Annotated in this window: 212 protein-coding genes, 1 other RNA gene and 1 pseudogene (2 of these 214 cut by a window edge); 76 read left to right on the forward strand and 138 right to left on the reverse strand. The window is 65.1% G+C overall.

Annotation, left to right across the window (positions count from 1 at the left end; translation table 11 throughout):
• From NX778_RS15310 to NX778_RS15335, 6 genes are all read right to left on the reverse strand, one after another.
• On the reverse strand, positions 1-99 hold the beginning of the coding sequence (locus NX778_RS15310; RefSeq protein ID WP_258812628.1) for an NAD(P)/FAD-dependent oxidoreductase. It extends 1,116 nt beyond the left edge of the window; the window shows 99 of its 1,215 coding nt (coding positions 1-99); its start codon is at positions 97-99; its stop codon lies off the left edge, out of view.
• Positions 96-443, reverse strand: coding sequence for a nitrite reductase small subunit NirD (gene nirD / locus NX778_RS15315; RefSeq protein WP_258812629.1), 348 nt, complete (start codon positions 441-443; stop codon positions 96-98). Before nirD ends, NX778_RS15310 begins: the two co-directional genes overlap by 4 nt.
• A 16-nt stretch (positions 444-459) precedes the next feature.
• Positions 460-2,991, reverse strand: a complete 2,532-nt coding sequence (gene nirB, locus NX778_RS15320) for a nitrite reductase large subunit NirB (protein ID WP_258812630.1) — start codon at positions 2,989-2,991, stop codon at positions 460-462.
• 10 nt (positions 2,992-3,001) lie between these two features.
• Positions 3,002-4,300 (reverse strand): MFS transporter, encoded by a 1,299-nt coding sequence (locus tag NX778_RS15325; RefSeq protein ID WP_258812631.1) that lies wholly within the window; start codon positions 4,298-4,300, stop codon positions 3,002-3,004.
• Positions 4,301-4,568: 268 nt separating this feature from the next.
• A complete protein-coding gene (locus NX778_RS15330; RefSeq protein ID WP_370661341.1) occupies positions 4,569-5,735 on the reverse strand; it encodes a CmpA/NrtA family ABC transporter substrate-binding protein in 1,167 nt (388 codons plus the stop codon).
• 35 nt (positions 5,736-5,770) lie between these two features.
• The gene (locus NX778_RS15335) at positions 5,771-6,406 is read right to left on the reverse strand and encodes an ANTAR domain-containing response regulator (protein WP_258812633.1); all 636 of its coding nucleotides are present in this window, start codon (positions 6,404-6,406) and stop codon (positions 5,771-5,773) included.
• 107 nt (positions 6,407-6,513) lie between these two features.
• On the opposite strand from NX778_RS15335, the gene NX778_RS15340 reads away from it, so the two are divergent.
• Positions 6,514-6,675 carry a hypothetical protein gene (locus NX778_RS15340; RefSeq protein WP_258812634.1) on the forward strand — a complete coding sequence of 54 codons (162 nt, stop codon included), beginning with the start codon at positions 6,514-6,516 and terminating at the stop codon, positions 6,673-6,675.
• On the opposite strand, the gene NX778_RS15345 is transcribed toward NX778_RS15340, so the two are convergent.
• Entirely contained in the window at positions 6,656-7,195 is a 540-nt protein-coding gene (locus NX778_RS15345; protein WP_258812635.1) for a hypothetical protein, read from the reverse strand. The two genes, NX778_RS15340 and NX778_RS15345, sit on opposite strands and share 20 nt — an antisense overlap.
• Before the next feature lie 87 nt (positions 7,196-7,282).
• Between NX778_RS15345 and NX778_RS15350 the strand changes: the two genes are divergently transcribed.
• Positions 7,283-7,636, forward strand: coding sequence for a winged helix DNA-binding protein (locus tag NX778_RS15350; RefSeq protein WP_258812636.1), 354 nt, complete (start codon positions 7,283-7,285; stop codon positions 7,634-7,636).
• A 140-nt stretch (positions 7,637-7,776) separates the two neighbouring features.
• Here NX778_RS15350 and NX778_RS15355 read toward each other — a convergent pair whose 3' ends face one another.
• Complete coding sequence (locus NX778_RS15355) at positions 7,777-9,921, reverse strand: hybrid sensor histidine kinase/response regulator family protein (RefSeq protein WP_258812637.1); 2,145 nt, start codon at positions 9,919-9,921, stop codon at positions 7,777-7,779.
• Between the two features lie 176 nt (positions 9,922-10,097).
• On the opposite strand from NX778_RS15355, the gene NX778_RS15360 reads away from it, so the two are divergent.
• Entirely contained in the window at positions 10,098-10,394 is a 297-nt protein-coding gene (locus NX778_RS15360; RefSeq protein WP_258812638.1) for a hypothetical protein, read from the forward strand.
• A gap of 260 nt (positions 10,395-10,654) precedes the next feature.
• Positions 10,655-13,012: a S9 family peptidase gene (locus NX778_RS15365; RefSeq protein WP_258812639.1), complete on the forward strand. Its 2,358-nt coding sequence runs from the start codon at positions 10,655-10,657 to the stop codon at positions 13,010-13,012.
• Between the two features lie 47 nt (positions 13,013-13,059).
• Here the strand turns inward: NX778_RS15365 and NX778_RS15370 are convergent, their stop codons facing one another.
• Positions 13,060-14,274 carry an MFS transporter gene (locus NX778_RS15370; protein ID WP_370661338.1) on the reverse strand — a complete coding sequence of 405 codons (1,215 nt, stop codon included), beginning with the start codon at positions 14,272-14,274 and terminating at the stop codon, positions 13,060-13,062.
• Positions 14,275-14,383: 109 nt separating this feature from the next.
• Here NX778_RS15370 and NX778_RS15375 point away from each other — a divergent pair, with 109 nt between their 5' ends.
• Positions 14,384-15,292, forward strand: coding sequence for a LysR family transcriptional regulator (locus NX778_RS15375; RefSeq protein ID WP_258812640.1), 909 nt, complete (start codon positions 14,384-14,386; stop codon positions 15,290-15,292).
• An 85-nt stretch (positions 15,293-15,377) separates the two neighbouring features.
• Entirely contained in the window at positions 15,378-17,552 is a 2,175-nt protein-coding gene (locus NX778_RS15380; RefSeq protein ID WP_258812641.1) for an RIFT barrel domain-containing protein, read from the forward strand.
• Positions 17,553-17,749: 197 nt separating this feature from the next.
• Here NX778_RS15380 and NX778_RS15385 read toward each other — a convergent pair whose 3' ends face one another.
• A complete protein-coding gene (locus tag NX778_RS15385; RefSeq protein ID WP_258812642.1) occupies positions 17,750-18,976 on the reverse strand; it encodes a urate hydroxylase PuuD in 1,227 nt (408 codons plus the stop codon).
• Between the two features lie 103 nt (positions 18,977-19,079).
• Here NX778_RS15385 and NX778_RS15390 point away from each other — a divergent pair, with 103 nt between their 5' ends.
• Together NX778_RS15390 and NX778_RS15395 are read left to right on the forward strand one after the other, a co-directional pair.
• Positions 19,080-20,018: a LysR substrate-binding domain-containing protein gene (locus tag NX778_RS15390; RefSeq protein ID WP_258812643.1), complete on the forward strand. Its 939-nt coding sequence runs from the start codon at positions 19,080-19,082 to the stop codon at positions 20,016-20,018.
• 177 nt (positions 20,019-20,195) lie between these two features.
• The gene (locus tag NX778_RS15395) at positions 20,196-21,398 is read left to right on the forward strand and encodes an ammonium transporter (RefSeq protein ID WP_258812644.1); all 1,203 of its coding nucleotides are present in this window, start codon (positions 20,196-20,198) and stop codon (positions 21,396-21,398) included.
• A gap of 58 nt (positions 21,399-21,456) precedes the next feature.
• On the opposite strand, the gene NX778_RS15400 is transcribed toward NX778_RS15395, so the two are convergent.
• Positions 21,457-22,353: a dihydrodipicolinate synthase family protein gene (locus tag NX778_RS15400; protein WP_258812645.1), complete on the reverse strand. Its 897-nt coding sequence runs from the start codon at positions 22,351-22,353 to the stop codon at positions 21,457-21,459.
• A gap of 88 nt (positions 22,354-22,441) precedes the next feature.
• On the opposite strand from NX778_RS15400, the gene ptsJ reads away from it, so the two are divergent.
• A complete protein-coding gene (gene ptsJ, locus NX778_RS15405) occupies positions 22,442-23,752 on the forward strand; it encodes a MocR-like B6 salvage transcription factor PtsJ (RefSeq protein WP_258812646.1) in 1,311 nt (436 codons plus the stop codon).
• Here ptsJ and NX778_RS15410 read toward each other — a convergent pair.
• The 9 genes from NX778_RS15410 to aptA form a co-directional block, all read right to left on the reverse strand.
• Entirely contained in the window at positions 23,749-24,066 is a 318-nt protein-coding gene (locus tag NX778_RS15410) for a DMT family transporter (RefSeq protein ID WP_258812647.1), read from the reverse strand. The two genes, ptsJ and NX778_RS15410, sit on opposite strands and share 4 nt — an antisense overlap.
• A 100-nt stretch (positions 24,067-24,166) precedes the next feature.
• The gene (locus NX778_RS15415) at positions 24,167-24,736 is read right to left on the reverse strand and encodes a CDP-alcohol phosphatidyltransferase family protein (protein WP_258812648.1); all 570 of its coding nucleotides are present in this window, start codon (positions 24,734-24,736) and stop codon (positions 24,167-24,169) included.
• A gap of 6 nt (positions 24,737-24,742) precedes the next feature.
• Positions 24,743-25,984 (reverse strand): Zn-dependent hydrolase, encoded by a 1,242-nt coding sequence (locus tag NX778_RS15420; RefSeq protein ID WP_258812649.1) that lies wholly within the window; start codon positions 25,982-25,984, stop codon positions 24,743-24,745.
• A 122-nt stretch (positions 25,985-26,106) separates the two neighbouring features.
• Positions 26,107-27,498 carry a dihydropyrimidinase gene (gene hydA, locus NX778_RS15425; protein ID WP_258812650.1) on the reverse strand — a complete coding sequence of 464 codons (1,392 nt, stop codon included), beginning with the start codon at positions 27,496-27,498 and terminating at the stop codon, positions 26,107-26,109.
• Between the two features lie 21 nt (positions 27,499-27,519).
• A complete protein-coding gene (locus tag NX778_RS15430) occupies positions 27,520-28,998 on the reverse strand; it encodes an NCS1 family nucleobase:cation symporter-1 (protein WP_258812651.1) in 1,479 nt (492 codons plus the stop codon).
• 207 nt (positions 28,999-29,205) lie between these two features.
• Positions 29,206-30,483, reverse strand: a complete 1,278-nt coding sequence (gene preA / locus NX778_RS15435) for an NAD-dependent dihydropyrimidine dehydrogenase subunit PreA (protein WP_258812652.1) — start codon at positions 30,481-30,483, stop codon at positions 29,206-29,208.
• The gene (locus tag NX778_RS15440) at positions 30,471-31,847 is read right to left on the reverse strand and encodes an NAD(P)-dependent oxidoreductase (RefSeq protein WP_258812653.1); all 1,377 of its coding nucleotides are present in this window, start codon (positions 31,845-31,847) and stop codon (positions 30,471-30,473) included. The genes preA and NX778_RS15440 overlap by 13 nt, the downstream gene beginning before the upstream one ends.
• A 148-nt stretch (positions 31,848-31,995) precedes the next feature.
• Positions 31,996-33,489, reverse strand: coding sequence for a CoA-acylating methylmalonate-semialdehyde dehydrogenase (locus NX778_RS15445; protein WP_258812654.1), 1,494 nt, complete (start codon positions 33,487-33,489; stop codon positions 31,996-31,998).
• Between the two features lie 6 nt (positions 33,490-33,495).
• Positions 33,496-34,812 (reverse strand): omega-aminotransferase AptA, encoded by a 1,317-nt coding sequence (gene aptA, locus NX778_RS15450; protein WP_258812655.1) that lies wholly within the window; start codon positions 34,810-34,812, stop codon positions 33,496-33,498.
• Between the two features lie 165 nt (positions 34,813-34,977).
• Between aptA and NX778_RS15455 the strand changes: the two genes are divergently transcribed.
• From NX778_RS15455 to NX778_RS15490, 8 genes and pseudogenes are all read left to right on the forward strand, one after another.
• Positions 34,978-36,414, forward strand: coding sequence for an aminotransferase-like domain-containing protein (locus NX778_RS15455; RefSeq protein ID WP_258812656.1), 1,437 nt, complete (start codon positions 34,978-34,980; stop codon positions 36,412-36,414).
• Positions 36,415-36,425: 11 nt separating this feature from the next.
• Complete coding sequence (locus NX778_RS15460; protein WP_258812657.1) at positions 36,426-37,067, forward strand: TetR family transcriptional regulator C-terminal domain-containing protein; 642 nt, start codon at positions 36,426-36,428, stop codon at positions 37,065-37,067.
• A gap of 9 nt (positions 37,068-37,076) precedes the next feature.
• Positions 37,077-37,646: a GNAT family N-acetyltransferase gene (locus NX778_RS15465; RefSeq protein ID WP_258812658.1), complete on the forward strand. Its 570-nt coding sequence runs from the start codon at positions 37,077-37,079 to the stop codon at positions 37,644-37,646.
• 101 nt (positions 37,647-37,747) lie between these two features.
• Complete coding sequence (locus NX778_RS15470) at positions 37,748-37,999, forward strand: hypothetical protein (RefSeq protein ID WP_258812659.1); 252 nt, start codon at positions 37,748-37,750, stop codon at positions 37,997-37,999.
• 1 nt (position 38,000) lies between these two features.
• Complete coding sequence (locus tag NX778_RS15475) at positions 38,001-38,891, forward strand: sensor histidine kinase (RefSeq protein ID WP_258812660.1); 891 nt, start codon at positions 38,001-38,003, stop codon at positions 38,889-38,891.
• Entirely contained in the window at positions 38,888-39,658 is a 771-nt protein-coding gene (locus NX778_RS15480) for a LytR/AlgR family response regulator transcription factor (RefSeq protein ID WP_258812661.1), read from the forward strand. The genes NX778_RS15475 and NX778_RS15480 overlap by 4 nt, the downstream gene beginning before the upstream one ends.
• A 10-nt stretch (positions 39,659-39,668) precedes the next feature.
• Positions 39,669-39,806, forward strand: a pseudogene (locus NX778_RS15485) (VOC family protein); the annotation flags it as partial.
• Between the two features lie 35 nt (positions 39,807-39,841).
• Positions 39,842-40,231: a YybH family protein gene (locus NX778_RS15490; protein WP_258812662.1), complete on the forward strand. Its 390-nt coding sequence runs from the start codon at positions 39,842-39,844 to the stop codon at positions 40,229-40,231.
• A 79-nt stretch (positions 40,232-40,310) separates the two neighbouring features.
• Here the strand turns inward: NX778_RS15490 and NX778_RS15495 are convergent, their stop codons facing one another.
• The 7 genes from NX778_RS15495 to NX778_RS15525 all read right to left on the reverse strand — a co-directional run bounded on the left by NX778_RS15495 (position 40,311) and on the right by NX778_RS15525 (position 49,410).
• On the reverse strand, positions 40,311-41,069 hold the full coding sequence (locus NX778_RS15495) for an ABC transporter ATP-binding protein (protein WP_258812663.1): 759 nt from the start codon (positions 41,067-41,069) through the stop codon (positions 40,311-40,313).
• A gap of 9 nt (positions 41,070-41,078) precedes the next feature.
• Positions 41,079-41,918 carry an ABC transporter ATP-binding protein gene (locus NX778_RS15500; RefSeq protein ID WP_258812664.1) on the reverse strand — a complete coding sequence of 280 codons (840 nt, stop codon included), beginning with the start codon at positions 41,916-41,918 and terminating at the stop codon, positions 41,079-41,081.
• A gap of 10 nt (positions 41,919-41,928) precedes the next feature.
• On the reverse strand, positions 41,929-42,807 hold the full coding sequence (locus NX778_RS15505) for an ABC transporter permease (RefSeq protein ID WP_258812665.1): 879 nt from the start codon (positions 42,805-42,807) through the stop codon (positions 41,929-41,931).
• Complete coding sequence (locus tag NX778_RS15510) at positions 42,807-43,877, reverse strand: ABC transporter permease (protein ID WP_370661339.1); 1,071 nt, start codon at positions 43,875-43,877, stop codon at positions 42,807-42,809. Before NX778_RS15510 ends, NX778_RS15505 begins: the two co-directional genes overlap by 1 nt.
• Positions 43,861-45,453, reverse strand: coding sequence for an ABC transporter substrate-binding protein (locus NX778_RS15515; protein ID WP_258812666.1), 1,593 nt, complete (start codon positions 45,451-45,453; stop codon positions 43,861-43,863). The genes NX778_RS15510 and NX778_RS15515 overlap by 17 nt, the downstream gene beginning before the upstream one ends.
• Before the next feature lie 15 nt (positions 45,454-45,468).
• The gene (locus tag NX778_RS15520; protein ID WP_258812668.1) at positions 45,469-46,623 is read right to left on the reverse strand and encodes a mandelate racemase family protein; all 1,155 of its coding nucleotides are present in this window, start codon (positions 46,621-46,623) and stop codon (positions 45,469-45,471) included.
• A 78-nt stretch (positions 46,624-46,701) separates the two neighbouring features.
• Positions 46,702-49,410: a TonB-dependent receptor plug domain-containing protein gene (locus tag NX778_RS15525; protein WP_258812670.1), complete on the reverse strand. Its 2,709-nt coding sequence runs from the start codon at positions 49,408-49,410 to the stop codon at positions 46,702-46,704.
• A 240-nt stretch (positions 49,411-49,650) separates the two neighbouring features.
• Between NX778_RS15525 and NX778_RS15530 the strand changes: the two genes are divergently transcribed.
• The 3 genes from NX778_RS15530 (at position 49,651) to NX778_RS15540 (ending at position 51,237) form a co-directional block, all read left to right on the forward strand.
• Positions 49,651-50,391, forward strand: a complete 741-nt coding sequence (locus NX778_RS15530) for a FadR/GntR family transcriptional regulator (protein WP_258812671.1) — start codon at positions 49,651-49,653, stop codon at positions 50,389-50,391.
• A gap of 232 nt (positions 50,392-50,623) precedes the next feature.
• Positions 50,624-50,860 carry a type II toxin-antitoxin system Phd/YefM family antitoxin gene (locus NX778_RS15535; protein WP_258812672.1) on the forward strand — a complete coding sequence of 79 codons (237 nt, stop codon included), beginning with the start codon at positions 50,624-50,626 and terminating at the stop codon, positions 50,858-50,860.
• The gene (locus tag NX778_RS15540) at positions 50,860-51,237 is read left to right on the forward strand and encodes a type II toxin-antitoxin system VapC family toxin (RefSeq protein WP_258812673.1); all 378 of its coding nucleotides are present in this window, start codon (positions 50,860-50,862) and stop codon (positions 51,235-51,237) included. The genes NX778_RS15535 and NX778_RS15540 overlap by 1 nt, the downstream gene beginning before the upstream one ends.
• Before the next feature lie 95 nt (positions 51,238-51,332).
• Here the strand turns inward: NX778_RS15540 and NX778_RS15545 are convergent, their stop codons facing one another.
• The 6 genes from NX778_RS15545 to xapA form a co-directional block, all read right to left on the reverse strand.
• Positions 51,333-51,737: a cytidine deaminase gene (locus NX778_RS15545; RefSeq protein WP_258812674.1), complete on the reverse strand. Its 405-nt coding sequence runs from the start codon at positions 51,735-51,737 to the stop codon at positions 51,333-51,335.
• A gap of 10 nt (positions 51,738-51,747) precedes the next feature.
• Positions 51,748-53,070 carry a thymidine phosphorylase gene (deoA, locus tag NX778_RS15550; protein ID WP_258812675.1) on the reverse strand — a complete coding sequence of 441 codons (1,323 nt, stop codon included), beginning with the start codon at positions 53,068-53,070 and terminating at the stop codon, positions 51,748-51,750.
• Between the two features lie 144 nt (positions 53,071-53,214).
• Complete coding sequence (locus tag NX778_RS15555; RefSeq protein ID WP_370661340.1) at positions 53,215-55,593, reverse strand: aldehyde dehydrogenase family protein; 2,379 nt, start codon at positions 55,591-55,593, stop codon at positions 53,215-53,217.
• Positions 55,594-55,611: 18 nt separating this feature from the next.
• Positions 55,612-56,568 carry a deoxyribose-phosphate aldolase gene (gene deoC / locus NX778_RS15560; protein WP_258812676.1) on the reverse strand — a complete coding sequence of 319 codons (957 nt, stop codon included), beginning with the start codon at positions 56,566-56,568 and terminating at the stop codon, positions 55,612-55,614.
• Complete coding sequence (locus NX778_RS15565) at positions 56,565-57,758, reverse strand: phosphopentomutase (protein ID WP_258812677.1); 1,194 nt, start codon at positions 57,756-57,758, stop codon at positions 56,565-56,567. Before NX778_RS15565 ends, deoC begins: the two co-directional genes overlap by 4 nt.
• 19 nt (positions 57,759-57,777) lie before the next feature.
• Positions 57,778-58,617 carry a xanthosine phosphorylase gene (xapA, locus tag NX778_RS15570; RefSeq protein ID WP_258812678.1) on the reverse strand — a complete coding sequence of 280 codons (840 nt, stop codon included), beginning with the start codon at positions 58,615-58,617 and terminating at the stop codon, positions 57,778-57,780.
• Between the two features lie 252 nt (positions 58,618-58,869).
• Between xapA and NX778_RS15575 the strand changes: the two genes are divergently transcribed.
• From NX778_RS15575 to NX778_RS15585, 3 genes are read left to right on the forward strand one after another with little or no spacing between them, the layout of a single operon-like run.
• Entirely contained in the window at positions 58,870-59,970 is a 1,101-nt protein-coding gene (locus NX778_RS15575; protein ID WP_258812679.1) for a carbohydrate kinase, read from the forward strand.
• A gap of 2 nt (positions 59,971-59,972) precedes the next feature.
• Positions 59,973-60,890 carry a pseudouridine-5'-phosphate glycosidase gene (locus NX778_RS15580; protein ID WP_258812680.1) on the forward strand — a complete coding sequence of 306 codons (918 nt, stop codon included), beginning with the start codon at positions 59,973-59,975 and terminating at the stop codon, positions 60,888-60,890.
• 22 nt (positions 60,891-60,912) lie between these two features.
• Positions 60,913-61,821: a LysR family transcriptional regulator gene (locus tag NX778_RS15585; protein WP_258812681.1), complete on the forward strand. Its 909-nt coding sequence runs from the start codon at positions 60,913-60,915 to the stop codon at positions 61,819-61,821.
• A gap of 161 nt (positions 61,822-61,982) precedes the next feature.
• Here NX778_RS15585 and pcp read toward each other — a convergent pair whose 3' ends face one another.
• From pcp to NX778_RS15605, 4 genes are all read right to left on the reverse strand, one after another.
• Positions 61,983-62,621, reverse strand: a complete 639-nt coding sequence (gene pcp / locus NX778_RS15590; RefSeq protein ID WP_258812682.1) for a pyroglutamyl-peptidase I — start codon at positions 62,619-62,621, stop codon at positions 61,983-61,985.
• Positions 62,622-62,623: 2 nt separating this feature from the next.
• Positions 62,624-63,580, reverse strand: coding sequence for a DUF979 domain-containing protein (locus NX778_RS15595; protein ID WP_258812683.1), 957 nt, complete (start codon positions 63,578-63,580; stop codon positions 62,624-62,626).
• Complete coding sequence (locus NX778_RS15600) at positions 63,577-64,269, reverse strand: DUF969 domain-containing protein (protein WP_258812684.1); 693 nt, start codon at positions 64,267-64,269, stop codon at positions 63,577-63,579. Before NX778_RS15600 ends, NX778_RS15595 begins: the two co-directional genes overlap by 4 nt.
• A 185-nt stretch (positions 64,270-64,454) precedes the next feature.
• Positions 64,455-64,754 (reverse strand): YciI-like protein, encoded by a 300-nt coding sequence (locus NX778_RS15605; RefSeq protein ID WP_258812685.1) that lies wholly within the window; start codon positions 64,752-64,754, stop codon positions 64,455-64,457.
• 145 nt (positions 64,755-64,899) lie between these two features.
• Between NX778_RS15605 and NX778_RS15610 the strand changes: the two genes are divergently transcribed.
• From NX778_RS15610 to NX778_RS15635, 6 genes are all read left to right on the forward strand, one after another.
• Entirely contained in the window at positions 64,900-66,048 is a 1,149-nt protein-coding gene (locus tag NX778_RS15610; protein ID WP_258812686.1) for an NHL repeat-containing protein, read from the forward strand.
• A gap of 226 nt (positions 66,049-66,274) precedes the next feature.
• Positions 66,275-67,144, forward strand: a complete 870-nt coding sequence (locus NX778_RS15615; protein WP_258812687.1) for an alpha/beta hydrolase — start codon at positions 66,275-66,277, stop codon at positions 67,142-67,144.
• 282 nt (positions 67,145-67,426) lie between these two features.
• Entirely contained in the window at positions 67,427-68,422 is a 996-nt protein-coding gene (locus tag NX778_RS15620; RefSeq protein WP_258812688.1) for a BMP family lipoprotein, read from the forward strand.
• A gap of 83 nt (positions 68,423-68,505) precedes the next feature.
• Positions 68,506-70,035 carry an ABC transporter ATP-binding protein gene (locus tag NX778_RS15625; RefSeq protein ID WP_258812689.1) on the forward strand — a complete coding sequence of 510 codons (1,530 nt, stop codon included), beginning with the start codon at positions 68,506-68,508 and terminating at the stop codon, positions 70,033-70,035.
• Positions 70,032-71,132, forward strand: coding sequence for an ABC transporter permease (locus tag NX778_RS15630; RefSeq protein WP_258812690.1), 1,101 nt, complete (start codon positions 70,032-70,034; stop codon positions 71,130-71,132). Before NX778_RS15625 ends, NX778_RS15630 begins: the two co-directional genes overlap by 4 nt.
• A 3-nt stretch (positions 71,133-71,135) precedes the next feature.
• Positions 71,136-72,104, forward strand: a complete 969-nt coding sequence (locus NX778_RS15635) for an ABC transporter permease (protein ID WP_258812691.1) — start codon at positions 71,136-71,138, stop codon at positions 72,102-72,104.
• Between the two features lie 124 nt (positions 72,105-72,228).
• On the opposite strand, the gene NX778_RS15640 is transcribed toward NX778_RS15635, so the two are convergent.
• From NX778_RS15640 to xdhA, 10 genes are all read right to left on the reverse strand, one after another.
• Positions 72,229-73,569: a hypothetical protein gene (locus NX778_RS15640; RefSeq protein ID WP_258812692.1), complete on the reverse strand. Its 1,341-nt coding sequence runs from the start codon at positions 73,567-73,569 to the stop codon at positions 72,229-72,231.
• 95 nt (positions 73,570-73,664) lie between these two features.
• Positions 73,665-74,492 carry a MipA/OmpV family protein gene (locus NX778_RS15645; RefSeq protein ID WP_258812693.1) on the reverse strand — a complete coding sequence of 276 codons (828 nt, stop codon included), beginning with the start codon at positions 74,490-74,492 and terminating at the stop codon, positions 73,665-73,667.
• 155 nt (positions 74,493-74,647) lie between these two features.
• A complete protein-coding gene (locus NX778_RS15650; protein ID WP_258812694.1) occupies positions 74,648-75,709 on the reverse strand; it encodes a S1/P1 nuclease in 1,062 nt (353 codons plus the stop codon).
• Positions 75,710-75,732: 23 nt separating this feature from the next.
• Complete coding sequence (locus NX778_RS15655; RefSeq protein ID WP_258812695.1) at positions 75,733-77,424, reverse strand: bifunctional metallophosphatase/5'-nucleotidase; 1,692 nt, start codon at positions 77,422-77,424, stop codon at positions 75,733-75,735.
• 97 nt (positions 77,425-77,521) lie between these two features.
• Entirely contained in the window at positions 77,522-79,912 is a 2,391-nt protein-coding gene (locus NX778_RS15660; protein WP_258812696.1) for a TonB-dependent receptor, read from the reverse strand.
• A 462-nt stretch (positions 79,913-80,374) separates the two neighbouring features.
• Positions 80,375-81,862 (reverse strand): amidohydrolase family protein, encoded by a 1,488-nt coding sequence (locus NX778_RS15665; protein WP_258812697.1) that lies wholly within the window; start codon positions 81,860-81,862, stop codon positions 80,375-80,377.
• Positions 81,863-81,880: 18 nt separating this feature from the next.
• On the reverse strand, positions 81,881-83,194 hold the full coding sequence (guaD, locus tag NX778_RS15670) for a guanine deaminase (RefSeq protein WP_258812698.1): 1,314 nt from the start codon (positions 83,192-83,194) through the stop codon (positions 81,881-81,883).
• Complete coding sequence (xdhC, locus tag NX778_RS15675; RefSeq protein ID WP_258812699.1) at positions 83,194-84,282, reverse strand: xanthine dehydrogenase accessory protein XdhC; 1,089 nt, start codon at positions 84,280-84,282, stop codon at positions 83,194-83,196. Before xdhC ends, guaD begins: the two co-directional genes overlap by 1 nt.
• Complete coding sequence (gene xdhB / locus NX778_RS15680) at positions 84,282-86,615, reverse strand: xanthine dehydrogenase molybdopterin binding subunit (RefSeq protein WP_258812700.1); 2,334 nt, start codon at positions 86,613-86,615, stop codon at positions 84,282-84,284. The genes xdhC and xdhB overlap by 1 nt, the downstream gene beginning before the upstream one ends.
• Before the next feature lie 12 nt (positions 86,616-86,627).
• Complete coding sequence (gene xdhA, locus NX778_RS15685) at positions 86,628-88,094, reverse strand: xanthine dehydrogenase small subunit (RefSeq protein ID WP_258812701.1); 1,467 nt, start codon at positions 88,092-88,094, stop codon at positions 86,628-86,630.
• 197 nt (positions 88,095-88,291) lie between these two features.
• On the opposite strand from xdhA, the gene uraH reads away from it, so the two are divergent.
• The 5 genes from uraH to NX778_RS15710 all read left to right on the forward strand — a co-directional run bounded on the left by uraH (position 88,292) and on the right by NX778_RS15710 (position 93,916).
• Positions 88,292-88,645, forward strand: coding sequence for a hydroxyisourate hydrolase (gene uraH / locus NX778_RS15690; RefSeq protein ID WP_258812702.1), 354 nt, complete (start codon positions 88,292-88,294; stop codon positions 88,643-88,645).
• Between the two features lie 65 nt (positions 88,646-88,710).
• On the forward strand, positions 88,711-89,268 hold the full coding sequence (locus NX778_RS15695) for a ClpP family protease (protein WP_258812703.1): 558 nt from the start codon (positions 88,711-88,713) through the stop codon (positions 89,266-89,268).
• Between the two features lie 136 nt (positions 89,269-89,404).
• A complete protein-coding gene (locus NX778_RS15700) occupies positions 89,405-90,703 on the forward strand; it encodes an HlyC/CorC family transporter (RefSeq protein ID WP_258812704.1) in 1,299 nt (432 codons plus the stop codon).
• Positions 90,704-90,944: 241 nt separating this feature from the next.
• Positions 90,945-92,672 (forward strand): type IV-A pilus assembly ATPase PilB, encoded by a 1,728-nt coding sequence (gene pilB / locus NX778_RS15705; protein WP_258812705.1) that lies wholly within the window; start codon positions 90,945-90,947, stop codon positions 92,670-92,672.
• Between the two features lie 8 nt (positions 92,673-92,680).
• Positions 92,681-93,916 carry a type II secretion system F family protein gene (locus tag NX778_RS15710; protein WP_258812706.1) on the forward strand — a complete coding sequence of 412 codons (1,236 nt, stop codon included), beginning with the start codon at positions 92,681-92,683 and terminating at the stop codon, positions 93,914-93,916.
• Positions 93,917-94,177: 261 nt separating this feature from the next.
• Here the strand turns inward: NX778_RS15710 and NX778_RS15715 are convergent, their stop codons facing one another.
• Both NX778_RS15715 and NX778_RS15720 read right to left on the reverse strand, forming a co-directional pair.
• Positions 94,178-94,588, reverse strand: a complete 411-nt coding sequence (locus NX778_RS15715) for a hypothetical protein (RefSeq protein ID WP_258812707.1) — start codon at positions 94,586-94,588, stop codon at positions 94,178-94,180.
• A gap of 44 nt (positions 94,589-94,632) precedes the next feature.
• Positions 94,633-96,366 carry a carbon-nitrogen hydrolase family protein gene (locus NX778_RS15720; RefSeq protein WP_258812708.1) on the reverse strand — a complete coding sequence of 578 codons (1,734 nt, stop codon included), beginning with the start codon at positions 96,364-96,366 and terminating at the stop codon, positions 94,633-94,635.
• 205 nt (positions 96,367-96,571) lie between these two features.
• Between NX778_RS15720 and NX778_RS15725 the strand changes: the two genes are divergently transcribed.
• On the forward strand, positions 96,572-99,475 hold the full coding sequence (locus NX778_RS15725; RefSeq protein ID WP_258812709.1) for an ATP-binding protein: 2,904 nt from the start codon (positions 96,572-96,574) through the stop codon (positions 99,473-99,475).
• Between the two features lie 712 nt (positions 99,476-100,187).
• Here the strand turns inward: NX778_RS15725 and NX778_RS15730 are convergent.
• The 5 genes from NX778_RS15730 to NX778_RS15750 all read right to left on the reverse strand — a co-directional run bounded on the left by NX778_RS15730 (position 100,188) and on the right by NX778_RS15750 (position 105,788).
• Complete coding sequence (locus NX778_RS15730; RefSeq protein WP_258812710.1) at positions 100,188-100,373, reverse strand: hypothetical protein; 186 nt, start codon at positions 100,371-100,373, stop codon at positions 100,188-100,190.
• Positions 100,374-100,423: 50 nt separating this feature from the next.
• Complete coding sequence (locus NX778_RS15735) at positions 100,424-101,851, reverse strand: Gfo/Idh/MocA family protein (RefSeq protein ID WP_258812711.1); 1,428 nt, start codon at positions 101,849-101,851, stop codon at positions 100,424-100,426.
• A gap of 8 nt (positions 101,852-101,859) precedes the next feature.
• The gene (locus NX778_RS15740; RefSeq protein ID WP_258812712.1) at positions 101,860-103,725 is read right to left on the reverse strand and encodes a beta-galactosidase; all 1,866 of its coding nucleotides are present in this window, start codon (positions 103,723-103,725) and stop codon (positions 101,860-101,862) included.
• 170 nt (positions 103,726-103,895) lie between these two features.
• Positions 103,896-105,275, reverse strand: a complete 1,380-nt coding sequence (locus tag NX778_RS15745) for an MBL fold metallo-hydrolase (RefSeq protein ID WP_258812713.1) — start codon at positions 105,273-105,275, stop codon at positions 103,896-103,898.
• Between the two features lie 12 nt (positions 105,276-105,287).
• Complete coding sequence (locus tag NX778_RS15750) at positions 105,288-105,788, reverse strand: flavin reductase family protein (RefSeq protein ID WP_258812714.1); 501 nt, start codon at positions 105,786-105,788, stop codon at positions 105,288-105,290.
• Positions 105,789-105,978: 190 nt separating this feature from the next.
• Here NX778_RS15750 and NX778_RS15755 point away from each other — a divergent pair, with 190 nt between their 5' ends.
• The 5 genes from NX778_RS15755 (at position 105,979) to NX778_RS15775 (ending at position 109,486) form a co-directional block, all read left to right on the forward strand.
• Positions 105,979-106,848, forward strand: coding sequence for a prepilin peptidase (locus tag NX778_RS15755; RefSeq protein ID WP_307728077.1), 870 nt, complete (start codon positions 105,979-105,981; stop codon positions 106,846-106,848).
• 1 nt (position 106,849) lies between these two features.
• Positions 106,850-107,476 (forward strand): dephospho-CoA kinase, encoded by a 627-nt coding sequence (gene coaE / locus NX778_RS15760; protein WP_258812716.1) that lies wholly within the window; start codon positions 106,850-106,852, stop codon positions 107,474-107,476.
• An 84-nt stretch (positions 107,477-107,560) separates the two neighbouring features.
• Positions 107,561-108,316, forward strand: a complete 756-nt coding sequence (gene zapD, locus NX778_RS15765; RefSeq protein ID WP_258812717.1) for a cell division protein ZapD — start codon at positions 107,561-107,563, stop codon at positions 108,314-108,316.
• Positions 108,317-108,324: 8 nt separating this feature from the next.
• Positions 108,325-108,507, forward strand: coding sequence for a DNA gyrase inhibitor YacG (yacG, locus tag NX778_RS15770; protein WP_258812718.1), 183 nt, complete (start codon positions 108,325-108,327; stop codon positions 108,505-108,507).
• A gap of 37 nt (positions 108,508-108,544) precedes the next feature.
• Complete coding sequence (locus NX778_RS15775) at positions 108,545-109,486, forward strand: LysR family transcriptional regulator (protein ID WP_258812719.1); 942 nt, start codon at positions 108,545-108,547, stop codon at positions 109,484-109,486.
• 140 nt (positions 109,487-109,626) lie between these two features.
• Here NX778_RS15775 and NX778_RS15780 read toward each other — a convergent pair whose 3' ends face one another.
• Genes NX778_RS15780 through argJ form a run of 4 tightly spaced genes read right to left on the reverse strand, consistent with a single transcriptional unit; the run spans position 109,627 to position 113,482 of the window.
• Positions 109,627-110,928, reverse strand: coding sequence for a D-amino acid dehydrogenase (locus NX778_RS15780; RefSeq protein WP_258812720.1), 1,302 nt, complete (start codon positions 110,926-110,928; stop codon positions 109,627-109,629).
• 22 nt (positions 110,929-110,950) lie between these two features.
• Complete coding sequence (locus NX778_RS15785) at positions 110,951-111,367, reverse strand: NUDIX domain-containing protein (protein WP_258812721.1); 417 nt, start codon at positions 111,365-111,367, stop codon at positions 110,951-110,953.
• Complete coding sequence (locus tag NX778_RS15790) at positions 111,364-112,251, reverse strand: ATP-binding protein (protein ID WP_258812722.1); 888 nt, start codon at positions 112,249-112,251, stop codon at positions 111,364-111,366. The genes NX778_RS15785 and NX778_RS15790 overlap by 4 nt, the downstream gene beginning before the upstream one ends.
• 4 nt (positions 112,252-112,255) lie before the next feature.
• Positions 112,256-113,482: a bifunctional glutamate N-acetyltransferase/amino-acid acetyltransferase ArgJ gene (gene argJ, locus NX778_RS15795; RefSeq protein WP_258812723.1), complete on the reverse strand. Its 1,227-nt coding sequence runs from the start codon at positions 113,480-113,482 to the stop codon at positions 112,256-112,258.
• A 131-nt stretch (positions 113,483-113,613) separates the two neighbouring features.
• Between argJ and NX778_RS15800 the strand changes: the two genes are divergently transcribed.
• Positions 113,614-114,675, forward strand: a complete 1,062-nt coding sequence (locus NX778_RS15800; RefSeq protein ID WP_258812724.1) for an AI-2E family transporter — start codon at positions 113,614-113,616, stop codon at positions 114,673-114,675.
• Here NX778_RS15800 and NX778_RS15805 read toward each other — a convergent pair.
• The 3 genes from NX778_RS15805 to secA all read right to left on the reverse strand — a co-directional run bounded on the left by NX778_RS15805 (position 114,672) and on the right by secA (position 118,216).
• Positions 114,672-115,070: a type II toxin-antitoxin system VapC family toxin gene (locus tag NX778_RS15805; RefSeq protein WP_258812725.1), complete on the reverse strand. Its 399-nt coding sequence runs from the start codon at positions 115,068-115,070 to the stop codon at positions 114,672-114,674. The genes NX778_RS15800 and NX778_RS15805 overlap by 4 nt on opposite strands.
• A gap of 3 nt (positions 115,071-115,073) precedes the next feature.
• Positions 115,074-115,286: an AbrB/MazE/SpoVT family DNA-binding domain-containing protein gene (locus NX778_RS15810; protein WP_258812726.1), complete on the reverse strand. Its 213-nt coding sequence runs from the start codon at positions 115,284-115,286 to the stop codon at positions 115,074-115,076.
• Positions 115,287-115,435: 149 nt separating this feature from the next.
• A complete protein-coding gene (gene secA, locus NX778_RS15820; RefSeq protein WP_307728078.1) occupies positions 115,436-118,216 on the reverse strand; it encodes a preprotein translocase subunit SecA in 2,781 nt (926 codons plus the stop codon).
• 216 nt (positions 118,217-118,432) lie between these two features.
• Here secA and NX778_RS15825 point away from each other — a divergent pair, with 216 nt between their 5' ends.
• Entirely contained in the window at positions 118,433-118,933 is a 501-nt protein-coding gene (locus NX778_RS15825) for a DciA family protein (protein WP_258812727.1), read from the forward strand.
• A 74-nt stretch (positions 118,934-119,007) separates the two neighbouring features.
• On the opposite strand, the gene lpxC is transcribed toward NX778_RS15825, so the two are convergent.
• The 3 genes from lpxC to NX778_RS15840 form a co-directional block, all read right to left on the reverse strand.
• Positions 119,008-119,943 (reverse strand): UDP-3-O-acyl-N-acetylglucosamine deacetylase, encoded by a 936-nt coding sequence (lpxC, locus tag NX778_RS15830; protein WP_258812728.1) that lies wholly within the window; start codon positions 119,941-119,943, stop codon positions 119,008-119,010.
• A 72-nt stretch (positions 119,944-120,015) separates the two neighbouring features.
• Entirely contained in the window at positions 120,016-120,918 is a 903-nt protein-coding gene (locus NX778_RS15835; RefSeq protein WP_258812729.1) for a DMT family transporter, read from the reverse strand.
• A 10-nt stretch (positions 120,919-120,928) separates the two neighbouring features.
• Complete coding sequence (locus NX778_RS15840; RefSeq protein WP_258812730.1) at positions 120,929-121,432, reverse strand: peroxiredoxin; 504 nt, start codon at positions 121,430-121,432, stop codon at positions 120,929-120,931.
• A gap of 123 nt (positions 121,433-121,555) precedes the next feature.
• Here NX778_RS15840 and NX778_RS15845 point away from each other — a divergent pair, with 123 nt between their 5' ends.
• A complete protein-coding gene (locus NX778_RS15845) occupies positions 121,556-122,845 on the forward strand; it encodes a class I SAM-dependent methyltransferase (RefSeq protein ID WP_258812731.1) in 1,290 nt (429 codons plus the stop codon).
• Positions 122,846-123,027: 182 nt separating this feature from the next.
• Here the strand turns inward: NX778_RS15845 and ftsZ are convergent, their stop codons facing one another.
• From ftsZ to NX778_RS15930, 17 genes are all read right to left on the reverse strand, one after another.
• Positions 123,028-124,221: a cell division protein FtsZ gene (gene ftsZ / locus NX778_RS15850; protein WP_258812732.1), complete on the reverse strand. Its 1,194-nt coding sequence runs from the start codon at positions 124,219-124,221 to the stop codon at positions 123,028-123,030.
• 151 nt (positions 124,222-124,372) lie between these two features.
• Complete coding sequence (gene ftsA / locus NX778_RS15855; RefSeq protein WP_258812733.1) at positions 124,373-125,605, reverse strand: cell division protein FtsA; 1,233 nt, start codon at positions 125,603-125,605, stop codon at positions 124,373-124,375.
• 16 nt (positions 125,606-125,621) lie between these two features.
• On the reverse strand, positions 125,622-126,443 hold the full coding sequence (locus NX778_RS15860; RefSeq protein ID WP_258812734.1) for a cell division protein FtsQ/DivIB: 822 nt from the start codon (positions 126,441-126,443) through the stop codon (positions 125,622-125,624).
• 21 nt (positions 126,444-126,464) lie between these two features.
• A complete protein-coding gene (locus NX778_RS15865) occupies positions 126,465-127,433 on the reverse strand; it encodes a D-alanine--D-alanine ligase (protein ID WP_258812735.1) in 969 nt (322 codons plus the stop codon).
• Positions 127,430-128,824 carry a UDP-N-acetylmuramate--L-alanine ligase gene (murC, locus tag NX778_RS15870; RefSeq protein WP_258812736.1) on the reverse strand — a complete coding sequence of 465 codons (1,395 nt, stop codon included), beginning with the start codon at positions 128,822-128,824 and terminating at the stop codon, positions 127,430-127,432. Before murC ends, NX778_RS15865 begins: the two co-directional genes overlap by 4 nt.
• On the reverse strand, positions 128,821-129,900 hold the full coding sequence (gene murG / locus NX778_RS15875; RefSeq protein ID WP_258812737.1) for an undecaprenyldiphospho-muramoylpentapeptide beta-N-acetylglucosaminyltransferase: 1,080 nt from the start codon (positions 129,898-129,900) through the stop codon (positions 128,821-128,823). The genes murC and murG overlap by 4 nt, the downstream gene beginning before the upstream one ends.
• A complete protein-coding gene (gene ftsW, locus NX778_RS15880; RefSeq protein ID WP_258812738.1) occupies positions 129,897-131,114 on the reverse strand; it encodes a putative lipid II flippase FtsW in 1,218 nt (405 codons plus the stop codon). The genes murG and ftsW overlap by 4 nt, the downstream gene beginning before the upstream one ends.
• The gene (gene murD, locus NX778_RS15885; RefSeq protein ID WP_258812739.1) at positions 131,114-132,613 is read right to left on the reverse strand and encodes a UDP-N-acetylmuramoyl-L-alanine--D-glutamate ligase; all 1,500 of its coding nucleotides are present in this window, start codon (positions 132,611-132,613) and stop codon (positions 131,114-131,116) included. Before murD ends, ftsW begins: the two co-directional genes overlap by 1 nt.
• 3 nt (positions 132,614-132,616) lie before the next feature.
• Positions 132,617-133,786: a phospho-N-acetylmuramoyl-pentapeptide-transferase gene (gene mraY / locus NX778_RS15890; RefSeq protein ID WP_258812740.1), complete on the reverse strand. Its 1,170-nt coding sequence runs from the start codon at positions 133,784-133,786 to the stop codon at positions 132,617-132,619.
• A 1-nt stretch (position 133,787) separates the two neighbouring features.
• Positions 133,788-135,167, reverse strand: coding sequence for a UDP-N-acetylmuramoyl-tripeptide--D-alanyl-D-alanine ligase (locus NX778_RS15895; protein ID WP_258812741.1), 1,380 nt, complete (start codon positions 135,165-135,167; stop codon positions 133,788-133,790).
• A gap of 1 nt (position 135,168) precedes the next feature.
• The gene (locus NX778_RS15900) at positions 135,169-136,704 is read right to left on the reverse strand and encodes a UDP-N-acetylmuramoyl-L-alanyl-D-glutamate--2,6-diaminopimelate ligase (protein ID WP_258812742.1); all 1,536 of its coding nucleotides are present in this window, start codon (positions 136,702-136,704) and stop codon (positions 135,169-135,171) included.
• Complete coding sequence (locus tag NX778_RS15905; RefSeq protein ID WP_258812743.1) at positions 136,704-138,470, reverse strand: peptidoglycan D,D-transpeptidase FtsI family protein; 1,767 nt, start codon at positions 138,468-138,470, stop codon at positions 136,704-136,706. Before NX778_RS15905 ends, NX778_RS15900 begins: the two co-directional genes overlap by 1 nt.
• On the reverse strand, positions 138,467-138,739 hold the full coding sequence (gene ftsL, locus NX778_RS15910) for a cell division protein FtsL (protein ID WP_258812744.1): 273 nt from the start codon (positions 138,737-138,739) through the stop codon (positions 138,467-138,469). The genes NX778_RS15905 and ftsL overlap by 4 nt, the downstream gene beginning before the upstream one ends.
• Complete coding sequence (rsmH, locus tag NX778_RS15915) at positions 138,736-139,692, reverse strand: 16S rRNA (cytosine(1402)-N(4))-methyltransferase RsmH (protein WP_258812745.1); 957 nt, start codon at positions 139,690-139,692, stop codon at positions 138,736-138,738. Before rsmH ends, ftsL begins: the two co-directional genes overlap by 4 nt.
• A gap of 13 nt (positions 139,693-139,705) precedes the next feature.
• Positions 139,706-140,134: a division/cell wall cluster transcriptional repressor MraZ gene (gene mraZ, locus NX778_RS15920; protein ID WP_258812746.1), complete on the reverse strand. Its 429-nt coding sequence runs from the start codon at positions 140,132-140,134 to the stop codon at positions 139,706-139,708.
• A gap of 403 nt (positions 140,135-140,537) precedes the next feature.
• On the reverse strand, positions 140,538-141,044 hold the full coding sequence (locus NX778_RS15925) for a hypothetical protein (protein ID WP_258812747.1): 507 nt from the start codon (positions 141,042-141,044) through the stop codon (positions 140,538-140,540).
• Between the two features lie 85 nt (positions 141,045-141,129).
• Entirely contained in the window at positions 141,130-141,615 is a 486-nt protein-coding gene (locus NX778_RS15930; RefSeq protein ID WP_258812748.1) for an arsinothricin resistance N-acetyltransferase ArsN1 family B, read from the reverse strand.
• Between the two features lie 113 nt (positions 141,616-141,728).
• Between NX778_RS15930 and NX778_RS15935 the strand changes: the two genes are divergently transcribed.
• The 4 genes from NX778_RS15935 to NX778_RS15950 are packed head-to-tail and all read left to right on the forward strand — an operon-like array spanning position 141,729 to position 143,780.
• Positions 141,729-142,064, forward strand: a complete 336-nt coding sequence (locus NX778_RS15935) for an ArsR/SmtB family transcription factor (protein WP_258812749.1) — start codon at positions 141,729-141,731, stop codon at positions 142,062-142,064.
• Entirely contained in the window at positions 142,061-142,546 is a 486-nt protein-coding gene (locus NX778_RS15940) for an ArsI/CadI family heavy metal resistance metalloenzyme (protein ID WP_258812750.1), read from the forward strand. Before NX778_RS15935 ends, NX778_RS15940 begins: the two co-directional genes overlap by 4 nt.
• On the forward strand, positions 142,543-143,043 hold the full coding sequence (locus NX778_RS15945) for an arsenate reductase ArsC (protein WP_258812751.1): 501 nt from the start codon (positions 142,543-142,545) through the stop codon (positions 143,041-143,043). Before NX778_RS15940 ends, NX778_RS15945 begins: the two co-directional genes overlap by 4 nt.
• Positions 143,040-143,780 carry an MIP/aquaporin family protein gene (locus NX778_RS15950; protein ID WP_258812752.1) on the forward strand — a complete coding sequence of 247 codons (741 nt, stop codon included), beginning with the start codon at positions 143,040-143,042 and terminating at the stop codon, positions 143,778-143,780. The genes NX778_RS15945 and NX778_RS15950 overlap by 4 nt, the downstream gene beginning before the upstream one ends.
• Here NX778_RS15950 and glpK read toward each other — a convergent pair.
• Both glpK and rnpB read right to left on the reverse strand, forming a co-directional pair.
• A complete protein-coding gene (gene glpK / locus NX778_RS15955) occupies positions 143,761-145,245 on the reverse strand; it encodes a glycerol kinase GlpK (RefSeq protein ID WP_258812753.1) in 1,485 nt (494 codons plus the stop codon). The two genes, NX778_RS15950 and glpK, sit on opposite strands and share 20 nt — an antisense overlap.
• Before the next feature lie 39 nt (positions 145,246-145,284).
• Positions 145,285-145,614: RNase P RNA component class A (gene rnpB / locus NX778_RS15960), an RNA gene on the reverse strand.
• Positions 145,615-145,748: 134 nt separating this feature from the next.
• Between rnpB and NX778_RS15965 the strand changes: the two genes are divergently transcribed.
• The gene (locus tag NX778_RS15965; RefSeq protein WP_258812754.1) at positions 145,749-147,452 is read left to right on the forward strand and encodes a thiamine pyrophosphate-binding protein; all 1,704 of its coding nucleotides are present in this window, start codon (positions 145,749-145,751) and stop codon (positions 147,450-147,452) included.
• 138 nt (positions 147,453-147,590) lie between these two features.
• On the opposite strand, the gene NX778_RS15970 is transcribed toward NX778_RS15965, so the two are convergent.
• Positions 147,591-147,782 (reverse strand): hypothetical protein, encoded by a 192-nt coding sequence (locus NX778_RS15970; RefSeq protein ID WP_258812755.1) that lies wholly within the window; start codon positions 147,780-147,782, stop codon positions 147,591-147,593.
• A 380-nt stretch (positions 147,783-148,162) separates the two neighbouring features.
• Between NX778_RS15970 and ftsY the strand changes: the two genes are divergently transcribed.
• The 4 genes from ftsY to rpoH all read left to right on the forward strand — a co-directional run bounded on the left by ftsY (position 148,163) and on the right by rpoH (position 152,439).
• Complete coding sequence (gene ftsY, locus NX778_RS15975) at positions 148,163-149,440, forward strand: signal recognition particle-docking protein FtsY (protein WP_370661342.1); 1,278 nt, start codon at positions 148,163-148,165, stop codon at positions 149,438-149,440.
• 6 nt (positions 149,441-149,446) lie between these two features.
• Positions 149,447-150,106, forward strand: coding sequence for a cell division ATP-binding protein FtsE (locus NX778_RS15980; protein WP_258812757.1), 660 nt, complete (start codon positions 149,447-149,449; stop codon positions 150,104-150,106).
• Positions 150,103-151,020, forward strand: coding sequence for a permease-like cell division protein FtsX (gene ftsX, locus NX778_RS15985; protein ID WP_258812758.1), 918 nt, complete (start codon positions 150,103-150,105; stop codon positions 151,018-151,020). The genes NX778_RS15980 and ftsX overlap by 4 nt, the downstream gene beginning before the upstream one ends.
• A gap of 528 nt (positions 151,021-151,548) precedes the next feature.
• Positions 151,549-152,439: an RNA polymerase sigma factor RpoH gene (gene rpoH, locus NX778_RS15990; protein WP_258812759.1), complete on the forward strand. Its 891-nt coding sequence runs from the start codon at positions 151,549-151,551 to the stop codon at positions 152,437-152,439.
• 115 nt (positions 152,440-152,554) lie between these two features.
• Here rpoH and NX778_RS15995 read toward each other — a convergent pair whose 3' ends face one another.
• From NX778_RS15995 to pstS, 3 genes are all read right to left on the reverse strand, one after another.
• Positions 152,555-155,224 (reverse strand): bifunctional diguanylate cyclase/phosphodiesterase, encoded by a 2,670-nt coding sequence (locus NX778_RS15995; RefSeq protein ID WP_258812760.1) that lies wholly within the window; start codon positions 155,222-155,224, stop codon positions 152,555-152,557.
• Between the two features lie 5 nt (positions 155,225-155,229).
• Positions 155,230-155,919: a response regulator gene (locus NX778_RS16000; protein WP_258812761.1), complete on the reverse strand. Its 690-nt coding sequence runs from the start codon at positions 155,917-155,919 to the stop codon at positions 155,230-155,232.
• 90 nt (positions 155,920-156,009) lie between these two features.
• On the reverse strand, positions 156,010-157,053 hold the full coding sequence (pstS, locus tag NX778_RS16005; protein WP_258812762.1) for a phosphate ABC transporter substrate-binding protein PstS: 1,044 nt from the start codon (positions 157,051-157,053) through the stop codon (positions 156,010-156,012).
• 131 nt (positions 157,054-157,184) lie between these two features.
• Here pstS and NX778_RS16010 point away from each other — a divergent pair, with 131 nt between their 5' ends.
• Together NX778_RS16010 and ggt are read left to right on the forward strand one after the other, a co-directional pair.
• On the forward strand, positions 157,185-157,592 hold the full coding sequence (locus NX778_RS16010; protein ID WP_258812763.1) for a hypothetical protein: 408 nt from the start codon (positions 157,185-157,187) through the stop codon (positions 157,590-157,592).
• A gap of 34 nt (positions 157,593-157,626) precedes the next feature.
• Positions 157,627-159,390: a gamma-glutamyltransferase gene (gene ggt, locus NX778_RS16015; protein WP_258812764.1), complete on the forward strand. Its 1,764-nt coding sequence runs from the start codon at positions 157,627-157,629 to the stop codon at positions 159,388-159,390.
• 43 nt (positions 159,391-159,433) lie between these two features.
• On the opposite strand, the gene NX778_RS16020 is transcribed toward ggt, so the two are convergent.
• The 3 genes from NX778_RS16020 to NX778_RS16030 are packed head-to-tail and all read right to left on the reverse strand — an operon-like array spanning position 159,434 to position 161,972.
• Positions 159,434-160,843, reverse strand: a complete 1,410-nt coding sequence (locus NX778_RS16020) for a hypothetical protein (protein ID WP_258812765.1) — start codon at positions 160,841-160,843, stop codon at positions 159,434-159,436.
• Positions 160,840-161,577 (reverse strand): ABC transporter ATP-binding protein, encoded by a 738-nt coding sequence (locus NX778_RS16025; RefSeq protein WP_258812766.1) that lies wholly within the window; start codon positions 161,575-161,577, stop codon positions 160,840-160,842. Before NX778_RS16025 ends, NX778_RS16020 begins: the two co-directional genes overlap by 4 nt.
• On the reverse strand, positions 161,574-161,972 hold the full coding sequence (locus NX778_RS16030) for a GntR family transcriptional regulator (protein ID WP_258812767.1): 399 nt from the start codon (positions 161,970-161,972) through the stop codon (positions 161,574-161,576). Before NX778_RS16030 ends, NX778_RS16025 begins: the two co-directional genes overlap by 4 nt.
• Positions 161,973-162,108: 136 nt before the next feature.
• Here NX778_RS16030 and NX778_RS16035 point away from each other — a divergent pair, with 136 nt between their 5' ends.
• Positions 162,109-162,735, forward strand: coding sequence for a putative quinol monooxygenase (locus tag NX778_RS16035; RefSeq protein WP_258812768.1), 627 nt, complete (start codon positions 162,109-162,111; stop codon positions 162,733-162,735).
• A gap of 72 nt (positions 162,736-162,807) precedes the next feature.
• Here the strand turns inward: NX778_RS16035 and NX778_RS16040 are convergent, their stop codons facing one another.
• From NX778_RS16040 to NX778_RS16055, 4 genes are all read right to left on the reverse strand, one after another.
• Positions 162,808-163,389, reverse strand: a complete 582-nt coding sequence (locus tag NX778_RS16040; protein ID WP_258812769.1) for a TerD family protein — start codon at positions 163,387-163,389, stop codon at positions 162,808-162,810.
• 16 nt (positions 163,390-163,405) lie between these two features.
• A complete protein-coding gene (locus NX778_RS16045) occupies positions 163,406-164,101 on the reverse strand; it encodes a TIGR00266 family protein (RefSeq protein ID WP_258812770.1) in 696 nt (231 codons plus the stop codon).
• Between the two features lie 68 nt (positions 164,102-164,169).
• Entirely contained in the window at positions 164,170-164,745 is a 576-nt protein-coding gene (locus NX778_RS16050) for a TerD family protein (protein ID WP_258812771.1), read from the reverse strand.
• 130 nt (positions 164,746-164,875) lie between these two features.
• Positions 164,876-165,940: a DUF475 domain-containing protein gene (locus tag NX778_RS16055; protein ID WP_258812772.1), complete on the reverse strand. Its 1,065-nt coding sequence runs from the start codon at positions 165,938-165,940 to the stop codon at positions 164,876-164,878.
• A gap of 110 nt (positions 165,941-166,050) precedes the next feature.
• Between NX778_RS16055 and nhaR the strand changes: the two genes are divergently transcribed.
• Together nhaR and NX778_RS16065 are read left to right on the forward strand one after the other, a co-directional pair.
• Entirely contained in the window at positions 166,051-166,950 is a 900-nt protein-coding gene (gene nhaR, locus NX778_RS16060) for a transcriptional activator NhaR (RefSeq protein ID WP_258812773.1), read from the forward strand.
• 187 nt (positions 166,951-167,137) lie between these two features.
• Positions 167,138-168,481, forward strand: a complete 1,344-nt coding sequence (locus tag NX778_RS16065) for a hemolysin family protein (protein WP_258812774.1) — start codon at positions 167,138-167,140, stop codon at positions 168,479-168,481.
• A gap of 46 nt (positions 168,482-168,527) precedes the next feature.
• Here the strand turns inward: NX778_RS16065 and NX778_RS16070 are convergent, their stop codons facing one another.
• From NX778_RS16070 to NX778_RS16095, 6 genes are all read right to left on the reverse strand, one after another.
• Entirely contained in the window at positions 168,528-169,124 is a 597-nt protein-coding gene (locus NX778_RS16070; RefSeq protein ID WP_258812775.1) for a PEP-CTERM sorting domain-containing protein, read from the reverse strand.
• A gap of 268 nt (positions 169,125-169,392) precedes the next feature.
• Positions 169,393-170,886, reverse strand: a complete 1,494-nt coding sequence (locus NX778_RS16075; protein ID WP_258812776.1) for a tyrosinase family protein — start codon at positions 170,884-170,886, stop codon at positions 169,393-169,395.
• Positions 170,887-171,033: 147 nt separating this feature from the next.
• Positions 171,034-171,486 (reverse strand): YaiI/YqxD family protein, encoded by a 453-nt coding sequence (locus NX778_RS16080; RefSeq protein WP_258812905.1) that lies wholly within the window; start codon positions 171,484-171,486, stop codon positions 171,034-171,036.
• Between the two features lie 44 nt (positions 171,487-171,530).
• Entirely contained in the window at positions 171,531-171,929 is a 399-nt protein-coding gene (gene arfB / locus NX778_RS16085; protein ID WP_258812777.1) for an alternative ribosome rescue aminoacyl-tRNA hydrolase ArfB, read from the reverse strand.
• A gap of 12 nt (positions 171,930-171,941) precedes the next feature.
• Positions 171,942-172,190 (reverse strand): hypothetical protein, encoded by a 249-nt coding sequence (locus NX778_RS16090; RefSeq protein ID WP_258812778.1) that lies wholly within the window; start codon positions 172,188-172,190, stop codon positions 171,942-171,944.
• Positions 172,191-172,260: 70 nt separating this feature from the next.
• A complete protein-coding gene (locus tag NX778_RS16095) occupies positions 172,261-173,658 on the reverse strand; it encodes a M20/M25/M40 family metallo-hydrolase (protein WP_258812779.1) in 1,398 nt (465 codons plus the stop codon).
• A 217-nt stretch (positions 173,659-173,875) separates the two neighbouring features.
• Between NX778_RS16095 and NX778_RS16100 the strand changes: the two genes are divergently transcribed.
• Positions 173,876-175,441 carry a L,D-transpeptidase family protein gene (locus NX778_RS16100; RefSeq protein ID WP_258812780.1) on the forward strand — a complete coding sequence of 522 codons (1,566 nt, stop codon included), beginning with the start codon at positions 173,876-173,878 and terminating at the stop codon, positions 175,439-175,441.
• On the opposite strand, the gene NX778_RS16105 is transcribed toward NX778_RS16100, so the two are convergent.
• Positions 175,436-176,125, reverse strand: coding sequence for an NnrU family protein (locus NX778_RS16105; protein ID WP_258812781.1), 690 nt, complete (start codon positions 176,123-176,125; stop codon positions 175,436-175,438). The genes NX778_RS16100 and NX778_RS16105 overlap by 6 nt on opposite strands.
• Before the next feature lie 136 nt (positions 176,126-176,261).
• Between NX778_RS16105 and NX778_RS16110 the strand changes: the two genes are divergently transcribed.
• A complete protein-coding gene (locus tag NX778_RS16110) occupies positions 176,262-178,973 on the forward strand; it encodes a bifunctional diguanylate cyclase/phosphodiesterase (protein ID WP_258812782.1) in 2,712 nt (903 codons plus the stop codon).
• Positions 178,974-179,058: 85 nt separating this feature from the next.
• Here the strand turns inward: NX778_RS16110 and NX778_RS16115 are convergent, their stop codons facing one another.
• On the reverse strand, positions 179,059-179,451 hold the full coding sequence (locus NX778_RS16115) for a GFA family protein (RefSeq protein ID WP_307728080.1): 393 nt from the start codon (positions 179,449-179,451) through the stop codon (positions 179,059-179,061).
• 797 nt (positions 179,452-180,248) lie between these two features.
• Between NX778_RS16115 and NX778_RS16120 the strand changes: the two genes are divergently transcribed.
• Positions 180,249-180,617, forward strand: coding sequence for a hypothetical protein (locus NX778_RS16120; RefSeq protein WP_258812783.1), 369 nt, complete (start codon positions 180,249-180,251; stop codon positions 180,615-180,617).
• Between the two features lie 873 nt (positions 180,618-181,490).
• Here NX778_RS16120 and NX778_RS16125 read toward each other — a convergent pair.
• From NX778_RS16125 to NX778_RS16140, 4 genes are all read right to left on the reverse strand, one after another.
• Entirely contained in the window at positions 181,491-182,069 is a 579-nt protein-coding gene (locus NX778_RS16125) for a DUF4760 domain-containing protein (RefSeq protein ID WP_258812784.1), read from the reverse strand.
• Between the two features lie 282 nt (positions 182,070-182,351).
• Positions 182,352-182,654 (reverse strand): DUF5076 domain-containing protein, encoded by a 303-nt coding sequence (locus NX778_RS16130; protein WP_258812785.1) that lies wholly within the window; start codon positions 182,652-182,654, stop codon positions 182,352-182,354.
• Between the two features lie 122 nt (positions 182,655-182,776).
• Positions 182,777-183,067, reverse strand: coding sequence for a hypothetical protein (locus NX778_RS16135; RefSeq protein ID WP_258812786.1), 291 nt, complete (start codon positions 183,065-183,067; stop codon positions 182,777-182,779).
• A gap of 124 nt (positions 183,068-183,191) precedes the next feature.
• On the reverse strand, positions 183,192-183,614 hold the full coding sequence (locus NX778_RS16140; protein ID WP_258812787.1) for a hypothetical protein: 423 nt from the start codon (positions 183,612-183,614) through the stop codon (positions 183,192-183,194).
• A 245-nt stretch (positions 183,615-183,859) separates the two neighbouring features.
• On the opposite strand from NX778_RS16140, the gene NX778_RS16145 reads away from it, so the two are divergent.
• Positions 183,860-184,744, forward strand: coding sequence for a TraB/GumN family protein (locus NX778_RS16145; RefSeq protein WP_258812788.1), 885 nt, complete (start codon positions 183,860-183,862; stop codon positions 184,742-184,744).
• Positions 184,745-184,892: 148 nt separating this feature from the next.
• Positions 184,893-185,120, forward strand: a complete 228-nt coding sequence (locus NX778_RS16150; protein WP_258812789.1) for a hypothetical protein — start codon at positions 184,893-184,895, stop codon at positions 185,118-185,120.
• A gap of 4 nt (positions 185,121-185,124) precedes the next feature.
• On the opposite strand, the gene NX778_RS16155 is transcribed toward NX778_RS16150, so the two are convergent.
• The 11 genes from NX778_RS16155 to NX778_RS16205 all read right to left on the reverse strand — a co-directional run bounded on the left by NX778_RS16155 (position 185,125) and on the right by NX778_RS16205 (position 194,636).
• Positions 185,125-186,297, reverse strand: a complete 1,173-nt coding sequence (locus NX778_RS16155) for a Gfo/Idh/MocA family protein (RefSeq protein WP_258812790.1) — start codon at positions 186,295-186,297, stop codon at positions 185,125-185,127.
• Positions 186,294-186,722: a GNAT family N-acetyltransferase gene (locus NX778_RS16160; RefSeq protein ID WP_258812791.1), complete on the reverse strand. Its 429-nt coding sequence runs from the start codon at positions 186,720-186,722 to the stop codon at positions 186,294-186,296. The genes NX778_RS16155 and NX778_RS16160 overlap by 4 nt, the downstream gene beginning before the upstream one ends.
• A gap of 29 nt (positions 186,723-186,751) precedes the next feature.
• Positions 186,752-187,432, reverse strand: coding sequence for a TMEM175 family protein (locus NX778_RS16165; RefSeq protein WP_258812792.1), 681 nt, complete (start codon positions 187,430-187,432; stop codon positions 186,752-186,754).
• Between the two features lie 95 nt (positions 187,433-187,527).
• Complete coding sequence (locus NX778_RS16170) at positions 187,528-188,109, reverse strand: ester cyclase (RefSeq protein WP_258812793.1); 582 nt, start codon at positions 188,107-188,109, stop codon at positions 187,528-187,530.
• 44 nt (positions 188,110-188,153) lie between these two features.
• The gene (locus NX778_RS16175; protein ID WP_258812794.1) at positions 188,154-189,575 is read right to left on the reverse strand and encodes an MFS transporter; all 1,422 of its coding nucleotides are present in this window, start codon (positions 189,573-189,575) and stop codon (positions 188,154-188,156) included.
• A gap of 30 nt (positions 189,576-189,605) precedes the next feature.
• Positions 189,606-190,685, reverse strand: a complete 1,080-nt coding sequence (locus NX778_RS16180; protein ID WP_258812795.1) for an AI-2E family transporter — start codon at positions 190,683-190,685, stop codon at positions 189,606-189,608.
• A 15-nt stretch (positions 190,686-190,700) separates the two neighbouring features.
• Complete coding sequence (locus tag NX778_RS16185) at positions 190,701-191,294, reverse strand: SCO family protein (protein ID WP_258812796.1); 594 nt, start codon at positions 191,292-191,294, stop codon at positions 190,701-190,703.
• Position 191,295: 1 nt separating this feature from the next.
• Positions 191,296-192,189: a heme o synthase gene (cyoE, locus tag NX778_RS16190; protein ID WP_258812797.1), complete on the reverse strand. Its 894-nt coding sequence runs from the start codon at positions 192,187-192,189 to the stop codon at positions 191,296-191,298.
• Positions 192,186-193,334 carry a COX15/CtaA family protein gene (locus tag NX778_RS16195; protein ID WP_258812798.1) on the reverse strand — a complete coding sequence of 383 codons (1,149 nt, stop codon included), beginning with the start codon at positions 193,332-193,334 and terminating at the stop codon, positions 192,186-192,188. Before NX778_RS16195 ends, cyoE begins: the two co-directional genes overlap by 4 nt.
• A 2-nt stretch (positions 193,335-193,336) precedes the next feature.
• Positions 193,337-193,888: an SCO family protein gene (locus tag NX778_RS16200; protein ID WP_258812907.1), complete on the reverse strand. Its 552-nt coding sequence runs from the start codon at positions 193,886-193,888 to the stop codon at positions 193,337-193,339.
• A 16-nt stretch (positions 193,889-193,904) separates the two neighbouring features.
• Positions 193,905-194,636, reverse strand: coding sequence for an SURF1 family protein (locus NX778_RS16205; RefSeq protein WP_258812799.1), 732 nt, complete (start codon positions 194,634-194,636; stop codon positions 193,905-193,907).
• A 36-nt stretch (positions 194,637-194,672) separates the two neighbouring features.
• Between NX778_RS16205 and NX778_RS16210 the strand changes: the two genes are divergently transcribed.
• On the forward strand, positions 194,673-194,876 hold the full coding sequence (locus NX778_RS16210; RefSeq protein ID WP_258812800.1) for a twin transmembrane helix small protein: 204 nt from the start codon (positions 194,673-194,675) through the stop codon (positions 194,874-194,876).
• A gap of 127 nt (positions 194,877-195,003) precedes the next feature.
• Here NX778_RS16210 and NX778_RS16215 read toward each other — a convergent pair whose 3' ends face one another.
• The 6 genes from NX778_RS16215 to NX778_RS16240 form a co-directional block, all read right to left on the reverse strand.
• The gene (locus tag NX778_RS16215) at positions 195,004-195,861 is read right to left on the reverse strand and encodes a cytochrome c oxidase subunit 3 (RefSeq protein WP_258812801.1); all 858 of its coding nucleotides are present in this window, start codon (positions 195,859-195,861) and stop codon (positions 195,004-195,006) included.
• Between the two features lie 57 nt (positions 195,862-195,918).
• The gene (locus NX778_RS16220) at positions 195,919-196,125 is read right to left on the reverse strand and encodes a DUF2970 domain-containing protein (protein WP_258812802.1); all 207 of its coding nucleotides are present in this window, start codon (positions 196,123-196,125) and stop codon (positions 195,919-195,921) included.
• Positions 196,126-196,129: 4 nt separating this feature from the next.
• The gene (locus NX778_RS16225) at positions 196,130-196,696 is read right to left on the reverse strand and encodes a cytochrome c oxidase assembly protein (protein ID WP_258812803.1); all 567 of its coding nucleotides are present in this window, start codon (positions 196,694-196,696) and stop codon (positions 196,130-196,132) included.
• 112 nt (positions 196,697-196,808) lie between these two features.
• On the reverse strand, positions 196,809-198,401 hold the full coding sequence (gene ctaD, locus NX778_RS16230; protein ID WP_258812804.1) for a cytochrome c oxidase subunit I: 1,593 nt from the start codon (positions 198,399-198,401) through the stop codon (positions 196,809-196,811).
• 34 nt (positions 198,402-198,435) lie between these two features.
• Positions 198,436-199,620 (reverse strand): cytochrome c oxidase subunit II, encoded by a 1,185-nt coding sequence (gene coxB / locus NX778_RS16235; RefSeq protein ID WP_258812805.1) that lies wholly within the window; start codon positions 199,618-199,620, stop codon positions 198,436-198,438.
• 368 nt (positions 199,621-199,988) lie between these two features.
• The gene (locus tag NX778_RS16240; RefSeq protein WP_258812806.1) at positions 199,989-200,909 is read right to left on the reverse strand and encodes a methyltransferase domain-containing protein; all 921 of its coding nucleotides are present in this window, start codon (positions 200,907-200,909) and stop codon (positions 199,989-199,991) included.
• Positions 200,910-200,970: 61 nt separating this feature from the next.
• On the opposite strand from NX778_RS16240, the gene NX778_RS16245 reads away from it, so the two are divergent.
• Together NX778_RS16245 and trmL are read left to right on the forward strand one after the other, a co-directional pair.
• Positions 200,971-201,708, forward strand: a complete 738-nt coding sequence (locus NX778_RS16245) for a ComF family protein (RefSeq protein ID WP_258812807.1) — start codon at positions 200,971-200,973, stop codon at positions 201,706-201,708.
• 91 nt (positions 201,709-201,799) lie between these two features.
• On the forward strand, positions 201,800-202,270 hold the full coding sequence (gene trmL, locus NX778_RS16250; RefSeq protein WP_258812808.1) for a tRNA (uridine(34)/cytosine(34)/5-carboxymethylaminomethyluridine(34)-2'-O)-methyltransferase TrmL: 471 nt from the start codon (positions 201,800-201,802) through the stop codon (positions 202,268-202,270).
• A 3-nt stretch (positions 202,271-202,273) separates the two neighbouring features.
• On the opposite strand, the gene NX778_RS16255 is transcribed toward trmL, so the two are convergent.
• The 4 genes from NX778_RS16255 to NX778_RS16270 all read right to left on the reverse strand — a co-directional run bounded on the left by NX778_RS16255 (position 202,274) and on the right by NX778_RS16270 (position 206,023).
• Positions 202,274-203,662 (reverse strand): FAD-binding oxidoreductase, encoded by a 1,389-nt coding sequence (locus NX778_RS16255; RefSeq protein ID WP_258812809.1) that lies wholly within the window; start codon positions 203,660-203,662, stop codon positions 202,274-202,276.
• A gap of 139 nt (positions 203,663-203,801) precedes the next feature.
• Positions 203,802-204,257 carry a nuclear transport factor 2 family protein gene (locus NX778_RS16260; RefSeq protein WP_258812810.1) on the reverse strand — a complete coding sequence of 152 codons (456 nt, stop codon included), beginning with the start codon at positions 204,255-204,257 and terminating at the stop codon, positions 203,802-203,804.
• Between the two features lie 87 nt (positions 204,258-204,344).
• Positions 204,345-204,824 (reverse strand): D-glycero-beta-D-manno-heptose 1-phosphate adenylyltransferase, encoded by a 480-nt coding sequence (gene rfaE2, locus NX778_RS16265; RefSeq protein WP_258812811.1) that lies wholly within the window; start codon positions 204,822-204,824, stop codon positions 204,345-204,347.
• The gene (locus tag NX778_RS16270; protein ID WP_258812812.1) at positions 204,824-206,023 is read right to left on the reverse strand and encodes a PilT/PilU family type 4a pilus ATPase; all 1,200 of its coding nucleotides are present in this window, start codon (positions 206,021-206,023) and stop codon (positions 204,824-204,826) included. The genes rfaE2 and NX778_RS16270 overlap by 1 nt, the downstream gene beginning before the upstream one ends.
• 149 nt (positions 206,024-206,172) lie before the next feature.
• Here NX778_RS16270 and NX778_RS16275 point away from each other — a divergent pair, with 149 nt between their 5' ends.
• On the forward strand, positions 206,173-207,114 hold the full coding sequence (locus NX778_RS16275) for a hydrogen peroxide-inducible genes activator (protein WP_258812813.1): 942 nt from the start codon (positions 206,173-206,175) through the stop codon (positions 207,112-207,114).
• Positions 207,115-207,172: 58 nt separating this feature from the next.
• Here the strand turns inward: NX778_RS16275 and NX778_RS16280 are convergent, their stop codons facing one another.
• From NX778_RS16280 to NX778_RS16300, 5 genes are all read right to left on the reverse strand, one after another.
• The gene (locus tag NX778_RS16280) at positions 207,173-208,312 is read right to left on the reverse strand and encodes a TIGR03118 family protein (RefSeq protein ID WP_258812814.1); all 1,140 of its coding nucleotides are present in this window, start codon (positions 208,310-208,312) and stop codon (positions 207,173-207,175) included.
• Between the two features lie 96 nt (positions 208,313-208,408).
• Complete coding sequence (locus tag NX778_RS16285; RefSeq protein WP_258812815.1) at positions 208,409-209,107, reverse strand: TorF family putative porin; 699 nt, start codon at positions 209,105-209,107, stop codon at positions 208,409-208,411.
• A complete protein-coding gene (locus NX778_RS16290) occupies positions 209,065-210,342 on the reverse strand; it encodes a S8 family peptidase (RefSeq protein ID WP_258812816.1) in 1,278 nt (425 codons plus the stop codon). The genes NX778_RS16285 and NX778_RS16290 overlap by 43 nt, the downstream gene beginning before the upstream one ends.
• Positions 210,339-210,986, reverse strand: coding sequence for a zf-HC2 domain-containing protein (locus tag NX778_RS16295; protein ID WP_258812817.1), 648 nt, complete (start codon positions 210,984-210,986; stop codon positions 210,339-210,341). Before NX778_RS16295 ends, NX778_RS16290 begins: the two co-directional genes overlap by 4 nt.
• Positions 210,983-211,582, reverse strand: a complete 600-nt coding sequence (locus NX778_RS16300; RefSeq protein ID WP_258812818.1) for an RNA polymerase sigma factor — start codon at positions 211,580-211,582, stop codon at positions 210,983-210,985. The genes NX778_RS16295 and NX778_RS16300 overlap by 4 nt, the downstream gene beginning before the upstream one ends.
• A gap of 179 nt (positions 211,583-211,761) precedes the next feature.
• On the opposite strand from NX778_RS16300, the gene NX778_RS16305 reads away from it, so the two are divergent.
• On the forward strand, positions 211,762-212,517 hold the full coding sequence (locus NX778_RS16305; protein ID WP_258812819.1) for a hypothetical protein: 756 nt from the start codon (positions 211,762-211,764) through the stop codon (positions 212,515-212,517).
• A gap of 12 nt (positions 212,518-212,529) precedes the next feature.
• Here the strand turns inward: NX778_RS16305 and NX778_RS16310 are convergent, their stop codons facing one another.
• On the reverse strand, positions 212,530-213,855 hold the full coding sequence (locus tag NX778_RS16310) for a cytochrome C (protein WP_258812820.1): 1,326 nt from the start codon (positions 213,853-213,855) through the stop codon (positions 212,530-212,532).
• A gap of 193 nt (positions 213,856-214,048) precedes the next feature.
• Between NX778_RS16310 and NX778_RS16315 the strand changes: the two genes are divergently transcribed.
• The 5 genes from NX778_RS16315 to NX778_RS16335 all read left to right on the forward strand — a co-directional run bounded on the left by NX778_RS16315 (position 214,049) and on the right by NX778_RS16335 (position 218,170).
• On the forward strand, positions 214,049-216,214 hold the full coding sequence (locus NX778_RS16315; protein WP_258812821.1) for an FUSC family protein: 2,166 nt from the start codon (positions 214,049-214,051) through the stop codon (positions 216,212-216,214).
• 35 nt (positions 216,215-216,249) lie between these two features.
• A complete protein-coding gene (ubiA, locus tag NX778_RS16320; protein WP_258812822.1) occupies positions 216,250-217,104 on the forward strand; it encodes a 4-hydroxybenzoate octaprenyltransferase in 855 nt (284 codons plus the stop codon).
• 77 nt (positions 217,105-217,181) lie between these two features.
• Positions 217,182-217,502 (forward strand): ElaB/YgaM/YqjD family protein, encoded by a 321-nt coding sequence (locus NX778_RS16325; RefSeq protein WP_258812823.1) that lies wholly within the window; start codon positions 217,182-217,184, stop codon positions 217,500-217,502.
• Position 217,503: 1 nt separating this feature from the next.
• Entirely contained in the window at positions 217,504-217,881 is a 378-nt protein-coding gene (locus tag NX778_RS16330) for a phage holin family protein (RefSeq protein WP_258812824.1), read from the forward strand.
• Entirely contained in the window at positions 217,874-218,170 is a 297-nt protein-coding gene (locus NX778_RS16335; protein WP_258812825.1) for a hypothetical protein, read from the forward strand. The genes NX778_RS16330 and NX778_RS16335 overlap by 8 nt, the downstream gene beginning before the upstream one ends.
• Positions 218,171-218,331: 161 nt before the next feature.
• Here the strand turns inward: NX778_RS16335 and proC are convergent, their stop codons facing one another.
• Together proC and NX778_RS16345 are read right to left on the reverse strand one after the other, a co-directional pair.
• The gene (gene proC, locus NX778_RS16340; RefSeq protein ID WP_258812826.1) at positions 218,332-219,153 is read right to left on the reverse strand and encodes a pyrroline-5-carboxylate reductase; all 822 of its coding nucleotides are present in this window, start codon (positions 219,151-219,153) and stop codon (positions 218,332-218,334) included.
• Positions 219,150-219,863 (reverse strand): YggS family pyridoxal phosphate-dependent enzyme, encoded by a 714-nt coding sequence (locus NX778_RS16345; protein ID WP_258812827.1) that lies wholly within the window; start codon positions 219,861-219,863, stop codon positions 219,150-219,152. Before NX778_RS16345 ends, proC begins: the two co-directional genes overlap by 4 nt.
• A 71-nt stretch (positions 219,864-219,934) precedes the next feature.
• On the opposite strand from NX778_RS16345, the gene NX778_RS16350 reads away from it, so the two are divergent.
• Positions 219,935-220,978 carry a type IV pilus twitching motility protein PilT gene (locus NX778_RS16350; RefSeq protein ID WP_258812828.1) on the forward strand — a complete coding sequence of 348 codons (1,044 nt, stop codon included), beginning with the start codon at positions 219,935-219,937 and terminating at the stop codon, positions 220,976-220,978.
• Positions 220,979-220,986: 8 nt separating this feature from the next.
• Positions 220,987-222,123, forward strand: coding sequence for a PilT/PilU family type 4a pilus ATPase (locus NX778_RS16355; protein ID WP_258812829.1), 1,137 nt, complete (start codon positions 220,987-220,989; stop codon positions 222,121-222,123).
• 6 nt (positions 222,124-222,129) lie between these two features.
• On the opposite strand, the gene NX778_RS16360 is transcribed toward NX778_RS16355, so the two are convergent.
• Positions 222,130-222,444 carry a hypothetical protein gene (locus NX778_RS16360; protein WP_258812830.1) on the reverse strand — a complete coding sequence of 105 codons (315 nt, stop codon included), beginning with the start codon at positions 222,442-222,444 and terminating at the stop codon, positions 222,130-222,132.
• Positions 222,445-222,525: 81 nt separating this feature from the next.
• On the opposite strand from NX778_RS16360, the gene NX778_RS16365 reads away from it, so the two are divergent.
• On the forward strand, positions 222,526-223,008 hold the full coding sequence (locus NX778_RS16365) for a glutathione peroxidase (RefSeq protein WP_258812831.1): 483 nt from the start codon (positions 222,526-222,528) through the stop codon (positions 223,006-223,008).
• Positions 223,009-223,017: 9 nt separating this feature from the next.
• On the opposite strand, the gene NX778_RS16370 is transcribed toward NX778_RS16365, so the two are convergent.
• Positions 223,018-223,425, reverse strand: a complete 408-nt coding sequence (locus NX778_RS16370) for a hypothetical protein (RefSeq protein ID WP_258812832.1) — start codon at positions 223,423-223,425, stop codon at positions 223,018-223,020.
• Between the two features lie 184 nt (positions 223,426-223,609).
• Positions 223,610-224,077 carry a hypothetical protein gene (locus tag NX778_RS16375; protein ID WP_258812833.1) on the reverse strand — a complete coding sequence of 156 codons (468 nt, stop codon included), beginning with the start codon at positions 224,075-224,077 and terminating at the stop codon, positions 223,610-223,612.
• A gap of 212 nt (positions 224,078-224,289) precedes the next feature.
• Here NX778_RS16375 and NX778_RS16380 point away from each other — a divergent pair, with 212 nt between their 5' ends.
• A protein-coding gene (locus NX778_RS16380) for an HAD family hydrolase (protein ID WP_258812835.1) crosses the window boundary here: on the forward strand, positions 224,290-224,364 show its start. 612 nt of this gene lie beyond the right edge of the window; only the first 75 of its 687 coding nucleotides appear in the window; its start codon is at positions 224,290-224,292; its stop codon lies beyond the right edge, outside the window.

Raw genomic sequence — 224,364 nt, forward strand, 5'->3', positions numbered from 1 at the left:
CACGGTGATGTCGTAGGCGTCGGGCGCGAGCTTGAGCAGCTCCTCGACCGTGCGCATGCCGGCCATGCCGTTGCCGATCACGACCAGCGACGGTTTCATGCCGCCACCCACACCTTGCCCTCCGCGAGGCGGGCCGGATAGCAGGGCACCGCGTGCTCGGGCGCTTCCAGGCATTCGCCGGTGCCGAGGTCGAAGTGCTGCTTGTAGATGGGCGAGGCCACCACCACACGCTCGCCGAGGCTGCCGACGATGCCGCGCGAGAGCACGGCGGCGCGCGAGTTCGGGTCCACGTTCCCGATCGCGAACACGCGCGGGTCGCGTGCGCCGACGCGGAACACGGCCACCTGCTCGCCGTTCAGCAGCGCACACACGCCGGTATCGGGCACGATATCGTCCAGTTCGCAGACGGCGGTCCATTGGTTCAGTTGGATATCACGGTGCATGGCGGTTCTCCTTTGATCAAGCCGAACGGACGGCGATGGGAATGGTGCGGCGGGTACGCTCGTCGGGCGAGGCCGGGCGGATCTGCCCGCGCTCCGGCATGAACACGACGTTGTCGTCGCCCGCGTCGCTGTTGACGAAATGGCGGAAGCGCTTGCGCGTCTCGGGGTCGCTGACCGCCTTCTTCCATTCGCAGGCATAGGCGTCCACCACGCGCTGCATGTCGGCTTCCAGTTCGGCGCCGATGGCCAGCTTGTCGTCGACGATCACCTGCTTCAGGTAGTCCAGGCCGCCCTCCAGGTTCTCGCGCCAGGTGCTGGTGCGCTGCAGGCGGTCGGCGGTGCGCACGTAGAACATCAGGAAGCGGTCGGTCAGGCGGATCACTTCTTCTTCGCTCAGGTTCGCGGCCAGCAGCTCGGCGTGGCGCGGCTTCATGCCGCCGTTGCCGCAGACGTACAGGTTCCAGCCCTTGTCGGTGGCGATCAGGCCGACGTCCTTGCCCTGCGCCTCGGCGCACTCGCGGGTGCAGCCGGACACGCCGAACTTGACCTTGTGCGGCGTGCGCAGGCCCTTGTAGCGGTTCTCCAGCGCGATCGCGAAGCCGACGCTGTCGCCGACGCCGTAGCGGCACCAGGTCGAGCCGACGCAGGACTTCACCGTGCGCAGCGCCTTGCCGTAGGCGTGGCCGGATTCGAAGCCGGCCGCGATCAGCTCTTCCCAGATCTGCGGCAGCTGTTCCAGGCGCGCGCCGAACAGGTCGACCCGCTGGCCGCCCGTGATCTTGGTGTACAGGCCGTACTTCTTGGCGACCTGGCCGACCGCGATCAGGCCGTCGGCGGTGACTTCGCCACCCGGCATGCGCGGCACCACCGAGTAGGTGCCGTCCTTCTGGATATTCCCCAGGAAGTAGTCGTTCGAGTCCTGCAGGCCGGCGTGTTCGGGCTTGAGCACGAAGTCGTTCCAGGTCGAGGCCAGGATGTTGCCGACGGTCGGCTTGCAGATGTCGCAGCCCAGGCCCGTGCCGTGCTTGTGCAGCAGTTCGGCGAAGGTCTGGATCGAACCGACGCGCACCAGGTGGTGCAGCTCCTGGCGCGAATACGCGAAGTGCTCGCAGATGTGGTTGGACACGGCCACGCCCTGCTTCTTCAGCTCCGCGTTCAGCACCTGCGTCACCAGCGGCACGCAGCCGCCGCAGGTGGTGCCGGCGCCGGTGCACGACTTGAGCGCGCCGATGCTGGTCGCGCCGTCCGCCACCGCCGCGCACAGCGCGCCTTTCGAGACGTCGTTGCACGAGCAGACCTGGGCGCTGGCCGGCAGCGCTTCCACGCCGACGCCGGCGCGCGGCTTGCCGTCGGACTGCGGCAGGATCATGAACTCGGGCGATTCCGGCAGCTCGATCTTGTTCAGCACAGTCTGCAGCAGGCTGCCGTAGTCGCCGGCGTCGCCAACCAGCACCGCGCCCAGCAGCTGCTTGCCGCAATCGGAGACCACGATCTTCTTGTACACCTGCTTGCGCTCGTCCAGGAACTGGTAGCTGCGCGCGCCGGGCGCCGCGCCATGGGCGTCGCCGATGCTGGCCACGTCCACGCCCAGCAGCTTCAGTTTGGTCGACATGTCCGCGCCCTGGAAGGCGCCGGCTTCGCCGCACAGGTGGCGCGCGGCGGTGCGCGCCATGTCGTAGCCCGGCGCCACCAGGCCGTACACCATGCCGTTCCAGGCCGCGCACTCGCCGATCGCGTAGATGTCCGGATCGGACGTGCGGCACTGGTCGTCGATGGCGACGCCGCCGCGCGCGCCCAGCGCCAGGCCGGCGGCGCGCGCCAGTTCGTCACGCGGGCGGATACCGGCGGAGAACACGATCATATCGGTGTCCAGGTGGCTGCCGTCGGCGAAGCGCATGCGGTGCGTGCCCTCCTCGCCGTCGACGATCTCCTGGGTGTTCTTGTGGGTGTGCACTGTCACGCCGAGTTCCTGGATGCGGCCGCGCAGCACGCGCGCACCCGGGTCATCCACTTGCACCGCCATCAGGCGTGGGGCGAATTCGACCACGTGGGTGGCCAGGCCCATGTCGCGCAGCGCCTTGGCGCATTCGAGGCCCAGCAGGCCGCCGCCGATCACCACGCCGCTGCGGCCACGCTTGCCGCACTCCTGCATCGCTTCCAGGTCTTCGATGGTGCGGTACACGAAGCAGTCCTTGCGCTCGCGGCCGGGGATCGGCGGCACGAAGGGGACCGAACCGGTGGCCAGCACCAGCTTGTCGTAGCCGACCACTTCGCCGCTGTCCAGCGTGACGGTGTGCGCGGCCGGGTCGATCGCGGCGGCGCGCGCGTTCAGCTTCAGTTCAAGGTTATCGCGCTCGAAGAAGCCTGCGGGCACCAGCGACAGCTCATCCGCCGATTTCCCGGCGAAGAATTCGGACAGGTGCACGCGATCGTAGGCCGGGCGCGGCTCCTCGCACAGCACGGTGATGCGGGCCGACGGCGCGGATGCCGCCAGCGTCTCGATGAATTTGTGGCCAACCATGCCGTGGCCGATGACGACGATGTTCATGCTTAACTCCTCAAACACTTGCACTTGCTGCAGCCGAATCGGTGGCGTTGACCGTGAAGCGGGCCGCCAGCGCGCACAGGCTCGCGGCCGCCACCAGCACGCTCAGGATCACCAGCGTGCGGTGCGCATCGCCGGTGCCCTTCATCAGGAAGCCGGCCAGCACGCCGCCCAGGTTGCCGCCGGCGCCGACGATGCCGGCCACGCCGCCCAGGGCCTTCGGCTCGACGAAGGGCACCAGTGCGTAAGTCGCGCCGCAGGCCATGTGGGTGAACAGGCCGAAGCACAGCATCGCGAAGATCGCGGTCGGCACCGCGCCGGCATTGGCGAACCACAGCAGGCCCAGGCCCTCGCCCAGCATCAGCGCGAACAGCAGGACCACGCGGCTGTTCAGGTCACCGCGCGCGGCGGCCTTGTCCGACAGCCAGCCGCCCAGGGCGCGGGCGAACAGCGCCAGCAGGCCGAAGGCGCCGACGGCCATGCCGGCCTTGCCCAGAGAAAGTCCGTAGTGGTCGACGTAGTAGGAAGCCGCCATATTGTGGATGAACAGTTCGATGCCGAAGCAGGCGCCGTAGGTAACGAACAGGAGCCAGGCGCGGTGGCTGCCGCAGGCCGCCTTGAAGCTCGCCCAGCCGCCCTTGCCGGATCCGGCGACGGTTTTGCCGGCGGCGCGCAGCTCGGCGTAATTCCCCTCGGGGCAGTCCTGCGCCAGGAACCAGTAGGCCGCGCCTGCCACCAGCATCAGCGCGCCCGGCACCATCAGCGCGAGGCGCCAGCCGAAGCTCTCGCTCACGCCCAGCATCACCAGCGCGCCAAGCAGCAGCGGCATCACGGCCTGCGCGGTGCCGCCGCCGGCGTTGCCCCAGCCGGCGCTGGCGGCGTTGGCGGTGCCGACGATCTTCGGCGCGAACATCACCGAGGTGTGGTACTGGGTGATCACGAAGCTGGCGCCGATCGCGCCGATCCCGAGGCGGAACATCAGGAAGCTCTCGTAGCTCTGCGACAGGCCGACGCCGAACACGGGGATCGCGCCCAGCAGCAGCAGTGCGGTATAGGTCTTGCGCGGGCCGAAGCGGTCGCACAGCGGGCCGACCACCAGCCGCACCAGGATGGTGATCGCGACCGCCGCGATATTGATGTTGGCGATCTGCTCCGGCGACAGGTGCAGGTCGCCTTTAATCACCGGCATCAGCGGTGCGCAGGCAAACCAGGCGAAAAAGCAGACGAAGAAAGCAAACCACGAAAGATGGAAGGCGCGCATCTGCGGTGTGCGGAACGAGAACAGGTCAATGCTTTGTGCCTTGTTGGTCATGAGTCATCCCTTCGAAAAAACAAAAAGGCGCCCGCGCGCCCTGGCCATTCGAAGCCAGGCTGCGCGGACGCCGTTGTCCGGTGGCGGCCCGTCGTTGGGCCGCCGATGAGTTTTCAGGGATCGCCGTTGATCCGATTACACCCTAGTCATTGCAAGAGCCGTGCCAGCGGCTTGGAGGGTGGGCCGGGCCGGCGCCGGGCCTCCGGACGCCGCATTGCGGTGCAACATGCGCAAAAATGATGCGGTGCGCCGCACCAGCGGCGGGAGCTCAGGCGCTTTTACGCGCCGCGAACGAGGCCGCGTAGGCCGCCGGGTCGCGCCCGTCCCACACGCTGCCGTCGATCAGGATGGAGCTGCGCGTGTCGCTCGACGGCAGCGGCGTGCCGCTGAGTTCCGCGGCCTCGCGGTAGAGGGCGATGCGGTTCACGCGCGCGGCCACCGCGCGGTAATCCGGGTCGTACTGCAGCAGCCCCCAGCGCCGGTGCTGGGTCATGAACCACATCCCGTCCGACAGCCAGGGGAAGGTGGCGGCGCCGTCGCCGTAGAAGCGCAGGCGGTGACGGTCGTGCCAGCGGCGGCCCAGCCCATCCTCATAACTGCCGAGCATGCGCTCGCGTATCAGCTCGCGCGGCACGTTGACGAAGGCCGGGCTGGCGATCGCCTCGGCCGCGGCGTCGCGGTTGGCGGCCGAGGCGTCGATCCAGCGGCCCGCCTCCAGCACCGCGGCGACCAGCGCGCGGCAGGTGTTCGGATTCTTGCGCACGAAGGCGGCGGTGGCCGCCAGCGCCTTGCCGGGATGATCGGGCCACACCTGCTGGCTGGTCGCCACGGTCACGCCGACGCCCTCGCGCACCGCGCGCGCCCCCCACGGCTCGCCGGCGCAGAAGCCGTCCACATGGCCCGCCGCCAGGCTCGGCGCCATCTGGCTGGGCGGGACGGTGGCGAGGTTGGCGTCGGCCAGCGGGTCGATGCCGGCGGCAGCCAGCCAGTAGTAGAGCCAGAGCGCGTGGTTCCCGGTCGGGAAGGTGTGCGCGAAAGTGAAGCGGCGCGGCTCGGCCGCCACCAGCGCCGCCAGCGAGGCGCCATCCACCGCGCCGCGCCCGGCCAGCTTGCGCGACAGGGTGATCGACTGTCCGTTCTGGTTCAGGTTCATCAGCACCGCCATGTCCATCCGCAAGCTGCCGATGCCCTGCTGCACCGCGTACACCATCGCGTACAGCAGCTGCGCGCAATCGAGCTCGCCGCGCGCCAGCCGGTCGCGCATGCCGGACCACGACTGCTCGCGGCTGAGCACAATGCGGATGCCGTACTTCTGGTCGAGCCCCAGCACCGAGGCCATCACCAGCGAGGCGCAATCGGTGAGCGGCATGAAGCCGAGCCGCAGTGTTTCGATTTCCGGTTTGTCCGATCCGGCGACATATCCGCCGCCTGCCATCCCTGTCATTGCCGTTCCTTGTCCGGTGGCGGCGCTCAGCCCAGCAGGTCCTCGACGTCGAGGATGCGCTGGGCGATCTCCGCCAGTTTGAGTTTTTTGTTCATCGCCATGCCGCGCAGCTTCTGGAATGCCTGCTCTTCGCTCAGCCGGTAGCGCTCCATCAGCAGGCCCTTGGCGCGCTCGACCACCTTGCGCTCGGCCAGCTTCTGGCGCGTCTCGGACAATTCGTCGAGCAGCTTGCGCTCGTGCCGGAAGCGCGCCAGCGCCACGTCCAGCACCGGCTTGACGCGTTCCGGCTGCAGCCCGGCCACGATGTAGGCCGAGACCCCGGCCTCCATCGCCGCCTCCACGCTCGACGGCGCCTGGTCGTCGGTGAACAGCACGATCGGGCGCGGCTCCTCGCGCGTGGCCAAAACGATATGTTCAAGGACGTCGCGCGCGTCCGATTCGCTGTCGACGATGATCAGGTCCGGCTGCAGCTGGGCGATACGCTCGGGCAGGAAGACGTCGGCCGGCAGCGAGGCCACAATGTCGTAGCCGGACTCCAGCAGCCCGATGCGCAACGTGGCGCCGCGCCGCGAGCGGGCCGCCTGCGCGTATTCGTCTCCCGCTCCGGGACCGGGATTGACAACGACGATGCGCAACTTGGGCGAGGCACGAGCAGGTTTCATGACGGTGTATGAAGCAAACATCGTACCAGCCCGCGCCGGGGATGGCGGCGCGCGCCGGAATTGGTTAAACTGTTCTAATAATTAGAACGATTCGGAGCGAGCATCTCATGCAGGATGTGCTGAACCTCGAAGTCGCAAGCTATGCGCTCGACGCCGTCACCGGCTGGCTGCACGATCATCCCGCCATCGTGGCCGGCGCAGCCGCCGTGGCCGCGCTGGCCCTGGTGGCGCTGCGCCGCCGCCGCGCGGCTAAGCCGGCCGGTACCTGAGCAGCAGCCAGCGCGCGCCATACAGCACGATCAGGGTGCCGGACAGATCGCCGGTCACCATCGCCACGAAGCTGGCGCCGAGATTGGTCTTGTGCTCGTAGAACGCGAACCACAGGTGATGCAGCAGCGGGCTGGCGATCGAGAACATCAGCGCGCATTGCAGCAGCCGCGCCGGCGACAGGTTGGCGAGCGAGGCGCGCAGCCCGTACACGCGGCGCGCCGCGACGTAGACGCCGTACGGTGCCGCCGTCGACAGGATGCCGCCCGCGAAAGCGCGCACCGGATCGTCGGGGAAGAAATAGAAAAAACAGGACAGCCACGATGCCGCCAGCAGGCCGACCGCGCCGGCTTCGGCGAACAGCAGGGTGCACAGCAGGCGCACGCCGGCCGGCAGGTAGATCCAGTTGATGCCGGCCATGTACTCCAGCGGCTGGAACAGCATCGTATTGACAGCGATCGCTGCGAAGAACAGGATTACCGTGGCAGCGGCCATTGCCAGGTGAAGTTTGAATTGATTCATGATGCATAACTGCTGCGCTACAATGCGGGACCGCCCAAGCGGCACAGCTTAGCGCACGCCCAACCGATTCATCAACTGTCCAAGAACATGCCAAACCGCCCAGCAGACATCTTCCTGCGCTTCCTGCAGCTTGCGGAAGCGGTGCGCGGCCTGCCATCGCTGCCGGCGCTCGATCCGCTTGAGGAACGCATCCTGATGCTGGTCGCGCGCGCCGGACAGGACCAGCAGCGCCTGTCGGTGCGCGACATGATGGCCAAGCACGAGCTGGGGGCGCCGGCCACGGTGCACACGCGGCTCAAGTCGATGCGCGAAAAGGGATGGATCATGCTGGCCGATACCGAGGACGGGCGACGCAAGCAGGTCGAGCTGACGCAGGCGGCGCTGCAGCACTTTGACAAGCTGTCGCAGTGCATGGTGAAGGCGGCGAAGGCGGTTAGCTGAGCACTCGCCGCGCACGCAGCGATACCGAATCGTCAGAAACAAAGATACCGTAGTTCCCGCCTTCGCGGGTACGACGTTCTCTCTTTTACGTCGTTCTCTCTCACGACGGTCTCTATTTTTACCGACGCCTCACGGAACGATCAGGCATCCACCCTCTCCTCACGGTGCGCCCACAGCCAGGCCAGCACTTCCTTGAGCGTGTGCTCGTCGAAAGGCTTTGGCAGCACGCGCAGGTGCAGCGCTTCGGCGTCGTGCAGGCGTTCGGCGTAGCCGGTCATCAGCGCCACCGGCAGGTGCGGGTAGCGCGCGCGCAGGTGGCGCGCCAGCGCGATGCCGTCCATCGAACCGGGCATCGTAATATCTGACAGCACCGCCTGCGGCAGCGGGTCCGCGTGCTCCAGCAACGCCGCCGCCTCTTCCGCGGTCGCGCAGCGCCGCACCGAGCAGCCCAGCGATTCGAGCACGAGCTGCGCCGCCGCCGCGATCTCGTTGTTGTCCTCCACCAGCAGCATCCGCAGCGGGAAGCTGCGCTCGGCCTGCGGCTCATCCACGACCACCCCAGCCACGCCGGCGGCGGCCGGGAAACGCAGGTGCACCGTGGTGCCCGCCCCCAACCGGCTGTCGATGCGCAGCACGCCGCCTGCACGCTGGCACATCGTGTTCACCTGCGACAGCCCGAGGCCCGTGCCTTCGCCCTGCGGCCGGGTCGAGAAGAAGGGCTCGGTCACATGCGGCAGGATGTCCGGCGGGATGCCGCAGCCATTATCGCGCACGACGATTTCGAGCTGCCGGTCCGGCAGCGGCCGCGCCCTCACGACGAACGCGCCGCCGTCCGGCATCGCATGGCGCGCGTTGATCGCCAGGTTGATCAGCGAGAGCTCCAGTTCGGCGCGGTCGATCAACAGCGGCGGCGTGCCCTCCGCCACGTCGACCGTGATCTCGACCGTCTTCCCGAGCACAGGCGCGCACAGCTCCACCATCGCGTCCAGCTCGCGCGCCAGGTCGAGCGTGGCGGGCAGCAGCGGCTGGCGGCGCGAGAAGCTCAGCATCTGGCGCGTCAGCTTGGCGCCGTTGGACACCGAGCGCGTAATCGCCTCCAGCCGCGGGTGCTCGCGCATGCCGTCCACCGTCCTGCCGATCAGCTGCGCGTTCATGCCGATCACCATCAGCAGGTTGTTGAAATCGTGCGCGACGCCGCCGGTCAGGTGGCCCAGCGCCTCCAGCTTCTGCGCGTGCAGCAGCGCGTGCTCGATCTGCTTGCGCTGCTGGCTTTCCTCATACAGGCAGTTGGCAAGCTCCAGCTCGCGCCGTGTCTTGCGCAGCGCAAACCAACCGAACATGCCCAGCCCGGCGGATGCGCACACGGTCAGCACGGCGGACCACAGCAGGTCGCGCGCCCAGCCGGCCAGAATCGCCGGCACGCGCACGCTGGCCGCCACCTGCACCGGATAGCCGCCTACCTTGCGGAAGGTGATCAGGCGCAGCTGCTTGTCCACCTGCGAAGTGAGCACCAGCGTGGCGCTGCCGCTGTCCTTTGCGAGCGCTTCGCGCACTGGCCTGGAGGGCGCCAGCTTGGCGCCGGCCGCCGCGTGCGGAAAGCGCGCGATCAGGCTGCCCTCTTCCGACAGCATGGTGACCGCCATGTCATCCTCGGAGGTGGCGACTTCGCGATAGAAGGCGTCAAGGTATTGCGGATCCAGGCTGACCTGCACGATGCCGCCAAAGCTGCCGTCGGGCTTGCGCCGCGCATGCGCCAGGCTGAAGAAAGGCTCGCCCGAGTGCTTGCCGATCAGCGCTCCGCTGACGTACACGCCGGGGTAGCCATCGCGCAGCGCGACGAAGAAGTCGCGGTCGGACAGGTCGACGCGGCCCGGCGCCGGGAAGCCAAGGCTGGTCAGCAGCGGGTGGCCGCGCGCATCGACCACGCCGACCGAATTCACCTGCGGCAGGCCGGCCACCAGGCGCGCCGTCTGCGCCTGCAGCTCCTGGCGCGCGGCGATGTCGGCATCGCTGCTCCCGGCCACCAGGTGGTCAAGCTGCTGCAGCAGCACCTCGCTGGTGTCGAACAGCTTGAGCGCGTGCTCGCTGAGGATGCGCGAGGTGCGCTGGGTGGCGGTCGTGGCCTCTTCCCACACCTCGCTGTAATGGAGCGATGCGGTCAGCGCGAACAGCAGCAGCGGTAGCGCCGTACCGAGGATCACCCCGGTGCGCAACCAGCCCAGCGTGCGGCGCTGCTCCCGGCTGAGGCCGGATGAGACCGCTTGCGTTGGGATGCCGTTCTGCATGGAAGCCGCCAGCTACAAAGAGCAATATTGTTCAGTATAGCAATGTCACAAACTTTCATGTCGTTACGGCAGCATACGTTTTTCTTATGGCGGCTATCACAAACCAAAAGTTTCGTTATAGCTGTGAGGCACTTATACTGCAACGCAACAAATCGCAGTTCTTATCGGAGGACGTCATGTCTGCAGCAACGATCACCCAGGCGCACAGCAAGGGCTTGCGCCACCACATCAGCGCACTGGTCGAGAACGTGCGCGGCTTCGCCACCGAACTGTTCGCAGCACACGGCGGCTGGCTGGCTCCCGCCGCCAAGACCGCCTTCCAGCGCGCCAAACCGCAAGCCGGCAAGGGCCTGACGGCAATGGAAGCCGGCATCGAAGCCACCGCCGCCGGCATCCACGCGCTGGCGAACCGCGCCGAATCGCATTCGCCGAGCCTGTCCATCGAACTTCGTTACATTGCATCCAGGGGGTAAATCATGACCGCTATCGAATACGTTTCCATCGCCATCGCCATCGTCGGCGTCGTTGCCCGTATCGCACTGTTCATCCCGCGCGTCGCGGACAGCATCACCAAACAAGCAGCCTGAACAAGCTGCCGCAGTCCTGAAAGAGAGCCCGGCCATGCGCCGGGCTTTTTGTTTGTATCAATACATCCGGTGGCATGACGGCTGAGCTAGAATGCTTTCGCTTTCTTACAGGAAAGCTCCCGTTCACTCATGACATGCATAAACCGATGCGACTACCTGCACTGACCATTCTCGCCGCGCTCGCGACCGCGCTGCCGGCGGCAGCGAGCACCCCGATCACCCTCGACCAGGCCATGGCCAACCCGGACTGGATCGGCAACCCGGTCGAAGCGGCCTGGTGGAGCTGGGATGGCAAGCAGGCTTATTACAAGCAGAAGCGCACCGGCTCGCCCGTGCGCGACACCTGGGCCGCGCTGCCCAAGCCGCACCTGGTGGCAGACAGCGAGCTGCCCAGGCTGGACAGCCAGCGCCTGGAATTCAACCGCGCGCGCAGCCGAGCCATCGTGGTGCGCAACGGCGACCTGTTCGAGCGCGACCTGAAGAACGGCGCGCTGGTCCAGATCATCAAGAGCCCGGCGCCGGTGTCGAGCGTGCAGTATTCGGCCGACGAGAACAGCGTCCAGTTCCGCATCGGCGACGACTGGTTCAGCTGGAGCCGCGCCGAACGCCTGGTGTCGCCGGTGGCGCTGCCGCGCGCGGCCAAGGATCCGAACGCGGTCGACAGCGACGCGCTGCGCGACATGCAGCTGCGCCTGTTCACCACCCTCAAGCGCGGCAAGGACGAGCGCGACGAGCTGCGCGCCAACGGCGACGCCCAGCGCGCGGCCGACCCGACCCGCGCGCCGAACCCGATCTACCTCGGCGACAAGATCACCCTGCGCGGCAGCGCGCTGTCGCCGGACGGCCGCTGGCTGCTGCTGGTCACCGGGCCGAAGGAAGCGGACCGCGGCAAGACCGCCAAGATCGACCATTTCGTGACCGAGTCCGGCTACGAGGACTTCCAGGACGAGCGCACCCGCGTCGGCCGCAGTTCGCCGTCCGGCCAGGCGCTCAAGCTGGTCGACCTGGCCACCAATAAGGTCCAGGACCTGTCCTTCGACGCCCTGCCCGGCATCGGCGACGATCCGCTGGCCGCGCTGCGCGTGCAGAACAAGCAGCCCGCATTGAAGGGCAGCCGCCCGGTGCGCGTGGTGTCCGAAGAAGGCCAGGGCATCCAGTTCGCCGCCGACGGCGAGCACGCCGCGGTCATGGTCCGCTCGGTCGACAACAAGGACCGCTGGATCGCCACCATCGACTTCGGCGCGGCAAAGCTGGTGCCGGTGCACCGGCTGACCGACAACGCCTGGGTCAACTACGACAACAGCGAATTCGGCTGGCTGCCGGACAGCCGCACCCTGTGGTTCCTGTCCGAGGAAAGCGGCTACTCGCACCTGTACACGCTCGATTCGCCGTTCAAGCAGCACGCGGTCACGCAGGGCGCGTGGGAAGCGTCGAGCGTGAAGTGGTCGGCCGACGGTTCGACCGCCTGGTTCCTCTGCAACCGCAAGCAGCCCGGCACCTACGAAGTGTGCACGGCATCGGCCAAGGGCGGCGACGTGCGCGAAGTCACGGCGCTCGATGGCGGCGTCGAGAACTACGCGATCTCGCCGGACCAGCGCAAGCTGTTGGTGCGCCATTCGGCGGCCTACCTGCCGGCGCAGCTGTCGATCGTGCCGGCCAACGGCGGCGCAGCGACCCGGCTGACCGACACCCGCACCGCCGAGTTCAAGGCGCGCGAGTGGATCATGCCGCAGTTCGTGGCGGTGCCGTCGACCCACGGCGGCGAGCCGGTGTGGGCCAAGATGTACCGCCCGGCGCAGCTCGAACCGGGCAAGAAGTACCCGATCGTGATGTTCGTGCACGGCGCCGGCTACCTGCAGGAAGTCGACCACCGCTACACCAACTACTTCCGCGAGCAGATGTTCAACAACCTGCTGGTGCAGAGCGGCTTCGTGGTGCTCGACATGGACTACCGCGGCTCGAAGGGCTACGGCAGCAAGTGGCGCACCGCGATCTACCGCAACATGGGCCATCCGGAACTGGACGACTACATCGACGGCGTGGGCTATATGGTCGCGAACGCGCAGGGCGATGCGACGAACGTGGGCGTCTACGGCGGCAGCTACGGCGGCTTCATGTCGCTGATGGCGATGTTCCGCGCGCCGGAAGTGTTCAAGTCGGGCGCGGCGCTGCGTCCGGTGACCGACTGGACCACCTACAACCACGGCTACACCTCGAACATCCTCAACACGCCGGAGCTCGATCCGGAAGCGTACAAGACCTCGTCGCCGATCGAATATGCCGAAAACCTGCGCGGCAACCTGCTGATCGCGCACGGCATGATCGACGATAACGTGTTCTTCCAGGATTCGGTGCGCCTGTCGCAGCGCCTGATCGAACTGAAGAAGGACAACTGGTCGCTGGCCGGCTATCCGATGGAGCGCCACGGCTTCGTGCATCCGGAGAGCTGGTACGACGAGTACCGCCGCATCTATCAACTGTTCGAGCGTACGCTCAAGCAGTAAAACGGTCCGTCGTTCCCGCGAAGGCGGGAACGACGTTCACTTTTAGCCTATTCCGGCGACCGTTCGGTCAGCCAGTACGCCAGCCCCATCACGCAGAAGGCCAGCCCGGCAGCCATCGCACCAGCCGCGCCATGCGTCGCGTACACCCATCCACCGAGCGACGATCCCGCCGCGCCGCCGGCGAAGAACAGCGCGAAGTAAATCCCGTTCAAGCGGCTGCGCACCTCGGCGCCCAACGCATAGATCGCACGCTGGCCGAGCACCAGGTTGGCCGCGACGCCCATGTCCAGCACGATCGACGCCGCCACCATCAGTACCAGCGACACGGTCCGCGAGGCCGGCGCCAGCAGCGGCAGCACGAAGCCCGCGACGCCCAGCAGGAGCGCAACGCCGGTCGCGATGCGGGTGTGCCCGCTGTCGGCCAGGCGCCCCGCCACCGGCGACGCCACCGCGCCCGCCATGCCCACCAGCGCAAACAGCGCGATGCCGACCTGCGACAGGTGATATTGCGGCTGCTGCAGGATCATCGGCGCGGTCGTCCAGAACAGGCTGAATGCACCGAACAGCGCGGCGTGGTAGGCCGAACGGCGGCGCAGCACCGGCGTCGTCGCGAACAGCGCCCACAAGGATTTGATCAGCTGCGGATAGCGCAGGCCGGCCGACGGCACGCGCTGCGGCAGCTTGTGGTGCAGGACGGCGGCCAGTCCGGCCAACGCGACAGCGGCGCCCGCGAACACGGCGTGCCAGCCGCCGTAGTCGGCGACCAGGCTGGCGAGCGGGCGCGAAATCATAATCCCCAGCAGCAGTCCGCTGACCACCTTGCCGACGATCTCGCCGCGGCTCGCCTCCGGCGCCAGGTGGGCCGCGAACGGCACCAGCACCTGCGCCACCACGGCGCCCAGGCCGATGCCGAGCGCCGCCAGCAGGAAGGCCGTGGCCGAATGGGCCAGCGCGGCGACGGCCAGCGCGGCGGACGTGAACAGCACGCCGGTCACGATCATCCGGCGGTTCTCCAGCCGGTCACCCAGCGGCACGATGAACAGCAGGCCAATGCAGTACCCCACCTGCGTCAGCGTGACGACCAGCCCCGCCGCGCCGGGCGCGAGGCCGGTGGAAGCGCTGATCTGGCCGACCAGCGTCTGCGCGTAATACAGGTTGGCGACGATCATGCCGGCGGCGACGGCGAGCAGCATCACCATCCCCCTGGTGATGCCCGGCTGGGCTACGGCCGCTGGGCGCGCGGCGGCGATGCATTGGGTCATGATTTCTTCCTCATTGGTTGACGACAGGACCAGTCTATTGGAATCGCGATAGCAAATAATCAGCCAAAGTCGGATAATAGAATTCACTTTATGTGAACAAAGGATGCCGATGGACCGCCTGCGCGCCATGACCGTCTTCGCCCGCGTCGTCGAAGCGCGAAGCTTCTCGAAGGCGGCCGAGACCCTCAACCTGCCCCGCTCGGCCGTGACCGCGACCGTGCAGCGCCTCGAATCGCACCTGCACACCAAGCTGCTGCAGCGGACCACGCGCCGCGTGTCGCCCACGCCCGAGGGCGAGGAATACTACCGGCGCTGCGTCGAGATCATGGCGGCGGTGGACAGCGCCGACGAAACGCTGCGCGAGCTGGGAACGCAGCAGCCGCGCGGACTCCTGCGCGTGGACATGCCGGGCGCGCTCGCGCGCAATGTGGTGCTGCCGCGGCTGGGCGAGTTCCGCCAGGCCTATCCGAAGATCGAACTCATGGTCAGCATCACCAACCGCGTGGCCGACCTCGCGCAGGAAGGCATCGATTGCGCGCTGCGCGTCGGCCAGCTGCAGGACTCGACGCTGGTCGGCCGCCGGATCGGCGAGATGCGCTTCGTCACCTGCGCCGCGCCGGACTACCTGGCCCGGCGCGGCACGCCGCGCGGCATCGCGGACCTGGCGGACCATGACCTGGTGGTCTATTTTTCGGGCCGGACCGGGCGGCCGCTGGACTGGGATTTCGTCGTAGGAAAAGAAGTCGTGAAGATCGATGCCAAGGGCACGGTCGGCGTCAACGATGCGGACGCCAACGTGCTGTGCGGCCTGGCCGGCTGCGGGCTGGTGCAGGCGGGCGCTTACCAGGTCAGGGACCACCTGGCGCAAGGCCGGCTGGTGGAAGTGCTGGCGCAGTGGCGCCCTACCCCGATGCCGGTCTCGCTGATGTATCGCGACAGCCGGCTGGGGGCGCCCAAGGTGCGCGCGTTTGCGGAATGGGTGGCAGGCTTGTTCGCGGCGGATCCGGACTTGCGCTGAACGCCGCGCAGCTCATCAACGGCGCGCCACCAAAACGCGGCGCGCGTTAGGCTGGCAGTTTGTCCAGCAACTGCTGCCGCCATCGATGATGCCATCGCCTCGTATCATTCTTGTTCTCTGCGTTTTCCTGTCCACCTTCGCGCGTGCCGATGAGGGCCAGCGCAAGCCGGTCGGACTGCCTTCCGGCGGCCAGCTCGATGCGCAGCGCGTGATCGCCGAGCGCTACGGCAGCGCGCCCGCCAAGGCCAGTCTGCCGGAGGAGAAGGTCAAGCTGCCGGAAGGCGGCATCACGACCGTCATCTTCGACGGCGAACGAAAACGGGACGCGGCGCCCGTCACCTTCGGCCAGGTATTCACGCGCGGCGACCTGAAACCATCGGATGGACTGGCGGGCAAGCTGGCGGACGGCGCCACTGTGCCACTGCAGGTCGACGTCAAGGCGCACCATGCCGACGGATCCGTGCGGCACGCCGTCATCTCCGCGATCCTGCCGCAGTCTTCGGGTCCGCTGGCGATGGCGCTGGTGAAGACGGCGCGCGTTGCGGGCCATGACGACACGACGCCCGCAGCCTTGCTGGCGAAAGGCTTCAGCGCGACGGTGACGGCGGTGATCGACGGCCGCTCGTACAGCGCATCGGCGGACAAGCTGCTGGCGCAGGCGAAGCCGCATGCGTGGCTGTCCGGCCCGATCGTGCACGAATGGCTGGTCGACGCGCCGCTGCGCGCTGGTGACGGCGCGGCCCATCCGCATCTGGCTGCGCGCTTCGCGATCCGCTGGTACCCGGCTGCGCAAAAGGCGCGTGTCGACGTCGCGGTCGAGAATGACTGGGCCTACGAGCCTGCGCCGCGCAACTTCACCTACGACGCCACGGTCACCGTCGGCGGTGCGCGGGTGTACGCCAAAACCGGGCTCACGCATTTCCATCACGCGCGCTGGCGCAAGGTGTTCTGGTGGGGTGGCGAGCCGGACGTGCGCGTGCGTCACGATGCCGCCTACCTGATCGCGACGCGCGCCCTGCCCAACTATGACCGCTCCGTGATGGTGAAGCAGTCGAGCCTGCGCGCATTCGAAGCCAACTGGAAGGGCGACCGGATCGAGCCGATGGGATCGGGTCTGGCGGCGGCAGAGATGCCGACGACCGGCGGTCGGCCCGACATCGGCCTGCTGCCCGCGTGGGCGGCGATGTACCTGCTGTCGATGGACCGCCACGCGCAGCAGATGACGCTCGGGACGGCCGACCTGGCCGGCAGCTGGTCGATGCACTACCGCGACCGCGGCACCGGCCGTCCGGTCAGCGTCATCGATCATCCCTACATGACGGTGCTGGGGCAAGCGAGCGACACCTTCAATCCCGCCACCGGCAAGCGCGAAGCCTTTCCCGCCTGCGCGGGTCCCCAGGCATGCGACACGCCGTTCCACGCCGACGTCGCCCACCAGCCCGCGTTCGCCTACCTGCCCTACCTTGTCACCGGCGACTACTACTATCTGGAGGAGCTGCAGTTCTGGGCAATGTTCGACGCCTTCTATTCAAATCCCGGCTATCGTGAATACGCGAAGGGCCTGATGAAAGCCGACGAGGTGCGCGCGCAGGCCTGGGGTTTGCGCACGCTCGCGGAAGCTGCCTACATCACGCCGGACGACGATCCGCTCAAGCCGCAATTCAAACGCATCGTCGAGGCCAATCTCGATTGGTACAACGCCGCGTATGCGAACAACCCGCGCGCGAATGCGCTGGGAGCGCTGGTGAACGGGCACGCGCTGTCCTACTTCGACCAGACCGGGGTCGCGCCGTGGCAGGACGATTTGTTCACGTCGGCGGTTGGGCATGCGTGGGAGCTCGGCTTCGACAAGGCCAGGCCGCTGCTGGCGTGGAAGGCGCGCTTCCCGATTGCACGCATGACCGGTCCCGGCGCATGCTGGGTCGATGGAGCGATCTATGCGCTGAAAGTGCGAGACAGCGCGAACGGCGCGTACTACGGCGATATCGGCCAGGCGTGGCGCGCGAGCCGCAAGCCGGGGCTGGACGGACTGGCATGCGGCGGAGGGGAGATGGCGGCGGTGCTGAAGCTGAAAGCGGGAGAGATGACTGGCTACTCCTCGTCGGAGACCGGTTTCCCGTCCAATATGCAGCCGGCGCTGGCATATGCGGCGGATGTGGCCGGCGAGGCGGGGGAGAAAGCGTGGAAGGTGTTCATGGCGCGCAGCGTGAAGCCGGATTATGGCGACGGTCCGCAGTTCGCCATCGTGCCACGCGAATAGCTTAGCCGCGCCCACAAACACCGTCGTCCCCGTGAAGGCGGGAACCCATGGAGCGGACGCGCAGCAGCACACTCGACTCCCTTCCATGCCCAAAACCGTCGTCCCGGCGAAGGCCGGGACCCATGCTGAGTGTGCGGCTACGCGGCTTGTCTATGGCCCCCCCTTCGCGGGGACGAGGGTTCAGCTTTTAGTGCGCGTCATTTTCCCGTCTTCGCCCCACCCTCAAACCACGCCGCCACCTGCGCCCGTTCCGCATCCGTCATATTGGTCAGGTTCCCGAGCGGCATAGCCTTCAGCTGCACCGCCTGCTGATAGATGCGCGCCGCATTCTGGCTGATCCCCTGCGCGTTATCCAGCACCACGCCCGAAGGCGCGGTCGAAAATCCCGGCTGCGTCGGATGCGCCGCATGGCATGCCACGCAGCGCTGCGCGACGATCGCCTGCACCTGCGCGAATTGCGCAGCCGGATCAGCCCTTTGCGCAATCGCCGCCGGCCGCGGCGGCGCGATCGCGATGGCCAGCGCCAGCAGCAGCGCCACGCCAGCGATCGGATAACGCCACTCGATCCGTCCCTTGTGCTTCAGGTTGAAGAAGTGCCGGATCAGCACACCAGCCGCCATGATCACCGCCAGCACCGCCCACGCATGCTCGTTCCGGTAGGTCATCGCGTAGTGGTTGCTGATCATGATGAACAGGACCGGCAGCGTGAAGTAGTTGTTATGGACGCTGCGCTGCTTGCCGCGCAGGCCATGGACAGGGTCCGGCTCCTGCCCCGCGATCATCGCATTCACCATCTTGCGCTGGCCCGGGATGATCACCATCGCCACGTTGGCCACCATGATGGTGCCGATCATCGCGCCCACCTGGATATAGGCTGCGCGGCCCGACAGCAAATGCGTCAGCACGTAGGCCGCCCCGCTCAACAGCGCCCACATCACCACGCCGAACGCAATATCGTGCTTGCCGAGCTTCGAGCGGCACAAAAGGTCATACACGACCCAGGCCACCACCAGGCTCCCGATGCCGATGCCCACCGCCTGCCAGCTCGCCAGGTCGGCCACCGAGCGGTCCACCATCATCGCCTGCGCGTTAAAGAAGTAGACGATAGTGAGCAGCGCGACGCCCGACAGCCAGGTCGAATACGCCTCCCACTTAAACCAGTGCAGCTCCTTGGGCAGCTGCGCCGGCGCGACGAGGTACTTCTGCGGGTTGTAGAAGCCGCCGCCATGCACCGCCCACAGCTCGCCCGCCACGCCCTTGTTGGCCAGCTCCGATCCCGGCGCCGGCGCGCGCAGCGAATTGTCGAGCCAGACGAAGTAGAACGACGCGCCGATCCACGCAATGCCCGTGATGATGTGCAGCCAGCGCACGAGCAGGTTGAGCCATTCGAGCCCGTAGGGGACCAGGTATCCAAATACTTCCATGCGCGCTTCCTCGTTGCTGAATTATTGGACGATAAACCGATTTCAATTTCTGCAACATGAAAAATACCGTATATTCGACATACTCGAAAAATTATATATACGAATGGCCAACCTGCCCCGCAACCTCGACCTGCACCTGATCCGCATCCTCTACCTGCTGCTGGTCGAGAAGAACGTGTCGCGGGTTGCCCTCAAGCTGAACCAGCCGCAGCCCTCGATTTCGGCGTCGTTGCGCAAGCTGCGCGAGCTGACCGGCGATCCGCTTCTGGTGCGCGGCGCGCGCGGCATGGTGCCGACCGAGCATGGCGAAAGCCTGCTCAAGCCGGCCAAGCGCATCCTCGACGAGGCCGAGAGCCTGTTTGTGAAAAAGACGCCGTTCGTGCCCGAGCAGGCCGCGCGCACCTTCCGCATCGCCGCGCCGGACTACCTCGACACGCAGTTCCTGCCCGGCGTCGTCGCGGCGCTGCGGCGCGGCTCGCCCAACAGCCGCGTGGCGATCCACAGCCTGGGCGCCGGCACCGACTACCTGCGCATGCTGTCCGACGGCGAGATGGACCTGGTGATCGCCAACTGGGACGAGCCGCCGCCGCACCTGCACATATCCAAGCTGTTCGAGGACCCGATCGTGTGCGCGATGCGCGCCGACAGCCCCTACGCGCGCCGCACCAGCACCGACGGGATGACCGTGGAGGACTACCTGAACCTGCCGCACGTGGCGCCGTCGCAGATGGTGCCCGGCTACCAGGGCGTGATCGACACCTTCCTCGACCGCCACGGCATGCAGCGCCGCGTCGCGGTGGAGTCGCCTTACTTCGGCCTGATCCCCTACATGCTGACCCAGAGCGACCTGGCGCTGACCACCGGCCGCCAGTTCCTGCGCTTCTACGAGAAGACGCTGCCGCTCAAGATCTTCGAGGTGCCGATCAAATTCCCGCCGATGCGCTTCTACCAGCTGTGGCACGAACGCGTGCACCAGTCGCCGGAACACAAATGGCTGCGCGACCAGATCAGCGCCGCCGCGCGCGCCCTCGCACCACGCTGACGCACCAACGCCGCCCAACCGTGCAGCACATCCGCACCGAATCGGTGCATGCTGCACCTTTGCAGCGCGCCGCACTTCCTTGATGCACGCCGCGAGATTCAGCACAGTGCGAGCGCACCGCCGTGGCACGCTTCTTGCACTGTTTTGTGCACCTCATCAGTCACAGACAGCACCATAATGGACGCATACAAAACCGGCTCGGACGCCCTGTTCATCCTGCTCGGCGGGATCATGATCCTCGCGATGCACGCGGGATTCGCCTTCCTCGAACTTGGCACCGTGCGCAAGAAGAACCAGGTCAACGCCCTGGTCAAAATCCTCGCCGACTTCGCCATCTCCACCATCGCCTACTTCTTCGTCGGCTACGCCATCGCCTACGGCATCAACTTCCTCGGCAGTACCGACACCATGGTCGCGAAGAACGGCTATGAGCTGGTCAAGTTCTTCTTCCTGCTGACCTTCGCGGCCGCGATTCCCGCCATCATCTCGGGCGGCATCGCCGAGCGCGCGCGCTTCTACCCGCAGATGGCGGCGACCGCGCTGCTGGTCGGGCTGGTGTATCCGTTCTTCGAAGGGATCGCGTGGAACCACCGCTTCGGCATCCAGGACTGGCTGCTGCACGCCTTCGGCGCCGAGTTCCACGACTTCGCCGGCTCGGTGGTGGTGCACGCCGTCGGTGGCTGGGCGGCGCTGCCGGCCGTGCTGCTGCTGGGCGCGCGCCGCGGGCGCTACACCAAGGAAGGCCGCGTCGCCGCGCATCCGCCGTCGAACATCCCCTTCCTCGCGCTGGGCGCATGGATCCTGACAGTCGGCTGGTTCGGCTTCAACGTGATGAGCGCGCAGACGCTCGACAAGATGAACGGCCTGGTGGCGGTCAATTCGCTGATGGCCCTCGTCGGCGGCACCCTGATCGCGCTGGTGATGGGTAAAAACGACCCGGGCTTCGCCTACAACGGCCCGCTGGCCGGACTGGTTGCGGTCTGCGCAGGTTCGGACCTGATGCATCCGCTGGGCGCGCTGATCACCGGCGCCGTCGCCGGCGCTATTTTCGTGGTCATGTTCACGCAGGCGCAGAACAAGTGGAAGATCGACGACGTGCTCGGTGTGTGGCCGCTGCACGGCCTGTGCGGCGCCTGGGGCGGCATCGCTGCGGGCATCTTCGGCTCGCGCACGCTGGGTGGCCTGGGCGGCGTGTCGCTGTGGTCGCAGCTGATCGGCACCTTGCTCGGCATCGTCATCGCGGCGGCCGGCAGCGCCATCGTCTACGGCGTGCTGAAGAAATTCATCGGCCTGCGCCTGGACGCCGAGCAGGAATTCGATGGCGCCGACCTGTCGATCCACAAGATCACGGCGACGCCGGAGCGCGAGACCAGCTTCTAAAACCGCCCTCCATATCCTTCAAACGTTGTCCCGGCGGAGGCCGGGACGTTTCTGAGGGTCACGCAAGTTCGAGTTCGCGAATCAGCTGCGCCAGCCGCTCGCGATCCGCGCCCTGGATCGCCTTGAGCGGCAACGGCAGGCAAGGCCCCTTCACCAAACCAAGCATCTCCGCAGCCGCCGCTACCGCGCGCAGGCTCCCGCCACACTTGGCGAACAGATCCCACAGTGGCTGCAGCCGCGCGCTCAGACGCAGCGCTTCTTCCACGTCGCCCCGCTGCGCCGCACGCGTGATCGCCAGTGCCGTCTTCGGGAACAGCCCGCCGATCACCGAAAACCAGACCCCGCAACCGGCGGCCAGTCCCCTCGCCCCGAATGCATCTCCACTCACCCCGATGGTGACCTGCTCCGGCACCAGGGCACGCAAACGCTCCACGCGGGCCTTGGCATCTTCGAGATCCGCCGGAACGCCCGGGATCTTGATCGAGCGGACGTTCGGCAGCGCGGCGATGCGGCCGTGCAGCTCGTCGCTGAACTCGAAGCGCGTGGCGCCGGGATTGTCGTACACGCACAGCGGAACCGACAGATTGCGCGTGACCGCCTCGAACAGCCCATACACTTCGTCGGCGGACAGCTTCTGGTACGACACCGGTGCGAGCAGGACCGCGCTGGCGCCGGCCCGCTGGGCGTCTTCAGCATGCGCCAGCACGTCGCGCGTGCGCAGCGAGCCGATGCCGACCATGACCGGCACCCCGCCGGCATTGTCCACGGCCAGCCGCGCGACGCGCGCCCTTTCCTCACGCGTGAGGTACGCGTAGCTGCCGGTCGACCCAAGCGCGCCGATCGAATCGACGCCGGCGGCCGCGAGGCGCTGGACCAGCACTGCGAAAGAGGATACGTCGATGCCTTCCTCCGTCATCGGAGTCAGGGGAAATGCGCTCAGGCCGGAAAACTTCATGGGTACTCCCAAGTCGAAGTGTTGAAGAAAAAAGGACTGGGGCATGGGCTACAATGTCCCAAACCTTGATTAATTATGTCATAGGACAATGTCGAAAACAATCACAGGCTCGACGGCGATCGAGATTTCGGACTGCATCCGCGCGCTGGCGCAAAACGGCGACTATCGCCCCGGCGACCTGCTGCCCCCGGTGCGCGAGCTGGCGGCCACGCTTGGCGTCAACCGCAACACCGTCGCCGCTGCTTACCAACGCCTGGCCGCAGCCGGCATCGCCGTGACCAATGGCCGGCACGGCACCACCATCAGCGAGCCACCACGCGCCGGCGAGCAGGATGGACTGAGCACCGGCAGCCCACTGATCGATCTCGCCGACGGCAATCCGGACCCGCAATGGCTGGCGGACGTGGCCAAGCTGCTGGCCGACCGGATGCCCAAGCCCTTCCTGTATGGCGAACAGACGGTCCTTCCGGAGCTGCGTAGCCTGGGCGAGACTTTGCTCGCGCCCGACTGCCCTGCCGGTCTTGAGCTCGAACTGACCCACGGCGCCGTCGACGGCATCGAGCGCGTCACGGCGGCGACCCTGGTGTCCGGCGACCAGGTGGCCGTGGAAGACCCCTGCTTCATGGGCACCATCAAGGCGCTGCGCATCGCCGGCATGCTCGCCACCGGCGTTCCCATCGACGAGCACGGAATGCGGCCCGAGGGCCTCGCGAATGCGCTGGAAGGCGGCGCACGCGCAGTACTGATCACGCCGCGCGCGCATAACCCGACCGGATACAGCCTGTCGAAGCGCCGCGCGCAGGAACTCAAGCGGGTGCTGGCGGACCATCCGAATGTGCTGGTGATCGTCGACGACCATTTCGCCTTCGTCGCCGACACGCCCTACCACTCCATCATCCCGGCATCGACCACGCGCTGGGCCGTGCTGCGTTCAGTGTCCAAGGGCCTCGGTCCGGACCTGCGCCTCGCCTTCCTGGCCTGCGATGCCGAAACCGCCGCGCGCGTGCGCACCCGCCTCGCGCCCGGAACGGCATGGGTCAGCCATATCCTGCAGGTGATCGTGGCCGCAGGCTTGGCATCGGCCGAAACGCGCAAGAAGATCGACAATGCACGCAAGTCCTACGCGCGGCGCCGCGACGAGCTGCATGGCGCGCTGGCCGCCCAGGGAATCGCCGTACCGCGCTCGTCGGATGGACTCAATGTCTGGATACCGGTGGCGCCGGAAGCCAAGGATGTCGCCTACGCGCTGGCGAAAAAGGGCTGGCTGGTCCGCCTTGGCAGCGCGTTCGACGTGCAGGAGCGCTCGCGCGCGATCCGCATCACGATCTCGAAACTGCAGGATGGGCAGGCCGAATGCTTCGCGGCTGACCTGGCGGAATGCCTGGCCGGACTGGCCTAGTGGCTTGAGAGTTTCATCAGCACGAGGCCGGCGACGATGAGAACCGCAGCGGTGACGCGCACGACATTGAACTGCTCGCCGAGGAACAGGATGCCGACGACGAAGGAGCCGACGGCGCCGATGCCGGTCCAGATGGTGTAAGCGGTACCGAGCGGCAGGCTGCGCATCGACATCGACAGCAGGACGACGCTCGCGATCATCGCGACGATGGTGACCGCGGACGCGGCGAAATTGGAAAAGCCGTTCGACAGCTTCATCGAATAAGCCCAGACCACTTCAAACAGGCCGGCGACTACGAGCAAAATCCAGGACATGGCAAACCTCCACGAAATCCGGGCCGTCCCGACTGAATACCCGAATTGGGGGAGGTCGTCCTCCTGCTAAAGAACCCAATGATACAACGGCTGTGCCAAATCAATCGCGTTGCGCGCGCAGCCTGACTGCGTGGACGAAGCTCGGCACGTCGGCCTGCCACCGGCGCAGCGCAAGCGAGATGGCGATGCCTTCGAGGTCCGCCACGATACCGATGTAGACCATCAGGCTGGCGAAGATGGAGTCCGCGCCAAACGCCAGCAGCGACATGAATCCGGCGAAGAGGAACAGGCCCCAGAGTTTCGAGGACCACATGTGATAGCTCGCCTCACGTCCGAACTTCGCAAGATCGAGCACGTAGCGGGCAAGCTCCAGGCCGGCCAGCAGCATCAGCGCGCCCTGCCTGTCGAGGATCGCTTCCGGCTGCAAATGCCATACCGCGAATGCCGCTGCAAGATAGAAAAGGCTGTCGGCCGCGCTGTCCATGCGACGGAGCGCCACTGTCGCCACGCCGAGGCGGCGCGCGATCACGCCATCGAAATAGTCCGACAGCAGCGCCGCCACCAGGCAGGCGCCGAAAGCGACGCCGGACGGGTAAAACAGCGCAAGCAGGACCAGCACCGGCGCCAGCGCGGCGCGAAGGATGACGAGAAAAAGCGGTAGCCTCCTCACCTGGGCTCAGCTCGCGACGACCTTGGCGCGATCGAGCATCGCGTGCAGCAGCACGTTGCAGCCGGCTTCCAGGTGGACCGGCTGCGCGTCCTCGATCTCGTTGTGGCTGATGCCGTCCTTGCAGGGCACGAAGATCATGCCGGACGGCGCGACGCGCGCGGTGTAGATGGCGTCGTGGCCGGCCCCGGACACCACGTCCATGGTCGAGTAGCCCAGCTTCTCGGTCGCGGCGCGCACGGCGTTGACGCAGTCCGGATGGAAGGGGCACGGCGGGTAGTAGGACACGCGCTCGATCGACACCGACAGCCCGCTCTCCTGCTGCGTCCTGGCGACGAAGGCCAGGATCTCCTCATGCATCTTGTTGAGCAGCTCGTCGTTCACGTTGCGCAGGTCGATGCTGAACTTGACCTGGCCCGGAATCACGTTGCGGCTGTTCGGGAAGACCTGCACCATGCCGACGGTGCCGCGGCCGTACGGCGGGTAGCGGTTCGCGATGGCGACCACTTCCTGCATGATGCGGGTCGAGACCTGCATGGCATCGCGGCGCAGGTGCATGGGCGTCGGGCCTGCATGCGCTTCCATGCCCGTGACCACGCAGTCGTACCACGACAGGCCCATCACGGCGGGCACCACGCCGATCACCTTGCCCTCGTCTTCCAGCACCGGGCCTTGCTCGATGTGGGTTTCGAAGTAGGCGCCGATCGGATGCCGGCCCGGCACCTGCTCGCCCATGTAGCCGATGCGCGCGAGCTCGTCGCGGACGGATTTGCCTTCGGTGTCCTTGGCGGCGTACGCGGTCTCCAGCGTGAAGGCGCCGCAGAATACGCCCGAACCCATCATCACGGGGACGAAGCGCGAGCCCTCTTCGTTAGTCCAGAACGCGACCTCGATCGGGGCTTCGGTGGTGATCTTCAGGTCGTTCAATGTGCGGATCACTTCGAGTCCGGCGAGCACGCCGTAGTTGCCGTCGAATTTGCCGCCGGTCGGCTGGGTGTCGATGTGGCTGCCGGTGACGACCGGCGGCAGCGCGTTGTCGCGGCCTTCGCGGCGCATGAAAACGTTGCCGATCTGGTCGACCGTGATCGAGAGGCCGGCCTCGCGCGCCCATTGCACCACCAGGTCGCGGCCCTGGCGGTCAAGGTCGGACAGGGCGAGGCGCTTCACGCCGCCCTTGTCGGTGGCGCCGATTTTGGCGAGGTCCATCAGGGAGTTCCACAGGCGCTGGCCGTTGATTCGCAGTTCTTTCATTTTGACCTCTACATGATCCGATGTAGTTACCGTCGTCCCCGCGAAGGCGGGGATCCATGCTGAGCGTACAGTCACGCGGTCTATGGATTCCCGCCTGCGCGGGAACGAAGGTGCTTTTTGGGTTAGCGGGTAACGGTGGCGAAAGCGGGACGGTCGATGTGGCGCCCGGCCCCCTGCTCCGCGCGCAGCTGGCCCTTGTCGAAGACGACCTTGCCCGCGGCGACCGTATGCGTCGGAACGCCGCGCACCGTACGCCCCTCGAACACATTGAAGCCGCCCTTGCTGAACTGCGTCTTCGCCGAAATCGTGCGGCTGGCCTGCGGGTCCCACACCACGATGTCCGCATCGGCCCCGGCCGCGATCAGCCCTTTGCGCGGGTACATATTGAAAATCTGCGCCGCATTGGTCGAGGTCACGCGCACGAACTCGGACGGTGTCAGGCGGCCCGTGTTCACGCCCGCGTCCCACACCACGGCCATGCGCTCTTCCACGCCGCCGCAGCCGTTGGGGATCTTCGTGAAGTCATCCTTGCCCGCCGCCTTCTGCTCGGCGCAGAAGGTGCAGTGGTCGGTCGCGGTAGTCTGCAGGTTCCCGCCCTGCAGGCCGTGCCACAGCGCTTCCTGGTGGTGATGGCTGCGGAACGGTGGGCTCATCACGTGGGCGCGCGCGTATTCGAGATCCTCGCTGCGGTACACGCTGTCGTCGATGACAAGGTGGCCGGCGAGCGCTTCGCCGTACACCCGCTGGCCGTGCGCGCGGGCGCGGGTGATCGCCTCCAGCGCCTCCGCGCAGGACACGTGGACGATGTACACCGGCGTGCCAAGCACCCCGGCGATGGTGATGGCGCGATTGGCCGCCTCCGCCTCCACCTCGGGAGGACGCGACAGCGGATGCGCCTGCGGCCCGGTGATGCCCTTGGCCACCAGCTCGCGCTGCAGCTGGAACACCAGCTCCCCGTTCTCGGCGTGCACCGTCGGGATCGCGCCCAGCTCCAGCGCGCGGCGGAAGCTCTTCACCAGCGTCTCATCGTTGGCCATGATCGCGTTCTTGTACGCCATGAAGTGCTTGAAGCTGTTCACGCCGTGCTGCTGTACCAGCGTGCCCATGTCGCGATGCACCGATTCGTCCCACCACGTGACGGCCACGTGGAAGGTGTAGTCGCCCGCCGCCTTCTCGGCCCAGCCGCGCCAGGTGTGGTAGGCCTCCAGCAGCGACTGCTGCGGATTCGGGATCACGAAGTCCATGATGGTCGTGGTGCCGCCCGCGAGGCCGGCCGCGGTGCCGGTGAAGAAGTCGTCGGCAGTGACGGTGCCCATGAAGGGCAGCTGCATGTGCGTGTGGGTATCGATCCCGCCCGGCATCACGTACTGGCCGCCGGCGTCGATCACGGTGGCGTTGGCGGGCAGCTCCAGGTTCTCGCCCACGGCGACGATCTTGTCGCCCTCGCAGAGCACATCGGCGCGGAATGCACGGTCGGCGTTGACGACAGTGCCGCCTCGGATCATCACGGTCATACAAGTCTCCTGATGCGTAATTTAGGAGGCGGTCCGCAGCGCCGGCAGCGGCCGCCCTTTCATGATGGCGCCGTAGACGACGGCCGAGATCAGCATGCCGACGAACCACGCATAGGTGTAGATCGTCTTGAAGCCATCGGCCACGCCGGGGAACGACGCCGGGAATGCGGTGTTGAGGAAGCCCGGGATATTCGGCGTCACGCCGGCCACGAAGGCGATGACGGCGGCGAAATTCCATCCGTTCGAATACGAATACGCGCCACCTTCGCGGTACAGCTCCGCCACGTCGAGCTGGGTCTTGCGGATGAAGTAGTAGTCGATGATCAGCACGCCCGCGATCGGCCCGAGCAGGGCCGAGTAGCCGATCAGCCAGGTGAAGATGTAGCCCTGCGTCGACTCCAGTATCTTCCAGGGCATCATGACCAGCGCGATGCCGGCCGTGATGTAGCCGCCCATGCGGTAGCTGACGTGCTTCGGCGCGAGCGCGGAGAAGTCGTAGGCCGGCCCGACGAGATTGGCCGCGAGGTTCACGCTGATGGTGTCGATGAGAAGGATGATCAGCGCGATCAGCACCGCCGCCCCGGTCATGCGGCTGGCCACATCGACCGGATCCCACAGCGCTTTGCCGTACAGGACCACGGTGGCCGAGGTGACGATGACCGCGAGCGCGGCGAGCAGGCCCATTGGCACCGGCAGGCCGATGGTCTGGCCGACCACCTGGTCGCGCTGGCTTTTGGCGAAGCGCGTGAAGTCCGGGATGTTGAGCGCGAGCGTGGCCCAGAACCCGACCATCGCGGTCAGCGAGGGCCAGAAGGCGGACCAGAACTGCCCTGCCTTCTTGCCGCCTTCGACGAATTGCGAAGGCTTGGACAGCAGCTCGCCGAAGCCGCCGGCCTTCTGGTACACCCAGCCAAGCAGCACGAAGCAGATGACGATTTTGAGCGGCGCGGTGTAGGTCTCCAGCTTGCGGATCGAGTCCATGCCGTGCACGATGAAGTAGAACTGGATCGCCCAGAACACCAGGAAGCACAGCAGCTGCCCGAGGTTGATGCCGAGGCCATCGAGCTTGGCGCCGCCGATCTCGTGCCCCATCAGCACGCCGAGAAGCGTGTAGATCATGGCGCCGCCGAACCACGACTGGATGCCGTACCAGCCGCAGGCGACGATGGCGCGCATCAGCGCGGGCAGGCGCGCGCCCGAGGTGCCGAACGAGGAGCGCGCCAGCACCGCATACGGGATGCCGTACTTGGTGCCCGCGTGCCCGATCAGCAGCATCGGCAGCAGCACAATGGCGTTCGCGAGGAAGACCGTGAACACCGCCTGCCAGCCCGACATGCCGTTTTCGATCAGGCTGGCCGACAGTGTGTAGGCCGGGATGCACATCACCATCCCGACCCACAGCGCGGCGAAGTGGTACCAGCGCCAGGTCCTTTGCTGCGCGCTGGTCGGCGCCAGGTCTTCGTTCCAGAGTTCGGTACTGCGTGAAGCTTCAGTCGTCACGTCTTCCTCCCCGAGCAAGCGATGCTGGCCAGTGTAGCGCAATAGACCTTAGGCGGGAACTTTGGCGATTTCCGCGCGCGGGTTTCGCGGGGTGAGGCTGGACAGTGGCCGGCCGAACACACCCGCGCCACCTCAGCCAGCAAGTTCCGCTCGCGGATTCCGCGGGGTGAGGCTGGACAGTGGCCGGCCGAACACACCCGCGCCACCTCAGCCAGCAAGTTCCGCTCGCGGATTCCGCGGGTCCTGCGTCCAGTTCATGTAAGGCTTGCCGGTATCCTGTGGGACCATGGTGATGCAGCCTTCGACCGGGCAGGTGATCTCGCACAGGTTGCAGCCGACGCATTCCTGCTTGATAACCTCGTAGCTGCGCACGCCGGCGTCGCTGACCAGCTGCGCGATCGCCTGGTGAGAGGTGTCCTCGCAGGCCGCGTAGCACTTGCCGCACTTGATGCATTGGTCCTGATCGATCCGGGCGATGACCTGGTAGTTCATGTCCAGGTATTTCCAGTCCGTCGTGTTGGCCACGGCCTTGCGCGAGAACGCAGCGATGTTCTCGTAGCCCTTCTCGTCCATCCAGCGCGACAGCCCGTCTTTCATCTCCTCGACGATGCGGAAGCCATGCAGCATCGCGGCCGTGCAGACCTGCACCGAGCCGGCGCCGAGCGCGATGAATTCGGCCGCGTCGCGCCAGTTGGAGATGCCGCCGATGCCGGAGATCGGCAGGTTGCGGGTGGCCGGATCGCGCGCGATTTCGGCCACCATGTTGAGCGCGATCGGCTTGACCGCCTGGCCGCAGTAGCCACCGTGGGTGCTGGCGCCGCCGACAATCGGGAAGGCGACCATGCGGTCCAGGTCGAGGTGGGTGATCGAGTTGACGGTGTTGATCAGCGAGACCGCGTCGGCGCCGCCGGCCAGCGCGGCTCTGGCCGGATGGCGCACGTCGGTGATGTTCGGCGTGAGCTTGACGATCACCGGCAGCTTCGAGTGCTTCTTGCACCAGCGCGTGACCATCTCGACATATTCAGGTACCTGGCCCACGGCCGCGCCCATGCCGCGCTCCGGCATGCCGTGCGGGCAGCCGAAATTGAGCTCGATGCCGTCGGCGCCGGTGGCTTCCACCAGCGGCAGGATATCGGCCCACGGTTTCTCTTCACACGGCAGCATCAGGGACACGATCAGCGCGCGATCGGGCCAATCCTTCTTCACCTGCGTGATCTCGCGCAGGTTGATCTCCAGGCTGCGGTCGGTGATCAGCTCGATGTTGTTGAAGCCGATGACTTCGCGGTTCTTGCCGTAGATGGCCGAATAGCGCGAGGACACGTTGACCGCCGGCGGATCCTCGCCCAGCGTCTTCCACACCACGCCGCCCCACCCTGCCTCGAAGGCACGCACGACGTTATAGGCTTTGTCGGTCGGCGGCGCGGACGCCAGCCAGAACGGGTTGGGCGACTTGATGCCGCAGAAATCGATGCTCAGGTCGGCCATGCTGCCTCCGCTTGGGTCTGGATGTCGTTGTGGATCGCGAGCGCCGCCAGCTTGCCGTGCTGGACGGCTTGCACGGTCAGGTCCTGGCCGGGCGCGATGCAATCGCCGCCGGCGTACACGCGCGGCAGCGCGGTGCGGAACTGCTCGTCGACGCGGATGCGGTCTCCTTCGCGTTCCAGCTCGCGCGCCAAAGGACCGGCGAAGCCGGCTTCATCGGCGGTCTGGCCGATGGCCTTGAACACGGCGTTGGCCGCGACATCGAAGGTCTCGCCGGTGCGCACGAGGCGCTCGCCATCCATGCGGGTGCGCTCGAAGCGCATGCCGCGCACCTTGCCGGCGTCGTCCAGCAGCACTTCCAGCGGCGCGGCCCAGGTGCGGATCTGCACGCCGTTGGCGCGGGCGATCTCGATCTCGTGGCCGGTGGCGCTCATCGCGTCCTCGCCGCGGCGATACACCAGCGTGACCTCCTCGGCGCCGAGGCGCTTCGATTGCACGGCAATGTCGATCGCGGTATTGCCGGCACCGATGACGACGGCACTGCGCGGCACCGGGAGCTTGGACAGGTCGGCGGCCTGGCGCAGTTCGGCGATATAGTCGACCGCGGCGAGCATGCCGGGAGCGTCTTCGCCGGCGAGGCCGAGTGAACGGCTGGCGCCCAGGCCGATGGCGAGGAACACGGCGTCGTACTTGGCCTGCAGTTCGCCCAGGTCGAGGTTGTCGCCGAGCTTGCGGCCGTACTGGATCTCGATGCCGCCGATCGACAATAGGAAGGCGACTTCGCGCTGGGCGAAATCGTCGGTCAGCTTGTACTTGGCGATCCCGTATTCATTCAGGCCGCCCGGCTTGGCGTGCGACTCGAACACCACCACCTCGTTGCCGAGCATGGCGAGGCGGTGGGCGCACGACAGGCCGGCGGGACCCGCGCCGACCACGGCAATGGTCTTGCCGGTGGATGCGGCGCGCTGGAACGGATGCGTCTCGAAACGCGCGGTGTCGAGGGCGTAGCGCTGCAGCAGGCCGATCTTCACCGGCTGGCCTTCGGCGTCGTTGTTGCGCACGCAAGACTGTTCGCACAGGATCTCGGTGGGGCAAACGCGCGAGCAGCTGCCGCCGAGGATATTCTGCTTGAGGATGCCGTAGGCCGCGCCGTTCACGTTGTGGTCGTGGATGTTGCGGATGAAGCTGGCCACGTCGATGTCGGTGGGGCAGGCCACGGTGCAGGGCGCGTCGTAGCAGTACAGGCAGCGCGCCGCTTCGATGGCAGCCTGGCGCGGGCTCAAAGGCGGCGCGAGGTCGGTGAACTGCTTGGCCAGCGCCGCATTTGAATCGGCGGCCGGCGGCAGGTGCTGGAGTGACTCGATCATGTGCATCCCTTTTTGTTTAATGCCTGGAATCGGTGCTACTGCCAACTACGCCGTCGTCCCCGCGCAGGCGGGGCCCCATAGGCCGCGTACCAGGACGCTCAGTATGGGTTCCCGCCTGCGCGGGAATGACGGTTTTGAGCTTAACTATTTATTTCATTTGCGGGAACGCGAACTCCACGCCCGAACTGGCGGTATTCGGCCAGCGCTGCATGACAGCCTTGTGCCGCGTATAGAAGCGCACACCCTCCGGCCCGTAAGCGTGATGGTCGCCAAACAGGCTGCGCTTCCACCCGCCGAAGCTGTTGAAAGCCATCGGCACCGGCAGCGGCACGTTCACGCCGACCATCCCCACCTGCACCTGGCGAACGAACTCGCGCGCCACGCCGCCGTCGCGGGTGAACACCGCCACGCCGTTGCCGTACTCGTTCTTGTTGATGAGTTCGAGCGCGCTGCCCACGTCCGGCAGGCGCACCACGCACAGCACCGGCCCGAAAATCTCTTCCTTATAAATGGTCATCTCCGGCGTGACGTGGTCGAACAGCGTGCCGCCGATGAAGAAGCCCTTGTCGCGCCCGTCGACCTTGTGGCCGCGGCCGTCCACAACCAGGGTGGCTCCCTGCTCCACGCCCTGCCCGATCAGGTGCTCGATACGCTGCTTGGCGGCGCTCGTGACCACGGGACCCATTTCGGCGCCCGGCGTGGTGCCGTCGCCGATCTTGAGTGCGGCGGTACGCTTGGCCAGTTCCGCCACCAGCTTGTCGCCTGCATCGCCGATCGCCACCGCGACCGAGATCGCCATGCAGCGCTCGCCGGCAGAGCCGTAGGCCGCGCCGATCAGGGCATCCACCGCCATGCCCATGTCGGCATCCGGCATCACCACCATGTGGTTCTTGGCGCCGCCCAGCGCCTGCACGCGCTTGCCGCCGGCGCTTCCACGTGCGTAGATGTATTCCGCGATCGGGGTCGAGCCGACAAAGCTCACGGCCTGCACCTCCGGATGGTCGAGCAGCGCATCGACCGCCACCTTGTCGCCCTGGACCACATTGAACACGCCGTCCGGCAGCCCCGCTTCCTTCAGCAGGCGCGCATGCAGCAGCGAGGCCGAAGGATCGCGTTCCGACGGCTTGAGCACGAAGGTGTTGCCGCACGCGAGCGCAATGGGAAACATCCACATCGGCACCATGACAGGGAAGTTAAACGGCGTGATGCCCGCGACCACGCCCAGCGGCTGGCGCATCGACCAGGCGTCGATACCGCGCGCGATCTGGTCGGTGAATTCGCCCTTGAGCATTTGCGGGATGCCGACCGCGAACTCGACCACCTCGATGCCGCGCGCGACTTCGCCCGCCGCATCGGACAGGGTCTTGCCATGTTCGCGCGTGACCATGGCCGCGAATTCATCGGTGTGCTGCTGGCACAGCTGCAGGTAGCGGAACAGCACGCGGGCGCGCGCCAGCGCCGGGGTCGCGGCCCAAGCCGGGAAGGCCGCGGCGGCGGCGGCGACGGCTGCGTTGACTTCATCCGTTGTGGCCAGCGCCACGCGCGCGCACGGTTCGCCGAGCGCCGGGTTGAATACGTCGGCATAGCGCCCGCCACGGGTGTCGACCGGTTCGCCTTTGATGTAATGGGTGATGGTTTCCATGTCTGCTTATTCCAGGTTCTTGAGGACTTTGGCGAGCTTGCCGAACAATTCGTCGATGTGCTGCTTCTCCAGCACCAGCGGCGGCGACAGCGCGATGATGTCGCCGGTGGTGCGGATCAGGATGCCGTCGGCGAAGGCCTGCTTGAACGCGGCGTAGGCGCGCGCCCCCGGCTTGCCCGCGATCGGTTCAAGCTCGATGCCGGCGATGATGCCGACCGTGCGGATGTCGATCACGTGCGGCAGCCCGCGCAGCGAGTGCACCGCGTCTTCCCAATAGGCCTGCATGCCCTGCGCGTGCTCCAGGATCTTCTGTTCCTTGAACACTTCCAGCGTCGCCAGCGACGCCGCGCACGCCACCGGGTGGCCCGAGTAGGTATAGCCGTGGAACAGTTCGATGCCGGCCGGCGCATCCATGAAGGCGTCGTAGATGAACTGCTTGGTGAACACCGCGCCCATCGGGATGGTGCCGTTGGTGAGGCCCTTGGCGGTGGTGATCATGTCCGGCTCGACGTCGAAGAAGTCGGCGGCCATGGGTGTGCCGAGGCGGCCGAAGCCGGTGATGACTTCGTCGAAGATCAGCAGGATGCCGTGTTTGGTGCAGATCTCGCGCAGCTTCTTGAGGTAGCCCTTGGGCGGAATCAGCACGCCGGTCGATCCGGCCACCGGCTCGACGATGACGGCGGCGATGGTGGACGGGTCGTGCAGCGCGACGATCTTTTCCAGCTCGTCGGCCAGCTCGGCGCCATGTTCCGGCTCGCCGCGCGTGAAGGCGTTCTTCTGCAGGTTGTGCGTGTGCGGCAGATGGTCGGCGCCCGGCAGCAGCGGGCCGAAGCTCTTGCGATTGGGCCCGATGCCGCCGACCGACAGGCCGCCGAAGCCGACGCCGTGGTAGCCGCGCTCGCGCCCGATCAGGCGGGTGCGGCTGCCCTGGCCGCGCGCGCGGTGGTAGGCCAGCGCCATCTTCAGCGCCGTGTCCACCGATTCCGAACCGGAGTTGGTATAGAACACCTGGCCGAATTTGTGGCCGGTGTATTCCATCAGCTTCTCGGCCAGGTCGAAGGCGGCCGGGTGCCCCATCTGGAAGGTGGGCGCGAAGTCGAGCTGGCCGACCATCTCGCGCACCGCCGCCACGATCTTCGGCTGCGCGTGCCCGCACGGCACGCACCACAGGCCGGCGGTGCCGTCCAGCACTTGCCTGCCGTCGACGTCCTTGTAATACATCCCTTCCGCCGATACCAGCAGGCGCGGGTGCGCCTTGAAGTCGCGGTTATTGGTAAAGGGCATCCAAAATGAGGACATCGATGTCGGTCGCGATTCGTTCATGAGGCATCTCCCTGGAGGTTATGCGCCAAATTTTCCCATTTGGCAAAACATTGATGTGATAATAATCAGCAGTACAATTGAGGCACAGATACAGAATCGGCAAACGTGTCCAACCGTATTGGTCGATTGAACTGTACAGTTATTGGCTAATGCCAGGAGCATGGGATGGAGGAAGTTTCCTGCGGCACCGATGCAGCGGCATGGCCGGTGCTGGCGATCGATCGCAGCAAGCGCGGCAGCCTTGTCGATCAGATTGTGGCGGCGATCGCGCAGATGGTAAACCAGCGCGTGCTGCGCGCCGGCACCAAGATGCCCTCGGTTCGACAATTCGCAAAGTGTAATGGCGTATCCACCTTCACGGTGGTCGAATCCTACGATCGCCTGTTGCACCTGGGACTGTTGTCATCGCGCCGCGGTTCCGGTTTCTTTGTCGCCCGCAACAGCAGCGAAGCGCCGCAGCAGCAGGCCAGCGAGCCGGCCAGCGGCATCGTCGACGCGCTCGCGCCCGATCTCTATTCCGGCCAGTCCGACCTGCTGCCGGTCGGCGCCGGCTGGCTGCCGCCCGAACTGTATGCCGAATCGATGCTGGCCGACGCCGTGCGCCACGCGATGAAGATCCCGGCCGGGCGCCTGCGCGGCTACGGCCAGCCGCTCGGTTTCGCGGCGCTGCGCCAGCACCTGGCCAGCACCTTGTCGGCCGAGCTGTTCGCGGTCGAGCCGGACCAGGTGCTGCTGACCCACGGCGCCACCCACGCCTTCGACCTCGTGCTGCGCACCCTCACCCGCCCCGGCGACACCGTGTTCGTCGAGGAGCCCGGCTACAGCAACCTGCACGCGCTGGTGCGCCACCACGGCTGCGTGCCGGTCGGCATCCCGCGCGGCGAGGCCGGGCTGGACATGGACGAACTGGCGCGCCAGGCCGCGCTGGCCCAGCCCAAGCTCATGTTCGTCAACACGGTGCTGCAAAACCCGCTCGGCACCTCGCTCACGCAGGCGCAGGCGCACCGGCTGCTGGCGCTCGCGGACCAGTTCGATTTCTGGCTGGTGGAAGACGACATCTACCGCGAGCTGGCCGCGCCGGGCGATGCCTCGCTGGCGGCCATGGACGGGCTGCGCCGCGTGATCCGGGTCGGCAGCTTTTCCAAGACCCTGTCGCCGCTGCTGCGCGTGGGCTCGATGTGCGCCTCGCGCTCGCTGATGCCGGAACTGCTGCGCGTGAAGATGCTGACCGGCCTGACGACCTCCGAAATCAACGAGCGCGCCGTGCACGACGCGATCACCGCGCGGCCCTACAAGCGCAATATCGCGCGGCTGGTGCAGCAGCTCGACAGCGCGCGCCAGCAGTCGCTCGACGCGCTGCGCGAGGCCGGCCTGACGCCGCTGGCGGCGCCGCGCGGCGGCATGTTCGTGAGCGCCGCGCTGGATGGCGCGCCAAGCCCCGCGCGCAGCGGCAGGACCATCGCGGCGGCCGCGCTCAAGGCCGGCATCCAGCTGGCGCCGGGCGAATTCTTTTTACTAGGCGAACCAGACGCCGTCTGGTTCCGTTTCAACGTGGCGTATGCGGCCGATCCCGGCCTGCTGCGCTTCCTGCAGTCGATCTGACGGAGAATCACATGGACAGTGCTGATAACAGCAAGGTCACCAAACGCCATACGGGACGCGACCGCGTCGAAGCCGGCATCGTCGCCACCGCCGTCCGCATTTTCGCCGAGTGCGGCTACGAAGGCACGGCGGTCGCCGCCATCGCCGAAGCGGCCGGCCTGTCGAAGCAGAACCTGATGTACTACTTCCCGACCAAGCAGGCGCTGTACGAGCGCGTGCTGGACGATGTGCTGGACGACTGGCTGGCGCGCATGGAAACCCTGGCCGATCCCGCTGGCGAACCGGCCGACGTGCTGCGCGCCTATGTGCACGCCAAGCTGCGCTTCTCGCGCGAACAGCCGGCGGCGTCGCGGGTCTACGCGATGGAGATGATCGGCGGCGCCAAGATCTACAGCGAGCAGATCAAGCGGCGCGTGGTGCCGCTGCTGCGCCGCGACATCGAGATCTTCGAACAGTGGATCGCGCAGGGCCGCATCGCCGCTGTCGACGCCACCCACCTCCTGTTCGCGCTGTGGGCCATGACCCAGTCGTACGCGGACTTCTCGGCGCAGATGAAGCTGGTGCTGGGCCAAGACGAACTCACCGACGCCGACTTCGAGCACGCCGAACAACTCATCACCACCATGGTCACCCGCACCATCGCGGTCGACTGAAAGGGCCACATGCCGGTACTGACTCCCACTGTCCTCGAGACGCCGCGCCTGCGCCTGCGCTGGATCACGCCCGCCGATGCCGAGGCGCTGTACGCGGTGCTGTCCGATCCGCTGGTCACCCAGTACTGGAGCGGCGGGCCGTGGACCTCGATCGATCAGGCCCACAGATCGATCGCCGATTCGCTCGCCAACTACGCCGACGGCAGCGGAGTGCGCTTCGTGATCGAGCTGGCCGACACGCCGGGACTGATCGGCTACGTCACGCTGCACCACTTCATGGACGCCAGCCGCCGTTGCGAAGTTGGCTACGCGCTGGCGCAGCCCTACTGGAACCAGCGCTACGCCGGCGAAGCGCTGCGCGCCGTGCTCGAATACGGGTTCCGCGACCTTGACCTGAACCGTATCGAAGCCGACATCGATCCCGCCAACCTGGCCTCGGCGCGGCTGCTGGAACGTTACGGTTTTCGCAAGGAAGGCTATATGCCGGAGCGCTGGATCGTCAACGGCCAGCCCGCCGACACCGTGTTCTACGGCCTGCTGCGCAGCTACTGGGACACGGCACCGTTCGTCAGCCAATGACACCGGCTGGCCCTGCGGATGCGCAGTTCATCGGAACACGCTGGAGCGGCCGCGGGCCGCGCCGTACAGTGGCGCCATCTACTGTGATGGATGGAGCTGTTGTGAAACCTGCAAACTTCAATACCCTGCTCGACGATATCCGCGACGCCTGCGCCACCGTGTTCGCCACGCTGCTGGGCGCCGCCAAGCAGATCGCGACGCTGCCGTGGCCGGCGCTGCTGGTGTGCGCCTTCTTCCTCGCGCTGGCGATCACGCTGATCCCGGTCGCGCTGACCCTGTTCGTGCTGTTCCTGGCAATCAAACTTGCGGTCGGCCTGATCGTCGTCGACAAGCAGCGCAGCCGGAGGAACTGATATGCAAGCCAGCCACTTCAACCGCGTGATGGATTTCGTGCGCGACGCCGTCAAGGAAGCGAGCGAGCTGTGGTGGCGCTTCTTCGACTGGCTCGCGGTGATCGAATGGCGCCAGCTCTACCTGGTCTGGTTCCTCGTGCTGGTCTTCGGCGGCATGGTCAACCTGGCCGAGCCGGCCACCTGGTTCATCCTGATCTCGTTCGGCGTCAAGATCCTGGCCAAGGGCAAGCGCCGCGCCGAACTGGTAGCCAAGGAAGCCACGCTCAAGGCCGACGTCGCCGACCTCGAACGCAAGCTGACCGAAGCCCAGATGGCCGCGCTGCAGGCGCAGATCGAGCCGCACTTCTTGTTCAACACGCTCGCCCTGATCGGCCAGCTGATCGAGACCGATCCGCCGGAAGCGGCGCGCGTGCACCAGCACCTGATCGACTACCTGCGCTCGACACTGCCGCAGATGCGCAGCGGCGGCACCGGCACGCTCGGCAAGCAGGTCGAGCTGTCCAAGGCCTACCTGGCGATCATGCAAGCACGGATGAAGGAACGCCTCAAGGTGCGCTTCGAGGTGCCGGACTTTCTCGGCACCTCGCCGTTCCCGCCGATGATGCTGCAGACCCTGATCGAGAACTCGATCAAGCACGGGCTGGAGCCGAAGATCGAGGGCGGCACCATCGAGGTGACGGCGCGGGTCGAAGGCGCGACCCTGCACGTGGACGTGTGCGATGATGGCGTCGGCATCGACCCGCATGCCGACGACGGCGTCGGCCTGGCCAATATCCGCGAACGCCTGCAGCTGCTGTACGGCAGCCGCGCGGAGCTGGTGGTGATGACCCCGCCCGCCGGCGGCGCCTGCGCCTCGGTGCGCATTCCCTACAAGATGATGGAGGACGCATGAGGAGCAAACCGGTGACCGCGCTGATTGCCGACGACGAAGAGCCGATGCGCGCACAGCTGCGCACCCGCCTGGCCGCGGCCTGGCCCGAGCTGCAGATCGTCGCCGAAGCCGCCAACGGCGTGGAAGCGGTCGCGCTGGCGAAGGAGCACCAGCCGGACATCGCCTTCCTCGACATCCGCATGCCCGGCATGACCGGCATCGAGGCCGCGCGCGAACTGTACAACCGCTGCCACATCGTGTTCGCCACCGCCTACGACCAGTACGCGCTGGACGCCTTCGAACAGGGCGCGATGGACTACCTGCTCAAGCCGGTCTCGCCGGAGCGCCTGGCCACCACCTGCGAGCGCCTGCGCCAGCGGATCGCGACGGCGCCGAAGGACATCGGCGCGCAGCTGGCCCAGCTCACCGAAGTGCTCAAGGGCGGCGGCGAAAAGAAGAAGAGCTACCTGCGCTGGATCCAGGCCCAGGTCGGCGGCAGCCTGCGCATGGTCAGCACGCGCGAGGTGCTGTTCTTCCAGTCCGACGAAAAATACACGCTGGTGCAGACCGCCACCGCCGAGCTCCTGATCCGCAAGACGCTCAAGGAGCTGGTGGACGAGCTGGATCCGGACGAATTCTGGCGCATCCACCGCTCGACCTTGGTGCGGGTGGACGCGATCGCCTCGGTGTCGCGCGACGAGCGCGGGCGGCAGATGCTCAAGCTGCGCGGCTATCCGGGCGAGCTGGAAGTCAGCCGCAACCACGCGCACCTGTTCCAGCAGATGTAGTACAACACTGTACCGCCGGGCTGTCGATGCGGGCGCGACGATCGTGCTCGGGCTGGTGGACGAGGACTACGGCGGGCGCGGCTTCACCTGCCGCGATCTCGAAGGCCACGTCTGGAGTATCGGAACCTACGATCCCTGGAAAGAGTGATAAATTGACAGCTGGCGCATACCGGGGGCAGAGCCATGACCAAGGACGAGCAGGAAATCCGCAACCTCATCGAATCGTGGCTGCGCGCCACGCGTGAAGGCGACGTCGACACGGTGCTCAGCCTGATGGAACCGGACGTGATCTTCCTCGTGCCGGACAAGCCGCCGATGGCCGGGCGCGAAGCATTCGGCGCTGCGCTGCGCGCGGCGCTGGGCAAGCACGCCATTCAAACCACCAGCACCATCGACGAGATCTCGGTGTGTGGCGACATCGCCTACAGCCGCACGCACCTCGACGTCACCGTGATCTCCAAGCACGACGGGCTGCCGATGCGGCGCAGCGGGAATACGCTGTCCATCCTGCGGCGCGGTGCGGACGGGAAGTGGCGGCTATACCGGGATGCGAACATGGTGGTGCCGTCCTGAGGCCGCGTGACAAAGTGCGCGTAACAAAAGAGATCGTTCCAGATATAGGAAACCGTCGTTCTCTATCTTGCGTCAGCTGTCAGGCGGCGGCTCTTCCAGTCGCATCACGCGTCGCATCCACCAGCCCGCGCGTGTAGGGATGCAGCCCATGCCCCACAACCAGCGCCTCGCTCGGCTGCACGTCCACGATGCGTCCGTGCTGCATCACCCCTACCCTATCGCACAGGTGCACCACCACGCCCAGGTCATGGGTGACCATGATGTAGGTGAGCCCATCGCGTTCCCGCAACTCAGCCAGCAGGTTGAGGATTTCGGCCTGCACGGACACATCCAGCGCCGACGTCGGCTCGTCCAGCAGCAGGATGCGCGGCTCCAGGATCAGCGCCCGCGCGATCGCCACCCGCTGCCGTTGGCCGCCCGACATCTGGTGCGGATAACGGTAGCGGAACGACGCATCCAGCCCGACCTTCTTCAGTATCTGCCCCACGCGCGCGTCCACGTCGCCAATCCCGTGGATGTGCAGCGGTTCCGACAAGGCCGTGTTGACGGTATGCCGCGGATGTAGCGAACCGTAGGGATCCTGGAACACCATCTGCACCAGCCGGCAGCGCTCGCGGTAGATCTTGCGCCCCAGCGCCCTGCCGCCGATTTCGATACGGCCTTGCCAGTGCTGGTACAGTCCCGCCATGCAGCGCAGGACCGTGGACTTGCCCGATCCCGATTCGCCGACCAGTCCGAATGCCTCGCCCTCGGCCACCGAAAAACTCACCTCGTGCAGGACCTTGTGCAGGTCCGCGCCACTGCCGAAGGCCAGCCCCAGCTTTTCCACTGAAATCATCGTTGTCCCCTACCCTGCCAGCCAGGCCGGATCGCGTTGCAGCACCGGCAGCGCCGCGCGGCGCCGGTCCATGTCCGGCAGCGCCGCCAGCAGGCCGCGCGTGTACGGGTGCTGGGCCTTGTCCAGATCGGCCGCGGCGATGGTCTCGACCACGCGGCCCGCGTACATGACCAGCACCCGGTCGCAGAAGCTGCGCACCAGATTGAGGTCGTGGGTGATGAACAGCAGGCCCAGGCCACGCTGGGTGATCAGCTCGTCCAGCACCGCCAGCACCTGGCGCCGCACCGATACATCCAGCGCGGAGGTCGGCTCGTCGGCGATCACCACTTCCGGCTCGGGAATCAGCATCATCGCGATCATCACGCGCTGCCCCATACCGCCCGAGATCTCGTGCGGGTAGCTGTCGTAGACGCGCTGCGGATCGCGAATCTGCACCGCTTCCAGCATCGCCAGCACGCGCTCGCGCGCCTCGGCACGCGGCAGCTTGCGGTGCGCCTGCAGGGCCTCGGCCACCTGGTCGCCAACCCGCATCACCGGGTTCAGCGAATACTTCGGGTCCTGCATGATCATCGACATGCGGCGGCCGCGGATGGCCCGCATCGCGCGCTCGTCGGCGGTCAGCAGGTCGGTGTCGCCGAAGCGCAGCTTGCCGGCCTCGATGCGGGCGCTGGCCGGGTGCAGCTTGAGCAGGCTGCGGCCCACGGTCGACTTGCCCGAGCCGGACTCGCCGACGATCGCCAGCTTTTCGCGGCCCAGCGTAAAGGACACGTCGCGTACCGCGTCCACCATCCCGTTGCGGGTGGCGAAGCTGATGCGCAGGTCCTGTACTTCCAGTTTTACGTCATCCATGCGTTTTCCTTCAGCTGCGCGGATCGAACACGTCGCGCAGGCCGTCACCCAGCAGGTTGAAGGCCAGGCTCACCAGCATGATCGCGGCGCCCGGCATCGCCACCAGCCACCAGCATTCCATCATGTAGCGGCGCCCGGCCGAGATCATCGCGCCCCATTCCGGCAGCGGCGGCTGCGCGCCGAGGCCGAGGAAGCCCAGGCCGGCCGCCGTGAGGATGACCGCCGCCATATTCATGGTCAGGCGCACCACCACCGACGAGATGCACAGCGGTGCGATGTGATGGACGAGGATGCGCGCCGGCGATGCGCCCTGCAGCTTCACCGCCGCGACGAAATCGGAGTGGCGCAGCGAGCGCGTCTCGGCGCGCGCCAGCCGCGCGATCGGTGGCCAGGAGGTCAGCGCGATCGCGATCACGGCGTGCTCCAGCCCCGGCCCGAGCGCGGCGACGAAAGCCAGCGCCAGCACCAGGCTGGGGAAGGACATGAAAATGTCGGTGATGCGCATGAAGACGTTGTCGAGCGCGCCGCCGAAGTAGCCGGAGACGGTGCCCACCGCCAGCCCGACCGGGCCGACCACGGCCGCCACCAGGCCGACGATGTACAGCGTGGTGCGCGCGCCGTAGACCACGCGGCTGAACACATCGCGTCCGTATTCGTCGGTGCCGAACCAGTGCTGCGCGCTGGGCGGGCGCAGCGCGGACAGCAGGTCCTGCGCCAGCGGATCCTGCGGCGCGACCAGCGGCGCGCACAGGGCCGCCAGCACCAGCAGCAGGATCACCACCAGGCCGGCCAGCGTCATCGGGTTGTGCAGCAGGTGGCGCGCCGTGCGCCGCAGCCGCTCGTTCATCGCTTGCGCGGGCGTGGCGGCGATGTTCGGGGAATGGCTCATCAGTGCATCCTGGGGTCGAAGATGTTGTAGAGGGCGTCGGACAGCAGGTTCAGCGACACGAAGATGATGCCGACCACCAGCACGCAGCCCATCACGGCGTTCATGTCGCCCAGCAGCAGGCTGTTGGTCAGGTACTGGCCGAAGCCCGGCCAGGCGAACACCGTCTCGACCAGCACCGCGCCTTCCAGCAGGCCGCCGTAGGCCAGCGCCACGATGGTCAGCAGCTGGACCAGGATGTTGCGGAAGGCGTGGCGCCACACCACCTGCCACTCCGGCAGCCCTTTCACGCGCGCCGTCAGGATGTATTCCTGCGACAGCTGCGCCAGCATGAAACTGCGCGTCATGCGGCTGATGTAGGCCATGGTGTGCAGGCCGAGGATGCAGGCCGGCAGCAGGACGTGGCGCAGCGCGCTGGCGCAGGCCGCCCAGTTGCCGGTGACGGCGGAGTCGAACAGCAGGAAGCCGGTCAGCGGGCGCACCACGCCGTCGAATTCGAGGTCGATGCGCCCCGATCCTCCGGCCCAGCCCAGCCAGGCGTAGAACACCAGCAGGCCCATCATCGCGAACCAGAACACCGGCACCGAATAGCCGGACAGGCTGATCATGCGCACGACGTTATCGCCCCAGCCGCCGTGGCGGGTGGCGGCGAACACGCCGAGCGGCACGCCGGTCAGCACGCCGATGACGATGGCCAGCGTGGCCAGTTCGGCGGTGGCCGGAAACACACGCGCGATGTCGGCGCTGACCGCGTTGCCGGTCAGGAGAGAAATGCCCAGGCGCCCGTGCGCCAGCTCGCCCAGGTAGTGGCCGAACTGGACGTACAGCGGCTTGTTCAGGCCAAGCTGCGCCGCGACCTGGTTGTAGGTCGAGGTGTCGGCATCCGGGCCGACGATGGCCAGCACCGGGTCCACGGGCATCACGCGGCCGATGAAGAAGGTCAGCACCAACAGGCCGAGCAGGGTCAGCGCCGCCGTCAGCAGGCGGGAGCGCCATGCGCGCGCGCGGGCCAGCCATGCCGCCATCGCGGGGGCCGGGGTGGCGGCGGGCGCCAGACTAGTCTTTGTAAACATCGCGCAAATGGGTAGTGGCCGAGGGATGGCCGACGTAGTTGTGGACGCGCTTGCTCAGCACGACCGTTTCGAGCATCTGCGACACCGGCTGGATCGCGCCGACTTCTTCATCGTACAGGCGCTGGATCTCGCGGTACATCTCGGTTTGCCGTCCCGGATCGCGTTCGGTGACGGCTTCCTCGATCAGCTGGTTGATGCGCGGGTCGTAGAAGCTGGTGCGCCAGCCCTGGAAGTTGGTCAGCTTGGCCTCGTCGCGGTTGTCCGGGTTGTAGACCATCGCGCGCAGGTTGGCGTGCGGGTGCGGCTCGACCCCGCCGCCGCCGCGCCCCACCACGATCTCGAAGCGGCGGTCGCGCATCGCGCCGTACACCTGGTTGCCGGTGCCGGACAGGATCTGGGCCTGAATGCCGGCCAGCGCCAGCGTGGCCTGCAGCGAGGTCGCGATATTAATCATCGGCGGATCGGACAGCACGCGGATGGTGGTGGCAAAGCCGTGCGGGTAGCCCGCTTCCGCCAGCAGCTTCTTGGCGGTGGCCACGTCGAGATGGTAGCCGGGATCGGGCAAGGTCGCGGCCAGTCCCAGCATCACCGGACGCTGGTGGCTGACGCCGTAGTTGGGCATGATGGCCTGGTTGATGCCTTTGTAATCGATGAGATTGCGCAGGGCAAGGCGCACGCGGCGGTCCGCGTAGCGCGGGTCCTTCATGCTCACCGCCACGTAGTAGGTAGCGCCGCGCAGCACCGGCTGCACCACCACGTTGGCGTGGCGCTTGAGCGCTTCGATGTCGGGGCCGGACATGCCGTCGGCCAGGTCGACGTCGCCGCGGTCGATCATGAAGCGCAGCGACAGCGATTCCGGCACGTGGCGCATCACCACGCGCCGCAGCTTGGCCGGGCCGCGCCAGTATCCGTCGAAACGGTCGAGCAGCATCGCGTCCTTGGCGCGCCACTCAGTCAGCGAGAACGGCCCGGAGCCGGCGGCGTGGTTGATCATCCATGCCGCGCCAAGGTCATTGCCCTGCTGGTGCGACAGCACGGCCTGGCGGTCGACGATGGCCGCGCTGACCGAGGTGCCGAGGGTGTAGAGCACCATCAGCGGATCGGTCGGGCGCGGCAGGTCGATGCGCAGGGTGCGCGCGTCGGTGGCGCGGATCAAGCGGTCGACATTCGACTTCGAAAAGCCATAGCTCTTCCAAGGCGAAGCCATCGCCAGGTTCAGCTTGAGGACGCGCCGCAGCGACCAGGCGGCGTCTTCGGCGGTGACGGGCGCTCCGGACTGGAAGCGCGCCCCTGTGCGCAAGGTGAGCGTGATGCTGTTGCGGTCCGGCGCGATCTCCCAGCGCTCGGCCAGGGCCGGCTCGATCTTCGTCAGGTCGCGCGGATCGAGTTCGACCAGGTAGTCGTACAGGTTGGCGACCACGCCCAGCACGTCATTGCCGGTGGCGCCGGCCGGATCGAGCGAGAGCACATTGTTCATGTTCATCCCGATCACCAGCTGGTCGCGCGGAGTGGCGGCCGGCGCCGCGCCGGATGCCGCCGCCAGCAGGCAGAACGCGGCGCGGCGCAGCCATGTCATCACGCTCGCCATCGCTCAATAGCTCGCCACGGTGTTCGCTTCGATGTAGTCGAAGTTGATGTCCTCGCCCAGGCCCGGCTTCTGCGACAGGTGCACGAAGCCTTCCTTGTCCATCGGGTCCGGCAGCGCGTTGAGGTAGGCCGGCACTTCGTCGTAGTCGAGGAAGGGATGCAGCAGGCCGCGCTCGTACCACGCGCAGTTCTTGATGGCCGCGGTGACGGCCAGGTTGGCCGCGCCGTTGCCATGCACCTCGCAGTTCATGCCGAAGGCCTCGGCCAGCGCCGCCACTTTCATGGTCGGGGTGATGCCGCCGACGCCAGGCACGCCGGCGCGCAGGATGTCGCAGGCGCCCGCCTTGGCCCAGTCGGCGCGGCTGTGGTGTTTGCCGCCCAGCGATTCGGGACCGACGATGGGGATGTCGAGCTGGCCGGCCAGCCAGGCGTACGACGCCATGCTCTGCTCGTTCATCATCTCCTCGAACCACGCGAAGTTCAGCTTTTCCAGGGCGCGGCCGATGGTCAGCGCCTCGGTACGACTGTACCAGTGATACCCGTCCAGCATCAAGGCGATGTCGGGGCCGACGGCTTCGCGCACGGCGGCGCAGGCCCTGATGTCCATCGACACGCTGGGCGCGAACGACACTGGCGGCATCCAGGTGTGCAGCTTGATCGCCTTGTAGCCGCGCTCAACCAGCTTGACCGCGAAGCGCGCGTAATCGTCGGGCGTGGCGAGGCCCCCTTCGAGCTGGTCGCCGCACATCGTGCTGCCGTAGGCCGGCACCTTGTCGCGGTAAGCGCCCAGCAGCTTGTACACCGGCTGGCCCAGTGCGCGGCCGGCCAGGTCCCACAGTGCCTGCTCGATGGCAGCCAGCGCGCGGTCGGTCAGCTGGCCGGCGCTGCCGCGCTGCCAGTGTTCCAGTCCGTGCCACAGGCGTTCGCGGTCCAGCGGATCCTGGCCGACCAGCACCTTGCGCGCAAACGCTTCCAGTACGAATGGGCGGATCACTTCAGGCGCCGCGAAGGCGTGGCCGCTGTGGCCTTCGTCGGTGGTGATCGTGATCATGGCCATCTTTACACGCTGCTCCGGACCCGGATGCGAGTGGCCGGCGCTGTCGGAGCAGCGCTTGCTCAGGTATTCGAAGACGGTACCCTGTACACGTTCAATTTTCATGGTGATGCGGCTTTCTTTGATGAGGTAAATCGGCCAGCGGGGGGACGGGGGCTGCCCGCCCGCTGGTCAGGGCCGTGCTCAGAAGCTGTAGGTGGCCCTCAGGTTATACGCACGTCCGATCGGGCTGGAGACATTGTTGGCGTAGGCAGTCGCGTTCGAGTTCGTCACCGGCGGATTGGTATCGAACAGGTTGCTGACACCCGCCACGATGTTCATGTGCTGGATGCCCTTGTACGACACCGTGAAGTTCCAGATCGAATAACGCTTGATGTCGCGGTAGTACTGCGGCAGCACGTTGTTCAGGTCGTGGTATCCGGTGTTGTAGAAGTTGGTCAGGTTGGCGCCCCAGTCGCCGCGCTCCCAGCCCAGGCGCACGGTGTGCTTCCAGCGGAAGATGTAGGTCGGCGCCGACGACACGTTACCCGAACCGGCCGAGCCGAAGCGGCCCAGGTTGGAGACCCACGGACCGTCCTTCTCGTCCTGCGACTCGAAGCGGGTGACGTAGGTGCCGTCCAGGCCGAACTTGAAGGTGCCGTAAGCGGTGCGCGGGATCTGGTACGACATGCCGACGTCGATGCCGCTGGTGCGCAGGTCGCCCAGGTTCATCGTCGTGTCCTTCACGTAGTTCAGGCTTCCGTCCGGGTTACGCACGAAAAGGTAGGCGTATTTGGCCGGATTGGTGAAGATCGCGTTCTGCGCCAGCACGCCGATGCTGTCCTTGATCTTGATGTTGAAGTAGTCGAAGGTCAGCGCGGCATTGCGGAACGGTTCGATCACCGTGCCCAGCGTCAGGTTGCGCGCCTTCTCAGGCTGCACGTCCGGGTTGCTGCCGTTCTGGATCGGCAGGCGGGCGTTACACACGAGCAGCGGGTTGGCGCCTGCGACGGCCTTGCCGGTGCCCGGCACGCCAACCACGCCGCCCGGGCACAGCACCGGATCGTCCCAACGCGCGCTGGTGGTCGTGGTGGCGCCAGGCAGGCGGTAGCCGTAGCGGTCGAAGATGGTGGGGGCGCGGAAGCCGGTGCTGGCCGAACCGCGGAACATGATCATCTTGGCCGGCTGCCAGCGCACGCTCAGCTTCGGGTTCACGGTGCCGCCGAAATCGCTGTAGCGGTCGGCGCGCACGGCGAAGTCGACGTCGAGGTCCTTCGTGAACGGCATGTCGACTTCAGCGAAGGCGGCGCCGATGTTGCGGTAGCCGTAGGAGTGGTTCGGGCGGCGGTTCTGGTACGGGACCAGGATGTCGGAATCGAGCGAACGGTCCTCGTTGCCGTCGTGGTGGAACTCGGCGCCGGTTGCCAGCGTCAGTGCGCCGCCGCCCAGCTGCATCAGTTCACGCGTGAAGGTGCTGTCGACGCCGGTGTACAGGACAGTGGTGTGGCGGATCTGGTTGCCGTCCATCGAAATGCTCTTCAGGTAATCCTGGCCGGCCTGGTTCTGCAGGCCGAAAGGATTCAGCACGCCGCTCAGGACGCCCGCGTTGAGCTTCGGACCGTTCACGTAGCCGTGCTCGAAATACGAATCGCGCTTGCTGGTGGCGTAGGTGAAGCCGAGGCGATAGTCCCAGCCGAGCGCCTTGCCCTCTTCCGCCAGCAACAGGCGCATATTCTTCTGCACGTCGGTGGCGACCGCCGGGCCCAGTTCGTCCAGGCTCCACGACACGTTCAGGGTCGAGCCGTTCAGGCCGGCGATGGCCGGCACGCCGGCGCTGCCTCCCGGGTAGTACGGGCTGCTCGGCGTGATCTGCATGACGGCGCCGTCGAAGCCGACGCTGGTGCTGGGCGGCTTCTGGGTGGTGATGTGCTCCTTCGAGAACAGCAGCTCGGCGGTGAACAGCTTGTCGTCGCCGTGGCGGATGCTGCCCTTGGTGTAGAAGGTGGTCTGGGCGTTGCCCGGCAACGCCAGCACCGAGCGGTCGTTCAGCGCGCAGGTATTTTTCAGCGCCTGCACCGAGTACGGCGCCACGCAGCCGGCCGAATAATAGGGGTTGGCGGTGATATTGGTCGACGGCGAGAATACGTTCGCCGGGAAGGCGTAAGTGCCGGTACCGGCCTTCGGTGCGATGCCCAGGCTGGCCAGCAGGTCGGGGTTGGTCAGCTCCGGACGATCGAGGGAGCTGAGCGCGCCGCGATGGTGGGTGTCGACCGTGGCGTACCAGTTCCAGCCATCTTCCGCCAGCGAGCCCACGCCGCCGAGTACGGACAGGCGGTTCTCGCGCCCGCCGCCGCTGCGTTCCGGCACCACGCCCTGCGCCGTCACCTCCAGGCCCTTGTAGGTCGGTTTGGTGATGAAGTTGATCACGCCGCCGATGGCGTCGGTGCCGTAGGTGGACGAGGCGCCGTCGCGCAGCACTTCCACGCGGTTCAGGGCGCTCATCGGGATGATGTCGACGTTGATGAAGCCGTCCGAAATCGGCTCGTTGGCCAGGCGGCGGCCGTTCAGCACCACCAGGGTGCGGTTGATGCCGATGCCGCGCATATTGACGTTGGTGCCCGCGCCGGCCGACGACGGCACGTTGGTGGCGCCGACCGGCATGGTGGTCATGACGTCGGCCACGGTGGTCAGTGCGCTGTTGTTGATTTCCTCGATCTTGACGCTGGTGACCGGCAGCGCATTTTCGCTGGCGATGCGCTTGATGGTGGAACCGGTGATCTCGACTTTCTGGATCGGTTCCGCCGCAGCGGCATCGGCCGCCTGCTGGGCGGCGGCTTCGTTCGCGAGGGTCATGACGGCCAGCGCGATCGATGTGACGACAAACTTCCTGGGCAACGCGTGATGCTTAACCATGCTCGTGTCTCCGTTTTTGTAGGTAATGTCGCGTGCCTGCATCTCATCGGCCATCGTGCGGTGGCGCGGAGCCCGGATCGCCCTTTGCATCCTTCGTTGGGATGCTGCTGCGATCGGTGACTGGCCTGCGGATCTCTTTGCGTCGGCTTACCAGTCATCAGACAACTTGCGTCGTAGTATAATTATCGGAAATAAGACGAGTCAAGCAGCACGTTCAAATATTTTCCAACCGTCGCATCGATGCCACCCAGCTCCAACCTCCCCCGCAAGCGCGGCCAATCGCTGGCCCAGACTGTCGTCGACCATGTTTCGCGCATGATCAACGATGGGCGCATCAAGCCGGGCGAGAAGATTCCATCGGAAGCGGAGATCATCGCCGAGCTGGGCGTGAGCCGCTCGGTGGTGCGCGAGGCGGTATCGCATATGCAGGCAGCCGGGATGGTGGAGACCTTCCAGGGCAAGGGCACCTTCGCCAAAAGCGGCGTGCCGCAGCACCTGAGCATGGACCCGAATTCGGTCGAATCGATGCACGATGTATTGGCCGTGCTGGAGCTGCGCATCATGTTGGAGGCGGGCTCCGCAGGCCTCGCCGCCGCACGCCGCACCGAGGCACAACTGGCGCAGGTACAGGCGGCGTTCGATGAATTCGTCGATTGCTGCCGCGCCGGAATGGACACCACCAATGCCGACCGCGCCTTCCACCTGGCGATCGCGCAGGCCGCCAACAACCGCTACCTGTACGACGCGCTGAACCACATCGGCAGCCACTTCCTGCCGCGCACCCGCATGTTTACCTCGAGGCTGCATCGCGACGCGCCGTCGGTGCATATCGAGCGCACCATGCGCGAACACGAGGACATCCTCAGCGCCATCATCCAGCGCGACGCGGACTCCGCCCGCGCCGCCATGCGCACCCACCTTTCCAACAGCCGCGAGCGGCTGCGCCGCGCCTTCGAACAGAACGAAAACGCCGGACACTAACTGGAATCAGCGCCGCCTCTACGCCGGCAATTCCACACATCCCGAATCACTCGCCCGAGCCAAGCAAATGTGAGTAATTTTGTCATTTAAGCATCAAAATCAAACGGCTACTCGTCAGACGTCTGATGAATTGCAGTCAAATTAGGCTGGGAGCAAGCTTGCGTATATGAGCCGACAGATGGCACTCGCCCCTCAAATGGACTAGACTGGACTAAGTCAAAAGGAGTGCGCGATGAAGACAGTGAACATTCACGAGGCAAAAACTCAATTCTCCAAACTGATCGATGCAGTCGCGCAAGGGGAAGAAATCGTGATCGCGAAAGCTGGCAAGCCAACAGCCATGCTCGTGCCTATTCAACAGCACAAGCCTTCCCGGCGTCCCGGGACAATGAAGGGAGAAATCCGAATCGCCGACGATTTTGATGCGCCTTTACCAGAAGACATCCAGGCAGCATTCGAAGGACGGTAATGCATCTGCTGCTGGATACCCATGTGTACCTGTGGTGGCTGGGTGACCACGCCAAGCTGAACAAATCGGCGCGCGAAATGATCGTCGCGGCATCGGAAGTTTACGTAAGCAGTGCGTCCATATGGGAGGCAGCGATCAAGATAAGCACCGGCAAACTGGATGTCGACATCGACCGGCTCGTTGCTGAGGTTGCGAATCTCGGATTTCGCGAACTGCCAGTCTCGGCAAGGCATGCTGCGATGGTTGTCCGATTGCCGAATATCCATCGCGATCCGTTTGATCGGATCCTTATTGCGCAGGCATTGTGTGGTCCACTGCGCTTCCTGACAGCCGACGCTACGTTGCGCGACTATTCCGAGTTAGTCGAAGTGATTTAGCGCCATTGGCGGCGCCAGTTCTCGCGTTTCACGAGAGCATCTTGAAAAACTGGTGAACGCGGCGCCCGCCAGGCGAGAGCCGCGTGAGCGATTCCTTACTGCTTCAAATCCCAGCCCCCAAACGCGTTCGGCAGCTGGCCGGCAGCGGTGGTTTCGAGCAGATCGCCCTTCAGGTTGGTCAGCACCACCGGCAGCTCGTTCCCGCCCAGTTCCAGCACCACCTGGCGGCAGGCGCCACAGGGGGCGATCGGGCCGTCGGTATCGCCGATCACGGCCAGCGCGCTGAAGTCGCCCGGCTTGTAGCCGTGCGCGATCGCGCTGAAGAAGGCGGTGCGCTCGGCGCAGTTGCACAGGCCGTAGGACGCGTTCTCCACATTACAGCCGCGGAACACGCGGCCGTCCTTGCATTCCAGCGCGGCGCCGACCTTGAACTTCGAGTACGGCGTGTAGGCCAGCTCGCGGGCGGCGCGCGCCTCGCCGATCAGCTTCTCGTATTTCATCTGCTTCCTCTTACGGACGAATGGTGTGGGAAATCATCGGCTGCACGACCGGCTCCGCTTCGCCAATGACGTAAGCCGCCTGCACTTCGCGGACCGCGCGCTCTGCAGCGTCCTGGGTGCGTGCGTGCACGAAGGCGATCGGCTGCCCTGCCTCGACCTGCTGGCCCAGCTCCACCAGGCCGGTGAGGCCGACCGCGAAGTCGATCGGATCCTGCGGGCGAATGCGGCCGCCGCCCAGGCCAACCACGGCCAGGCCCAGCGCGCGGCAGTCGGTCGCCTCGGCATAGCCGGATCCCAGCGCGGGCGCCGGCAGCACGATCGGTGCTTTGTCGAGGTAGGCGTCAGGACGCTCCATCAGGTCGGCCGGGCCGCCCAGCGCCGCGACCATGCGCGCGAAACGCTCGGCCGCCGCGCCGGACTCCAGCGCCGCCTGCAGCTTCGCTTGGGCTTGCGCGTGCGTGTGGCAGATGCCAGAGATGACCAGCATCTCCGCGCACAGCGCCATCGTCACTTCGTGCAGGCGCGCCGGGCGTGCCGCGCCGCTCAGGTAGTCGATCGCGATGCGCACTTCCAGCGCGTTGCCGGCCGACGGGCACAGCGACTCGTTCATGCCGGTCAGGAGCGCCGAGGTGCGGGTGCCGGCGCCGTTGCCGACGGCGACGATGCTCTCGGCCAGCGCGACCGATTTCTCGTAGGTCGGCATGAAGGCGCCGGAGCCGGCCTTCACGTCCATCACCAGCGCGTCCAGGCCCGCCGACAGCTTCTTGGACAGGATCGAGCCGGTGATCATGGCGATCGATTCGACCGTCGCCGTGGTGTCGCGGATGCTGTAGAAGCGCTTGTCCGACGGCGCCAGCTGCGCGGTCTGGCCGATGATGGCGACGCCGACTTCGCGCACCACCTTGCGGAACAGTTCAGGGTCGGGCACCGTGCAATAGCCGGGGATGGAATCGAACTTGTCGAGCGTGCCGCCGGTGTGGCCCAGGCCGCGGCCCGAGATCATCGGCACGAAGCCGCCGCAGGCCGCGATCATCGGGCCCAGCATCAGCGAGACCACGTCGCCCACGCCACCGGTCGAGTGCTTGTCCAGCACGGGGCCCGGCAGGTCCAGCGACTTCCACTCCATGACCTGGCCGGAATCGCGCATCGCCAGCGTGAAGGCGACCCGTTCATCCATGTTCATGTCGTTGAAGTAGACGGCCATCGCCAACGCGGCGATCTGGCCTTCGGTGACGCTGTTGTCGGTGATGCCGCGCACGAAGAAGCTGATCTCGTCCGCGCTCAGCGCACCGCCGTCGCGTTTTTTGCGGATGATCTCTTGGGGAAGGTACATTCGGTACTCGCTTTCAAACTTTCTGTGTTAGCCCTAAAACGTCGTCCCGGCGCAGGCCGGGACCCATGGACAAGCAGCGTAATCGCGCACTCAGCATGGGTCCCGGCCTGCGCCGGGACGACGGTACAGCTTTTTGCGGTGTACTTAAACGCCGTACGGAATCCAGACATTCTTCACCTGGCTCGCATGCTGCAGCACCGTGCGGCCGCAGGCCTGCTGCGCGCTGAACCAGTCGCGCCCCTTGCCGCCGCTGGTCCAGGTGCGCTTGAGCGATTCGGCCGACAGGCGCTCCACTTCGGCGCAGCCTTCCGCCGAGCCGTCGTGGCGCCACACCGCATCCACGTCGAAGTGCGAAGCCAGCGTGCGCGCCAGTTCGTCCGCGCTGCCGGTGACGATGTTCAGCGCGCCGCCCGGCAGGTCCGAGGTATCCAGCACCTGGTACAGGTCGGTGGCCGACAGCGGCGCCGCCTGCGACGGCACTGCGATCACGCGGTTCCCCAGCGCCAGCGCCGGCGCCACCAGCGAGATGAAGCCAAGCAGCGGATTCTCGTTCGGGCAGACGATGCCGATCACGCCGACCGGCTCGTTCAACGCCACGGTGATGCCGTGCATTGGAGGCTGGTGCGCCAGGCCGTCGTACTTGTCGGCCCACGCGGCCCAGTAGAACAGGCGCTCGATCGATGCCTGCACTTCGCGCTCGGGGTTCTTGGCGCCGGTCTGCGCCGCGATGCGGGCCGCGAACTCCTCGCCGCGCGCGGCCAAGTTTTCTGCGATGTAGTACAGCACCTGGGCGCGGTTGTGCGCGCTGGCTTTTGACCAGCCGGAGGCCTTGTGCGCCGCTTCCACGGCGTTACGGATGTCCTTGCGGTTGCCCTCGCCGACGTCGGCCAGGAAGGCGCCGCTGGCGCCCATGATCGCGCGGCTGTAGCCGCCGTCCGGGCGCGCCTGCTTGCCGCCGATGTACAGCTTGGCGGTGCGATCGATCTCGAACGGACTGACCTCAAGCGCCGGCTTGACCTTGCCCTTGTCCGCGACCACCGGTGCGGCCGGGCGTGCGTCTTCCGACAGCGGCAGCATGTATTCGTACATGCCTTCCTTGCCGCCCTCGCGGCCGTAGCCGGATTCCTTGTAGCCGCCGAAGCCGCAGGCCGCGTCGAACTGGTTGGCGGTGTTAATCCACACCACGCCGGCCTTCAGCTGCGGCGCCACGTCCAGCGCCAGGCTGATCGACTCCGACCACACGCAGGCGGCCAGGCCGTACACCGTGTTGTTCGCCAGCTGCACCGCTTCGCCCGGAGTGCGGAAGCTGCTCGCCACCAGCACCGGCCCGAAGATCTCGGCCTGCGCCACTTGCGCGGTGGTCGAGGCGCCGGTGATCAGGGTCGGCAGGTACCACGAGCCGCTGCCCGGCACATCGCATGCCGGCTGCCACACTTCGCAGCCTTCCGCGCGCGCCGATTCCACCAGGCCGTGGATGCGCTGCTGCTGCACCGGGTCGACCAGCGCGCCGATGTCGTTCGATTTATCGAGCGGCGAGCCGACGCGCAGGTTCTGCATGCGCGCCTTGACCTTGTCGATGAAGCGCTCGTACACCGATTCCTGCACCAGCAGGCGCGAACCGGCGCAGCAGACCTGGCCCTGGTTGAACCAGATCGAATCGACCAGGCCTTCGACCGCCGCGTCCAGGTCGGCGTTCTCGAACACGATGAATGGCGATTTGCCGCCCAGTTCAAGCGACAGCTTCTTGCCGCTGCCGGCGGTGGCCTTGCGGATGATGCGGCCCACTTCGGTCGAGCCGGTAAAGGCCAGCTTGTCGATGCCCGGATGATTGACGATGGCTTCGCCCACGCGGCCGTCGCCGGTGACCATATTGACCACGCCCGCCGGCACGCCCGCCTGCTGGCAGATCTCGGCGAACAGCAGCGCGCTCAGCGAAGTGAATTCGGCCGGCTTGAAGACGATGGTATTGCCCGCCGCGAGCGCCGGAGCGATCTTCCACGCCAACATCAGCAGCGGGAAATTCCACGGCACGATCTGGCCGACCACGCCGACGGCGCGGTAGTCCGCGAATTCTTCCGACTGCAGCTGGGCCCAGCCGGCGTGGTGGTAGAAGTGGCGCGCGGCCAGCGGGATGTCGGCGTCGCGCGTTTCGCGGATGGTCTTGCCGTTGTCGAGTGTTTCGAGCACGGCGAACAGGCGCGAATGCTTCTGCAGCAGGCGCGCCAGCGAGTACAGCACTTTGGCGCGGCCATGGCCGCCCAGCGCCACCCAGCCCGGCTGCGCGCGGCGCGCGGCTTCCACGGCGCGCTCGACGTCGGCGACGGAGCCCTGGGTCAGCTGGGCCAGTTCGCTGCCGTCGGCCGGATTGTAGGTCGCGAAGGTTTCGCCCGGTTCGGTCCACGCATTGTCGATGAACAGGCCAAAACGGCGGCCATGCTGGTCCAGCCACGCGTTCGCTTCTTTGCTGCTCTCAGGTGCGGGGCCGTAGTCCATGGTTTGAAGGATCTCTTGAATAGTTGGCATGACGTGTCCGTTCTGTTTTTATGGTTGCGCGTGGCGGTGGGCTGCCGAGTAGCTGCCGGTCACGTAGTGTTCGAGCTGGCGTTCGATGTCGGTCAGGAGGCTGGACGCGCCGATGCGGAACAGGTGCGGCTGCAGCCATTCATTGCCCAGCTCTTCCTTCATCACGGTCAGGTACTGCAGCGCCGACTTCGCGGTCGAGACGCCGCCCGCTGGCTTGTAGCCGACCATGAAGCCGGTGCGCTCGTAGTATTCGCGGATCGCGCGCACCATCACCAGCGACACCGGGATGGTGGCGTTGACGCCTTCCTTGCCGGTCGAGGTCTTGATGAAATCGGCGCCGGCCATCATGCACACCCACGAGGCCTTGGCCACGTTTTCCAGCGTGACCAGGTCGCCGGTCGCGAGGATCGCCTTGACGTGTGCTTCGCCGCAGGCCTGGCGGTAGGCCAGCATCTCGTCGTACAGCGCCTGCCAGTTGCCGGTCAGGACATGCTGGCGCGTGATCACGATGTCGATCTCGGTCGCGCCCGCGGCCACCGACAGCTCGATCTCGCGCAACTTGGTCTCCAGCGACGACAGGCCGGCCGGGAAGGCGGTCGACACCGCGGCGATCGGCAGGCGACCCTGCAGGATCTGCACCGCCGGCTGTATCATCTCGTGGTACACGCACACCGCGCCGGTGGTCAGCTCGGTCAGGCCCAGCGCCTGCATCAGGTCCGCGCGCAACGGGCGCATCGCCTTCTTGCACAGGCGCTCCACGCGGCCCGGGGTGTCGTCGCCCGACAGCGTGGTCAGGTCGATGCACTGGATCGCCTTGACCAGCCAGGCGGCCTGGTATTCCTTCTTCACCGTGCGGCGCGCGGCCAGGCTGGCGGCGCGGCGGTCGGCGGCGTTGCGGTTGACCTCCAGGCTGTTGACCCAGCCGAGGTCGAGCCCGACGGCGGTATTGCGTTTGAAATCGAGGTTCTGGGTCATAGCAGCGGAGTTCCGTTCGAAAGAGGTTTGACGCCAAGATGCTTGGCGAGCGTTGCGCCAATGCTGGAGAAGGTGTCGGCGACCGGCAGCGCGCGCGGCGCCACGCCGGGGCCGAAGAACAGCACCGGGATGTGTTCGCGCGTGTGGTCGGAGCCAGGCCAGCTCGGGTCGCAGCCGTGGTCGGCGGTGATGACGGCGATGTCGCCTTCCTTCATCTTGGCCATGAATTCGGGCAGGCGCGCGTCCAGCTCGTGCAGCGCGTTGTTGTAGCCGGCCAGGTCGCGGCGGTGGCCGAACATCATGTCGAAGTCGACGAAGTTCACGAAGGTCAGCGACTTGTCCGGGGCGCTGTCGGCCACTTCCAGCAGGCGGTCGAACAGGGCCATATTGTCCGGACCCTTGATCAGCTGGGTCACGCCCTGGGCCGCGAAGATGTCGCTGATTTTGCCGAGCGCGATCACCTCGCCGCCGGCGTCCTTCACATGGTTCAGCAAGGTGGGACTCGGCGGCGGCACCGCGTAATCGTGGCGGTTGGCGGTGCGCTTGTAGTCGCCGTTGGCGCCGACGAAGGGACGCGCGATCACGCGGCCGATGTTGTAGGGCTTGACCAGTTCGTAGGCCACTTCGCACACTTCGTACAGGCGCTCCAGGCCGAAGTGCTCTTCGTGCGCGGCGATCTGCAGCACCGAATCGGCCGAGGTGTACAGGATCGGCTTGCCGGTGGCGACGTGCTCGTCGCCCAGCTCGTTGATGATGGTGGTGCCGGAAGCGTGGCAGTTGCCGAGGAAGCCCGGCACCTTGGTGAGCTCCTGCAGCTTGTCGGTCAGCTCTTTCGGGAACGATGGCGCGGTCTTCGGGAAGTAGCCCCAGTCGAAGAGCACCGGCACGCCGGCGATTTCCCAGTGGCCGCTCTGCGTGTCCTTGCCGGTGGACTGCTCGCGCGCGACGCCGTATGCGCCGGTGAAGCCGTCGCGCCGGTCGAAGCCCTCGGCCCATTCGCCGCAGGCGATGTGCGCGGCGGCGGCCAGGCCGATCTTTTCCAGGTTGGGCAGCGACATCGGCTTGCCTTCGCGGGCCGCCCATGCGGCGATGTGGCCGAAGGTGTTGGCGCCTGCGTCGCCATATTTGTCGGCATCGGGCAGCGCGCCGAGGCCGAAGGAATCGAGCAGGAGAATGAAAGCGCGGGACATTGTGGCTCCCCTTGTATGGTTAGGCGGCGCGCGGAGTGGACGCGAGCTGCTCCAGGAATGCCGGGATCAGCGCGACCAGGTCGCGCGCGCCGATCGCAGCGTATTTTAAAGTCTGTTCGTGCGACAGCTGGAATGGCGACAGGCCTTCAGCCAGGTTGGTGATGACCGAGACGCCGGCCACCTTCAGGCCGCAGTGGCGCGCGGCCACCACTTCCGGCACGGTCGACATGCCGACGATGTCGGCGCCCAGCGTCTTGAAGGCGCGGATTTCCGCGGCGGTCTCGAAGTTGGGGCCCGGGTAGCACACGTACACGCCTTCGTGCAGCGTGATGCCCTTCGCTTGCGCGGTGGCTTTCACCAGTTCGCGCATGTCGCGGTCGTAGGCATTGCTCATGCTGAAGAAGCGCGGACCGAAGCGGTCGTCGTTGGGGCCGGTCATCGGGCTGCCCGGCAGGCCGTTGATGTGGTCCGTGATCGAGACCAGCGAGCCGGCATCCACTTCCGGACGCAGCGAGCCGGCGGCGTTGGTCACGAACAGCAGTTCGCAGCCGATCAGCTTCATGGTGCGCACGGCGGAGATCATCACGCCCGGGCCGTAGCCTTCGTAGAAGTGGCCGCGGCCCTTGAGGCAGGCGACCGGCACGCCGGCCAGGGTGCCGAGCACCAGTTCGCCGGCATGGCCGTGCACGGTGCTGATCGGGAAGCCCGGCAGGTCGGCGAAGCTGATCGACACCGCATCCGTCATCTGCTCGGCCAGCACGCCGAGCCCGGAACCGAGGATGAGCGCGACGCGCGGCTCGAATCCCGGTTTGCGGGCACGGATGATGTCGGCTGCTTCAAACGGCGTGTTGCTGGGCATGAGGTTTCCTTCTTGTGTCGGTATTCGAGGGGGCGTATCGGGCTTGGGGAGGCGCGGTTGTGCGAGCGCCGCGGGAGAGCGCGGCTGCCGATAGGCCAGATAATTATAACTATGCATGATCGACGATTCGTATGGCAAATACCGATTTTGTTCCCGATTTATATGGCTCTCAAATAAATGATCGGATGCACAGATTGACCCTCTTCAAACTTTTGTTTAGTATAGCAAACAAATGTTGATACCTTCCGTCCCGTGAACGACGTCTCGAAAAAAGAACGGCTGCTCGACCTGGTCCGCGCCAATCCCTTCATCTCGCAACAGGAACTGGCCGACCAGCTGGGCCTGTCGCGCTCCGCCGTGGCGGGCCACATCGCGGCCCTGATCCGCGAGCGGCGCCTGCTCGGCCGCGCCTACGTGCTGCCGGAGCGGCGCGCCATCGTCTGCATCGGCGCGGCCGCGCTCGACCGCAAGCTGCGCTCGCTGGCGCGGCTGGTGCCGGGCACCTCGAATCCGGCCACCCAGTCCGAATCGTTCGGCGGCGTGGCGCGCAACGTGGCCGAGAACCTGGCCCGCCTCGGCGCGGCGGTCGGCCTGGTCACCGCGCTGGGCCAGGACGCCGCCGGCGCCGCCCTGCTCGCGCACGCCGACGGCGCCGGCATCGACACTCGCGGCGTGCTGCACCTGGCCGATGCCGTCACCGGCACCTACACCGCAGTGCTCGACGCCGACGGCGAGATGACGGTGGCGCTGGCCGACATGGCGCTGTACGACCGCATCACGCCCGACCTCATCGCCACGCGCCGTCCGCAGCGCGCCAACGCCGCGATGGTGGTGGCCGACCTCAACCTGCCGCAGGACACGCTGGCCCAGGTGCTGGCCGATGCCGCGCTCGATGCCGTGCCGCTGGTGCTGGTCGCCGCGTCCGAGCCGAAGATGGCGCGCCTGCCCGCGCGCCTGGACGGCGCCATGCTCATGATTCTTAATGCCGGCGAGCTGGGTACCCGCGTGGGCCGCCCGTTGCCCGGCGACGCCGACATCGCCGCCGCCTGCGCCGAAGTGCAGGGCCAGGGCGTGCGCGACCTCGTCATCACGCGCGGCGCCGCCGGCGTCCTGTTCACCAGCCCGGACGGCATCAAGCACCTGCCCGCGCCGAAAGCCGAAGTGGTCGACGTCACCGGCGCCGGCGACGCCTTCGCGGCCGCGGTCTGCTGGTCGCTGCAGCAGGATCCGGGCGACCTCGAACTGGCCTGCCGCCGCGGCCTGTGCCTGTCCGCGCTCACGCTCGGATCCCCGCACACCGTCTGCCCCACCCTGCCGGACGAGCTGTTCGCCGGCCTTCACCAACAGGACTGACCATGCATTCTTATCTTCTGCTGTCGCCCGAAGTGGCCGCCGCGCGCGCCGCCGGCAAGCCGGTCGTGGCGCTCGAATCGACCATCATCTCGCACGGCATGCCCTATCCCCAGAACGTGCAGACCGCGCGCGAGGTCGAACAGGTGATCCGCGACGCCGGCGCCGTGCCGGCCACCATCGCCATCATCGACGGCCGCATCTGCATCGGCCTGTCGAACGAACAGCTGGAACTGCTCGGCACCGCGAAGGACGCGATGAAGGTCAGCCGCCGCGACCTGGCCTATGCGCTGGCGCTGCGCAAGCTGGGCGCGACCACCGTGGCCGCCACCATGATCTGCGCCGAGCTGGCCGGTATCCAGGTGTTCGTCACCGGCGGCATCGGCGGCGTGCACCGCGGCGCCGAGACCAGCTTCGACATCTCGGCCGACCTGCAGGAACTGGCCCACACCAGCGTCGCTGTGGTGTGCGCGGGCGTGAAGTCGATCCTCGACATTGGCCTGACGCTGGAATACCTCGAAACCTACGGCGTGCCGGTGATCAGCGTCGGCCAGCCCGGCTTCCCGGCCTTCTTCACGCGCGACAGCGGCTTCAAGGCCGACTTCCAGATCGACGGCGCGCACGAGCAGGCGCAGTTCATCCGCACCAAATGGGACCTGGGCCTGAAGGGCGGCGTGGTGGTGTCGAACCCGGTGCCGCTGGAATCCGCGATGCCGAAAGAGGAAATCGACCGCATCACCGGGCAGGCCCTGGCCGAGGCTGGGCAGCAAGGCGTCACCGGCAAGGCCGTCACGCCCTTCCTGCTGGACCGGATCAAGCAGCTGACCGGCGGCCGCTCGCTTTCCACCAACATCGCGCTGGTCAAGCATAATGCACAGGTTGGCGCGCGCCTGGCCGTGGCCCTGCATGGCGCGCACGCCTGAACCCCGAACCGGAACACCTGCGATGTCGATCGATCTCAAGCAGCTCAAGTACTTCCTCGCGGTCGCCGAAGAGAAGAGCTTTTCGCGCGCCGCCGAACGCCTGCACATCTCGCAGCCGCCGCTGTCCCAGCAGATCCAGAAGCTGGAGAACGAGCTGGGCGTGCGCCTGTTCGCCCGCACCACCCGCAGCTTCGAGCTGACCGCGGCCGGCAAGGCGCTGATGTCGGAGGCATCGGACCTGATGTCGCGCATGCGCGTGACCATCGAAACGGTGCGCCAGATCGACCGCGGCGAGCTCGGACGGCTGCGCATCGGCATCGTCGGCTCGGCGATGTGGGGGCCGCTGCCCAAGCTGCTGGACGAATTCCAGCGCCGCTTCCCGCGCGTGACCTGGACCCTGCACGAACTCGGGCCGCACGACCAGGTCGAGGCGCTGCGCTCGAAGCAGATCGACGTCGGCTTCTGGCGCGAGCCGCGCAACGACGACGACGAGATGAAGCAGGCCGGCCTGCGCCAGGAGCTGTGCTTCCGCGAGAACGTGTGCGTGGCCGTGAACGAGCATCACCGGCTGGCCACGCAGGAGGCGATCGAACTGTCAGAGCTGGCGGGCGAGCCGATCCTGACCCTGGCGCTGGACCGTTCGGCGTTCGCGCGCCACCTGATGCAGTCCTGCGCCAGCGCCGGCTTCACGCCCGCGATCTTCCAGGAGGCGCTGGAGCCGCAGACGGTGCTTGCCATGGTGGGCGCGGGCCTGGGCGTGGCGCTGATGCCGGAAACGACGGCGCGCGTGGTCTGGCCGGGCGTGGTGTTCGTGCCGATCAAGACCAATCCGCCATCGGGCAACCTGTACATCACCTACCCGATCCACGACGACGCGCCGGTGGTGCGCGCCTTCCTGAAGATCGCCAGCGAGGGCGCTGCCGAGGCCTAGGGTCGTCTCAAAAAAGCGCTAACCGCGTTAAGCATAATAAGAAATATCGTCGTTCCCGCGAAGGCGGGAACCCATGCTGAGATTGCAGTCTCGCGGCATTTTCGCGACCGCGCATCGTGTCTATGGGTCCCCGCCTTCGCGGGGACGACGGCTGTGCTCAATTAGTGAGTGGCGCCGCCGGCGACTGCGAGGTCGGTTTCGGTGCCGACCGTCGCCTGCACCGCCGCGCGCAAGCCTTCGATAATCTCCGCCAGCGGCATGCTGGGCGTTCCATCCTTGGCCTGCTTCGGCAGGAAGGGCACGTGGATGAAGCCCGCGCGCACTTTCGTGCCGAGCGTGTTGTGCAGCAGCCCGTAGAACACATGGTTGCAGACGAAAGTGCCGGCGGTCTGCGACACGCCCGCGCGCAGGCCGCGCTCGCGCATCTCTTGCACGATGGCCTTGATCGGCAAGGTGCTGAAGTAGGCGTCGGGTGCGCCCGCGACGATCGCCTCGTCCACCGGCTGCTGGCCGTCGTTGTCGGCGATCGAGGCATCGTCGACGTTGATCGCCACCCGCTCCACCGACAGTTCCGGACGCCCGCCGGCCTGGCCGACGGCGATGACGACGTCCGGCTTCAGTTCGTCCAGCAGCCCGGCCATCACGCGGTTGGCCATGCCGAACACGCACGGCAGCTGGCGCACCTCCACCGCGAAACCATCTCCCCTCCAGCCTTTCAGCTCCTTGACCGCCTCCCACGAGGGGTTGATTTTGGCTTTGTTAAAAGGCTCGAATCCTGTCAGGAGAATAGTTTTTATCATGGCTACCGACCCATCAAAAAGTAGAGGAGGAAGATGTTCGCAACCAGAAGCGGCAAGGCAGTCGGCGTCTGCGCCTTGATGACCGCGTTCCGGTCAGGCAGTTCAAGCAGAGCAACGGGCACCATATTAAACGTCGCGGCCATCGGTGTCATCAGGGTGCCGCAGTAGGCGCTGAACATCCCGATCGCCGCCATCACGGCCGGATTGGCGTGATACATCCCCACCAGCACGGGAATCCCCACGCCGCCGGCCATCACCGGGAAGGCGGCGAAGCCGTTCCCCATCACGATCGTGAACAGCGCCATGCCGATGCAGTACACCGCCACCGCGACGAAGCGGATGTCCATGTTCACGTAAGAAGTAACGATGTGGGCCACGGCCTTGCTGACGCCAGCCTCGGTGAACAGCAGGCCGAGCACCGCCAGCATGTGCGGCAGCACCAGCGCCCAACCGATCGCGTCGAGCAGGCGGCGGAACTCGCGCACGCCCTGCACCGGGGTCGAGCGCGTCAGCCAGCAGGCCAGCGCCAGCGCCACGATGGCGCCGCAGCCCAGCGCCACCAGGGTCAGGTTCTTCGGGTCGAACACGAACAACTCGCCGATCTTCACGTCCTTGAGCAACGTCGAGCCAAGGATGGTCACGAAGGGAATGGCCAGCGCCGGGATCAGGAGCTTGTGGCCGAGACGACCGGCCTCGCTGCGGCGCTCCTGGTCTGGCAGCGCGTTGTGGCGGCCCATGCGCACGCCGCCGAAGCCGGCGATCAGCGCCATCGCGATCATGATGACGCCGGCGGCCATCGGCGGCGTCCGGTCGCCGAGCAGGTAGACCGCCGCGTACATGGCCCAGAACGCGGCGGTGCTGTAGCGGCGCGGATGGTCGGCGTCGCGCAGCGTGAACAGCGCGGTCGCGGCCAGCAGCACACCGACCAGCAGGTAGAAATAGTCGACGGCGAGGATCACCTCGCGCTCCCGCCGCGGGCGAGGCGCACGTCGAGGCGGCGCAGGTTCCAGCTGTGGATCAGGAAGGCGGTGACGGCTGTCGGGATGCCCCACAGCGCCATGTGCACCGGATCGACCTCGATGCCTTCGGCGCGCAGGATGGTCTGCATCAGCACGATGGCGCCGAAGGCCACGAAGATGTCCTCGCCGAAGAACAGGCCGACGTTGTCGGTGGCGGCGGCCATCGCGCGCACCTCGTGGCGCTGTTCGTCGCTCAGCTTGCCGCTGCGTGCTTCGGCGGCGCCTTCGGCCATCGGCGCGATCAGTGGGCGCACCATCGAAGCCTGGCCGCCAAGGCTGGTCATGCCAACGGCGGCGGACAGTTCGCGCACCAGCAGGTAGACCGTCAGCAGGCGGCCCGCGGTGGCCGAGCGGATCTTGGCGATGAAGTTCTGGGCGTGCTCGCGCAAGCCGTGGCGTTCGAGCAGGCCGATGGCGGCCAGCGGCAGCAGGTAGATCAGCGGCAGGTTGCGGGTCTTGAGGAAGGCGGCGCCGAGCGATTCGAGGATGTGCGGGACCGGCATCGCGGCGGCCAGCCCGGTGACGGCGCACGATGCCACGACCACCAGCACCGGATGGGCGCGCAGCAGGAAGCCGACGATGATGACGGCCACGCCCAGAAGCGGCCACAAGTTAACTGCTGCATGCATGAATACTCCCGGCTCAGTGAAGGCGGGGGCAATATTAACCGAGGGGTTGGCTGGGAGGAAACAGTTTTGTGGGACTGACTACAGCACTGCCAGTGGGGCTAGGAATATAGAGAACGTGTTCCGCGAAGGCGGGAACGACGATATCTATATAGCGATGGCCACTAATAAAGAGCTGAACTCAGGGGCTATGGCCGCACCGGATTGGTCGCGTCGTCGCCAACCACCGTATTCCACGGCCTGACATGAAAGGCCTTCACCAGCCCATTGAGCACATACGGATCCACCGCCGCAAATCCGCTGACCGTCTCCGCGCTGTCGCACTTAAACATCAGTATCGCGTGATCCGCAGGGTCGGACAGGGCGCCGGCGATGACGATTTCGCCGCGTTGTTGCGCTTCCCACGCAAGCTTCAAGTGCTCGCTTCGGAACTCGGCGCGGCGCTCCAAATAGTCGGGTGCGAGGTCGTAGATCAGCAAATAGTGCACGTCAGGTCTCCGATTAGTCGTTTCGATGCAACTGGCATCTTACCTGATGCCGTGATACGCACGCCTGCACGCTTGATCGGCCTCAGACCTTGGTGGAACCCGGCCGCTAATCTGGCCTCGACACGACCACGCCAAGGTGAAAACCATGAAGACATCCGCGTCAGGCTTTGGATCAGGGAGCGCGGCGATTGCGCTGCCATTGGCGGTATGCGCCGCGGTGCTCTCCGCTTGCGGCGGCGGGAGCGACTGGTGCGATCCCAAGGACAAATGGAACCAGCCGGACCCGCCGCCGGCCCAGTTCACCGGCCTGTCGCTGGTCGCGGGCGACCAGTGCAATACCTGCGGCGGCAGCCACGATGGCACCGGCTCGCTGGCGCGCTTCAACGGCGCGGAAGGCATCGCCGCCGATGGCAAGGGCAATCTCTTCGTCGCGGAAAACGCCAGCTCCACGATCCGCAAGATCAGCGCGCAGGGCGTGGTCAGCACGCTGGCCGGCCTGGTCAACCAGCCGGGCGGCGTGGACGGCATCGGCAATGCGGCGCGCTTTCGCAATCCGACCCGGCTGGCGGTGGACATCAGCGGCAACATCTACGTCACCGATACCGGCAACTCCACCATCCGCAGGATCGGCGCGGACGGCGCAGTGGTCACCCTCGCCGGCCAGCCGGGCGTCTGCGGCAGCGGCGACGGCAGCGGCGCGCAGGCGCTGTTCTGCAATCCGAAGGGCGTTGCGGTCGACGGCTCGGGCGTCCTGTATGTGGCGGACACGCGGAACGACACGATCCGCCGCATCACGCCGACCGGCCAGGTGATCACCATCGCCGGCAAGCCGGGCGTGTGCGGCAGCGCCGATGGCGGCGTGGCCGTCGCCACCTTCTGCCAGCCCGGCGACATCACGGTCGACCGCTGGGACAATATCTACGTCGCCGACACCGGCAACAACACGATCCGCATGATCGACCCGCAGGGCCGCGTCTCCACGCTGGCCGGCGCGGCAGGTTCCTGCGCGTCGGCCGATGGGCCAAACGGCGCCTCGCGCCTGTGCGCGCCCAGCGGCATCACGGTGGATTCGACCGACAATCTCTACGTCGCTGACACCGGCAACAACACCATCCGCCGCATCGACGTCGGCAACGTCACCACCACCATCGCCGGCGTGCCGCAGCAGAAAGGCATCGTCCTCGGGCCGCTGCCGGGCGAGCTGGATGCGCCCACCGGCATCACCATGGATACCGACGCATCGGTGGCGCTCACCTCGCACAACCTGGTGCTGCGGCTGCTGCCGCCGAAATGACGCGAGCCGGCTCCCCCGGCAAATTTGGCCTGCGGCATGAGCCCGATCGAGCGCGCGATGGGCACCGTCGAAAAATACATGCCCTCGGCCGGACCGGTGCTCCACTGAACCCAAGGGCGCCGGCGCGTTGTAGCTTCGCCACGCTTTTGTCGAAACTACTGAACTAGCACAGCATTTGATATGTAGCGCACAGAAAATTGCGGTCCGCAGCGGTAAGCTGGACCGCATGAACACCACGTCGAAAAAAGTCGCGGCCGGCATGGCCGGATTTGCCAGCTTCCTGTGGCTGGGCCTGACAGCTGCGGTTGCTGCCAATCAGCGCCGACTGGTGTTCAATCCCGTGGCCGAGCGCGAGGTGAAAAGCCCGCGCAGCAGCGGGCACCGCACCCGCCCGGTGGTGCTGCGCGCCAAGGACGGCACCCGCCTGAGCGGCTACCTGATGACCCCGCACGTGCCCGGCACCCATCCGGCCGTGATGTATTTCGGCGGCCGCTCGGAGGAAGTGTCCTGGGTCGCGCGCGACGCCGGCCGCCTGTTCCCCAATATGACCGTGCTGGCCATGAACTACCGCGGCTACGGCGATTCGCACGGCGAGCCGGCCGAAAACTTCATGGTCGACGATGCCTGCACCATGTTCGACTGGCTGGCCGAGCACGGTTTCGTGGACGCCACCCGGATCGCCGTGGTCGGACGCAGCCTCGGCTCCGGCGTCGCGGTCCAGCTCGCCAAGGCGCGCCCCGTGCATTCCGTGGTGCTGATCACGCCCTACGATTCCGTGCTCGCGCTCGCCAAGCGGCGCTTCCGCGGCATGCCCGTCGATTACCTGCTGCGCCACCGCTTCGAGTCGATCAAGCATGCGCCCGCCCTCACCGCCCCCACCTATGTGCTGCGGGCGGAACGCGACGACATCATTCCCCACTCGCATACCGACCAGCTCGTCTCAAAGCTGGCCCAGCTGTGTGGCGACGACGTCATCCCCGGCTCCGATCACCTGAACATCCCCTATCTGGAGGAAACCCAGCAGCGCATCGCCAGCTTCCTGGCCGCCCGTTTCGCCACCGCGGCCCCCATCGCACTGCCGGCGCCGGTCGCCTGACGGCCGCCCAAGGCGCATTTATATTTGCACCAAATAAATTGCGCAGTAAAATCGTATTTGCCTTTCATAATCGCGGTGATGCATGATCTGACAGCATTGCGCGCCCGGTGGCGGCAATGCGATGCCCCTGCCGGCGCGAGCGGGCCGAGACAAATCGGCTTGCTTCCGGAGACGACATTGTCCCGCGAGGAAATACCCCACAGAGACGATGAAGCTTGCGTAGCCACTCGCAACGCAAGGCTTGCGCCGGGTACAATAAGGAAATTCCAGGAGCCAACAAACATGAAAATGAAGCATCTTTGCATGACGATCGCGGCGTTTTGCGTCGCCGGCACGGCTGCGGCGGCAGCCCCGAAACTGGGCATCGTGTATGACGCCGGTGGCAAATTCGACAAATCGTTCAACCAATCGGCCTACGTCGGCGCCGAGCGCTTCAAGAAGGAAACCGGCATCGGCTACCTCGAAGCGCAGGCCAACAGCGACACCCAGTCCGAGCAGGTGCTGCGCGGACTGGCGCGCAAAAAACTCGACCTGATCGTGGCCGTCGGCTTCTCGCAAAGCCAGTCGGTGCAGAAGGTCGCCAAGGAATTCCCGTCGGTGCATTTCGTCGTGATCGACGGCATCGCCCAAGGCAACAACGTCAACTCGGTGCTGTTCAAGGAGCAGGAAGGCTCCTACCTGGTCGGCGTGGCCGCCGCGATGGCGTCCAAGACCAACAAGCTCGGCTTCATCGGCGGCATGGACATCCCGCTGATCCGCGCCTTCGCCTGCGGCTACGGCCAGGGCGCCAAGGCCACCAAGCCGAAGGTCGAGATCCTGCAGAACATGGTCGGCACCACCAGCGCGGCGTGGAACGACCCGGCCAAGGGCGGCGAGCTGGCACGCGCCCAGTTCGAGCGCGGCGCCGACGTGATCTTCGCGGTGGCGGGCGGCAGCGGCATGGGCGCCCTGCAGCAGGCCAAGGAAAAAGGCAAGCTGGCGATCGGCGTCGACTCCAACCAGAACTACCTGCATCCGGGCAGCATGCTGACCTCGATGGTCAAGCACGTGGACAACGCCGTGTACACCGAATTCACCGAGGTGAAGAACGGCACCTGGAAGCCGGGCGTGACCTATCTGGGCCTGAAGGAAGGCGGCGTGGACTGGGTGGTCGACAAGGACAACCGCGCCGTGGTCAGCCCCGCGATGGAAAAGAAGGTGAATGAGATCAAGGCCGACATCATCAGCGGCAAGATCAAAGTGATCGACTACCGCGCCAACAGCTCCTGCCCGGTCTGATCTTTCAACTTAACCCGAAAGCGTTCCGCGCCGGCCCAGTCCGGCGCGGCGCGTTTTTGAACGCATAACGCAAGCCACTGAACATGCAGCCAGCCGTAGAATTTCGCAATATAAGCAAGGCCTTCGGGCCGGTGCAGGCGAACGCCGACGTCAGCTTCCAGATCGCCAAGGGTTCGATCCATGGCGTGATCGGGGAGAACGGGGCCGGCAAATCGACCCTGATGAGCATCCTGTACGGCTACTACAACGCCGACAGTGGCCAGGTCCTGATCGACGGCGTGGCGCGCGACATCCGCACCAGCCACGACGCCATCGCGCTCGGCATCGGCATGGTGCACCAGCACTTCATGCTGGTCGAGAACATGACCGTGCTCGACAACGTGATGCTGGGCGCCGAGGGCGGCTTCAAGCTCAAGGCCCAGCGCGCGCAAGTGGAATCCAGGCTGCGCGAGATCTGCGCCAAGTACCGCCTCGACGTCGATCCGCTCGCCACCATCTCCGACCTGTCCGTGGGCGCGCAGCAGCGCGTCGAGATCCTCAAGCAGATCTACCGCAGCGCCGAGATCCTGATCCTGGACGAGCCGACCGCCGTGCTGACCGCGCAGGAGACCGCCGCGCTGTTCGAGATCCTGCGGCTGTTCAAGGACCAGGGCAAGACCATCATCCTGATCACCCACAAGCTGCAGGAGATCATGGACATCACCGACCAGGTGACCGTGATGCGCGCTGGCCGCGTGGTGGGGGCGGTGTCGACCGCCGCGACCTCCAAGGAGCAGCTGGCCAACATGATGGTGGGCCGCCCGATCCAGAGCGAGCTGCCGCGCGCGCCCTACAATCCGGGCGCGCCAGTGCTGCGCGTGACCAAGCTGCAGCTGGAAGACGCGCAGAAGGTCAAGCTGCTGGCCGATATCGACCTGACGGTGCGCGCCGGCGAGATCGTCGCTATCGCCGGCGTGTCCGGCAACGGCCAGAGCGAACTGATGGAAATCCTGGCCGGCATGCGCCTGCCGACCTCCGGCAGCGTCGAATTCCTCGGCAAGGAGCTGCCGATCGCCGGCCGCGCCAACGCCGACGGCCTGCCCGCCGTGTTCCGCGAGATGGGCATCGGCCACGTGCCGGAAGACCGCCTGCGCGACGGCGTGATCAAGGATTTCTCGGTCATGCAGAACACCGTGTTCGGCTACCAGGACCGCGTCAAGAACCGTTGGGGCCTGCTCGACCTCGACGCCATCGGCAAGCGCTGCTCGACCCTGCTCGAAGCCTTCGACGTGCGCCCGAAGAACCCGGACCTGCGTATCGGCCTGCTCTCGGGCGGCAACCAGCAGAAGGTGGTGATCGCGCGCGAAGTGTCGGCCTGCCCGAAGCTGATGCTGGTCGGCCAGCCGACCCGCGGCGTGGACATCGGCACCATCGAATCGATCCACACCCAGCTGCTGCGCTTGCGCGACGAAGGCGTGGCGATCCTGCTGGTCTCGGTCGAACTGGAGGAAGTGCGCGCGCTGGCCGACCGCATCGTGGTCATGTCCGGCGGCCGCATCACCGGCGAACTCAAAGTTGAAGAATTCGACACCACCCGCATTGGCCTCTTGATGGGCGGGATGCACAAATCATGAAAACAGAACTGCCACGCTGGGTCACCGGCTTCGTCCTGCCCATCCTGAACCTCGTTTCGGCGCTGCTGGTCGCGGCGCTGGTCATCAAGCTGCTCGGCGAAAGCCCGGTCGAATCGCTCGGCATCCTGCTCAACAGCGCGGTGATGAATCCGGAAGGCCTGGCCTACACCCTGTTCTACGCCAGCACCTTCATCTTCACCGGCCTCGCGGTCTCGATCGCGATGAAGGCGGGCCTGTTCAACATCGGCGCCGAAGGCCAGATGTATGTGGGCGGCCTGGGCCTGACCCTGGTGATGCTGGCCTTCGACCATTCGCTGTCGCCGTGGCTGCTGCTGCCGCTGGCGATGCTGGGCAGCGCGGTGTTCGGCGGCCTGTGGGCCTTCATCCCGGGCTACCTGCAGGCCAAGCGCGGCAGCCACGTGGTGGTCACGACCATCATGTTCAACTTCATCGCCGCGAGCCTGATGAACTTCGTGATCGTGAAGTACCTGGTGCCCGAGGGCGAGCAGAACCCGGCCAGCCGCGCGTTCGCGGAAGCCGGCCAGATGCCGCGCCTGTCGACCTGGTTCGCCGGCGCCGACGGCACTTCGCCGCTGGGCGACGCTCCGCTCAACATCAGCTTCCTGATCGCGATCGCCGCGCTGGCGATCTACGGCGTGGTGGTATGGCGTTCCTCGTTCGGCTACAAGCTGCGCGCCACGGGCCTGAACCACAGCGCGGCTCACTACGCCGGTGTGTCGATCAGCCGCATGATCATCGTCACCATGCTGGTCTCGGGCGCGCTGGCCGGTCTCGGTGCGGTCAACTCGATCATGGGTTCGACCCATTACCTGTCGCTCAACTTCCCGGCGGGTGCGGGCTTCATCGGCATCGCGATCGCGCTGATGGGACGCCAGCACCCGGTCGGCATCTTCCTGTCCTCGGTGCTGTTCGGCGCGCTGATCCAGGGCGGCTTCGACCTGTCGCTGGAAAAGCCGAACATCCCGCAGGAGACCATCATCTTCATCCAGGGCCTGATCATCCTGTTCTGCGGCGCGATGGAGAACCTGTACGCGCCCGCGATGCTCAAGCTCGTGAACCTGAAACGCAAAGGATAAGCCATGCTGGAAGATCTTCACATTGCCAGTATCGTCGTCACCACCATCCGCAACGCGCCGGTGCTGATGTTCGCCGCGCTGGCCGGCCTGTTCGCGGAGCGCAGCGGCGTGGTGGACATCGGACTGGAGGGCAAGATCCTCGCCTCCGCCTTCGCCTCGGCCGCCGTGGCCTACGCCACCCAGAACCCGTGGTGGGGCGTCGTCGCCGCCATCGCCGTGTCGATCGCGATCGCGATGGCGCAGGCCTTCGTCTCGATCACGCAGAAGGGCAACCAGCTGGTGGCCGGCATCGCCATCAATATCGCGATGAGCGGGCTGACCTTCGTGATCGCGCAGTACTTCTTCCAGCAGGGCGGCCGCACGCCGGACCTGGGCGACGCGCGCTTCACCGACATTGTGCTGCCGGGCGCCGCCGCGTTGGCCAACATCCCCTTCATCGGCTGGCTGTACACCCAGGTGCTGGGCGGGCAATCGATCCTGGTCTACCTGGCCTTCCTGCTGCTGCCGGTGGTGCACTGGGTGGTCTACCACAGCCGTTTCGGCCTGCGCCTGCGCGCCTGCGGCGAGAACCCGCACGCGGCCGATGCGGCGGGCGTGTCGGTGACGAAGACGCGCTACATGGCGATGCTGGTGGCGGGCACGCTGTGCTCGTTCTCGGGTTCCTATCTCGCGATCGTGCAGAGCGGGTTCTTCCTGCGCGACATGTCGGCCGGCGCCGGCTACCTCGCGCTGACCGCGCTGGTGTTCGGTAACTGGCGTCCGCTGCACACGGTGCTGGGCTGCCTGATGTTCGCGATGTTCCAGGCGATCCAGATCCAGATCGAAGGCGTGGACCTGCCGGTGGTGGGGCGCATTCCGGGGTCGCTGATCCAGATGATTCCGTACGTGGTGACCGTGGTGGTGCTGGCGGGGCTGATGGCCAAGTCGGTGGCGCCGAAAGCGATCGGGCAGCCGTTCGTCAAGTCGCGCTAACGCTGCGCACGCAAAATGGGGTTCCCGCCTGCGCGGGAACGACGTTCTTTCTTTAGCTAGCGCTAGCTATAAACAGACCGTCGTTCCCGCGAACGCGGGAACCCCATTTCTCATGCAGCACCCGTCACTGCGCAATCTTCTTTCCGCTCTTGTCCAAGCCCTGCAAAGCATGCCGCTGCCCACTGGTCGCAGCAAACCACGCCGGCAGCACCCTGAAGGTGAGCGCCAGGTCGAAATCCCCGCCCACGCTCCCCTGGTCCATCGGCACAAACCCGCGCCGGTTCTGGAACCAGCGCATCCACTCGCTTGAACCCGGCGCCGGCGAATTGAGATACGGCGCCCCTGCCCCGCTGGCCGACGGCGCCAGCGGCATGATGAACGAGGCCATCCCCATCGCCGGATTCGACGTGTTCCACTGCGAGCTTCCATGGCACGACAGGCACGCCGTATTCGGCGCGTTCTGCACCAGCCTGCGCGACTGCCCCGCCACGAAGGAGATGTCGTTCCGCCCGTGGTCGTTAGGCCCCGACAAGCGCCCGCCCCAGCCCAGCGTCTCGAACGCATAGCGCGGCGCATACGGATTGATCCACGATTCGCGCAGCGGCGCATCGGCATTGTGCGTGCTGTTCACGAGCGGATCGTTGCCCCACTGCGCGCCCAGCGGCACCATCTTGTCCCAGATGCCGTAGCTGCCTTCGCGCGCGTTCCTGTCGTAGACGAAGGTGGCGAACACCCAGCCGGTGTCCGGCGCCGACTGCGTGTCCTTCACTACCACGTCCACCTGCAACAGCCGCAGCCTCTGCAGGCTTGGCTGGTCGGGCTGGCCGGTGGTCGCGTTGGCCGATACCATCGCCTGCCACGCCAGCGCGCCCTCCATCGCCGGCCACACGCTGGCGTCGGCAGTGGTGAACGCGAGCTTCACCGTGATCGAGCCCTCCGCATACTGCGTCGCCGCCGGATCGAGATTGGGCGCGAGCGCGCTGCGGTTCCAGATCTTGCCAAGGGTCTGGGCCGCGATGCGATTGTAGTAGGTGACGGTGTAGGTGGTGAATGGCTTGGCGAGCCGGGTGCGCGGGAACAGCGACGTGTCCACCGATCCGATCGCGACCGACAGGCCATGGATCGCTTCGCGCTCGGCGCCGAGCCAGATGTCGTTGTACCAGCCGCGCTGCTCCGCATTCCAGCAGCCGCAATCGTGCAGCAGGTCGCGCATGTCGCGCGCCACCGCGTCCTTCAGCGCGGCCACGTAGCCGGGCGCGTTGTAGATGCTGATCGGCTGGCCGCCGATCGCGCTGCGCCATGGCATGGCGGGCGCCGGCAGGTTGGCAGGATAGCGGTAGCTCAGCTTGAATGTCGGGCCGCGGTAGCCTGGCGGGAGGATGCCGTTGTGGTCGGCGTAGGGGTCGGCGGCCTGCGCCGACAGCACGAAAAGGGCTGCGCCAAGCCCGGTGCATAAGCGCCGCATGAACATATCGTGTCTCCGTTTGAAAATCGCGAAGTGTTCATTCTTGGTGTGCACACAAGAGCCCGGCTTGTGGCGGCGCAATGTTCTTGAGGATTTTACTCGTGCGCCGGCGCCGCCGAGCGGCCCAGCGTATAGGCCAGGCCGATGCCGAGCGAGAAGCCGGTGGCCTGCTTCATCAGCGGGCTGTCGCGGTTCGCCGCGCCTGCATAGGTCTCGTAGCGCGTGAAGCCGAAGGCGCGCAAGTCGCGATCGATCCGGTAGTAGCCGAACAGGCCGGTGCGCACCAGCATCAGGCCGCCCTTGGCATCGTAGGCGGGACGGCTGGCCGTCGCCAACTGCGGCGGCACGGCGTAGAAGTAGCGGTTGATGCGCGCGTCGCCGAACACGACGCCGAGCTGCCCTTCCCAGGTCCACTTGCCGCCGTCATCGCGCGTCGCATAGACCAGCCGCGGTTCGATGGTCCAGCCCTGGCGCCGCACGCCGCTCTTCAGTTCCATCACGGCGCGCAGCGGCAATTCGAAACGCAGGCGTGAACGCGGGCCGATGTCGGCCAACCTGAGCTTCAGGCGCGGGCCGAATTCGACCAGCGTGCCGAGGTCCGGCATGCCGGCGCGCGTGTGCACGTCGTTGGAATGCGCGGGCAGCGATGCGGCGAAGCCGACGTCGAATTCGGCGTTGTCGCTGCGCAGGAGGCGCGCGCCGATGCCCTGCTGGTCGGAGCGCAGCACTTCGCCGCGGTAGATCAGGAAAGGGAGCACCAGGCCGCGCCGCGACTGCATGTTCGCGCCCGGGTAGGCGGGCGTGTCGACCCAGCCGGCGCCAATGCCGGCTTCCCACAGGGGCTGGCGCGCCGCATCCTGCGCGAAGGCGGGAGCAGCGAGGCAGACGGCCATGAAGCCGATGAGTTCCTTATGCATGCTCATGGTTCGGTCGAGAGACGGAAACCGTATTGTATGAGCTGGGCGGCGACGGGCGCGCCCGGAACGGCAACCGTCGTTCCCGCGGAGGCGGGAACCCATGGACCGCGTGATTGCACACTCAGCATGGGTGCCCGCCTGCGCGGGGACGACGTGCAGTTTTACTTCGTCGGCCAGATCGCTTCCAGCACCGCCGCCAGGTGGTACCCCCCCTTGATCAGCTGGTTCTTGGCGATCGCGGAACTCGGCACCGGGTAATTGGCCGGCACTTCCATCGTCCAGGTGTAGTAGGTATCGCCCTTCTTCGACACCTGCTTGGTCAGCGGACCGATGGTGACGTCGGCATAGGCCTGCTTCGCGTAGATCAGCGAATCGTCGGCCCACTGGTACGGCCAGGTCGACACGTCGCCGGTGTTCGTGATCACGTCCGGGTGGCTGGCGATGACCACGTCCGCGAACTTGTCCGGGGTCTTGGTGCTCAGGCGGCGGAAGGCGTAGTTGACGGTGGTGCTGTCCCAGTACGAGTGGAAGGGCTTGCCCAGGTTCTTCGGCGCATCCGGGCGCTGCGGTTTCGGCTCGGCAGCCGGCACGCCGCCCGCCACCGCGGCCGCTTCGATTTTGGCGTCGTCGACCAGGAAGTTGTTCCCGCCGCGCGAATCGTAGAAGCCGACCGTGTCGACATCGCCCTGCTTGGCCGGCACCACGAACTTGCCGTCGGTACCGACGTAGGCCGCGCCCACGTGCAGCGGCTGGTGGATGTCGCCGGTCATGTGGGTCAGCAGGATCAGCGCCTGGCGCTTGGTGAAGTGGTGCGGGTTGGACTGCTCGTCGTCCTGGCCGCGCAGCACCGCGATCGCCTGCTTCAGCGTCTGCACGATATCGTCGTCGGCGGTTCCGACCGCGTGGTCATGGTAGTGATCCAGCTCGAACGGCACGTCGGTGTAGTGGTACTCGCTGTGCTTCGGGTTGGCGTTGACGTAGTCGATCATCTCCTGCGACTGCGGGCCGCAGTAATTGCCCTTCACGCAGTCCGGCCAGTTGGCGATCGACTCCAGCGATTCGCCCGGCTGCAGCAGCTCCTTGATGTGCTTCTCGGCGGTGCTGCCCTTCAGCAGTTTGTCGGCGATGGCGCCCACCGCACGGTGGCCGTCCGCACCCCAGGCGAATGCATTGGTGGACACGAAAGCGCCGGACAGCGCCAGTACACAAGCTAGTTTTTTCATTTCAGGTTCCTCGGTTGGACGGCTTATTGTTTCACCTTTTCGATGCGGGCGGACGGCGCCAGCGACGCCGCCGGCACGCCTGCGCCAGGGTGCTGCTTCAGGTACGCGATCAGTGCATCGAGGTCGCGCATCTGGGTGTCCACCTTGTTGGTGGCTTGTTTGAAGGCCGGGAACTCGTCCCCGCCTTCGGCCAGGAAGTTGTTGGCGACCACGCGGTAGGTCTTCGCGTCATCCAGCGGCGCGCCGTTCACCTTGACGCTGCCCGGCACGATGCGGCTGCCTTTCGGCTTGCTCTCGTCCCAGCGGTACGACAGCGCGCCCGACACCTGCAGGATCGAAGTCTCCGACGCAGGCGGACGGTCCCACTGCTGCTCCAGCAGCGCGCGCAGCTGGGCGCCGCTCATGTCCATCACCACCAGCGTGTTCCCGAACGGGAGTACGGCCTGGGCCTGGCCGAAGCTGACCACATTGTCGCTGCCCGCTTCGAGGTCCTTGCGGATGCCGCCCGGGTTCATGAAGCCGATCTGCGCGCCTTGTTCGCGCATCGCGGCCACGATCGCATCGCCGATCAGGTCACCCAGCGGTGACTCGCCGCTGGCGCTGTTCTTGCGCGAGACCACGGGCACGCCGATGTTCGAGACCGGCTTGGCCAGCAGTGCGGCGCTGCGCGCCTTCACCTTGGCCAGCAATGCCGACACCTTGGGATCGGCTTCGTATTCGCCCGGCTTGACCAGCACGTTGTGCGCATCGATCGCCTCGACCTTGCCGCTTTGCGAGTCCACCTTCATCTGCACCCGCGTGAGCAGGTGGCCCATCGATGCCGCCTGCGACACCACACGCCCGTCCACCTTGCACAAGTAGCCGGTGTGGCTATGGCCGCTGAACACCACGCGCACCGCCGGATCGAGCTTCCTGACGATGTCGACGATGGGGCCTTCCAGGTGCGCGCAGTCCTGCTGGAACGGCGAGGACTCCTTGGCGAAGCCGCCCTCGTGGATCAGCACCACGAACACCTGCGCACCCTTGGCACGGGCCTGCCCGACCGCCTGGTTGATCGCGGTGGCCTCGTCGCCGAAGGACAGGCCGCGCACCGACCAGCTCACCGCGACCGACGGCGTGCCCTGCAGCACCGCGCCGATCACGCCGACCTTGACGCCCTTGACGTCCTCGATGCGCCAGCCCGGCACCAGCAGCTGGCCGGTGGCGCTGTCGGTGACGTTGGCGGCCAGGTAGTGGAACTTGGCGCCTCCGAAATTGGGCTCCAGCTGGCACGCCTTCTCGGTGCGCATCGGCGAATCGCAGCCGCCGTTCTGCTGGCGCAGCAGTTCCTTGCGGCCGGCGTCGAATTCATGGTTGCCGAGCGAGCTGTCGTTCAGCCCGAGCAGGTTCATCGCCTCGATGCTCGGCTCGTCGGCCCACATCGACGACAGTGCCGGGCTGGCGCCGACCAGGTCGCCGGCGCCGACGAACAGCAGGTCCTTGTCCTCGCGCCGCAGCGCGCGCATGGTGCCGGACAGGGCTTCGATGCCGCCGGCCTGCACGGTCTGGATCTTGCCGTTGAGGTCCTTGTAGCTGTACTTGCTCGGCTCAAGGTTGCCATGGAAATCGTTCAGGCCGACGAGGTTCAGCTCGACCGGGCCGCGCGGCGCGCTGGCGCAGCCGGCCAGCGCCAGCGCGAGGGAGGAAACGAGGAGGCGACGCAGCATATTGTCCATACATCGAAAGTACAAGTGAAAACAGGCCCGAAGGCCTGTTCGATGTTACACGGTCCCGCTTGCCCGCGGCCTTGCAGCCGCGGGCAGGCCCGGTCGATTAGAAGTCGACCGACAGGGTTGCCGACGCGAAGCGCGGGGCGCCGAGGTAGTAGCGGATCGCCGAAGTCGAGTTCACGCCGTACTGCGGGTACTTCAGCGCGTTCGTTGCCGAGGTGCTCGACGGGTTGAAGTAGTGCTTGTTGGTGATGTTGCTGAGGTTGAAGCTCAGCTTCGGACGCTTGAACATGCCGAAGTTCGCGAAGGTATAGCCACCGTCGATGCCGAAGGTGGTGAAGCCCGGGGCGATCTCGTCGTTCATCAGCGAAGCCATCTGGCGGCTGGTGGCCTTGGCCTTGGCGCGGATCCAGAACGGACCGTCCTGGTACTCGGCCGACAGGCCGCCCTTCCAGCGCGGCGTGTTGATCATCTCTTTGCCGGTGGTCGGCAGGATGCCGCTGCTTGCCGTCTGCAGGTCATTCTGGACTTCGCTCTTCTGCCAGCCGATCGAGGTGTAGAACGACCAGCCGTGGATCGGCATGTTGTTCGCTTCGACTTCCCAGCCGCGGTTACGCACTTTACCGATGTTGGTGTAGGTGCTTGCGCTGGTGACCGGGTCGAACGAGGTGCCCTGGCGATTCGTGAAGTTCACGTCGAACACGGTCAGGGTGGCGATGTAGTTCTTGTCCTGGTGACGGTAGCCGATGTCGGTGTTCCACGAGCTCTCGGCCTTGACGTCGCGCATCAGGGTCGGCACGCCGTTCACGAGCTGCACGTTCGAACCGGTGTTGGTGAACACGTAGTTGGCCGGTGCGCGCATATTGCGGGCGATCGACGCGAACAGCTGGTCGTCGTTGGTGATGCGGTAACGCGCGCCCAGTTGCGGCAGCAACATGTGGTAGCTGCGGTTGATGTTGAAGGTGCCGTAAGCTGACGCGCCTTCGTTGGCGTAGTTGGTCACGTCGCGCTTGACGAACGGGGTACGCAGGCCGATGTTGAACACCGCCTTGTCGCCGACGTTGAAGGTGTCCTGCAGGAACGCCTGGTAGGCGGTCGAAATGGTCTTCGAGTTGCGGCTTTCGTATGCCTGGCCGGTCGGGCCGATGATCTTGCCGTTCTGCAGGTAGTCGTCGGTCGGGTTGCCGTTGGCGTCCACCGGCACCATTTCGCCGGTCTGCTTGTGCGAAGCGCGCTCGTACCACAGGCCGCCCAGGATGGTGTGGTCGCCGATGGTGTGGGTCAGCGAGATGCTCACGCCCGGACGGTTGGTGCGGGTCACGCTGGCGTTGGCCATGATGATGGTGTCCAGGGTGTCGCCGTCGCCGTTCAGGTCGACCGCGCCGGTCATCTTCTTGCTGACCGGATCGTACGGCAGGAAGGAACCGCTCTCGTTCACGGCCTTCTGCTGGATGCCGCCGTTACCGAAGCCATACCAGTAGTAGGGCACGATCTTCAGGTCGGTGTCCGAATTCAGGCGGAACTTGGCGGTGGCCGAGAAGATCGCGTTGCGGAACGGGTTCAGGTACAGGCCGTAGTACGGCGGGGTGTTCACGACTTCCTTCTGCGCGGTGCCCTTGACCGGGGTCAGGTGGCCGGCGAAGACCGAGCTGGTGTCGTAGTAGTAGCCGTTGTTCTGGATTTCCGACAGCGTCAGGTTGTTGATGCTGTTGTTGTGGGCCTCATTCCACAGCAGGGTCGCGTGGATGTAGTTGAAGCGGTCCCAGTCGTAGTTGAAGCCGGCGTCCAGGTGCTGGCGCTTGGCTTCGCCGGTGCCCTTCCACTTGTCGGCGTGGGCGTTCGAGACCGAGACGAAGGCTTTCGAACGCTGGTCCGCGAACAGGCCGGTGTCGTAGCGGACGAAGGTCTTGTACATGTTCAGCTGGCCCAGGGTCTGCATCACGCGCACGCGGCGGTTGCTTTCCGGGTTGCAGGTGACGATGCCGAAGTTACCGCCCGAGGCGCCCACTTGCGGCGAGTCGACGTCGGTCGAACCCTGGGTCACGAATTCGGAGCAGGTGTTTTCCTGGTCGACGTATTCCTGCGGGTAGACCGCGAAGTTGCCCGAGTCGTTGACCGGCACGCCGTTGATGGTGGCGCCGATCTGGTCGCTGTTGAAGCCGCGCAGGGTCAGGCCGCCACCGAACAGGCCGGTTGCGTCGTTGTTGTAGCTGTTCACGGACGGCAGCATCTCGAGAGCCTCGTATGCATTACCAGTCGGACGCTGCTTTTCCAGTTCCTCGGCGGTGATGGTCGAACGCGCCTTCGGTGCGTCTTCGGTAACCATCAGGCCCATGCCAATCTTCTTGCCCGTGATGATCACGGTCTTGTTGTCGGTCGGCGGCACGGTGGTCGAGTCGTTGACCTGGGCATTGGCCGTCACGGCCAGGCATGCCAGTTGGCAAGCCAGGGCGATCGAACTCAAGCGCAGCTTCGGCTGTTGTTTCAAATGCATTACTAACTCCCTAAAGTTTTTTATATGAAAAACGACAACGATCAAGCTTCTGGCCCGTCGTGAAGCCGCTCGAATGGCAGCCTTGTCCAGCTCGGCAGTTTAGAAGGCGGATGTGTCAAGCTTGTGACAACAAATGCATCGCTTTCGGAAACTTTGACAGCCCTAAGATTGCTATTAGGTCATCCTCGTTTCGATATTGCATGAGGCTGGTATGTATGACAAATATGTTTTAACGGGGCGATTTAGACGAATCCGATATATGTTTATTGCGATTTCGTCTTCCCCTGCTATCCCCGGTCGCAATTTTATAGATGAGCTATCCCGGGAGGAAAGTTTTTTTTCCCGAATGGCAAGTTATGCGAATTTACAGTGCAAAAATGTCGCAAGAAGGCGACATCTTCGACTATCAAAAATGCGGGCAGAAGGTTGCGCCGGCACGACAGGCCGGCGCGGGGGAAAAGCTCAGCGTTTGGCGCTGGCCGAGCGGTCCAGGCTGGCCACGCCGGCCTCGAAGCTGGCGAAACGCTGGTCGAGCTGGCGCTTCAGGCGCGCCTTGTCGGCGGCCGGGAGGAAGGAATAGCGGATGCTGTTGTACGAGGCGCGCTTGACCTCGGCGTAGCTGGGCTTGTAGCGGCTGGCGAACAGTACGTATTCGTTGGACAGGTTGTGGCGGGTGACGCCGGCGTCGTCGGTCGAGATCACGTAGGGCACGTTGTAGCGGCGGTACAGGGTGACCGGATGGTCGGCGCCGCGCACGCCGTTGATGAAGCTGTTCGAGGTCAGGTTGATCTCGACCGCGATGTCCTTCTCGCGCATGGCCTTCATGATGGCCGGCGCGTTCGGCTCGTGGGCCAGGTCGATGCCGTGGCCGATGCGGTTGGCATGGGCCACCGTGACCGCCTGGTCGATGTGGTCCTGCAGGCCTTCCGGCGGCACGTCGCCGAGCGCCAGTTCGCCGGCGTGCAGCGCCACCTTCACGTTCGGGTAGCGCGCTTCCAGGAAGCGGAACATCTTCATGTGCAGCGCATAATCGCGCATCGACACCGAATTGCTCTCCTGCCCGACGATATTCACGCCGACGATCTTCTCGCTGCCGCTGGCCGCCTTGAAGCCGGCCAGCATCGACGAGAACACTTGCGAGGGATTCAGGAGGCGCAACACGTAGGTCTGGTAGCGCATCGTGAAGTTCTGGTCGTCGATGCCCTTGGCGGCATCGTCGATCTTGGCCACGAAATCGCCGATCTGCTTGTTGAAGCCGGCGTCGTGGTCGAGCGTTTCCATCCAGCCGCGCATCAGGCTGTCGAAGGCGGCGTCGTTGCCGGCGGCGGCCCAGGCCTGCTGGTCGAAGTCTTTGTTGACCACGAATGGCGCCATCTTGAACATGGTCTCGATGTAGCCGACGTTCTCGGCGATCGCGCGCTCCTTCAGGCGCTGCAGGCCATCATGGAAATTGGTGTTGGAGACCGGCCCGAAGTAGCCGAAGGTCTGGAAGAACTGGCGGTCGGGCGGCGACTGCAGGGTGCCGTGGTTGTCGAAGTCCTTGCTCGACCAGCGCTGCAGCAGCTCGCGCAGCACGAAGTCGTCGGCGTAGACCTCGGCCGCGGACAGGCATTCGCGCTGGGCCGGCGGCTGCGCGCGCTCGGCGTCGATCACGTCCTTGCGGGTCTCGATCTGGTAGTTGAACTTGTTGACGCACCAGCCGTCCTTGTCGAGGAATTCCAGGTACTGCTCGGCGTACAGCGCGCCCGAGTAGTGGTGATGCAGGTCGCCGCCCTTTGGCATCTGGGTGAAGAACATGGTCAGCTCGGCCGTCTTCGGCTCCGGGCCGGCGATCAGCGCCGCGTAATGGCGGGCGGTGGCGGCCTCGTTGGCCTGCGGGCTCGCGGCCTGGGCGGCGCCGGCAAAGGCCAGCGCGACGATCAGGGCGCCGCTGCACAGATTCTTCTTCATCGATCGTTCTCTCTTTCGTTAAGCGGCGCGCTCGTGCACCTTGCGGCCTGCCGCATAGGTGGCGCGGATGGCGCGGTCGTCGCCCAGCAGCGCCAGCGCAAACAGCATCTCGTCCAGCGTGCCGCAATGCGCCGTGCGGCGCGCCATCAGCGGCGTCGCCTTGGGGTCGAGCACGATGAAATCGGCCTCGTTCCCGCTTGCCAGGCTGCCGATCACGCCCTCCAGCTGCATGCTGCGCGCGGCGCCCAGCGTGGCCAGGTAAAACATGCGCAAGGCCGGCAGGTAGCTGCCCTTTAGTCGCGCAACTTTATACGCTTCATTCATCGTTTGCAACATCGAGAAGGAGGTGCCGGCGCCGACGTCGGTGCCGAGCGAAAGCAGCGTGCGCGCACCGTCGGCCTTCTCGAAGTCGAACAGGCCGCTGCCGAGGAACAGGTTGGAGGTCGGGCACACAGCCGCCGCCGCGCCGGTGTCGGCCATGCGCGCGAAATCCTGCTCGTCCAGCCAGATGCAGTGGCCGAACATGGCGCGCGGGCGCATCAGCCCGAACTGGTCGTACACGTGCAGGTAGCTGCGCGAAGACGGGAACAGCGCGCGCACCCAGGCGCATTCGTCCGCGTTTTCCGAGACGTGGGTCTGGATGAAGGTGTCAGGGTAAGCACGCGCCAGCTCCGCCGCCGTGCGCAGCTGCTCGTCGCTGGAGGTGGGCGCGAAGCGCGGCGTGATCGCGTACAGGTTGCGTTCGCGCTTGTGCCATGTCGCGATCAGCTCCGCGCTTTCGCGGCCGCCGATGTCGGCGCTGTCGCGCAGGAAGTCCGGGCAGTGGCGGTCCATCAGCACCTTGCCCGCCACCATGCGCAAGTCGCGCGCTTCGCTGGCCTCGAAGAAGGCGTCGACCGAGGCGCGGTGCACGGTGCAGTAGACCATCGCCGTGGTGGTCCCGCAGCGCAGCAACTCGTCGAGGAAGAACTCGGCGACCGCGCGGCCATGGGCGGGATCGTCGAAGCGGCGCTCGGTCGGGAAGGTGTAGGTGTCCAGCCACGGCAGCAGTCCCGGCGCGGGCGAGGCGATCATGTCGGTCTGCGGGTAATGCAGGTGGGTGTCGATGAAGCCGGGCGTGATCAGCATCCCGCGGTAGTCGTGCACCAGCGCGTCCGTCGGCAGCGTGGGCGCGAGCGAGGCGTAGTCGCCGGCGGCCTGGATGCGGCCATCGGCGACGACCAGCAGGCCGTCCTCGTGCCACACGTGGGCGCGCTCGTCGAATGCCGGGTCGGCGCGAAAATACAGCAGGCTCGCGCGGTAGGCCTGCAGGGTCTGCGGTGCGTTGGACATCAGGATCTTTCTGAGGATGCGACTAGTTTCATGCCCGGTGCGGGCGCGGCCGCTTGCGCGGCCTGCGCTTCCCACACCGCGAGCAGCTGGGCCGCCACCGATGCGGCGATCACGGCGGGCTGCTTGCCGGTGATGCCGGGCAGGCCGATCGGGCAGGCCATCGCGTCGATGCGATCGCCGGGGATGCCGCGTGCGCGCAGGCGATGCTCGAACTGCTTGCGCTTGGTGTGCGAGCCGATCAGGCCGAACCAGCCCACGCCCTGGCGCGACAGTATCGCTTCGGCGAGGCGCTGGTCAAGTGCGTGGCTGTGGGTCAGGACCAGGTAGCTGGCGCCGGCGGGTGCGGTGGCGACCACGGATTCGGGGGTGTCGGTGGCTTCGACGGTCACGTTGGACGGCAGCTGCGGCGGGAACAGGTCCTCGCGCTCGTCGATCCAGGTGACGCGGCATGGCAGCTCGGCGAGCGCGCGGACGATGGCGGCACCGACGTGGCCGGCGCCGAACAGCAGCAGCCGCGCGCGCGGTGCGGCGACCAGGTCGACCAGCCAGCGGCGGCCGTCCTGTTCCTGCATCACGTGGGTGCCGCGGTGCAGCGCGAACGATATTGGCCCGTCGTCCCCGCGCAGGCGGGGACCCATAGAACCGTTGAGCAGCGTCAGGGCATACTCAGCATGGGTCCCCGCCTGCGCGGGGACGACGGAATTTCGGTTGGCGTCAAAAATGAAGCTGTCTGGTGCGCCGTCTAGCGCTGTCAGACGCCAGGTGTCGACGTCGGTGCGCGCCTTCAGCAGCGCCATCTGCGCGGCTTCCGCCAGTTCGAACGCCAGGTGCACCACCCCGCCGCAGCACTGCCCCAGGCTCGGCCCCAGCGCAAAACGCTCCAGCCTCCGCGCCTCTCCGCTGCCCAGCATCCCGCGCGCGATTTCCACCGCGCGCAGTTCGAGATGCCCGCCGCCGATCGTTCCGTACAGCCCCTGCGCATCGACCAGCATCTTCGCGCCCGGCTCGCGTGGACCGGAACCCTCGACGATCGCCACGGTCACCAGTACCGCCGGCCGCTCGCCGGCCTGTGCCAGCCAGGCGTCCATCACGCCGCCCTCGCCGCCTGCACGGCGGTGACCGCCTTCAGGATCTCTTCGCTGGTCGCGGGCGCGTTCAGCGGTGGGTTGACCTTGTGGCCGCCCACCGCAGAAATCGCGTCGCGGATCGCGAAGAACACCGAGAACGGCAGCAGCAGCGGCGGCTCGCCCACCGCCTTCGAGCGGTGGATACTGTCGGCCACGTTGGCGTTCTCGAACAGCCGCACGCGGAAATCCGCCGGGCAGTCCGACACCGCCGGGATCTTGTAGGTGGACGGTGCATGCGTCATCAGCCTGCCGCCCGCGTTCCACCACAGTTCCTCGGTGGTGAGCCAACCCATGCCCTGGATGAAGGCGCCTTCGACCTGGCCGATGTCGATCGCCGGATTGAGCGACTTGCCGGCGTCGTACAGGCAGTCCGCACGCAGCAGCTTCCATTCCCCGGTCAGCGTGTCGACCACGACTTCCGACACCGCCGCGCCGTACGCGAAATACTGGAAGGGATTGCCGGTCATGGTCGTCACATCCCAGGACAGCCCCGGGGTGGCGTAGTAGCCGTCCGACCACAGCTGCACCCGCGCAAGGTAGGCGGCCTGCGCCAGCTGCGCAAAGGGCAGCTCCTGGCCGTTGACGAACACGGTATCCGCCGCGAAGCGCACATCGGCAGCAATGCCGCCGAAGCGCGTCGCCGCGAACGCTGCGAGGCGCTCGCGGATCTGGCGCGCCGCGTCCTGCGCCGCCTTGCCGTTCAGGTCCGCGCCGGTGGACGCCGCCGTGGCCGAGGTGTTGGCGACCTTGCTGGTGTCGGTGGCGCTGATGCGCACGTGCGCCATGTCGATGCCCAGTTCATGCGCCACCACCTGCATCACCTTGGTGTTGACGCCCTGCCCCATCTCGGTACCGCCGTGGTTGACCAGCACAGAGCCGTCGACATACACGTGCACCAGCGCGCCGGCCTGGTTCAGGTGGGTGACGTTGAAGGCGATGCCGAACTTGACCGGCGTGAGCGCCAGCCCTTTCTTCAGCACCGGGCTGGTCTCGTTGAAGGCAGCGATGGCGGCGCGGCGCGCTCGATACTCGCTCGACGCCTCCAGCTGCGCCGCGATCTCGTGGATCACGTTATCGCGCACCACCTGTCCGTAGGGCGTGACGTCACGCTCGCCGCAGCCATAGAAATTCAGGCGCCGGATGTCGAGCGCATCGCGGCCCAGCGCGCGGGCGATTTCGTCGATCACGTATTCGATCGCGATCGCCCCCTGCGGTCCGCCGAAGCCGCGGAAGGCGGTGTTGGACTGGGTGTTGGTCTTGCCGCAGGCGGCGCGAATGTCGACGTCCGACAGGTAGTAGGTGTTATCGAAGTGGCAGACGGCGCGCGTGGCCACGGGGCCGGAGAGGTCGGCCGAAAAGCCGGCGCGCGACACCATGTCGACCTTGGCCGCGAGGATGCGGCCGTCGTCGTCGAAGCCGACTTCGTATTCGTAATGGAAGCAGTGGCGCTTGCCGGTGACGAGCATGTCGTCGTCGCGGTCGGCGCGCAGCTTGACCGGGCGTCCGAGCTTGGCCGCCGCAATCGCCGCCGACGCGGCCCACAGCGCCGATTGCGACTCCTTGCCGCCAAAGCCGCCGCCCATGCGCCGGCATTCGACCCGTACGTGGTGCGAGTGCAGCCCGAGCGCATGCGCGACCACGTGCTGCATCTCGCTGGGGTGCTGGGTCGAGCAAAGCACCTGCATGCCACGGTCCTCCGCCGGGATGGCGTAGGCGATCTGGCCTTCGAGGTAGAACTGTTCCTGGCCGCCGACGTACAGCTCGCCCTTGACCTTGCGCGGCGCGCCGGCGAAGGCAGCTTCGGCGTCGCCGCGCGCCAAGTGCATCGGCGGCAGCACGTAAGCCTGGGCGGCGCGCGCTGCCTGCGGCGTCAGGATCGCCGGCAGCTCCTCGTAGCTGACTTGCGCCAGCCGTGCGGCGCGGCGCGCGTTGTCGTGGGTGTCGGCGACCACGATGAAGATCGGTTGGCCGACGTACTGCACCAGGCCGTCGGCGAGGATCGGGTCGTCGTGGATGATCGGTCCGCAGTCGTTGGCGCCGGGGATGTCGGCGGCGGTGTAGACCGCGACCACGCCGCGGCCGGCGCGCACCGGCCCGAGGTCGATCGCGATGATCTTCGCGTGCGGCTTGGCCGACAGGCCGAGCGCGGCGTGCAAGGTGCCGCGCAGCTCGGCCACGTCGTCGGTATAGTTGGCCTGGCCCAGCACGTGCAGCGCGGCCGATTCGTGCGCGCGGCCGACGCCTACCGCGGTCCATTCGGCGGCCTTCAATACCGGAGTGCCTGCGTCATTCATCGTCCAGCCTCCTCAGGCGCCGAGCGCGAAAGCGTTGACCGCTTCGCGCGGCAGCGGGTCATCGATGCGCGTCTCCAGCCAGAAGCGGCGCAGGAGGTTCTGCGCGGCCTGCATGCGGTAGGCCGACGAGGCGCGCATGTCCGACAGCGGCGCGTAGTCCTGCGCCAGCGCGGCCGTCGCGGCCCGCAGCGTGTCTTCGGTCCAGCTGGCGCCGAGCAGCACCTTTTCGGCCAAGGCCGCGCGCTTGGGCGTCGCCGCCATGCCGCCAAAGGCGATGCGGGCGCTGGCGATGCGCTCGCCATCGAAGCTGATCGCGAACGCGGCGCACACCGCCGAGATATCCTGGTCAAAGCGCTTGGACAGCTTGTAGGTCCGGAAGCGCAGGCCCGGTTGCGGTAGCGGCACCCGCACGGCCTGCACGAATTCGTCCGGCCGCATGTCTTTCTGCTGGTAGCCGAGGTAGAAGTCTTCCAGCGCCAGCACACGTTCGCCCTGCGGCCCGCGCAACACGACCTGGCTGCCGAGCGCGATCAGCCAGGGCATCGAATCGCCGATCGGCGAGCCGTTGGCGACGTTGCCGCCCAGCGTGCCGGCGTTGCGGATCGGGAGCGAGGCGAAACGCCGCCACATCTCGGTCAACTCCTGGGGATGGTGGCGGCAAACCGCGCCGTAGGCTTCGTTGAGGGTGGCGCCGGCGCCGATCTCGATCATGCCTTCGCGTTCGGCGATGGTCTTCAGTTCGGCCACCTGGCCGAGGTAGATGATTTCGCCCAGCTCGCGCATCTGCTTGGTCACCCACAAGCCGACGTCGGTGCAGCCGGCGAGCAGCACGGCCTGCGGATGGGCGCTGCGCAGCGCGACCAGTTCCGCCATGGTTCGCGGCGCGAAGAAGCGTTTGCCGTCGCCGGCGTAGTCGAAGCCCTCGCCACGCTGCAGCGCCGCCAGCTGGCCGGCCAGCGCCGCCTCGTCGAATTCCACTTTCGGCAGTTCGCACATGCGGCGCGCCGCATCGATGATGGGGCGGTAGCCGGTGCAGCGGCACAGGTTGCCGGAGAGCGCGTCGTCCACCTGCGCGCGCGTCGGCGCCGCACCGTCCTGTTTTAAATAGAGTCCCCACAGCGACATCGCGAAGCCCGGCGTGCAGAAGCCGCACTGGGAGCCGTGGCATTCGACCAGCGCCTGCTGGACCGGATGCAGGGCGCCATCGGGCTGCCGCAGGTCTTCGACCGAGAACAGGGCCTTGCCGTCGAGGGTGGGCAGGAACTGGATGCAGGAATTGACGGCCTTCAGTTCGACCCGCCCTTCTTCCAGCGAGCCGACCACCACCGTACAGGCGCCACAGTCGCCTTCGGCACAGCCCTCCTTGGTGCCGGTGCAATGCAGATCCTCCCGCAGGTGCTGCAGGATGGTGCGCGTGGGCGCCGCGCCGGCTACTTCGTGGACGGCGCCCTGATAATAGAAACGGATCGGATCTGACATTGTTGTCTCGGTTTTAACCCAAGCTGCAAGGTTAACATCCGGCCCCGTCGAGCTTATATCGAACTTCTGATTTGGCTTATACCATATCGCGTATGGCCACGAATATCGTTCCCAAGCTAAAAGTATATATCGCTGATCTTATATTGTCAGAAGCACATCCGTATATCATCGCCTGTCATTTGTAACAGGAAGCGACAATGGGAAAACTCAGCACCCACGTGCTCGACACGGCGCACGGCTGGCCCGGCGCGGGCGTGAAGATCGAGCTGTTCCGGCTCGACGGTGGCGACCGCCGGCTGGTCAAACAGGATGAAACCAACAAGGACGGCCGCTGCAACGCCCCGCTGCTGGAAGGCGATGCCCTGCTTGCCGGGCAATACGAACTGGTTTTCCACGCCGGCGATTATTTCGCGGCCCAAGGCGCGCCGATGACGGAGCCGCGCTTCCTCGACCGCATCACGATTGCCTTCGGTATTGCCGACCCGTCGCAGAACTACCATGTGCCGCTGGTGGTCACGCCCTGGTCCTATTCCACCTACCGCGGCAGCTGACGCCAGCCGAACGCTGGGCGACAGCCAAACTTGCTATCCTTTCCCTGACAGCATCGGGAGAGAACATGGCATTGCACATCGTCCACTTCATCGGGCCGATCAACCAGCATTCCGCGTGCACGGTGCGCAACTTGTGCCTGCAGGCCCTACAGAGCGGGGCCAGCGAGATCGAGCTGCACATGTCGACCGAGGGCGGCAATATGACGGCCGGCTTCGCGCTGTATTTTTTCCTGAAGTCGCTGCCGCTGCCGCTGACCACGCATAACATCGGCAGCGTCGAATCGGTCGGCGTGCCGATCTTCCTCGCCGCCGGCAAGCGCTATGCCTGTCCCGGCACCCGCTTCCTCGTGCATCCGCTGCACTGGGGCTTCGGCAACCTGGTGGCGGCCGACCACGCGCGCGTGTCCGAGTGGCGCGAATGCCTCGATTTCGATGCCGAACGCTATGCCCGCATCTTCGACGAGGCCACCAGCGATGCCGGCGTCCCCTCCGATATCCGCGCCAACCTGTACGGCAATGCGCGCATCTTCGATGCCGACGAAGCACTGGCAGCCGGCATCATCCACAGCGTGGTGCAGGCGCGCTTGCCGGAAGCCGGCGTCACCTCGCACTGGTGGAACTGAAGCCAGCCCCCCAACTTGCAGCGTTGATAAGCTTCGCATAGAATCGGCCTTTGCGGCCATGCTTCCGAGCACCGCAAGCGCTGCGGCAAGACGCCGCGCGCGCAAGCCAGACCCCACATTTCTTTCACGGTGAGCCTTGGATACCGTACCGCTTTGGGCGCTCGTCCTCGCACTCGTCCTGTTGATTCTCTGCTCGGCCTTTTTCGCGATGGCCGAAACGGCCCTGATGGCCGCCAACAAGTACCGCCTGCGCCACCTGGCCAAGCGCGGCAACCGCCGTGCGATCACCACGCTGTGGCTGCTCGACCGCACCGACAAGCTGCTGTCGCTGGTGCTGATCGCCAACACGCTGATCAATGCGATGGCCACCGCGCTGGTGACCGCCATCGCGATCCTGTTCTTCGGCCACGAAGAAAGCGTGATCACCATCGCCACCGCGGTGGTGGCCTTCCTGCTGATCGTGTTCGCGGAAATTTCGCCGAAGGTGATCGGGGCCACGCATCCGGAGTACATCTCGCTGTCGTCCAGTTTCCTGCTGAAATGGCTGATGGGCGTGGCCAAGCCGGTGATCTGGTTCGTCAACCTGTTCGTGTCGACCATCCTGCGGCCCTTCGGCATCCGCTCCGGCGAAAGCGGGCACCAGCACCGGCTGTCGCCGGAGGAATTGCGCTCGATCGTCCTCGAAGGCGGCAACTTCATTCCGCAGAAACACAAGAGCATCCTGCTCAACCTGTTTGACTTGGAAAAGATTTCGGTCGAGGACGTGATGACGCCGCGCGCCCAGATCGAGGCCCTGAACCTGGCCCAGCCGATCGAAGAGATCAAGAACGAGCTGGCGACGTGTTATCACAACAAGCTGCCGGTCTACGAAGGCGAGATCAACAAGATCCTCGGCATCCTGCACGTGCGCAAGGCGGTCGGCCTGCTGAACCAGACCGAGGACTTGACCGTCGAACATTTCCGCGAACTGCTGACCGAGCCCTACTACATCCCCCAGGACACCGGTGTATTTACTCAGCTCCAGTATTTCCAGGAAAACCGCGAACGCCTCGGCATCATCGTCGACGAATACGGCGAAGTGCAGGGACTGGTGACGCTGGAAGACATCATCGAGGAAATGATCGGCGACTTCACCACCTCGATGCCGGGCGCCGGCGGCAGCGACAGCATGCGCTGGAATGCGCAGGGCGAATGCCTGCTGGAAGCGACCACGCCGTTGCGCGACATCAACAAGCACCTCGGCCTGAACCTGCCGACCGACGGCCCCAAGACCATCAACGGCCTGCTGCTGGAGCAGCTGCAGGACATCCCCGATGCGCCGATCGCGCTCAAGATCGGCAACTGCGTGATCGAAGTGGTGCAGGTGCAGAACCAGGCCATCAAGGTCGTCAAACTGCTGCGGCCGAGCGGACGCCGCCAGCAACTCGCGGCCTGATCCGGTTCGCCGGCGCACCGCCTGCCATTATCGAAGTGGCAGTACACTTGACTTTATACAAAGCGAGTGGGCGGCGCCGGCGCACCATGCGATTTTCGGCTGCGTGGTGCAGGCGCATCTTTCCCACGCCACAAGGCTTTACAAAAGTTTTTCCCAGAGGCATCATCCGAAAGTCCGCCGGGGCAGATCATGCGCTGTCCGGTGATTTCGTCCGTCTTCCGGTCTCCTAAAAACGGCACCTATGGCAGCAGTTCTACCTACCGCGACTTCAGGCACACCGATGTCCGGTTTGGCACGCGCGCTGGTCCAGGCGGGGCGCCTGACGTCCGCGCAGGCGGAAACGCTGCAGAAGAATGCCAGCGCCGAAAAGACCCAGTTCATCGACGCCCTGCTGAGCAGCGGCGACATGGACAGCGGATCGCTGGCCGTGTTCTGCGCCGAGACCTTCGGCTATCCCCTGCTCGACCTGTCGGCCTGCAACGCCGACATGCTGCGCGGCGCGCCGATCGATCCCAAGCTGATGCAGGCGCAGCGCGTGATCGCGCTGGCCAAGCGCGGCAACAAGATGTCGGTGGGGCTGTCCGACCCGACCAACACCCAGGCGCTGGACCAGATCAAGTTCCAGAGCGAAGCCACGGTCGAGCCGGTCATCGTCGCCCACGACGCCTTGCTCACTATGCTGGCGCAGCTGACCAAGAGCGCCGAGGACGCGCTCAATGAACTGGCCGGCGAAGAAGACGACATCGAGTTCGCCGAAGAAGAAGCGCAGCAGCCGGCGCCGGCGGAATCGCCCAGCGAGGTCGAAGACGCGCCGATCGTCCGCTTCCTCAACAAGATCCTGACCGACGCGATCACGCTCGGCGCATCGGACATCCATTTCGAACCCTTCGAAAAGTTCTACCGCATCCGCATGCGCATCGACGGCGTGCTGCGCGAGCATGCCTCGCCGCCACTGGCCATCCGCGAGAAGCTGGTGTCGCGCATCAAGGTGCTGTCCAAGCTCGACATTTCCGAAAAGCGCATTCCGCAGGACGGCCGCCTGCGCCTGATCGTGTCGCCGACCAAGACCGTCGACTTCCGCGTCAGCACCCTGCCCACGCTGTTCGGCGAAAAGACCGTGATGCGTATCCTGGACGCGACCCAGGCGCAGATGGGCATCGATTCGCTCGGCTACGAGCCGGACCAGAAGGAATTGCTGCTGGACGCGATCCAGCGCCCCTACGGCATGGTGCTGGTCACCGGCCCGACCGGCTCCGGCAAAACGGTGTCGCTGTACTCCTGCCTGAACGTGATCAACAAGCCGGGCATCAACATCTCGACGGCGGAAGACCCGGCCGAGATCAACCTGCCGGGCGTCAACCAGGTCAACGTCAACGACAAGGCCGGCCTCACGTTTGCGGCGGCGCTGAAGTCCTTCCTGCGCCAGGATCCGGACGTGATCATGGTCGGTGAGATTCGCGACCTGGAAACCGCCGACATTGCGATCAAGGCCGCCCAGACCGGCCACATGGTGTTCTCGACCCTGCACACCAACGACGGCCCGTCGACGCTGACGCGCCTGATGAATATGGGCGTGGCGCCGTTCAACATCGCCTCGTCGATCATCCTGATCACCGCGCAGCGCCTGGCGCGCCGGCTGTGCTCGTGCAAGCAGCCGCTGGAGGCCACACGCGAAGCGCTGCTGGCGGCCGGCTACCGCGAATCCGACCTCGAAGGCGACTGGAAGCCCTACGGCCCGGTCGGCTGCGACCGCTGCATGGGCAGCGGCTACAAGGGCCGGGTCGGCATCTACCAGGTCATGCCGATTTCGCCGGCCATTGAAAAACTGATTCTATCGAACGGCAATTCGATGCAGATTGCCGCCCAGGCCGACTCGGAGGGCATCAACTCGCTGCGCCGCTCCGGCCTGATGAAAGTGAAGCAAGGAATGACGAGCCTTGAAGAAGTGCTCGGCTGCACCAACGAATAAGGGAACACATGGCCACTTCCGCACCATCGCGCAGCGCGGGCGCTTCTGCCAGCAAGGAAACTGTCTATGCCTGGGAAGGCAAGGACAAGTCTGGCCGCACCGTACGCGGCGAACTGCGGGCCGGCGGCGAAGCGATCGTCAACGTCACGCTGCGCCGCCAGGGCATCCTGGTCACCAAGGTCAAGAAGAAGGTCTACCGCGCCGGCAAGAAGATCACGGACAAGGACCTGACCATGTTCACCCGCCAGCTGGCGACGATGATGAAGGCCGGCGTGCCGCTGCTGCAATCGTTCGACATCGTCGGCCGCGGCCATGCCAACCCGTCCATGTCCAAGCTGATCATGGACCTGCGCGCCGACGTCGAGACCGGTACCGCGCTGAACAACGCCTTCCGCAAATATCCGCTGTATTTCGACGCCCTGTTCTGCAACCTGGTGGGCGCCGGCGAACAGGCCGGTATCCTGGAAGACCTGCTGGCGCGCCTGGCCATCTATAAAGAGAAGACGCTCGCGGTCAAGGCCAAGATCAAGTCGGCCCTGATGTATCCGTGTTCGATCATGGCGATCGCCTTCGTGGTCACTTCGGTCATCATGATCTGGGTGGTGCCGGCGTTCAAATCTGTGTTCTCCAGCTTCGGCGCCGACCTGCCGACCCCGACCCTGGTCGTGATTTCGATCTCCGAATTCTTCGTCGCCTACTGGTACCTGATCTTCGGCGGGCTGTTCGGCGCGCTGTACTTCTTCTTCCAGTCGTGGCGGCGCTCGGTCAAGGTGCAGAACGCGATGGACCGCATCCTGCTGCGCCTGCCCGTGTTCGGCAGCGTGATCCGCAAGGCGACCATCGCCCGCTGGACCCGCACCCTGTCGACCATGTTCGCGGCCGGCGTGCCGCTGGTCGAGGCGCTCGATTCCGTCGGCGGCGCATCCGGCAACTACGTGTACGTGGAAGCCACCAAGCGCATCCAGACCGAGGTGTCGACCGGCACCAGCCTGACCATCGCGATGCAGAACACCGAGGTGTTCCCGAACCTGGTCACCCAGATGGTCGCGATCGGCGAGGAATCCGGCGCGCTCGACGGCATGCTCGGCAAGGTGGCCGACTTCTTCGAGGAAGAAGTGGACGAGGCCGTGGCCGGCCTGTCCTCGCTGATGGAACCGCTGATCATGGTGGTCCTCGGCGTGCTGATCGGCGGCCTGGTGGTCGCGATGTACCTGCCGATCTTCAAGCTGGGTTCGGTGGTGTAAAAGGCGTCATGCTGTAGATTTTCAGAATACTTCACGGTGTCTCAGAAAAATTTGCAGTGAGTTCGCAGTGTTCTCACGTAGTTCGCGGTAGATCTGCCGTCCTAGCAGCAGATCTACTTCTGCAATTCCTCTTTCAGCCACTTGCTGATGGCTAGAATCTCGGTAAAAAAAATAGACGCGTGCATTGCTACATCGGTAACCATGTAAGGAAGGAAGCGGCAATAAAAAAAACGGCCTTGCGGCCGTTGTTTAGTGTTTCACTTACTTGGCTTTCGTCGAAATCTGCCTTTTGGTGACCATAGTCACTATGCTCTGTCGCTTGATCGTCCTCGCCTTCGCGCTGACGCTTTGTGACGCACGGGCGTCCTTGTCGCTTCCAAGAACGCTGGCTGCCAAGCGGTGCACGTGAGAGCCAGACGGCTTCTGTGACAGGACACTGCCGGCTAATACACGCGTCTGTTCGCTGTAGCGCGTGGCATTGGTTATAACTTGCCCTGCCAACGTGCGCGGGTTCTGGTTCGGCTTCGGATTGGCGCGTTCAGCATGGTGCTGCGGTGCTGAGGCGCCGGCAAGAGCACGACCATATTTGTCGTTGAAGGCGTCCACTACCGGTTTTTCAGAGTCGAACAGACGGCGGCCGCCTGCACTGAAAAACTCTTGGATTTTAGACATTATGAAACTCCTTTATGCCAGTCTAGCCTTGTCCAGTGCCGAGATCAAGTCCAGTTGTCCGGACGTGTGCCCGCGACGATAGCGTGTTGTGACACAAACGACAGCGCCCGGGCATGCGATTGGTCGGATCGGTTATCTAAGGTCGTTTGGTGCCGCGGATTGCTCTGCAGCGTCAAAAGCACGCCGTTGGCAGGATCTGGCAACACGATGTCTATCGATGCCCCCGCCTGCGTCCAGCGAGCGATTACGCGCTCCGGCGGCGTCTCCGGATTTGCAGTAGTAACATAGTAGGCGTTTGACAGATCGACCGTCGCAGCGCAGGTCAACGATAGTACCGCGCAGCCAGGCTCGTCAGCGAGGACGCCGGCATACCGACCAGGCCATCGTGATCCCAACTGCGGCCCGTCCATGAGTAGTGCGACGACGAGGTTTGGCCCCACCGCTCGGATTGCATTCATCGCTGGCTCCATCCGGGCCAGATCTTCACAGATGAGCGTTACCAGCGAGGTGTCCTTGCGGAACGCATAAAAGGGCAACCGGCGCATGCTGACATCGATATCCTCCCACCACTGCGCGTTGTCAGGGTCCGGGTCGAAGTCAAGACCATACGACTTTGCCTGCGGCCCGTCGATCCGCCAACGGTGGTGCTTGTTCTGAGGTTTCGCGACCTGGCTATCCATGAAGAGTGTGTACGCCTGGTTCAACCAGCGTCCAGAGTCTTCATCATGCTCGAGCACCCCTGTGATCAAAAACTCGATCCCGCTGCCCCGGAGCGCGTCGATCAAGCCGATCGTTGTGTCCTCGTCGAGTGCGCATTCGGGCAAGACAACCCCATTGGGCTTTTGTCCGTCGGCCTGAGCAGCTGCAGCCTCGATCAGTGGCAGAATGAGCTCTTTGGCAAGCGCCTCGCCGGTAAGCCGCTTGCCATCCTTCGTCTCGAGCCACTTCTGGTCCAGTCCGAAAAACGCCGCATGCGTGGTGCCGTTCTTCATCTTGCGGCGTGCGCTCGAGAGAACAAAGCTGTCAGGCGGAATCACGTACGGAAAAGGTACTAGCAGCAACCGCAGCGCCGACGAGCCACCTCCGTGGGCATCCCGCGACACCAGACGCCATTCGGAATCGAGCACTGTTCGACACGGCAGCAAGGCCAGGTTGTGGCTGAGCGAGCGGATCGTACATCCCTTGTCGGTCGTAATCGACTTGGGCAGTACCACGACCTGGTCCGCGGGAACCATCCGGCACAGAGAGTTCGGCCAGTCGGGCAGCCGGTACAATGGCTTTTGCCCCGGCTCAAGCGCTGCACTGATCAGCACCGCAGTGGCGAAGTCGTTCAACTCACCGTCCGTGGCCGTATCCCAGCCCATACCCTGACTGACCTCGTCGGCGATCGCGAACAGCATGAACAAGGTGGCCTGAACATCGGGAATGTTTCTGATGTCCTCCAATGCCATTTCGCCATACACCGCCACTAATGACGCCCAGAGCTCCGCAACCTCGGCTGGTACCGCGAGAAGATTGTCCCAGGAAGCTGCGATGTCGTGCACCGCCTGCAGATAAGTCTCGTGCGCTGGAAGATCCGTACGGTCGGGACTGGCTTGGGTGTAGCAGCCGCTGTGATCGATGATTGTTCCCACGACCGCAAAGACATCGGGCGGCCAAGTTGGACAGGTCTGATACGTCGGGGAGACACGAGCGCTAAAGCTATCTAGCGGTTCACCGAAAGGCTCCGCAACTGGTCCCGCAGGCAGAAGCTGACGAATGACGTCGAGGATACGCATGTTGCCGTGCAATTGGAAAAGCGACAAGGATACCTCAACCGCGTGCTACGTCAATCAACAGTTGTCTAGTGAACTGAAGCAGCCACTTGCCACAGCAGAAGAGTAGGATAATGAGACCGCTTCTTGCGAGAAACACAGCCCAAGCTCTACACTGACCTTGCGACCGACCGCTATCGGGCCAGAAGCCGACGGACAGCACACGTCTATGAACCACAGTCAGATGCCGCTCGTGAGTTTCACCCAATATGTCCCAAACACCAAATTCCATGCATATATGATTTCTCCATCGACGCTTGACCCCGCTCAGGAGATCCGCATCGAAGCAGTTCATCGCGGTTTCCTCTATCAGCATCTTTATGCAGCCGCGTGCCTTCTAAATTCCGGACAGACAGGCGCGATATCGGTTACGGTCGAGCGTGATGAGGATATCGAGCAAGTCACACCGGCAGGGCGGACCTACATCCAGGTTAAGACGCGGGGCCAGGCAATCATGCCGGCAGACATCAAATCGGCTCTGGAACGTTTTGACGCGTTGCGGCAAGAGCACGCGCAGGGCCGTCGGCCGGGTCGAGCGACGTTCGTGGTGGTGGTCAACCGTGCTTTGGGACCGACGCTCGCTGATCAAGTCCGGACAGGGCAACTACCAGATGACGTCGAGATCCTTTGGCCAGGCCGCGTCTGTACGGGCACCCTTGATCAACTTCCACCTGCTTGGTTGGGCATCGAAGAGGCAGTCTCGTGGTGCGTCAATCGAGCCGAGACAGTCCCCCTCGCTATGCTGGCGCCTGACTCCCTCGTGTGGAAACTGGCTGGACGCGTCCAGGCCGCGGCCGCCGGAGAGGCGCCCCATGCGGATCACACCTTCGTGATCGCGGATTTGCCGTCGCTGTTCGACCAGATCGTGATTCAATTGCAGGATTTCCCTGCGCCACCGGAGCAGTACCGCCCGCAGGAGAATGAGCCTCAGATCGACTCGAATTCACGGGTTCGGATCGTTTCGGGCTTCTCCGGCGCTGGGAAAACCGCTTGGGCTTCTCAGGCGGCCACCTTCAGTAGCCACAACTGCGCGTACTTCGACTGTTCGGAGACGCCAGGGGAGGCTCTCGCTCTATCGCTGGTGCGTGAGCTGGCCGCCAAGTTGGCCGGCGCCGGCTCAGATGCGGTGCGCAAGATCTTGCTGCCGGGCGCCACTGGCATCGAGTCGCTTCGCCAGTTAGACATCTACCTCAAGAGTGAGGGCCTGTCGCCGATCGTGGTGCTGGACAACGTGCATCGTGTTTCTGCTGAAAGCCTTAAGCGCATGGTCGATGTCACGTCAGCCTTGAAGTTTGTGCTCTTGGCGCAGCCGCTGGGGACATTGCCCGAGATCGAAGCCCGTCTAGGTCTTACGCGAGAACCGCTGAACGGGTGGAGTGTTGACGATGTTGCAGCAGCGGCCGTTGGGTGGGAATGTCGAGGTGATGCAGCCACGATGGGCCGTTTGAAGGCACTGACGGCTGGCATGCCCCTGTTCGTTAGGAGCGCGGCCACGATTGCCCGCGAAGACTATGACGGTCGAATCGACCAGATGTGCGACGCCGTCGACGCATTGACCAACGTGACTCAGACCGCACAAGAAGTCATCCTGGCGAAGGTCTTCGACGCGTTCCCCCTCGCTGCGCAACAAACGATCGCCGTGCTGAGCCTGTCCGATATTGGCCTGGTCCCCGCCGAGGTCAAAAAGCTGCTGGAGGAGGCCCTCGGAATGGATGGGAAAGCAGTTGCCGGTGTGATCCGGACATTGCGACCTGCAGGTGTCGTGGAGATTTATGGTAACAAGGAAATTCGGCTGCATGACGCCATCCGTATTATCGGAAGCCAGCACCTTTCCAGCATGCCCAAGGAGATCGCGTCGCGGGCTCGAAATGCCCTCAGGGAACTGATGGTTGAGTCTTTTGAGCGTGACCGTTCCACGGCGCGCTTCTCGCAATACACCCGGCTGCTGCTGGCTACTGGGGATGTCAAGACGCTAGTAGCGCTCGTCGGCGAAGAGATGTTTCACGAAATGGGCGTGGCTACAGAAATTTGGCACGGGCTGGAGGAGCTGGTCGCCAAAGACGGGGCAGATCCGGAGCAGCAGTACTGGGCTCTGGATGGCCTTGTCTTCTCTGACATGAAGCTCGGACACATGGATCGTGTGGCGCCTAGGTTGGAGGCGATGGAGCAATTGGTCAACAGTGGTGAGCTCGGTGAGGACGAAGTTCAGTCCTTTATGATGAAGCGCATGCTCCATCTCGCGCATCTAGGTGACGCGACCGGCGTTGAGCGCGCGATTCGCGATTTGGACAGCCAAGTGCTGGACAAGCCTGTGCATCGGCGCGTCTTCCTCTACAACGCGGCGGCGGCGCTCTATGGTCTTGGGCGCTACAAAAGCGCGATGAGGGTGGTCGAACAGGTGGTCGACGAGACGTTCGCAGCCCTCGGCATTCGGCCTAACCAAGTCTTTGGCGTGAAGCAGGGCGAGCTCTGGGCATTGATCAATAAGCCGGGACTTGATCAGGGGGACATCAAGCGACTCGCGGATGCGCTCGAACTCAAGGCCATAGTGGCCGGCAAGTTGCACTTGTCCGCGCCTTTCGCGCGACTCCATGCGATGAAGTTTTACGCCCTCACCGGCGCCATCGACTCGCTTATACGCGTCGGGCAAGACCTAGCCGACGAGTTCGTCGCACGACATGATTTCGTGGGCGCGCGTGAAGTTCTTGAGCAGCACGTCATCCCAGTGGTAGTGGGCAACCAGCTCCTGAATAGGCACTTGGATGTTCGCGCGCAGTACGCCGTCGTTCTGGCCTACTGTGGCTTGTACTCAGAGGCCGAAGGCGAGATGGCAAGGCTTCAGGCTTACGCCGCGGGCTTGGCACCCCAAGCCCGCATGACCCTCGAGAACCAACGCCAGCTGGTTGCGAAAATCAAGGCCAATCCGATACCGCAGCGGCGCCCTGGAGAGGGGGCTCTGGGAATCCAAAAGAGCAAGCCGATTTCCTCGGGGGTCAAAATCGGCCGCAATGATCCGTGTTCCTGTGGTTCAGGTAAGAAGTTCAAGAAGTGCGGCTGTGGACTGGCTGGATAGTATGAAGTGCGAACGAGTCAGATCACAAACCACCTGATCACAGTATTCTCGATAGCAGACTACCCGTTGGCAAACACTCGAACTTCTACTTCGCGTCGAAAGCGGACTGCTGTGCTAGTCTGCTGTCGGGTCGGTAGCAGACGTACACAGCCATCGTCGGAGAATTTAGATGACGGGCGTTATCATAGACAGACTGATGCCATGGCCCAAGCACTTCTTTCCGAAGATGCGGGGCACTGCCGGCGCTGGAAATCCAGCTGCGTGATCTCACGGGACGTTGCGTCGTGAGCGACACCACAACCACCTGTGCCCGATTCTGCGCTCTTGGTACGCAGGAAAGCTGTGCGTCTAACCTTAGTGTCAAATAGCACTCCTCGCAAAGCTGTCTATAAAAAACTGCGAAGTTTTATGAGAAAAAGTACTGCGAGATATCTGAGAAGTGCCTTGGTATGAGCAGGAAGCTACTGCAGGCTATTGTGAGTTCCTACAGCGTCGTTCTCCTACCAGTTCACGGCGCCGTTGCCGCGCGTGAGCTGGTAGCTGTAGTAGAGGCAGACCGTATCGAGCCGCTGCTGCCTTTCCGTCGCCCCCGGGAACGAAAACCTGCGCCGCGAGGTCGAGCCCATGCTGACGGCGTAATCGCTGCCGACGTAAGCCCGGTCGAAGCGGTTCAGCAGGACCTGGAAGGCGAGGATCTCAAGCGCGCCGCGCCTTAACTTTTGTAGGGCCTTTCCTCTGCCCCGGCCACTGCCGGCGCGGTATCCGGCGCCGGTTCGCGCCACCAGTCGCGCGCTACCTGCGCCGCCGGTTCGACAGGCGGATCGGCCGGTGCGGCCTGGACCACGCCGGGGGCGGGCGCCAGCAGCATCGGTCCCAATTTGTTCGGTGACTCCTTCATTTCCCTCCCATGCGACAACGAGCCCAGCCACAGATTGCTTTGGCATTAATTTAACAATTGGGAAGTCGCACGGGAAGGAAAAGGGGCAGCCTCCTAGTAGCGGTCGTCGAACGCGAACCTCGGCTTGCGCGTGCGCAGGCGCCGTTGGTGAAGTCCGGGAAGTCCAGCGTCTGGAAGCCCTGGGCCACCGACTGCTCGGACAGCGGCGTGATGGCGCTCCAGGTCACGGCGTCGTAGATGTCGATCGGCATCGGTTCTCCATTCTTCAGGGCTTCCAGGAAAGCGTGCATCACGAAGAAGTCCATGCCGCCGTGCCCTGCCCCGGCCGCGTCCTCGCCGAAACGGCGCCACAGCGGGTGGTCGTACTTGTCCTGCCATTGCTTGAAGTCATCCCACTGTTCCGGCTTGCTCACGCCCTCGACGTAGATCGAATGGTTCACGTCCATCCACAAGCCCTTGGTGCCCTGGACCCGGAAGCCCAGCGAATACGGGCGCGGCAGCGAGGTGTCGTGCTGCAGCAGGATGGTCTCGCCGTTCGCGCAGGCCAGCGTGGTGGTCACGATGTCGCCCAGCTTGAACGTTGCCTTGGCGTTGGGATGGTCGGGCGCCTGTTTCACGATGTAGTCGTGCAGGCCGCGTGCCGCGGTGGAAAAGGAATTGATGCGCGTGAAGCGGTTGCCGCGATTGATATTGGTGGCCATCGCGCACGGTCCGATGCCGTGGCTCGGGTACAGGTCGCCGTCGCGCCGCACCGAATGCTCGGTGCGCCAGCGCGCTTCCGACCAGCCCTTGGGGCCGAACTCGACGCCGCCGCCGTAGGGGTGGGCCGGGTCGCCGCCATTCAGCTTCACGCCGCGCAAATCATGCTGGTAGCCGCCCTGCAGGTGCGCCAGCTCGCCGAACACGCCGGCGCGGACCATGCGCAGCACGGCCAGCACGTCGCGCCGGTAGCAGACATTCTCCAGCAGCATGTACGGGGTGCCGGTGGACAGCTGGGTGTTCAGGACGTCCCAATGGTCCTGCAGCGTGATTCCGGCAACCACTTCGCACCCCACCGCCACGCCCGCGCGCATCGCTTCGATCGCCATCGGCGCATGCCATTCCCACGGCGTGGCGATGATCACGCCATCCAGGCCGCCCGCTGCCAGCATCGCACGCCAGCCGTCCGGGTCCCGGTCGGCGCCGTAAGTGCGCGGGACCGGCTTGCCGGCCTTGGCCACCTTTTCCAGCGCCTTGTCGAGCATGATGGGCTCGACGTCGCACAGCGCCACGACATCGACATCGTCGCGGCGCAGCAGTTCGCGCAGGTGCACCTGGCCGCGCATGCCGGTGCCGATCATCCCGATGCGAAGGCGCTCGCGCACGGCGCCGAAGGCCTGCCCGGCCGCGCCCGTGACCAGTGCGGCGCCGGCCACGCGGGCGCTGCCGACCAGGAAGTCGCGGCGGTTGAATCGATTCGAAAACGGTGAAGTTGACATGGTCTCCCTTAAGTTTTTGAGTATTTCTCGGTATCGGATTCGCTCACGCCTGCAATCGTGAGTCCCGGCTTTGCATACATGTCGAACACGACAATGTGGTTTTCGCCCGCGCGCAGCCACTCGCCCGGGCAATACAGGCGTGTCTGCGGCCCCAGGCTGCTGTGCCGCCCGAGCAATTGCCCGTTCACCCACACCAGGCCCAGCCCCCACGCGGACATGTCGAGGAAGGTATCGGCCGGCTTGCTGATCGTGAAGGACGCGCTGTGCAGCAAGCCGTCCTGCCCTGGCTTCGCGGCGCGTATCTGGCCAAGGTTGGCTGCATCGAGCGGCAGGCCGAAGGCGTCCCAGTTCAGGATCTCGCGTCCCTCAAGCGTTACCTTCCCGACGATTCCTTTCCGATCGCTCATGTACTTCCCGTAATTCACCCGCCCGTAAGGGAACACGAGGATATCGAGGCGGCGCGCGGCCGCCGCGGGAGGAAGCGCGAGCGAATCCGGCATCTTCGCCGCGGCGACACGCGACAGCGAACCGAGCCGCTGGCCGTCGACAAGCACCAGCGCCTCATCATGCAGGCCGTCGATGCGCAGCTTGCCAGCCTGGTCAGGCGCAAGCGAGCTGCGGTACAGGATCACACCGGTGGTCTGGCCCGACAGCAGCTCCATCGGCTGGGGCCGTTCTGTCGCGATCGCGGCGGGCAGCGCGTTCCACACCGAACCGGTGGGCGTGGTCTTGACCGGCTCGAACGACAGCGTCGGCGGCGGTGCGGGAATCGCCGGCAATGGTTTGCCCAGCGCGTCCTGGATCATCCGGCGCAGGTCATGGTACTGGGCGGTCGGCGCGCCGCGCTCATTGATCGGGGCGCCGTAGTCGTAGCTGGTGATGGACGGCTCGAAGTTGGAGCCGTCGCCCTTCGCGTTGGCGCCCGCGCTCCATCCGAAATTGGTGCCGCCGTGGATCACGTACAAGTTGAAGGAGACCCGCTCGCGCATCAGCATGCGCAGGGTGTCGCGGTAGTCGCCCGTGGCGAACTTTTCGCCCCAATGGGTCAGCCAGCCGGGATAGCCCTCGCCCACCCAGACCGGCGCGCCGCCGGTCACTTTCCGGGCAGCGGCGAAATCGGTGTCGCCGTCCAGCCCCAGGGCCGCGCCCGGCAGATAGGTTTGCGCCTTCTGGATCTGCTGCAGGCCGTCCGAGATCGAGAACGGACCGGCGATGCCTGCATCCTCCCAGATTTTCCTGATGGCCGGCAGGTAGTTGGCATCGGCGCCGAAGGACGCATACTCGTTCTCGACCTGGACCATGATGACCGGACCGCCGCGATCGAACATCAAGGGACGGACCAATTGCGCGAGGCGCTCGATGTAGCGGCGCGCGGCTTCCATGTAGATCGAATCGTTGGCGTCGCGCAGGCGGACGTCCGGGTGGCGCAGCAGCCAGGCTGGCAGGCCGCCGAGATCCCACTCGGCGCACACATACGGCCCCGGCCGCAGGTACACGTGCAGGCCTTCCCTGGCGCACAGCTTGATGAAGTGGACGAGGTCCCGGTTGCCGGTTGAGAAGTCGAATTCGCCGGGCCGGACTTCGTGGTGGTTCCACATCACGTAGATGGCGATCGTATTCATCCCCATCGCCTTGGCCATGCGGATGCGCTGCAGCCAGTGGCTGCGCGGGATGCGCGCGGGATGCAGTTCGCCGGAGCGGATCTGGTACGGTTTGCCGTCGAGGAGGAATCCTTCCGGCACGGACGGGTCGGCAAACGCGAAACGCTGCCCGCGTCCGCCGGCGGACGCCGCAGACGCGGCTGGCAAGCCGATGCCCGCGCCAAGGACCGCGATGCACGCGGCCAGCGCATCGCGTCGAGTTATTGCTTTCATTTCCTGTCCCCTCATTCGGCGATTTCTATATATCGAAACAAAGAAGTTTCGATTGATCGCCTAATGTAGGAACAAAAGCAGGAACGGTCAATAAAAATGCGCGAAACCCGGCCAGTATCTTTCGTTTGCACGAAACTACACGTCCGGACCTTTCTCTTTCGCTGGCGGCCTCAGCCCGTGAGCCTCAGCTTCGCCTGCAAGCCACGTCCGGCGCGCGCGATCGCGCTGCGTGCGAGGTAGCGCGCCATCACCAGCGGACGCTTGCGGTCGTAGCCGTTCTTCGTCATGCGTTGCGGCAGGAAGAAGCGCCTGAACACCCCCAGCGCCGACTGCCGCGACACGCGAAAGCGTCCGTTCACCTGCGTCGTGTCGTAGCCGTATTCGTTCTTGAACAGGAACAGCGCGTCGCTCGATGTGATCGACACCGCATAGGGCGCGTCCGCCTGCAGCACTTTCCAGCCGTGGCGGTACGACACTTCCACCGTCAACCGCAGGTCGGACAGGTACAGCACCAGCGGCTCGATCCGGCGCGCCGATTCGAGCAGCCGCGGCAAGCCGTGCAAAGTCTGGCCGACCTGGGCGCGATACTTCATGAAGGCGGACCGGATCTCGGACAGCGGCACCTGCTGCGCCGGCGGCAGCAGCTTGCCGCGCTGCCCGAGCAGGCCCTGCCAGTGCACCAGCGCGTGTTCGTGCTCGCGGGTCAGGCTGGCGGCACTGTCCGTTTCCAGGTCGAGCCGGCTGCCGGGACGCAGGAAGCGGATGGATGGCGCCCATTTGCCCAGTTCCGGCGCCAGTGCGATGTCCTGCGGCGTGTTCTGCGCCTCGTTCAGGTAGGCGTTTTCCTCGCTGCTGAAATAGACGAAGGAGGCGAACGGCACCGTGACCTTGGGACGCAGGCATGCGACCTGTTGCGCGATGCGCTGGATCTTCTCGCGCGCGGCGGCGCGATGCTCCGCCAGTTGCCCCGGATTGCCGACCCAGCTGGCGTAGCCGAACTGCGTGAACAGGTAGTCGATGCGCGGCGCGGCCGCCGCCACCTTGGCCTTGACCTCGCGGCACTGCTGTTCCGTCGCGATCACGCAGTCGTTCAGGTTGAGGATGCTGCGCTCGCCGCTCTGGATCAGGCACCAGGAATCGCCATCGCTGAAGGGATGCACGGTGATGCGCAATTCGGGCCCCAGCACCACCGGCACTCCCGCCCTGCACTCGCGCACATCGAGACCATTCTTGCGCAGGAAGCCGGCCACGCGCTTGTCCAGCGTGTGCTGGAACAGGAAGGTGGCGATGCCGCGAAACTGGTCCTTGAACTTGCGGAGGAAGGGAACCGAGAAATGGTCCGGGTGCTCGTGCGAGAACCAGATGAACACCGGCAGCCCGGACTTGTTCAGGCGCCCGATCAGGGCCTCGCTGCTGGTCGACTGGTCGAGCAGGTTCCAGCCGTTGTTGAAGGCCGAACCTTCCAGCCAGGGATCGACCAGCAGCAAGGCGCTGTCGTTCTCGACGATGAAGCTGGCGTGGTTGACGAAGCTGAGTTGGTTGAGTCGCATGGATGGCCCGGATCAGATGACGACGAATTTGCCGCCGTGAAAGCCCAGCGGCTTGCTCGGATTGAAGTGGCAGTGCTCGACCTGCCCGACGAAGATGACGTGGTCGCCCTCCGGATAGCGGCTGCGCGCGCGGCATTCGAACCACGCCGCCACGCCGGGCAGGATGGGCAGCCCGGCGGGCGATTCAGCGTAGTCGAGCGCGGCGAAACGGTCGCCGGGGCCGCGCGCGAAACGCAGGGCCAGTTCGAGCTGGTGCGCGGCCAGCACGTTGACGATGTAATGCGATGCGCAGCTGAATGCCGGCAGGCTGCGCGCCTTGCCGGCCAGCCCCCACAGCACCAGCGGCGGCTCGAGCGAGACCGAGTTGAACGAGTTGACGGTAAGCCCATGCAGCGCCCCGTCCGGCGTGCGGGTCATGACGATGGTGACGCCGGTGGCGAACTGCGCGAGCGCCGACCGGAACTGGCCAGTGTCGAACCCGGGGGCAAGCGTGTCCGCGGCGAAGGTAGTCATGAAAGGCCCGATGCGGTTGGCATGAACGCAGCTTAGCCAGCGCACAGGCGGGACGGCTGATCTCGGACAAACGCGCGCGCTGCGCCGGCTGAGCCACGATCAGGATCGGCAGCGGCATCGGAAGCCGCTTCGCCAAAACGCGGAAAAGCCCTACAATAGATTGATCCAGAGAATCTTTTTACCCACGCCCATGCAACCTGACACGCTTCTCTTTGCTGCGCCCGCCATGCTCGCCCCGACCATCGCCGCCATCGTGCTGGGCCTGCTGATCGGCAGCTTCCTGAACGTGGTGATCTACCGGATCCCGGTGATGATGCAGCGCGAGTCCGACAACTACGTCGCCAACGAGCTGGGCAAGGAGCTGCCGCACACCGACCGCTTCAACCTGATGGTGCCGCGCTCGCGCTGTCCGCACTGCGGGCACCAGATCACGGCGCTGGAAAATATCCCGCTGATCAGCTGGCTCTTCCTGCGCGGCAAATGCAGCGCATGCAAGGCGCCGATCCCCCTGCGCTACCCGGCCATCGAACTGTTCACCGGCCTGCTGTCGGGCCTGCTGGTGTGGACCTTCGGCAGCGGCTGGATGGGCCTGGCCACGCTGCTGTTCGCCTGGCTGCTGGTGGCGATGACCTTCATCGACTACGACACCCAGATGCTGCCGGACGACCTGACCTATCCGCTGCTGTGGGCCGGCCTGCTGCTCAACATCAACGGCATGTTCGTGCCGCTGCAGGAAGCCGTGATCGGCGCCGCCGCCGGCTACCTGGCGCTGTGGGCGGTGTACTGGCTGTTCAAGCTCGCGACCGGCAAGGAAGGAATGGGCTATGGTGACTTCAAGCTGCTGGCCGCCCTCGGCGCCTGGCTGGGCTGGAAGATGCTGCCGTCCATCATCCTGCTGTCCTCCGTGGTCGGCGCGGTCGTGGGCATCGGCCTGATCGTGGTGGCGCGCCGCGGGCGCGACAAGCCGATCCCCTTCGGCCCCTATCTCGCCGCGGCCGGCATGATCGCCCTGCTGTACGGCGGCCCGATCCTGCGCTATACGCAAAACCTGCTGGTCTGACATGGAGCCTGAGCAGCGCAAATTATTCACGGTCGGCCTGACCGGCGGCATCGGCAGCGGCAAGAGCACCGTCGCCGACCAGTTTGCGGCGCTCGGCGCCTCCGTCATCGACACCGACCAGATCGCCCATGCGCTGACGGCCCCGCACGGCGCCGCCATGCCGGCCCTGCTGGCCGAATTCGGTCCCCAGTTCGCCATTTCCGACGGCGCCCTCGACCGCGCCCGGATGCGTGAGCTGGTATTTACCGATCCCGGCGCCCGCGCCCGTCTCGAAGCCATCCTGCACCCGAAGATCCGCGAAGCCACCGCCGCCGCGGCCGCGATCGCCACCGGCCCCTACGTCATCTTCGTAGTCCCGCTACTCATCGAATCGGGCAGCTGGGCCGGACGGGTCAACCGGGTACTCGTGGTCGACTGTCCCGAAGCCCTGCAAATCCAGCGTGTCATGTCGCGCAATAGCCTGCCGGAAGCCCAGGTGCTCGCCATCATGGCGGCCCAGGCCAGCCGCGAGCAGCGCCTGGCGGCGGCCGACGATGTCATCCTGAACGACGATGGAATCGACCTTCTGGCCCCTCAAATTGCTCGCATGCATACTTTCTACTTGGATAATGCGACCAGAATGACATAATGTAAGGGCTTCGTTTGTAATTTTGCTCCGCTTGGTACAGAATCACGGGGTTGCTCGCCAGCCTACATTCAAAGGAATGTTATTTTGATCGTCTACGAATACCCTTTCAACGAGCGCATACGCACGTTGTTGCGGCTGGAGGACCTTCACGAGAAGTTCAAGTTTTTCGTGCACCAAGAGCACGCCATGCAACACCACGTGGCCCTGTCCACGATTTTCGACATGCTGGAAGTGGCCGGCCGCGCCGACCTCAAGTCCGACCTGCTGCAAGAACTGGAACGCCAGAAGCAAAGCCTGCTGAGCTACCGCAGCAACCCCAACGTCGCCAGCGACGCCCTCGATGCCGTGCTGGCCGAGCTCGACAGCGTCAGCAGCCGGCTGGTCAGCGCCCAGGGCAAGACCGGCCAGAACGTGCGCGACAACGAATGGCTGATGAGCATCCGCGGCCGCACCATCATCCCCGGCGGCGCCTGCGAATTCGACCTGCCCTCGTACTACGCGTGGCAGAAACGTCCGGCCGAACAGCGCTACCACGACATCATGAACTGGTTCACCCCGCTGATGCCCCTGTTCGACGCCCTCGGCCTGGTGCTGCGCCTGCTGCGCGATTCCGGCCGGCCGCTGAAGATGATCGCGGTGGCGGGCAGCTACCAGCAGATGCTGCAAGGGAAGATCTACCAGATGCTGCGCCTGACACTGGACGAGAGCCTGGGCGCGATCCCGGAAATTTCGGCCAATAAATACATGCTGTGGGTCCGTTTCACCAGCCACGACGGCGACTGCAAGCCGAAGCCGCTGGAAGAAGACGTCCCGTTCGAGCTCACGCTCTGCAATTTCTGAGGTTTTCCATGGCCGTCGTATCCTGCCCGACATGCGGCAAGAAGGTCGAGTGGACGGAGAAGAACAAATTCCGCCCCTTCTGTTCCGAACGCTGCAAGCAAATCGATCTCGGCGCCTGGGCCGAGGAAAAGTACACGATCCCGGCGGCCGCGCCGACCGATCCGCAGGACGATCCGCTGGCGGACGAATAATTCACGAACAAGAACAGCGCTCGCAGGATCCCTAGCGATGAATTTCCAAACGTTCGACCTGAACTTGCTCCGCACCTTCGATGCGGTCATGACTGAGCAAAACATCACGCGCGCGGCCGAGCGCCTGGCGACCACCCAGCCGGCGGTGTCGAATGCGCTCAAGCGCCTGCGCGAAGCCGTCAACGACGAGATCCTGGTACGCACCGCGCGCGGCATGAAGCCGACCGCGCGCGCCGAAGAGATCTGGCCGACGGTGCGCGCCGCGCTGGCCGCGCTGGAAGGCACGCTCAGCCCGCAGCACTTCGACATCTCGACCACCAAGGCCAGCTTCCGCATCGCGATGGCCGATTCGACCGCCAACCTGCTGCTGCCGCAGCTGATGGAGCGGATCCGCAAGGAGGCGCCGGAAATCGACATCCGCATGGTGCCGCTGCCGGGCCGCGATCCGCGCCCGCAGCTGCTCAACGCCGACGCCGACCTCGCGGTCGGCTCCTTCCCCGGCATCGTGGCGCAGCTGCGCGAAGGCCAGCAGCGCGACGTGACCCTGCACCACCAGCGCCTGTACAGCGGCGAGCCGATGTGCATCATGCGCAAGGACCATCCGCTGGCGCAGCAGGACCTGACCATCGACCGCTACAGCGATGCGCTGCACGTGCTGGTGAGTTTTTCGGGGAGCCCGTCGGGACCGGCGGACGACATGCTGGCCACGCTCGGCAAGTCGCGCCGGATCGCGCTCACCGTGAACCAGTTCTCGACCGCCTTCCACATGGTCGCGGCCAGCGACCTGATCGCCGTGGTGCCGCACCACCTGATCGAAGCGAGCGAATTCAAGGACCAGCTGGTGATCAGGGCGCTGCCGTTCCAGCTGCCGATCGTGTACGTGGACATGCTGTGGCACGAGCGCGATATGCGCCATCCGGTGCACCGGTGGCTGCGCGAGACCATCATGCGCGTGCCGGCGGTGGTGGAGCACGAATAAACCACCTGCCCCAAAACCGTCGTCCCCGCGAAGGCTGGGACCCATGCTGAGCTAGCGAACCGGCGGCGTCACCAATGCCGGTTCAGCGAGTTGTCTATGGGTCCCCGCCTGCGCGGGGACGACGTGTTTTATCTTGGCGGTCAAGCCGCGACCGTAATCCCGCTCGGCACCTGCACCGGCTTGTTGATGTTCCCGTAGCGGTCCATGAACAAGCCGTCCAGCGCGATCTCCGGCTGGCGTCCCGACAGCATGTCGGCCATCACCCGCGCCGAGCCGCAGGACATGGTCCAGCCCAGCGTACCGTGGCCGGTGTTGAGGAACAGGTTGCGGTACGGCGTCGGCCCGATCACCGGCGTGCCATCCGGCGTATTCGGGCGCAAGCCGCACCAGAACTCCGCCTTCGACACATCGCCGCCGTTCGGGAACAGGCTGTTCACCGAGAACTCCAGTGTCTCGCGGCGCGACTGGCGCAGCGTGCGGTCGTAGCCGGTGATCTCGGCGGTGCCGCCCACGCGGATGCGGTCGCCCATGCGCGTGATCGCCACCTTGTAGGTCTCGTCCATCACCGTCGATTCCGGCGCGCCGGCGGCGTCGGTGATCGGCACCGTGATCGAATAGCCCTTGACCGGATAGACCGGGATCTTGATGCCGATCTGGCGCAGCAGGAAGGGCGAGAAGCTGCCCATCGCGACGAGGTAGCTGTCGGCCTTCAGCTCACCCTGCGAGGTCTTCACGCCGGTGACCTTGTCGCCCTCGATGACCAGGTGCTCGATGGTGACGTTGTGGCGGAACTTGACGCCCAGCGCCTTGGCCATCTCGGCCAGCTTCTGGGTAAACTTGAAGCAGTCGCCGGTCTCGTCGCCCGGCAGCTGCAGGCCGCCGACGAAGTTGCCGCGCACGCGCGCCAGCGCCGGCTCCGCGCTTTCGCAGCCTTTCGGATCGAGCACGTTGTACGGCACGCCCGACTGCTGCAGCACCGCGATGTCGTGCGCCGCCATGTCCAGCTGCTTCTGGGTGCGGAACAGCTGCAGCGTGCCCTTGGTGCGCTCGTCGTAGCTGATGCCGGTGTCGGCGCGCAGCTGCTTGAGCACGTCGCGGCTGTACTCGGCGATGCGCACCATCCGGCTCTTGTTGATCTCGTAGCTGCGCGCATTGCAGTTGGCGAGCATCTGCAGCATCCAGCTCCACATGTGCGGATCGAACTTGGGACGGATCACCAGCGGGCTGTGTTTCATCGTCAGCCACTTGAGCGCCTTGGCCGGCACGCCCGGCGCGGCCCACGGCGTCGCGTAACCGGGCGAGATTTCGCCGGCGTTGCCATAACTCGTCTCCATGCCGGCGGCCGGCTGGCGGTCGATGACGGTCACGTCGTGGCCGGCCTGCGCGAGGAAGTACGCGGAAGTCGTGCCGATGACGCCACTACCCAGAACGATGATTTTCACAGCGACCCTTCAACAGATTTGATTAACGGCCCGACCCCGCATAGCGCAACTGATCGAGCCACTCAAGCAGCGGGATGGTTGCGGGCAGCAGCGGGGTCACGCCGACTGAACCCTGCCACGCAAAGGCCTGGCCTTCCAGGCTTTGCGGCTCGCCGCGCCAGTCGCGGCTGATGAAAAAATGCAGGCGCACGTGCGCGTGCGGATACACGTGTTCGACGCCGCACCACTCCTCGGCGGACTCGATCTCGACGCCCAGCTCCTCGACGAATTCGCGCTTGAGCGCGGCGAGGATGGATTCGTCCGGCTCCACTTTCCCGCCCGGGAACTCCCAGTAGCCGGCGTAGGGCTTGCCCTCCGGCCGCTGGCCCAGCAGCACGTCGCCGTTCGGACGCATCAGGATGCCGACCGCGACATCGATCGGCCGCTTCGCTTCGCTCATGCGCCCTGCCCGCCTTCGAGTTTGCCGGCGTAGTCCTTGGCGAACTGCCAGGCGACCCGGCCCGAACGCGAACCGCGCTGCAGGACCCAGCGCAGCGCCTCCGGCCGCGCGGCCTCGATCTGCTCGGGCGTGCAGCCGAAACTGGCCAGCCAGTGCCCGGCGATGTCGAGGTAGTCGTCCTGCTTGAACGAGTAGAACGACAGCCAGACGCCGAAGCGCTCGGACAAGGAGATGCGCTCCTCGACGGTCTCGCCGGGATGCAGGTCGCCGTCGGCGCCATGGGTGTAGCTGGCGTTATCGGACATCTTCTCCGGCATCAGGTGGCGCCGGTTGGAGGTCGCGTAGATCAGCACATTGTCGGACTGCGCGGCGATGCTGCCGTCCAGCGCCACCTTCAGCGCCTTGTAGCCAGCCTCGCCTTCCTCGAACGAGAGGTCGTCGCAGAAGATGATGAAGCGCTCCGGCCGCCCGGCGACCACGTCGACGATGTCGGGCAAGTCCGCGAGGTCGGCCTTGTCCACCTCGATCAGGCGCAGGCCCTCGGCCGCGAACTGGTTCAGCACCGCCTTGATCAGCGAGGACTTGCCGGTGCCGCGCGCGCCGGTGAGCAGCACATTGTTGGCCGGGCGGCGCGCCACGAACTGGCGCGTGTTCTGCTCGATCGCCTGCTTCTGCGGCTCGACGTGCTGCAGGTCGTCCAGCCGGATGGAGGACGCGTGCAGCACCGGCTGCAGGTATTTGCCGGCGCCGTTCGCATGGCGGCGCCAGCGGAAGGCGAAGCCGCGCTTCCAGTCCGGTTCGCGCTGGCCCGCTGGCGGCAGGATCGCTTCGACGCGCGCCAGCAGGGCATCGGCGCGTTGCAGGAACTGTTCGAGCGGCGACATCGGATCAGGAGCGGTAGTCGGCGTTGATGCTGACGTAGTCGTGCGACAGGTCGCAGGTCCACACGGTGCCGCTGGCATTGCCGCGGCCGAGCTTCACGCGCACCAGGATCTCCGCCTTCTTCATCACGCGCTGGCCGTCTTCTTCCTGGTAGGCCGGATTGCGGCCGCCGGCCTTGGCCACCAGCACGTCGTCCAGGTACAGGTCCAGCTTGGTGGTGTCGAGATCGTCGACGCCGGCGTAGCCGATCGCGGCCAGGATGCGGCCCAGGTTCGGGTCGGACGCGAAGAACGCGGTCTTCACCAGCGGCGAGTGGGCGATCGAATAGGCGATCTTGCGGCACTCTTCCTCGTCGCGGCCCTCTTCCACCGCCACGGTGATGAACTTGGTCGCGCCCTCGCCGTCGCGGATGATCTGCTGCGCGAGGTTCAGCGAGAGCCCGGTGACGGCATCGCGCAAGGCCGGATAGTGCGGGCTGTCGGTGCTGTTCACTTCCAGCGCACCGGCGCCGGTCGCCATCAGGATGAACGAGTCGTTGGTCGAAGTATCGCCGTCGATGGTGATGCAGTTGAACGAACGGTCGGCCGCGTGGCGCACCAGTTCATCCAGCACCGGCTGGGCGACCTTGGCGTCGAACGCGACGTAGCCCAGCATGGTGGCCATGTTCGGGCGGATCATGCCGGCGCCCTTGCTGATGCCGGTCATCGTGACCTGGTGGCCGCCGATGGTGACCGTGTTCGATGCGGCCTTCGGCTGGGTGTCGGTGGTCATGATCGCTTCCGCGGCATTGAACCAGTTGTCGGCCTTGAGGTTGGCCACGGCTGCCGGCAAGCCGGCGACGATCTTCTCGACCGGCAGCGGCTCCAGGATCACGCCGGTGGAGAACGGCAGCACCTGCTGGGCATCGAGGCCGAGCAGCTTGGCCACTTCGGCACAAGTGCGCTGGGCGTTGGCCAGGCCCGGCTCGCCGGTGCCGGCGTTGGCATTGCCCGTGTTGACCACCAGTGCGCGGATCGGTTTACCCGACTTCAGGTTGGCCTGGCTCACCTGCACCGGCGCGGCGCAGAAGCGGTTCTTGGTGAAGACGCCGGCGACGGTGGCGCTGTCGGCGAGCTTCATCACCAGCACATCCTTGCGGTTCGGCTTCTTGATGCCGGCTTCGGCGAAACCCAGTTCGATCCCGTTGACGGGTTTCAGGTCGGCTGCGACTGGCAGGGGAGAATTGACGGCCATGGCGTTCTCAAAATTTTTTGTCGAATTCGATATTGTACCGCCACCGCCCGGCAAAGGCAGCCGCGCAGCGCCCGTCAGCCCGGGCGGCGATGAAAACTTTATAATGCCTGCACTGCAACGTGGAGAAGTTGATGAACGACACCCAGCGCACCTGGCTTAGCTCCCTGTTTTCACTGGCGATCATCGCGTTCGCCGTTTTCATCACCCAGCGCTTCATCCTGCCTTTGCTGTGGGCCGCGATCCTGGCGATCGCCAGCTGGCCGCTGTTCGTGCGGGCGCGCCGTTCGCTCGGCGGGCACGACATCCTGGCGGCGCTGGCGGTCACCCTGCTATGCGCCGCCGCGCTGGTGACGCCGCTGGCGCTGGGCCTGATGCAGGCCGCGCACCAGGCGCCTGCGCTGGCTGCGTACATCGCCACCGCCAACAACGAAGGGCTGGCCGCGCCGGACTGGCTGGAGCGGCTTCCGGTGGTAGGCGGCGCAATCCTGGAATGGTGGCAGACCACGCTCAGCCAGCCGCACGGCCTGGCCCACCTGTTCACCGACGGCGGTCCCGGGCCACACCTGCACAGCGCCAGCGAAGTGCTGCGCACCTTCGGCAGCGCGGTGATGCACCGGATGATCGACGTGGCGTTCGCCTTCCTGTCGCTGTTCTTCTTCTACAAGGACGGCCCGGCGCTGCTGTCGCAAACGGAGGCGATCGGCCGCCACCTGATCGGCAACACGCGCTGGCAGCTGTACTCGACCAAGGTGCCGACCGCGATTCGCGCCACTGTCAACGGGCTGGTGCTGGTGGGCCTGGCCGAGGGCCTGCTGCTCGGGATCGCCTACGAATTCGCGGGCGTGCCGTCGGCGGTGCTGTGGGCGGCGGCGACCGGCGTGCTGGCCATCATCCCGTTCGGCGCGCCGCTCGCGTTCGGCGTGGTGGCGGCGGTGCTGTTCTTCCACGGGCACACGGCAGCGGCGGCCGGCATCATCGCCTTCGGTGCGGTGGTGCTGTTCGTGGCCGATCACTTCGTGCGGCCGACCATCATCGGCAACGCGACCAAGCTGCCCTTCCTGGCGGTGCTGCTGGGGATCCTGGGCGGGGTCGAGATGCTGGGGCTGATCGGGCTGTTCGTGGGGCCGGTGGTGATCACGCTGTTCGTCACGCTGTGGCATGAAGAGAAGCTGTTCCGGCGCGGAGGGCATTAACGCAAGAGCCTGGCCTTCGGGAGAACGGCCGCCCTCCTGTCGAACGTGGCAATCGACGCACAACCAGTCCTGACGTAGGCATGAAAGATGACGCAGTCTGCAAAATCGGCCGACGTATTTTGCCAATCGCGCAGCGCGAGTTCGACGACTGCTTCATCTTCAAAGCTTACTTCGCCTGAGGCGAGGAGCGCCCCCAACAGAAGAGCCACGCCCTGTTTGGAAACGCGATAGCTGCTGCGCAGTACCCACTCGCACTCGAGCAGCACAGCAAATGAAATCAGCAATTTGTCCTGGGTTTTATGTGTGGACTGGAGCAGGTGCTTCGTAATCTGGAAGGCAGCTTCGTCATCCCTGACGAGGTAGCGAATCACGACATTCGTGTCCAGGCCGATCATTTGTCAGAACGAAAGTTTCTCGATAGGTACTGTCTCCCGTCCCCTCTCGTACAAAACACCGCCGAGGTCCAAAATGCTGCCGGTCTTCACGCGCAGAATAATTGCTCCGTCCGGCGCAACTGTCAGCACAACGCGGTCGCCCGGTTTGATGCCAAGCTTTTCTCTTACAGCCTTCGGGATTGTCACCTGACCAGTTCGCGAAATCTTGGTATCCATAACACCCTCCTCATTGAAGAAGTGTATCCCCCTTGACGCTGTCGGCAATCCAGAACGCGCAATAGAGTCGCGGTTCCTTCGCGGTCGATGCAGGCACAAATAAAAAACGGCAGGCCCAAGCCTGCCGTTTTTTTACCACTATGCAGCGCTTACGCCAGCCTGCCGTGGCACTGCTTGAACTTCTTGCCGCTGCCGCAAGGGCACGGGTCGTTGCGGCCGACCTTCACGCCCATGTAGGTGGTGCTCGGATCGGCCCCGGCCAGTTCCGGCGCGCCCGCCGCCACCGGCGCCATCAGCTCTTCCGGCGCGGCGGCCGGGTTGAACTCGGAGTGCTGGTAGTTGATGTTCTCCAGGTGCGCCGCCTGCGCCGCCACCGCTGCTTCCGCCGCTTCGACTTCCTCGCGGGTCTGGATGCGGACCGTCATCACGGTGCGGATCACTTCGTTCTTGATCATGTCCAGCATGGCGCCGAACAGTTCGAAGGCTTCGCGCTTGTACTCCTGCTTCGGGTTCTTCTGCGCATAGCCGCGCAGGTGGATGCCCTGGCGCAGGTGGTCCAGCGCGGCCAGGTGCTCGCGCCAGTGGCTGTCCAGGCTTTGCAGCATCACGTTGCGCTCGAAGCCGCCGAAGCCTTCCTTGCCCACCACCGCCACCTTGGCGTTGTAGGACTCGTCGGCCGCGGCCAGCACGCGCTCCAGGATGTCGTCGTCGTTCAGGTTCGGCTCGTCCTCCAGCAGCTGCGCCAGCGGCACATCCAGCGCCCACTCGTTGGCCAGCGTGTCCTGCAGGCCCTTGATGTCCCATTGCTCCTCGACCGATTCGGCCGGGACGAAGGCGCGCACCACGTCGGTGAACACGCCCACGCGCAGCGAGGCGATCAGCTCCGAAATGTCGGCCGCTTCCAGCAGTTCGTTACGCTGGGTGTAGATCACCTTGCGCTGGTCGTTGGCGACGTCGTCGTATTCGAGCAGCTGTTTGCGGATGTCGAAGTTGCGGGCCTCCACCTTGCGCTGAGCGGTCTCGATCGAACGGGTCACGATGCCGGCCTCGATCGGTTCGCCTTCCGGCATCTTCAGTCGTTCCATGATCGCGCGCACGCGGTCGCCGGCGAAGATGCGCAGCAGCGGATCGTCCAGCGACAGGTAGAAGCGCGAGGCGCCCGGGTCGCCCTGGCGGCCGGCGCGGCCGCGCAACTGGTTGTCCACCCGGCGCGACTCGTGGCGCTCGGTGCCGATGATGTGCAGGCCGCCCTGCGCCACCACGTGGTCGTGCAGCGACTGCCATTCGTCGCGCAGCTTCTGCGACTGTTCCTGCTTCTGCTCCGGCGCCAGGGCCTCGTCGGCCTCGATGAACTGGATCTGCTTTTCGACGTTACCGCCCAGGACGATGTCGGTGCCGCGGCCGGCCATATTGGTCGCGATGGTGATCATCTTCGGCCGGCCGGCCTGCGCCACGATCTCGGCCTCGCGCGCGTGCTGCTTGGCGTTGAGGACGTTGTGCGGCAGGTTGGCCTTGGTCAGGATGCCGGACAGGAGCTCGGAGTTCTCGATCGAGGTGGTACCCACCAGCACCGGCTGGCCGCGCTCGTAGCAGTCGCGGATGTCGTTCACCATCGCCTGGTACTTTTCCTCGGCCGACTTGTAGACCTGGTCCTGGCGGTCCTTGCGCTGGCTCGGGCGGTTCGGCGGCACGACCACGGTTTCGAGGCCGTAGATCTCCTGGAATTCGTAGGCTTCGGTGTCGGCCGTACCGGTCATGCCGGACAGCTTGGTGTACATGCGGAAGTAGTTCTGGAAGGTGATCGAGGCCAGGGTCTGGTTCTCGTTCTGGATGCGCGCGCCTTCCTTGGCTTCGACCGCCTGGTGCAGGCCGTCGGACCAGCGGCGGCCCGTCATCAGGCGGCCGGTGAATTCGTCGACGATCACCACTTCGCCGTTCTGCACCACGTAGTGCTGGTCCTTGTGGTACAGGACGTGCGCGCGCAGCGCTGCGTACAGGTGGTGGATCAGGGTGATGTTGGCGGCGTCGTACAGCGAGGCGCCTTCCGGCAGCAGGCCCATGCGGGTCAGGATCTGCTCGGCCTTCTCGTGGCCGGCTTCGGTCAGCAGCACGGTGTGCTGCTTCTCGTCCTTGACGTAGTCGCCCGGCTTCTCGACCTTGCCCTTGCCGTCCGGGGTCTCTTCGCCGATCTGCTCTTCCAGCAGCGGCGGCACTTCGTTCATCTTGTAGTAGACGTCGGTGTGGCTCTCGGCCTGGCCGGAGATGATCAGCGGGGTGCGCGCCTCGTCGATCAGGATCGAGTCCACCTCGTCGACCACCGCGAAATTCAGGCTGCGCTGGACACGTTCGCTCGCGTCGTAGACCATATTGTCGCGCAGGTAGTCGAAGCCGTATTCGTTGTTGGTGCCGTAGGTGATGTCGGAAGCGTAGGCTTGCTGCTTGGTGTCGTGGTCCATCTGCGACAGGTTGATGCCGGTCGTCAGTCCCAGCCAGCCGTACAGCTGGCCCATCCACTCGGCGTCGCGCTGCGCCAGGTAATCGTTGACGGTGACGACGTGCACGCCCTTGCCGGACAGCGCGTTCAGGTACACCGGCAGGGTCGCCATCAGGGTCTTGCCCTCGCCCGTGCCCATCTCGGCGATTTTGCCCTGGTGGAGCACCATGCCACCGATCAGCTGCACGTCGAAGTGGCGCATCTTGAACACGCGCTTGGCGGCCTCGCGGCACACGGCGAAGGCTTCGGGCAGGATGTCGTCCAGCGATTCACCCTTGGCCACGCGGTCTTTGAATTCGGGCGTCTTTGCTTGCAGCTCGGCGTCGGACAGCTTCTCCATTTGCGGCTCGAGCCCGTTAATCTGGCGCACCGTCTTTTGGTATTGCTTGAGCAGCCGCTGGTTGCGGCTACCGAAAATCTGGGTCAGTAATGACATGCTTGAATTCTTGAAATATACGCCGCACAGATGATATCAAAATGATATCACTCGAATACTGCCTATGGCCGCAAACTGGTGATTCTATCATGCGATCCGGCCACACTTGGGGGCAATAGACCGGATAACAAGTACTGCCGATCAAAGATACTGATCAGTTTGGCCTCAGGGAAAAGCGGTCCGCACGGCGGTGCTTGCCTGTGGTATGTTGGCGGCATGCAGTTTCTCTCTCGCAATCAGCGTCCGGTGCACATCTTTGGCACGCGGAACAACCAGACCTCCCACGGCGCCACCGATTTCCTGCGGGCGAACGAGCGCCTGGCCGCCCTGTTGCCGGCGGCGATGCGCATGGGGCGGCTGCAGGGCGACTGCGCGGCGGCCTTGCCGGCGATGTTCGAGCATTGCGACGTGATTTCGTTCAGCGACGGCGCGCTGGTGCTGGCGGTGCCCAGCTCGGCGCTGGCGGCGCGGCTCAAGCAGCAGCTGATGAAGCTGCAGGCGACCCTGCAGCAGCGGGGCTGGCAGGTGGATTCGATCAAGCTGAAGGTGCAGGTGACGCGGGCGTTGACGCCGGAGCCGCTGCTGCGCAAGCTGGAGCTGCCGCCGCTGGCGGTGGATGCGTTCGAACAGCTGGGGGAGACGCTGGAGCAGTCGCCGCAGAATGAAAAGCTGATTGCGGCGATCAGGTCGCTGGCGGCTAAGCGGCGGCAGGGTTAAAGGTCACTCAAAGTCAAATGGGGTTCCCGCCTGCGCGGGAACCCCATTTTTGCGTGATCAGGAGAGACGCCGACTCAGTTCAGCGCCCACTCCCGTGCCATTTGGCGAACGTAGGAAGCCGGCGCCGAATTCGGCACATCGAAGCTGACGATTTCATAAGCGTCCTCGCGCGCCAGCAGCGCGCGCAGCAGGTCGTTATTGAGCGCATGCCCCGACTTGTGGGCCGTGTAGCTGGCCAGCAGCGGATACCCGACCAGGTACAGGTCGCCGATCGCATCCAGGATCTTGTGGCGCACGAACTCGTCCTCGTAGCGCAGGCCGTCCGCATTGAGGATGCGGTACTCGTCCATCACGATGGCGTTTTCCAGCGAGCCGCCGCGCGCCAGGCCCATGCCGCGCAGGCTTTCCACGTCCTGCATGAAGCCGAAGGTGCGGGCGCGCGCGACGTCGTGCACGTAGGAGACATCGCCGAAATCGACGCTGGCGCGCTGCACCGTGCCGTCGACCGCGGGATGGTTGAATTCGATGAAGAAGTCGAGCTTGAAACCGTCGTACGGCGACAGCTTGGCCCACTTCTCGCTGGCGCCGCTGCCCTGCCGCACTTCCACTTCCTTGAGTACGCGGATGAACTTCTTGGCGGCGCCCTGCTCCTGCACGCCCGCCTGCTGCAGCAGGAAGACGAAGGACGATGCCGAACCGTCCATGATCGGGATCTCTTCGGCCGACACATCGACGTACAGGTTGTCGATACCGAGGCCCGCGCAGGCGGACATCAGGTGCTCGACCGTGGACACGCGCGCGCCGTCCTTGACGAGGACCGATGCCATGCGGGTATCGCCGACGATGCCGGCGCTGGCCGCGAATTCGACCACAGGATCGAGGTCCACGCGGCGGAATACGATGCCGGTATTGGCCGCGGCCGGGCGCAGGGTCAGTTCGACCTTGGTGCCGGAGTGCAGGCCGACACCTGTGGTGCGGACCACCTGTTTGACGGTTCTTTGTTTAAGCATCAGCCGATTATAGCCCAGGGGCCGTGTTGCCGCCCGACCCTCCCCGGGGTGGTAGCGGGAATGCCACGTTTTCTAGGGATGCTCGGATTCGGCGTGGAAGCGCTCGTGGCGGATCAGGTACAGGCCGCTGCCGATGATGATGGCCGCGCCGATCAGCGTGTAGCGGTCCGGCAGCGTATGCCAGAGCATCCAGTCGATCGCCACGCCCCAGGCCAGCGCCGAATATTCGAAAGGCGCCACCACGGAAACTTCGCCATGGCTGAAGGCTTCGTTCAGTGCCAATTGTGCAAAGAAGCCGCTGATGGCGAGGGTGCACAGCACCGGCACATGGGATGGGCGGACCGGCAGCCAGTCGGCCCAGGCAAGCGCGGTGGCGCCGGCTGCCATCATGATCATCAGCCACAGCATCATGTGCTCGCTGCGGTCGGTGCGCGCCAGCACGCGCGCGGAGATCGCCGACACCGCATACATCGCGGCGGCGGCCAGGATCGCCAGGCCGCCGATGCTGAGGAAGCCGCTGCCGTCGGGCCGCAGCACCACCAGCACGCCACCCATGCCGACGCCGATCGCCACCCAGCGCTGCGCGTTCACCTTCTCTTTCAGGATGAACACCGACAGCGCCGTGATCAGGATCGGGCCGATGAAGAAAATCGAATAGGCCGAGGCCAGCGAGAGCTGCCTGACCCCGAAGGCGAACAGGGAGAGCATCATGATGCCCAGCCCGGCGCGCAGTGTCTGCAGGCGCCAGTTGACCTGCAGCGCGGTGCGGAAGGCGCCGCGCCAGCCAACCCAGGCCAGCACCAGCGGCAGCGATGCGAGCGAACGCAGCGACGCCACCTGCATCGCAGGGAACTGCCCTGCCAGCACCTTCATCGTCGTGTCCATCACCGAAAACATGGCGACGGCGACCAGCATCGCGTAGATGCTGCGCAGGTTGGACTGGCGGCGCGTCAGCGCCTGCGATGCACGGGTCATGCGGGCGTTATCAGCCCAGCTGCTTGAGCATGGTTTCGGCGTTCGAGACTTCGAAGCCGTTGGTTTCCACGTTCAGCTGCTTGACCACGCCGTCCTCGACCAGCATCGAGTAGCGCTGCGAGCGCGTGCCCATGCCGTGCTTGGAGAAGTCGGCGTCCAGGCCGAGCGCCTTGCTGTAGGCGGCGTTACCGTCGGCCATCATGCGCACGATGCCGGTGGCATGCTGGTCGCGGCCCCAGGCGCCCATCACGAAGGCGTCGTTGACCGAGATGCACCAGATTTCGTCGACGCCTTTGGCTTTCAGTTCGGCGGCGTGCTGGACGTAGCCTGGCACATGCTTGGCCGAGCAGGTCGGGGTGTAGGCGCCCGGCAGGCCGAAGATCACGATCTTCTTGCCTTTGACGAGGTCCGCCACGTTGAAGGTGTTCGGGCCGAGGCTGCAGCCTTCGGTTTCGGTCTCGATGAATTCCGACAGGGTGCCTTCCGGCAGGCGGTCGCCGATCTTGATGGTCATGGTGGATCTCCTTGTTAATCAGTTGCCAAGGCGGGCAGTATGCCCCATCCGCGGCTTTCTTGCAGGGCTTGCGCCAGCCGCCAAATGATTGCACCATTGGCCACCCCAACCGCATGCCACGCCATGAAGAACGAGAACTACCTGCCCGAGGTGAAGGCGCAGTACGAACACCTGCCCTACCCGCCCTGCGATCCGAGCGATGAGCACAAGCGCCTGCAGCGCACCTGGACCGAAGACCTGCCGATGATGAACCACTACTGCTTCGGCGGGCGCGAGAGCTTTCGCAAGGGTTTCCGCGTGCTGGTGGCGGGCGGCGGCACCGGCGACGCGACCATCTTCCTGGCCGAGCAACTGCGCGGCACCAATGCGCAGATCGTGCACCTGGACCTGTCGAGCGCCAGCATCGCGATCGCCAAGGAGCGCGCGGCGATCCGCAAGCTCACCAGCATCCGCTGGGTGCAGGACTCGATCCTCGACATTCCCTCGCTGGACCTGGGCCGGTTCGACTACATCAACTGCTCGGGCGTGCTGCACCACCTGGCCGATCCGGACGCGGGGCTGCAAGCCTTGAAGAGCGTGCTCAAGCCGGACGGCGCGATCGCGCTGATGGTGTACGGCGCCATCGGCCGCACGGGGGTCTATCACATGCAGGAGCTGCTGCGCCTGTCGGACCGGGGCTGCGATGAAGCGTCCAGGATCGCGCAGGCGAAGGAGGTGCTGGCCGCGCTCCCGCCGGGGAACTGGTATCGGCGCGGCGCCGACATCTACAACGACAATGACACCGACGCCGGCATCTTCGATTCGCTGCTGCACTCGCAGGACCGGGCGTACACGGTGCCGCAGCTGTATGAATGGCTGGCCGACCGCAATGGCTTTCATATCGAATGGAGCGACGTCGGCCGCGGGCGTTATCCGTATTCGCCGGAGCTGACGCTGGGGCTGGAGGCGCGGCGGGTGCGCGCGCGCCTGCCACAGATGGACGAGCGCGCGCGGCACGCGATGTCCGAACTGCTGATGGGGGACATCACGCGGCACACCTTGTACCTGACGCGCGGGCCGGAAGCGAAAGCGGCCTACGGCGACGCGCAGTATGTGCCGATGTACTTCCACGAACCGCTCGATCCGCGCGGACTGGAATCGATGTTCGCGCCGAAGCAGGGGCTGACCATGCTGCGGCATCCGCACCTGGGGCTGACGGCGGCGGTCGATGCAGGCAAATATTCGGGCAAGATCCTGCGCCATATCGATGGCAAGCGCAGTTTTGCGCAGATCTTCAACCTTGTTCGCAATGACCCGGCCGTGCGTCCGGCCACGCCGGATGATGCGGCGCTGTTCGCCGACTTCAAGCCGGTGTACGAGCTGCTCAACGCGATCGAGCGCATCCTGCTGCGGCACGCGTCAGTGCCGGCATAAGTACTTTTAGTTAGCTTAAATACCGTCGTTCCCGCGCAGGCGGGAACCCATGCTGAGCGTGCAGTCACGCGGTCTATGGATCCCCGCCTCCGCGGGGATGACGTTGTTTTGTGGTGCGGGCCACGCCAAAATAAAAAAGGCCGGGGTCTCCCCCGGCCAATCCAACTGCCCATCGAACTCGATTAGTCAGCCTGTTTGCGCAGGAAGGCCGGGATGTCGTAGGTTTCCACGCCATTGCGCTGCATCGCCTGCACCTGCTCCGATGCCTGCTCGCGGCGCCACACGGCCGGCTGCTTCATGCCGCCCATGGTTTCGGCCGCGCCCATCGCCATGCCGCCGCCGTACGACGGGGTGGCGGCTGCCATGATCGGCGCGTTGTGGGTGCCGGTGCGCAGGACCGGGGTCTGCACCAGCTGGATGTTCTTCTTGCCCTTGCCCAGGCCGGTCGCCACCACGGTCACGCGCAGGTCGTCGCCCATCTTGTCGTCATAGGCGATACCTTGTGCGATCGCGGCGTCCGGTGCGGCGAATGCGCGCACCGCGGCCATGACTTCCTTGATCTCCTTACCCTTCAGGCTGCGGCTTGCGGTCACGTTGACCAGCACGCCGCGCGCACCCGACAGGTCGACGCCGTCGAGCAGCGGCGAAGCGATCGCCTGCTCGGCCGCGATGCGCGCACGGTCCACGCCCGACGCGGTCGCGGTGCCCATCATGGCCTTGCCCTGCTCGCTCATGATGGTCTTGACGTCGTTGAAGTCGACGTTGATGTGGCCCGGGACGTTGATGATCTCGGCGATACCGGCCACCGCGTTGTTCAGGACATCGTCGGCGTGCTGCATCCACTCCAGCATCGACTCGTCTTCGTAGATCTCCTCGAGCTTCTCGTTGAGGATGATGATCAGCGAGTCGACGTGCTTGGACAGTTCTTCCAGGCCGGTCTCGGCGATGTCCATGCACTTGCCGCCCTCGTACGAGAACGGCTTGGACACCACCGCCACGGTCAGCGCGCCCTGGGCCTTGGCCACTTCGGCCACCACCGGCGCGGCGCCGGTGCCGGTGCCGCCGCCCATGCCGGCTGCGATGAACACCATGTGCGAACCGCGCAGCGCGTCTTCGATGCGGGTGCGGCTTTGTTCGGCCAGCTGGCGGCCGACGTCCGGACGCATGCCTGCGCCCAGGCCGGATTCGCCGATCTGGATGATGTTGTGCGCGGTCGACACCGCCAATGCTTGCGCGTCCGTGTTGGCGGCGATGAACTCGACGCCGGACACACCCTTGTTGATCATGTGCTGAACCGCGTTACCACCAGCGCCGCCGACACCCACGACCTTGATGATGGTTCCCAGTGCTGCGTTATCGACCATGTCAAACTCCATGTTTTGCTCCTGATATCAAGTGCCGTTTCCAATCGCCAGATCTCATAAGACCTCTATCAGGCCTGGAGATTGAAAACTGCGTGTTATTTTAAAAAACGCTTTATTTCGTATAAATTAAAAACCGCCTGCAACCGCAAAAAAAAACCCGCCGTCAGAAATTACCCAGGACCCACTCCTTCACCCGCTGCCACACCGCATTGATCGAGCCATCCTGACGAGTCACGATGTGCCCGCGCAAATACTGCTTCTTCGCTTCCAGCAGCAGGCCGAGCACGGTCGCGTAACGCGGACTGCGCACGACGTCAGCCAACTGGCCGCGGTAATCCGGCGTGCCCAGGCGCGCCGGCTTCAGGAAGATGTCTTCCGCCATTTCGATCATGCCCGGCATGATCGAGCTGCCGCCGGTGAGCACGATGCCCGACGAGAGCACGCCCTCGTAGCCGGAATCGCGCACCACCTGGTGCACCATCGCGAACAGCTCCTCGACGCGCGGCTCGATCACGGCGGCCAGCGCCTGGCGCGACAGCGCGCGCGGGCCGCGGTCGCCGATGCCCGGCACTTCCAGCGTCTCGCCCGGGTCGGCCAGCACCTGCTTGGCCACGCCGTAACGCACCTTGATCTCTTCCGCTTCGGCGGTCGGGGTACGCAGCGCCATCGCGATGTCGCTGGTGATCTGGTCGCCGGCGATCGGGATCACCGCGGTGTGGCGGATCGCCCCGTCCGAGAACACGGCGATGTCGGTGGTGCCGCCGCCGATGTCGATCAGGACCACGCCCAGTTCCTTCTCGTCGTGGGTCAGCACGGCGTCGGCCGAGGCCATCGGCTGCAGGATCAGGTCCGATACCTCCAGGCCGCAGCGGCGCACGCACTTGACGATGTTCTGCACCGCCGACACCGCACCGGTCACGATGTGCACGCGCACTTCGAGGCGGATGCCGCTCATGCCGATCGGCTCGCGCACGTCTTCCTGGTTATCGACGATGAATTCCTGCGGCACCGTGTGCAGCAGCTGCTGGTCGGTCGGGATGTTGACCGCCTTGGCAGTCTCGATGACGCGCGCGACGTCGGTCGCGGTCACTTCCTTGTCCTTGATCGCCACCATGCCGCTCGAATTGAACGAACGGATATGGCTGCCGGCGATGCCCGCGTAGACGTTGCGGATCTTGCAGTCGGCCATGAGCTCGGCTTCTTCGAGCGCGCGCTGGATCGATTCGACGGTCGCCTCGATGTTGACGACAACGCCCTTCTTCAACCCCTTGGACTCGTGCTGCCCGAGTCCGATGACCTCGTGGCGCCCGTCGGGCATCACTTCGGCCACCACCGCCACCACCTTGGAGGTGCCGATATCGAGGCCGACGATCAGGTTCTTCGCGTCTTTTGTCATTATTCGCCTGCAGTTTTTAGATATGCTTGGTTGTCTTGCTTGAATTGGTTTTCTTCTTGGCCGGCTTCACCGGCTTGCTTGCATCGCTCGGCACCGACAACGCGCTCGACGCCAGCGCCAGGCCGTTCGGATAGCGCATGTCGATCGTGTCGATATGCCCGTCCTGCAGGCGCGCCACCAGTTGCGGGTAGATGCCGACCAGGCGGTCCACGCGCGTCTTGAGCGTCTTGTTGTCCTGCTCGCGGCCAAGCGCCACGCTCATGCCGTTGTCCAGCTTGACCGTCCACGCGTAGCGGTCCGACAGGCTGAGCGACTCCGGCGCCAGCTTGATCGGCGCGAACCAGCTGCGCAGCTGCGCAAAGCGCGCCAGCACGTCCTTCTCGCTGCCCGGCGGCCCCTCGAACGCCGGCAGCGGATGATCGTCGTCGGCCTCGGCCAGGTTGGCGGTGAAGACATCGCCCTTCACCGACAGCAGGCGCCCATCCTCGCCCCAGGTGCCGAGGGCTTCATGTTCCTCGACGTCGACGATCAGCTCATTCGGCCACTCGCGCCGCACCGAAGCGCGCCGCACCCACGGCACCGACTCGAACACGCCGCGTACCTGGTCCAGGTCGGCCGTGAAGAAGTTCCCCTTGACCTTCCCCACGATGCCGTTACGGACCGTCAGCTCGTTCACGTGCTTCAGGCCGATGCCGTACATGCTCTCGACCTTCACCGTGCGCAGCGTGAACATCGGACGCTGCGACACCCACCACACCCCCGATGCGATACAGGCGAGCACCGTCAGGGCCATCAGGCCGCCGGCGGTCGCATTCAGGGTTCGGGTGTCTTGCCACATAATCCGTTTGTCTTTTCCTCGTTACTTCTTCTGTTGGCCGATCTTCAGCCGCGCGCCGCGCAGGATCTCGACGCACAGGTCGGCGTATTCCAGCCCGATCGCGCGGCCCGCCATCGGCACCAGCGAGTGCCCCGTCATGCCGGGCGAGGTGTTCGCCTCCAGCAGGAAGGGCTTGTTGTCCGATGCGCGCAGCAGCACGTCGATACGCGCCCAGCCTTCGCAGCCCAGCGCGTTGAAGGCGTCCACGGCGATGCGCTGGATGGCGGCGGTGCTCGCGGCGTCCACGTCGGCCGGGCAGTAGTACTTGGTGTCGTCGGTGAAGTACTTGTTCTGGTAGTCGTAATTGCCTTGCGGGGCCACGATCTCGACGATCGGCAGCGCGCGCGCGGTCTTGCCGCGGCCAAGCACGGTCACGGTCAGTTCGCGGCCGCTGACGAATTCCTCGGCCAGCACTTCCTCGTCGAAGCCGGCGGCCAGCTCGTAGGCGGCCTTCAGCTCATCGGCCTTGGTGACCTTGGTGATGCCGATGGTCGAGCCTTCATGCGGCGGCTTGACGATCAGCGGCAGGCCCAGATCGGCGGCGACCTTGTCGAGGTCGGTGTCGGCCATCAGCACCGCGTAGTTCGGCGTGGGCAGGCCATGGTGCAGCCAGATCTTCTTGGTGGTGATCTTGTCCATCGCGACCGACGAGGCCATCACGCCGCTGCCGGTGTAGGGAATGCCGAGCTGTTCGAGCACGCCCTGCAGGCTGCCGTCCTCGCCGTAGCGGCCGTGCAGCGCGATGAACACGCGGTCGAATTTTTCGGCGGCCAGCTCGGCGATCGAGCGTTCGGCCGGGTCGAAGCCATGGGCGTCGATGCCCTTGCTTTTCAATGCCTGCAGCACGCCGGTGCCGGACATGATCGATACCTCGCGCTCGGCGGAGCGGCCGCCGAACAACACGCCGACCTTGCCGAAGGCCTTGGCATCAGTGGAAGAAAGTGCGCTCACGTTGAAGCCTTTTGGGTTGTCAGTTGATGGGGGACGCCGCTGATCGAGCCTGCGCCCATGGTGATGACGACGTCGCCATCGCGTGCCGCGTTTTGAATCGCGGCCGGCATGTCGGCAATCGCCTGCACAAAAATCGGTTCCACCTTGCCGGCGGCGCGCAGCGCGCGCGCCAGGGCGCGGCCATCGGCGGCCACGATCGGCGCCTCGCCGGCGGCGTACACGTCGGCCAGCAGCAGCACGTCGACGGAGGACAGCACGCGCACGAAGTCCTCGAACAGGTCGCGGGTGCGGGTGTAGCGGTGCGGCTGGAAGGCCAGCACCAGGCGCCGGCCCGGGTAGGCGGCGCGCGCGGCGGCCAGCGTCACCTCGGTCTCGACCGGGTGGTGGCCGAAGTCGTCGACCAGCGCGAAGCTGCCGCCGCCTGGGATCTGGATCTCGCCGTAGCGGGTGAAGCGGCGGCCGACGCCGCGGAATTCGGCCAGACCCTGCGCGGTGGAAGCGTCGTCGACGCCGATCTCGCGCGCGATCGCGATCGCCGAGCAGGCGTTCAGCACATTGTGCATGCCGGGCTGGTTGAGAACGAACTCGGTGTCCGGATAGCCGGCCTGGCGCACGGTGAAGCGCATTTGCAGGCCGTCGGCGCGCGCGTTCAGGGCGCGCACTTCGGCTTCTTCCGAAAAGCCGTAGGTGGTCACGGGCTTGGTCACCTGCGGCAGGATCGCGCGCACATGCGGGTCGTCGATGCACATCATCGCGCGGCCGTAGAACGGCAGGCGGTGGGTGAAGTGCACGAAGGCCGCCTTGAGCTTCTCGAAATCGTGCTCGTAAGTGTCCATGTGGTCGGCGTCGATGTTGGTGATCACCTCGATCATCGGCGACAGGTTCAGGAACGAGGCATCCGATTCGTCGGCCTCGGCCACGATATAGTCGCCGGTGCCCAGCTTGGCGTTGGCGCCGGCGCTGTTCAGGCGGCCGCCGATGACGAAGGTCGGGTCCAGCCCGCCCTGGGCCAGCACCGAGGCCACCAGGCTGGTGGTGGTGGTCTTGCCGTGGGTGCCGGCGATGGCGATGCCCCGCTTCAGGCGCATCAGCTCACCGAGCATGATCGCGCGCGGCACGATCGGCACCTTGGCGGCGCGCGCCGCCACCACTTCCGGATTGGATTCGTTGACCGCGGTCGAGGTCACGACGGCGTCGGCGCCGGCGACGTTGGCGGCAGCGTGGCCGATCATCACTTGCGCGCCCAGCTGCGCCAGGCGCTGGCTGGCGGCGTTGTTCGACAGGTCGGAGCCCGACACCTTGTAGCCGAGGTTGAGCAGCACCTCGGCGATGCCGCTCATGCCGCTGCCGCCGATGCCGACGAAGTGAATGTGTTTGATCTTGTGCTTCATGTACGCTGCCCTGCCAGTTGTTCGAGTACGCCCGCGATGGCGTCGTTGGCGTCGCGCTGGCCGACCGCCATCGCGGCTTCCGCCATGCGCAGGCAATCGTCGCGCGACGTCGCTTGCAGCAGGCTCGCGAGCCGCTGCGGGTTCAGTTCGCCCTGCGGCAAGTGCACCGCCGCTTTCTGCTTGTCCATCCAGATCGCGTTGTCGCGCTGGTGGCTGGTGGTGCTGGCTACGAAAGGCACCAGCACGCTGGCCACGCCGGCCGCGGTCAGTTCCGACACCGTGATCGCGCCGGCGCGGCAGATCACCAGGTCGGCGTTCGCGTATTCGGCGGCCATGTCGTCGATGAAGTCGAGCACATTGGCCTGCACGCCGGCCTGGGCGTACGCAGCGCGCAGCGCCTCGATGTTCTTCTTGCCCGACTGGTGGGTCACCACCGGGCGCTCGCCGGCCGGGATCAGGGCCAGCGCCGCCGGCACCGCGTCGTTCAGCACCTTGGCGCCCAGGCTGCCGCCCACCACCAGGATGTTGAGCGGGCCGCCGCGGCTGGCGAAGCGGCGCGCCGGCGCCGGCATGGCGAGGATCTCCTTGCGCACCGGGTTGCCGGTGACGACCGCCTTGCCGGCGGCCTTGCCGAAGTCCGCCGGGAAGCCGAACAGGACGCGCTGCGCCAGCGGCGTGAGCGTCTTGTTCGACAGGAGCAGCGCGGCGTCGGCATTGACCAGCGCCAGCGGGATGCCCTTCAGGCGCGCCATCATGCCGCCCGGGACCGTGACGTAGCCGCCCATGCCGAGCACCACGTCGGGCTTCCTCTTGCCGAGGAAGCCGAGCACGTGGCCGAAGCTGGCCGCCATCTTGAACGCGCCCGAAATGGTGTGGCCGATGCCCTTGCCACGCATGCCGGCGAAGTCGATGGTATCCATCTCGATGCCGTGCTTCGGCACGATGTCGCGTTCCATGCCGTGCGCGGTGCCGAGCCAGCTGACTTCCCAGCCGCGCGCGCGCATGGTCTGCGCGATCGCGATGCCGGGGAAAATGTGGCCGCCGGTGCCGGCCGCCATGATCATCAGGCGCTTCATTGGCGGCCTCCCCGCATGCGGACGCGGTTCTCGTAATCGATGCGCAGCAGGATCGCCAGGCCGACGCAGTTGAACAACACGCCCGAGCCGCCGTAGCTCATCAGGGGCAAGGTCAGCCCCTTGGTCGGCAGCAGGCCCAGGTTCACGCCCATATTGATGAAGGTCTGCACGCCGATCCAGATGCCGATGCCCTTCGCGGCCAGGCCGGCGAAGGTCTGGTCGAGGGCGATGGCCTGGCGGCCGATGTCGAAGGCGCGCTTGACCAGGAAGTAGAACAGGCCGATCACCACCAGCACGCCGATGAGGCCCAGCTCCTCGCCGATCACGGCCATGATGAAGTCGGTGTGCGCTTCCGGCAGGTAGTGCAGCTTCTCGACGCTGCCGCCAAGGCCAACGCCGAAGATCTCGCCGCGGCCGAAAGCGATCAGCGAGTGGGTCAGCTGGTAGGCCTTGTCCAGCGCATTCCCTTCCTGCCACGGGTCGAGGTAGGCGAACATGCGCGCGCGGCGGAACGGCGACAACGCGATGATCGAGGTGAACACCATCACCAGCACGGCGCCGATGCCGCTGAACCAGACCATATTGAAGCCGCCCAGGAACAGGATGCCCATCGAGATGCAGACGATGACGCCGAAGGCGCCGAGGTCGGGCTCCCACAGCAGCAGCAGGCCGACCACGCCCATCGCCACCGCCATCGGCAGGAAGCCCTTGGTCAGCTTGTGCATGTACTGCTGCTTGCGCACGGTGAAGTCGGCGGCATACAGCACCGACACCACCTTCATGATTTCGGACGGCTGCAGGTTGAACACCTTCAGCGACAGCCAGCGCCGCGAGCCGTTCACCACCACGCCCAGACCCGGGACCAGCACGATCGCCAGCAGCACCAGGGTCACCAGGAACATCAGCGGCGCCAGGCGCTGCCAGGTCGCGATCGGCACACGGAAGGTGATCCAGGCCGCGACCAGCGAGATCGCGATGAACATCGCCTGGCGCACCAGGAAGTAGTAGTTCTTGTTGCCGAGGTAGGAGAACTTGGGCGCGTCCGGCAGCGCGATCGAGGCCGAGTACACCATCACCATCCCGAACAGCATCATCAGCACCGTGACCCAGACCAGCAGCTGGTCGTACTCCATCATCCGGGACGGGCGTGCGCGCGCGGCGATCGCCGCATCGCTGGAGTCACCGCCGAACAGGAAGGGGATCTGGAAGGCCATCAGATGTCCTGCCCCTTCTCGAGCGCGATCTCGCGCACGGCGTCGACAAACACCTGGGCGCGGTGCGCGTAATTCCTGAACATGTCCAGGCTGGCGCAGGCCGGCGACAGCAGCACGGCGTCGCCCGCTTTCGCCAGGCCGCTGGCGCGGCGCACGGCTTCTTCCAAACCGGGCAGGTCGAACATGGGTACGCCGGACGGCTCGATGCCGGCACGCACGGCCGGCGCGTCGCGGCCGATCAGCAGCACCGCGCGCACGTAGCGCGCGCACGGCTCGGCCAGCGGCGAGAAGTCCTGTCCCTTGCCGTCGCCGCCGGCGACCAGCACGATCTGCTGGTCTTCGCCGGCGAAAGCCTTGCCCAGGCCCTGCAGCGCGGCCACGGTGGCGCCGACATTGGTGCCCTTGCTGTCGTCGTAGTAGTCGACGCCGTCGATGGTGGCGACCAGCTCGACGCGGTGCGGCTCGCCGCCGTATTCGCGCAGGCCGTGCAGCAGCGGCGCCAGCGGCAGGCCGACGGCGCGGCACAGGGCCAGCGCGGCCAGCGCGTTGGAGGCGTTGTGGATGCCGCGGATGCGCAGCGCGTCGGCCGGCATCAGGCGGCTGACGCTGAACTCGACCGGCGCTACCGGCTCGTTTTTCTTGCGTTTTTTCTCGGGCTCGTCGTCCAGCGGCACGGCGTTGGACAGCCACAGGACATTACGCTCGTTGACCAGGCCGAAGTCGCCGGCGGCTTCCGGCTCGCCGATACCGAAGGTGACGGCCGCCGCGTTCGGCGAACGCATGCCCATCACCATGGCGTCGTCGCGGTTCAGCACGCGCGTGGTGTGCTCGCCGAAGATGCGCGCCTTGTCGGCGGCGTAGGCCGCCATGCTGCCGTGCCAGTCGAGGTGGTCCTGGGTCACGTTGAGCACCGTGGCGGCGTCGGCGTCCAGGCTGAAGGTGGTGTGCAGCTGGAAGCTGGACAGCTCCAGCACCCAGGCCTGCGGCAGCTCCTCGAGGTTGAGCGCCTCGCGCAGCACGTCCAGCGCGGCCGGGCTGATGTTCCCGGCGACCTTGGTCGTCAGTCCGGCACGCCGGCACAGCAGGCCGGTCAGGCTGGTGACGGTGGTTTTGCCGTTGGTGCCGGTGATGGCGATGACTTTCGGCGCGTAGCCGCGTTCCGCCTTGAGGGCGGCCAGCGCCTGCGCGAACAATTCGATCTCGCCCCACACCGGGATGCCGCGTTCGGCAGCTGCCGGCATGATGCCTGCCAGCTCGCGGTTGGGCGCGAGGCCCGGGCTGACGGCGACGAAATCGACGCCGTCGAGCAGGCCGGCGCCGAACTCGCCGCCGACGAATTCGGCGGTCGGCGCAATCGCCTGCAGGGTGGGCAGGCGGTCGGGCGCGCTGCGCGTGTCGGCAACGCGCAGGCGCGCGCCGCAACGGGCGAGCCATTGCGCCATCGCGAGCCCGGATTCCCCGAGCCCCAGCACCAGTGCGAATTTGCCTTGATAGTCCATTTCTTAGCGCAGCTTCAGCGTCGACAAGCCAACCAGTACCAGCATCATGGTCACGATCCAGAAGCGGACCACGACCTTGGTTTCCTTCCAGCCCTTCTGTTCGAAGTGGTGGTGCAGCGGCGCCATCAGGAACACGCGGCGGCCCTGCCCGTAGCGCTTCTTGGTGTACTTGAACCAGCTCACCTGGATGATGACCGACAGCGTCTCGGCCACGAAGATGCCGCCCATGATGAACAGGACGATCTCCTGGCGCACGATGACGGCGATGGTGCCGAGCGCGCCGCCCAGCGCCAGCGCGCCGACGTCGCCCATGAACATCTGCGCGGGGTGCGCGTTATACCAGAGGAAGGCCAGGCCCGCGCCCGCCATCGCGCCGCAGAACACCAGCAGTTCGCCGGCGCCCGGGATGTGCGGGATGAACAGGTATTTGGAATAAGTCGCGTTACCGGTCAGGTAGGCGAACAGGCCGAGCGCGCCGCCGACCATCACGGTCGGCATGATCGCCAGGCCATCCAGGCCGTCGGTGAAGTTGACCGCGTTGGAAGCGCCCACGATCACGCAGTAGGTCAGCGCGATGAAGCCCCACACGCCCAGCGGATAGCTGACGGTCTTGAAGAAGGGGACGATCAGGTCGGCCTTGGGCGGCAGGTCCATCGAGAAGCCGGACTGCACCCAGGCGAAGAACAGCTCCCACACCTGGAACGGCGTCGCGGCCGACACCGAGAACGCCAGGTAGAGCGCGGAGGTGATGCCGATCAGGGACATCCAGAAGTACTTCTCGCCCGAGCGCATGCCTTCCGGGTCCTTGTAGACCACCTTGCGGTAGTCGTCGACCCAGCCGATCGCGCCGAAGCCGAGGGTGACCACGATGACCGGCCAGATCAGGCGGTTGGACAGGTCGCACCACAGGAAGGTGGAGATGCCGATCGCGATCAGGATCAGCACGCCGCCCATGGTCGGGGTGCCGTGCTTTTGCAGGTGGGTCTGCGGGCCATAGGTGCGCACGGCCTGGCCGACCTTCATCTCGGTCAGCTTGCGGATCACCGGCGGGCCGAACACGAGGCCGAGCGTGATCGCCGTCGCCATCGCGAACACCGCGCGGAAGGTGATGTAGTTGAAGACGCGCAGTGCGCTAACGTCCTGCTGAAAATATTGTGCCAGCCAAAGCAGCATGTCAGTGGGCTTCCTTCCCTGTGTTTTGTGATCCGATGAGGTGCTGGACCACGCGCTCCATCTTCATGAAGCGCGAGCCCTTCACCAGCACAGTCGCGTTTGATTCGCTGCCCAGTTGTGAATCCAGTGCTGCCAATAAGTCGTCGAACTGCCCAAAGTACCGCGCGCCGGAGCCGACCATGTGGCGGGTCAGTTCTCCGGTCACCAGCACGGTCTCGATGCCGCGGCTGTTCGCGTAGGCGCCGATCTCTTCATGAAACTGCTGTCCCTGCGTGCCGACTTCGCCCATGTCGCCCAGCACCAGGATGCGCGGCGCGGCGGCCTGCGCCAGCACGTCGATCGCGGCACGCACCGAATCCGGGTTGGCGTTGTAGCTGTCGTCGATCACGGTCGCGCCATTGGCGGCCTGCTTGCGCTGCAGGCGGCCGCCGACCGGCGTGAAGGCTTCCAGGCCGCGCACGATCGCGTCCTGTTCGATGCCGGCGGCCACCGCGCAGGCCACGGCGGCCAGCGCGTTGCGCACATTGTGTTCGCCGGCTGCGGCCAGCTTGATGCTGAACTGCGCGTCGATCATGTTCACCGTGACCACGCTGCCGAAGCTGCCGGCGGTGTAGGCGCCGCGCACGTCGCAGTCGCCGGACAGGCCGAAGGTGAGGCAGCGGCGGTCCGGCCGCGTATTGGCCATCTGCCGCCACAGCGCGGTGTATTCGTCGTCGCCCGGGAACACGGCCACGCCGCCTTTCGGCAGACCTTGCAGCACCGAGCCATTCTCGCGCGCCACCGCTTCCACGGTGTGCATGAATTCCTGGTGCTCGCGCTGGGCGTTGTTGACCATGCCGACCGTCGGTGCGGCGATGACGGCCAGGCGGCCGATCTCGCCGGGATGGTTCATGCCCATTTCGACCACGGCGGCGCGATGGTTCGCTTCGAGGCGCATCAGCGTCAGCGGCAAGCCGATCTCGTTATTCAGGTTGCCCTGGGTGGCCAGGCGCTCGCCTTCACCGTAGGCGGCGGCGAGGATGGCGGAGATCATCTCCTTGACCGTGGTCTTGCCGTTGCTGCCGGTGACGCCGATGACCGGGATATCGAAGCGGCCGCGCCACCAGTTGGCGATCTGGCCCAACGCGGTGAGCGTGTTCGGCACCACGATGGCCGGCAGGGTCCAGCCGGCCGGCAGCTTCTCGACAACGACAGCGGCGACGCCCTTGGCCGCCACCTGCTCCAGGTAGTCGTGGCCGTCGAAATGCTCGCCGCGCAGCGCGACGAACAGCTGGCCGGCCGAAACAACGCGGCTGTCGGTCGACAGGCCAATAAATGCCGCGTTCTGCGTCATGCGCGCGCCGCTGATGGAGGCGATCATGGGAGCCAGGGATGCGCGCATTTCAGTTCGTCCTCAACATGGTCACGCGCGCGGTCAGCGCCAGCGCCGCGTGGTCGGCGTCGGAGAATGGCATCTTCCGGCCCTTGATTTCCTGGTACGGCTCGTGGCCCTTCCCCGCCACCAGGATCACGTCCTGCTTGCCGGCCTGCTTCACGGCCAGCAGGATCGCGGCGGCGCGGTCCTCGATGGCCTGGTAATCCGTATCCGGACGGTTGGCATCCATGCCGGCGACGATCTGGGCGATGATCGCGCCCGGCTCCTCGCTGCGCGGATTGTCGCTGGTGACCAGCACGCGGTCGGCGGCTTGCGAGATCGCGCCCATCTGCGGGCGCTTGCCCGGATCGCGGTCGCCGCCGCAGCCGAACACGCACCACAGCTGGCCGCCGCGGTCGGTGGCCACCTGGCGCAGCGCTTCCAATGTCTTTTCCAGCGCGTCCGGGGTGTGCGCGTAGTCGATCACCACCATCGGCGCATCCTGGCCGCCGAGCTGCTGCATGCGGCCCGGCGCCGGCGTCAGCGACTCGACCGCATCGACCGCCTGCTTGAGCGCGACGCCCTTGGCCAGCAAGGTGGCCAGCACCGCCAGCGCATTGCTGACGTTGAAATGGCCGACCAGCTGGGTCTTGAGGTTGGCGCCGCCGCTGGGCGAATCGAGATGGAATTCGGTGAGGGCGTTACGGCTGCGCAGGTTGGAGGCGCGCAGCATCGCGATGCCGTCGATGGCCGGCTGCTCGTCCTCGCCGCGCACCGTGTAGCCGGTGACCGGCAGCGCCGCGACGTTGGCGCGCAGGTGCGCAACCAGCCGCAGCCCGGCCGGATCATCGAGGTTGACCACGGCGGCCTTCAGTCCCGGCCACTCGAACAGCTTGCGCTTGGAAGCCTCATAGTCTTCCATGGTGCCGTGGTAGTCGAGGTGGTCGCGGGTCAGGTTGGTGAAGATGGCTACGTCGAAATGCATGCCCGCGGCGCGCTGCTGGTCCAAACCAATGGAGGATACCTCGATCGCCAGCGCGGTGGCGCGCGCGTCGCGGACCTCGGCCAGCTTGCGGGCCAGCAGCACCGGATCGGGCGTGGTGAAGCCGGTCGGGTCGAACGTCGGTTCGGCGCGGCCGCGGAACAGGCCCACGCCGAGGGTGCCGATCACCGCGGCGGTTTCGCCCAGCTTCGCGAAGGCCTGGCCGAGCCAGACCGCGATCGAGGTCTTGCCATTGGTGCCTGTGACGCCGACGGTGAACATGCCGGCATCCGGCATGCCCAGGCAGGCGTGCGCGATCGGGCCGGCCTTCGTTTTCAGGTCGCTCACGGCCAGGTGCGGCACCGCCAGCGCGGCGTCCCAGGCGTAGCCGCGCTCTTCGTAGACCACGGCGGCGGCGCCGTTCTGCACCGCCTGCGTGATGTAGGCGCGGCCGTCGCCGGCCTCGCCGGGCCAGGCAAAGAAAACGTCGCCCGGCCGCACCAGGCGCGAATCGGAGACCAGCCGGCCTTGCGGCGCGGTGGCGCCGATCCATTTGCAGGTGTCGTTCACGCTCGCGGCCATCAGTTCTCCTCCTCCGAATGTGCGGGGATGATGATGTCGGTGACGTCGGAATCCGGCGCCACGTTGGCGGCGCGCAGCGCGTTGGCGGCGAGCGCGGCGAAGGTCGGCGCGGCCACGCCGCCGCCGGTGTGGATGGCGCCTTGCGGGTGGCTGATCAGCACCGCGATGACGAAGCGCGGGTTGGACAGCGGCGCGATGCCCGCGAACACGCCGTCGTAGTCGGTCTTCGAGTAGCGCCCGTTGATGACCTTCTCCGCGGTGCCGGTCTTGCCGCCGACGCGGTAGCCGGGCACCTGGGCCTGCGGCGCGGTGCCGCCAGGCTGCACCACCATTTCGAGCATCCCGCGCATCTGCGCCGCGGTGCGGGCCGAGAACACCTGCTGGCCGACCGGCGGCTCGGTCACCTTGGTAAACGAGAGCGGGATGATGTCGCCGTTGCGCGCAAACGGCAGGTAGGAGCGCGCCAGCTGCAGCAGCGACACCGAGATGCCCTGGCCGAACGCCATATTGGCCTGCTCGATCGGGCGCCACGATTTGTACGGGCGCACGCGGCCCGCCACCGCGCCCGGGAAGCCGAAGCGCGGCGCCTGGCCGAAGCCGCACTTGGTGAACATCTCCCACATCTCCTGCGACGGGATTGGCAGCGCGATCTTGGACACGCCGATGTTCGACGACTTCTGGATGATCTGCTGGACGTTGATCACGCCGTGCGGGTGGGTGTCGTGGATGGTGTTCGGGCCGATCTTCATGCTGCCGTTGCCGGTGTCGAATAGCGTGTCCGGCGTGATGCGGCCGGTATCGAGCCCCAGCGCCACCGTGAACGGCTTGAGCGTCGAACCCGGCTCGAAAGTGTCGGTGATGACGCGGTTGCGCAGCTGCTCGCCGGTCAGGCCGCGGCGGTCGTTGGGGTCGTAGCTCGGCCAGTTGGCCAGCGCCAGCACCTCGCCGGTGTGCACGTCCAGGACCACCGCCGCGCCGGCCTTGGCGTGGAATTTGTCGACCGCGTTCTTGATGCTGTTGAAGGCGATGTACTGCAGCTTGCTGTCCACCGACAGGGTCAGGTCGCGGCCGTCGTGCGGCTCGCGCGACATGCCCATGTCCTCGACGATGCGGCCCAGGCGGTCCTTGATCACGCGGCGGCTGCCGACCACGCCGGCCAGCGACTTCTGCTGCGCCAGCTCCATCGCCTCCTGGCCGATGTCCTCGACGTTGGTGAAGCCGACCATGTGCGCCATCACCTCGCCCTGCGGGTAGAAACGCTTGTATTCGGGACGGGTGTCGATGCCGTCGATCTTCAGGGCCTTGATCTTGTCGACCACGTCCAGCTCGACCTGGCGCTTCAGGTAGACGAAGGTGCGGTCGGAATCGAGCTTCTTGCGCAGCTCGGGCTCGCTCATGTCGAGCAGCTTGGCCAGCTCGCGCAGCTTCTCCGGCGGCGAGGCCAGCACGTCCTCGGGGATCGCCCACACCGCCTTGACCGGCAGCGAGGACGCCAGCACCTGGCCGTTGCGGTCGAAGATCTTGCCGCGGATCGCCGGCAGTTCGAGGCGGTGTTCGTAGCGGCTGGCGCCCTGCTTCTGCAGGAAGCCGGTGGACATGGTCTGCAGCCACATCGCGCGCGCGCCCAGTGCCAGGAAGGCCGCGAACAGCACCAGCAGCACCAGGCGCGAACGCCAGTTCGGCACGCGCACGGCGAGCACCGGGCTGGTGGAGAACGCCACCCCCTTCGATGCCGCTACCCGCGCTGTGTGTGCGCCGCGCTTCATTTGCCGCCTTCCGTTAAATATTGAGTGCGCGCCGGCGACAGCGGCGCCATGTTCAGTTCCGAGCGCGCGATCTGCTCGATGCGCTCGTTCTTGCCCAGCGTGGACTGGTCGAGCTGGAGCTGGGCCCAGTCGATGTCGAGCTGGCGCGCCTGCTGCTGCAGGCGTTCGAGGTCGATCACCAGGTGGCGCGCGTGGAAGCGCGCGTTCACCACCGACAGCGCGCAGCAAACCAGCGCGGCGGCCAGCACGGCGTTGATCTTGCCGCTCACGCCGCGCCTCCGATGCGTTCGGCCACGCGCAGCACCGCCGAGCGCGCGCGTGGATTGTCCGCCACTTCCTGCGCCGACGGCTTGATCTTTGCAATCAGTTTCATTTGCGGCTGCGGCAGGTCGGCGGCCTTGATCGGCAGGCGGCGGTCCGGCTGCGCGACCTTGGCCTTGGACGCCAGGAACTGCTTGACGATGCGGTCTTCCAGCGAGTGGAAGCTGATCACCGCCATCCGGGCGCCGCCGGCCAGCATGGCGTAGGCCGCGTTCAGACCTGTTTCGAGGTCCTCAAGCTCCTGATTGACGAAAATCCGGACAGCCTGAAATGTACGGGTGGCCGGATCCTTGCCCTTTTCCCGAGTCTTGACCGCGTCTGCCACGATACCGGCAAGCTGCCGTGTGCCTGAAATTGGTTCGATTGCCCGGCGAGCAACAATCGCCTTTGCAATCTGAAAAGCAAACCGTTCTTCCCCATAATCCCTTATCACCTTTTCCAATTGTTGTTCGGGCACGGTTGCGAGCCACTCGGCCGCGGACACGCCGCGCGTGGTATCCATCCGCATGTCGAGCGGACCATCCTGACGGAAGCTGAAGCCGCGCGCCGCGTCATCCACCTGCGGCGACGAGATCCCCAGGTCGAGCAGCACGCCGTCGACCCGGTCGATGCCGCGCGCCGCGAGCGCGCCCTGCATCGTGGCAAAGCTGTCATGGACGATCGCGAAACGCGGATCGCCAACCTGTTCGGCGGTGGCAATGGCCTGGGGGTCCTTGTCGAACGCCACCAGGCGCCCCTTGTCGCCCAGACGCGACAGGATCAAGCGGCTGTGGCCGCCACGGCCGAAGGTGCCATCTATATAAGTACCGCTGGCGCGCGCGCCCTCGATGGCGAGCGCATCGACCGCTTCATCCAACAGCACCGTGCGATGCTGCAGGCCGGGCACCGTCGTGGAAATCATCTGCGGCGCCCTCTCAGAAACTGAAATTGGAAAGAACGTCGGGCATGCCGCCGGCAACCGCCTCGGCCTCGTCCTGGGCCAGCTTGGCGGCGTCCCAGATCTCGAAGTGGGTGCCCATGCCGAGCATCATCACTTCTTTTTCGAGTCCAACGGCGGCGCGCAGTTCGGGCGAAATCAGGACGCGGCCGGCGCTGTCAAGCTCGACATCGCAGGCGTTCCCAAGGAAAATGCGCTGCCACGCGCGGGCCGACATCGGCCAGGCAGCGATCTGCTCGCGGTGCTTTTCCCAGACCGGGCGCGGAAAGAACAGCAGGCAACCGTGCGGGTGGCGGGTCAAGGTCAGCTTGCCCTCGCATTGCTGCAAGAGGGCGTCACGGTGCTTGGCAGGGATGGACATCCTGCCTTTCGCATCGAGATTGATTGCTGACGCGCCTTGGAACACGTTGTACCTGGTCTTGGAGAGTGGTCAGTTTAGGTAATTCGTTCGCCGGGATTCCGAAATTCATCCCACAAAACGACACTTTTTCACACTGTTTCCCACTTTAGTGGAAGCAAGTTTTGCGGTCAAGCGAATTCACACGTGTAAAAAGCGATTTTTTTCAATGAACTCAAGGACTTAGCGCACTTTGCGTAGATTGCCTTTAGGAAAAAACATCAAGAAAATGAAGTACTTAGAAAACACTCTGAAAGTGCTACTTCATATTTACACATGGGTTTAACGGTTGTTTTCACGTCAAAAAAAACCGGAAGTAGTCTTAAAAAAGCAAAAGGGCCGGCAAACGATGCCAGCCCCGACTGATTCGGCCCGAAGGCCCCTGTGTTGATGTTGGCCCTTGCCCGGATGCTTAACTTTTGTCCAACTTGGCATCCTCCTTCTTGGCCTCTTCCATCGCCTCCGGCTCGAGCTCCTCGGCGGACCGGTTGAGCTTGATAAACAGGCCCCAGGCCGCGAGCAGCAAGGCGGTCGCGGCGAGCACGGCGGCGGCGCTCGGCAGCATCCCTGGATGTTCGTGCAGCGCCTTGAAGGTGCCGACCATCCCTTCCACGGCCAGCGCCACCACCAGCACCACCAAAAAGCGCGACAGGTAACGGCGCAGCCGCGTCGGCGCGCTGATGTGGGCGTCGCGGATGACCTCTTCCTCGGTGATGGTCTGCGCGATCTGCAGCGACACCACGGCGATCGCCAGCAGGCCGATCGCCTCGATCGCCTGGTTCGCGCTGTCCAGCGGCTCCAGGCCGACGGCGGCCCAGCCGGTGCGCGCCGCTTCGACCAGGAACAGCAAGGACACCAGCGTGAACATCGCGGCGATCAGTGCGTGTACTGTCGAGAAGAAGCGGATCAGGGCTCTCAAGCTGCCTCCATTGCAGGTCCTTGTCCCTGCGATTGTGCCTGATCGTACGGGAGGCATTCGCACCGTTGGCCCGGCGCCGGCCGGCTTACAGCAGGCGCTGCCAGTAGCCGACGTCGACCCAGCGGTCGAACTTGCGGCCGACCTCGCGGAACATCGCCACCTGCTCGAAGCCGAATTTCTCGTGCAGGCGCACGCTCGCCGGGTTGGGCTGGGCGATGCCGCCGATCGCCGCATGCACGCCGAGCGCGGCCAGGCGGCGCAGCAACTCTTCATACAGGGCGGAGGCGAGACCGCGGCCGTGGGCGGCCGCATCCAGGTAGACCGAGCATTCGACCGAAGACCGATAGGCGAGGCGCTCGCGCCACCTGGTCGCGTAGGCGTAGCCGGCCAGCTTGCCGTCCTGCTCGATCACCAGCCAGGGCAGGCCGATCGAGCGCACCGCCTCCACCCTGCGGGCGATCTCGGCGGCGCCGACCGGCTCAAGTTCAAAGGACACGGTCGTGTTGCACACATAATGGTTGTAGATCGCGGCAATGGCCTCCGCGTCCTGCGCTTGCGCCTCCCGAATCACTGCCAGCCTCCGTCGTGATGTGTTGCGCACCATTGTCGCATGTGGAAACCGCTTGCAATACTTCGAATATTCGAATATTATCGAACTAACGATACTTCCAGAACTATCGAAGAATGGATAATCCCGCTGTCGTTTCAGCCCTTGCCGCCCTCGCACAGGAATCGCGCCTGGCGGCGTTCCGCTTGCTGGTGCAGGCCGGGCCGGAAGGCATGGCCGCCACCCGCATCGCGGAAGCGCTCGGCATCCCGCCCTCTTCCTTGTCGTTCCACCTCAAGGAACTGACGCATGCCCAGCTCGTCAACCAGAACAAGGCAGGGCGCTCGCTCATCTACTCGGCCAACTTCGCCACGATGAATGGCCTGCTTTCCTTCCTCACCGAAAACTGCTGCGGCGGAGCGCCCTGCTCGACCGCCGGCCTTTCCACCTGCTCTCAAGGAGAATGTTCATGAAACGCTTTCACGTACACGTCGCCGTCGACAACCTGGCGGACAGCATCAAGTTTTACTCCGGCATGTTTGCCGCAGAGCCCAGCGTCGTCAAACAGGATTACGCGAAATGGATGCTGGACGATCCACGCATCAACTTCGCAATCTCAGTGCGCGATCGCGCGGTTGGGATCAACCACCTCGGCATGCAAGTCGATTCGGCCGAGGAACTGGCCGGGATGCAGGCGCGGCTGTCGAGCCTGCGCACGGATGTGGTCGAGCAGGCGGAAGCGGCATGCTGCTACGCGAAGTCCGATAAATACTGGGTGCAGGATCCGACCGGCATCGCATGGGAGACTTTCCACACCCTCGACAGCATCCCGGTGTATGGCGACGGCGCCGGTTCCGGCGCGCGTCCGGAAGACGCAGCGCGCTGCTGCGCGCCTGCAATCAAACCCGCCGCGTCCAGCTGCGGCACGAAGAGCAAAGCTGCTGATCGACCATGACCGACAAGACATATAACGTACTGTTCCTGTGCACCGGCAACTCCGCGCGCAGCGTGATGGCGGAGGCGCTGGCAACCACCCTGAGCCACGGCCGCTTCAGGGGCTTTAGCGCGGGCAGCAAGCCGGCTGGCAAAGTCAATCCGTTCGCCATCGAAAAAACGGACGCGATTGGCTACCCGTCGGCCAATTTGCGCAGCAAGAGCTGGGACGAGTTCGCTCTCCCCGGCGCCTCGCGCATGGATTTCATCATCACGGTATGCGACAACGCGGCCGGCGAGGCGTGCCCGGTGTGGCCGGGCCACCCCGCCACCGCGCACTGGGGCTTCGAAGACCCGGCCGCCGTCGCAGGCAGCGACGCTCAAAAGCGCGCCGCGTTTGAACAGGTGTTCCAGCAAATCCAGGCGCGCATGCGGATGTTCGTCGATCTGCCTCTGGAATCGATGGATGACGCCGCGGCGCGTGCAGCCGTGCGCCGAATCGGGGAGACCGCGGTATGACGCTCGCACGCCGCCTGGTGGCGGAGGGAGTCGGCACGGCGATGCTGCTGGCGGTGGTGGTCGGCTCCGCGACGATGGCCGACCGGCTCGCCGGCGGTAACCAGGCGCTGTCGCTGCTGGCGAACACGATCGCCACCGGCGCCGGGCTGCTGGCGCTGATCCTGATGTTCGGCACCATTTCGGGCGCCCATTTCAACTCCATCGTCACGCTGTCGGAGGCCTGGCAAGGCAATGTGCCAAGGCGCGAAGTGCTGCCCTATCTCGCCGCGCAGCTGCTGGGCGCCTTTGCCGGCGTGGCGGCGGCCCACCTGATGTTCGGCCTGGCGCCGTTCGAAACCTCGACGCACATGCGCGCCGGACCGGCGATGTGGTGGAGCGAGTTCGTCGCGACCTTCGGCCTGATCGGCGTGATCATGGGCTGCTCGCGCAGCCGGCCTTCGCTAACGCCGTTCGCCGTGGCCTCGTACATCACGGCAGGATACTGGTTCACGGCCTCCAGTTCGTTTGCAAACCCGGCAGTGACGCTGGCGCGCATGGCCACCAGCACGGTCGCAGGCATCCGGCCCGCAGACGCGACCGGCTTCATTATTGCGGAGCTATTGGGCGCGGCGGCGGCGACGGTGCTATTTGGCTGGCTGTATCCACCGGCGCCGGCGGGTGCGACCGTGGCCGGCACGGTGACGCCGGGAGAGTTTGCGGGCTCCAGCGACCAGGGGGTCAGGCCGCCCAGGATTTGACGGTCTCGACCGCACGCCGCCAGCCGGCCATCAGCGCGGCGCTGCGTTCGGGCGGCATCGACGGTTCGAACCGCCGGTCGACGTGCCACTGCGCGGCGATTTCCTCGCGCGACTGCCAGAAGCCGACCGCCAGGCCGGCGAGGTAAGCCGCGCCCAGCGCCGTCGTTTCGGTGACTTGCGGACGCACGACCGGGACACCCAGCAGGTCGGCCTGGAATTGCATCAGCAAGTCGTTGCGGGCCGCGCCGCCGTCGGCGCGCACTTCGGCGACCGGGCAATCGGCATCTTTCTGCATGGCCTCCAGCAGCACGGCGCTCTGGAAGGCAATCGCCTCCACGGCGGCGCGCGCGATGTGGGCCGCGGTGGTGCCGCGCGTCATACCGACGATGGCGCCGCGCGCATAGGGATCCCAATACGGCGCGCCGAGTCCGGCGAAGGCCGGCACCAGCATGACGCCGCCGCTGTCCGGCACGCTGGTGGCCAGCGCTTCGACATCGGACGATTGCCTGATAATGCCCAGCCCGTCGCGCAGCCATTGCACCGTGGCGCCGCCCATGAACACGCTGCCCTCTAATAAATAGTCGGTGCGGCCGCCGATGCGCCAGCCGACCGTCGCCAGCAAGCGGTTGCGCGACTGCGGCGGCAGCTCGCCCGCGTGCATCAGCATGAAGCAGCCGGTGCCGTAGGTGTTCTTGACCATGCCCTTGCGGTGGCAGGCCTGGCCGAAGGTGGCGGCCTGCTGGTCGCCGGCGATGCCGGCAATCGGGACCGGGTGGCCGAGCCATTCCGCTTGCGTCAGGCCGACCTGGCCGGAGCTGGACACGACTTCGGGCAGCAAGGCGGCGGGAACGCCAAACAGGTCGAGCAATTCCTCGTCCCAGCGCATCGTGTGGATGTTGAACAGCATGGTCCGGGAGGCGTTGCTGACGTCGGTGACGTGCCTGCCGCATAACTTGAACCCGAGCCAGCTGTCGACGGTGCCGAACGCCAGCTCGCCTCTTTCCGCACGCGCCCGTGCGCCGGGTACATGGTCCAGCAGCCACTGCAGCTTGGTCGCGGAAAAATAGGCGTCCAGTTCGAGCCCGGTCTTTTGCTGGATCAGGCCGGCCCTGCCCTGCGCGCGCACTTGCTCGCAGGCCTCAGCGGTGCGGCGGTCCTGCCAGACGATGGCGGGCGCGATGGGCGCGCCGCTGGCGCGGTCCCAGACGATGGTGGTCTCGCGCTGGTTGGCGATGCCGATCGCGGCCAGTTGCTGCGGAACGATGCCGGCCGTGCGCAGCACCTCGCGCGCGCAGGCGAGCTGGCTGTTCCAGATGTCGAGCGCGTCGTGCTCGACCCATCCGGGCTGCGGGAAATGCTGGGGAAACTCCTGTTGCGCACAGCCGGCCACGCGGCCGTCGCGGTCGAACAGGATGGCGCGCGAACTGGTGGTGCCCTGGTCGAGGGCAAGGATGAATTGCCGCATCAATGCCTCCCGGGCCGCCGGCGCGCCGGCGTGAATTCAATGTAAAGCAGGCCGATAGGCCGGATTCTGTTACGGCGGTTGCCCGCTATGACAGCCATTCCTCTAGGCGCCGAATTACTCCGGCGCTCAAGCTTCCTACCCGCACGCTCCGCGAGCAACATCAACGCGTGCCTATTTGGAATTGCTCCAGGTGGAGGTTACCGCGTTTCACCGTAACTTAATACGCTCGTCTCTGTGGCCCTATTCCTCGCCTTATACCCCGAAGGGATTTCAGCGGACGGCCGTTAACCGTCACCCTGCTCTGTGGAGTCCGGACCTTCCTCCCGCCAGCACCTTGCGGCGCCAGCCAGCGGCTGCCTGGCCTGCTTCACCCGGGCATTGTAACCGATGGGCGGCCGGGCCCCCGCCCCGTTTTATGTAATTTGGTGTCGCCATTTCAAAAGCCGCTATGGATCGGCTCGCATAGAATCGCCAGATGCCAAATCATCAAGGATGACAGAACCATGACGCACCCATCCCGTTCCGGCGGCCAGATCCTGGTCGACGCGCTCCAAGTCCACGGCGTCGAGATCGCCTTCGGCGTGCCCGGCGAAAGCTACCTGGACGTGCTGGATGCGCTGCACGACTCGGACATCCGCTTCATCGTCAACCGCCAGGAAGGCGGCGCCGCCTTCATGGCCGAGGCCTACGGCAAGATGACGGGCAAGCCGGGCATCTGCTTCGTCACCCGCGGGCCGGGCGCGACCAATGCGTCGATCGGCGTACACACGGCGTTCCAGGATTCGACGCCGATGATCCTGTTCATCGGCCAGGTCGGCACCGATTTCATGGACCGCGAGGCTTTCCAGGAAATCGACTACCGCCGCATGTATGGACAGATGGCCAAGTGGGTGGCCCAGATCGACCGCGCCGACCGCATTCCCGAATACCTGGCGCGCGCCTTCCAGGTGGCGACCAGCGGCCGGCCGGGTCCGGTGGTGCTGGCCCTGCCGGAAGACATGCTGGTCGCCAAGGCCGCTGTGGCCGACACGCGCCGCTACCAGCCGGTCCAGGCCTCGCCTTCCGCCGCGCAGGTCGACACCTTGCGCGGCATGCTGGCGCAGTCGAAGAAGCCGATCCTGCTGCTGGGCGGCGCGACCTGGAATGCGCAGGCCTGCGCCGACGTGCAGCGCTTCGCCGAGGCCAACCACTTGCCGGTGGCCTGCGCCTTCCGTTTCCAGGACCTGCTGGACAATGAGCATCCGCATTACGTGGGCGACGTCGGCATCGGCATCAATCCCAAGCTGGCGGCGCGTGTGCGCGAAGCCGACCTCGTCATCGCCTTCGGCCCGCGCCTGGGCGAAATGACGACCAGCGGCTACGCGCTGCTGGAGGCGCCGGTGCCGCGCCAGCGACTCGTGCATATTCATACCGACGCCGAGGAACTGGGCAGCGTCTACCAGGCCGAGCTGATGATCAATAGCGGCGCGCCGCAGGCGGCGGCAATGCTGGCCGCGATGGCGCCGGTGGACGCGAGCGCATGGCGGCACACGGTTGCCGCAGCGAAGGCTGAGCTGGCGGAATGGCAAGTCCAGCCGCCGATCTTCCGCGATGGCAACGCGCCGCTCGACCTGTGGCAGCTGGTGCAGCAGCTGATGTCGACGCTGCCGCATGACACCATCATCACCAATGGCGCCGGCAACTACGCCACCTGGGCGCACCGCTTCTTCCGCTACGGCGGCATGCGTACCCAGCTGGCACCGACCAGCGGGGCGATGGGGTACGCGGTGCCGGCCGGTGTGGCGGCCAAGATCATCGATCCGGAGCGGACCGTGGTGACCTTTGCCGGCGACGGCGAGTTCATGATGACCGGTCAGGAACTGGCGACCGCGGTGCAGTATCGCGCCGGCGTGCTGATGATTGTGTTCAACAACAACATGTTCGGCACCATCCGCATGCACCAGGAGCGCGAGTACCCAGGCCGCGTATCGGGCACCGGGCTGCACAATCCGGACTTTGCGGCGCTAGCCCGGGCCTATGGCGGACATGGCGAAGTGGTCGAGAAGACAGCCGATTTTGCGGGCGCGCTGGAGCGGGCCGTGACGTTCGCCCGTGAGCAGAAGCTGCCGGCGCTGATCGAATTGCGCTACGACGGCAACCTGATTACCCCGAATGCGACGCTGGAGACGATTCGCAAGGGAGCGGAGGCCGCAAAAAAGGCCAATTAAGAAAGCGCGCGATAGAAAGAGCACGTCGTCCTCGCGAAAGCGGGGATCCCATTTTGCCGGCACCTCGTCGGCGCATGCAGAAATGCGGGCCCCGCTTTCGAGAGGACCACGCAACTTTATAACGAGTGCGCGAGAACCTTACTTCAGCCCAATCTCCGCAGGCATCGGCAGAGGCTTGTCGAAGATACTGGGCGGGTCGGTTGGGATGGTCAGGAACGTGGCCACCAGGGCGATGAACAGCCAGACCACGAGGTTACGCAAGGTTGCCGCACCGCCGCCCTCGGGGTTGTCTCCATGGATGAGCCGTCTGAGAAAATCGGAAGGTTTCACGATCGGTTCCTCTTTCGCCTGTTTTTGGTCTTGTTAGTTCCCAATCTATACCACTCCTAGCGTAAATTCCAGCCTTGATACGGTTGAGTTGCTGGACGACGGGCCTGCTGCCTACAGGAATCAAAGTCCTGCTCTGGTAAAATACGCGCGACCCTGTTCCGGCGCCCCGGCATGATTGGTGGCGCGCGCAGTACCCGCCTTCTCACATTCCAATGTTCAGCTTCTTTAAACGTAAAAAACCGGAAGAGCCAACCGTCGAGCCGACACCGGCCCCGGAAACGCCCGCCGAGCCGGCTGCGGCCGAATCTTCTTTCCTTCGTCGCCTGTTTGGTGGCGGCGCCGAACCCGCGCCCACGCCGGAACCGACTGCCGCGCCGACGATCGCTCCGACCGCTGCTCCAACGGCTGCGCCGACTGCTGCTCCGACACCGGCGCCAACTGCCGCACCGACCTTTGCACCAAGCCCTGCGCCGACTGTCGCACCGACTGCCGCACCGAGCCCGGCTCCGACCGTGGCGCCGACGTTCGCGCCGACTCCTGCGCCGACTCCTGCGCCGACGCCGGCTCCGACCGCTGCGCCGGTCGCGACGCCTGCCCCTACCGCAGCGCCGACGCCCGCGCCGACTGTCGCCCCGACTCCTGCCCCGACTCCAGCACCGACGGCCGCCCCCACTCCGGCGCCCCCCCCGGTCCCGACCGCCGTGCCGGTCGCCGAGCTGTTCCCCGAAACCGCCGAACGCCCGACCACCGAAGCGGAAAAGAAGAAGTCCTGGATGGCGCGCCTGAAGGCGGGCCTGGCCAAGACCTCCAGCAACCTGTCGCTGCTGTTCGTCGGCGCGCGCATCGACGAGGACCTGTACGAGGAACTCGAATCGGCGCTGCTGATGGCCGACGCCGGCATGGACGCGACCGAATTCCTGCTGTCGAACCTGCGCCGCAAGGTCAAGGAAGAGAAGCTGCTCGAAGCCGTGCAGGTGAAGGCCGCGCTCAAGGAGCTGATGATCGAGCTGCTGCGCCCTCTTGAAAAATCGCTGGAGCTGGGCCGCTACGAGCCGATGGTCATGATGATCTCGGGCGTGAACGGCGCCGGCAAGACCACCACCATCGGCAAGCTGGCCAAACACATGCAGCGCTATGAGCAGGCGGTGCTGCTGGCCGCGGGCGACACCTTCCGCGCCGCCGCGCGCGAGCAGCTGCAGGTCTGGGGCCAGCGTAACAACGTGACCGTGGTCTCGCAAGCCTCGGGCGACCCGGCCGCGGTGGCCTTCGACGCGGTCCAGTCGGGCAAGGCGCGCGGCATGGACGTGGTGATGGTCGATACCGCCGGCCGCCTGCCGACCCAGCTGCACCTGATGGAAGAACTGCGCAAGATCAAGCGCGTCATCGGTAAAGGCATGGATGGCGCGCCGCACGAGGTGGTGCTGGTCATCGACGGCAACACCGGCCAGAACGCGCTGGCGCAGGTGAAGGCCTTCGACGACGCGCTGCAGCTCACCGGCCTGGTGATCACCAAGCTCGATGGCACCGCCAAGGGCGGCGTGCTGGCGGCGATCGCGCGCATGCGGCCGGTGCCGGTGTACTTCATTGGCGTGGGCGAAAAGCTGGACGACCTGCAGCCTTTCAACGCGGATGAATTCGTCGAAGCGCTGCTCGGATAAGGACCTATGATCGAATTTGCGGCCGTCTCCAAAAAATACTCCACCGACGCCTTCGCGCTGCGCGACGTCTCCCTCAACATCGGCAAGGGTGAGCTGGTCTTTTTGGCCGGCCCGTCCGGCGCCGGCAAATCGACCCTGCTGAAGATGATCGCGGCGGTCGAGCGGCCGACATCCGGCCGCGTGATCGTCAACGGCCACGACATCGGCAAGCTGAAACGCGCCGGCGTGCCGTTCCTGCGCCGGAACCTGGGCCTGATCTTCCAGCAGCAGCGTCTCCTGAACGACCGCAGCATCCTCGCCAACGTGATGCTGTCGCTGCTGGTGACGGGCGCCTCGTCGTCCGAAGCCGGGCAGCGTGCCCGCGCGGCGCTCGACAAGGTCGGCCTGCTCGACCGCGCGCATGCGCACCCGATGGAGCTGTCCGGTGGCGAGCAGCAGCGCGTGGCCGTGGCACGCGCGATCGTCAACCGCCCGCAAATCATCCTGGCCGACGAACCGACGGCCAACCTGGACCGCGCCGCCGCCGACCGCGTGATCGATGCGCTGCGCGCCTTTAATTCAGTCGGCGTGACCTGCATGATCTCGACCCACGACGACACGGTGCTGGGCGCGGCGGGCCGCGTGATCCGGCTCGAACAAGGACAGATCGCGGGAGGCGCGCAATGAATACCTGGCTGCGCCAACAACGCTTCGGCATCAAGGCCGCGCTAGGCCATATCCGCTCGGCGCCGGGCAGCTTCCTGTTCAACGTGCTGGTGGTGGCGATTGCGCTCACCCTGCCGTTCGCCGGCGTCACCCTGCTCGACAACGTGCGGCCGATGTCCGAACAGCTGTCGGTCGATCCCGAGATCAGCGTCTTCATGAAAGCCGAGACGGCGCGCGAGCAATCGCAGGCGCTGGCCGGCAAGCTGCGCTCGATTACCGGCGCTAGCGCCAAGATCGTGTTCGTCCCGCGCGAGAAGGCGCTGGAAACGCTGAAGGACAAGAGCGGCCTGACCGACGTGTTGGGCGCGCTGGGCGAGAATCCCCTCCCCGACAGCTATGTGCTGCAGCTGCAGGACGTGACCAGCACCAAGGCCGCCGCGCACATCGACCAGATCGCGGACAACCTGCGCGCGCTGTCCGAAGTGGACACCGTGCAGGTCGACTCGGCCTGGGTCAAGCGCCTGGCCGCGCTGCTCGGCGTGCTGCGCCTGATGCTGCTCCTGCTCGCGATCACGCTGGGCACGGTGGTGATCGCAGTGGTGTTCAACACGATCCGCCTGCAGGTGCTGACCCAGCGCGAGGAGATCGCGGTGTCCAAGCTGCTGGGTGCGACCGATGGCTTCATCCATCGGCCTTTCTATTACACCGGCGCCCTGCTCGGCCTGTGCGCGGGCGCGGTGGCGCTGGGCGCGGTGGCCCTGTCGCTGCATCCGCTGAACGGCGCCATCGCCGAGTTTGCGCGGCTGTACGCCTCCGAGTTTCAGCTGACACCGCTGCCGCCGCTGGATATCGCCGCGCTGCTGGCGATCAGCGCCGGGCTTGGGCTGGTGGGCGCCATGCTGTCGGTACAGCGCCACCTGTCGCGCTTATCCTGATTACTGCCGTCGTTCCCGACGCCGCGGGAACGACGTTCTCCGATTACTCAAGGTCGGTGATATTTCCGCTATCGCATCAATACTTAGACGAGGCTTAAAAACATGCATTGCGGCAGCATGTTTACGCTGACCGTGGTATAGTTATCGCTTCCAAATCAACAGCTTATGGAACACTCTGAAACGTGCGGCATCCAACAGATAGCCGAGGGAGGAAAAAGTAAGCTGTGCACCATCCAAATCCAGAACGCGCACGGTTGATGTAAATCAAGCGCGCCGCAATCCCCTGCTCTACAGTAAGTTCGTCGTCGCAAGAAATTCCGTAGAGCAACAAATTACGCTATCGAAGCGATAAATTCCGTCGATTGGCACTCGCCGAGCGAGAGTGCTAATATATGACCAAGACGACCTGGCCCAAGCATAAGCCAGACCATCATGCAAGCTAGTAACAGACCGTAACAGTCGTGCCTTCGGGGCGCTGTCAACGGTAAGTTGAAGACGCAGCACCGATTACTCAAGAGGGAATTGACTATGTCCGCACAATCCGCACTGGTTCCAGTTGGCACTCGTGCACTGGGACTGGGTTTCACCGGCAATCTCGGCAACATCGACGCGTATATTTCCGCGGTCAACCGTTTGCCGATGCTTTCCCATGAGGAAGAAGTTTCGCTGGCCACCCGCCTGCGGGACCAAAACGACCTCGACGCCGCGCAAAAGCTGGTGCTGTCGCACCTGCGCCTGGTGGTGTCGATCGCGCGCGGCTACCTCGGCTACGGCCTGCCGCATGCCGACCTCATCCAGGAAGGCAATATCGGCCTGATGAAGGCGGTGAAGCGCTTCGACCCCACGCAAGGTGTCCGCCTGGTCTCGTACGCGATGCACTGGATCAAGGCCGAGATGCACGAGTACATCCTGAAGAACTGGCGCCTGGTCAAGGTGGCCACCACCAAGGCCCAGCGCAAGCTGTTCTTCAACCTGCGCTCCAACAAGCAGGGCCTGGACACGATGTCGCCGCAACAGGTCGACGAGCTGGCGCGCATGCTGGACGTCAAGCGCGAGGAAGTGATCGAGATGGAAACCCGCCTGTCGGGCCACGACATCGCCCTCGAAGCGCCGAACGACGACGAGGACGACAAGTTCGCGCCGATCGCCTACCTGTCGTCGGAGAACAGCGAGCCGACCAAGGTGCTGGAAGCCGAACAGGTCACGCGCCTGCAGTCCGAAGGGCTGGAGACCGCGCTGTCCAAGCTCGACCCGCGCTCGCGCCGCATCATCGAGGCGCGCTGGCTGGCCAATGACGACGGCTCAGGCGCCACGCTGCACACCCTGGCCGAGGAATTCGGCGTGTCGGCAGAGCGCATTCGCCAGATCGAATCGGCCGCGCTCAAAAAGATGAAGGGCGCGCTGGCAGCGTTCGTGTAAGCCCGCGCTTCGCCTGACCGGACGGCGGCATCGATGAGATGCCGCCGTTTTTGTTGATTGAGAACGTCGTTCCCGCCTCCGCGGGAACGACGTTCGTGGTGGTGGATGGCGGTTCTTACGCCACCCGCACCGCTGTATCGATCAGATACCGCCGCTTCATCATCTGCGCCATCTCGCGCGCCGGCATCGGGCGCGCCACCAAGAATCCCTGCACCTCATTGCACCCCAGTCCGCGCAGGATCGCGAGCTGCTCCATCGTCTCCACGCCTTCCGCCACCACGCCCATGCCCAGCGCGTGCGCCATCGAGACGATCGCCTGGAAGAACACCGTTCCCTCATTCGACTTGCCCAGCTCCGCCGTGAACGCGCGGTCGACCTTGAGCACGTCCATGCGCAGACGCTGCAGTTGAGACAGCGAGGAATAGCCGGTGCCGAAATCGTCCACGTGCAGCTTGATGCCGAGCGCGCGCAATTCGGCCAGTTCGGCCAGGATCGCGTCCTGGTCGCTCATCATCGCCGACTCCGTGATCTCGACTTCGACCAGGCTGCCCGGCACGCCGTGGCGGGCCAGCGCCGCCGCCAGCTGCTGCGGCACCAGGCCGCGTTGGAACTGGCGCGCCGACACATTGATCGACACCGGCACCAGCGGTGCGCCCTCCGAGCGCCATGCAGCCACCTGGGCGCAGGCCTTGTCCATCACCAGCTCGCCGATGCGCAGGATCATGCCGGTCGATTCGGCCAGCGGAATGAATTCGCCCGGCGGCACCATGCCCAGCGCCGGATGCTGCCAGCGCAGCAGCGCCTCCATGCTCAGCAAACGGCCATCGCGCGGATCCACGCGCGGCTGGTAGTGCAGCACGAACTGGTCGTCCTCGATCGCCTCCATCAGGTTCTGCTTGAGGCGCGAGCGCGCCCGCAGGCTGTTCGACAGCGTCGGATCGAAGAAGCGGTAGCGGCCCTTGCCGTCGTTCTTCCCGGCGTACATCGCCATGTCGCTGTGCTTGATCAGGGTCTCGGCGTCGGCCCCGTCACGCGGGAACAGCGCGACGCCGATCGATGCGCCCACCGCGTGCAGGTCGTCGCCGATGGCGAACGGCGCGGCCAGTGCGTCCACGATGCGCTGCGCCACCGCGCCCACTTCGCGCTCGCCTTCGCAGGGATCGAGCAGCACCAGGAACTCGTCGCCGCCGAAACGCGCCACGCGGTCGGACGGCCGCAGCAACGATTGCAGGCGCTGGGCCGCGGCCTTGAGCAGCTGGTCGCCGGCGCCGTGGCCATGCGCATCGTTCACGTGCTTGAATTCGTCGAGGTCGATGAACAACAGGGCCAGCGCGCGCTGGCGCTCGCGCGCCACGTCCAGCGCCACCGGCAGCTGTTCGAGGAAGGCGCTGCGGCTCGCCAGCCCGGTCAGCCCGTCCTGGTTGGCCAGGCGCTCCAGCGCATGCTCGTGGGCCTTGCGCTCGCTGATGTCCTGCAGCGTGACCGCGAGGCCGTTGCCGACCCGGACCAGGCGCCGCCTTCCCCAGCGCGCCTGCGCCCGGCCGTCGCCAGGCAGCGGGCGCTCGTCCTCATGGAAACCGGCCTCCATCGCCTTGCGGTAGATGGCCAGCAAGTCGCTCCCGAACAGGCCGTCGTCGATGCGCGCCACCCTGCTGCCGACCAGCGCGTGGCGCGTCATGCCGAAGAAGGAAGCGCCGCGCTCATTGCAGTCGTCGATGGTGAAATCGACGATCTCTCCTTTGCGGTTGCGCACCGCAGCCGCCATGAAGAAACCGTCGTTGCCGCTCTCGGTGGCGGTGCGGTAGGCACGCCGCACTTGTTCCTGCTCGCGTTCGCGCAGCACCAGGCGGCGCGACAGCAGCGCGCCCACCGCGCCCAGCACCAGCAGCAAGGTGGACGCCGCCAGCGCGCGGTTGCGGCTCTCCTGCCAATATCCTTCGGCACCGGCCAGCGCCGTCTCGTGCGACAGCGACACCGTCGCGACCAGCGGGTACACCGGCGAACGGCGCCAGCCCATGATGCGCGCGCGGCCGTCGGCGAAGCCGTCGGGACCCTTCACCAGCTCGACGCCGGCATCCGCGGTCCACGCCGCATCGCGCGGCAACATGTGATGCGGCGCGCCGCTGGCATGCTGCTCCAGGCGCAGCGGCGACTCGCTCGCGGCCACCGCCAGCAAGCCGTCGGCTCCCAGCGTTTCGGGTCCGACGAAGGAAGTGAAATAGCTCGCGTCAACGGCCAGCAGCACCACGCCGTCGAATTCGTCATCGATGGTATCGAGGCGCCGCGTGAACAGGATCTCGTCGTCGCCCAGCGCTAGCTGTGGCGGCACCATGCCGACCCGCAGCGCGGTGGAGATCGCGTTCTGGTGCTGCCTGAAGAAGGAGGTGGCGGACAGGTCCAGTCCGCGCAGCGTTGGCCGCGTCGAGGAACGCACCACGCCGCTGCGGTCGACCAGCGCGACCACGCTGAACGCGGCGTCGGTGAACATGCCGTCGCGCCGCAGCTGTTCCAGCAGCTCGCCGCGCGCGCCGTGCTCCCAGCTGTATTTGAGCTGCATCGCGATCTGGTCCATCTGGCCGACCGATCGCGTGATGTATTGTTCGTAGGCGGCCGCGTAGGCGCTGGCCTCCTTGCGCGCCTGCGCATCGGCGCGCACCCGCTCGCCGTGGGCGCGCGCGAGCGTCACGCTCCACAGCACCGCGCAGGCGAGCAGCGCCAGCACCGGCCACACGATGACGAGGAAGCGGCGGCTGCGAATGAATCCCTGTTCCGTGAACTGTCCCATCGCCCCTAGCCGGCCGTCAGCTTGTAGCCGAAGCCGCGCACGGTCTTGAGCAGCGATTTGGCGTCGCGCAGCGCTTTGCGCAGGCGCAGCACGTGCACGTCCACGGTGCGTTCATCGAGGGTGCCGTTGGCATGCCAGACCTGGTCCAGCAGCTGGGCGCGCGAGAACACCTCTTCCGGGTGGCACAGCAGGAATTTGAGCAGGCGATATTCGGCCTGGCGCACCTCCACCGCCTCGGCGCCGACGCGCACCGTGCAGCTGCGCGGATCGAGCGCCAGCGGGCCGACCTGCAGCGGGCGCGCACTCTGGGTCTCGCCGCGGCGGCGCAGCGCCGACCTGGCGCGGATCGCGAGCTCGCGCGGTGAAAACGGTTTGGTGATGTAGTCGTCGGCGCCGTGTTCCATGGCGACCGACCAGTCTTCGTCAAGGGTGCGGCCGGTCAGCAGGATCACCGGCATGTCATGCAGGGTGCTTTCGGCGCGAATGCGGGTCAGCAGGCGCAGGCCGCTTTCGTTACGCAGCATCCAGTCCAGCAGGACCAGCTGTGGTTGCTGCTGCTGGATGATGTCCCAGGCCTCGTTGACCGTGGAGGCGTGGCAGAAGGTCCAGCTGTCGTCGCGCAGCGAGAACCTGACCAGTTCGGCGATCGCGGGTTCGTCCTCGACGATCAACACGAGCGTTTCGGCCGGATTCATGTGGAGTCACCTGATGCGGTTGCGTGAACTTGGGGAGTGAACTGCCGGCCAAACGCGCGGAACGGGGCCGCGCGTCTGGCCAGGCTCGTATTACAGGACAGCCTTGCCCGATGCGTCCTTGATCTGGGCCTTCCATGCGCCTTCGATCATCTTGACCACCGATGCCGGCATCGGCACGTAGTCGAGCTGCTCGGCGGCGCCGGCGCCGTTCTTGAAGGCCCATTCGAAGAAGCTCAGGACTTCCTTGCCCTTGGCGGCATCGGCCTGGGTCTTGTGCATCAGCGCGAAGGTCACGCCGGTGATCGGCCATGCGGCCTTGCCCGGCTGGTCGGTCAGGACCACCGAGAAGCCCGGAGTCTTGTCCCATGCGGCGTTGGCGGCGGCGGCCTTGAACGCGTCATCGCTCGGCTGCAGGTACTGGCCGTCGTGGTTCTTCAGCTGGGTGTGGGTCATGTGGTTCTTCTTCGAGTACGCCCACTCGACGTAGCCGATCGAACCCTTGATGCGCTGGACGTTGGCGGCGACGCCTTCGTTGCCTTTGCCGCCCACGCCGGTGGCCCACTTCACTGCGGTGCCCGAACCGATCTTGCTCTTCCATTCGGCGTTGGTCTTCGACAGGAAGTCGGTGAACAGGAACGAGGTGCCCGAGCCGTCGGCGCGGTGCACGACGGTGATGTCATCGGCCGGCAGCTTCACGCCCGGGTTCAGGGCAGCGATGGCCTTGTCGTCCCACTTGGTGATCTTGCCCAGGTAGATGTCGGCGAGGACGTCGCCCGACAGCTTCAGCTGGCCCGGCTGCACGCCTTCGACGTTGACCACGGCGACCACGCCGCCCATGATGGTCGGGAACTGCATCAGGCCGTCGGCGTTCAGCTCTTCAGCCGACAGCGGCATGTCCGATGCGCCGAAATCGACGGTCTTGGCCTTGATCTGCTTGATGCCGGCGCCCGATCCGATCGACTGGTAGTTCAAGCCGTTGCCGGTCTTGGCCTTGTACGAGTCAGCCCACTTCGAGTAGATCGGGAAGGCGAAGGTCGAGCCGGCGCCGGTCATGTCGGCTGCCATCGCCGACGACATCGCCACGGCCGCCGCAACGCCGACCACCATCGATTTCATAATCAGTTTCATGTTCATGTTGTGAGTTCCCTGAGTAGTTGGACAACGAGGCGCAGTCTAGCGAGCGAATATGACAGCGATGTGACCGGAACATCGCGTGCGCGGATGGCTTTGCTATCATTGCAAGCTCAAGAGTCGAGGAGTGCGCGATGACGCTCAAGCGTTTTGCCCTGCTGTGTGCCGCCCTGCCGTTGCTGCTGTCCGCCTGCGCCGGCGACCCGCCCGCAGCGCCGGCCCCGAAGTCCGTGTCATTGACGCTGGCGCCGGGCCAGAAAGCCGATGCCGGCGGCGGCATGACCCTCGCATATGACAGCTACAGCGACAGCCGCTGCCCGAAAACGGTATGGTGCGTTTGGGCCGGCGAGCTGGTTTACCGCTTCACGCTCGCCGCGGCAAAGTCGTCCGACACCTTCAGCGTCACGCTGCCGAACACCTGGTACGTGTCCAAGGCCCTGGGCGGCACGCGCATCGCCATCGATCCGGCCAGCGTGCCGCCGCCGGCGCAGGGCAGCGCGGCCGCGCAGTACATCCTCACGCTCACGGTGTCACGGCCATGAGCGTCCCCTTTTCGTCCACCCTGATCCTCCAGCCATGAAACCAATCGCGAAAACGCTCGCCTGCGGGCTGTCCCTGTCCATCATCCTCCAGCCGCTGCCGCTGCTGGCCGCGCCGCCCGTCAGCACCGGCACCGGCGGCGCCGTCGCCACCATCAGCGAGGAAGCGTCCAAATCGGCCATCGAAATCCTCAACAAGGGCGGCAACGCGATCGACGCCGCCGTGGCTGCGGCCGCGACGCTCGGCGTCACCGACCCGTTCAGCTGCGGCATCGGCGGCGGCGGCTTCATGGTCATTTACCTGGCCAAGGACAAGCGCGTGATCACCATCGATCACCGCGAGACCGCGCCGGCCTCGTTCACGCCCTCGTCCTTCCTCAAGGACGGCAAGCCGATGGACTTCGACACCGTGGTCGCGAGCGGCATGTCGGTCGGCGTGCCGGGCACCGTGCGCGGCTGGCACGAGGCGCTCGACCGCTACGGCAGCATGAGCTTCAGGCAGGTGCTCGCGCCGGCCATCAACGTGGCCACCAGGGGCTTCAAGGTCGGTGAAACTTTCTCTCATTTGGTAGCCGAAAATGAAACAAAATTTCAGAACTTCTCCACCACCAGCGCGCTGTACCTGAGGAACGGCAAGGCCGTCCCGGCCGGCACCGTGCTGCGCAACCAGGCCATGGCGCGCGCCTACCGCGAGATCGCGGCGCGCGGCGAGAAGGCGTTCTATGAAGGCCCGATGGCGGAAGCGATCGTCGAGGCGGTGAACCATCCGCCGCTCGCCGCCGGCAAGAGCGCCGCGGCCGGGAACATGACCCTGGCCGACCTGGCCAATTACGAAGCCCGCATCCGCCAGCCGGTGCACACCACCTACCGCGGCTACGACATCTACGGCATGCCGCAGCCGAGCAGCGGCGGCGTGACCGTGGCCGAGGCGCTCAACATCCTGGAAGGCTACGACCTCAAGGCGATGCCGCGCGCGCAGGCCGAGCACTTGTACATCGAGGCCAGCCGCCTCGCCTTCGCCGACCGCAACGCCTACCTCGGCGATCCGGAATACGTCGACGCTCCGGTCGCCGGGCTGCTGTCCAAGCAGTACGCGGCGCAGCGGCGCGCGCTGATCGACAACGGCCGCGCATCGACGGCGCTGGCGGCGGCGGGCGACCCCTACCCCTTCCAGAACGACCAGAGCATCACGCTGCGCCCGCAGCAGCAACAGGCGGTGCGCATGCAGGAGTCGCTGCACACGACCCACTTCACGGTGTCGGACAAGGACGGCAACGTGGTGTCCTACACCTTCACTATTGAATCGTGGGGCGGCAGCGGCATCGTGGTGCCGGGCTACGGCTTCCTGCTGAATAACGAGCTGACCGACTTCGACTTCAGCGGCCCGCGCCCCAACGTGCCGGAAGCCGGCAAGCGCCCGCGCAGCAGCATGGCGCCGACCATCGCGCTCAAGAACGGCAAGCCGGCCTTCACCATCGGCAGCCCGGGCGGCGCGACCATCATCACCACCGTGCTGCAGACCATCGTCAATTACCTCGACCTCGGCATGCCGATGGACCAGGCGATCGAGGCGCCGCGGATCAGCGAGCGCAATATCGAAGCGAGTACGGTGGAGCCGGGCTACGCAGGCAGCGACAACGCGCGCGCGCTGGAAGCCATGGGCCACAAGTGGGGCGAGAAGCCGGAGCAGATCGGCGCCGCGAATGCGCTGGTCTTCAATCCGGATGGGACGGTGACGGCGGTGAGCGAAGCCAAACGGCTGGGCGGCGGCACGGCGCTGGTGCAGCGCAGCGCGCACTGAGTTCGGCGATGACAGCAACCGGGGCCGCGTGCCCCGGTTTTTTTCAGGCGAAGCGGCCCGTCGGGAACGCCACCGGTGCGGCCTGCATTTTCTTCCAGCGATACGCGGCAAGCAGCGCCCCGAATACATTGCTGTACGCGGTCAGCAGCACCCACGACAGCGCACCGATCGACGGCACCAGCGCAAGATGAAGCGCCAGCACCACAACCGCAAGCGCGAACGCGAGCAGCCCCTGCGGCAACGACCACACCTGCCGTTCGCGTGAATAGTCGAGCAACACGGACGCAATGCCCGGCATGAGCAGCACGGACGCCAGCGAGACTGCGCAGAACATGCCGTCCCGATCCAGACCAGTCAGCAGCCCGAGCACGATAACGGCGGCGGCGCCCATGCCCACCCCGGCTGCGACCTGTCCGGCAAGCGCTGCGGCCAGCTTGCGGTTCCATTCGCCACTGGATGGGCTGCGCGCAGCCAGCCGCAGCAAACCTTGTTCCATCCTGGCCCCATTCATCAACGTCCTCCAGCCCGTGATCGCGGCCAGCTGAAGTACCCACGTGATCATCAGGAAGCAGGCCCAGGCAAACATTGGCCACGACTCATCCTTGCCAACCACCCCGTACTTCTGCATGAGCAGATGCGACCCAGCGCCCAGGAGCACGAGCACAATCCAGGTCGGAAGCATCACGAGCACCATGGCTGTCGGGCCCAGCACGTGAAGCATCAAGCGGAGCGGCTGGCGCGAGCGGATCGCTTGCCGCAGCGCGAATCCATACAAGCTGCTCATGCGTTTCGGCGCGCCGTCTGCATTCTTGCGGCCCATCGACTCCAGCCGCTCGATGGCTTCGACCTTTGCCTTTCGCTGGCTGAAGTGACGGTCGCCGCCGGCGGGCAGCATCTGGCGAATGGCCCAGGCGCCGAACAGCGCGACTACGAGGGACGCGCAGACGAATCCTTGCGCGCTCATGAGAAACGCCAGCACCGCCGGCGGCAGTTCCTTCAGGAGGGTGCCCGACATCGCCGTCGCGATGACGAGAAAGCCCGCGAACTGGTTGCCGCTGCGGCCGAGCGCGATACTGATCATATACAGCACCACCGCCGGCGCGACCTGCCATATCGGGAACAGCGTGGCGCACAGCCCCGTGGCAAGCCAGCCAGCGGCCGTCATCTCCACCATTCGCCTGCGCATCCGTGGCACCAGGCGCGCGTTGACGGGTGTATTCATCAGCTCGAAGCCGGGCGCAAGGTGCACAGTCCACAACAGCTGCAAGACGATGACGCAAATGGCGACACCAACGCGCACGCCGAGCAGCCAGTCCTGCCTCACGAATGCAGCGGCGGCGCCGACCAGCGAACACACTCCGGCCAGCACGAAACTCCAGTCCAGGGCGCGGGACGGCCGCCGCTGGACATACGCCGCATTCCATAGCAGCCGGTAATCGCTCAGCGCGCTCATTGCGTCACCTCGATGAACAGGTCTTCGAGGCTCAGCGGCTGCCCGGTGGTGCGGCGCGCACCCTCGAGCAGCGTATCCAGTTCGCCCTGCAGCGCGATGCGGCCATCCTTGAGGAAGGCCACGTCCAGCGCCACGCGCTCCAGGTCCGACAGGATGTGGGTCGAGAACAGCACCGTCGTCCCCCGTTCGATCACGCCGTCGACCAGCTCGCGCAGGAACTCGCGCCGGCCGACCGGATCGAGCGCCGACACCGGTTCGTCCAGCACCAGCAAGTCCGGCTCGTGGCCGAGGGCGCGGATGATCGACAGCCGCTGCTTCTCGCCGCCGGACAGCTTGCCGATGGCGCGCTCGCGCATCAGCGTGTCGAAGCCCCAGCGCTGCAGCAGCGCCCGGACCTTGTCCTCGTTCCAGCGCGGGTACAGCGCCTTGAAGTAGTCCAGCATCTGCACCGGCGTCATCCACTCGAACAGCTCGGCCGACTGCGGCACGTAGCCAATGCGCGCCCGCGCCGCTTCCGACAGGCTTCCGGTCTCCTCGCCGAAGATGGTGATGCTGCCAAGGTCGGTCTCGCGCAGGCCGAGCAGGCATTCCATCAGCGTCGACTTGCCCGCGCCATTCCGGCCGAGCAGGCCGATCACCTGCCCGGCATTCACTTCCCAGTCCAAGCGATCGAGCACGGTCTTGCTGCCGAAGTGTTTGGAGACGGACGACATGCGGATGATTGGCTCGGTCATGATTGGTCCTTCAGGATCTGGTTGAACAGGGCAAGCACGGTGTCGGGGTCGAGTTCGAGCTGGCGCGCCTCCATGGCGGCCCGCTCCAGCGTGGGGCGAAGCAGTTCGGACCGTTCGGCCAGCGCGGGGCCGCCGTGCGGGCGCTCGGCCACCACCATGCCGAGGCCGCGCCGGCGCGCCAGCACGCCTTCCATTTCGAGCAGGCCGTATGCCTTCGACACGGTCATCGGGTTGACGGCCAGCGCCTGCGCCACCTCGCGCACGGACGGCATCTCGTCGCCCGCCCCGAGCTGGCCGCCGGCGACCAGGCGGCGCACCTGGTCAACCAGCTGCCGATAGATCGGTTCGGCCGAGCCAGTCGTGATCGAAAACAGGGATGAGGTCTGAATGCTCATGGTCTTACGTGTATTAGTTAATTAATACAGTAGACACAACCAACGAAAGTGTCAAGAAGAAATATCAAACTCACGTGCGACAGCCATCCACGCGCTGGCCGACACTGGGCCGGGATCACGTTGACAGGAGGCTCCCATGGTCACGAAAGGTCTGCTGGTCCATCTGGACGTCAAACACGGGTTCGATGCGGAGGTTGAACGCTGCCTGCTCGACGCCGTGCCCGCAGTGCGTGGCGAGAGCGGCACGCGCGCGTGGTACGCGATCCGTTTCGGGCGGGGCGAGTACGGGATTTTTGACGCGTTTCCCGACGAGGCCGCGCGAACCGAGCATCTCAATGGCGATGCGGTGGCGGCGCTGATGGCGAAGTCGGTGGCGCTGCTCAACCAGCCGCCGCGCATCGAGCTGGTGGAAGTCTTGGCCAGCAAACTGCCCGAGGGCCTGAACGCGGCAGTCGACACCAAGGGCCTACTGCTCAGCTTCAAGGCCTCATCCGGGAACGAGCCTCGCGTCGCGCAGTTTCTGCAAGACGCTCGTGCGTACGTGATGGCGGAAGCCGGCACCACCGCATGGTTCGCGATCCGGCGCGAGAACGGCGACTACGGCATCTTCGACGTTTTCCCCGACAACGGCGCACGCTTCGCGCACCTGACAGGGCACGTGCCTCGCGAGCTGGCCAAGCATGCGGCGTCGCTGCTTGGCTCGATGCCGGAGCTGCACATGCTGGCGGTGCATGCCGAAATCTACAACGCGCAGGCGGAATAAAAAAAACCGGGGCGCGGGGCCCCGGAAAGGAGGGGACGCGTAAGTCCCTGGGAAACAAACGGTATAAAACGATTACAGGTGCGGCGCGATCTGCGGCAGCAGTTCGTCGAAGGTGCGGCCGCCGCCGTTTTCACCGATCGCGTGCATCTTCCATTCGCCGTTATGGCGGTACAGCTTGGCCATGATCTGCGCCGTGTGCGCGCCCTGCACCGACAGGTCGTAGCGCGCCACTTCGCGGCCGCTGGCGCTGTCGACCAGGCGGCAGAACGCGTTCTCCACCTGTGCGAAGCTCTGTCCGGTGAAGCTGTTCACCGTGAACACGAGCGACCTCACGGCTGCCGGCACACGCGACAGGTCGACGATGATCTGCTCGTCGTCGCCATCGCCGGCGCCGGTGCGGTTGTCGCCGGTGTGGACGATGCTGCCGTCGCGGCTCTTGAGCTGCCGGAACCACACCACGTCCACCGGACGGTTCTGCTCGTCGAACAGCACGCACGAGGCGTCGAGGTCGATCGTCTCGGTACGCGCGCCGAAGCCGAAGAACCCGCCGCTCTTCTTGGCGTCCCAGCCAAGGCCCATCGTCACGCGTGCCAGCTCGCCGCCGGCTTCCTTCGCCAGCGAGATTTTCTGGCCTTTTTGCAGGTTGACTGTCATTTCAAAACTCCTTTATTCAGCGGCCCGCCGACTGCACCCATGCCTTGAACGAGCTGCGGTTGCGCGAGCAAACAAATACTTTTCCACGACCGGAGAAGCGCAGCACCACGCCCTCCCCGCTGGTCTGGCTGTTGATCAGGTTGCCGAGAAAGCCCGCGCTCTGGCCGGTCGTGACCGAGATCTCGTAGCGCAGCGTGCTGTCCCAGCAAACCACATGCGCGTTGTCGATGATCGCGTCCTTGCCCGGCTCGACGTCGAGTACCGACATCGAGCCGAATCCCGACACCACCACCTGGCCCTGCCCCGTCGTCTCGGTGACGAAGAAGCCGCCGCTCTGCGCGAACAGCGCGTTGCCGACACTTTGGGTGCGCACCCGCAGGTCCACGCCGGAGCTGGCGGCGACGAAGGCGCCATCGCTGATCAGGTACTGGTTCGGACCGCAATCGACCACTTGCATCGCTCCCGGCAGCGTCGGCGAGAGCAGGCAATCGCCGTCGCCGCGCGCAGCCTCGATGTGCTGCTGGAAGAACGATTCACCATTGGCGAAGGTGCGCATCAGCGCGCTGCCCAAGCCGCCGCGCATCTTTCCCTTCAGGTCGAGCGTCGATTCCATCATCACCATCGCGTCGGACTCGCAGTAGATGGTCTCGCCGCGTTTCATCGACACGTGCAGGAAGGGATCGACATCCCCGGTCACGGTAAAAACTGGCATCGCGTTCCTTTCGTTGGCATGCGGCCCGGCACGCGAAGGTGCGCGGGCTCGCAAAACTGTTTATATCGTTAGACGTTCACGCCGTAGTTGCGGGCCAGCGGGCCGAGGCCGCCGGCGAAGCCCTGGCCGATCGCGCGGAACTTCCAGTCGCCGCCGTTGCGATAGACCTCGCCGAACACCATCGCGGTCTCGGTCGAGCTGTCTTCGGACAGGTCGTAGCGGGCGATCTCGCCGCTGTTGGCCGCGTTCACGCAGCGGATGAAGGCCTTGGCGACCATGCCGAAGTTCTGGCGCCGTGCTTCGGCGTCATGGATGGTCACCGCCATCACGATCTTCTCGACGCCGGCCGGCACCGTGGACAGGTCGATGGTGACCTTCTCGTCGTCGCCATCGCCTTCGCCGGTACGGTTGTCGCCCGAGTGCACCACCGAGCCGTCGGGCGACTTCAGGTGGTTATAGAAAATGAAGTCGCCATCCGAGCGCACCTTGCCATTCTGGTCGAGCAGGAAGGCCACGCCGTCCAGGTCGAAGGCGGCGCCGTCGGTCACCCGCACGTCCCAGCCAAGGCCGACCACCATCTTCGACAGGCCCGGGGCCTCTTTCGACAGGTTGACGTTGCCGCCTTTTTGCAGAGTGATTGCCATGATGTGTAGCTCCTTTAATCAATGCCACAATTGAACACCGGGGGTATCACGCGATGCGAGCTGGTGTCGTCCTCTCGCTTCGCGGTTCGGGGCCGCCGGCGGCCGGTGGTGGCCGCCGCGCGGGATCTGATCAGGCCAGTTCCTCGACCGGCTCGCGCATTTCCAGCGCCTGCTGTTCCTTCTTGTACCGGATCGAAGACCACAGCGAGCCGACGATGAAGGCTACGCCCACCAGGCCGGTAAACACTTCCGGGATATGGAACTTCATCGAGGCCAGCATGATCACGGCCAGGATGCCGATGGCGTAGTGCGCGCCGTGCTCCAGGTAGACGAATTCGTCCAGCGTGCCCTGCTTGACCAGGTAGACCGTCAGCGAACGCACGAACATCGCGCCGATGGCCAGGCCCAGCATGATGATCACGACGTCGGTGGTGATCGCGAAGGCGCCGATCACGCCGTCGAAGCTGAACGATGCGTCGAGCACTTCGAGGTACAGGAAGGCGCCGATGCCGCCCTTCTTGACCATCTCGCCGACGCCAGCGGTCTCCTCTTCCTTCTCCAGCAGGGCCGAGATCGCGTCCACGCCGACGTACACCAGCACGCCCCACAGGCCGGACATCAGGACCACCAGCTTGTTGCCTTCTTCGACCAGCGCCAGGCTGGCCATCAGTGCGCCCAGTGCGATCATCACGGCGATCGAGGACACGCGGCCAAGGCCGGCGATCTTCTCTTCCAGGCGGCCGAGCCAGTGGTGCTCCTTCTCGTCGTCGAACAGGAAGTTCAGGAACACCAGCAGCAGGAACATGCCGCCGAAAGCCGCCACTTCGGCATGGTGCGCGGTCAGGTGCGCCGAGTACTGCTTCGGATCGTTCAGCGCCAGCGTCACCACGTCGGAGAAGCCCAGGTTCGCGGCCACCGCGACGATCACCAGCGGGAACAGCAAGCGCATGCCGAACACCGCAATGATGATGCCCACGCCGAGGAACAGCTTCTGCCAATACGCGTTCCAGGTCTTGAGCACCGAGGCGTTGACCACCGCGTTGTCGAACGAGAGCGAGACTTCCATCACGGCCAGGATCGCGGCGATCGATATGCCGGTCACCGCGCCGGCCAGGCCGCTGTGCGCGTAGCCCCACCATCCGGCCAGCGCAAGGCAAGCCAGCGTGACCAAAAAAGACACCTTGAAGTGCTTCATTTCTCGTCTTCCTAACGTGTTGTTGAATTCAATGCTGCGCAGTGTAGGTTGACCGAGACTTTGAAAAAAGCGAAGATAATCTGAACTTTACTTCGGAAAAATGGAAGAATATGGATGGGACCCTGAATTTCCGGCACCTGTACTACTTCTGGGTGGTGGCCAAGGAAGGCGGCATTACCAACGCCTCCAAGCGCCTCGGCCTGGCGATCCAGACCATCAGCACGCAGCTCGCGCAGCTTGAGGAATCGATCGGCAAAGCGCTGTTCACGCAGCAGGGACGACGGCTGGTGCTGACCGAGCCGGGACAGCTCGCGCTGGCGTATGCGGACCAGATCTTCATGCTCGGCGAGCAGTTGCAGGAGGCGCTGGGCGACGCCGACAGCGTGCGCATCCGGCTGACGGTCGGGATCTCGGACTCGCTGCCCAAGCTCACCGCGTACAAGATGCTGGAGGCGACCACGCGGCTGGACAAGCCGGTGCGCCTGGTCTGCTACGAGGACCAGTTCGAGGCGCTGCTGGCCGACCTCGCGCTGCACAAGCTGGACCTGGTGCTGACCGACCGCGAGGTCCGCTCGGGCACCACGTTGCGGGTGTTCAGCCACCAGCTGTTCGAGAGCGAGACCATCGTGGTCGGTTCGCCGGCGCTGGCGAAGACCTATGCGAAGGGCTTCCCCGAGAATTTGAACGGCGCGCCGTTCCTGCTACCGGCGCGTAATAATGCCCTGCGCGGGAAGATCGACGAATGGTTCGGCACACACGGCGTGCGGCCCGACGTGGTGGGCGAATTCGAGGACAATGCGCTGCTCAACACTTTTGGGCGGCGCGGCCTGGGCCTGTACTTTGCGCCGGCCGCGCTGGCGTCGGAGATGAAGGAGCAGTTCGGCGCGCATGTGGTGGGCCACGTTCCGCAGGTACGCGAGCAGTTCTACGCGATCTCGAACGAACGCAAGATCCAGCATCCGGCGGTGGAGGCGATACTGGCGGCGGCGCAGGCTGCTGGGGCGTCGTGACGATTACAATGCACAGCTAGAATAACAACGATCGTCGTTCCCGCGAAGCTTGCCCGCCGCGAAGGCGGGGGGCGGGAACCCCATTTTGCGTGAGTGGCTGCACAACGAAATGGGATCCCCGCGTTCGCGGGAATGACGTGCATAAGCCAGGGCTTAGTGCCACCGCAGGCACTGTTCATAGGGTTTTATGGAAAACGTATTGTTGGTCGTCCTCGCGATCCTGCTGGTCGCGCTGAACGGCTTCTTCGTGGCGGCCGAATTCGGCATCGTCACGCTCCGCAAGACGCGCATCCGCGCCATTGCAAAGAAGCGCGGCCTGCGTGGCCGCATCCTCGCCACCGTGCACGGCCAGCTCGACGCCTACCTGTCGGCCTGCCAGCTCGGCATCACGCTTGCCTCGCTCGGCCTGGGCTGGATCGGCGAGCCCGCGTTCGCGGCGCTGCTCGAACCAGTGTTCAATGTGCTCGGCGTGACCTCGCCGCAGGTGGTGCACGGCGTCTCCTTCGTGATCGCATTCGGCGTGATCTCCTTCCTGCACATCGTGGTCGGCGAACTCGCCCCGAAGTCGCTGGCGATCCGCATGCCCGAGGCGATCGGCCTGTGGTGCGCGGTGCCGCTATACGGCTTCTACTGGACGATGTACCCGGCGATCTGGCTGCTCAATGCCAGCTCGAACATGGTGCTGCGCGTGGCCGGCCTGTCCGGCGCCCACGCCTCGCATGACACCCACTACAGCACCGAAGAACTCAAGCTGATCCTGCGCACCAGCACCGCCGGCGAAACATTCACGCTCGACGAACGCCACGTGCTGGCGCAGTCGCTCGAGTTCTCGGAGATGTCGGTGGCTGACCTCATGCGGCCGATTAACGAGGTGATTGCGCTGTACGCCGACCTGCCGGTGCAGGAAAACCTCGACACCGTGCTGCGCAACCGATTCTCGCGCTACCCCTACTTCGACGCCGAGGGCGAGGAAGTGCTGGGCATGATCCACCTGAAGGACCTGTTCTTCGCCCAGCAGGCCGGGCGCGACATCACTGACCTGGCCGACTTCCTGCGGCCAGTCGACACGATCTCCGCACGCACGCCGGCGCAGGAGCTGTTCCGGCGCTTCCGCCACGGCGCGCCGCACTTCGCGCTGATCGGCGAAAAGGGCAAGCGCCCGGTTGGCTTCATCACGCTCGACAACCTGCTCGGCGCGATGGTCGGCGAGATCCGCGACGAATTCCGCATGAATGAGAACGACTGGTTGCCGCAGGCGGACGGCAGCTACCTCGGCAAGGCCAGCCTGCCGATCGTCTCGCTCGAACGCGTGCTCGGCATCGACATCGACAACGAGGCGATGGGACTGGACGACGTCGAATCAGTCGGCGGCCTGCTGATGGCCAAGCTGGGCGACATTCCCAAACAGGGCCAGCGCATCGAGTTCCCGAAGTTCGACGTGGTGGTCAAGCGCACCAAGGGCCCGCGCATCATGCTGGTCAAGGTCATCCCGCACCTGCATCGCGGCGATGACGACGAGGCGCACGACTAACGACCCATCCGGCCCTTGGTCGTGCGGCCCCTGTTCCGGAACACCTTTATGCCGTCAGCCCCAACCGGATGCCCTGGGATGGTGCTATGGCCCGCTTGTGCGCACAGAAACCGAGAACCGCCAGTCCCAAGCCGAACAGCAGGAAGGTGCCGGGCGCCGGGACCTCCGCGATATCGGACTGGATCATGATCGACCCGCCCCCAAAGATGCCCAGGCCGCCATTTTGCAGGCCGACCATTGCGGTCACGTCCTGCAACAAGCCGGTTTCTTCAAGGCAGAAGGCGCTGCCCAAGGTGCAGTGGGTTCCGATGGAAGGATCAGCGGCGGAATCGGAACTGAAGAAGATGCAATCGGCGCCGTTGCCTTGGCCATCGCAGGACGCGCCCGTCCCCGCGACACTGAACAAGTGGTCGCTGATGATGTTGGTGCCCGGTTCGGTCAAATAGATATTCAGGACGCCCCATCCTTGTCCCCCGTAGATCGGCGCGCCTCCCACAAAAGCATTGCCCACACTATTGGGAAACGTCACATCCGAGTTGGCATAGACATCGCCCCCGTTGATGACCACACGGTCTGCCGCCACACAAGTCAGCGAAAGCGATGCAAGCAATGCAGCAAACAGTCCCATCACACTTGTTTTCATATACCCCTCCCGTTCGTATCGAGGACAGGATGTGTCCCCGGTCTGCCGAAATTTTCAGTGGGTCTCCAGCAGTTGGCCCCGATCGCGCCGAATGACGATGCAATTTAGCATCAGCAAAGTTCGTGCCTAGAAATGTTTTGCCAATGAAATCAATTGCTTGGGCGATCAGTGCAAGCGGCGGGGTGCCAAAGTGTAAGGTTCTTCGACGGAACGAAAAGCGGCAGGAGACGAGTTTGCCTCCTGCCGCGAAGAAGTGGCCTAGGGAACTTTACCGATACCAGCCCGGCTGCCCCATCGGCCCTTGCGGTGTAATGAATTGCGATTGATACGATAGTTCGATGCGCATTTCGTCGGCGCTGATGGTTTCCCCGGCGGGTGGATTGTCGCCGTCGACGCGCACCCAGGACAGGGTAATGCCGGACAAGTCGGCCAGGCCTTGCTTCAACAGCAGGTCGGAAATGTCGAAATCAACCATCGCGTGGCCATGGTGCGAGGCAGCCGCGACGCGGAACGGCCCCAGGGTCCCGACAAAGCTGCGCTCCTGCGCGTTTTCCGAATCGATGCGGGATGGCATGTTCAGGTACAGGGCGTAAAAATAGCCGCCCTGGGCCCCCAGCCCGCTCACCATCGCGTGGTCGAAGACGAGGCTGATGCTGCCGGCTACCTGCCCGTTGCCGCTGTCGATGGCGTCTTTCCGCGCAGCAAGCATCGCCATGACCTCTGCGGCGTCCCTGCGGTTCAGGTTGAACTGGACCGAAGTAGAATTCTCGTCAAACGCGACCATGGCCGCACCGCCCAACGAGCGCCGGCTTGCCGAAATTTGCCGTCCCGGCGCTTTCGCAAAATTCCTGAACGGCGGACGCGCATTCGAAGGCAGCCGCGGCGATGCAGGGAGCCGCGCCGGACCAGCTTGCGCGGTGACCGTGAGCGGCGGCAGCACGGTTGGCACCTTGTCGACGGCATAGTCGTAACCCAGCCATGTCGGGTCGACCGTCTTATAACGCTCGATAAACAGGTTCGACGCATAGACGTTGTTGCCGGCCCAATAAGGGTTGCTGTTGGTGGGCGAATACGGGTAGGCGGTATATGGGATTCCCTTACCGTCCGGTAGCGCCCACGCATGGGTGAGCCGATCGATGTTTGCGTGATGCAAAAAGAAGATGGGGTCGAGCGGCGACTGCATCGTGCCCATGATTCCACCGATGAGGTCATGGACTGGATTATGCGGCGCGGCTTCAAGCTTGGGCTCGAAAGCGTTCGTCGTTCCGCGCTGGAAGTTGTAGACCCCGGCGGCAAAGGGCAATAGCGACAAAGCGTTATACACATTGGTGCCGATACGCTGCCGGTAGAGCGGATTGCTTGGCGAAGGATCGGTAAATTCCGTCGGCAAGGTGGCATACGAATAGTAATCCCAGTACGGCAGATTCAATGTGGGATCGCCGGATGACAGGCGCAGTTGCTGCTCGAAATAATACAAATAGCCGCGGTGCCAGGAAATGAAATAAGCGATACCGTGGGGGCAAAAACTCTGGTGAACATTTGCCCAGTACTGGAGCGAACCTTGGTCGTTCGGATTCGTGACTGAGCGCATTGTCGCGATCGCATTCAAAAACGATTGATATTGGCTCGTCTTCTTGAACTGTTGCCATTCCTGCCGGATGCGCGGAGACGGCTGCGCAAAAGCGAGATTGGGGATGCACTGGATGGTTGCCGCTGCCAAGGTTCCCTTGAGCAATTCTCGGCGCTTGTCGAAGTGACTCATCGCAACTCCTTCGCCCGGTCATGTAAATTCCCAATCCTAGGCTAGCGCAAGCGTGCTTCTCCAACCGGACGCTTCCGAACTTTGATCTTTCTCAAAGCGAGCTCAAGTAGGGTTGAAGGCAGGCATCAAGTCCCCTCGTGCGGCCGCTTAACGATTCCTGATCCTTGCGAGTTCCCGATCAAGCGCATTGGCGAAATTCCGACGGTCGGCGTGGCAAAACGTGGACGGGCCACCGGTATCGACGCCATTCGCGCGCAGCTCATCCATAAACGCGCGCATCGTCAATTGCTGGGCAATCGTGTCCTTCGAATACCACTCGCCGCGAGGATTGAGCGGCAAACCGCCTTTGTCCAGCACTAGCGCCGCCAAGGGAATGTCCCCGGTCACGACGATGTCGCCAGCGCTGACGCGCTCAACGATTGCGGTGTCGGCGGCATCCGCGCCTGCGGGGACCTGGAGCGCGCGGATGAAGCGCGAGCCCGGCACGCGGATCAATTGGTTGGCAACCAATATGACCTCGATCTGCAGACGTTCCGCAACCCGAAACAGGATGTCCTTGATCACGGCGGGACAAGCATCGGCGTCGACCCAGATGTGCATTTCAAATGTAGATGAGGTTATTGGATCGGTACTGGTGTTCTGGATCATTCGTTGACCTTGCCACGCAGCGCCTTGGTGTGACTGCTTCGGGTCTTCGCATCGAGCCGGCGCAGTTGCGAACCACGCGTCGGCTTGGTCGGCTTGCGCACGCGCGGTACCTCGGCTGCCTTGTCGATGAGAGTTTGAAGGCGCCGCAACGCGTCCAGCTTGTTCTGCTCCAGGCTGCGCGACTGCTGCGCCTTGAGCACCACCACACCTTCCGCCGTGATGCGCGCGTCGCGCATGCTCAGCAGCCGCGCCTTGACCTGTTCCGGCAACGAGGACGCGGCGATATCGAAACGCACGTGCACCGCACACGAGACCTTGTTGACGTTCTGGCCGCCCGGGCCTTGCGCCCGGATTGCACTGAACTCGACCTCGTCCGGATTGATCACTATCGCCATGCCACGCCGCAATTATTGGCCGACGCAAATGATCTTGGTCGCATACTCCTGCGCGTTGCCCTTCCTTTTCGCGGCCCAGGCGATAGCCTCCTCGGCTTCGGCGACTGTCATGACGGTCGCCTTTTCCTTGTTGCGAATGAAAGAAACGCCTTCGAACTTCCCGTCTTTGCCACGCATGACCTTGGCAAATACGGGCGGCTTCTTGCCTTCTTCAGCGATTTTGTTTTGCTGGACGAGGTAACGGCGGTCGATGGTTTCCATGCGGGTTCTCTGGGTTTAAGCGTTCAAACCCGCATTTTAACGGCCTGCGAAGCTCTGGGCGACACTCCACTTACCCAGCCAGGCGGTCCAACAGGTACACCCAATGATCGACGTCGTCGTCGAGCGCCTTGACCGGCAGGCGCTCGTCGCGCCCATGCGCGCGCATGTCGGTTGGGACAATGCCCCACGAGCCATCGACGCCATACACCGGAATGCCGATCACGCGGAACGGACGCGCATCGCTGGCGCCCGTGCTCATCTCCGGGAACACCGGCGATTTCGGATGATGCAGGCGGACCGCGCCGGTGAACGCATCGACGATATCCGCCCGCAGCGGCGAGGCCAGCGACGCGGCATTCTTGTCCGCGCGCGTGACGACGACGCCCCTGTCGGCGACGATCTTTTCCAGTTCCGCTTTCACGGCATCGGGTGACACGCCGGGCATGATGCGGCAATTGACGTTGGCGGTCGCGGTCTGCGGCAGGGCATTGTCCGCATGGCCGCCCGACAGCAGCGTGGCCACGCACGTGGTGCGGGTCATGCCCACTTCGCCCTCATCGAACTCGATGGCATCGGCGGCGCCATCGTCGGCAGGGTTGCGCAGCCAGGCGCGCATCGCCTTGCCCAGCGCGCCCGACTCGGTTTTCTCGCGGCCCGCGAAGTAGGCGCGCGTGGTTTCGTTCATCACCGGCTGGAAGCGGTGGGTTTGCAGGCGCTGCAGCGCATTGGCCAGCTGATAGATCGCGTTGTCCGCCCGCGGCTTGGACGAGTGGCCGCCGCGATTGCGCGTGGTGAGGGTGTAGTCGGCAATGGTCTTTTCGGCCGACTGCAAGGTGAAGCCAAGCGCGCGGCCGTCTGGCGCGAATCCGCCGCCACCGCCGTCCGCGTTCAAGCCGTATTCGACGTCGAGCAGGTCGTGCCACTTCGTCGCGCCAAGCTCCGCGCCGATCCCGGTGGTCTCCTCGTCACCGGTGTAGAACACGATGATGTCGCGCTTTGGCTGGAAGCCGGACGCCTTCAGCTTGAGAACCGCGGCGGTGGTCGCGGCAATGCCCTGCTTGATGTCGGACGTTCCGCGGCCATAGTAATAGCCGCCCTTCTCCGTGAACGCGAAGGGATCCGTCTCGGACCAGTCTTCGCGCCGCGCTTCCACCACATCCATGTGCGCCATCACCATGATCGGCTTGGCGGCCGGCGTGCCCGGCGCACGCCAGCGAACGATCAGGGCCGCCGTCTTTTCGTAGGGGATGACCTTGATGTCGGCATCGGGAATGCCGGCCGCGCGGTATTGGTCCGCGAGGTAAGCGGCCAGTTCGGGAACGCGCCCGCGCCCCGCTACCGTCGGTACGTTGACGGCATGCTCCAGCAGCGCACGCGCCTTGGCGTGCCATGGGTCGTTTTGCGGTGTCGCCTGGGCGATCGCCGGCACGGCCAGCAAAACGAGTTTGAACAGATGTCGCTTCAGCATGCGTGATGTCCTTTCGAAGAGCGGAGGTCGCAAGATTGCGGCAACGCTAACATACATGCGCGGAGGAAACAATCGCATGCCCGACTTGCACACTGTTGCTGGGCATCGCCAAATCCGGCAGGTATGATGCGCATCGGTAATGTACGGTTGCCGAAGTTCGAAAGCATCAATGAAGCTCAGCCTGAAAATCGGTGCCGCGCTCGCGCTCTGCGCAGCTGTGGCGCTTGTTCCCTGTTCCACGCTCGCGCAGCCAGTCCCGGCCACCATTCATGCGCTGGCCGTCCAGGCCTCGCGGTCGTCCGTGATGCCGTCGGGTCCGTACGACGAACGCGGCTGGCTCGTTCGGTTTTACTCCCCGCGAAACTATGCGCCGGCCTGGACCCCGTCGACTGCCGCGGCGGCCTTGTGGGTGCTGCGCCACGCCACACTGCAGGGCCTGGACCCACGCGACTACGGCGCCGACGCGCTCCAGGCCCAGCTCAGTTTGGGCGAAGCCGATTCCGCCGGTTTCGACGTCGCGCTGACCTCGGCGATGCTGCACTACATGGCCGACCTGCGCGTCGGTCGCGTGCGTTCCGAATATCACACGCGCCTGCCCGATGCGCGCCTGAAGCAGTACGACCCGGTCGAGCGCCTGCGCACCGGGCTCGCCGCCGGCAAGCTGCAAGCCGCGGTGCAGGCGGCCGAGCCGCAGTTCGAACAGTACGGACAGGTGAAAGCGGCGCTGGCGCATTATCGCGCGCTGTCGAAGCAGCCCTACCCTCCGCTTCCGAAGCCGCGCACCAAGGTCGCAGCCGGCGGCGCTTACCCGGCCGCGGACGCGCTGTTCAAGCGCCTGGTGCTGCTGGGTGACCTGCCCGCCGATGCGCCTCCCCCGGTCGATGGAATCTACAGCGAGCGGATGCAGGAAGGCGTGCGGCATTTCCAGGCGCGGCACGGGTTGGACGAGGACGGCCTGCTGGGCCGCGGCACCATCGACGCCCTCAACGTGCCGCCCGCGCGGCGGGTACGCCAGCTCGAACTGACGCTTGAACGCCTGCGCTGGCTGCCGGATTTCGGTCCCGGTCCGCTGATCGTGGTCGACCTGCCGGCCTACCGCCTGTGGGCGCTGAATAAAGGCAGCGCCGAGGCGCCACTGGAGATGCGGGTCGTGATCGGCACTGCGCTCAAGACCGAAACCCCGCTGTTCGTTGGCCAGATGCGCTACCTGGAGTTCAACCCCTACTGGAACGTCCCACGGAGCATTCTCGAAAAGGAGATCCTGCCCAAGCTCGCGCGCAACCACGATTACCTTGCCCGGAACGAGATGGAGACCGTGCCGCCGGGTGCGAGCGCGGCCGACCTGCAGGCAGGCCGCGCGCGCGTGCGCCAGCGGCCGGGGCCAAAGAATTCACTGGGCGCGATCAAGTTCGCGATGCCCAATCCGATGGACATCTACCTGCACTCGACCCCGGCGCGCGAGCTGTTCAAGCGCAGCCGCCGCGACCTGTCGCACGGCTGCATCCGGGTCGAACATCCCGAGGTGTTGGCGCAGTACGTGCTTGGCCAGAAGGCGTCGTGGAACGCCGAGACCATCCGGGGCGCGATGCAGCCCGGACCGACACGGCACGTCGACCTGGTCCACGCGATTCCCGTCGTGATTTTCTACGCCACCGCCATTGTCGACAGCAAGGGAAGTCCGCGCTTTGCAGCAGACGTCTATGGGCGCGACGCGAAGCTCGAACAGGAGCTGGCCACACGCCGCAGCCAGCTTCTCGCGGCGAGCGAAACCCTGGCTCTATAGCAGCCAACGCCAGATGCCTGCTGGCGCGCCGGTCAGCGGAATGTGCGCCCACGTGGCCAGCAGCCAGAGCACGACGCCGCCGCCGAGCACCAGCACGCTGAAACCGCCGAAGCGAGTGCGGCCTTGCGCGATGGCCGCGAAGGGCCAGTAGCTGGTGCGGCCCTCCCAAGCCGTCCAGCCCTGTGGATCGAGCTCCGCCTTCTTGCGATCCTGAAGCGCCGCGCCAACCAGGGACAGCACGATGATGGCGACCGCCACGACGATGTTTTTCGCCACCGGGTAGACCAGGATATGCACCACGCCCCAGATGGCGAACGCCCACATCATCGGATGCCGGGTCATGCCGTAGACGCCCCGGGCTTCCGCCCTACCTGCATTGCCGGCGCCGGGCATGGCCGGGTTGCGGATCAGCGATCCGACCATCATGACGGAGGCAAGCAGCATCAGGATACTGGCGACTCCCCACATTCCATCGCCGACGTTCCACAACGGTGCCGTCGGCGGAGCCGCCCGGTAGGTCCAGACCGTGGCGCCGAGGGTAGCAAAGGCGACGGCGGCGTACAGGGCCAGGAAACCCTTCTCACTCATCGCGCTGACCAATGGACGCCGCAATGGATGCGACAGGATGAAATGCGTGCCCACGAAAGCGCTGGCGCATGCCAGCAGTAAGGTCAATTTCCCCATGCGCGTCTCCTCCATCACAGTCGTAGGTTGAACAGGTCCGCTTTTTGCCTTGAACAGCCCGCTTCGCCAGACGTCCCGGCAGCATCAGTGAGAGCAAGGTGTAAGATAGCATCAGGGGAATCCTGCGAAGGAAAAAATGGCCTTGCAATCCTTCCGCAAGGTGCGCCGCAGCTTGCTGGCCCTCGTGATTGCCTTACCAGCGCTTTACGCTGTGGTTGCAGGCCTTGCCATCATGCGCGATTACCGCTCGACCATCGAGCAGGCCGAGTCGGACATGCGCAATATCGCTACTACGCTCAGCGAACATGCTATGCGTACCTTCGGCGAGGCGGACATACGCTTGCGGGCCGCGATCACCGAGATCGAAAGGCTCCGCCTGGAGCCCGTCCCCAACGACCAGTTGGCACTCCACAATATCCTGGCCGACGCGATGAAGGACGCCCCGCAGGTGGCGGCCATCGGTGTCATCGCGCCCGATGGAATCAGCCGCGGCAGCGGGTCGGTCTATCCCATCGCCCCGTTCGATAACCGTGACCGCGAGTATTACAGCTACCTGACTACCCATCACGGCTCCGGCACGCACATCGCGCGGCCGATCAAGGCCCGCTCCAACGGCAAATGGGGCATCCCGCTCGCCCGCCGCATCGATAACCCCGACGGATCGTTAAAGATGATTGTCGAGATCGCGGTCGACATGTCGTATTTCGACCGCATCTACCGCAGCCTGAACCTGGGCGAGGGCAGCCGGCTGACGCTGATGCGGCGCGACGGCTGGGTCATCATGGCGACGCCAATGACGCCGGACGCGCTTCAACTCAACCTGGCGAATAGCCCGGTACTGGCGCGGCTAACCCGCGCAAACAGCGGCGCCTTCCGCAACGAAGACAGCGTGGTCGACCACCGCGACCGCATCATCGGCTATGCCACAGTCCCGGAGTCCCAGGTCGTCGCGGTGGCGACCATTACCAGCAACCAGGTGCTGGAACCGTGGCTCAAGCGCAGCGGGGAGACTGCGACGGTGGCCGCCGTGTCGTCGCTCTTGTTGCTGGGATTGTTGAGCGTGCTGTGGATACGCCTGGGCGAACTGGAAGAGACGCAGGCCGGCCTGGCGCGCCGCAACGAAGAGCTGGATTCAGCCCGCCGCCGCTTCCAGGAATTGGTGGACGGAATCGACGGCATCGTCTGGGAAGCGCTGCTGCCCGATTTCCGCTTCACTTATGTCAGCGGCAATGCGAAAGCGATTTCCGGATACGACGCACAGGAATGGATGGGCGATCCGCACTTCTGGAACAACAAGCTGTGCTGCGGAGCGGACGGGAAACGCGTCGAGCCGGTGCTGGTGGTCGGCAGCCGTGGGCTGTTCAAACCGATCGAGCACCGCTTGCAAGCGCCGGACGGCAGGGAGCTTTGGCTTCGCAGCAACGTCATGGTTGCCGACAGCATGGGACAACTGCACGTGCGCGGCATCACGGTGGATATCACGCGCCAGAAACGGTCGGAGGCCCAATTGTTTCAGGCCATCCACGTCGATGCGCTCACCACGCTGCCCAACCGGCACGCTTTTGTCGAAAGCGTCGGACACGCGCTTGCATTGGCTGAACGAAACAAGACGATTGTCGCGATCGCGCTGATCGACGTCGACAATTTCAACACCCTGAACGACAGCCTCGGCCACGAGGCCGGCGACGAGATGCTGGTCGGTATCGCCGAGCGCCTGCATGAATGCCTCGGGCCGACCGACACCCTGGCCCGGATGGGCGGGGACGAGTTCGCGATCCTGATCGAGGATGTGGACCGCGTCGCGCTGAAGGTGGAGCAGCTGGCCGAACGGATCAATGCCGCCTTCCAGCGACGAATTCCGGCCGACGCGCGCGAGCTGTATGTGACTGTCAGCATGGGCATTGCCTTGTACCCGCAGGACGGCGCGGACTACCAGGCCCTGGTGCGCAACGCCGACACGGCCCTTTACCGCACCAAGGCCGCCGGCCGCAACAACTGGCAGTTCTTCAACAGCTCGATGGCGCGCCTGGTCGAACACCGCCTGGACATGGAAACGGCCCTGCGGCAGGCCCTCGACAAGGAAGAGTTCCGCCTGGTCTACCAGCCACAGTACTCGCTGCAAACGGACAGCATCATCGGCGCGGAAGCCCTGCTGCGGTGGGACCGCCCGGGCGTCGGCCTGATCCCCACGCAGGAGTTCATTCGCGTGGCAGAGGACAGCGGTCTCATCGTCGCGCTGGGTAACTGGGTGCTGCGCACGGCATGCTGCCAGGCCGCTGCCTGGCACCGGGTGGGTTTTCGCGTTCGGATCGCGGTCAACGTGTCGGTCACGCAGTTGCGCCAGGCCGATTTCGTGGAGCGCGTCCGTGACGAGCTGGCGCATTCGGGCCTGCCGCCGCACTGCCTGGAGCTGGAAATTACCGAGGGCGCACTGATTTCCGATATCGTCGAGGCGCTCGACAAGCTCCACGAGATCAAGGCGATGGGTGTCGAGCTCGCGGTGGATGACTTCGGTACGGGTTATTCATCGCTGTCCTACCTCAAGCAGATGCCGGTGGATCGCCTCAAGGTCGACCAGAGCTTTGTGCGCGACATTCCCAGCAATAGCGACGACTGCGCCATCGTGCGGGCGATCCTGGCGATGGCGTCCAACCTGAACCTGGAGGTGATCGCCGAAGGGGTCGAGTCGGAACCGCAAATGGAGTTCCTGCGCGGCGAGGGCTGCCAGGAGATCCAGGGCTTCCTGTTGTCGCCGGCGGTCAGCGCGGACAATTTCCTTAAGCGCTTTTTTGGCGCCGGACGTGGCCGGGCAGTGAAATGGCGCGAGAAGCTGGGCGGGCGGCCTTGAGTTTGTGGAAGAGCGCTGGCTATGTTAGGGGTGGTTGGGCACTTGATTCATTGGACGACCTGACCCCGCAGGGTCGCTGATCGTCTCAGGGGATGTGTTCAGCGTCAGGGGGAGGCACCACCCACTTGTGCATCCTTGACTCGTACACTGATACGGTCGGTGGAAAAAAGTCTGGATCGGCAAACGCGCCCACGGGGATGGCGAGGTATTCACTTAGTGCCAAGATTTCATAGTAAACGGTGGAACCGCATGTCCCGCAAAAATGGAACCTGGCGCCCGGCCCGTCATCACCCACGCGGACGAATTCATTCGATTCACCGGTGACGGTCACGTTCTCGCGCCGGAACCTTGCCTGCTGCGCGAAAGGACCGCCGGTACGACGCTGGCAAGCCAGGCAGTGACAGACAGAGACGCGAACCGGTTCGCCAATAACACGGGCGGACAGCTGCCCACAACTACAGCACGCCATTCGGATCATTCAAGTACCCTCCCATGATAAAAAACCGCCCGACGCCATCGTCGTGCTCCGGCACTGGACGGAAGGTTCGCTATCGACCTATTGCGGACGTCCATTCCTTATAATGGTCAGGTCGTCATTGAAGATCGGGATGAACATAGCCTCGCTCGATAACTCTGAAATCGTTATCGACCACCCAGCCATAACCCCTATTTGGACAAAGCACCTCTGTGTACCGAAATACTTTTTCGGTTTGCACTCGCCCGGGAACACAACTATCTCCAACTCGCAGCGTAAATGACACTATCTTGCTATCGCCAACATGATCGCTGTACACCGGAATGTTTTTTCTGGCAACCCATACTTGTAGATCAGCATTCCTACAGCAACCAAACAGGCAAGTGGTCGACAGCAAAACAACAGTAATTATTTTCGCCATACGTAGATTTTTTAAACGAAGATCGATCCAAGCCAACCCGTCAAAGTCCCACGGGTTATGTCCGCTCATAGCCGATAGCGCACTTTCGCAGGATCTGTTACCGAGCCATCATAGCTATAGATCAGATTTAGGCAGGGAGTTAGACTGCCAAGCATGTTTTACCGCTTCGGTAACAAGTCGCGTTTCGCTCTTATAAGGCTCCAGCGACACATCCGTATCAAACCCGAACAAGACTCGGTCAACTGCCCAAAATGCGAACTGAATTGGCCTTGCGCGGCCAGGGACATTTACTGAGAGGGAGAGAAGCTTTGCCTCGCCAGCTCTGACTGGCAGCGGTAACAAGTCCCCGCGCGACACCTCACCGCTCAACATCCTGTACATGCACATGCAAATTCAGTTTGGCTCGTGGTGGCAGCGACTACGTCGAGGAGGAGTTCTACTATCTCCGATTGAGCAAAGCGCGCTGGCCATCTTTCGCGAAACGATGCCCTCTAATTTTCATATCGCCATCGATGCCCAGCTCAAGGCACTGAACCTTGCGCAGCGTGACCTCGATTGGAAGGGGCTTCGCCTGTATCGCAAGTTAAATGCGGTGATCAGGATATGCCCTTCTGGCCGACTGCAGCCTACACGAGGTGCGGCTGTCGACCCAATCCGGACGTTCACCTATTTCCGCCTGTATTTTGAGAGCAAACTCCAGGCGACTGCATATGTGGCGGAAAAAACAAGAGTATCAAGCCAGTGGTAGTTTGTTGGTGTCCCACGTAGGTAGGCAAGGATTACGTGTGCTGCAAGTCCAACAAAAGTAATCAATATAAATGTGCCGATAATTCTTTTCATAACAACCCTTGCAATATATCTGCGGCGGGCGCTACCGGACGCCCGCTATCGACCCATTCCAGACGTTTAGATATTTGGAAATTTAAGAATTTCTACAGATGTTGGGCCACCCTGTTTGACCTTGCTCAGTTTTCTGTCGGTCTATTTGGGTTCCTTACGACGATCTCGACTGCGTACTGAAATCCACACACCTATCGCAGCGAACGCCACCGCCAAGACCTCGCCCAAACTCATTTGTCGGCCAATCCATTGGGATATAAGGTAGTCAAGCAGTATTAAAATGACGTATGCGATGAACATTTTCAGGAAGCTCATACCTAGACCTTTCGAAGATCTCCTAGTTGATACAGCATCCACACTTTTCTTTGCTGTGCTGTGCTGTGCTGTGCAGTGCAGTGCAGTGCAGTGCTCCAGTGATCGCTCCACTCAAATAACTTGCAACAAACCCGCCCAAGCCCTGAACAGTCGCCTCCGCATCGCCCAATCTGAGCGCTGCAAGTCCTCCTATCCCCAAGGCCGGGACGGCTCCAGCAAGGGTTCCACCGAGGGTAGTCGCACCAACCTCAACCCAATCGACATTCTTCAGGATTCCAAGTTCAACCGCTGTATGTCTGCTCCTGGCCTATCTCGGCCGTTCAGCTTACGGCGACTATCGGCGAATGCACTGCCTAGAACCAGCCACAGCATCATCTTGGTAAATTGCCGTTGGGTCACAGACCTGCCGAAGGCAAGTCCGCTTGAAGGAAGGGTAAGGCGCCATTCTTGTAGCGCGATTAGAGAATCAGACAAGCCTATTGAGCTTGGCCTGAACTTCGCGAAGCAACTCATTTCTCTTCCCGGCCTTTAGGCTATCTGCGCGGATTTTCCAGCGAACGGCAAGCCAATCGAAAGCGATCCAGCTTCGGCCATCCAGCGCCTGCTGCTCCTTCATGACAGGGCGTAGCCCGGACCACATTTCGATTGCGAGCGGAGCATAGTTATCATAGAGTAAGTCCTCGTCCATAACACCGTACTTGACATAGAGGGCAAGCTCGTCCCATTCGTTTAGAAGGAACACAATCGCCCGCTGATCGGAAGGGCGGAGTTTGTTTAATGGCTCGTCAGCGGTCAACGCCCCACTACGGACAACCGCTATCGCTCGGTGGAGCGACTGCTCGATACGCGGGTTCCTATAGGTGGAAATCTTGTCCAAGGTGTTGCGCTGGCGCGCCGATGCCTTGGCAGTTCTATACGTTGCATACGCTAGTCCGATGCCAGCCAAAACGAGGACTTGAGCTAGGAAATAGAGAAACTCTGCCGTCCCACGCCAATTGGTGACAAAGTCGTCCCAGCCAGAAGCAAGTAATGATGGTGCGTTCATGGCGCCTCACCTTGGGCTAAGCGGCTGGCCGCCGCGAGATTAAACAAGAACTAAGGCGCTTTTGGCCAGTCCGCCTTGAGCGCCATGTTAGAGCGCGCCTGAACTCGCAAACGAACTTCCTACGGTCCTTGCCATGCTGCAGCAATTCACATGGCCCGACATCTAGCTGGAGCGCACGTAAGGTACATCGAACGTGATTGATCCGGGCCTCCGAATGACAGCTTCTGGCCGATTGCAGACCTAGTGTAGCGTCCGCTAACGACCCAAAGCGGACGGAGCGAATCAGACGAATCCGCCTTCTATTTCAGACGCGGGTACAGCCACTTCCTCATTAAACTTCGCCACGAGTTTAGCAAGGGTCTCGGTCTCATTTATGTTGCCGCCACTCTGCAGTGCCTTTGCAATGTGGCGCGCTGCATCTGCGAGGATGGTTCCCCATGCGACTTCCTCATCAATGCCCATCCCATCACGGTACATCCCAACTTTTAGCGAGCAATGCAGCTGGCCTGCAGCTACCCATACCCTCAGCATTTCCACGGAGTTCGGGTCTTGCAAAGCTGCTTTCGGTACAGGACGTTCGTTCATGTTGAAGCTCCGTTTTCACTTGTTGAGTAGCACGACTAGGCGTCTACTCCTCGCCGACTCCCGCCTGTCGCGAACAGAAGCTCGCGCCCGAAGCGAACCAAGACGGCAACTGTCGAACTTGCTCATGTTTCTTCTGGCCGGAACGCCCAACGAGCGGCATCAATCCGGATTGTGTCGCCAGATTGGAGTTCAATTTCAAACAGCCCTTCATGCGGCTGCGCTAATGAATTGACCGACGAAGATGGTCCCCAACTTTCACGTCGCGGAAGCTCTATGTTCATGAACCCCTCAAACACGAGCAGATGAGGTGGTAAGTCGACAGGACGTAACCACAAATCACATCGTGCCTCCTCCCAGCTGATGTAGATGGCTGCCAGTACGGCATCATGAAGCGGCAGAGAGTTAAAGGTCATCCGATATCCCAACGATGTACGAGCGTTGCCGCTTCTGGCCGGTTGCTGTCCTCTAGTGTACGGCAGCACCGACCCGAAGCGGACCTCAAGCCAACCCGCAATTCGATGCCATTCGCCGGACCGCTCAGCCAGGTTTACAGATAACGCCATAGGAATCGAATATCGCTCCTGCGAGCTCGACCATTCTTAGGCCGCTCCGTTCCCAGAACATGAGAAAGTAATACAACTTATCGAAAGGAGCTTCGGTTTCCATGCCGTGCAACGCGCAAATCGTGGTCCTGATTTGCAATACATCAGGATCATCCGACTGATCGCGTCCTTGGATTTCGTTCCAAAGTTCCACGCGCACAGCCAATACCTCGCCGGCCGTCGCCACACCTTCGAGGTATTGTTTGGCGGTCAAAACGGCAGATCGAGCGGTGACGGGTAGGCATTCAATGACCCGACCCAGCGCGTTCACCATGAAGCGTTGAGCATTGGCGTGTTGCGCCGGATCATCCAGATCTACTGCAGACGAAATCACATCAAAAGGGTCACAACGGGACATGTTGATTTCCTGACTACACCAAAATTTGCGAATTCTTTGACCGTCCGCTTCTGGCCGACAACAGACCTTCGAATAGTTAAGTCTACGCCTTTATTGATCCAACTAGGAAATATCGCCGCTAAACTTGCCGACGCCCTGCTCTGGCAACCTTTCAGCTCTATCCAGATCGCATTGGAAATTGGATAGCCGCAGGGAAATTGAAACGATAGAATTCGCACAGTTAACTCCGATTCGAGGAAACGCTGATGGCTCGTCGGCTGATTATTTTTGTTCTTGCTGCGTTCATCCTCTTAGCCGGCCCGGCTTCAGCGGTTGAGCGCGGTGCACTGTTCAAGGTTAGCGGTCACGGCCATACGATGTACCTGTTCGGCACCATCCACATGGGGCTGCCCGAATTTTTCCCGCTCGACGATTCAGTCACCCGCGCTCTGGCAGCATCCACCACGCTGGCCTTGGAAATCGATCCGACTGTGCAGAATACGAAGATGGCCGCGGCGTTACAGCAAGCCGCGCTGACCACGCCCGCCATTGTCGCCGCCATGCCCCCTGCGCTCGGCCCCCGCCTGAGGAGCCATTTGGAAGCGCTGGGCGCGCCGGCGACGCTGTCCACCAAGCTCAAGCCGTGGATGCTGGTCATGACGCTGGAGCTGATCGAATACGCCAAGCTCGGTTATCGACCCGACCTGGGCGTCGACGCGCACCTGGCCAAGCTGGCACACAGCCAGAACATCAAGGTCATCGCCCTGGAGACGGTCAAGAGCCAGATCGACTTGTTCGACCGCCTGCCCGTTGCCGACCAGTGGACGATACTGGATGAGGCCCTTGCATCGCTGGATTCGGGCGAAGCGCAAGAAGATGTGCAGTCCGTCACCAACGGCTGGGCCAGGGCCGATCATGCGACGCTCGACGCCCTGGCGCTCAAATATGAAACAGACCAGCGGCTGTCGTCGCAGATCCTGCAGCGCCGCTTACTGACTGCACGCAACGGGCCGATGGCCGACAAACTCGACGGTTTGTTAAAACGTGAAAAAAATACGATGGCGGCAGTCGGGCTCATGCATTTGATAGGCAAGGACAGCGTGCCGGCTTTGTTGCGCGCAAAGGGGCTGAAGGTGGAGCAGGTGTATTGAAGGGCGCGGTGCCCTTTCACTGGCAATTTTCGTCTTGTATGGTCTTCAACTGAGACATTTTGTCCCGATGTATGGATATTGCGTTTGAGTAGTATGAAGCTGCTGAAGTAGTGCTCCTCAAATAGCAATAGCCCGGAAATACAAATTGATGGACTGGATCCCTTTACTCTTCGTTACGTTCAAGGCTCTCGTGCTCGGCGTCGGCATGTTCTTCGCCATCAAGTGGCATTACGACAAAGGGAAGACGACGAACGAGAAGCGCGCGGTGCTGCGCGGGGCCGGCACGGCGGCCGCAATCTTCGTGCTAGCGCTCCTGGGCCTGGGGCTCTTCACCCTGGTCCTTGTCAGGAAGCTTGGTTTGGACATGTCCATCTGAAGAATCAGACCACTATCGGCCGCGTCGCATTCTTTTGCGCCTTCAGCACCAACTCGGCCGCCAGCAAGGCCTGTTCCTGATTTTGCGCCGTCTCGGTCCGGTTGACGATATCCGCGACGAACTCGCGCCCGAATGGCAGGTCAAGCTTGCTGCAATCCAGGTGAAGCGCTTCCTTTCGATCGACGATCAGCAAATGGTTGGCGCCGGGCCGCCCGACCGGATCGATATATTTGCGCAGCTCGATATAGCCTTCGGTGCCGAGGATGAACAGGCGGCCGTCACCCCAGGTCGCCAAGCCATCGGGCGTGAACCAGTCCACCCGCACATAGCCGGTGCCGCCATTCCCGGTCAGCATCATGTCGCCGAAGTCTTCGAAATCCGGGTATGCCGGATGGGCGAGGTTTCCGGTCTGGGAAGCGACCACCGTTGCCTTGGTCGAGCCGGTATAAAACAGGAACTGGTCGGCCTGGTGCGAACCGATGTCGGTCAGGATGCCGCCGTAGCGCTTTTTATCGAAAAACCAGCCCGGCCGCGATGATGCCCTCAGGCGATGCGGCGCCAGATTCACCGTTTGGATGACCTTGCCGATGGCGCCGGCTTGCACGAGCTCCCCGGCTTTCACGGCTGCCGGCACTTCCAGCCGTTCGGAATACATGACCGCGAACTTGCGCTTGGTCTCGCGGATGGTCTTGCGCACGGCGGCAAGCTGGGCAAGGCTGGTAATGGCCGGTTTATCGCTCAGAAAATCCTTCTCGGCTTTCATCACGCGAATGCCCAGCGAGGCACGCTCGTCGGGAACAGGTGCCGCAATCACAAGCTGGATGGAACGGTCCTGCAGGATCGCATCTTCGCCAGGCGCTTCAGGTATGTCGCCGAAGCGCGCGCGGAACTCGGCAAGCTGCTTCTCCTTCAGCCCCTCCCGGTTCGTCGACAGGACGGAAACAAGCTGCCCGCCGCCGCGCAGGACGGCAGCCGTCATGCTCATGATGTGACCGTGATCCAGTCCAATGACGGCAAAGCGAATGGTGTGCTTGGGTGGCGCGACGTTCGCATTTGGCCCGAGCACTTCGTGCCGGATGTTTTCCGACGCCGTTTGGGCGATGCCGGTGCCGGCAATGGAAGCGGATCCCGCCAATCCGGCCAATTGAAGAAAGCGCCTGCGATCAAACAGGTTCATTTTGCCGTTCCCGTCTGCTTGCGCACCCGGCGCATCAATTTGACGGAGCCTTCGACAGGTTCAAATCCGAACTGCCTGTAGAGCGAATGCGCATCCTGCGTTGCGAGCATCAGCGCGGGGACTTCTTCATGATCCAGTTTCGCCAGCATCGCCTCGACCAACTCCTTGCCGTAGCCACGCCCCCGATAGCTGGGCAAGACGAAGATATCTTTCAGGTAGCCCATGCTCGCGAGGTCGGTAATAGCGCGGCCAAAAGCGACCTGCTTGTCACCAACAAACCCTGCAAAGCACAGCGAGTTTGAAAGTGATTTGGTGAGCGTCTCCAGCTTGAGTCCTCGTGCCCAATACGACTCGTTAGCAAGGAACTGATGGATAAGCGGGATATCCATCATTGAAATGTCATTCGATATTCTCAGACTGCTCAAGATAGCATCCTTGTTTGCAGAGTTAAGCTTTAAGCCGGCTGGCTTGGCGCTTCCGGCTCTTCGTCAATCAGCAGCGGCGCCGGTTTCTGCATGCGCGTCGCAATGTGCTCCGCGACGGGACGCACGAGGAACATCAGCCCGAACGCGATGTTGGCCTTGCCCGGCAGGGCATAGGCCAGCGGAATGGTGAGGAGCGAAATCAGCATCATGCCGCTGGCGCGCACACAGGCCGCATGCCAGGTGTGCGCATCGACGGGATGCACGCACAGTTCCGGGTTGCGGTAGATGTGCCGCCACATCAGCAGCAGCGCAAGACCCATCGTCACCAGCACCGCGCCATAAACGATCTGGCCGATTTGCGTCGATGATTGCGCGTTGACGGCCGCCGCGAAGGGCAGGAGGCTGGCGCCGGCCAGCATCAGCATGGTGAAGCGAATCAGCTTGCTGTCGATTTGGCGCACATGCGAATACAGCCGGTGGTTGGCGACCCAGAAGATGGCCAGCACGAGGAAGCTGATCACCCACGATTCGAAGTTGGGCAGCAAATCGACCAGCGCGCGGCGCACGCCGGCTTCGTCGAGGTCGCGCGCGCGTTCGGGCAGGCGCAGGTCGATCACGAGCAGCGTCATGACGACCGCGAAGATGCCGTCGATGAGTGCTTCAAGGCGATGCTTGCTCAGGTGTGCGGGATTGGACGGCGTCTCGTTCATGGGGGATCGCATCGGAATGGACAGTCCGAACATTCTGGCCGCTCATGTATAAAAATGCAATCCCGCCACCCCAGCCTACAACTCCCTGCGCAGACCTATTGCTTCGCACCGATCTGCTGCATGAGTGTCGCGTTATCCCAGAAAAGATATTCCTCACTCATCGTCCCCTGCTTATTCCAATGCCCCAAGGTCGCCATTGGAAGATGGTATTTCTTGCCCGTTGGCTGGATAATTTTTCCGTTCCCCATATCCATCGGTTTGCTGAACGTACCGTCGAGATAGCCCATAACGGCAGTCCATTCGCCATCCGGCGTACCAAACCGCACCGGATGCTCGGTAATCCTGTTGTCGGGCGCGAAGGTCCACATGAATTTCAATTCCTTGATGTGGTCCGGGAGGCCTTTGGTGGTGTGCCCGTCGGGGTAATGCACGACGATATCCTTCGCATGGCTCCGGTGAAGGTTCTCCCATTGTTGTCCGGTGTAGACGTGGAAATCCAGGTCATCGAAGTTCGCCAGGTTCTTTGCCAATTCTTGCGGAATACCGGGCACTTGGGGCGCGGGCTTATTGACGGACGTACCCGGCCATTTATCGCTTGCCTGCACCGGCGCCGCAACGAACAGCGCCGCTGCGACGATTACCGTATTTCCCGCTAGAACACATCTAAGGCTATTCATGACGTCACCTCTTTCGGTGTGGTTAATGAATCTAGATTGTGCGACTAAGGACGGGCATCGTCGCGCACGAACACGAAACCAAAGCCGCCCGCCAGCAGCGCGGCCAGCGCGCACACCATCGACGCCAAATGAAACTGATGCACCAGGCCCGATCCACCCGAAAGCAGCGCGCCAAGCAGCGCCGTGCCCACCAGGCCGCCGAGTCTTGCGACCGCACTGTTGAACCCGGACGCGAGACCGGTGTGCGCGGTATCCACCGACGACAGCACCGCAGTGGTCAAGGGCGCGACCGCGATGGCCATGCCCAGCGCGATGAGCAGCACGGCGGGCAGCGTGGTGCGCCAGTAGCTGCCGTCCGCGCCGATCCGCAGCAGCAGCGCGAAGCCGGCTGCGACGATCAAGGGGCCAACGGTCAGCGGCCAGCGCGCGCCGACCTTCGCGGCCAGCCTGCCCATCAAGGGAGAACCCGCCGCGATCACGATCGGCATCGGCAGCATTGCGGCCCCCGCCTGCACGGCCGTGTAGCGGCTCGCTTCGATCAGCACGAAAGGCAGCATGACCAGGAGTGCGCCCAGCGCGCCGTACAGGAACAGCGTGAGCAGGTTCAGGCCGAGGAAGCTGCGCGCACCGAGCAGTGCCAGCGGCAGCATCGCGCGTTCGCCGCGATGGCGTTCGACCACGACCAGCCAGCCGAGGCAGGCGACGCCGCCGGCAGCCATCAGGGCCGCGCTCCACCCTGCCCCGCCACCGCCGGTGACACTGGCCACGCTCCAGGTGACGCCCGCCAGTCCGGCCGTCGCCAGCGCGGCGCCGGCGATGTCCAGCGGCGGCTGGTTCCGGTTGGCGTCATCGCCGAGGCAACGCACGGCCAGCAGCAGCGTGGCCGCGGCGATTGGCAGGTTGATGTAGAAGATGGCGCGCCAGCCGACGACGTCGACCAGCCAGCCGCCCAACAGGGGCCCGATGGCGCCGGCCGCCGCGCCGACGGCGGCCCAGATGCCGATCGCGCGGCCGCGCTCCTCGCCGCCGAAGGTGGCACCGAGGATCGCCAGGCTGTTCGGCATCAGCAGCGCGGCGCCGGCGCCTTGCAGCACGCGCGCGGCGGCCAGCGAATTCAGGTCGGGCGCCAGCGCGCACAGCAGCGACGCGATCGCGAACACCGACACGCCCAGCATCAGCACGCGGCGCCTGCCATAGCGGTCGCCCGCCGCGCCGCCGAGCAGCAGCAGCGCGGACAGCGGCAGCAGGTAGCCATTGACGATCGACGACAAGCCGGTGCCGCCCGCGCCCAGGCTTTGGCCGATGGCGGGCAAGGCGACGTTGACCACCGATCCATCGACAAACGCGAGGCTGGACGCGAGGATGCAGGTCGCCAGCACCATGCGCGCATGCTGCGGCGCTTGCGGGCGTGGAGCGGTGGATTCGGCAAGGCCGCGGTCGCAGGCGGCGGGAAGCGATGTGCTCATGTCTTCATTCCGACGCCCTTGCGCGGCGCCTCAGTCGTTGCGATCGGTGTGGTGCTCGGCCTGCACCACGATCATGTCGGGCGTGCCGGTCCACTCGTTGAGCAGCGAGTAGCCAACCGCCAGCAGGGTCGGCCCGATGAACATGCCGACGAAGCCAAATGCGATCACGCCGCCCAGCACCCCCAGCAGCACCAGGATGAAAGGCAGGCTGCTGCCGCGGCTGATGAGCATTGGGCGCACCACATTGTCCACGCTGCTGATCAGGAGCGCGCCCCACACCAGCATGAAAATGCCCCAGCCCACCTGGTGCTGCGAAAACAGCCATAGCGCCGCGCCGATCCACACCACCGGCGGCCCGATCGGCGCCAGCGAGGCGACGAACACCAGCACCGACAGCAGCGGCACCGCGGGCACGCCGGCAATCGTGAAGCCGATGGCGGCCACCAGCGCCTGCGCCAGCGCGGTGCCGAGCAGGCCGTACATCACGCCGCGCACGGTCAGGCTGACGATCTCGATGACGTTGGCGGCCCCCTGCCCCACCAGCTTGTGCATCGCGACCGAGACCACCCGCACCAGCGTGTGGCCGTCGCGGTACAGGAAGAAGCTGACGAAGGCCGCAAGGCTCATCTGGATCACGCCGGTGCCGAGCATCAGGCCGCCGGTGAGCAGGTAGTGGCGCGCCGGCTCGATCATGCGCTGGGCGAAGTCCATCATGTTGTCGCGGCTGGCGACCAGCTCGCGCAGGTAGTCGTCCAGCCACGGACCGGCCAGCGGCACCTCGCGCACCCAGGCCGGCGGCAGCAGCTCGCCCTGCTTCAACGCGGCGGTGATCTGTTCGTAGGCGACACCGACGTTGTCGGCCAGGTTGTAGGCGACCAGCGCCAGCGGGATGATGACCAGCAGCGTCAGCGTGAGGGTCATGGTGAGTGCGGCCAGCGTGCAGCGGCCGCCGAACTTGCGCAGCAGGACCAGGTACATCGGCCATGAGGAGATCACCACCGCGGTCGCGAACAGCGATGCGGCGAGGAAGGGCCGCAGCACCCACAGGCAGCCGATCGCCAGCAGGACGATGGTGGCGATGCGCGTCCAGCTGCCGTTACGGGGCTCCATGCGCGCGCCGCGGGGTCAGGTCAGCAGCTGCTTGATGTCGTGCACCAGCGGCGCCGGGCCCTGGCCATGGCGGACAAACAGGCGCAGCTTGCCATCGCGGTCGAACACGTAGGTGCCGGCGGTGTGGTCGATCGAGTAGTTGTCGGGCGAGCTGCCCTGGACGCGGGTGTAGAAGACCTTGAATTCCTTGGCCACCGCCGCGGTCTGCTCGGGCGTGCCGTACAGGCCGACGAAGCGCGGGTCGAAGGCCGGCACGTAGCTCTTGAGCAAGTCCGGCTTGTCGCGTTCCGGGTCGAGGGTGATGAACAGCACCTGCACCTTGTCGGCCTGCGGGCCGAGCTGCTTCATCACGTTGGCCATTTCGGCCATCGTGGTCGGGCACACGTCCGGGCACTGGGTGTAGCCGAAGAACACCAGCACCACCTTGCCCTTGTAGTCCGCCAGGGTGCGCGGCTTGCCGTTGAAGTCGTTGAGGGCGAAGTCGCGCGCGTAGCCGAGGCCGGTGACGTCGGTGTTGTCGAAGCTGGGCTTGGCTGCCGGCTTGTCGCAGCCGGCGAGCGGGACCGCCACCAGCGCGGCCATTGCCAGGGAGGTGAGCAGTCGTTTCATGTCAGAACTTGTAGTAGTGATCGACCAGCAGGGCCGCGAACAGCAGCGACAGGTAAATGATGGACCAGGCAAAAGTCTTGCGCGCGATGAGGTCGGTGTAGCGTTTCCACACCAGCCAGGCGTAGCGCAGGAAAATGCCGTTCAGGACCACGGCGGAGGCCAGGTACAGCAGGCCGCTCATGCCGCAGGCGAAAGGCAGCAGCGTGGTGGCGGCCAGCACCACCGTGTACAGCCAGACGTTCAGGCCGGTGAACTCCATGCCGTGCGTGATCGGCAGCATCGGCAGGCCGGAGCGCTTGTAGTCGTCGCGGCGGTACATCGCCAGCGCCCAGAAGTGCGGCGGGGTCCAGACGAAAATGATCAGCACCAGCAGCCAGGCCTGCATCGGCACCTGGTCGGCCACGGCGGCCCAGCCCAGCGCCGGCGGCATCGCGCCCGACAGGCCGCCGATGACGATGTTCTGCGGCGTGGCAGGCTTGAGCAGGATGGTGTAGATGACGGCGTAGCCGACGAAGGTGATGAAGGTCAGCCACATGGTGAGCGGATTGACCTGGGTGTACAGCACCCACATGCCGGCGCCACCGAGCAGGCCGGAGAAGGACAGGGTCTGGGCGCGGGTCAGCTCACCCATGGCGGTGGCGCGGCGCGCGGTGCGGGCCATGCGCGCATCGATCTCGGCTTCCACCAGGCAGTTGACGGCGAACGCGGCGCCGGCCAGCAGCCAGATGCCGATGGTGCCGTAGATCAGCGGCTGCCAGCCAGGGAAGCCGTCGGTCGACAGGAACATGCCGATCACCGCACAGAACACTGCCAGCTGCGTGACGCGCGGCTTGGTCAGGGCCCAGTACTGGGCGAAACGGGTGGGCGGCTTGTGGATCGCGGTCTGTGTGGTCATGGTTGGAGGCTTGCGGGCGCAGCGGCTTGACGACTTGGAACGTGAACCGCGGCCAGTTGATACTTGGCCTTGTAGTTTAACATGGTCACCAGAAGGACGAGCAGGGCCGCCCCGGCGTTGTGCAGCACGGCGATGGCAAGCGGGAAACTTAAGTAAACAGTGGCAACACCGGTCAGGGCTTGCAGGGCCAGCGCGGCCGCCAGCCATTTGGCCACCGGACGCAGCGCCGCGTGCGGCCAAGCGCGCCAGATGGTTGCCGCCAGCACAACAACGACGATGGCCGCGAAGTTACGGTGCACCCAATGGATCGCGGTCAGCGCCGAGAACGGCAGGTAGTGGCCAGCCGCGGTCTTGCCCAACTCGCGCCACAGGGTGAAGCCGTGTTCGAAGTCCATCGGCGGGACCCAGTGGCCATTGCAAGTCGGGAAATGGTCGCAGGCCAGGGTCGCGTAGTTAGTGCTTACCCACCCGCCCAGGAACAGCTGCAGCGCCAGCACGACAGCCGAGGCGAGCGCGAGCCGGCGCACCTGGCGCAGGCCGGCCGGACGGGGATCCGGCTGCGGCGGCTTGAGGATATTGTCTTCCTGGCCACCCAGCCAGACCAGCAGCGCCAGCAGGCCCAGTCCCAGCAGCAGGTGGGTGGTGACGATGATCGGCTGCAGCTTCAGGGTCACGGTCCAGGCGCCGAACGCGCCCTGCAGGCAGACCCAGCCGAACAGCAGGGTCGGCATCAGCGGTGCGAAGGCGCGGTTTTGCGAGCGGCGCCATTGCAGCCAGGACTTGATCATCAGCGTCAGGATCAGCACGCCGATGCCCATCGCGATGTAGCGGTGGATCATCTCGATCCAGGCCTTGAACACGGTCACCGGGCCCGTCGGCATGGCGGCCTCGGCGGCGGAAATCTGGGCGTGGGCGAGGAAGGGGTTGGCCAGGCCGTAGCAGCCGGGCCAGTCCGGGCAGCCGAGGCCGGAGTCGGTCAGGCGCGTGAAGCCGCCGAACACGATCAGGTCGAAGCAGAGGAAGGCCGCGACCCAGACCAGCTTGCGGTACTTGTTGGCGTCGGCCGACATCCACACCATCGACAGCGGCAGGCAGGCGGCCAGCAGGCCGGTGACGCCGAGTTGGACCAGGGTCGAGACTTGCATGATCAGCCGATAGCCGAAGCCGCGAGCAGCTTCTTGACGTCCTTGTACATTTTCTGCGGGGCCGGGTCGGCCGGGAAGCGCATCATCAGGTTGCCGAGCGGGTCGACGATGTAGATGTGGTCCTCGATCTTGCCGCCCTCTTCCACCGGCAGCCACTTGGCGACCGCTGCCGGGTCGGCGTGCAGCATGTGCATGCCGTCGTATTCGCGGATCAGCATGGTGTCGATCTGCTCGCGGTCGGTGATCAGCCAGACGCGCTCGATGCGGTCCATTTCCTTGCCCTGCATCAGGCGCTCCTGGCGCATGGTGTAGAGCTGCTTCTGGCACGCTTCGGCGCAGGCGCCGCCGCCGGCTTTCACCATCAGCCACTTGCCCTTGTAAGCGTCCAGCCCTTCCGGCTGGCCGGCCAGGGTCGTGCTGGACAGCGGCGGGATCGGGTGCTGGCGCGGGTCGATCAGCGCGCCATAGTTGCTGCGCGAGGTCGGCTTGATCACGTAGTAGGTGAAGTAGGAGGCGATCACCGGCGAGGCGCACACGGCCATGATCGCGAGCATCTTCCAGCGGCCGCGCTTAACGGGGGCCGGGGTCGTCGTGTTTTGATCCACTGCGAAATCCTGTTATCACAAAGAAGAGGAAGGCCATGGTGGCCAGCCCGTACCACTGCAGCGCGTAGCCCTGGTGGGTCTCGATGCCGGTCGATGGCAGCGGCCAGTCGCGCACCAGCGCGTCGCCCTGTTCCTTCGGTCCGGTCTGTTCAATAAAAAACGGCTGGAGCGGCAGGCCGCTGGCCTGCGCAAACTGTACCGGCGTCACGTTCTGCACGATGGCGCCGGGCTTGAGCGGCGCCGCAGTGCCCAGCTGGAGCACGTGGCCGAGATCGCTTCTGACGGTGCCTTCGATCGTCGCCGGACCCGCCGGCGTCGCGTAGGACGGGCGGCGATCATGCACCTTGGGATCGGCCGGCAGCCAGCCGCGTGCGACCAGCACATAGGTCTCCGCGCCCGCTATTTTAAACGGCATCAGCAAATAAAACCCGCTTCTCCCCTGGTAGGGCCGGTTGTCCATGAACACGGGCCAGCCCGGCATGAACTGTCCGGTAAGGCGCACGTGGCGGAACTCGGGCGGGATGGTGGACGGGCCGAGGTCGAGCGGAGGCTGGGTGCTTTGCTGGGCGATGCGGTCGCGCAGCGCGATCTTCCCGGCGGCGCGGCGTTCCTGCCAGTTGCCGAGCGCTATGCCGAGGGCGACCAGGAGAATGGTCGCGATCAGGGGAATGGGCCGAAAACGGAAGCGCAGACGCATTACAATGGAGCTTCAAAAATACTTATTCGGCAGACCATGAAAATCTTTGTTGCGATTGCCTTTGCGCTGATCCTCGCGAGCCTGGGCTCGGCGCTGTTCTTCCTCATGCGCGACAAGGGCAAGAGCAACCGCACGGTGCAGGCGCTGGCGATGCGGGTCGGGCTGTCGATCACGCTGTTCCTGCTGGTGCTGGGGATGTACAAGCTGGGGTGGATACAGCCAAAAGGCCTGCCTTACTAAAAACCGTCGTCCCGGCGCAGGCCGGGACCCATGCCGAGTGTGCGATTAACGCGGCCTTTGCCACAGCTCACACGGTCTATGGGTCCCGGCCTTCGCCGGGACGACGTTTCAACGCTAACGGATCGGCTTACATCCAGTAGACGATGACGTACAAGCCCAGCCACACCACGTCCACGAAGTGCCAGTACCACGCCGCCCCTTCGAACCCGAAGTGCTTATCCGGCGTAAAGTCCCCGCGCATCACACGGTACAGCATCACCGACAGCATGATCGCGCCCATGGTCACGTGGAAGCCGTGGAAGCCGGTCAGCATGAAGAAGGTCGAACCGTAGATGCCCGACGACAGCTTCAGGTTCAGCTCGGTGTACGCGTGGTGGTACTCATAGGCCTGGAAGCCCATGAAGGTCGCGCCCAGCAGGATGGTCAGGAACAGCCAGAACGCGGTCTTGCCGCGATGGCCGGCGCGCAGCGCGTGGTGGGCGATGGTCAGGGTGACGCCCGAGCTGAGCAGCAGCGCGGTGTTGATGGTCGGGATCGGGAACGGGCCCATGGTGCTGAACCCTTCCACGGTGCCGGCCGGGCCCACGCCGCCCCAGTGGCCGGCGAAGTCGGGCCACAGCAGCTTGTGGTCGAGGTCGGCCAGCCACGGCATCGTGATCGAGCGGGCGTAGAACAGCGCGCCGAAGAAGGCGCCGAAGAACATGACTTCGGAGAAGATGAACCAGCTCATCGACCAACGGAAGGAGTTGTCGATGCGCGCGTTGTACTTGCCGCCTTCGGATTCGCTGATGGCGTCGCCGAACCAGAAGTACAGCACGGTCAGCACGCACAGGATGCCGAAAATGTTGACGTACGGCCCCCAGGGCGCACCGTTGACCCAGCCCGACGCGCCCGCCATGGTGAGCAGCATCGAAGCGCCGGCGGCCAGCGGCCACCTGGACGGGCCCGGCACGAAATAGTACGGCGCGGTGTTTGGCAAACTCATCTTCATCTCCTAAGTTCTAACTTATTTCTGTTGATTTGCTGCTCTTTTCTGCTTTATCTACTTCGATACTGCGAACCTGACCACCGTCACCAGGATTCCGATGAAGATCACCACCCCGATCAAGCCGGCGATGATCACGTGGATCGGATTCAGGTTCGCCGCATCGTGCTCGTAATCCTTGCGCTTGCGCACCCCGAAGAAGGACCAGAACACCGCCTTCATGGTCGCCAGGAAGCTTGCGTTGCGGGGTTTCTGCTCGCTCATCGCCCTATCCTTTCGGCTGCGCCGCCCCGCCGATTTCGAAGAAGGTGTACGACAGCGTAATCGTCTTCACTTCCTTCGGCAGCTTCGGATCGACGAAGAACACTACCGGCATCTGCTTCGCTTCCTTCGGCCCGAGGGTCTGCTGCTTGAAGCAGAAGCACTCGACCTTCTTGAAGTACGGCATGGCCGACTGCGGTGCGTAGCTTGGGATCGCCTGCGCCGCCACCGTCCGGTCCTGGGTGTTGACCACCTCGTAGGTCACGGTCGTCAGCTCGCCCGGATGCACGGTGATGCTGTTCTGCGTCGGCCGGAAGCGCCACGGTCCCTGCGCGTTCGCGTCCAGTTCGACAACGATGCTGCGCGACCGGTCGACCTGGGTGTTGGCCGGCATCTTCACTGTCCCGTCCTTCTGGGTCAGCACATTGATGCCGAGCTCTTCGCAGATCTGCCGGTACAGCGGCACCATCGCGTAGCCGAATCCGAACATCACCGCGGCGACCACCACCAGCTTGCCCAGGGTGCTGCGGTTCAGGCGCAGGCGGCGGCCCGCCGATGCTTGGGTGGTGCTCACGTCAGTTGAACCAGATCCGTTTGACAAAGACCATCACGAAGAAAAACAGCGGGATCATCGCGACGGCCAGCGCCGTTTTCGCATTGTTCGGTTTGGCTTGCTTTTGCATCGCTTACTTCACCGTCGGCGGATGTTCGAAGGTGTGGAACGGCGCCGGGCTCGGCACGGTCCACTCCAGGCCTTCCGCGCCTTCCCACGGCTTGTCGGCCGCCTTGGCGCCGCCACGGATGGTCGGGATCACCACGAAGATCAGGAAGTACACCTGCGACAGGCCGAACAGGAAAGCGCCGACCGACACGATCGCGTTGAAATCGGCGAACTGGGCGGCGTAGTCCGCATAACGGCGCGGCATGCCGGCCAGGCCCAGGAAGTGCATCGGGAAGAAGGTGACGTTGAACCAGATCAGCGAGTTCCAGAAGTGGAACTTGCCGCGGCCTTCCGGATACATGTGGCCGGTCCATTTCGGGGCCCAGTAGTAGAAGCCGGCGAACAGCGCGAACAGCGAGCCGGCCACCAGCACGTAGTGGAAGTGCGCCACCACGTAGTAGGTGTCCTGCAGCTGGATGTCGATCGGGGTCACGGCCAGGATCAGGCCGGTGAAGCCGCCCATGGTGAACACGAAGATGAAGCCGACCGCGAACAGCATCGGGGTTTCAAAGGTCATCGAACCGCGCCACATGGTGGCGACCCAGTTGAACACCTTCACGCCGGTCGGCACCGCGATCAGCATGGTGGCGTACATGAAGAACAGCTGGCTGGTCACCGGCATGCCGGTGGTGAACATGTGGTGGGCCCAGACGATGAAGGACAGGATCGCGATGGAAGCGGTCGCGTACACCATCGAGGCGTAGCCGAACAGCGGCTTGCGGGCGAAGGCCGGGACGATCTGCGAGATGATGCCGAATGCCGGCAGGATCATGATGTAGACCTCGGGATGGCCGAAGAACCAGAAGATGTGCTGGTACATCACCGGGTCGCCGCCGCCTGCCGCATTGAAGAAGCTGGTGCCGAAGTGGCGGTCGGTCAGGGTCATGGTGATGGCGCCTGCCAGCACCGGCATCACGGCGATCAGCAGGTAGGCAGTGATCAGCCAGGTCCAGCAGAACATCGGCATCTTCATCAGGGTCATGCCGGGCGCGCGCATGTTGAGGATGGTGACGATGATGTTGATCGAGCCCATGATCGACGAGGCGCCCATGATGTGCAGGGCGAAGATCGCCATGTCCATGCCCGGGCCCATCTGGGTCGACAGCGGCGCGTACAGCGTCCAGCCGGCGGCGGTGGCGCCACCCGGAACGAAGAACGACGATGCCAGCAGGATCGCGGCCGGCGGCAGCAGCCAGAACGAGAAGTTGTTCATGCGCGCGAACGCCATGTCGGACGCGCCCACCTGCAGCGGGATCATCCAGTTCGCGAAGCCGACAAATGCCGGCATGATCGCGCCGAACACCATCACGATGCCGTGCATGGTGGTCAGCTGGTTGAAGAATTCAGGCTGGAAGAACTGCAGGCCCGGCTTGAACAGCTCGGTGCGGATCATCAGGGCCAGCACGCCGCCCGACAGGAACATGGTGAACGAGAACCACAGGTACAGGGTGCCGATGTCCTTGTGGTTGGTGGCGTACAGCCAGCGTTTCAGGCCGTGCGGATGGTCGTGCGCGTGATCGTGGGCGTCGTGTGCGTGATCGAGTGTGCTGGAAGTCATATCAGTGTCCTGGCAATCTTTGTCTTACTTGCTATCACTTGCGAGCGGCTTTGACTTCGGCCGGCTGTACGATGTTTTCAGCTGCGTGATTCGACCAGCTGTTGCGGGTGAAGGTGATCGCGGCTGCGATTTCGGTATCGGACAGCTGCTTCCACGACGGCATCGCCGACGGGAACTTGCCGCTGTGTTTGCCGTTCAGCACGACATCGATCTGCTCGGCTTTCGGGCCATTCACGACCGGCGAACCGTCCAGCGAGGCGAACGCGCCCGGCACGCCCTTGCCGGTGGGCTGGTGGCAAGCCACGCAGTTGGTGGTGTAGACCTTCTCGCCACGGGTCTTCAGTTCGTCGATGGTCCAGGTCTTGTTCGGATCATCGGCCTGGGCGGCCAGCTTGGCCTTCTGCTCGCCGACCCACTTGGTGTAATCCTCGGCGGACACCACTTTGACGACGATCGGCATGAAGGCGTGGTCCTTGCCGCACAGTTCGACGCAGCTGCCGCGGTAGGTGCCGACCTGGTCGGCCTTGAACCAGGTGTCGCGCACGAAGCCCGGGATCGCATCCTGCTTGACGGCGAAGGCCGGGATGGTCCACGAGTGGATCACGTCGTTGGCGGTGAGGACGATGCGGACCTTCTTGTTGACCGGCACGACCATCTCGTTGTCGACTTCGAGCAGGTAGTTTTCCGAGCGCTGGCCGACCGGGGCGACGCCCGGTGCGCCGACCTGCTCGCGCGGGGTGGACAGGTTGGACAGGAAGGAGATGCCTTCGCCCTCGCCCTTCAGGTAGTCATAGCCCCATTTCCACTGCATGCCGGTGACCTTGATGGTCAGGTCGGCGTTGGAGGTGTCCTTCATTGCCACCACGGTGCGGGTGGCCGGCAGCGCCATGCCGATCACGATCAGGAACGGTACGACGGTCCAGGCGATTTCGACGGCGGTGGATTCGTGGAAGGTGGCCGGTTTGTGGCCCAGCGATTTGCGGTGCTTGAACACCGAGTAGAACATGACGCCGAACACGGCGACGAAGATCACCAGGCACACCAGCATCATGTAGTTGTGCAGGCTATAGACTTCGGCAGCGATGCCGGTCACGGGTTGCTGCAGGTTCAGTTCGTAGTCAACTGGGCGCCCCGTCACTACCGGTTCTGCCAAAGCTGGGATACTGGCCGATACTGCGAGACCGAGCATCAGAGCTTGAAGTCGCTTTGCATATGTCATTTTGTCCCCAACCACCAAAAAAAATAGTCTTTTTCTAATGGGTCGGCAACAAATGACGACTGCCGGCCCGCAACACCCCTTGCAAGGGCTCGCGTGCCGACGCACGCGGCGAAGTGAATCGCCGCGGTGGCAGGAGCCCCATCATGATCACGGAGGAGTTCCCACCGCATGACCACTGAATGCAATTGCTGTACTTCAGTCCGACTCTTACGCCGTTACTGCTTGTATTTCCAGCGCGCTGCTACCACAGGTCGGAAGAAATTGTCTTTGATTATACGCAAACAACTAACATTCATTCAAGAAAATTAGGCTTGGGAGCAATTTTGCTCTCTACTAATCTGACACATCATTTTTTCGCTGTAAAGCGGCTACTGCTTCGGCCGTGGCTGGAAGCGGACGATGGCCTCGCCCGCCGCCGTGGTGCGCGCCACCGGCCGGAAGGCGTGGCCGTAAATGACTTCGAAAGTCAGGCCCAGCTTGCCGTCCGGCCGGCGTTGCGATTCCAGCGCGGCCAGCAATTTGTTCCATGCATCGCGGCCGATGAGCCCGCGGCGGCGCGTGGCCAGCGGGTTGCCACCCAGCGCGCGCACGTCCGCCAGCAAGGCCTCGGCCGTGCTGTAGGTCACCGTGATCTGTTCCATATCCATCACCGGCGTCGAAAACCCGGCCTCTACCAGCTGGTCGCCAAAATCGTGCATATCGACGAAAGGCAGCGCGTGCGGCGTTTCGTCCATGGCGGCGAAGGCCGTGCGCAGCTCCTTGAACGTGTCCGGCCCAAAATTGGAGAACATCAGCAAGCCCTCCACGCGCAGCACCCGGCGCCATTCGGCGAACGCGCTGTCGGGCTGCGGGTGCCAATGCAGCGCCAGGTTCGACCACACCAGATCGACGGAGTTCGGCCCCAGCGGCAGGTTGCCGAAGTCCCCGCTCAGCAGGTCGACGCCCGTCTTGGCGGGCATCAAGCGGCTGAGCAGCTGGTTCAGCGGACGCGCCGCCGGCGCCGGCCCCTTGGCGGCGCGCAGCATGGCGGGCGAGGCGTCCACGCCGACGATCTGGGCGGCGGGATAGGACTTCTGCAGCAGGACCAGGTCCTCGCCGGTGCCGCAGCCGGCGTCGAGCACGCGCTCCGGCGCGATCTTCACCAGCGCCAGGCGCTCGTGCATGCGGGCCGCCACTTCGCGCCGCAGGAAGTTCGATTCCGCCACACGGGCCGGATCGCGGAACAGCTGGCGCACGCGGGCCAGGTCGATCGGCGCGCTCATTTTGGACGAGGATTGGGGAGAAGCCATGTTCTGATGCGTTCGAATGAGATAATTGCGGCAGTTTACCTGTTTGTGGGAAGACGAGCCGATGCTGGAGCCCCTGCGCCTGTGGTGGCACCGCTGGCCGCGCGCGCTGGCCGGGGCGCTGCTGCCTTCGTGCTGCGCGCTGTGCGGCGAGGTCTGCGGAGCGGTCGTGTGTACGGATTGCCATGCGCAATACGTGGCGGTCCGGACGCGCTGCGGGCGCTGCGCCAATCCGCTGGCGGACGGCGAAACCGGGCAATGTGGCAAGTGCCTGGCGGATCCGCCGGCCTTCGACGCCACCATCGTCGGCGCGGATTATGCGGCGCCGCTGGACCAGCTGGTGCTGCAGCTCAAGTTCGGCAGCCGGCTGGCGCTGGCGCCGTGGTTCGCGCACCTGCTGCGCGACGCCGTGCTGGCCCGCCCCGCCCTCGCGCTGCCGGATGTGCTGTGCCCCGTGCCGCTGGGGCCGCGCCGGCTGGTCGAGCGGGGCTTCAACCAGGCACTGGAGATCGCGCGGCCGCTGGGACGCTCGATTGGCGTGCCGGTGCAAGCGCGGCTGGCGGTGCGGGCGGTCGAGACGCGGGCGCAGTCGGGCGTGTCGCCGCAAGAACGCCGGCAGAATATGCGCGGCGCATTTGGCGTCGAGGCGGAGATGATGGCGGTGGTGGAAGGCCGGCATGTCGGCGTGGTGGATGATGTGATGACCAGCGGTAGCACGCTGGATGAGCTGGCCGCGACGCTGAAGCAGGCGGGCGCGGCGCGGGTCACCAACCTGGTGTTTGCGCGCACGCCGCCAAGGTGAGCCGAGCTATCACGGCAGAGTTAAAAAAGATAACGTCGTTCCCGCGAAAGCGGGAACGACGGCAAATGCTATTCAGGTTAAAGGAGAAGCTTTGTTCCACGTCGTCCTCGTCGAACCCGAGATCCCGCCCAACACGGGCAATATCATCCGCCTGTGCGCGAACACGGGGGCGCAGTTGCACCTGATCGAGCCGCTCGGCTTTCCGCTGGACGACGCCAAGATGCGCCGCGCCGGCCTCGACTATCACGAGTACGCGAACATGAAGGTGCACAAGAACTGGGACGCCTTCCTCGCCGACGCCAAGCCGGACCCGGCCCGCATGTTCGCACTGACCACGCATGGCTCCTCGCCCTTCGCCGACGCCGCCTTCCGCCCCGGCGACTGCTTCGTCTTCGGCGCCGAATCGCGCGGCCTCGCCCCGGCGCTGCGCGACTCCTTCCCGACCGCGCAGCGTATCCGCGTTCCCATGATGCCGGGCAACCGCAGCATCAACCTGTCCAACACCGTCGCCGTCGTCGTCTATGAAGCGTGGCGCCAGAACGGCTACGCCGGCGGCGGCTGAACATCACAGGGCCGGCGGTATGTTGTGGTTGAAGCGGAACAGGTTGGTCGGATCGTAGCGATTCTTCACCTGCACCAGCCGGTCGAAATTGCCGCCGTAAGCCTCGCCGATGCGCGAGGCCTCGTCCTGCGTGATGAAGTTGATGTACACACTCCCCGCCGCGAAGGGCTTGGCAGCGCCGAAGAATTCGCGCGCCCAGGCGATACAGCGCTCGTCGTCGGCCGCGTCGTCCCAGCGGCCATGCACGTTCATCACATACAGCACCTTGCGATGCGGATAGGCGGTGGCGTCCGGCGCATAGGTGTTGGCCTGGCCGCCGATCAGGCCGAGGAAGATTTCGGTCTGCGGCGTCGGCAGCTTGCCGGCGTAGTCCACCACCACGTCGATCGCGTCATCGAGCAGCGTCTCGAAATTGTGCGATTTCCAGTAATTGCGCGCGCCCGGGGTGAGCAAGGGATCGAATACCTGCTGCCACGCGGCATAGGGCACGCCGCCCACATGCTCGCCCAGCACCTGGCCGAAACTGCGGACCGGCGCGAACATCGGCAATGCCTTTTCCGGCGCCAGGGTCGAGAACACGGCCAGCGCCACGATTTCCTGGCCATGCACTTCCGGCGGCAGGAAAGGCAGCGGCGGCGCCTTGCGCAGCACTGCCCATACCGACAGTTCATTGGGCAAGGTGTCGACCAGGTCGCGATAGCGCATCAACACCTCGCGCGCCTGGGCGAAGGGAAACACGACCAGCCCGGCCGTGACCAGCGGGCCGACCGGGTGCAGCTTGAACTTGAAACGCGTGACCACGCCGAAATTGCCGCCGCCGCCGCGGATCGCCCAGAACAGGTCCGGATCCTCCTGCGCGCTGGTGTATCGTCGGCGCCCGTCGGCGGTGATGATCTCGGCCCCGAGGAGGTTGTCGACCGAGAGCCCGTACATCCGGCTCAGCCAGCCGAAGCCGCCGCCCAGGGTCAGGCCGGCCACGCCGGTGGTCGAGTTAATTCCCAGCGGAGTCGCCAGCCCGAAAGCCTGGGTCTCGTGGTCGACGTCGCCCAGGCGCGCGCCGCCATCGACCCAGGCCACCTGGCCGTCCGGGTCGACGTGCACCGAACGCATGCCGCCGAGGTCGATCACCAGCCCGTCATCGCACAGCGCATTGCCGGCGATATTGTGGCCGCCGCCGCGGATGGCCAGCCGCAGCTTCTGGTCGCGCGCGAAGTTGACCGCCGCCAGCACGTCGGCCGTGCCGGTGCAGCTGGCGATCAGCGCCGGGCGGCGGTCGATCATCGCGTTCCACAACGCTCGCACCGTGTCGTAGCCGGCGTCGCCGGCCTGCAGCAACGGCCCCCTCAAGGCGGACCGCAGCTGCTCCACCTTTCCCTTGTCCAGATTGATCATTACGCACCTCCCGCAAAAGTCCCACCAAGGACGCGGCGGCGGTACGGCAAGCGCGGTCGCGCCGCGTCCGGCCCAAATGCAAAACGCCGCCCCCGGGCTTGAACTGGGAGCGGCGCGTTGTTGAAGGGATGATTCTGAATTAATGAATGGAGCGGCCGCCGGCCTGCCCCATATCGGCGGAGGTGCCCGCCATTTGCGGCTCGTAGGCCATTGCGGCCTTGTGAGTGTCGGCATACTCCTTGAAGCCGGAGATCTGGCCGTTCGCGATGCGGAACACGTGACAGAAATCGTCGCTGTACTCGCGACCCGTCGATTTCACGGTGAAGGCGAAATGCCCCAGCACGACCACCGTGTCACCTTGCCCGATAAATTCGTCGGGCACCATTTCCCGCACGTCCTGGGCCGCCAGCATGTCGCGGAAAAATCCCGCCACCGCGTCGATCCCATGGCGTTTGCCGCTGAAAGGCATCGCCTCCACTTCGGGGATCTCCCAATCGATGTCGCTGCTGAACATGCTCAACAGGCCATTCAGGTCCCCCTTGAGGAAGGCGTCATAGCCTTGCCTTACCAGCTTGATGTTGTCCTGCTCTTTCATGATTGATGGCCTCCATCCCGTTCGGTTTATGGTTAGCTCCATCATTCTCGTTCGCGCCACGATAAATACAATGGTGGCGCAGCAATATCACGAAAAAGAACGAACTTTTGCGAGAAGCTTCGTCGTTGATCTATCGTGCTCGAAATCGATCGCGACCGCGGTGCCGCCGTAAGCGATGACGGCTTTACCTTCGGGGATCTGGTCCATCACGTAGTCGCCGCCCTTGGCGTAGATTTCGGGCCGGGCTTCCTGCACCGTTTCAAGCGCGGTGTCCTCGTCGAAGTCGACCACCAGGCTGACCGCCTCCAGCGCCGCCAGCACCGCCATCCGGTCGGCCAGCGTGTTCAGGGGCCGGTCGTCGCCCTTGCCGAGGCGCTTGACGGAAGCGTCGGTGTTCACCGCCACCACCAGCGAGCCGCCCAGCGCGCGCGCCTGCGCCAGGTAGGTCACGTGGCCACGGTGCAGGATGTCGAACACGCCGTTGGTCAGGACCACCGGCTTGGGCAGGGACGCCACCCGCGCGCGCAGCTGCGCGCGGGTGCAGATCTTGTCTTCGAAGTCGGCCATCATTGCTTCTGCCCGTCCGCCGGGGCTTCCTCTTCTTCCGGCTCCTCCTGCAGCGCCAGGTCCAGGCCACCGCCCTTGCCGCCGCCCTCGTCGGGCCCCTTGCGGTCGCCGTGCAGCTTGATCTGCAGGCGCAGGCCGTTGGCCGAGTCGGCATTGCGGATCGCCTCGTCGTAGCTGATGTATCCCTTGTTGTAGAGGTCGAACAGGGCCTGGTCGAAGGTGCACATGCCCAGCTCGCGCGACTTGTGCATGATCTCCTTGATGTTCTGGAAGTTGCCTTTCAAGATCATCTCGCTGATCGTCGCCGTGTTCAGCAGGATCTCGATCGCGGCCTTGCGGCCCTTGCCGTCTTCGGTGCGGACCAGGCGCTGCGAGATGATGCCGCGCAGGTTGGACGACAGGTCCGACAGCAGCTGGTTGCGGCGCTCTTCCGGGAAGAAGTTGATGATGCGGTCCATGGTCTGGTTGGCGTTGTTCGCGTGCAACGTGCCAAGGCAGAGGTGGCCGGTTTCGGCGAACGCGATCGCGTGTTCCATCGTTTCCGTGTCGCGGATCTCACCGATCAGGATCACGTCCGGCGCCTGGCGCAGGGTGTTTTTCAGCGCATTGTGCCAGGACAGGGTGTCCACGCCCACCTCGCGGTGGGTGATCAGGCAGCCCTTGTTCTTGTGCACGTACTCGACCGGATCTTCGACCGTGATGATGTGGCCGGCCGAGTTGGTGTTGCGGTAGTCGATCATCGCCGCCAGCGTGGTCGACTTGCCGGAGCCGGTGCCGCCCACCACCAGCACCAGGCCGCGCTTGATCATGATGACTTCCTTCAGCACCTCCGGCAGGTCGAGCTTCTCGAAGTTCGGGATCTCGGAGGCGATCGTGCGCACCACCATGGCGACGTTTTGCTGCTGCATGAAGACGTTGACGCGGAAGCGGCACACGCCCGGCAGCGAGATCGCGAAATTGCATTCCATTTCGGTGTCGAACTCGCCGCGCTGGCGCTCGTTCATCAGCGAATTGGCCAGTGCGCGGGTGACGTCGCCGGTCAGCTTCTGCTGCGACAGCGGCTTCATCGCGCCCTGGTGCTTCATGCTGGGCGGGAAATCGGCGGAAATGAACAGGTCCGAACCGCCCTGGTGATTCATCACGGTCAGCAGTTTATGGATGTAAGCCTGGGCTTCGGCCGGGCCAAAGGTCGAGGACATGCGAGCCTTTCTACAGGGTCAGCCGGCAAAGTCGCCAGCGCGGCAATTATATCGACTATGATTCCCGGTAAAATACTATTTCCTGGCTGACCACTTGCCAACGGCTTTCGGCGTTAATTCGTTGTAAAACCACCTGAGCGACTGGGACTATGACACTCACCGAACTGAAATACATCGTCGCCGTCGCCCGCGCGCGGCACTTCGGCCATGCGGCCGAGGCCTGCTTCGTGGCCCAGCCTACCCTGTCGGTGGCAATCAAGAAGCTGGAAGACGAGCTGGGCGTGACCCTGTTCGAACGGGGCGGTTCGGAAGTGTCGGTGACGCCGATCGGCGCCCAGATCGTGGCCCAGGCCGAGCGCGTGCTGGAACAGACCGCCGCGATCAAGGAGCTGGCCAAGCAGAACAAGGATCCGCTGGCCGGGCCGCTGCGGCTCGGCGTGATCTACACCATCGCGCCTTACCTGCTGCCGCCGCTAGTCAAGACCATGATCGACCATGTGCCCCAGATGCCGCTGGTGCTGCAGGAAAATTTCACTACCAAACTGATCGAGCAGCTGCGCCAGGGCGAGCTGGACGCCGCCATCATGGCCCTGCCGCTGCCGGACCACGGGCTGATGGTGCAGACGCTGTACGACGAGCCCTTCGTGATCGCGGTGCCGCAGCACCATCCCTGGGCCAGCCGCAAGGAGATCCCGGCCGAGGACCTGAAGAAGGAGACCATGCTCCTGCTGGGCAATGGCCACTGCTTCCGCGACCAGGTGCTGGAGGTGTGCCCGGAAATGGCGCGCTTCTCGTCGGGCGGCAACGGCATGCAGCGTACCTTCGAGGGCTCGTCGCTGGAGACGATCCGCCACATGGTCGCCAGCGGCATCGGCCTCACCGTGCTGCCGCGCGCGTCGGTGAAGGACATGAACGAGCCGAATGGGCTGATCCGTTTCATCCCCTTCTCGGCGCCGGCGCCCTCGCGCCGCGTGGTCATCGCCTGGCGCAAGAGTTTCACGCGGCGGGCGGCGATCGAGGCCATCGTGCGGGCGGTCGCGGAATGCGACCTGCCGGGCGTCGATATGCTCCCGCTCGAAGAAGCCGCCTGATTCCCGGCCACCACCCTTGAAACCGTCGTCCCGGAGCCGGGACGACGGTGGTTTTATTTCAACGCATATCGATACGGCCGTAGATGCCGTGGACGAACCCCGGCCCGGCCGTGTAATACAGCGTATTGGTCGGCTGGTTGTTGATGCCATTGCCAAACGCGATCGCCCACAGCCTGTCCAGCACCAGCGGCGCCCCGCTGCCATTGCTCAGCGTGCCCACCATCGCGCCCGTGTTCGGGTCATAGGCGTTGATCTTGCCGTCGCCAAAATTCCCCACCAGGAGCATATTGCTGAAGCTGCCGAAATTTGCCGGCGCCATCGCCATCCCCCACGGCGCATTCAGGCCGCCATTGTTGACCAGGCGGCGCACCATTGCCCCGCTGCTGTCGAACACGTCCACGTAGCCAAGGCCGGCGCCGTCCACCTCGCGCGCCCCGCTTGCGTCGCGCTGCGCATAGGCCACATAGATCTTGCCGCCGATGGCCTGGATGCCAAAGGGTGCATAGCTGGCGGGCAAAGTAGCGTCAGCAAAACCGCCGCCGGGCAGGGTCACCTTCTGGAAGTTGGTGTTGTAGACGTCGACCCTGCCGTTGCGGAAGTCGGCCGCATACACATAGTTGTTGCCGGCGTAGCTGGCGATGGCCAGCCCTTTGTAGACTGCGCCAGTGGCGCCGGTATCGACGACGGTGACGGCATTGGTCCCGTTCACACCAGGCGACCAGCCGGCCACGGTGCCGCCCTCGCCTGCGAAGATGAAGGTGCTGGCGCCACTGACGCCGTTCTGGGTCACCTTGAAGTCATTGCTGCCGTTGTAGACGATGCCGGTCGGCTTGGCCGGCCCTGAGGTGCCGGACGGAATGGCGACGACCATGGTTTGCGGCGTGCCGTTGCCGTCGTAAAGGGTCGAGGTCGAGGTGCCGTTGTTGGCGACCCAGGCGAAGGCGGTCGGGTTGAAGGCCAGGCCCCAGGGGTTGGACAGGTGGGCGTCGGTGTTGGGTGCGCCCGTGCCATCGGATACCAGCGCGGTGGCGTTAAAGGTGGTGCCCGTCATCGGCGGCGGATTGGTGTTCATCGGCGGGGTGTAGGACATGCCACCACCGCCACCGTAACCGCCTCCACAGGACGCGACGGCAACGCCGATGCCGGCGCCGACCAGGCCTGCCTTGCACCAGGCGGCCACTTTCGTATGCGTGCTCATGATTGCTCCTTCTCCGGTCGATGGGTTCGCTACTGAGAGTGAATTCCAAGCGGGCCGGGCAAGGTTCAATCGAGTACAAGCACGAAGGTGCTTACTTTAGAAGTGCATGCTTGCGCTGAAGAGGAACTGGCGCGCGCGGGCGTATTCATAGCCGCGGGACTTCTGCAGCGACCCGACACTGGCCTGCAGGGTCCAGCGGTCGAGGCCGAGCGCCAGCCCGGCACGCAAGTCGACACGGTCGCGCCCGTCGCCGGGGTAGGCGCCGAACGCATGCTTCAGGCCGGCATGGGCGGTCAGCCTCAGCTTGTCGTTGAGTGGATGCGAGGCGTTCAGGTCGAGGTAGGCGCTGCGTCCGCCGCCGAAATAGTCGGGCGACAGGAACAGCCGGGCGCTGGCGTTGTCCGTCGCCAGGCCCGCGTAGATTTCAGAGTAGCTGTAGCGGGTGTCGCGCAGGAAGGAGGTACGGCTCACGCCGGCATCCCAGGACAGGCCCGAGGCCAGCTGGTGCGCGAAGCCGCCATACACGATCAGCTCGGCCTGGGTTGGGGCGCGGCCCAGCATCACCGGCGAGGCGAAGCCGCCGGCATACCAGCCGCTGTCGGTGTCGTGTTCCACCCGCAGCTGGGCCACGGGGCGGCTGGACAGCACCACGCCGCGCGCATCGTAGGCCGAGGCCAGGGTCAGGCTGCCGCTGGTCTGGGCGTGCGCGACGGCGGGCCAGCCCAATGCACCGCCAGCCAGCAGCAAGGCGGCTACGGTAGAAGCTCGAAAGTCGCGGCGGTAGTCGTGGGACATTGGCAGACGCAGGCTCCGGCGGCGCGCCCGACAGCAGCGCATGCGTCTATCCTACCAGCTCGGCTGTTTCCTGAGGCGCTCACCCGTGCGGTGGGCGGGCTGGCCAGCTCGCGCCGCAGCCGCGCCGGGGTGGTGCCCGGCTGCAGGGCCAGCAGCAGGGCCGTCAGCCCGCTCACGTGGGCCGCCGCGAAGGATGCGCCGGAGACCATGCCCCAGCGCCCGCCAGGCAGGCTGGTCGGGATATCGGTGCCCGGCGCGCGCAGGGCATAGGCCGGCAGCAGGCGCGGATCGTCGTCCGTCGCCACCGCGATCACGCCCGGATACGATGCCGGGAAGCCGCCGTCGGCGCGCTGCGGGTCGAAGGCGCCGACCACGGCCACGCCGCGCGCCGCCGCCGCGTCGAGCAGGGTCTGCAGCAGGCGGTCCGGGGGGCCGGACAAGCTCAGGTTGATGATCCTGGCGTCATTCACCAGCGCGAAATGGATGGCCTTCCCCAGGGTAAACGTGTTGCAGCGGGCGGGCTGGCCGCGCGTCTCCCAGCAGGCCCGCAAGCCCATCAGCCGGGCGTCCGGCGCGATGCCGGCGATGCCCTTGCCGTTGCCGGCGTGCGCCGCGATGATGCCGGCCACCGCCGTGCCATGCGCCTCGGCGGTGTCCGGCTTGTCGTCGACGAAGTCCTCGCGCCGGTCCAGCTGCCCGGCCAGGTCGGGATGATCGGCATCGATGCCGCTATCGATCACGGCCACCGCGACCTTGCGCCCGGTGCTGGCGCGCTGCAGCGCGGACAGGTGCCAGAAGCGCTCCGCCGGCTGCACCTGCAGCAGCGGATCGGCCTCCAGCCCGTGGTACTGGTTAAGCGGCTGCGCCCACGCCACCCGCGGGTCGCGCGCCAGCAGGGCCAGCACCGGTTCCAGCGGCGCGTCGGCGCTGGCTTCCATCACGAAGCAGTCGATGCCGATCGCCGGCATCGGCCAATCGTCGACCAGCGTCAGCTTGTAGGTGGCGGCCAGCTCGCGCGCGGTGCGGCGCAGCGCGGCGCGGGCGCCGTCTTCCGCATAGCCGCCGGCGTAAGCGCTGTCCGGGCGGAAGTGTGGCGCCGGCATGCGCAGCATCACCAGCACGCGGTGCGAAGCGGCGTCCTCGCGGGTCGCCGCGTCCTGCTGCGCGGCGCACGCTGGCGGCGCCGCCGCACACAGGGCGGCGCACAGCGCGATGGCGATGGCGGGGAGTCTCACGGCCGCTCCTCCGCGCGCAGCGGCTCGGCCAGCGTCACCGCCGGTTCGGCGCGCAGCCGGGCCAGGGCGATGGTGGCATCGCTGGCGCTTACCAGATAGGCGTCGGTGACGGTCGGGCCGTCGACGATGCGCACGCCGCTGGTGCGCACGATGCGGCGCATTTCGCTTTCGGTGGTCTGCGGCTTGAACACGACCACCAGCGAGGCATCTTGCCGCGCGTTAGCGCCGAGCACCCGGTAGGCGCCGGTGTCGGCGGGGCGCACCAGCGCCACCAGCAGCGCGGCGATCACGGCGGCCTGCGCCACCAGGGCGCCGCGCAGCCACGCGGCTTCGTTCGCGGCCAGCCGGGCGCGCCAGCGCGGCAGCAAGCCGGGCCGTGGTATGGAGGGCTGGGCGGTGTCGAGGCGCGACAGCATGCGCGCCAGCGCCCGCTCCGGATCGATGGCCGGCACCGGACTGGCCTGCGCGGCCTCACGCAGGTTGCGCAGCTGATTGAGTTCCTGTCGGCACAGCGCGCAGGACCGGACGTGGGCCCGGACGGCGTCCAGTTCGCCGCCCTCCAGGCTGCCGTTCAGCAGCCAGGGCAGCGCTTCGCGCGCCGCGCGGTGGGCCGCCTCGCCGGCGATGTCTGCATTCAGGTTCATGGTCTCCCCTCCAGCTGGTCCGCGAGCAGCAGCGCCAGGCGCCGGCGCGCGTGAAACAGCCGCGTTTTCACCGTGTTGACCGGACACTCCAGGATCTCCGCGATTTCGGCATAGCTCATGTCGTGGTAGAAGGTCAGCTGGAACGCGGCCCGCTGTGCCAGAGGCAATTCGTCGAGCGCGGCGTCGAGCGCCTGCGCCAGGCGCGCTTGCTCGCAGCGCCACTCGGGCCGCCAGTCGGCCTCGCCCTCGCAGGTTTCCATATCCGCGTCGACCGGCTCGTCCAGCCTGTGCAGGACCTTGCAACCCTTGCGGTAGGCAATCGCGAACACCCAGGTCGACAGTTTGCAGCTGTGGTCGAACGTGGACGCCTTTTGCCACACAACAAGCATGGTGTCATCGACGATCTCCTCGATCAGCGGCACGTTGCGCGTCATGCGGTGCAGGAAGCGTGTCAGGCGCGGCAAATATGCCCGGTACAAGGTTTCGAAGGCACGCCGGTCCCCGCCCGCGATCTGGGCAATCAAACTGGCTTCGCCGCCGGGATCGGCATCCCGGCGGCGCGCCAGCGGCTCGCTTGCCTCGGTGTGGGTGTCCACGCCTTGTCTCCTCTCACCTCAACCGGTAAATACCGTCCGGTGGTCCCAAGGTTCAATCATTCTTGCGGAATCGCTTCGCCTTCAAGATACCCGATGCGATGCCGCGCCGCCACGGAATTCAGGCTGCGTTCACCTTCGGCCGCCATCATGCCGCCATCCCTCACTCAGCCTTCACTTACATGAAACACGGTTTCACACTCCTGCTGCTGGCACTGGCGGCCGGCGCCGCCACGGCCGCGCCCGAAGAAATCCAGGTCTACATGAACGAGATGAACAAACCGGGCGAATTCGGCCTGGACGTGCATGCCAATTATGTCTTGTCGGGATCGCGCGAGCTCGACTATACCGGCGCACAGCTGTCGCGGCACGCCTTGCGCGTCACGCCCGAATTCTCGTACGGCCTGACCGACAGCCTGGAGCTTGGCGCTTACATCCTCGGTGCGCGCGACGCGGCCGGCCGCTACGATATCGGCGGCGAAAAGCTGCGCCTGAAATTCATCCCGAGCGCGCCGGACAGCCCCCTGTTCTACGGCGCCAACCTGGAACTGGGCCGGGTCGACCACCGCTTCGACGACAACCCGTGGAATGGCGAGCTCAAAGGCATCCTCGGCTACAAGGGCGCGCGCTGGACCGCCGCGCTGAACGTGAATGTCGATTTCAAGGTGTCCGGCCCGGTCCCCGCGCCGACCACGGTCGAGCTGGCGACCAAGCTGGGCTACGCCATCAGCGACGGCACCCAGCTCGGCATCGAAAGCTACAACGAGCTGGGCCAGGCGAGCCGGCTGGGCCATCCAGGGCGCCAGGCGCACACCACCTACGCCGTGCTCGACACTTCGGTCAAAGGCTGGGACCTGAACCTTGGCATCGGCCGCGGCAACCAGCTGGCGTCCGACCGCTGGGTGCTCAAGGCCATCATCGGGGTGCCCTTCAACTGACAGGGCGCCTGATCAGTAGGCCACCCAGGCGTACACGAACAGCGTATTGTTATCGCGCGGCGCGCGGCCGGCCCCGTCGTAATCGTGTGTCGCCCCGTGAAAGCGGTCGAAGGAAAAATACTGGGCGCCGATCCGCAGGTACTGGACCGGCATCCAGAACACTTCCGGCACCCAGCCGCGGGTTCCCGGATTACCCGCCGGGTCGGGATACAAGGTGCTGTCCGAACTGCCGCTGGTGCTGAAATACATCAGGCTCGCGCCATAGCGTGCCCGGTACACGTAACTGCCCTTCAGGCGCAGCGACCTGAGCCGGTTGCGCGGATTGTCCGCTATGCCCGCCGCATCGCCGTTGCCGATCGTCTCCCTGATGTAGCTGAGCTGTGCCGTGACCGCATGCGGATCGGCCAGATACTGGTACTGGGCATCCACGCCCCGGTCGCGGTACGAGATGACCGGGCCCACCGGATTCAAGTTGTCCGGATAAACCTTGGCATTGAACGCGAACGCCCCGACCATCGCGCTGTGCGCGCCCCAGTCGTGGTTCCACGCAAGCCGCAGGTAGGGATTCGCGCCCCGCAATTTCACCTGGTCGGCGTTCGCGATCCCTTGGCTCAGGAAGGACCAGATCCCGTTCGCGGTCCGGTAGCCCGCAAGCTCGACATAGATTTCCTGGTTCCAGAAGGCGTAGGCGCCAATGCCGGCGGCCTGCGCGCCAAGCTGGGTAACGATCGGCATGGCGTCCGGGCCGGTGACGCCGAATTGCGTCGGTACGTACTGGATCCAGGCGGGCGCCGTATTCCATGGGTCCGCCACCGAAGGATTGTTGTTCAGGGACACGCCAACAATCCAGTCATTGCCGTGGTCGCCGAACCGGTCCGCATAGCGCAGGTCGGCATTGTCCGAGGCCGTGTGCCCCTTCCACTCACCGCTCACCGGATCCTGGCTGTCGTAGTTATTGTAGGTGAACTGGGCGAAGACGCCGACGTGGTCGCTGACCTTGCCCGCCACGAAAACGCTACCGGTCTGGAAGATGGCGGCGGCGTCCTTGGCGAACGCAGCGTCCGCGGTGGGGTCGGAGCTCCTGGTGTAACTGGCCACGCCCATGACCGACAGGGGAATGGTGCGCGAGCCGATCGTGTACCCGGTCAGCTTGAACAGGCGGCCGAACGGGCTCAGTTCAGGAAACTGGCCGCCGGCATGGCAAGCGGTGCAGGCCTGCCCTGTTTGTCTTGCAAAGGCAGGCAATGCGCTGGCTGGGGCCGGTGCGAGCAGGAGGAGGAAGAACGGGACAAGCGCGAGCCTTCGAGCAAGGAATAAAAAGTCGGCAAGCAGTCTCATGATCACGCTCCCACGGCGGGACACTCGACATTGCAGTCTAGTGCCGTTTCTACGCTTTTCAACCACGAATAGCTGGCCGAACAAGCGCCGGACGCCGTGTCCAAAGGTTCCGGAACGCGCCATCGCGGCGCTATAATGAGCTCATCCTTCTCGACCGCGCTTGCCCCGCCGGGCCAGCGAGCGATCCGAACCGATGCATTACGCCCTCGCCCCGCGCACCTTCCTCTTCAGTCATTACTTCTATACCGGCCTGCGCATCGCCACGGGCATCGTCGGCCTCACCTGGCTGACCTACGCCATCTCCGACCTGCCGACCGCGATGGCGGTCTCGATCGGCGCGCTGTGCACCAGCTTGATGGACCTGCCCAGTCCCCTGCGCCACAAGTTCAACGAGATGCTGGCCGGCGTGCTGGCGTGCTCGCTGGTGGCGCTGCTGGTCAGCCTGTCCTCGCCCGTGCCGTGGCTGCTGCGCACGGTGATCGTGCTGGTCACCTTCCTCGCCAGCATGATGGTGGTCTACGGCAGGAAGGCGATGCCGCTGCAGTTCGTGGCGCTGTTCGTGATGATGCTGTCCACCGGCGCGGCGGCCACGCCACTGCAGGCGCTGCGCCACGGCGCCCTGTTCTTCGCCGGCGGCGCCGGCTATATGGCGTACGCGATGGTGGTGGTGTGGATCCTGCAGCGCCGCCTCAAGCAGCAGGTGCTGGCCGAAGCCTTGTACGAGCTGGCCACCTACACCAGCATCAAGGCCGGCTGCTACGACATGGCCATGCCGCTTCCGGCCCAGATGGAAAAGCTGGTGCGCCAGCAAAGCGCGCTGGCCGAGCGGCAACAGGCCTCGCGTGACCTGGTCCTGCGCGGCAAGCCCACGCCGAACGAAACCATCCTGGTGCAGGTGCACTACGCCATGCTCGACCTGTACGAGCTGGTGCTGTCGACCCACACCGACTACGCCCTGCTGCGCCAGCATTTCGCCCACGGCCCGGTGCTGCCGCTGCTGGGCGACCTGGTCGGCAAGGCGGCACAGGACATCGAATCGGTGGCGTACGCGACCACCCGCAACCGGCCCTCGCAGCAGGAGATCGACTACACGGACGAGCTGCGCGCGCTGGACCAGCTGCTGCACGAGCTGCCGCCGGGCGTAGGCGAGGCGGCCGAGGCGCAGGCGGTACTGCGCGGCGCGTGCAACAAGATCGGCGACGTGATCGTGGCGATCGCGCAGATGCATGCCGCCAGCCAGGCGCCGCACGGCGCGCTGCCGGTCGCGGCCAGCGTCGACCCCACGCCTTTCCTGACCCAGCAGCGCTACAGCCTCGGCATCCTGTTCGCCAACCTGCGCTGGAGCTCGCCGACCTTCCGCTATGCGCTGCGGGTGGCAATGGCGATCTCGGTCGGCCTCATGTCGTCCGAATGGCTACCCTACAAATCGCACGGCTACTGGACCGCGCTGACCATCGCGGTGGTCCTCAAGCCGACCTACAGCATGACCCGCCAGCGCCGTGAGGACCGCCTGGTCGGCACCGCGATCGGCTGCCTGCTGACGGCGGTGATCCTGCATTTCGTCCATGCGCCGGCGGTCCTGTTCGGCTTCCTGTTCGTGGCGACGGCGGCCGGGCCGACCTTCCTGAACATCAAGTACCGCTACACGGCGGTGGCGGCCAGCATGCAGGCCCTGCTCCTGATCGGCCTGACGGTGCCGCACAGCACCGGCGTCATCGGCGCGCGCCTGCTGGACACGCTGGTCGGCACCGTGATCGCCACTTTCTTCAGCTTCGTGCTGCCGAACTGGGAATACCAGAACCTGCCCAAGCTGGTGGACGCGGTGCTGGACGCCAACCGCAAATACATCGACGCCGCCGCCGAGCTGCTGCTGAAACGTCCCGGCGACGATTTCCACTACCGCATCAGCCGCAAGCGCTTCATGGACAATCTCGCTTCGCTCAGCGCCGCGCTGGGCCGCATGCTGGACGAGCCGGCTGACAAGCAGCGCGCTCCCGCCGAACTGAACCGCTTCACGGTGCAGAACTACCTGCTGGTGGCGCACATGGCGGCGCTGCGGCTGCTGCTGCAGCGCTATGCGGAGAACCTGCCGCGCGCCGAGGTCGATGCCGCGCTCACGGCCACTTTCGCCCAGGTCCGCGACAGCCTCGGGGCGGTGCCTCAGGCGGACGCCACGGCGCCAGGCGGCCATTCCAAGTGGATCGCGCACTGGCCGGGCTGGGCGCCGCTGCAGCGCCGGCTGAGGCTGCTGCAGCAGGATGCCGCGCAGGTGGCGCTCAGCCGCGATGCGATCGGCATCGCCCTCGGCCGGGCGCGGCGGCAAGAGGCTGTCAGCAAGGATGACGCGCGGATCGCGTAAAATCCTGCCTTCAGCACAACAGTTCCCGCAATCCCATGAGCAAACTGGCGCTCTATCTCCGCCTCGTGCGGGCCGACAAGCCGATCGGCATCCTCCTTCTGCTGTGGCCGACGCTGTGGGCGCTGTGGATGGCCTCCGGCGGCAAGCCGAACCCGATGGTCGTGGCGATCTTCGTGGTCGGCACCGCCCTGATGCGCTCGGCCGGCTGCGCGATCAACGACTACGCCGACCGCGACTTCGACCTGCACGTCAAGCGCACCGCCGAACGCCCGCTGACCAGCGGCCGCATCAAGGGCTGGGAAGCGCTGATGGTCGCGCTGGTGCTGGCGCTCGTCTCCTTCCTGCTGATCCTGCCGCTGAACGCGCTGACCAAGGAACTGTCGGTGGTCGCCGTCGTCGTCGCCGGCACCTATCCGTATTTCAAGCGCTTCTTCGCGATCCCGCAGGCCTACCTCGGCATCGCCTTCGGCTTCGGTATCCCGATGGCATTTGCCGCCGTGACGGGCGCCGTGCCCGCCATCGCCTGGTGGTTGCTGGTGGCGAATATCTTCTGGGCCGTTGCCTATGACACCGAATACGCAATGGTCGACCGCGATGACGACTTGAAAATCGGCATCAAGACCTCCGCCATCACCTTCGGCCGCTACGACGTCGCCGCCGTCATGCTGTGCTACGCGGCGGCGCTGCTGATCGACCTCGCCTGCGGCTGGCTGCTGGGCCTGCGCTGGTGGTTCGTGGCCGGCATGGCGGTGGCGGCCGGGATGGCGGTCTACCACTACTTCCTGATCCGCGATCGCGACCGCATGCGCTGCTTTGCCGCGTTCCGCCACAACAACTGGTTGGGTGCGGCGGTATTTATTGGTGTCGCGTTAGACTATGCATTAGGATAATATTGTCCGGAATACACCCGGTGCTTCTTCCTGCAACGCACCGGGCCTGACACTTCAATCGCAAGAAAGGCTTTTCAATGATGGAACGAATTCCCACCCAGACCGGCGCGCGCGACCAACTGCTGTCCGACCTGAAAACCGTGATCGCCGACGCCGAAGCCTGGCTGCGCCACGGCAGCCAGCTGTCGGGCGAAGAACTGAAGGCCGCCAAGGCCAAGTTCGAAAAGACCCTGATCAACGCCAAGGACGACCTGGTCCGCCTGGAGCAGGTTGCCGTCGAGAAGGCCAAAGTGGCGGCCAAGGCGACCGACGACTACGTCAAGGAAAATCCGTGGAAAGCGGTCGGCCTGGGCGCGGCGCTGGGCGTCGTGGTCGGCATGCTCATCGCGCGCAAATAAGATGACACTCGGCGCGTCCGTAGGCCGGATCGGCGCGACCCTGGTCGCGATGCTGCACACGCGGCTGGAGCTGGCCGCGGTCGAGGCGCAGGAGGAGGCGCGCCGCCTGTATGGCTACTTCGCGTGGACCATGATGGCGGTATTCCTCGGCGCCGGCGCCGCGCTGCTGGCCGCGCTGTTTGTCATCCTGGTTTTCTGGGAAAGCTACCGCCTGCTCGCCGTGGGCGGCATGGCGGTGCTGTTCGCGCTGGCCGCGTTCGTGATCTGGAGGCGGGTGAAGGCGAGCTTCGATGCGCGTCCGCCGGTGTTCGCGGCCACGCTGGCCGAGCTGCGCAACGATATCGATTTCATCACCGGCGTGGGGCAGGCAAGTGAGTGAACGTGCGACCGCGCTGGCGCAGCGGCGCGCCGAACTGATCGAGCTGTGCGAGCTGCAGCGTACCTTCCTGGCCGAGGAAGTGGATGCCCTGCGTGGGCCGCTGGAGGGCGGGTTGACCGGGATGCTGGGCGTGCAGAAGCCGCTGCTGCTGGCGGCTGCCGGTGTCGCGCTGGGCTTGCTGGTGACGCGGCCGAAGCGCTTGCTGTCGGCGCTGGCCGGCGGGCTGTCAGTGTGGAAGGTGGCGAGCAAGGTGCTGCCGATGCTGGCGCGGTTGCGCAGCCAATCCTGACCCCCTGCTTAAAATCCGTCGTCCCGGCGCGGGCCGGGACCCATGCTGGGCCAGCAGTATGCAATATTTTGCATATTTCGACTGCGCGCGCGTTCCATGGGTCCCGGCCGGCGCCGGGACGACGGTTTTGAAATTGGCTAAATTGTTTATAACAAGGCAGCTCAGGCATCCTTGCCCAGCTCATCACCCATCTCGCGGCCGCGCGCCGACGCCGCCTTGATCGCGGCGACAATCGCTTCCTTCACGCCTGACTGCTCCATGCTGGTGATCGCCGCATAGGTCGTCCCGCCTTTCGACGTCACCCGCTGCCGCAGCACCTCCACCGGCTCATCCGACTGCGCCGCCAGCTGCGCCGCGCCGGTGAAAGTGGCCAGCGCCAGCTGCCTGCCCTGCTCCGCCGACAAGCCCAGCTCCAGCGCCGCCTGCTGCATCGCTTCGAGGAAGAAGAACACATAGGCCGGTCCGCTGCCCGACACCGCCGTCACCGGATCCAGCAGCTCCTCCTTGTCCAGCCACACGGTCTTGCCGACTGCGCGCAGGATGCCATCGGCAGCAGACTTCTGCTCCTCGCTCGCCCCGGGCATCGCCACCATGCCCGTCACGCCCTGCCCGATCAGCGCCGGCGTATTCGGCATGCAGCGCACGATCGCGCCGTAGCCACCGAGCCAGCGCGACAAGTCCGCGCCGCGGATGCCCGCCGCGATCGACAGCACCAGCGGATTCCCGCCCGCCAGCTGCGCGCGCAGCGCCGCAGCGACTTCGCGCATCTGCTGCGGCTTCACCGACAGCACGATGACGTCGCTCTCCGCCACGCGCGCCGTGATCTCCCGCGCCACGCTCACGCCGTACTTGGTGTCCAGGCGCTGCAGCGCATCCTGGTTCGGATCGACCACGTGGATGTCCGGCCCGGCCGCCAGCTTGCCCACCAGGCCCGCGAGCAGCGCGGTGGCCATGTTCCCGCCACCGATGAAACTGATCTTCATGCATTCCCCTTGTCGTAATGGCGCGCGCCGAAAATGGCGCTGCCGATGCGTACGATGGTGGCGCCTTCGGCCACGGCGGCCTCCAGGTCGCCGGACATGCCCATCGATAGCGTGTCCAGTTCGAGCCCGCCGGCGCGCAGGCGCTCCAGCAGGCCGCGCATGCGCGCGAACGGCGCACGCTGCTTTGCCGGATCGCTCTCCGGCTCCGGGATCGCCATCAGCCCGCGCAGGCGCAGGTTCGGCAGCGCCGCCACCTGGCGCGCCAGCTCGGGCAGCTCGTCTTCCGCGATCCCGCTCTTGCTTGCCTCGCCGCTGACGTTCACCTGCAGGCAGATATTCAGCGGCCCCAGTTCGGGCGGGCGCTGCTCCGACAGGCGCTGGGCGATCTTCAGCCGGTCCACCGAATGCACCCATGCGAAATGGGTCGCGATCGGCCGCGTCTTGTTACTCTGGATCGGCCCGATGAAATGCCATTCGACCAACTCGCCCGGCGCGGCCTGCGCCACCGCCTCGATCTTGTCGAGCGCCTCCTGCAGATAGTTCTCGCCGAACGCGTGCTGGCCCGCGTGCATCGCTTCCAGCACCGCGTCGGCGCCGAAGGTCTTGGACACCGCCAGCAGCCGCACGCTGCCCGGCGCCCTGCCCGCGCCCTCGGCCGCCGCGCGGATTGTGGCCTCTACGTCATGGAGCTTGCTGGAGATGGTGGACATAATTCTTTACACGGGGCAATATTCTGCTTTGAGCTGAAGGCGACGCGCCTTTCAAAGCACAGGGATTATAAATGGACATCGCAGAACTACTCGCCTTCTCGGTAAAGAACAAAGCCTCGGACTTGCACCTGTCGGCCGGCCTGCCGCCGATGATCCGCGTGCACGGCGACGTGCGCCGGATTAACCTGCCGCCGCTGGAGCACAAGGACGTCCACGCCATGATCTATGACATCATGAACGACGGCCAGCGCAAGCAGTACGAGGAAGTGCTCGAATGCGACTTCTCGTTCGAGATCCCGAACCTGGCGCGCTTTCGCGTCAACGCCTTCAACCAGGGCCGCGGCGCGTCGGCGGTGCTGCGCACCATTCCGTCCAAGATCCTGTCGCTGGAAGACCTGAACGCGCCCAAGATCTTCGCCGACCTGGCGCTCAAGCCGCGCGGCCTGGTGCTGGTGACCGGCCCGACCGGTTCCGGCAAGTCGACCACGCTGGCGGCGATGGTCAACCACCTGAACGAAACCGAGTACGGCCACATCCTCACCATCGAGGACCCGATCGAATTCGTGCACGAATCGAAGCGCTGCCTGATCAACCAGCGCGAAGTCGGCCCGCACACGCTGTCCTTCAACAACGCGCTGCGCTCGGCGCTGCGCGAAGACCCGGACTGCATCCTGGTCGGCGAGCTGCGCGACCTGGAGACGATCCGCCTGGCGATGTCGGCGGCGGAAACCGGCCACCTGGTGTTCGGCACCCTGCACACCTCGTCCGCGGCGAAGACGATCGACCGTATCATCGACGTGTTCCCGGCCGACGAAAAAGAGATGGTGCGCGCGATGCTGTCGGAGTCGCTGCAGGCCGTGGTCTCGCAGACCCTGCTCAAGACCAAGGACGGCTCCGGCCGCGTGGCGGCGCACGAGATCATGATCGGCACCCCGGCGATCCGCAACCTGATCCGCGAAGCGAAGGTGGCGCAGATGTACTCGGCGATCCAGACCGGCAGCAATGTGGGCATGCAGACGCTCGACCAGAACCTCACCGACCTCGTACGCCGCAATGTGATCGCGCCGGGCGCGGCGCGCGCGGCGGCCAAGATCCCGGATAACTTCCCCGGCTAAGGACAATCATGGAACGCGACCAGGCTTCAAAATTCATGTTCGACCTGCTGCGCCTGATGACCAGCAAGGGCGGCTCGGACTTGTTCATCACCGCCGGCTTTCCGCCCGCGATGAAAATCGACGGCAAGATGACGCCGGTGTCGAGCCAGGCCCTGACGCCGCAGCACACGGCCGACCTGGCGCGCGCCATCATGAACGACAAGCAGGCGGCCGGCTTCGAGCTCTCGCGCGAAGCCAACTTCGCGATCAGCCCGGGCGACCTCGGACGCTTCCGCGTCTCGGCCTTCCAGCAGATGGGCGCGGTCGGCATGGTGCTGCGCGTGATCACGACCACCATCCCGAAGCTCGAAGACCTCGATCTGCCGGAGATCCTGAAGGAAGTGATCATGACCAAGCGCGGCCTGGTCATCATGGTGGGCGCGACCGGTTCCGGTAAATCGACCACGATGGCGGCAATGGTCGGCTACCGCAACGAGAACAGCTATGGCCACATCCTGACCATCGAGGACCCGGTCGAATTCGTCCACCCGCACAAGAACTGCGTAATCACGCAGCGCGAAGTGGGCGTCGATACCGAGAGCTTCGACGCGGCGCTGAAGAATTCGCTGCGCCAGGCGCCCGACGTGATCCAGATCGGCGAAATCCGCGACCGCGAGACGATGGAGCACGCGATCGCCTTCGCCGAAACCGGCCACCTGGCGCTGGCCACGCTGCACGCCAACAGCGCCAACCAGGCGCTGGACCGCATCATCAACTTCTTCCCGGAAGAGCGCCGCCAGCAGCTGCTGATGGACCTGTCGCTCAACCTGAAGGGCCTGATCTCGCAGCGCCTCATCCCGCGCAAGGAAGCCAAGGGCCGCGTGGTGGCGATCGAGATTATGCTCAACTCGCCGCTGATCTCGGACCTGATCTTCAAGGGCGAAGTCCACGAGATCAAGGAGATCATGAAGAAGTCGCGCGAGCTGGGCATGCAGACTTTCGACATGGCGCTGTTCGACCTCTACGAGGCCGACAAGATCAGCTACGAAGACGCGCTGCGGAATGCGGACTCGGTCAACGACCTGCGCCTGAACATCAAGCTCAATTCCAAGCACACCAAGAACCGCGACCTGTCGGCGGGCACGGAGTCGTTGGGGATTATCTAGTTCTGACTAGGACGTGGCGACGCGGGCGTTCGCCTGCGTCACGCAGCCGCGCAGGACGTTTTCGAGGAAGCGCAGCGCCTCGCCGAGCGACAGGCTGGATGGGATCACGCCCGCCAGCCTGTCGTCCCCGGCGATGCGGTCGACGCCGTAGGCGATATCGCGCGACAGCTCGCGGGCGCGCTTGCCGTCGCTGTTGTACAGGGCATCGTAGCAGCCGACCGCTTCCCACAGCGGCACGAAGCCGGGGCTGGTGCTGTCCTCGAACACGATCGCTGGCTCGGACTCTTCATCCTGCGACCACAGCCGGAACACGAAACTCACGATCACATCCTTCGGTCCAAACAAACGGGCCGCCATGCTACCACGGCGCACCGGGCGTGGCTTTCGCGGTATAGTTTGAACATGAACACTTTCGACTTCCAAGCCAACTCGCTCGATGGCACGCCAACCGACCTGGCGCGCTGGAAGGGCAATGTCCTCCTCATCGTCAATACCGCGAGCGAATGCGGCTTCACGCCGCAGTACGCCGGGCTGGAGCATCTGTACGAACGCTTCAGGGACCGCGGCTTCGCGGTGCTGGGCTTTCCGTGCAACCAGTTCGGCAAGCAGGAACCGGGCAACGAGGCCGAGATCGGCGCGTTCTGCGAAAAGAATTACGGCGTGGACTTCCCGATGTTTGCCAAGGTGGACGTGAACGGCGACAACGCGCACCCGCTCTTCAAGTACCTGAAGGAAGTGGCGCCAGGCGTGCTGGGGACGGAAATGATCAAGTGGAACTTCACCAAGTTCCTCATCAACAAGGATGGCACGGTGGTGCAGCGCTATGCGCCGCAGACCAAGCCGGAAGATATCGCCGGCGATATCGAGAAGCTCCTGGCGGCCTGAACCTGTTTGTCAGAAATTTAGCAGGGAACATTCCGCCTGCGAAAAGGTGCGGTCCGTCACGCTCGTGACCCGCGTGTCCTGCGGGCCAGGTTCTTCCGGAAACGTCACGCCCAGGCGCAGGGGCTTGTGCGCCAGCTGCACGGCGCGAAAATATTGCTTGCCACGGCTCTCCGCCACGCTGCACAGGCCTTTCAAGATGAACATGGCGGAGGACACCGTGAGCGGGCCGGGCGGCATCGTCACTTCGACCAGCGACGCGTCGGCGCCACGCCGGGTTTCGACAAAGCTCATGTCCTGGGGCTTGCCATGTTCCGCCGGCATGTCCCGGCCACTCAGCCTGACCAGGTCCGCACTGCTTTGTGCGCCAACGGCATTGGCCGACAGGACCAACACCGCGGCAACAATACTCTTACGCATGGCTCTCATCCTCGCTTCGCGATGACGAAATATAGCCCGGCCAACGGCGCTTGTTCCTGCGTTGTTCGAAGTATCGCGACGCGGGGCTGGAGGTATTGCCGGCTTGCGTTCCTGCTTAAAGCTCGGCAACAAAATACAAAAAAAGCCCGCGACCTGGCGGGCTTTCTGGTGCTGCAGGCGGCGATTACTTGGCCGGTGCGGCTTCCGTCTTGGCAGCTGCCTTCTTCTCGACCTTGGCTTCATGCTTGGTTTCTGCCTTGGCGGTCACGATGTCTTTCTTCGGTGCTTCGGCCTTGGCTTCCTTGGTGGTTTTGGCTTCGGTCTTCACCGCTTCCTTGGTGCTTTTGGTTTCGGTCTTGACGGCTTCCTTGGCGCCCTTGGCTTCGGCCTTCACCGCTTCCTTGGTTTCCTTGCCGGTGGTCTTCACGGCGGCTTTGGTTTCCTTGGCGTCGGTCTTGGCCACATCCTTCGCTTCCTTGGCGTCTGCCTTGGCGACGGCCGCCGTGTGCTTGGCTTCTGCCTTGGCGACGGCCTTGTCGTGCTGCACTTCAGCTTTCGGTGCGGCGGCGGGCGCGGTGGCCGGAGCCGGGCTTTGGGCAAATGCGGCACCTGCAAACAGACCGGCGATCAGGGTAGCGATAACTTTGTTCATAGTGGCTCCTAGGTTTGATTTTGGTTTCGTGCACATTTGCTGTGTCACTGAGCCGAAAACGGGGCGCCACCCTCATCTGTTGACCGTCCTTACAAAGCGTTACAGCGCTCTCAAATACTTACAAACAACAAAATCCCGGCGCGGGCGGCCTTGTCACACGCATGTAATAGTGATGCCCGATCATCGCGGCAATGCAGCCACGGGAAACCGACATGTACGGACGCTACCGGCGCCTCCTTATCCTCGACGCGGACGGCACCACCATCGACGCGTATTCGGCCATCGAA

The sequence above is a fragment of the Massilia terrae genome (assembly GCF_024753145.1).
Lineage (GTDB): Bacteria > Pseudomonadota > Gammaproteobacteria > Burkholderiales > Burkholderiaceae_D > Telluria > Telluria terrae.

What these genes read in the sequence shown, in the direction of transcription:
- nirD (WP_258812629.1), bottom strand. Translation starts at nt 443, where the DNA reads ATGCACCGTGATATCCAACTGAACCAATGGACCGCCGTCTGCGAACTG.
- nirB (WP_258812630.1), bottom strand. Translation starts at nt 2,991, where the DNA reads ATGAACATCGTCGTCATCGGCCACGGCATGGTTGGCCACAAATTCATC.
- NX778_RS15325 (WP_258812631.1), bottom strand. Translation starts at nt 4,300, where the DNA reads ATGACCAACAAGGCACAAAGCATTGACCTGTTCTCGTTCCGCACACCG.
- NX778_RS15330 (WP_370661341.1), bottom strand. Translation starts at nt 5,735, where the DNA reads ATGGCAGGCGGCGGATATGTCGCCGGATCGGACAAACCGGAAATCGAA.
- NX778_RS15335 (WP_258812633.1), bottom strand. Translation starts at nt 6,406, where the DNA reads ATGAAACCTGCTCGTGCCTCGCCCAAGTTGCGCATCGTCGTTGTCAAT.
- NX778_RS15340 (WP_258812634.1), top strand. Translation starts at nt 6,514, where the DNA reads ATGCAGGATGTGCTGAACCTCGAAGTCGCAAGCTATGCGCTCGACGCC.
- NX778_RS15345 (WP_258812635.1), bottom strand. Translation starts at nt 7,195, where the DNA reads ATGAATCAATTCAAACTTCACCTGGCAATGGCCGCTGCCACGGTAATC.
- NX778_RS15350 (WP_258812636.1), top strand. Translation starts at nt 7,283, where the DNA reads ATGCCAAACCGCCCAGCAGACATCTTCCTGCGCTTCCTGCAGCTTGCG.
- NX778_RS15355 (WP_258812637.1), bottom strand. Translation starts at nt 9,921, where the DNA reads ATGCAGAACGGCATCCCAACGCAAGCGGTCTCATCCGGCCTCAGCCGG.
- NX778_RS15360 (WP_258812638.1), top strand. Translation starts at nt 10,098, where the DNA reads ATGTCTGCAGCAACGATCACCCAGGCGCACAGCAAGGGCTTGCGCCAC.
- NX778_RS15365 (WP_258812639.1), top strand. Translation starts at nt 10,655, where the DNA reads ATGCGACTACCTGCACTGACCATTCTCGCCGCGCTCGCGACCGCGCTG.
- NX778_RS15370 (WP_370661338.1), bottom strand. Translation starts at nt 14,274, where the DNA reads ATGACCCAATGCATCGCCGCCGCGCGCCCAGCGGCCGTAGCCCAGCCG.
- NX778_RS15375 (WP_258812640.1), top strand. Translation starts at nt 14,384, where the DNA reads ATGGACCGCCTGCGCGCCATGACCGTCTTCGCCCGCGTCGTCGAAGCG.
- NX778_RS15380 (WP_258812641.1), top strand. Translation starts at nt 15,378, where the DNA reads ATGATGCCATCGCCTCGTATCATTCTTGTTCTCTGCGTTTTCCTGTCC.
- NX778_RS15385 (WP_258812642.1), bottom strand. Translation starts at nt 18,976, where the DNA reads ATGGAAGTATTTGGATACCTGGTCCCCTACGGGCTCGAATGGCTCAAC.
- NX778_RS15390 (WP_258812643.1), top strand. Translation starts at nt 19,080, where the DNA reads ATGGCCAACCTGCCCCGCAACCTCGACCTGCACCTGATCCGCATCCTC.
- NX778_RS15395 (WP_258812644.1), top strand. Translation starts at nt 20,196, where the DNA reads ATGGACGCATACAAAACCGGCTCGGACGCCCTGTTCATCCTGCTCGGC.
- NX778_RS15400 (WP_258812645.1), bottom strand. Translation starts at nt 22,353, where the DNA reads ATGAAGTTTTCCGGCCTGAGCGCATTTCCCCTGACTCCGATGACGGAG.
- ptsJ (WP_258812646.1), top strand. Translation starts at nt 22,442, where the DNA reads ATGTCGAAAACAATCACAGGCTCGACGGCGATCGAGATTTCGGACTGC.
- NX778_RS15410 (WP_258812647.1), bottom strand. Translation starts at nt 24,066, where the DNA reads ATGTCCTGGATTTTGCTCGTAGTCGCCGGCCTGTTTGAAGTGGTCTGG.
- NX778_RS15420 (WP_258812649.1), bottom strand. Translation starts at nt 25,984, where the DNA reads ATGAAAGAACTGCGAATCAACGGCCAGCGCCTGTGGAACTCCCTGATG.
- hydA (WP_258812650.1), bottom strand. Translation starts at nt 27,498, where the DNA reads ATGACCGTGATGATCCGAGGCGGCACTGTCGTCAACGCCGACCGTGCA.
- preA (WP_258812652.1), bottom strand. Translation starts at nt 30,483, where the DNA reads ATGGCCGACCTGAGCATCGATTTCTGCGGCATCAAGTCGCCCAACCCG.
- NX778_RS15440 (WP_258812653.1), bottom strand. Translation starts at nt 31,847, where the DNA reads ATGATCGAGTCACTCCAGCACCTGCCGCCGGCCGCCGATTCAAATGCG.
- NX778_RS15445 (WP_258812654.1), bottom strand. Translation starts at nt 33,489, where the DNA reads ATGGAAACCATCACCCATTACATCAAAGGCGAACCGGTCGACACCCGT.
- aptA (WP_258812655.1), bottom strand. Translation starts at nt 34,812, where the DNA reads ATGAACGAATCGCGACCGACATCGATGTCCTCATTTTGGATGCCCTTT.
- NX778_RS15455 (WP_258812656.1), top strand. Translation starts at nt 34,978, where the DNA reads ATGGAGGAAGTTTCCTGCGGCACCGATGCAGCGGCATGGCCGGTGCTG.
- NX778_RS15460 (WP_258812657.1), top strand. Translation starts at nt 36,426, where the DNA reads ATGGACAGTGCTGATAACAGCAAGGTCACCAAACGCCATACGGGACGC.
- NX778_RS15465 (WP_258812658.1), top strand. Translation starts at nt 37,077, where the DNA reads ATGCCGGTACTGACTCCCACTGTCCTCGAGACGCCGCGCCTGCGCCTG.
- NX778_RS15475 (WP_258812660.1), top strand. Translation starts at nt 38,001, where the DNA reads ATGCAAGCCAGCCACTTCAACCGCGTGATGGATTTCGTGCGCGACGCC.
- NX778_RS15480 (WP_258812661.1), top strand. Translation starts at nt 38,888, where the DNA reads ATGAGGAGCAAACCGGTGACCGCGCTGATTGCCGACGACGAAGAGCCG.
- NX778_RS15490 (WP_258812662.1), top strand. Translation starts at nt 39,842, where the DNA reads ATGACCAAGGACGAGCAGGAAATCCGCAACCTCATCGAATCGTGGCTG.
- NX778_RS15495 (WP_258812663.1), bottom strand. Translation starts at nt 41,069, where the DNA reads ATGATTTCAGTGGAAAAGCTGGGGCTGGCCTTCGGCAGTGGCGCGGAC.
- NX778_RS15500 (WP_258812664.1), bottom strand. Translation starts at nt 41,918, where the DNA reads ATGGATGACGTAAAACTGGAAGTACAGGACCTGCGCATCAGCTTCGCC.
- NX778_RS15505 (WP_258812665.1), bottom strand. Translation starts at nt 42,807, where the DNA reads ATGAGCCATTCCCCGAACATCGCCGCCACGCCCGCGCAAGCGATGAAC.
- NX778_RS15510 (WP_370661339.1), bottom strand. Translation starts at nt 43,877, where the DNA reads ATGTTTACAAAGACTAGTCTGGCGCCCGCCGCCACCCCGGCCCCCGCG.
- NX778_RS15515 (WP_258812666.1), bottom strand. Translation starts at nt 45,453, where the DNA reads ATGACATGGCTGCGCCGCGCCGCGTTCTGCCTGCTGGCGGCGGCATCC.
- NX778_RS15520 (WP_258812668.1), bottom strand. Translation starts at nt 46,623, where the DNA reads ATGAAAATTGAACGTGTACAGGGTACCGTCTTCGAATACCTGAGCAAG.
- NX778_RS15525 (WP_258812670.1), bottom strand. Translation starts at nt 49,410, where the DNA reads ATGGTTAAGCATCACGCGTTGCCCAGGAAGTTTGTCGTCACATCGATC.
- NX778_RS15530 (WP_258812671.1), top strand. Translation starts at nt 49,651, where the DNA reads ATGCCACCCAGCTCCAACCTCCCCCGCAAGCGCGGCCAATCGCTGGCC.
- NX778_RS15535 (WP_258812672.1), top strand. Translation starts at nt 50,624, where the DNA reads ATGAAGACAGTGAACATTCACGAGGCAAAAACTCAATTCTCCAAACTG.
- NX778_RS15540 (WP_258812673.1), top strand. Translation starts at nt 50,860, where the DNA reads ATGCATCTGCTGCTGGATACCCATGTGTACCTGTGGTGGCTGGGTGAC.
- NX778_RS15545 (WP_258812674.1), bottom strand. Translation starts at nt 51,737, where the DNA reads ATGAAATACGAGAAGCTGATCGGCGAGGCGCGCGCCGCCCGCGAGCTG.
- deoA (WP_258812675.1), bottom strand. Translation starts at nt 53,070, where the DNA reads ATGTACCTTCCCCAAGAGATCATCCGCAAAAAACGCGACGGCGGTGCG.
- NX778_RS15555 (WP_370661340.1), bottom strand. Translation starts at nt 55,593, where the DNA reads ATGCCAACTATTCAAGAGATCCTTCAAACCATGGACTACGGCCCCGCA.
- deoC (WP_258812676.1), bottom strand. Translation starts at nt 56,568, where the DNA reads ATGACCCAGAACCTCGATTTCAAACGCAATACCGCCGTCGGGCTCGAC.
- NX778_RS15565 (WP_258812677.1), bottom strand. Translation starts at nt 57,758, where the DNA reads ATGTCCCGCGCTTTCATTCTCCTGCTCGATTCCTTCGGCCTCGGCGCG.
- xapA (WP_258812678.1), bottom strand. Translation starts at nt 58,617, where the DNA reads ATGCCCAGCAACACGCCGTTTGAAGCAGCCGACATCATCCGTGCCCGC.
- NX778_RS15580 (WP_258812680.1), top strand. Translation starts at nt 59,973, where the DNA reads ATGCATTCTTATCTTCTGCTGTCGCCCGAAGTGGCCGCCGCGCGCGCC.
- NX778_RS15585 (WP_258812681.1), top strand. Translation starts at nt 60,913, where the DNA reads ATGTCGATCGATCTCAAGCAGCTCAAGTACTTCCTCGCGGTCGCCGAA.
- pcp (WP_258812682.1), bottom strand. Translation starts at nt 62,621, where the DNA reads ATGATAAAAACTATTCTCCTGACAGGATTCGAGCCTTTTAACAAAGCC.
- NX778_RS15600 (WP_258812684.1), bottom strand. Translation starts at nt 64,269, where the DNA reads ATGCATGCAGCAGTTAACTTGTGGCCGCTTCTGGGCGTGGCCGTCATC.
- NX778_RS15610 (WP_258812686.1), top strand. Translation starts at nt 64,900, where the DNA reads ATGAAGACATCCGCGTCAGGCTTTGGATCAGGGAGCGCGGCGATTGCG.
- NX778_RS15615 (WP_258812687.1), top strand. Translation starts at nt 66,275, where the DNA reads ATGAACACCACGTCGAAAAAAGTCGCGGCCGGCATGGCCGGATTTGCC.
- NX778_RS15620 (WP_258812688.1), top strand. Translation starts at nt 67,427, where the DNA reads ATGAAAATGAAGCATCTTTGCATGACGATCGCGGCGTTTTGCGTCGCC.
- NX778_RS15625 (WP_258812689.1), top strand. Translation starts at nt 68,506, where the DNA reads ATGCAGCCAGCCGTAGAATTTCGCAATATAAGCAAGGCCTTCGGGCCG.
- NX778_RS15630 (WP_258812690.1), top strand. Translation starts at nt 70,032, where the DNA reads ATGAAAACAGAACTGCCACGCTGGGTCACCGGCTTCGTCCTGCCCATC.
- NX778_RS15635 (WP_258812691.1), top strand. Translation starts at nt 71,136, where the DNA reads ATGCTGGAAGATCTTCACATTGCCAGTATCGTCGTCACCACCATCCGC.
- NX778_RS15640 (WP_258812692.1), bottom strand. Translation starts at nt 73,569, where the DNA reads ATGCGGCGCTTATGCACCGGGCTTGGCGCAGCCCTTTTCGTGCTGTCG.
- NX778_RS15645 (WP_258812693.1), bottom strand. Translation starts at nt 74,492, where the DNA reads ATGAGCATGCATAAGGAACTCATCGGCTTCATGGCCGTCTGCCTCGCT.
- NX778_RS15650 (WP_258812694.1), bottom strand. Translation starts at nt 75,709, where the DNA reads ATGAAAAAACTAGCTTGTGTACTGGCGCTGTCCGGCGCTTTCGTGTCC.
- NX778_RS15655 (WP_258812695.1), bottom strand. Translation starts at nt 77,424, where the DNA reads ATGGACAATATGCTGCGTCGCCTCCTCGTTTCCTCCCTCGCGCTGGCG.
- NX778_RS15660 (WP_258812696.1), bottom strand. Translation starts at nt 79,912, where the DNA reads ATGCATTTGAAACAACAGCCGAAGCTGCGCTTGAGTTCGATCGCCCTG.
- NX778_RS15665 (WP_258812697.1), bottom strand. Translation starts at nt 81,862, where the DNA reads ATGAAGAAGAATCTGTGCAGCGGCGCCCTGATCGTCGCGCTGGCCTTT.
- guaD (WP_258812698.1), bottom strand. Translation starts at nt 83,194, where the DNA reads ATGTCCAACGCACCGCAGACCCTGCAGGCCTACCGCGCGAGCCTGCTG.
- xdhC (WP_258812699.1), bottom strand. Translation starts at nt 84,282, where the DNA reads ATGGACGCCTGGCTGGCACAGGCCGGCGAGCGGCCGGCGGTACTGGTG.
- xdhB (WP_258812700.1), bottom strand. Translation starts at nt 86,615, where the DNA reads ATGAATGACGCAGGCACTCCGGTATTGAAGGCCGCCGAATGGACCGCG.
- xdhA (WP_258812701.1), bottom strand. Translation starts at nt 88,094, where the DNA reads ATGTCAGATCCGATCCGTTTCTATTATCAGGGCGCCGTCCACGAAGTA.
- uraH (WP_258812702.1), top strand. Translation starts at nt 88,292, where the DNA reads ATGGGAAAACTCAGCACCCACGTGCTCGACACGGCGCACGGCTGGCCC.
- NX778_RS15695 (WP_258812703.1), top strand. Translation starts at nt 88,711, where the DNA reads ATGGCATTGCACATCGTCCACTTCATCGGGCCGATCAACCAGCATTCC.
- pilB (WP_258812705.1), top strand. Translation starts at nt 90,945, where the DNA reads ATGGCAGCAGTTCTACCTACCGCGACTTCAGGCACACCGATGTCCGGT.
- NX778_RS15710 (WP_258812706.1), top strand. Translation starts at nt 92,681, where the DNA reads ATGGCCACTTCCGCACCATCGCGCAGCGCGGGCGCTTCTGCCAGCAAG.
- NX778_RS15715 (WP_258812707.1), bottom strand. Translation starts at nt 94,588, where the DNA reads ATGTCTAAAATCCAAGAGTTTTTCAGTGCAGGCGGCCGCCGTCTGTTC.
- NX778_RS15720 (WP_258812708.1), bottom strand. Translation starts at nt 96,366, where the DNA reads ATGCGTATCCTCGACGTCATTCGTCAGCTTCTGCCTGCGGGACCAGTT.
- NX778_RS15725 (WP_258812709.1), top strand. Translation starts at nt 96,572, where the DNA reads ATGAACCACAGTCAGATGCCGCTCGTGAGTTTCACCCAATATGTCCCA.
- NX778_RS15730 (WP_258812710.1), bottom strand. Translation starts at nt 100,373, where the DNA reads ATGAAGGAGTCACCGAACAAATTGGGACCGATGCTGCTGGCGCCCGCC.
- NX778_RS15735 (WP_258812711.1), bottom strand. Translation starts at nt 101,851, where the DNA reads ATGTCAACTTCACCGTTTTCGAATCGATTCAACCGCCGCGACTTCCTG.
- NX778_RS15740 (WP_258812712.1), bottom strand. Translation starts at nt 103,725, where the DNA reads ATGAAAGCAATAACTCGACGCGATGCGCTGGCCGCGTGCATCGCGGTC.
- NX778_RS15745 (WP_258812713.1), bottom strand. Translation starts at nt 105,275, where the DNA reads ATGCGACTCAACCAACTCAGCTTCGTCAACCACGCCAGCTTCATCGTC.
- NX778_RS15750 (WP_258812714.1), bottom strand. Translation starts at nt 105,788, where the DNA reads ATGACTACCTTCGCCGCGGACACGCTTGCCCCCGGGTTCGACACTGGC.
- NX778_RS15755 (WP_307728077.1), top strand. Translation starts at nt 105,979, where the DNA reads ATGCAACCTGACACGCTTCTCTTTGCTGCGCCCGCCATGCTCGCCCCG.
- coaE (WP_258812716.1), top strand. Translation starts at nt 106,850, where the DNA reads ATGGAGCCTGAGCAGCGCAAATTATTCACGGTCGGCCTGACCGGCGGC.
- yacG (WP_258812718.1), top strand. Translation starts at nt 108,325, where the DNA reads ATGGCCGTCGTATCCTGCCCGACATGCGGCAAGAAGGTCGAGTGGACG.
- NX778_RS15775 (WP_258812719.1), top strand. Translation starts at nt 108,545, where the DNA reads ATGAATTTCCAAACGTTCGACCTGAACTTGCTCCGCACCTTCGATGCG.
- NX778_RS15785 (WP_258812721.1), bottom strand. Translation starts at nt 111,367, where the DNA reads ATGAGCGAAGCGAAGCGGCCGATCGATGTCGCGGTCGGCATCCTGATG.
- NX778_RS15790 (WP_258812722.1), bottom strand. Translation starts at nt 112,251, where the DNA reads ATGTCGCCGCTCGAACAGTTCCTGCAACGCGCCGATGCCCTGCTGGCG.
- argJ (WP_258812723.1), bottom strand. Translation starts at nt 113,482, where the DNA reads ATGGCCGTCAATTCTCCCCTGCCAGTCGCAGCCGACCTGAAACCCGTC.
- NX778_RS15800 (WP_258812724.1), top strand. Translation starts at nt 113,614, where the DNA reads ATGAACGACACCCAGCGCACCTGGCTTAGCTCCCTGTTTTCACTGGCG.
- NX778_RS15805 (WP_258812725.1), bottom strand. Translation starts at nt 115,070, where the DNA reads ATGATCGGCCTGGACACGAATGTCGTGATTCGCTACCTCGTCAGGGAT.
- NX778_RS15810 (WP_258812726.1), bottom strand. Translation starts at nt 115,286, where the DNA reads ATGGATACCAAGATTTCGCGAACTGGTCAGGTGACAATCCCGAAGGCT.
- secA (WP_307728078.1), bottom strand. Translation starts at nt 118,216, where the DNA reads ATGTCATTACTGACCCAGATTTTCGGTAGCCGCAACCAGCGGCTGCTC.
- NX778_RS15825 (WP_258812727.1), top strand. Translation starts at nt 118,433, where the DNA reads ATGCAGTTTCTCTCTCGCAATCAGCGTCCGGTGCACATCTTTGGCACG.
- lpxC (WP_258812728.1), bottom strand. Translation starts at nt 119,943, where the DNA reads ATGCTTAAACAAAGAACCGTCAAACAGGTGGTCCGCACCACAGGTGTC.
- NX778_RS15835 (WP_258812729.1), bottom strand. Translation starts at nt 120,918, where the DNA reads ATGACCCGTGCATCGCAGGCGCTGACGCGCCGCCAGTCCAACCTGCGC.
- NX778_RS15840 (WP_258812730.1), bottom strand. Translation starts at nt 121,432, where the DNA reads ATGACCATCAAGATCGGCGACCGCCTGCCGGAAGGCACCCTGTCGGAA.
- NX778_RS15845 (WP_258812731.1), top strand. Translation starts at nt 121,556, where the DNA reads ATGAAGAACGAGAACTACCTGCCCGAGGTGAAGGCGCAGTACGAACAC.
- ftsZ (WP_258812732.1), bottom strand. Translation starts at nt 124,221, where the DNA reads ATGGAGTTTGACATGGTCGATAACGCAGCACTGGGAACCATCATCAAG.
- ftsA (WP_258812733.1), bottom strand. Translation starts at nt 125,605, where the DNA reads ATGACAAAAGACGCGAAGAACCTGATCGTCGGCCTCGATATCGGCACC.
- NX778_RS15860 (WP_258812734.1), bottom strand. Translation starts at nt 126,443, where the DNA reads ATGTGGCAAGACACCCGAACCCTGAATGCGACCGCCGGCGGCCTGATG.
- murC (WP_258812736.1), bottom strand. Translation starts at nt 128,824, where the DNA reads ATGAAGCACAAGATCAAACACATTCACTTCGTCGGCATCGGCGGCAGC.
- murG (WP_258812737.1), bottom strand. Translation starts at nt 129,900, where the DNA reads ATGAAGCGCCTGATGATCATGGCGGCCGGCACCGGCGGCCACATTTTC.
- ftsW (WP_258812738.1), bottom strand. Translation starts at nt 131,114, where the DNA reads ATGGCCTTCCAGATCCCCTTCCTGTTCGGCGGTGACTCCAGCGATGCG.
- murD (WP_258812739.1), bottom strand. Translation starts at nt 132,613, where the DNA reads ATGGACTATCAAGGCAAATTCGCACTGGTGCTGGGGCTCGGGGAATCC.
- mraY (WP_258812740.1), bottom strand. Translation starts at nt 133,786, where the DNA reads ATGCTGCTTTGGCTGGCACAATATTTTCAGCAGGACGTTAGCGCACTG.
- NX778_RS15895 (WP_258812741.1), bottom strand. Translation starts at nt 135,167, where the DNA reads ATGCGCGCATCCCTGGCTCCCATGATCGCCTCCATCAGCGGCGCGCGC.
- NX778_RS15900 (WP_258812742.1), bottom strand. Translation starts at nt 136,704, where the DNA reads ATGGCCGCGAGCGTGAACGACACCTGCAAATGGATCGGCGCCACCGCG.
- NX778_RS15905 (WP_258812743.1), bottom strand. Translation starts at nt 138,470, where the DNA reads ATGAAGCGCGGCGCACACACAGCGCGGGTAGCGGCATCGAAGGGGGTG.
- rsmH (WP_258812745.1), bottom strand. Translation starts at nt 139,692, where the DNA reads ATGATTTCCACGACGGTGCCCGGCCTGCAGCATCGCACGGTGCTGTTG.
- NX778_RS15935 (WP_258812749.1), top strand. Translation starts at nt 141,729, where the DNA reads ATGGATAATCCCGCTGTCGTTTCAGCCCTTGCCGCCCTCGCACAGGAA.
- NX778_RS15940 (WP_258812750.1), top strand. Translation starts at nt 142,061, where the DNA reads ATGAAACGCTTTCACGTACACGTCGCCGTCGACAACCTGGCGGACAGC.
- NX778_RS15945 (WP_258812751.1), top strand. Translation starts at nt 142,543, where the DNA reads ATGACCGACAAGACATATAACGTACTGTTCCTGTGCACCGGCAACTCC.
- NX778_RS15950 (WP_258812752.1), top strand. Translation starts at nt 143,040, where the DNA reads ATGACGCTCGCACGCCGCCTGGTGGCGGAGGGAGTCGGCACGGCGATG.
- glpK (WP_258812753.1), bottom strand. Translation starts at nt 145,245, where the DNA reads ATGCGGCAATTCATCCTTGCCCTCGACCAGGGCACCACCAGTTCGCGC.
- NX778_RS15965 (WP_258812754.1), top strand. Translation starts at nt 145,749, where the DNA reads ATGACGCACCCATCCCGTTCCGGCGGCCAGATCCTGGTCGACGCGCTC.
- NX778_RS15980 (WP_258812757.1), top strand. Translation starts at nt 149,447, where the DNA reads ATGATCGAATTTGCGGCCGTCTCCAAAAAATACTCCACCGACGCCTTC.
- ftsX (WP_258812758.1), top strand. Translation starts at nt 150,103, where the DNA reads ATGAATACCTGGCTGCGCCAACAACGCTTCGGCATCAAGGCCGCGCTA.
- rpoH (WP_258812759.1), top strand. Translation starts at nt 151,549, where the DNA reads ATGTCCGCACAATCCGCACTGGTTCCAGTTGGCACTCGTGCACTGGGA.
- NX778_RS15995 (WP_258812760.1), bottom strand. Translation starts at nt 155,224, where the DNA reads ATGGGACAGTTCACGGAACAGGGATTCATTCGCAGCCGCCGCTTCCTC.
- NX778_RS16000 (WP_258812761.1), bottom strand. Translation starts at nt 155,919, where the DNA reads ATGAATCCGGCCGAAACGCTCGTGTTGATCGTCGAGGACGAACCCGCG.
- pstS (WP_258812762.1), bottom strand. Translation starts at nt 157,053, where the DNA reads ATGAACATGAAACTGATTATGAAATCGATGGTGGTCGGCGTTGCGGCG.
- NX778_RS16010 (WP_258812763.1), top strand. Translation starts at nt 157,185, where the DNA reads ATGACGCTCAAGCGTTTTGCCCTGCTGTGTGCCGCCCTGCCGTTGCTG.
- ggt (WP_258812764.1), top strand. Translation starts at nt 157,627, where the DNA reads ATGAAACCAATCGCGAAAACGCTCGCCTGCGGGCTGTCCCTGTCCATC.
- NX778_RS16020 (WP_258812765.1), bottom strand. Translation starts at nt 160,843, where the DNA reads ATGAGCGCGCTGAGCGATTACCGGCTGCTATGGAATGCGGCGTATGTC.
- NX778_RS16025 (WP_258812766.1), bottom strand. Translation starts at nt 161,577, where the DNA reads ATGACCGAGCCAATCATCCGCATGTCGTCCGTCTCCAAACACTTCGGC.
- NX778_RS16030 (WP_258812767.1), bottom strand. Translation starts at nt 161,972, where the DNA reads ATGAGCATTCAGACCTCATCCCTGTTTTCGATCACGACTGGCTCGGCC.
- NX778_RS16035 (WP_258812768.1), top strand. Translation starts at nt 162,109, where the DNA reads ATGGTCACGAAAGGTCTGCTGGTCCATCTGGACGTCAAACACGGGTTC.
- NX778_RS16040 (WP_258812769.1), bottom strand. Translation starts at nt 163,389, where the DNA reads ATGACAGTCAACCTGCAAAAAGGCCAGAAAATCTCGCTGGCGAAGGAA.
- NX778_RS16045 (WP_258812770.1), bottom strand. Translation starts at nt 164,101, where the DNA reads ATGCCAGTTTTTACCGTGACCGGGGATGTCGATCCCTTCCTGCACGTG.
- NX778_RS16050 (WP_258812771.1), bottom strand. Translation starts at nt 164,745, where the DNA reads ATGGCAATCACTCTGCAAAAAGGCGGCAACGTCAACCTGTCGAAAGAG.
- NX778_RS16055 (WP_258812772.1), bottom strand. Translation starts at nt 165,940, where the DNA reads ATGAAGCACTTCAAGGTGTCTTTTTTGGTCACGCTGGCTTGCCTTGCG.
- nhaR (WP_258812773.1), top strand. Translation starts at nt 166,051, where the DNA reads ATGGATGGGACCCTGAATTTCCGGCACCTGTACTACTTCTGGGTGGTG.
- NX778_RS16065 (WP_258812774.1), top strand. Translation starts at nt 167,138, where the DNA reads ATGGAAAACGTATTGTTGGTCGTCCTCGCGATCCTGCTGGTCGCGCTG.
- NX778_RS16070 (WP_258812775.1), bottom strand. Translation starts at nt 169,124, where the DNA reads ATGAAAACAAGTGTGATGGGACTGTTTGCTGCATTGCTTGCATCGCTT.
- NX778_RS16075 (WP_258812776.1), bottom strand. Translation starts at nt 170,886, where the DNA reads ATGAGTCACTTCGACAAGCGCCGAGAATTGCTCAAGGGAACCTTGGCA.
- NX778_RS16080 (WP_258812905.1), bottom strand. Translation starts at nt 171,486, where the DNA reads ATGCACATCTGGGTCGACGCCGATGCTTGTCCCGCCGTGATCAAGGAC.
- arfB (WP_258812777.1), bottom strand. Translation starts at nt 171,929, where the DNA reads ATGGCGATAGTGATCAATCCGGACGAGGTCGAGTTCAGTGCAATCCGG.
- NX778_RS16090 (WP_258812778.1), bottom strand. Translation starts at nt 172,190, where the DNA reads ATGGAAACCATCGACCGCCGTTACCTCGTCCAGCAAAACAAAATCGCT.
- NX778_RS16095 (WP_258812779.1), bottom strand. Translation starts at nt 173,658, where the DNA reads ATGCTGAAGCGACATCTGTTCAAACTCGTTTTGCTGGCCGTGCCGGCG.
- NX778_RS16105 (WP_258812781.1), bottom strand. Translation starts at nt 176,125, where the DNA reads ATGGGGAAATTGACCTTACTGCTGGCATGCGCCAGCGCTTTCGTGGGC.
- NX778_RS16110 (WP_258812782.1), top strand. Translation starts at nt 176,262, where the DNA reads ATGGCCTTGCAATCCTTCCGCAAGGTGCGCCGCAGCTTGCTGGCCCTC.
- NX778_RS16115 (WP_307728080.1), bottom strand. Translation starts at nt 179,451, where the DNA reads ATGATCCGAATGGCGTGCTGTAGTTGTGGGCAGCTGTCCGCCCGTGTT.
- NX778_RS16120 (WP_258812783.1), top strand. Translation starts at nt 180,249, where the DNA reads ATGCACATGCAAATTCAGTTTGGCTCGTGGTGGCAGCGACTACGTCGA.
- NX778_RS16125 (WP_258812784.1), bottom strand. Translation starts at nt 182,069, where the DNA reads ATGAACGCACCATCATTACTTGCTTCTGGCTGGGACGACTTTGTCACC.
- NX778_RS16130 (WP_258812785.1), bottom strand. Translation starts at nt 182,654, where the DNA reads ATGAACGAACGTCCTGTACCGAAAGCAGCTTTGCAAGACCCGAACTCC.
- NX778_RS16135 (WP_258812786.1), bottom strand. Translation starts at nt 183,067, where the DNA reads ATGACCTTTAACTCTCTGCCGCTTCATGATGCCGTACTGGCAGCCATC.
- NX778_RS16140 (WP_258812787.1), bottom strand. Translation starts at nt 183,614, where the DNA reads ATGTCCCGTTGTGACCCTTTTGATGTGATTTCGTCTGCAGTAGATCTG.
- NX778_RS16145 (WP_258812788.1), top strand. Translation starts at nt 183,860, where the DNA reads ATGGCTCGTCGGCTGATTATTTTTGTTCTTGCTGCGTTCATCCTCTTA.
- NX778_RS16150 (WP_258812789.1), top strand. Translation starts at nt 184,893, where the DNA reads ATGGACTGGATCCCTTTACTCTTCGTTACGTTCAAGGCTCTCGTGCTC.
- NX778_RS16155 (WP_258812790.1), bottom strand. Translation starts at nt 186,297, where the DNA reads ATGAACCTGTTTGATCGCAGGCGCTTTCTTCAATTGGCCGGATTGGCG.
- NX778_RS16165 (WP_258812792.1), bottom strand. Translation starts at nt 187,432, where the DNA reads ATGAACGAGACGCCGTCCAATCCCGCACACCTGAGCAAGCATCGCCTT.
- NX778_RS16170 (WP_258812793.1), bottom strand. Translation starts at nt 188,109, where the DNA reads ATGAATAGCCTTAGATGTGTTCTAGCGGGAAATACGGTAATCGTCGCA.
- NX778_RS16175 (WP_258812794.1), bottom strand. Translation starts at nt 189,575, where the DNA reads ATGAGCACATCGCTTCCCGCCGCCTGCGACCGCGGCCTTGCCGAATCC.
- NX778_RS16180 (WP_258812795.1), bottom strand. Translation starts at nt 190,685, where the DNA reads ATGGAGCCCCGTAACGGCAGCTGGACGCGCATCGCCACCATCGTCCTG.
- NX778_RS16185 (WP_258812796.1), bottom strand. Translation starts at nt 191,294, where the DNA reads ATGAAACGACTGCTCACCTCCCTGGCAATGGCCGCGCTGGTGGCGGTC.
- cyoE (WP_258812797.1), bottom strand. Translation starts at nt 192,189, where the DNA reads ATGACCACACAGACCGCGATCCACAAGCCGCCCACCCGTTTCGCCCAG.
- NX778_RS16195 (WP_258812798.1), bottom strand. Translation starts at nt 193,334, where the DNA reads ATGCAAGTCTCGACCCTGGTCCAACTCGGCGTCACCGGCCTGCTGGCC.
- NX778_RS16200 (WP_258812907.1), bottom strand. Translation starts at nt 193,888, where the DNA reads ATGCTCGCGATCATGGCCGTGTGCGCCTCGCCGGTGATCGCCTCCTAC.
- NX778_RS16205 (WP_258812799.1), bottom strand. Translation starts at nt 194,636, where the DNA reads ATGCGTCTGCGCTTCCGTTTTCGGCCCATTCCCCTGATCGCGACCATT.
- NX778_RS16210 (WP_258812800.1), top strand. Translation starts at nt 194,673, where the DNA reads ATGAAAATCTTTGTTGCGATTGCCTTTGCGCTGATCCTCGCGAGCCTG.
- NX778_RS16215 (WP_258812801.1), bottom strand. Translation starts at nt 195,861, where the DNA reads ATGAGTTTGCCAAACACCGCGCCGTACTATTTCGTGCCGGGCCCGTCC.
- NX778_RS16220 (WP_258812802.1), bottom strand. Translation starts at nt 196,125, where the DNA reads ATGAGCGAGCAGAAACCCCGCAACGCAAGCTTCCTGGCGACCATGAAG.
- ctaD (WP_258812804.1), bottom strand. Translation starts at nt 198,401, where the DNA reads ATGACTTCCAGCACACTCGATCACGCACACGACGCCCACGATCACGCG.
- coxB (WP_258812805.1), bottom strand. Translation starts at nt 199,620, where the DNA reads ATGACATATGCAAAGCGACTTCAAGCTCTGATGCTCGGTCTCGCAGTA.
- NX778_RS16240 (WP_258812806.1), bottom strand. Translation starts at nt 200,909, where the DNA reads ATGGCTTCTCCCCAATCCTCGTCCAAAATGAGCGCGCCGATCGACCTG.
- NX778_RS16245 (WP_258812807.1), top strand. Translation starts at nt 200,971, where the DNA reads ATGCTGGAGCCCCTGCGCCTGTGGTGGCACCGCTGGCCGCGCGCGCTG.
- NX778_RS16255 (WP_258812809.1), bottom strand. Translation starts at nt 203,662, where the DNA reads ATGATCAATCTGGACAAGGGAAAGGTGGAGCAGCTGCGGTCCGCCTTG.
- NX778_RS16260 (WP_258812810.1), bottom strand. Translation starts at nt 204,257, where the DNA reads ATGAAAGAGCAGGACAACATCAAGCTGGTAAGGCAAGGCTATGACGCC.
- rfaE2 (WP_258812811.1), bottom strand. Translation starts at nt 204,824, where the DNA reads ATGGCCGACTTCGAAGACAAGATCTGCACCCGCGCGCAGCTGCGCGCG.
- NX778_RS16270 (WP_258812812.1), bottom strand. Translation starts at nt 206,023, where the DNA reads ATGTCCTCGACCTTTGGCCCGGCCGAAGCCCAGGCTTACATCCATAAA.
- NX778_RS16275 (WP_258812813.1), top strand. Translation starts at nt 206,173, where the DNA reads ATGACACTCACCGAACTGAAATACATCGTCGCCGTCGCCCGCGCGCGG.
- NX778_RS16280 (WP_258812814.1), bottom strand. Translation starts at nt 208,312, where the DNA reads ATGAGCACGCATACGAAAGTGGCCGCCTGGTGCAAGGCAGGCCTGGTC.
- NX778_RS16285 (WP_258812815.1), bottom strand. Translation starts at nt 209,107, where the DNA reads ATGTCCCACGACTACCGCCGCGACTTTCGAGCTTCTACCGTAGCCGCC.
- NX778_RS16295 (WP_258812817.1), bottom strand. Translation starts at nt 210,986, where the DNA reads ATGAACCTGAATGCAGACATCGCCGGCGAGGCGGCCCACCGCGCGGCG.
- NX778_RS16305 (WP_258812819.1), top strand. Translation starts at nt 211,762, where the DNA reads ATGAAACACGGTTTCACACTCCTGCTGCTGGCACTGGCGGCCGGCGCC.
- NX778_RS16310 (WP_258812820.1), bottom strand. Translation starts at nt 213,855, where the DNA reads ATGAGACTGCTTGCCGACTTTTTATTCCTTGCTCGAAGGCTCGCGCTT.
- NX778_RS16315 (WP_258812821.1), top strand. Translation starts at nt 214,049, where the DNA reads ATGCATTACGCCCTCGCCCCGCGCACCTTCCTCTTCAGTCATTACTTC.
- ubiA (WP_258812822.1), top strand. Translation starts at nt 216,250, where the DNA reads ATGAGCAAACTGGCGCTCTATCTCCGCCTCGTGCGGGCCGACAAGCCG.
- NX778_RS16325 (WP_258812823.1), top strand. Translation starts at nt 217,182, where the DNA reads ATGATGGAACGAATTCCCACCCAGACCGGCGCGCGCGACCAACTGCTG.
- NX778_RS16330 (WP_258812824.1), top strand. Translation starts at nt 217,504, where the DNA reads ATGACACTCGGCGCGTCCGTAGGCCGGATCGGCGCGACCCTGGTCGCG.
- proC (WP_258812826.1), bottom strand. Translation starts at nt 219,153, where the DNA reads ATGAAGATCAGTTTCATCGGTGGCGGGAACATGGCCACCGCGCTGCTC.
- NX778_RS16345 (WP_258812827.1), bottom strand. Translation starts at nt 219,863, where the DNA reads ATGTCCACCATCTCCAGCAAGCTCCATGACGTAGAGGCCACAATCCGC.
- NX778_RS16350 (WP_258812828.1), top strand. Translation starts at nt 219,935, where the DNA reads ATGGACATCGCAGAACTACTCGCCTTCTCGGTAAAGAACAAAGCCTCG.
- NX778_RS16355 (WP_258812829.1), top strand. Translation starts at nt 220,987, where the DNA reads ATGGAACGCGACCAGGCTTCAAAATTCATGTTCGACCTGCTGCGCCTG.
- NX778_RS16365 (WP_258812831.1), top strand. Translation starts at nt 222,526, where the DNA reads ATGAACACTTTCGACTTCCAAGCCAACTCGCTCGATGGCACGCCAACC.
- NX778_RS16370 (WP_258812832.1), bottom strand. Translation starts at nt 223,425, where the DNA reads ATGCGTAAGAGTATTGTTGCCGCGGTGTTGGTCCTGTCGGCCAATGCC.
- NX778_RS16375 (WP_258812833.1), bottom strand. Translation starts at nt 224,077, where the DNA reads ATGAACAAAGTTATCGCTACCCTGATCGCCGGTCTGTTTGCAGGTGCC.